Origin of the sequence: Mycobacterium sp. 852013-50091_SCH5140682, from assembly GCF_001665685.1 — a bacterium.
Taxonomy (GTDB): Bacteria; Actinomycetota; Actinomycetes; order Mycobacteriales; family Mycobacteriaceae; genus Mycobacterium.
This window is the reverse complement of record NZ_LZTB01000100.1, coordinates 113,578-316,096: the sequence shown is the minus strand read 5'-3', so window position 1 is coordinate 316,096 and position 202,519 is coordinate 113,578. Positions and strand designations below refer to the sequence as shown.

General features: G+C 66.7%; 196 protein-coding genes, 3 pseudogenes and 1 riboswitch (1 of these 200 cut by a window edge). Of the genes and pseudogenes, 103 read left to right on the top strand and 96 right to left on the bottom strand.

All coding sequences use genetic code 11. From position 1 onward, the window contains the following. A partial coding sequence (locus A5784_RS26320; protein WP_156750772.1) for an aldehyde dehydrogenase family protein occupies window positions 1-362 on the bottom strand: 362 nt, incomplete at its 3' end. 61 nt (window positions 363-423) lie between these two features. Here A5784_RS26320 and A5784_RS26315 point away from each other — a divergent pair. Both A5784_RS26315 and A5784_RS26310 read left to right on the top strand, forming a co-directional pair. Beyond that, complete coding sequence (locus A5784_RS26315; protein ID WP_064947786.1) at window positions 424-2,427, top strand: prolyl oligopeptidase family serine peptidase; 2,004 nt, start codon at window positions 424-426, stop codon at window positions 2,425-2,427. A 76-nt stretch (window positions 2,428-2,503) separates the two neighbouring features. Further along, the gene (locus tag A5784_RS26310; protein ID WP_064947785.1) at window positions 2,504-3,232 is read left to right on the top strand and encodes a gamma-glutamyl-gamma-aminobutyrate hydrolase family protein; all 729 of its coding nucleotides are present in this window, start codon (window positions 2,504-2,506) and stop codon (window positions 3,230-3,232) included. A gap of 4 nt (window positions 3,233-3,236) precedes the next feature. Here the strand turns inward: A5784_RS26310 and A5784_RS26305 are convergent, their stop codons facing one another. After that, window positions 3,237-3,758, bottom strand: a complete 522-nt coding sequence (locus A5784_RS26305) for a MarR family winged helix-turn-helix transcriptional regulator (protein WP_064947784.1) — start codon at window positions 3,756-3,758, stop codon at window positions 3,237-3,239. Between the two features lie 120 nt (window positions 3,759-3,878). Here A5784_RS26305 and A5784_RS26300 point away from each other — a divergent pair, with 120 nt between their 5' ends. The 4 genes from A5784_RS26300 to A5784_RS26285 are packed head-to-tail and all read left to right on the top strand — an operon-like array spanning window position 3,879 to window position 8,785. Continuing rightward, a complete protein-coding gene (locus A5784_RS26300; RefSeq protein WP_064947783.1) occupies window positions 3,879-5,339 on the top strand; it encodes an APC family permease in 1,461 nt (486 codons plus the stop codon). Between the two features lie 29 nt (window positions 5,340-5,368). Next, the gene (locus A5784_RS26295) at window positions 5,369-6,721 is read left to right on the top strand and encodes a glutamine synthetase family protein (RefSeq protein WP_064947782.1); all 1,353 of its coding nucleotides are present in this window, start codon (window positions 5,369-5,371) and stop codon (window positions 6,719-6,721) included. Between the two features lie 28 nt (window positions 6,722-6,749). After that, a complete protein-coding gene (locus A5784_RS26290; protein WP_064947781.1) occupies window positions 6,750-7,718 on the top strand; it encodes a PDR/VanB family oxidoreductase in 969 nt (322 codons plus the stop codon). 11 nt (window positions 7,719-7,729) lie between these two features. Next, entirely contained in the window at window positions 7,730-8,785 is a 1,056-nt protein-coding gene (locus tag A5784_RS26285; protein ID WP_156750771.1) for an aromatic ring-hydroxylating dioxygenase subunit alpha, read from the top strand. A gap of 83 nt (window positions 8,786-8,868) precedes the next feature. Here A5784_RS26285 and A5784_RS26280 read toward each other — a convergent pair whose 3' ends face one another. Continuing rightward, complete coding sequence (locus A5784_RS26280) at window positions 8,869-10,134, bottom strand: cytochrome P450 (protein WP_064947779.1); 1,266 nt, start codon at window positions 10,132-10,134, stop codon at window positions 8,869-8,871. 131 nt (window positions 10,135-10,265) lie between these two features. Here A5784_RS26280 and A5784_RS26275 point away from each other — a divergent pair, with 131 nt between their 5' ends. From A5784_RS26275 to A5784_RS26220, 12 genes are all read left to right on the top strand, one after another. Then, window positions 10,266-11,081, top strand: coding sequence for an acetoacetate decarboxylase family protein (locus tag A5784_RS26275; protein WP_064947778.1), 816 nt, complete (start codon window positions 10,266-10,268; stop codon window positions 11,079-11,081). Further along, window positions 11,078-12,562, top strand: a complete 1,485-nt coding sequence (locus tag A5784_RS26270; RefSeq protein WP_064947777.1) for an aldehyde dehydrogenase family protein — start codon at window positions 11,078-11,080, stop codon at window positions 12,560-12,562. The genes A5784_RS26275 and A5784_RS26270 overlap by 4 nt, the downstream gene beginning before the upstream one ends. Further along, the gene (locus A5784_RS26265; RefSeq protein WP_064947776.1) at window positions 12,562-13,515 is read left to right on the top strand and encodes a DODA-type extradiol aromatic ring-opening family dioxygenase; all 954 of its coding nucleotides are present in this window, start codon (window positions 12,562-12,564) and stop codon (window positions 13,513-13,515) included. The genes A5784_RS26270 and A5784_RS26265 overlap by 1 nt, the downstream gene beginning before the upstream one ends. A 25-nt stretch (window positions 13,516-13,540) precedes the next feature. Further along, window positions 13,541-14,404, top strand: a complete 864-nt coding sequence (locus A5784_RS26260) for a fumarylacetoacetate hydrolase family protein (RefSeq protein ID WP_064947775.1) — start codon at window positions 13,541-13,543, stop codon at window positions 14,402-14,404. A 4-nt stretch (window positions 14,405-14,408) separates the two neighbouring features. Continuing rightward, a complete protein-coding gene (locus A5784_RS26255) occupies window positions 14,409-15,347 on the top strand; it encodes a TIGR03619 family F420-dependent LLM class oxidoreductase (RefSeq protein WP_197514873.1) in 939 nt (312 codons plus the stop codon). Beyond that, window positions 15,347-16,063, top strand: a complete 717-nt coding sequence (locus A5784_RS26250) for a type 1 glutamine amidotransferase (protein WP_064947773.1) — start codon at window positions 15,347-15,349, stop codon at window positions 16,061-16,063. The genes A5784_RS26255 and A5784_RS26250 overlap by 1 nt, the downstream gene beginning before the upstream one ends. After that, window positions 16,060-16,860 (top strand): SDR family NAD(P)-dependent oxidoreductase, encoded by an 801-nt coding sequence (locus A5784_RS26245; RefSeq protein ID WP_064947772.1) that lies wholly within the window; start codon window positions 16,060-16,062, stop codon window positions 16,858-16,860. The genes A5784_RS26250 and A5784_RS26245 overlap by 4 nt, the downstream gene beginning before the upstream one ends. Window positions 16,861-16,885: 25 nt before the next feature. Then, window positions 16,886-18,340: an APC family permease gene (locus tag A5784_RS26240; RefSeq protein ID WP_064947771.1), complete on the top strand. Its 1,455-nt coding sequence runs from the start codon at window positions 16,886-16,888 to the stop codon at window positions 18,338-18,340. 94 nt (window positions 18,341-18,434) lie between these two features. Further along, window positions 18,435-19,565 carry an MBL fold metallo-hydrolase gene (locus A5784_RS26235; RefSeq protein ID WP_232006246.1) on the top strand — a complete coding sequence of 377 codons (1,131 nt, stop codon included), beginning with the start codon at window positions 18,435-18,437 and terminating at the stop codon, window positions 19,563-19,565. Window positions 19,566-19,595: 30 nt separating this feature from the next. Beyond that, on the top strand, window positions 19,596-19,862 hold the full coding sequence (locus tag A5784_RS26230; protein WP_232006245.1) for a hypothetical protein: 267 nt from the start codon (window positions 19,596-19,598) through the stop codon (window positions 19,860-19,862). A gap of 31 nt (window positions 19,863-19,893) precedes the next feature. Beyond that, entirely contained in the window at window positions 19,894-20,793 is a 900-nt protein-coding gene (locus tag A5784_RS26225; protein WP_064947768.1) for a crotonase/enoyl-CoA hydratase family protein, read from the top strand. Between the two features lie 18 nt (window positions 20,794-20,811). Next, window positions 20,812-21,219 (top strand): DUF1622 domain-containing protein, encoded by a 408-nt coding sequence (locus tag A5784_RS26220; protein WP_064947767.1) that lies wholly within the window; start codon window positions 20,812-20,814, stop codon window positions 21,217-21,219. A 10-nt stretch (window positions 21,220-21,229) separates the two neighbouring features. Here A5784_RS26220 and A5784_RS26215 read toward each other — a convergent pair whose 3' ends face one another. From A5784_RS26215 to A5784_RS26195, 5 genes are all read right to left on the bottom strand, one after another. After that, the gene (locus A5784_RS26215; protein WP_064947766.1) at window positions 21,230-22,084 is read right to left on the bottom strand and encodes a hypothetical protein; all 855 of its coding nucleotides are present in this window, start codon (window positions 22,082-22,084) and stop codon (window positions 21,230-21,232) included. Window positions 22,085-22,126: 42 nt separating this feature from the next. Then, on the bottom strand, window positions 22,127-22,987 hold the full coding sequence (gene ppk2 / locus A5784_RS26210; protein ID WP_064947765.1) for a polyphosphate kinase 2: 861 nt from the start codon (window positions 22,985-22,987) through the stop codon (window positions 22,127-22,129). A gap of 73 nt (window positions 22,988-23,060) precedes the next feature. Further along, on the bottom strand, window positions 23,061-24,590 hold the full coding sequence (locus A5784_RS26205) for an aldehyde dehydrogenase family protein (protein ID WP_064947764.1): 1,530 nt from the start codon (window positions 24,588-24,590) through the stop codon (window positions 23,061-23,063). Between the two features lie 53 nt (window positions 24,591-24,643). Then, entirely contained in the window at window positions 24,644-25,207 is a 564-nt protein-coding gene (locus A5784_RS26200; protein ID WP_064947763.1) for a phosphatase PAP2 family protein, read from the bottom strand. Beyond that, the gene (locus A5784_RS26195; RefSeq protein WP_064947762.1) at window positions 25,204-25,722 is read right to left on the bottom strand and encodes a mycothiol transferase; all 519 of its coding nucleotides are present in this window, start codon (window positions 25,720-25,722) and stop codon (window positions 25,204-25,206) included. The genes A5784_RS26200 and A5784_RS26195 overlap by 4 nt, the downstream gene beginning before the upstream one ends. Window positions 25,723-25,787: 65 nt before the next feature. Here A5784_RS26195 and A5784_RS26190 point away from each other — a divergent pair, with 65 nt between their 5' ends. After that, window positions 25,788-26,381: an Rv1363c family protein gene (locus A5784_RS26190; protein WP_064947761.1), complete on the top strand. Its 594-nt coding sequence runs from the start codon at window positions 25,788-25,790 to the stop codon at window positions 26,379-26,381. Next, a complete protein-coding gene (locus tag A5784_RS26185; protein WP_064947760.1) occupies window positions 26,378-26,893 on the top strand; it encodes a hypothetical protein in 516 nt (171 codons plus the stop codon). The genes A5784_RS26190 and A5784_RS26185 overlap by 4 nt, the downstream gene beginning before the upstream one ends. On the opposite strand, the gene A5784_RS26180 is transcribed toward A5784_RS26185, so the two are convergent. Next, on the bottom strand, window positions 26,890-27,273 hold the full coding sequence (locus A5784_RS26180) for a VOC family protein (protein ID WP_064947818.1): 384 nt from the start codon (window positions 27,271-27,273) through the stop codon (window positions 26,890-26,892). The two genes, A5784_RS26185 and A5784_RS26180, sit on opposite strands and share 4 nt — an antisense overlap. Window positions 27,274-27,339: 66 nt before the next feature. Between A5784_RS26180 and A5784_RS26175 the strand changes: the two genes are divergently transcribed. The 3 genes from A5784_RS26175 (at window position 27,340) to A5784_RS26165 (ending at window position 31,057) form a co-directional block, all read left to right on the top strand. Continuing rightward, window positions 27,340-29,091 (top strand): N-acyl-D-amino-acid deacylase family protein, encoded by a 1,752-nt coding sequence (locus A5784_RS26175; RefSeq protein ID WP_064947759.1) that lies wholly within the window; start codon window positions 27,340-27,342, stop codon window positions 29,089-29,091. Next, a complete protein-coding gene (locus A5784_RS26170) occupies window positions 29,088-29,465 on the top strand; it encodes a hypothetical protein (protein WP_064947758.1) in 378 nt (125 codons plus the stop codon). Before A5784_RS26175 ends, A5784_RS26170 begins: the two co-directional genes overlap by 4 nt. Window positions 29,466-29,611: 146 nt before the next feature. Then, window positions 29,612-31,057, top strand: coding sequence for a PE-PPE domain-containing protein (locus A5784_RS26165; RefSeq protein WP_064947757.1), 1,446 nt, complete (start codon window positions 29,612-29,614; stop codon window positions 31,055-31,057). Between the two features lie 65 nt (window positions 31,058-31,122). Here the strand turns inward: A5784_RS26165 and groL are convergent, their stop codons facing one another. Then, a complete protein-coding gene (gene groL, locus A5784_RS26160) occupies window positions 31,123-32,748 on the bottom strand; it encodes a chaperonin GroEL (protein WP_064947756.1) in 1,626 nt (541 codons plus the stop codon). A gap of 289 nt (window positions 32,749-33,037) precedes the next feature. On the opposite strand from groL, the gene A5784_RS26155 reads away from it, so the two are divergent. After that, window positions 33,038-34,810 carry an outer membrane protein assembly factor BamB family protein gene (locus A5784_RS26155; protein ID WP_064947755.1) on the top strand — a complete coding sequence of 591 codons (1,773 nt, stop codon included), beginning with the start codon at window positions 33,038-33,040 and terminating at the stop codon, window positions 34,808-34,810. A 3-nt stretch (window positions 34,811-34,813) separates the two neighbouring features. Here the strand turns inward: A5784_RS26155 and A5784_RS26150 are convergent, their stop codons facing one another. Genes A5784_RS26150 through A5784_RS26135 form a run of 4 tightly spaced genes read right to left on the bottom strand, consistent with a single transcriptional unit; the run spans window position 34,814 to window position 38,689 of the window. Beyond that, entirely contained in the window at window positions 34,814-36,676 is a 1,863-nt protein-coding gene (locus A5784_RS26150) for an outer membrane protein assembly factor BamB family protein (protein ID WP_064947754.1), read from the bottom strand. 53 nt (window positions 36,677-36,729) lie between these two features. After that, on the bottom strand, window positions 36,730-37,287 hold the full coding sequence (locus A5784_RS26145) for a hypothetical protein (protein ID WP_064947753.1): 558 nt from the start codon (window positions 37,285-37,287) through the stop codon (window positions 36,730-36,732). Between the two features lie 9 nt (window positions 37,288-37,296). After that, entirely contained in the window at window positions 37,297-38,130 is an 834-nt protein-coding gene (locus A5784_RS26140) for an LLM class F420-dependent oxidoreductase (RefSeq protein ID WP_064947752.1), read from the bottom strand. A gap of 10 nt (window positions 38,131-38,140) precedes the next feature. After that, a complete protein-coding gene (locus tag A5784_RS26135) occupies window positions 38,141-38,689 on the bottom strand; it encodes a TetR/AcrR family transcriptional regulator (RefSeq protein WP_064947751.1) in 549 nt (182 codons plus the stop codon). Between the two features lie 107 nt (window positions 38,690-38,796). On the opposite strand from A5784_RS26135, the gene A5784_RS26130 reads away from it, so the two are divergent. Then, window positions 38,797-39,723, top strand: a complete 927-nt coding sequence (locus A5784_RS26130) for an SDR family NAD(P)-dependent oxidoreductase (RefSeq protein ID WP_064947750.1) — start codon at window positions 38,797-38,799, stop codon at window positions 39,721-39,723. On the opposite strand, the gene A5784_RS26125 is transcribed toward A5784_RS26130, so the two are convergent. Further along, window positions 39,710-40,480 (bottom strand): polysaccharide deacetylase family protein, encoded by a 771-nt coding sequence (locus tag A5784_RS26125; protein WP_064947749.1) that lies wholly within the window; start codon window positions 40,478-40,480, stop codon window positions 39,710-39,712. The two genes, A5784_RS26130 and A5784_RS26125, sit on opposite strands and share 14 nt — an antisense overlap. Window positions 40,481-40,576: 96 nt before the next feature. On the opposite strand from A5784_RS26125, the gene A5784_RS26120 reads away from it, so the two are divergent. Together A5784_RS26120 and A5784_RS26115 are read left to right on the top strand one after the other, a co-directional pair. Continuing rightward, window positions 40,577-41,083 carry a cupin domain-containing protein gene (locus A5784_RS26120; RefSeq protein ID WP_064947748.1) on the top strand — a complete coding sequence of 169 codons (507 nt, stop codon included), beginning with the start codon at window positions 40,577-40,579 and terminating at the stop codon, window positions 41,081-41,083. 73 nt (window positions 41,084-41,156) lie between these two features. Continuing rightward, window positions 41,157-42,863 carry a DEAD/DEAH box helicase gene (locus A5784_RS26115; protein ID WP_064947747.1) on the top strand — a complete coding sequence of 569 codons (1,707 nt, stop codon included), beginning with the start codon at window positions 41,157-41,159 and terminating at the stop codon, window positions 42,861-42,863. A 7-nt stretch (window positions 42,864-42,870) separates the two neighbouring features. Here the strand turns inward: A5784_RS26115 and A5784_RS26110 are convergent, their stop codons facing one another. After that, the gene (locus A5784_RS26110) at window positions 42,871-43,320 is read right to left on the bottom strand and encodes a hypothetical protein (protein WP_156750770.1); all 450 of its coding nucleotides are present in this window, start codon (window positions 43,318-43,320) and stop codon (window positions 42,871-42,873) included. 260 nt (window positions 43,321-43,580) lie between these two features. Between A5784_RS26110 and A5784_RS39350 the strand changes: the two are divergent. Further along, window positions 43,581-44,506 (top strand): annotated as a pseudogene (locus tag A5784_RS39350) (DUF2252 family protein); the annotation flags it as partial. 43 nt (window positions 44,507-44,549) lie between these two features. Continuing rightward, complete coding sequence (locus tag A5784_RS39340; RefSeq protein ID WP_286159440.1) at window positions 44,550-44,975, top strand: DUF2252 family protein; 426 nt, start codon at window positions 44,550-44,552, stop codon at window positions 44,973-44,975. A gap of 5 nt (window positions 44,976-44,980) precedes the next feature. Here A5784_RS39340 and A5784_RS26100 read toward each other — a convergent pair whose 3' ends face one another. Genes A5784_RS26100 through A5784_RS26090 form a run of 3 tightly spaced genes read right to left on the bottom strand, consistent with a single transcriptional unit; the run spans window position 44,981 to window position 47,795 of the window. After that, window positions 44,981-45,796: an HAD-IIA family hydrolase gene (locus A5784_RS26100; RefSeq protein ID WP_064947745.1), complete on the bottom strand. Its 816-nt coding sequence runs from the start codon at window positions 45,794-45,796 to the stop codon at window positions 44,981-44,983. Window positions 45,797-45,831: 35 nt separating this feature from the next. Next, window positions 45,832-47,241: a PH domain-containing protein gene (locus A5784_RS26095; RefSeq protein ID WP_064947817.1), complete on the bottom strand. Its 1,410-nt coding sequence runs from the start codon at window positions 47,239-47,241 to the stop codon at window positions 45,832-45,834. Between the two features lie 59 nt (window positions 47,242-47,300). Then, a complete protein-coding gene (locus A5784_RS26090) occupies window positions 47,301-47,795 on the bottom strand; it encodes a PH domain-containing protein (protein WP_064947744.1) in 495 nt (164 codons plus the stop codon). Window positions 47,796-47,831: 36 nt separating this feature from the next. On the opposite strand from A5784_RS26090, the gene A5784_RS26085 reads away from it, so the two are divergent. The 6 genes from A5784_RS26085 to A5784_RS26060 all read left to right on the top strand — a co-directional run bounded on the left by A5784_RS26085 (window position 47,832) and on the right by A5784_RS26060 (window position 55,276). After that, window positions 47,832-48,755, top strand: a complete 924-nt coding sequence (locus A5784_RS26085; RefSeq protein WP_064947743.1) for an SDR family NAD(P)-dependent oxidoreductase — start codon at window positions 47,832-47,834, stop codon at window positions 48,753-48,755. Between the two features lie 75 nt (window positions 48,756-48,830). Then, window positions 48,831-50,255 carry a threonine/serine exporter family protein gene (locus A5784_RS26080; protein WP_232006242.1) on the top strand — a complete coding sequence of 475 codons (1,425 nt, stop codon included), beginning with the start codon at window positions 48,831-48,833 and terminating at the stop codon, window positions 50,253-50,255. A gap of 28 nt (window positions 50,256-50,283) precedes the next feature. Beyond that, window positions 50,284-51,471, top strand: a complete 1,188-nt coding sequence (gene moeA / locus A5784_RS26075; RefSeq protein ID WP_064947815.1) for a molybdopterin molybdotransferase MoeA — start codon at window positions 50,284-50,286, stop codon at window positions 51,469-51,471. A 24-nt stretch (window positions 51,472-51,495) separates the two neighbouring features. Further along, window positions 51,496-52,194, top strand: coding sequence for a phosphatidylserine decarboxylase (locus A5784_RS26070; protein ID WP_064947742.1), 699 nt, complete (start codon window positions 51,496-51,498; stop codon window positions 52,192-52,194). Then, entirely contained in the window at window positions 52,191-53,054 is an 864-nt protein-coding gene (pssA, locus tag A5784_RS26065; protein ID WP_064947741.1) for a CDP-diacylglycerol--serine O-phosphatidyltransferase, read from the top strand. The genes A5784_RS26070 and pssA overlap by 4 nt, the downstream gene beginning before the upstream one ends. Further along, on the top strand, window positions 53,051-55,276 hold the full coding sequence (locus A5784_RS26060; protein WP_064947740.1) for an AAA family ATPase: 2,226 nt from the start codon (window positions 53,051-53,053) through the stop codon (window positions 55,274-55,276). Before pssA ends, A5784_RS26060 begins: the two co-directional genes overlap by 4 nt. Here the strand turns inward: A5784_RS26060 and A5784_RS26055 are convergent. Both A5784_RS26055 and A5784_RS26050 read right to left on the bottom strand, forming a co-directional pair. Further along, window positions 55,273-55,722 carry an SRPBCC family protein gene (locus A5784_RS26055; RefSeq protein WP_156750769.1) on the bottom strand — a complete coding sequence of 150 codons (450 nt, stop codon included), beginning with the start codon at window positions 55,720-55,722 and terminating at the stop codon, window positions 55,273-55,275. The genes A5784_RS26060 and A5784_RS26055 overlap by 4 nt on opposite strands. 18 nt (window positions 55,723-55,740) lie before the next feature. Further along, window positions 55,741-56,703 carry a cation diffusion facilitator family transporter gene (locus tag A5784_RS26050; RefSeq protein ID WP_064947739.1) on the bottom strand — a complete coding sequence of 321 codons (963 nt, stop codon included), beginning with the start codon at window positions 56,701-56,703 and terminating at the stop codon, window positions 55,741-55,743. 102 nt (window positions 56,704-56,805) lie between these two features. On the opposite strand from A5784_RS26050, the gene A5784_RS26045 reads away from it, so the two are divergent. Beyond that, the gene (locus tag A5784_RS26045; protein WP_064947738.1) at window positions 56,806-58,710 is read left to right on the top strand and encodes a solute carrier family 23 protein; all 1,905 of its coding nucleotides are present in this window, start codon (window positions 56,806-56,808) and stop codon (window positions 58,708-58,710) included. A gap of 145 nt (window positions 58,711-58,855) precedes the next feature. Here A5784_RS26045 and A5784_RS26040 read toward each other — a convergent pair whose 3' ends face one another. Then, the gene (locus A5784_RS26040; protein ID WP_064947737.1) at window positions 58,856-59,053 is read right to left on the bottom strand and encodes a hypothetical protein; all 198 of its coding nucleotides are present in this window, start codon (window positions 59,051-59,053) and stop codon (window positions 58,856-58,858) included. Window positions 59,054-59,174: 121 nt separating this feature from the next. Here A5784_RS26040 and A5784_RS26035 point away from each other — a divergent pair, with 121 nt between their 5' ends. From A5784_RS26035 to gcl, 3 genes are read left to right on the top strand one after another with little or no spacing between them, the layout of a single operon-like run. Further along, window positions 59,175-60,014 carry a hydroxypyruvate isomerase family protein gene (locus tag A5784_RS26035; protein ID WP_064947736.1) on the top strand — a complete coding sequence of 280 codons (840 nt, stop codon included), beginning with the start codon at window positions 59,175-59,177 and terminating at the stop codon, window positions 60,012-60,014. Next, window positions 60,011-60,904: a 2-hydroxy-3-oxopropionate reductase gene (locus A5784_RS26030; RefSeq protein ID WP_064947735.1), complete on the top strand. Its 894-nt coding sequence runs from the start codon at window positions 60,011-60,013 to the stop codon at window positions 60,902-60,904. The genes A5784_RS26035 and A5784_RS26030 overlap by 4 nt, the downstream gene beginning before the upstream one ends. After that, a complete protein-coding gene (gcl, locus tag A5784_RS26025; protein ID WP_064947734.1) occupies window positions 60,901-62,694 on the top strand; it encodes a glyoxylate carboligase in 1,794 nt (597 codons plus the stop codon). The genes A5784_RS26030 and gcl overlap by 4 nt, the downstream gene beginning before the upstream one ends. Window positions 62,695-62,731: 37 nt before the next feature. On the opposite strand, the gene A5784_RS26020 is transcribed toward gcl, so the two are convergent. From A5784_RS26020 to frc (A5784_RS26010), 3 genes are all read right to left on the bottom strand, one after another. Then, on the bottom strand, window positions 62,732-63,550 hold the full coding sequence (locus A5784_RS26020) for an IclR family transcriptional regulator (protein WP_082945073.1): 819 nt from the start codon (window positions 63,548-63,550) through the stop codon (window positions 62,732-62,734). 74 nt (window positions 63,551-63,624) lie between these two features. Then, window positions 63,625-65,010, bottom strand: coding sequence for an OFA family MFS transporter (locus A5784_RS26015; RefSeq protein ID WP_064947733.1), 1,386 nt, complete (start codon window positions 65,008-65,010; stop codon window positions 63,625-63,627). A 274-nt stretch (window positions 65,011-65,284) separates the two neighbouring features. Next, window positions 65,285-66,556, bottom strand: a complete 1,272-nt coding sequence (frc, locus tag A5784_RS26010) for a formyl-CoA transferase (protein ID WP_064947732.1) — start codon at window positions 66,554-66,556, stop codon at window positions 65,285-65,287. Between the two features lie 766 nt (window positions 66,557-67,322). Between frc (A5784_RS26010) and frc (A5784_RS26005) the strand changes: the two genes are divergently transcribed. The 3 genes from frc (A5784_RS26005) to A5784_RS25995 all read left to right on the top strand — a co-directional run bounded on the left by frc (A5784_RS26005) (window position 67,323) and on the right by A5784_RS25995 (window position 70,921). Further along, window positions 67,323-68,549: a formyl-CoA transferase gene (gene frc, locus A5784_RS26005; protein ID WP_082945072.1), complete on the top strand. Its 1,227-nt coding sequence runs from the start codon at window positions 67,323-67,325 to the stop codon at window positions 68,547-68,549. 64 nt (window positions 68,550-68,613) lie between these two features. Next, window positions 68,614-70,002 carry an OFA family MFS transporter gene (locus tag A5784_RS26000; protein WP_064947731.1) on the top strand — a complete coding sequence of 463 codons (1,389 nt, stop codon included), beginning with the start codon at window positions 68,614-68,616 and terminating at the stop codon, window positions 70,000-70,002. A gap of 187 nt (window positions 70,003-70,189) precedes the next feature. Then, window positions 70,190-70,921, top strand: a complete 732-nt coding sequence (locus A5784_RS25995) for a GntR family transcriptional regulator (protein WP_064947730.1) — start codon at window positions 70,190-70,192, stop codon at window positions 70,919-70,921. Window positions 70,922-70,926: 5 nt separating this feature from the next. Here the strand turns inward: A5784_RS25995 and fdhD are convergent, their stop codons facing one another. Beyond that, on the bottom strand, window positions 70,927-71,769 hold the full coding sequence (gene fdhD, locus A5784_RS25990) for a formate dehydrogenase accessory sulfurtransferase FdhD (RefSeq protein WP_064947729.1): 843 nt from the start codon (window positions 71,767-71,769) through the stop codon (window positions 70,927-70,929). A gap of 102 nt (window positions 71,770-71,871) precedes the next feature. On the opposite strand from fdhD, the gene A5784_RS25985 reads away from it, so the two are divergent. Continuing rightward, on the top strand, window positions 71,872-73,221 hold the full coding sequence (locus A5784_RS25985; protein WP_064947728.1) for an OFA family MFS transporter: 1,350 nt from the start codon (window positions 71,872-71,874) through the stop codon (window positions 73,219-73,221). 38 nt (window positions 73,222-73,259) lie between these two features. Continuing rightward, a complete protein-coding gene (locus A5784_RS25980; RefSeq protein ID WP_064947727.1) occupies window positions 73,260-73,595 on the top strand; it encodes an Rv0250c family protein in 336 nt (111 codons plus the stop codon). 90 nt (window positions 73,596-73,685) lie between these two features. On the opposite strand, the gene A5784_RS25975 is transcribed toward A5784_RS25980, so the two are convergent. The 7 genes from A5784_RS25975 to A5784_RS25945 form a co-directional block, all read right to left on the bottom strand. Beyond that, entirely contained in the window at window positions 73,686-73,898 is a 213-nt protein-coding gene (locus tag A5784_RS25975; protein ID WP_064947726.1) for a formate dehydrogenase subunit delta, read from the bottom strand. 1 nt (window position 73,899) lies between these two features. After that, the gene (gene fdhF, locus A5784_RS25970) at window positions 73,900-76,722 is read right to left on the bottom strand and encodes a formate dehydrogenase subunit alpha (RefSeq protein WP_064947725.1); all 2,823 of its coding nucleotides are present in this window, start codon (window positions 76,720-76,722) and stop codon (window positions 73,900-73,902) included. 3 nt (window positions 76,723-76,725) lie between these two features. Further along, a complete protein-coding gene (locus A5784_RS25965) occupies window positions 76,726-78,327 on the bottom strand; it encodes a formate dehydrogenase beta subunit (protein WP_064947724.1) in 1,602 nt (533 codons plus the stop codon). Then, window positions 78,324-78,782 (bottom strand): formate dehydrogenase subunit gamma, encoded by a 459-nt coding sequence (locus A5784_RS25960; protein WP_064947723.1) that lies wholly within the window; start codon window positions 78,780-78,782, stop codon window positions 78,324-78,326. Before A5784_RS25960 ends, A5784_RS25965 begins: the two co-directional genes overlap by 4 nt. Window positions 78,783-78,872: 90 nt before the next feature. After that, complete coding sequence (gene frc, locus A5784_RS25955) at window positions 78,873-80,129, bottom strand: formyl-CoA transferase (protein WP_064947722.1); 1,257 nt, start codon at window positions 80,127-80,129, stop codon at window positions 78,873-78,875. Between the two features lie 41 nt (window positions 80,130-80,170). Next, window positions 80,171-81,904, bottom strand: coding sequence for an oxalyl-CoA decarboxylase (oxc, locus tag A5784_RS25950; RefSeq protein WP_064947811.1), 1,734 nt, complete (start codon window positions 81,902-81,904; stop codon window positions 80,171-80,173). 150 nt (window positions 81,905-82,054) lie between these two features. Further along, complete coding sequence (locus A5784_RS25945; RefSeq protein WP_064947721.1) at window positions 82,055-82,987, bottom strand: LysR family transcriptional regulator; 933 nt, start codon at window positions 82,985-82,987, stop codon at window positions 82,055-82,057. 115 nt (window positions 82,988-83,102) lie between these two features. Between A5784_RS25945 and A5784_RS25940 the strand changes: the two genes are divergently transcribed. Then, the gene (locus A5784_RS25940; protein WP_232006241.1) at window positions 83,103-83,588 is read left to right on the top strand and encodes a PAS domain-containing protein; all 486 of its coding nucleotides are present in this window, start codon (window positions 83,103-83,105) and stop codon (window positions 83,586-83,588) included. Between the two features lie 22 nt (window positions 83,589-83,610). Here the strand turns inward: A5784_RS25940 and pyk are convergent. Continuing rightward, a pseudogene (gene pyk / locus A5784_RS25935) lies at window positions 83,611-85,028 on the bottom strand (pyruvate kinase). Window positions 85,029-85,041: 13 nt separating this feature from the next. Further along, window positions 85,042-86,067: a 2-dehydropantoate 2-reductase gene (locus A5784_RS25930; protein ID WP_064947720.1), complete on the bottom strand. Its 1,026-nt coding sequence runs from the start codon at window positions 86,065-86,067 to the stop codon at window positions 85,042-85,044. Between the two features lie 182 nt (window positions 86,068-86,249). On the opposite strand from A5784_RS25930, the gene A5784_RS25925 reads away from it, so the two are divergent. From A5784_RS25925 to A5784_RS25910, 4 genes and pseudogenes are all read left to right on the top strand, one after another. After that, a complete protein-coding gene (locus tag A5784_RS25925; RefSeq protein ID WP_064947719.1) occupies window positions 86,250-87,329 on the top strand; it encodes a Re/Si-specific NAD(P)(+) transhydrogenase subunit alpha in 1,080 nt (359 codons plus the stop codon). A 1-nt stretch (window position 87,330) separates the two neighbouring features. Next, entirely contained in the window at window positions 87,331-87,681 is a 351-nt protein-coding gene (locus A5784_RS25920; RefSeq protein ID WP_064947718.1) for an NAD(P) transhydrogenase subunit alpha part 2, read from the top strand. Further along, entirely contained in the window at window positions 87,678-89,099 is a 1,422-nt protein-coding gene (locus A5784_RS25915) for an NAD(P)(+) transhydrogenase (Re/Si-specific) subunit beta (RefSeq protein ID WP_064947717.1), read from the top strand. Before A5784_RS25920 ends, A5784_RS25915 begins: the two co-directional genes overlap by 4 nt. A 169-nt stretch (window positions 89,100-89,268) precedes the next feature. Beyond that, a pseudogene (locus A5784_RS25910) lies at window positions 89,269-90,897 on the top strand (xanthine dehydrogenase family protein molybdopterin-binding subunit); the annotation flags it as partial. On the opposite strand, the gene A5784_RS25905 reads toward A5784_RS25910, so the two are convergent. Next, entirely contained in the window at window positions 90,866-92,398 is a 1,533-nt protein-coding gene (locus A5784_RS25905) for a WS/DGAT/MGAT family O-acyltransferase (RefSeq protein WP_064947716.1), read from the bottom strand. The pseudogene A5784_RS25910 and the gene A5784_RS25905 overlap by 32 nt on opposite strands. A gap of 37 nt (window positions 92,399-92,435) precedes the next feature. Further along, complete coding sequence (locus A5784_RS25900; protein WP_064947715.1) at window positions 92,436-93,218, bottom strand: SDR family NAD(P)-dependent oxidoreductase; 783 nt, start codon at window positions 93,216-93,218, stop codon at window positions 92,436-92,438. An 85-nt stretch (window positions 93,219-93,303) separates the two neighbouring features. On the opposite strand from A5784_RS25900, the gene A5784_RS25895 reads away from it, so the two are divergent. Then, window positions 93,304-93,921 (top strand): QsdR family transcriptional regulator, encoded by a 618-nt coding sequence (locus tag A5784_RS25895; protein ID WP_232006240.1) that lies wholly within the window; start codon window positions 93,304-93,306, stop codon window positions 93,919-93,921. 4 nt (window positions 93,922-93,925) lie between these two features. Here A5784_RS25895 and A5784_RS25890 read toward each other — a convergent pair whose 3' ends face one another. The 8 genes from A5784_RS25890 to A5784_RS25855 form a co-directional block, all read right to left on the bottom strand. Then, the gene (locus A5784_RS25890; protein WP_502687544.1) at window positions 93,926-94,687 is read right to left on the bottom strand and encodes a superoxide dismutase family protein; all 762 of its coding nucleotides are present in this window, start codon (window positions 94,685-94,687) and stop codon (window positions 93,926-93,928) included. Window positions 94,688-94,743: 56 nt separating this feature from the next. Continuing rightward, window positions 94,744-95,892, bottom strand: coding sequence for a steroid 3-ketoacyl-CoA thiolase FadA6 (gene fadA6 / locus A5784_RS25885; protein WP_064947713.1), 1,149 nt, complete (start codon window positions 95,890-95,892; stop codon window positions 94,744-94,746). Then, window positions 95,892-96,515 carry a TetR family transcriptional regulator KstR2 gene (kstR2, locus tag A5784_RS25880; RefSeq protein ID WP_064947712.1) on the bottom strand — a complete coding sequence of 208 codons (624 nt, stop codon included), beginning with the start codon at window positions 96,513-96,515 and terminating at the stop codon, window positions 95,892-95,894. Before kstR2 ends, fadA6 begins: the two co-directional genes overlap by 1 nt. A gap of 329 nt (window positions 96,516-96,844) precedes the next feature. Then, window positions 96,845-97,504 carry an AmiS/UreI family transporter gene (locus A5784_RS25875; protein WP_064947808.1) on the bottom strand — a complete coding sequence of 220 codons (660 nt, stop codon included), beginning with the start codon at window positions 97,502-97,504 and terminating at the stop codon, window positions 96,845-96,847. Continuing rightward, window positions 97,504-98,262, bottom strand: coding sequence for a cysteine hydrolase family protein (locus A5784_RS25870; protein WP_064947711.1), 759 nt, complete (start codon window positions 98,260-98,262; stop codon window positions 97,504-97,506). The genes A5784_RS25875 and A5784_RS25870 overlap by 1 nt, the downstream gene beginning before the upstream one ends. 65 nt (window positions 98,263-98,327) lie before the next feature. After that, a complete protein-coding gene (locus A5784_RS25865) occupies window positions 98,328-99,857 on the bottom strand; it encodes a DUF4153 domain-containing protein (RefSeq protein WP_064947710.1) in 1,530 nt (509 codons plus the stop codon). After that, complete coding sequence (locus tag A5784_RS25860) at window positions 99,854-100,876, bottom strand: HAMP domain-containing sensor histidine kinase (protein WP_082945071.1); 1,023 nt, start codon at window positions 100,874-100,876, stop codon at window positions 99,854-99,856. Before A5784_RS25860 ends, A5784_RS25865 begins: the two co-directional genes overlap by 4 nt. Further along, on the bottom strand, window positions 100,873-101,538 hold the full coding sequence (locus A5784_RS25855; protein WP_064947709.1) for a response regulator transcription factor: 666 nt from the start codon (window positions 101,536-101,538) through the stop codon (window positions 100,873-100,875). Before A5784_RS25855 ends, A5784_RS25860 begins: the two co-directional genes overlap by 4 nt. A 123-nt stretch (window positions 101,539-101,661) precedes the next feature. Between A5784_RS25855 and A5784_RS25850 the strand changes: the two genes are divergently transcribed. The 5 genes from A5784_RS25850 to A5784_RS25830 are packed head-to-tail and all read left to right on the top strand — an operon-like array spanning window position 101,662 to window position 108,835. Continuing rightward, window positions 101,662-102,960: an SWIM zinc finger family protein gene (locus A5784_RS25850; protein ID WP_064947708.1), complete on the top strand. Its 1,299-nt coding sequence runs from the start codon at window positions 101,662-101,664 to the stop codon at window positions 102,958-102,960. Continuing rightward, window positions 102,957-104,405, top strand: a complete 1,449-nt coding sequence (locus tag A5784_RS25845; protein WP_064947707.1) for a DUF5691 domain-containing protein — start codon at window positions 102,957-102,959, stop codon at window positions 104,403-104,405. Before A5784_RS25850 ends, A5784_RS25845 begins: the two co-directional genes overlap by 4 nt. Then, the gene (locus A5784_RS25840; protein WP_064947706.1) at window positions 104,402-105,490 is read left to right on the top strand and encodes an ATP-binding protein; all 1,089 of its coding nucleotides are present in this window, start codon (window positions 104,402-104,404) and stop codon (window positions 105,488-105,490) included. The genes A5784_RS25845 and A5784_RS25840 overlap by 4 nt, the downstream gene beginning before the upstream one ends. Next, window positions 105,487-107,694 carry a DUF5682 family protein gene (locus tag A5784_RS25835; RefSeq protein ID WP_156750768.1) on the top strand — a complete coding sequence of 736 codons (2,208 nt, stop codon included), beginning with the start codon at window positions 105,487-105,489 and terminating at the stop codon, window positions 107,692-107,694. Before A5784_RS25840 ends, A5784_RS25835 begins: the two co-directional genes overlap by 4 nt. After that, on the top strand, window positions 107,687-108,835 hold the full coding sequence (locus A5784_RS25830) for a VWA domain-containing protein (RefSeq protein WP_064947705.1): 1,149 nt from the start codon (window positions 107,687-107,689) through the stop codon (window positions 108,833-108,835). The genes A5784_RS25835 and A5784_RS25830 overlap by 8 nt, the downstream gene beginning before the upstream one ends. Window positions 108,836-108,946: 111 nt before the next feature. Here A5784_RS25830 and ipdF read toward each other — a convergent pair whose 3' ends face one another. Beyond that, window positions 108,947-109,738 carry a (5R,7aS)-5-hydroxy-7a-methyl-1-oxo-2,3,5,6,7,7a-hexahydro-1H-indene-carboxyl-CoA reductase gene (gene ipdF, locus A5784_RS25825; RefSeq protein ID WP_064947704.1) on the bottom strand — a complete coding sequence of 264 codons (792 nt, stop codon included), beginning with the start codon at window positions 109,736-109,738 and terminating at the stop codon, window positions 108,947-108,949. Continuing rightward, window positions 109,735-110,883 carry an acyl-CoA dehydrogenase IpdE1 gene (gene ipdE1, locus A5784_RS25820; protein ID WP_064947703.1) on the bottom strand — a complete coding sequence of 383 codons (1,149 nt, stop codon included), beginning with the start codon at window positions 110,881-110,883 and terminating at the stop codon, window positions 109,735-109,737. Before ipdE1 ends, ipdF begins: the two co-directional genes overlap by 4 nt. Before the next feature lie 47 nt (window positions 110,884-110,930). Here ipdE1 and fadD3 point away from each other — a divergent pair, with 47 nt between their 5' ends. From fadD3 to ipdE2, 4 genes are read left to right on the top strand one after another with little or no spacing between them, the layout of a single operon-like run. Beyond that, window positions 110,931-112,478, top strand: coding sequence for a 3-((3aS,4S,7aS)-7a-methyl-1,5-dioxo-octahydro-1H-inden-4-yl)propanoate--CoA ligase FadD3 (gene fadD3 / locus A5784_RS25815; RefSeq protein ID WP_064947702.1), 1,548 nt, complete (start codon window positions 110,931-110,933; stop codon window positions 112,476-112,478). Beyond that, a complete protein-coding gene (locus A5784_RS25810) occupies window positions 112,469-113,614 on the top strand; it encodes an acyl-CoA dehydrogenase family protein (protein ID WP_064947701.1) in 1,146 nt (381 codons plus the stop codon). The genes fadD3 and A5784_RS25810 overlap by 10 nt, the downstream gene beginning before the upstream one ends. Further along, on the top strand, window positions 113,611-114,564 hold the full coding sequence (locus tag A5784_RS25805) for an acyl-CoA dehydrogenase family protein (RefSeq protein WP_064947700.1): 954 nt from the start codon (window positions 113,611-113,613) through the stop codon (window positions 114,562-114,564). Before A5784_RS25810 ends, A5784_RS25805 begins: the two co-directional genes overlap by 4 nt. Beyond that, on the top strand, window positions 114,561-115,496 hold the full coding sequence (gene ipdE2, locus A5784_RS25800; RefSeq protein ID WP_064947699.1) for an acyl-CoA dehydrogenase IpdE2: 936 nt from the start codon (window positions 114,561-114,563) through the stop codon (window positions 115,494-115,496). Before A5784_RS25805 ends, ipdE2 begins: the two co-directional genes overlap by 4 nt. A 46-nt stretch (window positions 115,497-115,542) precedes the next feature. Here ipdE2 and A5784_RS25795 read toward each other — a convergent pair whose 3' ends face one another. From A5784_RS25795 to A5784_RS25775, 5 genes are read right to left on the bottom strand one after another with little or no spacing between them, the layout of a single operon-like run. Further along, on the bottom strand, window positions 115,543-116,466 hold the full coding sequence (locus A5784_RS25795; RefSeq protein WP_064947698.1) for an ABC transporter substrate-binding protein: 924 nt from the start codon (window positions 116,464-116,466) through the stop codon (window positions 115,543-115,545). A gap of 2 nt (window positions 116,467-116,468) precedes the next feature. Then, window positions 116,469-117,188 (bottom strand): ABC transporter permease, encoded by a 720-nt coding sequence (locus A5784_RS25790; RefSeq protein ID WP_232006239.1) that lies wholly within the window; start codon window positions 117,186-117,188, stop codon window positions 116,469-116,471. Then, on the bottom strand, window positions 117,185-117,829 hold the full coding sequence (locus A5784_RS25785; RefSeq protein WP_064947697.1) for an ABC transporter permease: 645 nt from the start codon (window positions 117,827-117,829) through the stop codon (window positions 117,185-117,187). The genes A5784_RS25790 and A5784_RS25785 overlap by 4 nt, the downstream gene beginning before the upstream one ends. Continuing rightward, the gene (locus A5784_RS25780; RefSeq protein WP_064947696.1) at window positions 117,826-118,926 is read right to left on the bottom strand and encodes an ATP-binding cassette domain-containing protein; all 1,101 of its coding nucleotides are present in this window, start codon (window positions 118,924-118,926) and stop codon (window positions 117,826-117,828) included. Before A5784_RS25780 ends, A5784_RS25785 begins: the two co-directional genes overlap by 4 nt. Beyond that, window positions 118,923-119,603 carry an IclR family transcriptional regulator gene (locus A5784_RS25775; protein ID WP_064947805.1) on the bottom strand — a complete coding sequence of 227 codons (681 nt, stop codon included), beginning with the start codon at window positions 119,601-119,603 and terminating at the stop codon, window positions 118,923-118,925. Before A5784_RS25775 ends, A5784_RS25780 begins: the two co-directional genes overlap by 4 nt. Window positions 119,604-119,729: 126 nt before the next feature. On the opposite strand from A5784_RS25775, the gene A5784_RS25770 reads away from it, so the two are divergent. Then, entirely contained in the window at window positions 119,730-121,181 is a 1,452-nt protein-coding gene (locus tag A5784_RS25770) for an aromatic amino acid lyase (RefSeq protein WP_082945069.1), read from the top strand. Here the strand turns inward: A5784_RS25770 and A5784_RS25765 are convergent. Next, a complete protein-coding gene (locus A5784_RS25765; protein ID WP_064947694.1) occupies window positions 121,178-121,831 on the bottom strand; it encodes a TetR/AcrR family transcriptional regulator C-terminal domain-containing protein in 654 nt (217 codons plus the stop codon). The two genes, A5784_RS25770 and A5784_RS25765, sit on opposite strands and share 4 nt — an antisense overlap. Before the next feature lie 130 nt (window positions 121,832-121,961). Here A5784_RS25765 and A5784_RS25760 point away from each other — a divergent pair, with 130 nt between their 5' ends. Genes A5784_RS25760 through A5784_RS25725 form a run of 8 tightly spaced genes read left to right on the top strand, consistent with a single transcriptional unit; the run spans window position 121,962 to window position 131,308 of the window. Then, the gene (locus A5784_RS25760) at window positions 121,962-123,590 is read left to right on the top strand and encodes an ABC transporter substrate-binding protein (RefSeq protein WP_064947693.1); all 1,629 of its coding nucleotides are present in this window, start codon (window positions 121,962-121,964) and stop codon (window positions 123,588-123,590) included. 5 nt (window positions 123,591-123,595) lie between these two features. Continuing rightward, window positions 123,596-124,549 carry an ABC transporter permease gene (locus tag A5784_RS25755; protein WP_064947692.1) on the top strand — a complete coding sequence of 318 codons (954 nt, stop codon included), beginning with the start codon at window positions 123,596-123,598 and terminating at the stop codon, window positions 124,547-124,549. Continuing rightward, window positions 124,546-125,400: an ABC transporter permease gene (locus A5784_RS25750; RefSeq protein WP_082945068.1), complete on the top strand. Its 855-nt coding sequence runs from the start codon at window positions 124,546-124,548 to the stop codon at window positions 125,398-125,400. Before A5784_RS25755 ends, A5784_RS25750 begins: the two co-directional genes overlap by 4 nt. Beyond that, on the top strand, window positions 125,393-126,385 hold the full coding sequence (locus tag A5784_RS25745; protein ID WP_064947691.1) for an ABC transporter ATP-binding protein: 993 nt from the start codon (window positions 125,393-125,395) through the stop codon (window positions 126,383-126,385). The genes A5784_RS25750 and A5784_RS25745 overlap by 8 nt, the downstream gene beginning before the upstream one ends. Further along, window positions 126,375-127,184: an ABC transporter ATP-binding protein gene (locus A5784_RS25740; protein ID WP_064947690.1), complete on the top strand. Its 810-nt coding sequence runs from the start codon at window positions 126,375-126,377 to the stop codon at window positions 127,182-127,184. Before A5784_RS25745 ends, A5784_RS25740 begins: the two co-directional genes overlap by 11 nt. Continuing rightward, window positions 127,181-128,527: a serine hydrolase domain-containing protein gene (locus A5784_RS25735; protein WP_064947689.1), complete on the top strand. Its 1,347-nt coding sequence runs from the start codon at window positions 127,181-127,183 to the stop codon at window positions 128,525-128,527. The genes A5784_RS25740 and A5784_RS25735 overlap by 4 nt, the downstream gene beginning before the upstream one ends. 5 nt (window positions 128,528-128,532) lie before the next feature. Beyond that, on the top strand, window positions 128,533-130,140 hold the full coding sequence (locus tag A5784_RS25730) for an amidohydrolase (protein WP_064947802.1): 1,608 nt from the start codon (window positions 128,533-128,535) through the stop codon (window positions 130,138-130,140). 13 nt (window positions 130,141-130,153) lie between these two features. Then, the gene (locus A5784_RS25725) at window positions 130,154-131,308 is read left to right on the top strand and encodes a pyridoxal phosphate-dependent aminotransferase (RefSeq protein ID WP_064947688.1); all 1,155 of its coding nucleotides are present in this window, start codon (window positions 130,154-130,156) and stop codon (window positions 131,306-131,308) included. A 115-nt stretch (window positions 131,309-131,423) separates the two neighbouring features. Here A5784_RS25725 and A5784_RS25720 read toward each other — a convergent pair whose 3' ends face one another. The 3 genes from A5784_RS25720 to A5784_RS25710 are packed head-to-tail and all read right to left on the bottom strand — an operon-like array spanning window position 131,424 to window position 135,464. Then, window positions 131,424-133,358: an acetoacetate--CoA ligase gene (locus A5784_RS25720; RefSeq protein ID WP_064947687.1), complete on the bottom strand. Its 1,935-nt coding sequence runs from the start codon at window positions 133,356-133,358 to the stop codon at window positions 131,424-131,426. A 34-nt stretch (window positions 133,359-133,392) separates the two neighbouring features. After that, window positions 133,393-134,139 (bottom strand): 3-hydroxybutyrate dehydrogenase, encoded by a 747-nt coding sequence (locus A5784_RS25715; protein ID WP_064947686.1) that lies wholly within the window; start codon window positions 134,137-134,139, stop codon window positions 133,393-133,395. Next, window positions 134,136-135,464 (bottom strand): MFS transporter, encoded by a 1,329-nt coding sequence (locus A5784_RS25710; RefSeq protein ID WP_064947685.1) that lies wholly within the window; start codon window positions 135,462-135,464, stop codon window positions 134,136-134,138. The genes A5784_RS25715 and A5784_RS25710 overlap by 4 nt, the downstream gene beginning before the upstream one ends. 72 nt (window positions 135,465-135,536) lie before the next feature. Here A5784_RS25710 and A5784_RS25705 point away from each other — a divergent pair, with 72 nt between their 5' ends. Continuing rightward, a complete protein-coding gene (locus A5784_RS25705; protein WP_064947684.1) occupies window positions 135,537-136,520 on the top strand; it encodes a LysR family transcriptional regulator in 984 nt (327 codons plus the stop codon). Between the two features lie 45 nt (window positions 136,521-136,565). Then, the gene (locus A5784_RS25700) at window positions 136,566-137,330 is read left to right on the top strand and encodes an alpha/beta fold hydrolase (RefSeq protein ID WP_064947801.1); all 765 of its coding nucleotides are present in this window, start codon (window positions 136,566-136,568) and stop codon (window positions 137,328-137,330) included. Here the strand turns inward: A5784_RS25700 and A5784_RS25695 are convergent. Then, window positions 137,311-137,883 carry a TetR/AcrR family transcriptional regulator gene (locus tag A5784_RS25695; protein WP_232006238.1) on the bottom strand — a complete coding sequence of 191 codons (573 nt, stop codon included), beginning with the start codon at window positions 137,881-137,883 and terminating at the stop codon, window positions 137,311-137,313. The two genes, A5784_RS25700 and A5784_RS25695, sit on opposite strands and share 20 nt — an antisense overlap. Before the next feature lie 82 nt (window positions 137,884-137,965). Here A5784_RS25695 and A5784_RS25690 point away from each other — a divergent pair, with 82 nt between their 5' ends. The 9 genes from A5784_RS25690 to A5784_RS25650 all read left to right on the top strand — a co-directional run bounded on the left by A5784_RS25690 (window position 137,966) and on the right by A5784_RS25650 (window position 148,258). After that, a complete protein-coding gene (locus A5784_RS25690; RefSeq protein WP_064947682.1) occupies window positions 137,966-138,796 on the top strand; it encodes a mycofactocin-coupled SDR family oxidoreductase in 831 nt (276 codons plus the stop codon). Beyond that, complete coding sequence (locus tag A5784_RS25685; RefSeq protein WP_064947681.1) at window positions 138,793-139,596, top strand: mycofactocin-coupled SDR family oxidoreductase; 804 nt, start codon at window positions 138,793-138,795, stop codon at window positions 139,594-139,596. Before A5784_RS25690 ends, A5784_RS25685 begins: the two co-directional genes overlap by 4 nt. Then, on the top strand, window positions 139,593-140,378 hold the full coding sequence (locus tag A5784_RS25680) for a carboxymuconolactone decarboxylase family protein (protein ID WP_064947680.1): 786 nt from the start codon (window positions 139,593-139,595) through the stop codon (window positions 140,376-140,378). The genes A5784_RS25685 and A5784_RS25680 overlap by 4 nt, the downstream gene beginning before the upstream one ends. Then, on the top strand, window positions 140,375-141,790 hold the full coding sequence (locus tag A5784_RS25675) for an aldehyde dehydrogenase family protein (protein ID WP_064947679.1): 1,416 nt from the start codon (window positions 140,375-140,377) through the stop codon (window positions 141,788-141,790). Before A5784_RS25680 ends, A5784_RS25675 begins: the two co-directional genes overlap by 4 nt. Before the next feature lie 85 nt (window positions 141,791-141,875). Next, window positions 141,876-142,652 (top strand): DeoR/GlpR family DNA-binding transcription regulator, encoded by a 777-nt coding sequence (locus A5784_RS25670; protein WP_064947678.1) that lies wholly within the window; start codon window positions 141,876-141,878, stop codon window positions 142,650-142,652. A gap of 83 nt (window positions 142,653-142,735) precedes the next feature. Then, window positions 142,736-144,220 (top strand): amino acid permease, encoded by a 1,485-nt coding sequence (locus tag A5784_RS25665; protein WP_064947677.1) that lies wholly within the window; start codon window positions 142,736-142,738, stop codon window positions 144,218-144,220. Continuing rightward, the gene (locus tag A5784_RS25660) at window positions 144,220-145,644 is read left to right on the top strand and encodes an FGGY family carbohydrate kinase (RefSeq protein ID WP_064947676.1); all 1,425 of its coding nucleotides are present in this window, start codon (window positions 144,220-144,222) and stop codon (window positions 145,642-145,644) included. The genes A5784_RS25665 and A5784_RS25660 overlap by 1 nt, the downstream gene beginning before the upstream one ends. Then, on the top strand, window positions 145,641-147,026 hold the full coding sequence (locus A5784_RS25655; protein ID WP_064947675.1) for an NAD(P)/FAD-dependent oxidoreductase: 1,386 nt from the start codon (window positions 145,641-145,643) through the stop codon (window positions 147,024-147,026). The genes A5784_RS25660 and A5784_RS25655 overlap by 4 nt, the downstream gene beginning before the upstream one ends. Continuing rightward, a complete protein-coding gene (locus tag A5784_RS25650; protein WP_064947674.1) occupies window positions 147,023-148,258 on the top strand; it encodes an NAD(P)/FAD-dependent oxidoreductase in 1,236 nt (411 codons plus the stop codon). Before A5784_RS25655 ends, A5784_RS25650 begins: the two co-directional genes overlap by 4 nt. Here the strand turns inward: A5784_RS25650 and A5784_RS25645 are convergent. Next, window positions 148,242-149,522: a cytochrome P450 gene (locus A5784_RS25645; protein ID WP_064947673.1), complete on the bottom strand. Its 1,281-nt coding sequence runs from the start codon at window positions 149,520-149,522 to the stop codon at window positions 148,242-148,244. The genes A5784_RS25650 and A5784_RS25645 overlap by 17 nt on opposite strands. Window position 149,523: 1 nt before the next feature. After that, window positions 149,524-149,751: a ferredoxin gene (locus tag A5784_RS25640; RefSeq protein WP_502687542.1), complete on the bottom strand. Its 228-nt coding sequence runs from the start codon at window positions 149,749-149,751 to the stop codon at window positions 149,524-149,526. A gap of 49 nt (window positions 149,752-149,800) precedes the next feature. Between A5784_RS25640 and A5784_RS25635 the strand changes: the two genes are divergently transcribed. Further along, a complete protein-coding gene (locus A5784_RS25635) occupies window positions 149,801-150,385 on the top strand; it encodes a TetR/AcrR family transcriptional regulator (protein ID WP_064947672.1) in 585 nt (194 codons plus the stop codon). Here the strand turns inward: A5784_RS25635 and A5784_RS25630 are convergent. From A5784_RS25630 to hsaA, 5 genes are all read right to left on the bottom strand, one after another. Further along, on the bottom strand, window positions 150,378-151,217 hold the full coding sequence (locus A5784_RS25630; protein WP_064947671.1) for a mycofactocin-coupled SDR family oxidoreductase: 840 nt from the start codon (window positions 151,215-151,217) through the stop codon (window positions 150,378-150,380). The genes A5784_RS25635 and A5784_RS25630 overlap by 8 nt on opposite strands. A 216-nt stretch (window positions 151,218-151,433) precedes the next feature. Next, complete coding sequence (gene hsaB, locus A5784_RS25625) at window positions 151,434-151,997, bottom strand: 3-hydroxy-9,10-secoandrosta-1,3,5(10)-triene-9,17-dione monooxygenase reductase subunit (protein WP_064947670.1); 564 nt, start codon at window positions 151,995-151,997, stop codon at window positions 151,434-151,436. A gap of 2 nt (window positions 151,998-151,999) precedes the next feature. Beyond that, complete coding sequence (hsaC, locus tag A5784_RS25620) at window positions 152,000-152,899, bottom strand: iron-dependent extradiol dioxygenase HsaC (protein ID WP_064947669.1); 900 nt, start codon at window positions 152,897-152,899, stop codon at window positions 152,000-152,002. A 3-nt stretch (window positions 152,900-152,902) separates the two neighbouring features. Further along, a complete protein-coding gene (gene hsaD, locus A5784_RS25615) occupies window positions 152,903-153,778 on the bottom strand; it encodes a 4,5:9,10-diseco-3-hydroxy-5,9,17-trioxoandrosta-1(10),2-diene-4-oate hydrolase (protein ID WP_064947668.1) in 876 nt (291 codons plus the stop codon). A gap of 1 nt (window position 153,779) precedes the next feature. Next, complete coding sequence (gene hsaA, locus A5784_RS25610; RefSeq protein ID WP_064947799.1) at window positions 153,780-154,970, bottom strand: 3-hydroxy-9,10-secoandrosta-1,3,5(10)-triene-9,17-dione monooxygenase oxygenase subunit; 1,191 nt, start codon at window positions 154,968-154,970, stop codon at window positions 153,780-153,782. Between the two features lie 150 nt (window positions 154,971-155,120). Here hsaA and A5784_RS25605 point away from each other — a divergent pair, with 150 nt between their 5' ends. Beyond that, a complete protein-coding gene (locus A5784_RS25605) occupies window positions 155,121-156,179 on the top strand; it encodes a ferredoxin--NADP reductase (RefSeq protein ID WP_064947667.1) in 1,059 nt (352 codons plus the stop codon). 22 nt (window positions 156,180-156,201) lie between these two features. Then, entirely contained in the window at window positions 156,202-156,777 is a 576-nt protein-coding gene (locus tag A5784_RS25600) for a hypothetical protein (RefSeq protein ID WP_064947666.1), read from the top strand. A 7-nt stretch (window positions 156,778-156,784) separates the two neighbouring features. Here the strand turns inward: A5784_RS25600 and A5784_RS25595 are convergent, their stop codons facing one another. Then, the gene (locus A5784_RS25595; RefSeq protein WP_064947665.1) at window positions 156,785-158,902 is read right to left on the bottom strand and encodes an acyl-CoA dehydrogenase family protein; all 2,118 of its coding nucleotides are present in this window, start codon (window positions 158,900-158,902) and stop codon (window positions 156,785-156,787) included. Between the two features lie 273 nt (window positions 158,903-159,175). Between A5784_RS25595 and kstR the strand changes: the two genes are divergently transcribed. Both kstR and otsB read left to right on the top strand, forming a co-directional pair. Then, the gene (kstR, locus tag A5784_RS25590) at window positions 159,176-159,781 is read left to right on the top strand and encodes a cholesterol catabolism transcriptional regulator KstR (protein WP_170064307.1); all 606 of its coding nucleotides are present in this window, start codon (window positions 159,176-159,178) and stop codon (window positions 159,779-159,781) included. 3 nt (window positions 159,782-159,784) lie between these two features. Then, on the top strand, window positions 159,785-160,534 hold the full coding sequence (gene otsB / locus A5784_RS25585) for a trehalose-phosphatase (RefSeq protein ID WP_064947664.1): 750 nt from the start codon (window positions 159,785-159,787) through the stop codon (window positions 160,532-160,534). Here the strand turns inward: otsB and A5784_RS25580 are convergent. Genes A5784_RS25580 through A5784_RS25565 form a run of 4 tightly spaced genes read right to left on the bottom strand, consistent with a single transcriptional unit; the run spans window position 160,531 to window position 164,225 of the window. Further along, window positions 160,531-161,631, bottom strand: coding sequence for an Rv3575c family transcriptional regulator (locus A5784_RS25580; RefSeq protein ID WP_064947663.1), 1,101 nt, complete (start codon window positions 161,629-161,631; stop codon window positions 160,531-160,533). The two genes, otsB and A5784_RS25580, sit on opposite strands and share 4 nt — an antisense overlap. Window positions 161,632-161,642: 11 nt before the next feature. Further along, complete coding sequence (locus A5784_RS25575) at window positions 161,643-162,482, bottom strand: metal ABC transporter permease (RefSeq protein ID WP_064947662.1); 840 nt, start codon at window positions 162,480-162,482, stop codon at window positions 161,643-161,645. Window positions 162,483-162,496: 14 nt separating this feature from the next. Continuing rightward, entirely contained in the window at window positions 162,497-163,273 is a 777-nt protein-coding gene (locus A5784_RS25570; protein WP_064947661.1) for a metal ABC transporter ATP-binding protein, read from the bottom strand. Further along, complete coding sequence (locus A5784_RS25565) at window positions 163,260-164,225, bottom strand: metal ABC transporter solute-binding protein, Zn/Mn family (RefSeq protein ID WP_064947660.1); 966 nt, start codon at window positions 164,223-164,225, stop codon at window positions 163,260-163,262. The genes A5784_RS25570 and A5784_RS25565 overlap by 14 nt, the downstream gene beginning before the upstream one ends. 57 nt (window positions 164,226-164,282) lie before the next feature. Here A5784_RS25565 and A5784_RS25560 point away from each other — a divergent pair, with 57 nt between their 5' ends. The 5 genes from A5784_RS25560 to A5784_RS25540 are packed head-to-tail and all read left to right on the top strand — an operon-like array spanning window position 164,283 to window position 168,580. Continuing rightward, the gene (locus A5784_RS25560; RefSeq protein ID WP_064947659.1) at window positions 164,283-165,419 is read left to right on the top strand and encodes a GTP-binding protein; all 1,137 of its coding nucleotides are present in this window, start codon (window positions 164,283-164,285) and stop codon (window positions 165,417-165,419) included. 9 nt (window positions 165,420-165,428) lie between these two features. After that, window positions 165,429-166,088 carry a 5,6-dimethylbenzimidazole synthase gene (bluB, locus tag A5784_RS25555; RefSeq protein ID WP_064947658.1) on the top strand — a complete coding sequence of 220 codons (660 nt, stop codon included), beginning with the start codon at window positions 165,429-165,431 and terminating at the stop codon, window positions 166,086-166,088. A gap of 9 nt (window positions 166,089-166,097) precedes the next feature. After that, window positions 166,098-166,859 carry a LamB/YcsF family protein gene (locus A5784_RS25550; protein ID WP_064947657.1) on the top strand — a complete coding sequence of 254 codons (762 nt, stop codon included), beginning with the start codon at window positions 166,098-166,100 and terminating at the stop codon, window positions 166,857-166,859. 21 nt (window positions 166,860-166,880) lie between these two features. Continuing rightward, the gene (locus tag A5784_RS25545; protein WP_232006237.1) at window positions 166,881-167,879 is read left to right on the top strand and encodes a permease; all 999 of its coding nucleotides are present in this window, start codon (window positions 166,881-166,883) and stop codon (window positions 167,877-167,879) included. Further along, a complete protein-coding gene (locus A5784_RS25540) occupies window positions 167,876-168,580 on the top strand; it encodes a TIGR03943 family putative permease subunit (protein WP_064947655.1) in 705 nt (234 codons plus the stop codon). The genes A5784_RS25545 and A5784_RS25540 overlap by 4 nt, the downstream gene beginning before the upstream one ends. Here the strand turns inward: A5784_RS25540 and A5784_RS25535 are convergent. The 5 genes from A5784_RS25535 to rpmB are packed head-to-tail and all read right to left on the bottom strand — an operon-like array spanning window position 168,574 to window position 170,212. Beyond that, complete coding sequence (locus A5784_RS25535) at window positions 168,574-169,224, bottom strand: (2Fe-2S)-binding protein (protein ID WP_064947654.1); 651 nt, start codon at window positions 169,222-169,224, stop codon at window positions 168,574-168,576. The two genes, A5784_RS25540 and A5784_RS25535, sit on opposite strands and share 7 nt — an antisense overlap. A gap of 19 nt (window positions 169,225-169,243) precedes the next feature. After that, window positions 169,244-169,507 (bottom strand): 30S ribosomal protein S18, encoded by a 264-nt coding sequence (rpsR, locus tag A5784_RS25530; RefSeq protein WP_064947653.1) that lies wholly within the window; start codon window positions 169,505-169,507, stop codon window positions 169,244-169,246. After that, window positions 169,507-169,812, bottom strand: coding sequence for a 30S ribosomal protein S14 (gene rpsN / locus A5784_RS25525; protein WP_064947652.1), 306 nt, complete (start codon window positions 169,810-169,812; stop codon window positions 169,507-169,509). Before rpsN ends, rpsR begins: the two co-directional genes overlap by 1 nt. Then, window positions 169,812-169,976 (bottom strand): 50S ribosomal protein L33, encoded by a 165-nt coding sequence (gene rpmG, locus A5784_RS25520; protein WP_018603652.1) that lies wholly within the window; start codon window positions 169,974-169,976, stop codon window positions 169,812-169,814. The genes rpsN and rpmG overlap by 1 nt, the downstream gene beginning before the upstream one ends. Continuing rightward, window positions 169,976-170,212, bottom strand: a complete 237-nt coding sequence (gene rpmB / locus A5784_RS25515) for a 50S ribosomal protein L28 (protein WP_064947651.1) — start codon at window positions 170,210-170,212, stop codon at window positions 169,976-169,978. Before rpmB ends, rpmG begins: the two co-directional genes overlap by 1 nt. A 73-nt stretch (window positions 170,213-170,285) precedes the next feature. Here rpmB and mrf point away from each other — a divergent pair, with 73 nt between their 5' ends. From mrf to A5784_RS25490, 5 genes are read left to right on the top strand one after another with little or no spacing between them, the layout of a single operon-like run. Continuing rightward, window positions 170,286-171,464 (top strand): ribosome hibernation factor-recruiting GTPase MRF, encoded by a 1,179-nt coding sequence (gene mrf / locus A5784_RS25510; RefSeq protein WP_064947650.1) that lies wholly within the window; start codon window positions 170,286-170,288, stop codon window positions 171,462-171,464. Next, window positions 171,461-171,709 carry a type B 50S ribosomal protein L31 gene (locus A5784_RS25505; protein ID WP_064947649.1) on the top strand — a complete coding sequence of 83 codons (249 nt, stop codon included), beginning with the start codon at window positions 171,461-171,463 and terminating at the stop codon, window positions 171,707-171,709. The genes mrf and A5784_RS25505 overlap by 4 nt, the downstream gene beginning before the upstream one ends. A 21-nt stretch (window positions 171,710-171,730) precedes the next feature. Then, entirely contained in the window at window positions 171,731-172,651 is a 921-nt protein-coding gene (locus A5784_RS25500; RefSeq protein WP_064947648.1) for an MBL fold metallo-hydrolase, read from the top strand. Beyond that, window positions 172,642-173,877 (top strand): SLC13 family permease, encoded by a 1,236-nt coding sequence (locus A5784_RS25495; protein ID WP_064947647.1) that lies wholly within the window; start codon window positions 172,642-172,644, stop codon window positions 173,875-173,877. Before A5784_RS25500 ends, A5784_RS25495 begins: the two co-directional genes overlap by 10 nt. A gap of 59 nt (window positions 173,878-173,936) precedes the next feature. After that, window positions 173,937-175,469 (top strand): purple acid phosphatase family protein, encoded by a 1,533-nt coding sequence (locus A5784_RS25490; RefSeq protein WP_064947646.1) that lies wholly within the window; start codon window positions 173,937-173,939, stop codon window positions 175,467-175,469. Window positions 175,470-175,474: 5 nt separating this feature from the next. Here the strand turns inward: A5784_RS25490 and rlmB are convergent, their stop codons facing one another. The 5 genes from rlmB to carD all read right to left on the bottom strand — a co-directional run bounded on the left by rlmB (window position 175,475) and on the right by carD (window position 179,569). Next, window positions 175,475-176,416 (bottom strand): 23S rRNA (guanosine(2251)-2'-O)-methyltransferase RlmB, encoded by a 942-nt coding sequence (rlmB, locus tag A5784_RS25485; RefSeq protein ID WP_064947645.1) that lies wholly within the window; start codon window positions 176,414-176,416, stop codon window positions 175,475-175,477. Between the two features lie 63 nt (window positions 176,417-176,479). Beyond that, window positions 176,480-177,877, bottom strand: a complete 1,398-nt coding sequence (gene cysS, locus A5784_RS25480; RefSeq protein WP_064947644.1) for a cysteine--tRNA ligase — start codon at window positions 177,875-177,877, stop codon at window positions 176,480-176,482. Window positions 177,878-177,896: 19 nt separating this feature from the next. Beyond that, window positions 177,897-178,373: a 2-C-methyl-D-erythritol 2,4-cyclodiphosphate synthase gene (gene ispF / locus A5784_RS25475; RefSeq protein ID WP_064947643.1), complete on the bottom strand. Its 477-nt coding sequence runs from the start codon at window positions 178,371-178,373 to the stop codon at window positions 177,897-177,899. Further along, window positions 178,370-179,074 carry a 2-C-methyl-D-erythritol 4-phosphate cytidylyltransferase gene (gene ispD / locus A5784_RS25470; protein WP_064947642.1) on the bottom strand — a complete coding sequence of 235 codons (705 nt, stop codon included), beginning with the start codon at window positions 179,072-179,074 and terminating at the stop codon, window positions 178,370-178,372. The genes ispF and ispD overlap by 4 nt, the downstream gene beginning before the upstream one ends. Before the next feature lie 6 nt (window positions 179,075-179,080). After that, a complete protein-coding gene (gene carD, locus A5784_RS25465; RefSeq protein WP_029369378.1) occupies window positions 179,081-179,569 on the bottom strand; it encodes an RNA polymerase-binding transcription factor CarD in 489 nt (162 codons plus the stop codon). Window positions 179,570-179,808: 239 nt separating this feature from the next. On the opposite strand from carD, the gene A5784_RS25460 reads away from it, so the two are divergent. Genes A5784_RS25460 through disA form a run of 3 tightly spaced genes read left to right on the top strand, consistent with a single transcriptional unit; the run spans window position 179,809 to window position 182,975 of the window. Beyond that, window positions 179,809-180,399 (top strand): copper chaperone PCu(A)C domain-containing protein, encoded by a 591-nt coding sequence (locus A5784_RS25460; protein ID WP_064947641.1) that lies wholly within the window; start codon window positions 179,809-179,811, stop codon window positions 180,397-180,399. 54 nt (window positions 180,400-180,453) lie between these two features. After that, window positions 180,454-181,848, top strand: a complete 1,395-nt coding sequence (radA, locus tag A5784_RS25455) for a DNA repair protein RadA (protein ID WP_064947640.1) — start codon at window positions 180,454-180,456, stop codon at window positions 181,846-181,848. Window positions 181,849-181,895: 47 nt separating this feature from the next. After that, entirely contained in the window at window positions 181,896-182,975 is a 1,080-nt protein-coding gene (disA, locus tag A5784_RS25450; RefSeq protein ID WP_197514877.1) for a DNA integrity scanning diadenylate cyclase DisA, read from the top strand. 5 nt (window positions 182,976-182,980) lie between these two features. Here the strand turns inward: disA and A5784_RS25445 are convergent, their stop codons facing one another. Together A5784_RS25445 and A5784_RS25440 are read right to left on the bottom strand one after the other, a co-directional pair. Then, a complete protein-coding gene (locus tag A5784_RS25445; RefSeq protein ID WP_197514870.1) occupies window positions 182,981-183,760 on the bottom strand; it encodes a hypothetical protein in 780 nt (259 codons plus the stop codon). Window positions 183,761-183,819: 59 nt separating this feature from the next. After that, a complete protein-coding gene (locus A5784_RS25440; RefSeq protein ID WP_064947637.1) occupies window positions 183,820-184,440 on the bottom strand; it encodes a carbonic anhydrase in 621 nt (206 codons plus the stop codon). Between the two features lie 37 nt (window positions 184,441-184,477). Between A5784_RS25440 and A5784_RS25435 the strand changes: the two genes are divergently transcribed. Both A5784_RS25435 and A5784_RS25430 read left to right on the top strand, forming a co-directional pair. Beyond that, window positions 184,478-185,353, top strand: a complete 876-nt coding sequence (locus A5784_RS25435; protein WP_156750765.1) for an iron-sulfur binding domain-containing protein — start codon at window positions 184,478-184,480, stop codon at window positions 185,351-185,353. Between the two features lie 61 nt (window positions 185,354-185,414). Beyond that, window positions 185,415-185,708, top strand: coding sequence for a hypothetical protein (locus tag A5784_RS25430; RefSeq protein WP_064947635.1), 294 nt, complete (start codon window positions 185,415-185,417; stop codon window positions 185,706-185,708). On the opposite strand, the gene A5784_RS25425 is transcribed toward A5784_RS25430, so the two are convergent. Then, on the bottom strand, window positions 185,705-186,697 hold the full coding sequence (locus tag A5784_RS25425; protein WP_064947634.1) for a GlxA family transcriptional regulator: 993 nt from the start codon (window positions 186,695-186,697) through the stop codon (window positions 185,705-185,707). The two genes, A5784_RS25430 and A5784_RS25425, sit on opposite strands and share 4 nt — an antisense overlap. Before the next feature lie 72 nt (window positions 186,698-186,769). On the opposite strand from A5784_RS25425, the gene A5784_RS25420 reads away from it, so the two are divergent. Then, the gene (locus A5784_RS25420; RefSeq protein ID WP_064947633.1) at window positions 186,770-187,018 is read left to right on the top strand and encodes a hypothetical protein; all 249 of its coding nucleotides are present in this window, start codon (window positions 186,770-186,772) and stop codon (window positions 187,016-187,018) included. Here the strand turns inward: A5784_RS25420 and A5784_RS25415 are convergent. Continuing rightward, window positions 187,001-187,762, bottom strand: coding sequence for an alpha/beta fold hydrolase (locus tag A5784_RS25415; RefSeq protein ID WP_064947632.1), 762 nt, complete (start codon window positions 187,760-187,762; stop codon window positions 187,001-187,003). The genes A5784_RS25420 and A5784_RS25415 overlap by 18 nt on opposite strands. A 39-nt stretch (window positions 187,763-187,801) precedes the next feature. Here A5784_RS25415 and mhuD point away from each other — a divergent pair, with 39 nt between their 5' ends. Next, the gene (gene mhuD / locus A5784_RS25410) at window positions 187,802-188,119 is read left to right on the top strand and encodes a mycobilin-forming heme oxygenase MhuD (protein WP_064947631.1); all 318 of its coding nucleotides are present in this window, start codon (window positions 187,802-187,804) and stop codon (window positions 188,117-188,119) included. After that, window positions 188,094-189,458 (top strand): serine hydrolase, encoded by a 1,365-nt coding sequence (locus A5784_RS25405; protein WP_197514869.1) that lies wholly within the window; start codon window positions 188,094-188,096, stop codon window positions 189,456-189,458. The genes mhuD and A5784_RS25405 overlap by 26 nt, the downstream gene beginning before the upstream one ends. A gap of 1 nt (window position 189,459) precedes the next feature. Here the strand turns inward: A5784_RS25405 and A5784_RS25400 are convergent, their stop codons facing one another. The 4 genes from A5784_RS25400 to A5784_RS25385 all read right to left on the bottom strand — a co-directional run bounded on the left by A5784_RS25400 (window position 189,460) and on the right by A5784_RS25385 (window position 191,528). Beyond that, complete coding sequence (locus A5784_RS25400) at window positions 189,460-190,008, bottom strand: histidine phosphatase family protein (protein ID WP_064947630.1); 549 nt, start codon at window positions 190,006-190,008, stop codon at window positions 189,460-189,462. Further along, complete coding sequence (locus A5784_RS25395) at window positions 190,005-190,775, bottom strand: CbtA family protein (protein WP_064947629.1); 771 nt, start codon at window positions 190,773-190,775, stop codon at window positions 190,005-190,007. The genes A5784_RS25400 and A5784_RS25395 overlap by 4 nt, the downstream gene beginning before the upstream one ends. Window positions 190,776-190,797: 22 nt before the next feature. Beyond that, window positions 190,798-191,013: a CbtB domain-containing protein gene (locus A5784_RS25390; protein ID WP_029369362.1), complete on the bottom strand. Its 216-nt coding sequence runs from the start codon at window positions 191,011-191,013 to the stop codon at window positions 190,798-190,800. Next, window positions 190,969-191,164: riboswitch (cobalamin riboswitch) on the bottom strand. (Overlaps the previous gene by 45 nt.) Beyond that, the gene (locus tag A5784_RS25385; RefSeq protein WP_064947628.1) at window positions 191,163-191,528 is read right to left on the bottom strand and encodes a YbjQ family protein; all 366 of its coding nucleotides are present in this window, start codon (window positions 191,526-191,528) and stop codon (window positions 191,163-191,165) included. It overlaps the preceding riboswitch by 2 nt. A 108-nt stretch (window positions 191,529-191,636) precedes the next feature. Here A5784_RS25385 and A5784_RS25380 point away from each other — a divergent pair, with 108 nt between their 5' ends. Next, the gene (locus A5784_RS25380) at window positions 191,637-192,626 is read left to right on the top strand and encodes an alpha/beta hydrolase (protein ID WP_064947627.1); all 990 of its coding nucleotides are present in this window, start codon (window positions 191,637-191,639) and stop codon (window positions 192,624-192,626) included. A gap of 76 nt (window positions 192,627-192,702) precedes the next feature. On the opposite strand, the gene clpC1 is transcribed toward A5784_RS25380, so the two are convergent. The 9 genes from clpC1 to A5784_RS25335 all read right to left on the bottom strand — a co-directional run. Then, the gene (clpC1, locus tag A5784_RS25375) at window positions 192,703-195,231 is read right to left on the bottom strand and encodes an ATP-dependent protease ATP-binding subunit ClpC (RefSeq protein ID WP_064947626.1); all 2,529 of its coding nucleotides are present in this window, start codon (window positions 195,229-195,231) and stop codon (window positions 192,703-192,705) included. 254 nt (window positions 195,232-195,485) lie between these two features. Further along, window positions 195,486-195,830 (bottom strand): histone-like nucleoid-structuring protein Lsr2, encoded by a 345-nt coding sequence (gene lsr2, locus A5784_RS25370; RefSeq protein WP_029369358.1) that lies wholly within the window; start codon window positions 195,828-195,830, stop codon window positions 195,486-195,488. 117 nt (window positions 195,831-195,947) lie between these two features. Beyond that, window positions 195,948-197,471, bottom strand: a complete 1,524-nt coding sequence (lysS, locus tag A5784_RS25365; protein ID WP_064947625.1) for a lysine--tRNA ligase — start codon at window positions 197,469-197,471, stop codon at window positions 195,948-195,950. Between the two features lie 15 nt (window positions 197,472-197,486). Beyond that, a complete protein-coding gene (locus A5784_RS25360; RefSeq protein ID WP_064947624.1) occupies window positions 197,487-198,302 on the bottom strand; it encodes a type III pantothenate kinase in 816 nt (271 codons plus the stop codon). Further along, window positions 198,302-198,709, bottom strand: a complete 408-nt coding sequence (gene panD / locus A5784_RS25355) for an aspartate 1-decarboxylase (RefSeq protein ID WP_064947623.1) — start codon at window positions 198,707-198,709, stop codon at window positions 198,302-198,304. The genes A5784_RS25360 and panD overlap by 1 nt, the downstream gene beginning before the upstream one ends. After that, entirely contained in the window at window positions 198,709-199,647 is a 939-nt protein-coding gene (panC, locus tag A5784_RS25350; protein WP_064947622.1) for a pantoate--beta-alanine ligase, read from the bottom strand. The genes panD and panC overlap by 1 nt, the downstream gene beginning before the upstream one ends. Continuing rightward, window positions 199,644-200,567, bottom strand: a complete 924-nt coding sequence (locus A5784_RS25345; RefSeq protein ID WP_064947621.1) for a Rossmann-like and DUF2520 domain-containing protein — start codon at window positions 200,565-200,567, stop codon at window positions 199,644-199,646. The genes panC and A5784_RS25345 overlap by 4 nt, the downstream gene beginning before the upstream one ends. Before the next feature lie 81 nt (window positions 200,568-200,648). Beyond that, window positions 200,649-201,986 (bottom strand): DUF6779 domain-containing protein, encoded by a 1,338-nt coding sequence (locus tag A5784_RS25340; protein ID WP_064947620.1) that lies wholly within the window; start codon window positions 201,984-201,986, stop codon window positions 200,649-200,651. 77 nt (window positions 201,987-202,063) lie between these two features. Next, on the bottom strand, window positions 202,064-202,519 hold the 3' portion of the coding sequence (locus A5784_RS25335; RefSeq protein ID WP_064947619.1) for a DUF3180 domain-containing protein. 21 nt of this gene lie beyond the right edge of the window; 456 of the gene's 477 nt are visible here — the last part of the coding sequence; the start codon falls outside the window, past its right edge; the stop codon is at window positions 202,064-202,066.

Genomic DNA, 202,519 nt, shown 5'->3' with positions numbered 1-202,519 from the left:
AACGGGATATCGGCGTTGAGCGTCTCGCGGATCGGCTTGCCGTTGTCCCACGACTCGGCCAGCGCGATGGCCTCGAGGTTGGCCTCGATGCGGTCGGCGATCTTGTTGAGGATCACCGCACGTTCGGCGGGCGCCGTCTTGCCCCACGCGGGTGCGGCCGCATGCGCGGCGTCGAGCGCCTTCTCGACGTCAGCCTCGGTGGACCGCGGGATCTCGCAGAACACCTGCCCGGTGACCGGTGTCGGATTCTCGAAATAGGCGCCACCGGCCGGGGCAACCCACTCCCCACCGATGTAATTGCCGTAGCGAGACTCGAAGGACATCAGGGCGTCGGCGGCCCCCGGGCGCGAAAACACTGTCATGACGGACTCCTCGTGAGCGGTGTAACACAGCTCACATTACGCGCGCGGGCACAATGTTGAGGTGGCAAACGACCCGTACCTGTGGCTCGAGGACATCACCGGCGACGACGCCCTGGATTGGGTTCGTGCGCACAACGACGCGACTGTGGCGGCGCTCAGTGGCGACCGGTTCGACGAGCTGCGCGATGAGGTCCTCGAGGTACTCGACACCGACGCACGCATTCCGTACGTGGGTCGCCGCGGTGAGTACCTCTACAACTTCTGGCGCGACGAAGCCAACCCGCGTGGGATCTGGCGCCGCACCACACTGGACAGCTACCGCACCGATGAGCCCGACTGGGACGTGATCATCGACCTCGACGAGCTTGCGCGCACCGAGGACGAGAACTGGGTGTGGGCCGGCCCCGAGGTCATCGAGCCCGAGCACACCCTGGCGTTGATCAGCCTGTCGCGTGGCGGCGCGGATGCCACGGTGGTGCGTGAATTCGACATGCGCACCAAGGAATTCGTCGTGGGCGGCTTTGAGCTGCCGGAAGCCAAGTCCTCGGTGACGTGGGAAGACGAGAACACCGTGCTGGTGTGCACGGACTTCGGCGAAGGGTCGATGACCGAATCCGGTTACCCGCGGATCGCCAAGCGCTGGCGCCGCGGCGAGCCGCTGGAGAACGCCGAGACGGTGTTCGAGGCCGAGCCGACCGATATCCGCGTGATCGCCAGCGTGGACCGGACACCCGGATTCGAGCACACCCGCGTCGGCCGCTACACCGACTTCTACAACAAGCTGCGCTACGAGGTCCGCGACGGCGAGCTGACCCTCATCGACGTCCCTACCGACGCGACCACATCGACTCACCGTGAGTGGATGCTGATCTCACTGCGCAACGACTGGGAGGTCGGCGGCGTCACGTACCCGGCGGGCAGCTTGCTGGTCACCAAGTTCGACGAATTCCTTTCCGGCACAGGCGAACTGACCACAGTCTACGAGCCTGACGAGCACAGCTGCCTATCCGAGGCCAGCTGGACCAAGGACAAACTGGTGCTGGTCACGCGCCGTGACGTCGCCAGCCACATCGAGATCGTCACGCCAGGGACCTGGGACCGTGTGGACGCGCCGGGCATCCCGGTGGGCGATGAGACCGTCGTCGTCGAAACCGATCCGCTCGGCGACGAGATTTTCTACGACTCAAGTGGTTTCACGACTCCGTCGCGACTGTTGCACGGAACCGCAGGTGGCTCGCTACAGAAACTCAAATCCGCACCGGCGTTTTTCGACGCCGACGGCATCGACGTCGGCCAGTATTTCGCGACCTCGGCCGACGGCACCGCGATCCCCTATTACGTGGTCGGTCAGCGCTCGACGCCAAGCCCGACCTACCTCTACGGCTACGGCGGCTTCCAAAATTCGTTGACCCCTGGCTATTCCGGCGGTATCGGCCGGGCCTGGCTGGCGCGCGGCGGCACCTTCGTCTCGGCCAACATCCGCGGCGGCGGGGAGTACGGGCCACGCTGGCACACCCAGGCGATGCGGGAAAACCGCCATCTCGTCTACGAGGACTTCGCCGCCGTGGCAGCCGATCTGGTGCGGCGCGGCATCACGACCGTCGATCAGCTCGGCGCGGCGGGCGGCAGCAACGGCGGCCTGCTCATGGGCGTCATGCTGACGCAGTATCCGGAGTTGTTCGGCGCCCTGGTGTGCAGCGTGCCGCTGCTGGACATGAAGCGCTACCACCTGCTGCTGGCCGGGGCGTCCTGGGTGGCCGAATACGGCGACCCCGACGATCCCGCCGATTGGGAGTTCATCTCGAAATACTCGCCGTACCAGAATATTTCGGATGACCGCCGCTACCCGCCGATCCTCATCACCACCTCGACGCGCGACGACCGCGTGCATCCAGGGCATGCCCGCAAGATGACCGCAGCCCTGGAAGCCGCAGGGCATGACGTGACGTACTACGAGAACATCGAGGGTGGACACGGCGGCGCCGCGGACAACAAGCAGGCCGCGTTCAAGGCTGCGCTGACCTACGAGTTCCTGTGGCGGAAGCTGGGCGGCACGAAGGGCTGACCCCGCACCCCTTGGCGGGACGCACCCGGACCAGGTATCGTTCGGACGCGAACAATACCTCCCGACAGGAGTCTCCGTGCGCGTCAGGCGTCCGATCATTGCGATCCCGGCCCGGTTCTCCGCATCGGCCTCGGCCTTGCGGTACGGCGCCGAGGTCATGTCCCGCAAGATTGTCGAATCCGTCTACGCCGCAGGCGGCGAACCCGTCGTCATCCACCCGTACGCACCCGGCGGCCAGATCGGTGATGCGGAGGTCGCCGAGCGGTTGTGGTTCGCCGAAGGCGTGCTGCTGCCGGGCGGGGGAGACATCGCCTCACACCGGTACGGCGCCGTGCCGAATCCTTCCGCCTACGATGTCGACGACGAGCAGGATGCCTTCGATCTGGCGGTCGCCCGGGTGGCCCTGCAGCGCCGGCTTCCCCTGCTGGCGATCTGTCGAGGCAGCCAGATCGTCAACGTCGCGCTCGGCGGGGACCTGATTCAAGACATGGACGACGCCGGCGGCAACCACCGTCACGTGACCCACCCGGTCAAGGTCACGCCGGGCACGTTGATCGCCGACCTCATCGGCAGCGGGCCCACCATCTCGTGCTATCACCATCAATGCATAGGCCTGCTGGGCAACGGGTTACGAGCCACCGCGCGCGCCGCCGACGACGTCATCGAAGCCGTGGAACTCGAGACGCACGACGGCTGGTACGTCGGCGTGCAATGGCATCCGGAGGACACCGCCGACACGGATCCGGCGCAGGCCGCGCTGTTTTCGGCGTTGGTCTCGGCGGCCCGTGACCGGGTGCCGGCCTGAGACGTCAGGCGGTCTCGTCGCCGGTCTGATCCACCGCCTCGACGTGCGTGATCAGATCCCGCAGAGTGCGGGTGAACGTCTGGATCTGACGGCCGGACAGGCTCGCGACCAATTCCGACTCCACACTGTTGAACTCCGGGTAGATCTTTCGCATGAGGTGGACGCCGGTTTCGGTGAGCCTGAGCCGCACCAACCGCCGGTCGTTCTTGTCCCCTTCGCGCAGCATCAGGCCGCGGCCCTCCAGGGTCTTGACGACACCGGTGAGCGTGGCTTTCGAGATGTCTGCAGATTCCGCGACATGACGCGCTTCCATACCATCCCAGATCCACACCACCCACAGCACCACGAAGCCGGTCCACGTGATGTCATGTTTGCGCAACACCCGATTGGTCAGTTCCTGCCGGACGGCGTTTGCCGCGCGGAAGAGATTCGACAACGCGTGCGCCGCGGTGAAATCCAGCGACAGCGAACCGACGTGGTCGGTCATCGCCTTCTCGGTTTCGGCGAGGGTGTGGCGGTCCGGCATGAGCCAAACGTTACCTGGGATCCGGATACCTGGGAATTAGCCTCAACCTCTTGACATAGTAGTTCGTACCCGTACGATTCAATTCGTTCGTTCCCGAACGATACCACGAGAGGTCACGCAATGACGCCGACAGAACAGTCGATTGCCCCGGTAGATGTGACCTTGCAACGACGTTCGCTCGGTGTGCCCGATGTCGTCTTCTTCGTGGTGGCTGCTTCGGCGCCGCTGACCGTCGTGGCGGGCGGGGTCCCGACGAGCTTTGCCGTGACCAAAGTGCTGGGGATACCGCTGGTCTACGTTCTGGTGGCCGCCACGCTGCTGATCTTCGCCGTCGGCTACGCGGCCATGAGCCGCCATGTCGCCAATGCCGGCGCCTTCTACTCTTATGTCGCCAAAGGACTCGGCCGAACCTGGGGCGTGGCAGCCGCGTTGATCGCCCTGGTCGCCTACAACGCGATGCAGGTGGGGATCTACGGCTTGTTCGGCTTCGCGGCCGCCGGCGCACTGCACCAGTTCCTCGGGGTGTCCGTCGCGTGGTGGGTGCCCGTGCTGATCACGGTGGTCGTGGTCGGGATCCTCGGCGTGCTGCAGGTCGATCTCAACGCCCGGGTGCTCGGTTTCTTCCTGGTCGCAGAATCTGTGGTCGTGCTGGTCTTCGACATCGCCGGGATCGCCAGGCCCGCAGAGGGCATCTCGTTTCACGCGTTGATGCCCAGCTCGCTCACCGGTGGCGCATTGGGCGCGGCGTTCTGTTTCGTGGTCGCATCGTTCGTCGGATTCGAATCCGCGGCGATCTACGGCGAGGAGTGCAAAGACCCCGGCCGCACAGTGGCCCGCTCGACCTACGTGGCTGTCACGCTGATCGGGGTGTTCTACGCATTCTCGGCGTGGGCCATGACCGTCGCAGTCGGGCCGAGTTCGGTGATCGACACGTCTGTCGAACTCGGGCCAGGACTGCTCTTCGAGTTCAGTGCACGCAATGTCGGCGGCTGGTTCTCCGATGTCGCCACGGTCCTGTTCGTCACCAGCCTGTTCGCTGCGCTGCTCTCCTTCCACAACGCGGTGGCCCGGTACTTCTTCTCACTCGGACGCGAGGGCGTGCTGCCCCGCAGGCTCGCGATGGTCAACCCCCGTACCGGCGCACCGATAGCCGGCTCGGTCGCCCAGACCACACTGGCGGCCGTCCTGGTCGTGGTGTTCGCCATCGCCGGAAAAGACCCCGTGCTCGCCCTGTTCACCTGGCTCACCAACGTCGGCGCACTCGGCGTCATCCTTCTTATGGCGCTGACCTCGGTTTCGGTTGTGGTCTATCTGCTGCGCCACCGCAGCGTGACCGAGTCGAACATGGCGCACGAGCTGGCCGGCGCGGTCGCGGCGATCGCGTTGTTCGCGATGTTCATCCTGGCCGTGGTGAATTTCGATGCACTGGTGGGCACCACGCCGGATGATGCACTCAACTGGGTCCTACCCGGCATCGTTGTCGCCGCTGGTCTCATCGGAATCGGATACGGCGAGTGGCTGCGACGCCGTCAGCCCGCAGTACACGCGGCCATCGGCTCCGGCGGACCCGCCGAGGCCTGAATCCCAACAACACAAGGGAGAGCAACAGCGTGGGGCACTTCGACGAGAGCGGCCTGTACAAGGTCGCCGAACAGCTCACCGCCGACGGCATCGACGTCGTGCGGCTGGGCTACGCCGACCTGATCGGTACCGAACGCGGCCGCGACCTGCTGGTGAGCCGGTTCGGCAGGACCGTGGGCGACGGTGTCGCTTTCTGTCGTTCGGTATACGGCACATCGCCGCTCGGCGATGTCGTCGACATCGAGGGCGGATTGTCGGCCGGCCTGCCCGACATCGTCGCGTTTCCCGACCTGGCGACGGTGCAGCCGGTGCCGTGGGAACCCGGGGTGGCGCACGTGATCGCCGATGTCTTCAATCCCGATGGATCACCGTCGGAGGAAAGCCCGCGAGCCGTGTTGCGCCGGGTCGTCGAGAAGTTCGCCGAGTTGGGGATGCGACCGATGATCGGCCCGGAGTTGGAGTTCTACGTCCTCGAGCCCGACGCGACGGACCCTCGGGGCTGGCGTCGCTATGGCGAAGGCACCGGAAACGTCTACGTGGCAGGTCTCAAAGGGGACCCCGAGAACACACTGCTGGCCTCCCTGCGCCAGCTCGCCGCGTACGGCATCGATGTGGTGGCCGCCAACCACGAGTTCTCCAGCGGTCAGTTCGAGATCAACCTGTGGCACTCCGAGGCGCTCGACGCGGGCGACCGGGCCTTCCGCTTCAAGTGCGGGGTCCAGGAGTTGGCCCGCCGCGGAGGCAAGATGGCGACCTTCATGGCCAAGCCGTTCAACGACGAGGGCGGCTCCGGGTTCCACATCCACTTCTCCACGCTCGATGACAACGACAAGCCTCTCTTCGACGACCCGAACGGGGCCGACGGCCTGTCGGACATCGCCCGCTCGGCGATCGCAGGCGTACTGGCCCACGCACCGGCGCTGGCCGCGCTGCATAACCCGACGATCAACTCCTACAAGCGATTCGGGCCAGACACCCTGGCACCCTGGCTGATCGACTGGGGTTTGGACAACCGCAGCGCGATGGTGCGGATCCCGCCCGAACGCGGTCGCGCGTCCCGCATGGAACTGCGGCTCGGTGACGCGTCGGCCAATCCGTATCTGGCCATCGCGAGCCTGCTCGCCGCGGCCTATCTCGGTATCCGCGACGGCCTGCAGCCGCCCGCCAAGCTCGAGGGCTACGGGTACGACACCAGCAAGGCCGACTTGTTGCCCGGAGACCTCGCGACTTCGATCGATGCGTTGGAGAAAGACCACGACATCGCCGAAATGCTGGGCCCCGCCTTTGTTTCCGCGTTCGTAGCCTACAAGCGCAACGAACTCCAGCGGTTCGGCCAGTACATCACGGACTGGGAGTTCCGCGAGTACGCCTATCACCTGTGATCGCCGATCTTTTAGTCAGAGGACAACGATGACAACCCCAACCATCGTGCGCGAGTTCGAAGCCGATCTGGTCGTGACGGATTTCCACGTGGCGGCCGACGACGTGGTGGCCCTCACCCTGGCAGCGCCCGACGGCTCCGCACTGCCACCGTGGACGCCGGGCGCCCACGTCGACCTGGTGCTCGGCGCCGATCTCGTCCGGCAGTACTCGCTGTGCAGCAGCCCGGGTGACCGGTCCGCGTGGCGGCTGGGCATCCTGCGGACCCCGGACAGCCGCGGCGGATCCAAGGCCGTGCACTCCGATCTGCACAATGGCGCCACAGTACGAGTTCGCGGCCCGCGCAACCACTTTCCCCTCGTCGCAGCCGGCAGCTACCTGTTCATCGCCGGCGGCATCGGCATCACGCCGATGCTTCCGATGATCGCCGAAGCCGACGCGGCCGGAGCGGATTGGCACCTGCTCTACGGTGGGCGGACGCGGGCGTCCATGGCATTCGTGGACGAGCTGGCGCCCTACGCCGACCACGTCACCCTGGTGCCGCAGGACGAATCCGGAATCCTCGACCTGGACGCCGCGCTGCGTGAGCCGCGCGAGGGCACCCTGGTGTATGCGTGTGGGCCGACGGGCCTGCTCGACGCTGTCGAACAACGTTGTGCGACATGGCCTTCCGGCAGCCTTCATCTCGAACGGTTCACTGCCAAAGAGCCTGCGGCCGGGTCGGCGGGCAACACCGAATTCGAACTCATGCTGCAACGCTCGGGGATGACGCTCACCGTTCCGCCCGACAAATCGGTTTTCGAGGTGTGCAAGGCCGCAGGTGTCGGCGTCGTCGGTTCGTGCCTCGAAGGTATCTGCGGAACCTGCGAGACAGAAGTGGTCGACGGCGACGTGGACCACCGCGACTCGATCCTCAACGACGAGGAGCGAGAAGCGAACGAGTACATGATGATCTGCGTGTCCCGCTGCCGTTCCGCCCGGCTCACGCTGGACCTGTGAGAGGAGTGGTGATGAAAGCTGCGACGAAACCGCTGCAACGGCTCGGAGTGACCGCAACAGGCTACCCGCGCAACGCGTGGTACGCCCTGGCCGCCTCGGACGAGGTCAGCGATGTCCCGTTCGGAACCCGCGCCCTCGAACGCCCGGTGGTGCTGTTCCGGGTGTCCGACGGATCGGTGGTGGCACTGGCCGATCGTGATGCGCACCGGCCGTATCCGCTGAGCCTCGGCCGCGTGCAGGGCGACACCATCGTGTCCGGGTATTCGGGCTTCGCCTATGACCGCGACGGAAATTGTGTGCGGGTGCCGACACAGCCGCAGATTCCGTACGGCGCTCAGGTGCCCTGCTACCCCGCACGCGAGCACGACGGACTGGTGTGGGTGTGGCTGGGCGAACCGTCACTGGCCGACCGCAGACCGCCGGAACCCACACCGTGGCTGTCCGATCCGGCGTGGACGACGTTCGGCGGTCAATGGGAGACGGCAGCGCACATCGAGTTGCTGCTGGAGAATTTCGCCGACATCACCCACGTCGCGGTGGTCGATCCGGTCATTTCGCCACCGGCCCTGGCGGCCACTGTGGCCCCTCCGCTGGAGGTGCAACTCACCGAGACCACGGTGACGTTCCGGCGGGACTGGCCGCCCGCGCCGATGCCGGCCTGGCAGGCCGAAATCACAGGCGTCTCGGCGACGAAGCCGTGCCCGCAGCGCGAGCAAGGCGCTTTCCTGTCTCCGGGTCTGTGGGCCGACAGATGGGATTGCCACCTGACCGAAAGTGACGGTGGTACACAAACTTTCCTGTTCACTCACGCGATCACGCCGGTGGATGCCGGCACCACGCGGCACATCTGGCGGGTGAGTCGCAACTTCGCTGCGGGCGAGGCGGCCACCGAAGCGATGCGGCCGATCTTCGAGGGCTATTACCGTCGCGTGCAACAGATTCTGCAGACCATGCAACACGTCATCGACACCGACGGGTACGGCGACGAGGTCAGCGTGGCGGCCGATGTCGCGGCCCTGCAGGTCCGCAAGATCATGCGCAGGCTGGTCGCCGACGAGGGGCTCTGACCGCGCGCATTTGCGCAGAAATGGCATTCCGGCAGCACTTGTTCGAGTAAGTGCTGCCGGAATGCCTTTTCTGCGAATAGAACTCAGGTAGTGGTGACCTTGACGGGCAGCGTCTTGATTCCGTTGACGAAATTGCTGCGGACGCGGCGCACGTCTCCGGCGAGCTCGATCGAGCTGAGTCGCGGGATCAGCTCCTCGAACATGAGCCGCACCTCCATGCGGGCCAGATTGTTGCCCAGGCACAGGTGCGGACTGCCCTTACCGAAGGTGACGTGATTGATGTCGGTGCGGGTGACGTCGAAGTCGTAAGGGTTCTCGAACACCGTATCGTCGCGGTTGCCCGAGGCGAACCACATGACGACCTTGTCGCCTTCCTTGATCTCCTTGCCGCCGAGCTCGACGTCGCGCGTCGCGGTGCGCCGGAAGTGGTACACGGGCGAGGCCCAGCGCAGGAATTCCTCGGTGGCCGACGGGATCAGCTCGGGCTGCTGCTGCAGCAGGCGCAGCTGATCCTGGTGCTCGATGAGCGCCAGCATGGTGTGGCTGATGGTGTGCCGGGTGGTTTCGTTGCCCGCGACTACCAGCAGCAGGAAGTAGTTGTCGAAGTCGGTGGCCGACAAGGCGTTACCGTCTTCAGGGATCTTGTTGACCAACATGCTGACCAGGTCGGTGCCGGACCCGCCGCGACGCTCGGCGGCCAGCTTGCGCCCGTATTCGAACACCTCGATCGAGGCGGGCGAACTGAACGGCAGGTGCTTGTACTTGGCGGTCTCGGGGTCTCCGAGCAAGTGGTCGCTGTAGTCCGGATCGGTGTTGCCGATGATCTCGTTGCCCCAGTCGATGAGCTGGCCCGTGTGCTCGTCGGGCACGTCGAGCAGCCGGGCGAGCACCTGGATCGGGAAGTCTGCGCTGACCTCCTTGACGAAGTCGAACTCCCCCTTGGCCAGTGCGGCGTCGACGGTGGCCTTGGTCAGCCCGCGCAGGAATTCCTCGTAGTTGCGCATCAGGTTGCCCTGGCTGAACTCGCGCTGGATCAGCTTGCGCAGGGCCCGGTGCCGCAGGCCGTCGGTCTCCAGCATGGACCGGCGAATGTCCATCAGGTCGTCGTCGACTTCCTCGAGGTTGACGAACTTGGTGGACGTGAAAGTTTCGGCGTCCTTGTCGACGGCGCAGATGTCCTCATGCCGCGTGATCGCCCAAAACCCTTTGTTGGGAGCAGGTTCCGGGTTGAAATACACCGGCGCCTCCTCGCGGAGGGTGTCGAACATGCCCCACCCTTGGTTACGCGCAAAGCGGTCAAGGTCGGCAAGGTCGACGTCAGCAAGCGGAACGTGCGAGGGCTTCTCCACGACGTTTCTCCTCGGTTCGAGATATTGTTCGTACCCGAACGATAACGGTCGAAAACCTCCACCGCAAGGGTAGCCATTCGGACCCGAACAAGTTATCGTACGGATGCGAACGATCTCTCGACGGGAGCCACATGAACGATCAAAAGGGGTTCTTCTTCCCCCGCACGGCCACCGGCCGGTCCTCCATCATTCCCTCACCGCCGTGGTACTACTCCGGAGACCTGCTGACCGTGGAGTACCGGACCGACCCGGCCCGCGTTGCCGAGCTGCTGCCCGCACCGCTGGAACTCGCACCGGAAGACCCCGGTGCCGTCGCGCTGATCTGGGCCGACTGGCAGTCGTGCTCGGCATCGCGCGAAGAGTTGCTCGATCCGGTGCGTGCCCAGTACAAAGAGGCCTTCGTCGTCGTGCGCTGCGCGTTCGAGGGCGTCACCTACTCGCGCTGCGTCTACATCTGGGTGGACAAGGACTTCGCCATCGCGCGCGGCATACATCAGGGCTATCCCAAGAAACTCGGCTCGATGTGGCAGACCCGGCCGCACCCGTTCTCCCACGCCGCGCCTCAGGTGGCACCGGGCGGCGTCTTCGGCGCCAGCCTCGCAGCGGGTGACCGCCGGCTGGCACAGGCCGTGCTGACCCTGCGCGAGCAGTGCGAGACCAACGGGTTCGTCAACGGCCACCCCATGGCGCACCACCGGATCTATCCCGGCATCGCCAAGGGCGCTCCGGACAGCTATGCCGAGTTGATCGCGTCGGGTGCCAGCGAATTCGAGGGCGGACCGGCCTGGACGGGTGAGGTCGAGGTGGAGATCTTCGACTCCCCCACCGAGGAACTGTCCCGGTTACGCGTCGACGAGATCATCGGCGGCTACTACCGGCAGATCGGCGTCGTCTGGGACGGCGGACGCAGCCTGGCCGACCTGACCACCGCGGCGGCAACCCGATGAGCGTCGACCACGCCGACGTCGAGGACGTGCGCGTCGACACCCGGCACTGGATCGGCGGTCGGCGAGTCTCGTCTGACACCACGTTCACCGACATTTCCCCGATCGACGAACAACCCATAGCGCAGGTGCATGCCGGTGGCCAGGCAGAGGTCGACGCCGCCGTCGCCGCGGCTCGCGAGGCGTTCGCCGACTGGGCGGCGCTGCCGGTCAAGCAACGCGCCGATATCCTGCGCGCCGTCGCCGACGGCATCGACGCCCGGCGCGACGACCTCGCCCGCGTCGAGACCCGTGACAACGGCTCGCTGCTGCGCAGCCACCTGCGCGGGGTGATGCCGCGCGTCGCGATGAACTTCCGTTATTTCGCGGATCTCGCCGAGCGCATCACCCACCCCATCGATGAAGTCCGCGGACACCGTCAGCGCGTCAGCTTCGATCCCGCCGGCGTCGTCGCGATCATCACGCCGTGGAACGCCCCGCTCATGCTCGCCACCTGGCGGATCGGCCCCGCATTGGCAGCAGGCAACACCGTGGTGCTCAAACCACCGGAGTGGGCGCCGCTGACCGCATCTCTGCTGGCCGACATCGCGCACGAAGCCGGGCTACCGGCCGGGGTTTTCAACGTCGTGCAGGGCACCGGTACGGCTGCCGGCGCGCCGCTGACCCGGCACCCGGGCATCAACCGCCTGTCGTTCACCGGATCGGTGCCGACCGCGGGCGTCATCGCAGAGGCCGCGGCGAAGAACATCGTGCCGCTGTCGTTCGAGCTGGGCGGCAAGTCACCGCTGCTGATCTTCGACGATGCCGATCTGGACCTGGCCGTCGATCTCACGGTCGAGCAGTTCGACAACGCCGGTCAGGTATGCCTCGGCGCCTTCCGGGTGCTGGTGCACGAGAGCCTGCACGACGAATTCCTGAAGCGTGTGCTGGCCAAAGCGCAGACAGTCGTCCAGGGCGACCCGCGTGATCCGGCCACCGACGTCAGCGCCCTGGTCAGCCGTCCGCATTTCGAGCGGGTCTGCGGCTTCGTCGAGCGTGCGCTGGCCGATGGTGCCCGCGCTTTGCTCGGCGGCGGCCCCAACGACGACCTCGGCGGACTGTATTACCGGCCCACCATCCTCGTCGATGCCCGCCCGGGCAGCGAGATCCTCACCGAAGAGGTCTTCGGCCCGGTGCTGACCATCCAGACCTTCGCCGACGAGGAGGAGGGCATCGCGATGGCCAACAACACCCGATTCGGCCTGGCCGCCACCATGGTCACCGGGGATCCCGAACGCGCCGAACGGGTTTCGGCGCTGCTCAACGCGGGCACGGTGTGGGTCAACTGCTTCTTCGTCCGCGACCTCGGTGCCCCGTTCGGAGGCAACGGCAAATCGGGCATCGGCCGTGAGGGCGGCCCCTGGTCGTTCGACTTCTACTGCGATGTCAAGAACACGGTGTTCTCCCCGAACGGGTGGACCGCAGGCAACGGAGGCAATTCCTGATGGGCGAAGTCGTCGGCGCCGGACTGATCGCGCACGTACCGACCATCGTGCTGCCCGAGAAGACCCGGCGCGAACTCAACAACGGCGAGGACACCACGCTGGTGTCAGGCTTGCACCAGTTGCGCCGCGACGTGTTCGACCAGGTCGACTACGACACCGTCGTCGTCCTGGATTCACACTGGGCCACCACAGTCGAATTCGTCGTCACCGCCCACGAGCGCCGCACCGGACTGTTCACCTCCGAGGAACTGCCGCGCGGCATGAGCCGGCGGCCCTACGACATCGCCGGTGACCCGGGTCTCGCGCACCTCATCGCGAGCAAGGCCGAAGACCACAGCACCTGGATCACCGCGATCGACGACGATTCGTTGCCGATCTTCTACGCCACCACCAACGTGTGGGAGTTTCTCGGTCAGGGCCTGCCGGACAAGCGCTGGATCAGCATCGGGGTCTGCCAGACCGCCGACACCGAGGACAACCTGCGGCTGGGCCGCGCGCTGGGCGACGCCATCGCCGAGTCCGACCGCAAGGTGCTGCTGATCGCCTCCGGTGCGCTGTCGCACACGTTCTGGCCGTTGCGCCAGCTCCGCGATCACGAGGCGTCCGGAGCCGAGCACATCTTCACCCGCGAGGCCGCCGCGGCCGACGCCGAGCGGATGGCGTGGTTCGAAGCCGGCGACCACGCGCGGGTTCTCGACACCATGAACGAGTTCTACCGGTTCAAGCCCGAGGCCCGGTTCGGTCACTACCTGATGATGATCGGCGCCATCGGCGAGGGTGACTGCACCGCGACCGGTCGGCGCTACGGCGAGTACGAGAACTCCGTCGGCACCGGTCAGGTGCACTACTGGTTCGACCGCCCCGTCGGCGGCTTCCCTCGGCCGCGGCGCACCCCCACCGATCCCGACTACGTCCGCCAGAACGGCGGCCCCGAACTCACGGCAGCCGGCTGACCGGCCACGCCCAAGGAGCTGACGAATGACGCTACGCGAATACCGCCGAATTCTCTTGGACGGCAATGTTGTCGACGTTGTCCGCGATGGCGACACCCTGGTGGCCGGCGATGGCCGTACCGTGGCTGTCGCCGATGCAAGGCACCTTGCGCCGGTGACCCCGAGCAAGATCATCTGCGTCCACCTCAACTACTCCTCCCGCGTGAAGGAGTTGCTGACCAAACTGCCGCCTGCCCCGACGTATTTCCACAAGCCGGTGTCCTCGCTCAACGCGCACGATTCGGCCGTCGTCCGTCCGCGCGGCTGCAAGTGGCTCAACTACGAGGGCGAGGTGGGCATCGTCATCGGCCGCACCGCCCGCAACATCTCTCCCGCCGAGGCCGGTGACTACATCCGCGGCTACACCGTCGCCAATGACTATGGCCTGCACGATTTCCGCGATACCGACTCCGGTTCGATGCTGCGCGTCAAGGGCGCCGACACGCTGTGTCCGCTCGGCCCCGGCGTCGTCGAGGGCTGGGATTTCCGCGACAAGCGGATCCGGACCATCGTCAACGGTGAAGTCCGCCAGGACGGCAACACCGACGAGATGGAGTGGGACATGCACTATCTCGTCGCCGACATCGCCCGCACCATCACGCTGCAGCCCGGGGATGTCCTGCTTTCAGGCACCCCGGCCATCTCCCGCACCGTCTACCCCGGCGATGTCGTGGAGGTCGAGGTCGAAGGTCTCGGCGTGCTACGCAACCATATTGTCGAGGGCCCCACCGCGATTCGCAGCGATGTGGGCGCCCAGCCCACCGAGAGCGAAGAAGTGCTCTCCACTGCACAGGGTGGCGACTGGGAGTTCCGCGGCATCCGCAAACCCGACCTGTCGAACACCTTCTGAGCCGATGACGACCCCCAGGATGCTGCTGATCCTCAGCGAGAACTGGACTCTCACCGACGGCCGCAACCTCGGCGATCTCGTGCGGTGGGCACAGATCGCCGAGGATGCCGGGTTCGACTCGGTGATGATCTCCGAGCACATCGTGCTCGGGCCAGACGCCGGCGACAAGGGCGTGATGGCCAATCCACGCGCATATGCGTTGCCGGGCAACCAGGATCCGTTCACGCCGTGGCCCAACTCGCTCATGCTGTTGTCCGCGATGGCCTCGGTGACCAGCCGGATCCGACTGGTCGCCGCGGCCGTGCTGGCGCCGTTGCGGCACCCGCTGCTGCTGGCGCGTGAACTCGGCACCCTGGACCTGCTGTCCGAGGGGCGGCTGGTGGTGCAGCCCAGCGTCAGCTGGAGCCGCGACGAGTACGACGCGATGGGGGTGCCCTTCGCCGAGCGCGGCCGGATCCTCGACGAGCAACTGGCGGTGATGGATCTGGTGTTCCGCACCTCGCCCGCCGGCTATCATGGCCGTTACTTCTCCTTCGACGATATCTACTTGGAGCCCAAAGCTTTTCGTGATGACGGGCCGCGCATGTGGTTCGGCGGCCAGACCGCGCACGGGAAGGTGGTCGAGCGCCTGGTGCGCTACGGCCACGGCTTCCATCCGCTCGGCGCGCCCAGCGCCGACGACGTGCAGACGATCAGGACGGCGATGGCCTCGGCCGGCCGCGACCTGTCCGATCTGGAGATGGTCGGCGGTGTGCGGGTGGAGTTTCCCGATGACCACTCGTGCGCCGACATCGGTAAAGCCATGGATTCCGTCCCGGAGCAGCTGGAGCGGGGATTCACGACCATCTGCGTGAAACCGTCGATGTTCATCGACGACGCCGGTGAACTTCCCGCGTTCTGCGCCGACGTGATGCGCCGTGCCGACTCGATGGCGGTGCGCTGATGCCGCGGCTGCTGCAGATCGCGCACGATCACATCTCGCCTGCCGGCGCGGTCGCCGACCGTTTTGCCGTGCGCGGCTTCGACATCGACGAGCGGGTGGTGGTCCCGGCCGAGCAGCACCACGAACCCGGTGTCGAATTCGACTTCCCGGACCCTGCCGACTATGACGCGGTGCTAGTGCTCGGTGCGCCGTGGTCCACGTACGCCGCCGAGGTGGCCGGCTGGGTGCAGCCTGAGGTGGAATTGCTGCGCGAAGCCGACCGGATCGCAGTTCCGGTGCTCGGCATCTGCTTCGGCGGTCAGCTGCTGGCCACCGCGCACGGCGGCCTGGTACACAAGTCGCCGTTCCCCGAAATCGGTTGGCGGCCCGTGCACTCCGACGATCCCGTATTCGCCGGACCATGGTTCCAATGGCATTACGACCGCTGGGTGACGCCGCCGGACGCGATCGAGGTCGCCCGGAACGGCTCTGCCCCACAGGCATTCACGCTGCGCCGCAACCTCGCTCTCCAGTTCCACCCCGAGGTCGACAGCACGGTGCTCAAGGGCTGGCTGGCCTTCGGCGGGGACCGCGAGGCGGTGGCGGCGGGCCTGGATCCCGACGTGCTGCTCGCCCAGACCGAAGCCGCCGAAGCCGACGCCGCCGTGCGCGCGCGCCGACTGGTGGACACCTTCCTCGACCGTGTCGCGATCGCCGAACCGCGGGGACCCCGGTGAGAAGCGACCGCGTCGTCCTCGTCACCGGCGGCGGCACGGGAATCGGTGCGGCGGTGGCCGCCCAGCTCGCGGCGGCGGGCCACCGCGTGGCGATCTGCGGGCGTCGCGCCGAGCCGCTGGCACGGGTGGCAGAACAGACAGGCGCGCTCGCGATCGTCGCCGACGTCAGCGTGGCGACCGGCGTGAGCGATGTCGTCGAACAGACCCTCGCGGCGTTCGGCCGCATCGACGGCCTCGTGCTCAACCACGGGATCATCCGGGTGGGCCGGGTCGACGAATTGTCGGTCGAGGACTGGCAAGACACCCTGCAGGTCAATCTGACCGGACCGTTTCTGCTTGTCCGCGAGGCACTTCCGCATCTGTTGGCCGCGCGCGGTGCGGTGGTCGCGGTGTCCTCGGTCGCCGCGCTGCGGGCAAGCGAGGCGATGTCGGCGTACTCCGCGAGCAAGGCCGGGCTGATCTTGCTGACGCAATCGCTGGCCGTCGACCACGGTCCCGACGGGTTGCGCGCCAATGTTGTGTGCCCCGGTTGGACCGCCACCGAGATGGCCGACATGGAAATGGCGGAATTGGGGGAAACCAGGGGGATCTCGACCGCCGAGGCGTACCGGCTCGCGACGGCCATGGTGCCGCAGCGTCGCGCGGCCTCAGCCGACGAAGTGGCCGGTGCGGTGTGCTGGCTGTTGTCGGATGCCGCGTCGTACGTCAACGGCGCGGTGCTACCGGTCGACGGCGGCTCGTGCGTCGTCGATCCCGGAACGTTGGCACTCGATACCCGTGTGTCGATCGGGCTCTGATAAACCCCTTTTCGAAAGGACCGCCGTGAGCGAGATCAATACCCAGTTACGCCGCAATGCCCTCGGCGTCGCGGGCATCGTCTTCCTGGTCCTGGCGGCCGTCGCGCCGCTGACCGGCATCGTCGTGGTGGCGTCGCTGGTGATCGCCCTCGGCAACGGCGGCGGCGCTCCCGCATCGTTCTTCATCGTCGCAATTGTGTTGCTGCTCTTCGCCGTCGGCTATGCGCAGATGTCCAAGCAGCTGGTCAACGCAGGCGGGTTCTACGCCTTCGTCGTCAAGGGTCTCGGCCGCACCGGCGGCCTGATCGCGGGCTTCATCGCCACCCTCGGCTACAACTTCTTCGTGGTCGGCACTATCGGCACCAGTGGCTTCTTCATGCAGTTGGTGATCTCCGATCTGACCGGGTTCAACCTGCACTGGTACGTCTGGGGATTGGCATCGATCGTCGTGTCGTTCGTCATGGCGAGGCGCGGAGTGGATTTCAGCTCAAGGGTGCTCGGGGTCTCGCTGGTCCTCGAGACGACGATCCTGGTGGTCTTCGACATCTCGGTGCTGGTGCAGACCGGCTACGACGCTTCGGCATTCAGCCCCAGCACCGTGTTCTCCGGCTCGCTGCCCATCGGTCTGCTCTTGGCGGCCACCGGCTATCTCGGTTTCGAGGCGACCGCACTGTTCAGCGAGGAGGCGCGCAACCCCCTGCGCACCATCCCGCGGGCCACGTATATCGCGATTACCAGTATCGGCGTGATCCTCGGTGTCACCACATGGGCGGTGGTCAGTGCGACGGGCGTCGCGCAGGCACAAGAAACCGCCGTCGCCCACCTGCCCACCGGCGACCTCATCTTCAGCGTGGCGCAGAAGTATCTGGGCAGTGCGCTCACCGATGTCATGATGGTGCTGCTGTTGGTCAGCCTCTTCGCCGCGATGCTCGCCTTCCACAATTCGGCGACTCGCTATCTGTATGCGCTGGGCCGCGCGAAAGTGTTGCCGACGATCCTGGCGCGCACCCGATCCGGTGGCGCGCCACAGGTGGCAGGCATCGTGCAAGCTACATTCGCGGCCGTGGTTTCCGGCCTGTTCGCGCTGGCCGGCCTCGATCCGATCACCTCGCTGGTGCCCAGCATGCTCGGATTCGGCACCCTGAGCGTCATCGTGCTGCAGGTGCTGGCGGCGTTGTCGATCATCGTGTACTTCCGCCGCACGCGAGATCGCCGGATGTGGAGCACGTTCGTGGCACCGGGCATCGGATTCCTTGGCCTGCTGGCGATTTCGATCCTGGCGGTCGCGAACTTCGACATCGTCGCGGGGTCCGACGCGCTCGTGATCCGGCTCATGCCGCTGCTGCTGATCCTCGCGATCGTCGGCGGCGTGGGCTACGGGGCGTATCTGAAGACGTCGAAGCCCGCGGTGTACGCGGGCCTGGCGACCGACCTGGAGAAGTTCAACGTGCATGCCGACAACGACGTGACGGTCAACTGACCCGCCCAAATAACCGCTGCCGTGCCGTCTACGCGGACAGAAATCGGAGTTCCCCATGTGTGATTGCCTACCCAAGGCAATGAATCGCCGAGCGGTGTTGAAGTCTTCGGCACTCGCTTCGCTGCTGATCCCGATCACGGCTGCATGCGGCCACGACGATCGCCCCGACAGCGCAGGCCCTGGTCCGGCCGTCGAGATCACCAAGGCCGATCCGCCGAACGGCACCCGTCTGACGCTGCTGGGAACCGGCGGTGGACCACCGGCGGACTACGTACGCACCGGGATATCCTCAGCGCTGACCGTCGGAGGGCACACCTACGTGATCGACGCCGGCCGCAGCTCCGTCACCCAGTACCTACGTGCAGGCCTGGAATTCAAGTCCCTCGACAGCATCTTCATCACTCACCTACACGCTGACCACATTGCGGACTACTACAACTACTTCCTCCTCGGAGGCAACGTCACCAACGACTCCGGTGACAACCTCGCCGGGCCGGTGCACGTGTACGGACCCGGACCGGCAGGTGCGTTACCTTCGCCGGCCAAGGCGGGGGCCCCGACCGTCGACCCGGACGCTCCCACACCGGGCATCACCGAGCTCACGCAACGCCTCACTCAGGGCTACGCCTACAGCCACAACATCTTCATCCGCGAGACCGACATTCGTGACGTCAACACCCTCGCCGACGTGCACGACATCGTGATTCCACCGGTCGGGGCGAGCGCGCTGGGCACCACCGCGCCGCCGATGCAGCCATTTCCCGTCATGGAGGACGACCGGGTCAAGGTGACCGCCATCCTCGTCCCGCACGGACCTGTGTTCCCGTCGTTCGCATTCCGCTTCGACGCCGCGGATGGTTCGGTCGTCTTTTCCGGCGACACCGGCCCATCCGACAACATCGTCACGCTCGCCCGCGGCGCCGACGTCCTCGTCCACGAGGTGATCAACCTTCCCTTCTATGAGAAGACGGGGGTCCCACCCGCCCTGCTCGAGCATTTCGCCAAGGCGCACACGCCCGACACCCAAGTCGGCGCCATCGCACAGCGGGCGGGAGTCAAGACGCTGGTGCTGAGTCACCTCGTCCCTTCCAACCCGGAATGGGTCTCCGACGAGCAGTACACGAAGGTCGCTCAAACCGGGTTCGACGGAACGGTGATCGTCGGTAGGGATCTGATGAAGATCGACATCAGACACGGTGTAACACCGTCCCTCGTCGCCACATGATTGCCCCACCCAGGACCTATGATCACGCCGGTGGAGACGTTCCGCCGCTACCTCGTCATACAAGGGATGATGTTCGTCTTCGGCATCGTCGGACCGATCTTCCTCGTCATCTTCTTCGCCGTGCAGCCGGACCCCACGCTCAAATGGATGTACTGGGCAGGCCTGTTCATCACGACGGCCGACGTGCTCATCGCGCTGGCCATCACCGAGTCGACCCTCAACGAGGATCGGACGCCCGCCGACGTCCGCATCGCCGTGGGCCTGCAGAACTTCCGCAGGCGCCACGACGACTCTTGACTTGAGCGCCGAAGCTGACTCGACTGCTGGGATGGCCCACGAGTTCGAAACCCTCCTGTACCGGACGGCCGCGCCCGTCGCGACCATCACGCTGAACCGGCCCGAGCAGCTCAATACCATCGTCCCGCCCATGCCCGACGAGATCGAGAAGGCCATCGGGCTTGCCGAACGCGACCCGGACATCAAGGTGATCGTGCTGCGCGGCGCAGGCCGGGCGTTCTCCGGCGGCTACGACTTCGGTGGCGGTTTCCAGCACTGGGGCGAGGCGATGAACACCGACGGCCGGTGGGATCCCGGCAAGGATTTCGCGATGGTCAGCAGCCGCGAAACCGGGCCGACGCAGAAATTCATGGCCATCTGGCGAGCGTCCAAGCCGGTGATCGCCCAGGTGCACGGCTGGTGTGTGGGCGGGGCCAGTGACTACGCACTGTGCGCCGACATCGTGATCGCCAGCGACGACGCCGTCATCGGCACGCCCTATGCGCGGATGTGGGGCGCTTACCTGACCGGGATGTGGCTCTATCGGCTGAGTCTTGCCAAGGTGAAATGGCATTCGTTGACCGGTGAGCCGTTGACGGGCAAGGAAGCCGCCGCGGTCGAGCTGATCAACGAGTCGGTGCCGTTCGAGCAGCTGGAAACCAGGGTGGCCGAAGTGGCTGCGAAGCTGGCCCGGATTCCGTTGTCGCAGTTGCAGGCTCAGAAGCTCATCGTCAACCAGGCCTACGAGAACATGGGGTTGTCCTCCACCCAGACCCTCGGCGGCATACTCGACGGGTTGATGCGAAATACTCCCGAAGCGCTGCGGTTCATCGACACTGCAGCACAGCAGGGTGTGCGCACCGCGATCGAGCACCGCGACGGACCATGGGGCGATTACAGCCAGGCCCCGCCCGAGCGGCGGCCCGACCCGTCGCACGTCATCGAGCCGTGACTTTCGAAGGGATATCGAGTGCACGTACAGGAGTTCTTCGAACGGGCCACGACCACGTTTGAAGTGCTGGGCGTCTTGTCCATGGTGCTCGGCTTCCTGTTCGCGTTCATCCTGGCGCTCAGGTCGTGGCGGCGGACCGGCGACGGCAGCCGCGCATTCAAGACGCTGCGAGACTCGCTGGGCGGGGCGATCCTGCTCGGCCTGGAACTGCTCGTCGCGGCCGACATCGTCAAAACCGTCACCGCCACACCATCACTCACCGATGCCGCCGTGCTCGGCATGATCGTGCTCATCCGCACCGTGCTGAGCATCTCGATCGAGATCGAGGTCGACGGGGTGGCGCCGTGGCGCAAAGCCCTGACCACCGGACCGCAGGTGTTGGCCCGCACGGCCCGCGAATCCGGGCGCGTCGATCCGACCGCGTGAGCCTTGTCGGCTAACGGTCACTCGGGCGGCGACGCAGTCCGCCCAGCATCGCGACGATCACGCCGAACACCACCAGCCCGCCACCGACCGCCAGGGTCAGGTTGAGCCATTGGTGCAGGCTCGCGATGGCGTGGTTGACCATCGCGTCGGCGGCCTGCCGGATGTCACCGCTGGTGTGGTTGAGCGCGGTGTTGAGATACCGCCGAGCCGCCTCCAGCCCGGCCCAGCCGGCCGCGCCGACCAGAAGCGCTGAAACACCCAGCGCGGCAAGGGTTTTACCCCGGGACTTGGCGGCAGCCAGCGTCAGCAGGGCGAACACACCGGCCAATATCGTCGCCCCCACGCTGACCCACGGGCCCCACACGGCCAGCGGCCGGAGCTTGCCGGGCTGCAGTGCCTCGGGTGCCGATGCCGCAATCGGCACCGTAAGCGTCTGCGGCGGCTTGACGTTGAACTGCGACAGGGTCTCCTGAAACGACGAATCCGCCAGCATCGGAGCCAGGTCCACCACCCAGGAGCCGTTCTCGTCGCGCGACAGCTGGTTGGTGAACATCCAGGTGTGGGCGATCTCGTTGGCCTTCGCGAACTGGCCGGGGAACATCGGGCCTGCGGTGTAGGCGTTGGCCACGCCGCGGATCAGTGCCGCGTTCACCTCGGCGCCGTTCTTGGACGCCAACGTGCGCACCTGTGTGGTGAGCTCACCGGCCACCGCCTGCTGCAACTGCGGATCCTTCGCCGCGGCCGCCGCGAACGCCGAGTAACCCGCCTTGTCGACGATGTTCTTCTGGGCCCACGCCGTGGGCACTGCTACGGCGAGCAACACCGTCGTCAGCACCCACAGCAGCAGCGCCATCACGAACCGCACGCCGTCCTCCTCAACTCGGGACGGCCCAGAAGCGGATCTGGGTCAATCCGAAAGCGCGCGCCCCACGATCAGCGGATCGGCCTGGCCGACCACCTCACGGTCCTTGTTGTCGTAGTCGAACTTACCGAGCACGTGGCGCATCGCGTTGATGCGGGCACGTTTCTTGTCGTTGCTCTTGACGACGGTCCACGGCGCGATCTCGGTGTCCGTCCAGGCGAACATGTCCTCTTTCGCGGCGGTGTAGTCGTCCCACTTGTCCAGCGACGCGAGGTCTGTCGGCGAGAGCTTCCACTGCCGCACGGGGTCCACCTGGCGAATGGTGAATCGGGTGCGCTGCTCGTTCTGGGTGACCGAGAACCACAGCTTGGTCAGGCTGATGCCGTCGTTGACCAGCATCTGTTCAAACAACGGGGCCTGCCGGATGAACTCGGCATGCTGTTTGGGGCTGCAGTACCCCATCACGCGCTCGACCCCGGCCCGGTTGTACCAGGACCGGTCGAACAGCACGATCTCACCGGCGGCCGGCAGGTGATTGACGTAGCGCTGGAAGTACCACTGGGTGCGTTCCTTCTCGGTGGGCTTCTCCAGCGCGACGACCCGGGCACCGCGCGGGTTGAGGTGCTCCATGAACCGCTTGATGGTGCCGCCCTTGCCCGCGGCGTCGCGGCCCTCGAACACGATGACGTGCCGCAAGCCGTTGCCCTGGCTCCACTTCTGCAGCTTGAGCAACTCGATCTGCAGCAGCCGCTTCTGCTCCTCGTACTCGGTGCGCTTCATGCGTTCGTCGTACGGGTAGCCTTCGCGCCACGTGTCGACCACCTCGCCGCTCGGCATGAGCAGCAGCTCGGGGTCGTCGTCATCGTCGTCGCGGACGGAGTAGCCGGTGGGGTCCAGGGTGGTCACCCGCCGAAAATAGCCAGCTCGTTGTACCGGCGGGTGACACCGGAGTGAACGCCAGGTGGCGTCCCCGTCGGGCCTATTTGGCCACCCGTCGCGGCCGGGCCAACGCCAGCCTGGTCATCAGCTTGTTCATCCGGGCCAGGGCCTTGTGCGAGTTGTTGTAGTAGTTGCCGCCTGCACCCACGCTCGTACGCGGCGCCACCACCGTTTCCTGTTTGCAGAACTTGCGCACGCCATCGACTCCGCCGAACCGGGCGCCGATGCCGGAAGTCTTCCAGCCGCCCATCGGGGCCGTGGTGCACATCAGGTTCGAGATCACGTCGTTGATGTTGACGGCACCGCAATCCAGTTGCAGGGCAACCGATTTCGCCCGATCGACATCCTTGGAGAACACCGAGGCGCTCAGCCCGTACTGGCTGTCGTTGGCCAGCCGCACCGCTTCCTCGACGGAGCTCACCTTCATGATGGGCAGCGTCGGGCCGAAGGTCTCCTCGGTCATGCACGACATGGTGTGGTCGACGTCGACCAGCACCGTCGGCGGGTAGAAGCTGCCCTCCCCGTCGGGGCGCTTGCCACCGGTGAGCGCCTTGGCGCCTGCAGCCACGGCCTGGCTGACGTGCCGATCGGTGATGGCGACCTGAGTGTCATCGATCTGCGAGCCGAAGTCGTAGCCCTCGCCGGAGCCCATCTTGAGGTTCTCCACCGCGCGCACCACGGCCGCGACGAACTGGTCGTAGATCGGCTCGAGCACATAGACCCGCTCGACGGACACACAGGTCTGGCCGGCGTTGAACATCGCACCCCACACCGCGGCGTTGGCGGCAAGCTCGACGTCGGCGTCCTCGAGCACGATCATCGGGTCCTTGCCACCGAGCTCGAGGCTGACCGGGGTGAGCCTGCGGGCGGCGCGCTCCATCACCTTGGCGCCGGTCGCGCTGGAGCCGGTGAACTGGATGTAGTCCGAGTTGTCGATGACGGCTTCGGACACCTCGCGGGCCCCCTGGGCCAGCGCCAGCACCTCGGGAGCGCCGGAATCCAGCCAGCCGCGCAGCAGCACCTCAGCGGTCAGCGGGGTGCGCTCGGACGGCTTGAGCAGCACCGCGCAGCCGGCAGCCAAGGCTCCGATGGCGTCCATCATGGCGTTGGCGACGGGGTAGTTCCACGGCGCGATGATGCCCACTACCGGCCGCGGCCGGTAGTACACGGCGATCTTCTTCACCGACAGGAACGGCAGCGGGGCCGGACGGGTATCCGGCGTCATGGCCTTCTCCACCGTCTTGATGTAGTACGACAGGATCATGATCAGCAGCGGCACCTCTTGGGCCGCGTCGACCGCCGACTTGCCCGTCTCGGCGATCAGCAGCTTCTCGATCTCGTCGCGGTGCTCCCCCAGCCACACGGCGTAGCGGGCCAGCACCTTCGCGCGGCCCTTGGCGCCGCGGGCCTCCCACTCGCGCTGCGCCTCGCGCAGGCCGGCGGCGATCCGCGGCACGTCGGCCGCATCGGTCCAGCGCACCTGGCCGGCGACGGCGCCGGTCGCGGGGCTGTGGATGGTGCCGGATCCCGTGAACGGAGCCGGCCGATCAACATCTGGCGTCGCTGTCATGGGGCCATGCTAACCACCGTGTGTGACGCAGGTCGCACCGGGGTTGACACCTGTCAAGTGAGGCGGGCGACCGAAGCGGCCTCAACCTCGCGTCGGGCGACGAGCGCGACCACGCACACCACCGATGTCGCCAGCAGCAGTGCGCCGATGGTGTCGGTGAAGTAGTGATAGGTGATGGCCTGGCCGAACATGGCCAGCAGCCCGAGGGTGACCGCGACGACCAACGACCACACCGCGATCCCGGCCGCGACCACCAGCAGGCCGAGCACCACCACCGCGAAAGTGGTGTGCCCGCTGGGATAGCACAGTGCGCCACCCTTTTCCCGACCGAAGATGCGTTTACACACCTGCACCGCAAGGGTGGCCAGCGGCGCGCTCAGCAGCATGGCGACCGCCAGCCACCACTGTCTTCGGCGCAGCGTCACGACGATCACGGCCACCAGCACCAGCGTCACCGCCGGCGGGTAGGTGAACACCAGGAACGCAGTGCGCGAGCGTCCCATGTCGGAACCCAGCTGCTGGAACCACGTGTCGACACCGGTCGGTCCCTGGCCGACGGCCCAGCCCAGCAGCAACATGGCCACCAACCCGATCGGCGGCCACCACCGCGCGATCACCCGATGATGCCGCGTAGATACGCGGCCTGCCCCAGGTGCTGTGCACAGTCGTCGATGATGCTGACCAGCCGCACGCTCGCGGTCACCGGCGGATTCCACCGGGTGTCAACGATGCGGGTCAGCTCCTCGGGCGTGACGGTGGCGATGTACTCCAGGGTCACCTTGTGCACGGCCCGGTAGTAGCCGGCCAGCAGATCCGCGGAGGCGCGGACCTTGGCGACTTCAGCGGCACTGTGGCCGTAGCCCATGTCCTCGCGCGGCAAGTCGAGGCCGAACCGGTCCACCCATCCGTCGCGCAACCACACCTGCTCGAACCCGGCGACGTCACACAGCTGCAAATCCTGGCCGCGCGCACTGTGCCAGATCAGCCACGCGATGCTGTTGGCCTGCGGCGTCGGGCGGTACGTCGCGGCTTCGTCGCTCAGCCCGTCGGTGAGGTCGTCGACGTGTTCGATGAGCCGGGAGAAGGAATCGCGCAGCAGTTCGCGGACAGCGTCGGATTCGTCGGAGGTCATGCCAGCGACGCTACCCGCAGGTCCCGACCCGTCCGCGACGTCGAGCGCCGTTACTATCACGGGCCATGGGCGGTCAACCGGATCCGTGGCACCAGCCTCCGCCGATCCACAACGCCCCGGCGTTCTACCCGCCGTTCCCCCCTGGCTACCCGCCGCCACCACGAAAATCCCCGGCACTGCTGATCGCCGCCATCGCCATTCCCGCGGTGCTCGCCGTGGTGTTGTTGGGCGCGACCGGTTTTGCCGTCAGCCAGTTCGCCCGCAGCGGGCCCGCCGCCTCCACCGCAACCCCGCAGTGGCAGCCGTATGTCGATGCCGCGCGGACCTTCGCCGAGACAGTGTCGTCGGTGAGCCCGGCGAGCATCGATGCCGACATCCAGCGGGTGCTCGACGGGTCGACCGGAACATTTCACGACAATTTCCAGAAGCAGGCCGACGCATTCAAGCAGGTGGTGGTGACCAGCGGCTCGACGTTTCGCGCCACCGTCAGCGCGTCGGGCCTCGAATCGTTCACGGCGGGACAAGCCGTCGTCCTGGTCAGCGTCGACACCACCAGCATCACGGCCGCAGGTACTCAGAACCGAGGACAGCGGCTGGTGCTGACCGTCGTCGAAACCGCCGGCTCCTACAAGGTCTCGAACGTGGAGTTCGCTCCGTGACCGCGCGACGCGTCGCATGGGGACTGCTGGTCGCACTGCTCTGCTTGGGCATCGCGGTGGCAACGGGCCTGGGCGGCTGGCAGCTGATCGTCAAGAGCAGACCGGCGCCTGAGCCGGTGGCCGATCACGCCGCCGCGCGGCAGCAGGTGATCGACGTGGTGCGTACGAACCTGCCGACGGTCATGAGCTACACGCCGGACATCAGCGAAGCAGACCTCGGCTCCCGCACAGCGCTGCTGACCGGCAAGTTCCTCACCGAGTACGACAAGACCATGCGGGAGACGGTGATCCCTCAGGCCCGTCAAACCCGCATCACCTCGACGGCCACCGTTGTGCGCGCGGGTGTCGACAGCCTGTCCGAAGACATTGCCCACGTGCTGGCCTTCGTCAACACCACCGCGACGAAGGGCAGTCAATCCCCGACGCAGTCACAGAACGCCGTGCTGGTCGGGCTGACCAATGTCCACGGCTCCTGGTTGATGGACTCTTTCGAACCCAAGGGCAGCTCCTAGCCCGCGGCCCCGTGGAAGACCGCCTCGACGTTGTTGCCGTCGGGATCACGCACGAATGCTCCGAAGTAGCCCGGGTGGTACTCCGGCCACAGCCGCGGCTCGTGCAGCGATTCGGCGCCCAACCCCACTGCGGCGTCGTAGAACGCCTTGACCGCGTCGACATCAGCCGCCTGGAACGCCACGTGGATCTCCCGATTGGGTCCGCCCGCGTCACCGGCACTGGCGTCGGCGATCCAGAAGTCCGGCTTGCCATCCCGGCCGTAGCCGATCGCGACATCGAAGTCGAGCTGGCGGCCGAAGCCGAGCACGCCGAGCACGGTGTCGTAGAACTCCTTGGACTTGGCCCAGTCCGTGCAGTTGATTCCGAAGTGGTCGATCACGAACTTGATCTTGGCATGGGCCACCGACACATTCCCCTACGGCGCGGATCGTCGTACGTTGGTTAGGTGGGCTATGACTCTGACGCCGCAACATTCGATCTGTGTATCCGCGGCGGCCTGATCGTCGACGGGTTGGGCGGCGAACCTTATGTCGGCGACGTCGCGGTGCGCGACGGTGTGATCGTCGCGGTCGGATCGGTGGATGGATCCGGGACGCGCGAGATCGACGCCGCAGGCCTTGTGGTCACACCGGGATTCGTCGACCTGCACACCCACTACGACGGGCAGGCGATCTGGAGTGACCGGCTCACGCCCTCCTCGGCGCACGGTGTCACCACCGCGGTCATGGGCAATTGCGGCGTGGGGTTCGCGCCGTGCCGGGCCGAGGACCACGACGTGCTGGTCGACGTGATGGCCGGGGTCGAGGACATTCCCGGCGTGGTGATGGTCGACGGATTGCCGTGGACGTGGGAGACGTTCCCCGAGTTTCTCGACACTCTCGACACGGGGCGACGCGACATCGATGTCGCCGCGCTGCTGCCCCACTCGCCACTGCGCGTGTATGTGATGGGCCAACGCGGTGTGGATCGGGAACCGGCCACGGCCGAGGATCTGGCGCGGATGCGCAAACTCGCTGCCGAGGCTGTTGAGGTCGGCGCGCTGGGCTTCGCGTCGTCGCGCCTGACGATCCACAAAACCCAAAGCGGACAACCGATTCCGAGTTACGACGCGGGCCACGATGAGATCGAGGCGATCGCCCGCGGCGTCGACGACGCCGGTGGCGGCCTGATCCAATTCGTACCCGATCTCGTCGCAGTCGACTACGAACCCGCCCTGCAGACCGTGTTCGACGTCGCCTCCGAGGTCGGCCTCCCGGTGACCTTCACGCTGGCGATCGGCAATGCCGGGCCCGCATTCTTCGAAGACGCGCTGCGCATGGTGGAGAAGTCGAACGCCAACGGTGGAGATATCACCGCGCAGATCTTCCCGCGTCCCATCGGCCTGGTGCTCGGACTGGAGCTGTCGGGCAACCCGTTCGTGATGTACCCGTCGTACCGGGAGATCGCCGACCTGCCGCTGCCCGAACGCGTCGCCGAGATGCGCAAACCCACAGTGCGACAGCGCATTCTGACCGACAAGCCGAGCAGCGACGGGCATCCGCTGATGTTCGCCGCGCAGGCCTGGGACTACATGTATCCGTTGGGCGATCCGCCGAATTACGAACCGTCGCCGTCGGATTCGATCGGCGCGCGGGCCCGCGCCCGCGGGGTCGACCCGTTGGAAGAGGCCTACGACCGCCTGCTCGACGATGACGGCCACGCCATGCTCTTGGTGACGTTGGCCAACTTCCGCGACGGCTCGCTGGACACCGTCGCCGAGTTGATCCGCCGTGAGGACGTGGTGCTGGGCCTCGGCGACGGCGGTGCGCACTACGGGATGATCTGCGATGCGAGCTTCCCGACCTACCTCCTGACGCACTGGGTGCGCGACCGCGCTTCCGGTCGGCTGTCGATGGCCGAGGCGATCCGTCAGCTCACGTCCGTTCCCGCGCGCGTGGCACACCTGCTGGACCGCGGGCGAATTGCCGTGGGCTACAAGGCAGATCTCAACGTGCTCGATCCTGAGGTGCTCCGCCTGCACAAGCCCGTGGTGGCCAAAGACCTTCCGGCCGGCGGACGTCGGCTGGACCAGACTGCCGACGGGTACGTCGCCACGGTCGTGTCCGGACAGATCATCGCCGAGCACGGCGTACCCACCGACGCCCGGCCGGGCAAGCTGGTGCGTGGCAGACAACCCATTCCGGAGGGCGCAGCATGAGCGTGAAGGTAGATCTTGACCAGCTGGCCGACGTGGTGGCGGACTTCGCGTTCGCCTACCTGATCACCGTCGGCGACGACTTCCGCGCACACACCGTGGCCGTCGATCCGGTACTGACCGACGGCGTCATCGGTGTCGGCACCGCCGGCCGGCATACCCGCACCAATCTCGCCGAACATCCTGCTGTCACCGTGATCTGGCCGCCCCGCGAACCGGGTGGCTACTCGCTGATCGTGGACGGGACGGGTGAACTGGCGGGCGACGAGGTGCGGGTCATTCCCAACCGCGCGGTGCTGCACCGCAAAGCGGCACCCGAGTCCCCGGCGGCAACCAGTGGTTACCTGCACGACTGCGTGCCCATCGAAGAAACCTAAACGTTTCCGTTTGCAAAAACCACGGAACCTTCCCTGAGCAAGTTTGCTCAATTCAGATTCCGGCAAGCAACTTGGTCGCTAATGTCTGACCACCAACGCGTCACGATTTGCCTGCGACGCGACTGGCGCTTGCGGGGAGGGTCCGGATGTCTGGTCGTCATGCGCATAACAAGCGGTCGACTCGTCGCTCTGTCGCGGGTACCGCGGCAGTTGCCGCCAGTTGCGTTCTGATCACCCCGGTCGCGCTGAACAGCCCGACCATCGCCGCCACGCTGACCAACTACGTGATCGGCGTCGGCGGCAACAACGACCCGACGAGCGGCAACATCAACCACAAGCTCGACGGCCAGTACAGCGACGCGCACGGCGTGCAGTATCTGGCGGCGATCTGGCCGGTCAGCGGGCTGACCGCACCGACCTTCGCGCAGTCGGTGAACGACGGCAACGGTAAGCTCGGCCAGGCGATTTCGGGCGCGAACTCCCCGGACACGCCGAGCGACCACGTCGTCGTCGTCGGTTACTCCCTCGGCGCGGTCGTGACCAACAAGCAGCGCAAGCAACTCGAGACAGACCCGAACGCACCGAAGAACATCGAGTTCGTCCTGATCGCCAACGCCAACAAGCCCAACGGCGGCATCTTCGCTCGATTCCCCTGGCTTTACGTGCCTTTCGCCGACATCCAGTCAACCGGGGCGATGGGGCCCGACCAGTTCACGACCACCGACATCACCCGGGAGTACGACACCTACGGGGACTTCCCGGCCTACTTCAACCCGTTGTCGCTCGCCAATGCCGCAGCGGCCGTCGTCTATGTGCACCCGGACGCCAACTACGACAACATCGACATGAGTCAGTACTCCGACACCAACGCCGTCAGCCATGAAACCACCGGCGACACAACGACTTACCACTACGCGGACGGCACCACCAAGACCGTCGTCAACCAGCCGGGCAAAGCGCCCACCACCTACTATGTGGTGCACACCGATCATCTGCCCCTGCTGATGCCCGCGCGCCAGGTCGCCGACGCGCTGGGCCTGCCGCAGGGCGGCATCGACGCCATCGAGCCGGTCATGCGGGTGCTCGTCGACATGGGTTACGACCGCACCACCAACCCCGCCACCCCCACGCAGTTCATGTTCACGCCGCCGCAGAAGTTCGTCGAGGCGGCAGCAGCCATGCCCGGCGCGGTCCAGCAGGGCATCAACAACTTCCAGAACCCGCCGCCACCGGTTCACAGCGGGATCGCGACCGAACCGACCCCGGACCTGACATCCTCCGCAGCAACGCAGACGCCTCTGAAAACAACGCAGTCCACCGATTCGGTTGATGCACCGACCAGCACCAAGCTGCCGCAGAATCCGATCACGCTGAACCTGCCGAAGTTGCCGTCACTGCCCGATCTGCCGAAGCAGGCCACCCCGAAACTGCCGAAACTGCCGACCACACAACCCGATACCAAGAAGTTGAAGCTGCCGTCGCTGCGTGATGCCGCCAAATCGCTGACGAACCTCACCAAGATCACGCCCAAGACCAAGCCCGACGACAAGCCGAAAACCGAGCAACCCGCGAAGGACAAGGACGCGGCGTAAACGGATCCGCGACACGAAAAAGCCCGGCCTCCAAGGAGACCGGGCTTTCCCGTAAAGAGCAGGACTTAGAAGTCCATACCGCCCATGCCACCGGTCGGGTCGCCGGCAGGTGCGGCGGCCTTCTCCGGCTTGTCGGCGACGACGGCCTCGGTGGTGAGGAACAGCGCCGCGATGGACGCCGCGTTCTGCAGCGCCGAGCGGGTGACCTTCACCGGGTCGGCCACGCCGGCGGCCAGCAGGTCCTCGTACTCGCCGGTCGCGGCGTTCAGGCCGTGACCCGCGGGCAGGTTCGTCACCTTCTCGGCAACGACGCCGGGCTCCAGACCACCGTTGAAGGCGATCTGCTTGAGCGGGGCCGACAGCGCGACACGCACGATGTTGGCGCCGGTGGCCTCGTCACCGGTGAGCTGCAGCTCCTCCAGCGCCGGAGCCGACTGCAGCAGAGCCACGCCACCACCGGCGACGATGCCCTCCTCGACGGCGGCCTTCGCGTTGCGGACGGCGTCCTCGATGCGGTGCTTGCGCTCCTTGAGCTCCACCTCGGTGGCGGCACCGGCCTTGATGACTGCAACACCGCCGGCCAGCTTGGCCAGGCGCTCCTGCAGCTTCTCGCGGTCGTAGTCGGAGTCGCTGTTCTCGATCTCGGCACGGATCTGAGCCACGCGACCGGCGATGGCGTCGCTGTCGCCAGCGCCCTCGACGATGGTGGTCTCATCCTTGGTCACGACGACCTTGCGGGCCTGGCCCAGCAGCGCGACATCGGCGGTCTCCAGCGAGAGGCCGACCTCTTCGCTGATGACCTGGCCACCGGTGAGGATGGCGATGTCCTGCAGCATGGCCTTGCGGCGGTCACCGAAGCCCGGGGCCTTGACGGCGACGGACTTGAAGGTGCCACGGATCTTGTTCACGACCAGGGTCGAGAGGGCTTCGCCCTCGACGTCCTCGGCGATGATCAGCAGCGGCTTGCCGGACTGGATGACCTTCTCCAGCAGCGGCAGCAGGTCCTTGACGGTCGAGACCTTGGAGCTGACCAGCAGGATGTAGGGATCCTCCAGGACGGCTTCCTGACGCTCGGCGTCGGTCACGAAGTAACCCGAGATGTAGCCCTTGTCGAAGCGCATGCCCTCGGTGAGCTCCAGCTGCAGCCCGAAGGTGTTGCTCTCCTCGACGGTGATGACACCCTCGTTGCCGACCTTGTCCATGGCCTCGGCGATCAGGTCACCGATGGACTGGTCTCCGGCGGAGATACCGGCGGTGGCAGCGATCTGCTCCTTGGTCTCCACCTCCTTGGCGCTCTTCAGCAGCGTCTCGGTGACCTTCTCGACGGCCTTCTCGATGCCGCGCTTCAGGCCGAGCGGGTTGGCGCCGGCAGCGACGTTGCGCAGGCCTTCGCGAACCAGGGCCTGGGCCAGAACGGTGGCGGTGGTGGTGCCGTCGCCCGCGACGTCGTCGGTCTTCTTGGCGACCTCTTTGACCAGCTCAGCGCCGATCTTCTCGTACGGGTCCTCCAGCTCGATCTCCTTGGCGATGGATACACCATCGTTGGTGATCGTGGGGGCGCCCCACTTCTTCTCGAGGACAACGTTGCGACCCTTGGGGCCCAGCGTGACCTTTACCGCGTCGGCGAGGCTGTTGAGGCCCCGCTCGAGGCCGCGACGGGCCTCTTCGTCATACGCAATTGTCTTAGCCATTGCGAAGTGATTCCTCCGGATAGGGGATCGCACGTTCTGTAGTCGGGTTCAGTGCCCGCGACGGACGACTGGGGTGTGCTCCCGCAGGTGCGGCCCCGGTCTCACCGTCCCGACCTAGCACTCACTGATCGAGAGTGCCAACTGCATTCTTAGCACTCGGCCTGGGTGAGTGCAAGAGCGTTCGCCATCAGCGGAGGTATTGCCGGGCAGCGCCCCCATGGCCCAGCCAATCAGTGCGCATCGAGGTGCGATTGCTGTGGCAAAGTCGGCTCGACGAGGGAGGTCGGGGATGGCAGACGAGCGCGTGGCGGACGCGGACGACATGACGCGCGGCGACGCACCGGCACACAGACGGCTGAGCCTCGTGTTGATCGCGCTGAGTTGCGGCATCGCGGTCGGCGCAGTGGTCCTCAGTCTCTACGCGTTCGTGCGTCGAGTGCCTGACGGTTTGATTTCAGATCGGCTCGGACCCATCAGCACGCTTCTCGGCGGCTCGCTGGCTGCCGTCATCATCGCAGCCGTGCTGGTGATGGCCGGCGGTGTGCTGGCGCTGGCGGGCCGGGTGACCGCCGGGCGGGCAGCATGGGCGCCCACCGCACTCTCTGCGGTGACCGCCTACGCCTTTCTCGGTTCGATGCCCGCCGACCGGGCGAAGTCGATCACCGGTCCCGGGGCCTATCCCGTGATCGCTTGGAGCCAGATGTCCTGGGCTCTGCTGACCGTCGCCGCGGTCTTACTGGTCGCTGGTGCCGTCACGGTTCAACAAACCAGCCATCCGGCGCAAAGGAAGACGGCGCTGGCAGTTTCGGCAGTCGGCCTGGTTGCGTCGCTCGTGGTCGGGTTCGGCATCGTGGCGGTGGCCAACGGCGACCACAGCCGCGGAACCACCGCTGCTCCGATTGCCGTACCCGAGCTACCCACCGCCCTTCGCACCAACGTCGCCTACTCGGTCGTGGCGCGGTACTCGGACTGGGTCGTGGCGGCAGGTCCTGGATTTGTGGCGACTGACGACAGTGCATTCGTCGCTTACGACGGCACGACCGGTGCCGAGCGTTGGCGCTTTCCGTTCAGCGCCTTTCCGACCGGATGCACGGCGGTGGGACTGCGATCCACCGGGTGGACCCCCGACTCGGTGGTGCTCCTGGAGTGCAGGCACACCTACTACCCGCCTTACTCCGCGGGAAGCGCGCCATTCCTGGTCGGCCTGGACGCGATGACGGGACAGGTGTTGTGGACGGCCGACGAGGGCTGGCACCTGGCCGGCCGCGTCCAATTGAGTGCCGATGCGTTCCCGGTACGCCGCGGCGACGACATCGCATCCCTCGACCCGCGTACCGGGTCGTTGAGATGGTCCCGAACCTTGACCGCAGACGAACAATGCGAGGGCTACGGCGACGGGGTGACGGGCGTCCAGCACAGCATTGTTGTGATCGCGGCCTGTAACGACGTCGGCGCACTCCACGTGATCGATGGACGCACCGGCCAACAGCACTCGGTCAATCTCAGTGGCCCTCCGGGCACGCTGCCGCCGAACGACACCCAATACGACCTGGTAGCCGCATCAGGGAACAACGTCGTGATCGAGTCGTCGAAACACACGGGTGTCGGCCGCGTGACGTTACTGGTCGACACCGGAACCGGCGACGTCCACATCGTGCCGTCCACCGGATATCTGGCCGACGTGTCCTCTGCTCGATCGGGTCAGTATCCGGGCTCCGCCATGGCTCTCGGCAAAATGCTGGACCCGGACAAACCGGCTCGGCTACTGCTGGTCGGCGAGGGAAAGACGATCACCACAGTCGGTGTGAGGACCTACGACGATCAAATCTTCGCGAGCCAGAAGTGGGCTCAGGTCGGAGCTCAACTCGTCACGGCGGCAGGACTTTCCGACAACGCATCGTGGGTCTGGTCGGTGTCTCCCGACGGGCAGACCACGCGGCATCCATCTCCATGCGGTGATGACGTCGGCGGCATCATGACTGTGCCCGGGGCTGTCCTCGTCCTGTGCCGGAGAACCACTGGCGAGAAGGTATCCGGCTACGACATTCTCGGGTTGCGCTGACCTCTACCTGATTCCCACGAACTGATCGTTGCACCGGACAAGCAATGCCCCTGGGACTGCGGCAATTCCGGGGATGCCCTGCATTGCTTCGCCACACGGATACGAGGAGACGCGAACCGCGCCTGCGGTGTTGACAGTCCGCAACGGCACCGATGACTTGTCAGTCGTCGAGGCCATTGCCATGACGAGGCGCTCGTCGTCGGGGGTGAACGTGGACCATTCGTCACCGGTTCGCGCCCACAACCCGAATCCCTCGCCGTCGGAGCCGAAATGGTTCCAGAATGACTGCACAGCAATGGTTTTCCCGGATGCGAGATCCAGAATCGACATCGATGCCGGCAGGTCTCGTCCCCGATACTCCTTGATCACAAGCGATTTCGCGTCGATGAAAGACGCCCCGCGCCCCTCGGGCACCTGCTGCACGACGCGCCCCGAAGCAAGGTCCACCACGAATGAGTTATCCCGTCGCTGCTGCGCATATCTGCTCACCGTAACCAAGGCCACGCCGCCACGAGCATCGGCGACGGTCACCGATCCCTTGCCCGGCCCCACATCCGCCGGATCGGCCCCGACCGCGGACATCGCGACTTCGCCTTTCGACTGGCCGGTAGCCGGGTCGAGGAGGTCCGCGACGACACCCGGCTTGGTTTCACAGCTCTGCACCACCACAAAGCCGTCGGTCACGTAGGCATCCGCGCCGCAGTGATAGCGAAAGGTCTTGGTCCACAGCACTTCACCCGTGCGGGGAACGAGTGCCGTCCAGGCTGTGCCGTTGCCTGCGGCGGTCGGTCCGGGCGGCTCGGGGTTCGGACGTGACGTGAGGATCACGCTCGATGACAGGTAGCGTTCGAGGTGGCCGGTGCGCCAGTCCATCGCCGCGGGTTTGGACCACAGTTGCGTTCCCGTTGTGGCGTCCAACCCGATGAAGAGGTCGGCATTCCGGGCGAGCACTACGCTCTCTTGCCCCACACCGGTCGAGCCGATCACGTCGACGTCCGGACGCGGCCCGAACACCCAGCGGCGCTTGCCCGTCGCCCCGTCGTATCCCTCGATGGAGGCCATACTCGAATAGCTGCTGTCCGACTTCACTACGCGGACGAATCCCGCGCCGGCAGGTACCGCGGTTGATCGAGCATCGAGTTTGATGCGGTAGGCCACTTTTCCGGTGACAGTGGTCAAGGTTGGCGCCTCTACGCGGGGCGCGGTCTGGCCACCGACCGGCGGGCTGCCCGTCGTGGCTACCACGCCCACGGCGACGATGACAACCACGGCGAGCGCCACCACGGCCGCCAGTCCCGGACTGGTGAACAAGGCGGCGGGTTTTTCGGCGGGCTGGTTATGTGCCGACGCCGACAGATACCCCGCGACCGCCGTGATTGCGATCATCGCCACGGCGAGACAGGCACACCACCAGGCCCACTTCGCCACTGTGGCAACCTCGGACGGCGCCAACGTCTGTTGCGCTGAGGCGCCGGCATCGAAGGCCGATTTGGTCTGCCCATGGCCAAGGGCGATCAGCCCGCTGATCGCCAGGACGACGAGCGCCGGTGATACGTACGACAAGAACTGTGCGCGCAGCGCCACCGATATCTCGCGTAGGCGAGCCCCGATGAAGCAGCCGATCACCAGCAATGCACTGGTGCCGACGACAATGGTTGTGCGCCACAACATGGATGTGACAGCACGCTGGCCGGATTCGCTCGGCAATTGCGAAGACCGTTGCAGCCATGCATATCCCAGACACAGCACAGCCGCTGTCAACGACCCGAACATCAGACCTACCGGGATGGCGTACTGCCGACGCGCCGCCCGCCGGCCGTCGTTCTCGTCACTCGTATCGGTCTGGTCGTGCTCCCCCCGCGTCACTCGACAAACCTAACCCGGCGCAGTGTGCGGCCAGCGCGGATATCGACTGCCCGTCAATGCCCCCGCGAGAGCACGAAGAGCTCCACCTGATCGCCGTTGCCCGCCAGCAGCACGGTCTCGGCGTCGGGCGGGGTGCCGGAGTAGTTGTCGGTCAGGACATCCTCGCCGTCCAGCGACCGGGTGCTGACCGCCAGCTCGGTGCGGGCGTCGCAGTGAAACCCGTCGAATTCCGCGAAGTCGTGATGCACGATCTCGTCGGCACAGGTTGCGCGCCGCAACGCCGGGAAATCGGGATTAGCTTGCGCGAGAGCATGTTCCGCGTCGTCGAAGCGCCCGGCCGCCGCGTAGCGACCCGTGTATCCGTCGGCTCCGGAGAAGACCCGCTGCACGGTCATGGCCTCGAAGGTGAATCCGGCGGGGATGCCGATTCGCCGCTGTTCCATCGCCTTGGCCGCCGCCTTGGCATCGAGTTGATGTGGACCGACATTGTCGTCGTCGGCGAAAGACACGAAGAAGACGACGAACCCGATCACGAGCGTCAACCCGACGCAGCTCAGTACCACCGCGGCCGAGATCAACGCGACCAGCCACCAGTTGGTTCTGCGCCTCACCCGTGAAGGCTAACCGGATTGGTACTGCTGTACCTGCGCCGCATAGTCGTCGAGCAGCCGCAGCGTCTCGTCCTTGCCCACCGAGGGCAGGAACAGGCCGAGTTGACCGAAACCGAGGTCCTCGGCAGCGCGCCAATAGTCAGGCTTGAGCGGCGTGCCGAACATCGCCAGCGGCACATCGTGGCCTGCGCCGTCGCGTATCTGGGCGATCCGTTTGGCCAACGCTTCGCGCGGCAATGCGTTGGATATCCAGCCCGCGCCGTGACGGATCACGCGCTTGACCGTGGCGTCGGAGTTCCCGCCGACGTAGATCGGCGGGTGTGGCTTCTGGACCGGCTTGGGACGGCAGTAGGACAGCTCGAAGTTGATGTACTTGCCGTGATATTCGGCGGGTTCGTCGGTCCACAGCGCCTTGATGGCCTCGATGCTCTCGTCGAGGCGCGCACCGCGGGTCTTCGGATCAGTGCCGTGGTCGCGCATTTCCTCGAGGTTCCAGCCTGCGCCGACGCCGAAGACGAAGCGGCCGTCGGAGATGAGGTCGATGCTCGCGGCTTCCTTCGCCGTGTGGATCGGGTCGCGCTGGATGAGCAGGGCGACGCCGGTGAAGAGTTGGATCGTGGAGGTCACTGCCGCGGCGGCGGCGAGCGTGACGAACGGGTCGAGCGTGTTGTAGTAATACGCAGGCAAGTCCCCGCCGTTGGGATAGGCCGATTCCCGGCTCGCGGGGATGTGGCTGTGCTCGGCGACGATGAGCGATGCGAAGCCCCGCTCTTCGATCGCGCGCGCCAGAGATACCGTATCGATGCTGTCGTCGTCGACGAACGTCGCGATGCCGAAGTTCATGTGGCCGACGCTACTCCGGACGGGCCCGCAATCCGTCGAAGACGACATCGGTGACCCGCTCGGCCACACCGGCGTTGTAGCTCTGCATCGCCTGGCAGCCGACGAGCAGCGCCTTGACTTCGGGAACGGTGACATCGCTGCGGACGGCCCCCACGCGCTGGGCCGCCGCGAGCAACTCGCCGAGCGCTCCGAGGAACTCACCCTCGGCTTCGGGCACCACGCCGTTTACGTCGATACCCAGGCCGGCCAACGCGTCGACCAGGCCTTTGTCGGTGGCACCCCACTGCAGCACCATCGCCCGCAGGAACAGGAACAGCGCCTCGGCGGGGTCTGCGTCGGCCAGTAGGGTGCGGGCCTTCTCGACGATGAGCCGGATCCGTTCGGCGACCACCGCACGGAACAGGTCCTCTTTGGCCGGGAAATGGCGGTAGACGGTCCCCGCTCCGACCCCCGCGCGGCGAGCGATCTCGTCGATCGGCACTGACAGGCCCTCGGCCGCGAACGTCTCATAGGCAACGTCCAGCACCCGGGCACGGTTGCGGGCAGCGTCCGCGCGCATCGTGAATCACCTCACCACTCACAGCGTTGACAAAACGGGGCGCACGTTCCGTATAGTTGAAACGCAACCGGAGCGCTCTCTCCGTTTTACCCGACAAGGAGTCTCTCATGTCTCACTGGACCACCGCCAACATCCCGGACCAAACGGGCCGTACGGCCGTCGTCACCGGTGCCAACACCGGTCTCGGACTGGAAACCGCCAAGGCGCTCGCGGCCAAGGGCGCCCACGTCGTGCTGGCCGTCCGCAACCTCGAGAAGGGCAAAGACGCCGCGCGGGAAATCGAGCAGACCCACCCCGGCGCCCGCGTCACCCTGCAGGAACTGGACCTGACCTCACTGGACTCGATCCACGCGGCCGCCGACGCGCTGCGCGCCAACCACCCCACCATCGATCTGCTGATCAACAACGCCGGCGTGATGTTCACCCCGAAATCGACCACCAAAGACGGCTTCGAGCTGCAGTTCGGCACCAACCACCTGGGGCATTTCGCGCTGACGGGCCTGTTGCTCGACCATCTGCTCGCAGTGCCGGGCTCACGCGTGGTGACGGTCAGCAGCATCGGCCATCGCTTCGCACGCGGCATCCGGTTCGACGATCTGCAGTGGGACCTCGGCTACAGCCGGGTCGGCGCCTACGGGCAGGCCAAGCTCGCCAATCTGATGTTCACCTACGAATTGCAGCGGCGGCTCACCGGCACCCGCACCATCGCCGCCGCCGCACATCCCGGCGGATCGCGGACCGAGCTGACCCGCAACCTGCCGCCGCTGGTCGGCGCCGTGACCAAGCTGGCCGAACCGCTCTTCCAGAGCGCCTCGATGGGCGCCCTGCCGACGCTGCGTGCCGCCACCGACCCTGGTGTGCTGGGCGGACAGTACTTCGGCCCCGACGGCCTGGGCGAGCAGCGGGGTTACCCGAAGGTCGTCGCGTCGAGCACAGCCTCACATGACACCGCCGCGCAGCGCCGGTTGTGGGCGGTGTCCGAGGAGCTGACCGGGGTGAGCTACCCGAGCCTGCAGGACATCACGACGGCGTGACGAACTGCCAGCCGGCGGCCTGCATCTGCGGGATCGCGTCGGCGATGCCGGCGTGCGTGCCCGAGTTCGGGTGGTTCATGTGCGCGACCACGATGGACCCGGGCGCCGCCGCCATGACGTTGGAACGAACCGTCGCGGCCGACGCCCTCGCACCGCGGTCGCCGTTGACCGAAAAGCCGAGCGGTTGCTCGCCGAGCTGGTGGACGATGTCGACGGCCACATCGTCGTAGTACGCGGTGCCCGGCCGGAACCAGACGGGCTCCCTGCCGGTCAGCGCGGTGAGCCGCTGGTGATTGCGCCACACCTCATCGACCACCTCGTCGACCGACCTCGTGCCCGCAATGCCGTAGGCGGACCGTCCGGTGACCGACAGCGGAAGATGCCGGGTGCCGTGATTGCCGATCTGGAACAAGGGGTTGGCCGCCAACTGCGCGGCGCGGTCGGGGTTGCGGTCGATCCAGCGGGAGTTGAACATCAGCACTGCGGGCACACCGTAGTTCTGCAGCGTGTTGAGCAACGCGTCGTCACACGCGCCGTCGCAGGCGTCGAAGGTGAGCGCGATCTGGCGGCCACTGGGGGCGAACGACGTCTGCACGCCCGGCAGCGCGGTCCCCCACCGCGACGGGGCCCGGCCGCGATTGGTGGCCGCGACACTGCCCGGGTCCGGTGCAATCGGGGCGGCGAAGGCGCGAGGCACACCGGCTGCGGCCAACGAACCGACAGCGGTGGCGGCCAGAAAAGCCCGCCGGGTGATCACATGGCGGATGGTAGGCGCGCAGGTTGAACCCCACGTGTCCGCAAACTGTGGATTAGCTGCCTGGCATCGAGCCTGGGCACGGCTACGCTCAAGGGCGTGTCGCTTGTCGTGCCGCCCTATCCCCCGGCCCGCTATACCAAGAACGAACCGGAAGTCAGCGCCTCGCTCCGGCGCGCCCCGGAAAACGGTGGACCACCACCCGACTACGACTCCTTCGGCCTGGTCAAGTACCACTATCTGGCCAATCAGCAACAGACCAACGGTGATTACGGCCTGTACCGGGTGGACATCAGCCCCAAAGGCGGCGGCCCGGGTCCCCATTTCCACCGGGCCATGTCCGAGTCCTTCTTCGTACTGTCAGGCACCGTGCGGCTCTACGACGGCACCGAGTGGATGGACGGCAACGCCGGCGATTTCCTCTACGTGCCTCCGGGCGGGATCCACGGCTTCCGCAACGAGTCCGACGCGCCGACGTCGTTGCTGATGCTGTTTGCTCCTGGCGCGCCGCGCGAGGTCTACTTCGAGGGGTTCGCCCAGCTGGCGGACATGAGCGACGATGAACGCACCGAGTGGTTCATCAAGAACGACAACTTCTTCATCTGACGACGCGTCCTGCGGATATGCGCTGACGTAAGGCACTGGCCTAGACTGCTTTCCGACTGAGAGGAGTCCTCGGGTGCGGGCTGATGCAGCGCCCAGCACCCAGGCATTGCGGGGCTGGCAGCGCAAGGCGCTGGTGAAGTACTTGACCGCCAAGCCACGGGACTACCTGGCGGTGGCCACCCCCGGCGCGGGTAAGACGACGTTTGCGCTGCGGATCGCGGCGGAGCTGCTGGCCGACCGCACGGTCGACGCGGTCACCGTGGTGGTGCCCACCGAGCATCTCAAGATCCAGTGGGCGCAGTCCGCGGCGCGCAACGGCATCGCTCTCGACCCGAAGTTCAGCAACTCCAATTCGCAGACGTCGGCCGAGTACCACGGCGTCGTCGTCACCTACGCCCAGGTGGCCAGTCACCCCACGCGGCACCGGGTGCGCACCGAGAGCCGCAAGACGCTGGTGATCTTCGACGAGATCCACCACGGCGGTGACGCGAAGAGCTGGGGCGACGCGATGCGCGAGGCGTTCGACGACGCGACACGGCGCCTCGCCCTCACCGGTACCCCGTTCCGCAGCGACGACAGCCCGATTCCCTTCGTCAAGTACGAAACCGACAGCGCCGGTTTCCAACGATCCACGGCCGACCATGTGTACGGCTACTCCGACGCGCTGGCCGACGGCGTGGTGCGGCCGGTGGTGTTCCTGGCGTATTCCGGCGAGGCCCGCTGGCGCGACAGTGCCGGCGAGGAACACGCCGCGCGCCTCGGCGAACCGCTGACCGCCGAGCAGACCGCGCGGGCCTGGCGCACAGCGCTGAACCCGGCCGGCGAATGGATGCCCGCGGTGATCGCCGCGGCAGACAAGCGGTTGCAGCAGAAGCGTCAGCACGTGCCCGACGCAGGCGGCATGATCATCGCCACCAACCAGACCACCGCCCGCGCCTACGCCGACCTGCTGACCAAGATCACCGGCGAGGCCCCTACCGTGGTGCTCTCCGACGATCCGGCCGCCTCGGACCGGATCAGCCAGTTCTCGCAGAGCACCAGCCGGTGGCTGGTCGCGGTGCGCATGGTGTCCGAGGGCGTCGACGTCCCACGGCTGTCCGTCGGTGTGTACGCCACGAGCGCGTCGACGCCGCTGTTCTTCGCCCAGGCCATCGGCCGGTTCGTGCGATCGCGGCGCCCCGGTGAGACCGCCAGCATCTTCCTGCCTTCGGTGCCCAATCTGCTGCTTCTGGCCAGCGAGATGGAAGCGCAGCGCAACCACGTGCTGGGCAAGCCCCACCGCGAGTCCGACGGGCTCGACGACGAGGCGCTCGACGCCGCCGAAAAGCGCAAGGACGAGAAGAGTGAGCTGGAGAACGGCTTCGAGTCCCTCGGCGCGGATGCCGAACTGGACCAGGTCATCTTCGACGGCGCCTCGTTCGGCACCGCAACCCCGGCAGGCAGTGACGAGGAAGCCGACTATCTCGGCATCCCGGGCCTGCTCGATGCCGAGCAGATGCGAGACCTGTTGCGCCGCAGGCAAGATGAACAACTCAACAAGCGCACTGCCCAGGCGGCGGTAGCGGGTGGTCCCCCGCCGCCACGCACCACGCACGGCCAGATCCGGGAATTGCGTCGCGAACTCAACGCGTTGGTGACCATCGCGCATCACCGCACCGGCAAGCCGCACGGCTGGATCCACAACGAGTTGCGTCGTATCTGCGGTGGGCCGCCGGTGGCCGCGGCGACGACCGATCAGCTCAAGGCCCGCATCGAAGCGGTGCGCGATCTGAAGGCCTGAGAAGGCACTATTGCGCGGCGCAGTCCAGCGTCACATCGATGGTCTTGCTGACGGTGATCGTCGTCTGATGCTTGTTACCGATCGTGCCCGACCCTCCGGGTGTGGTACCGCCGGAGTTCAACGAGGTGACGGTCATCGGATTGTGCACCGCCACCACCGCGCAGTCCGGCAACGGATGATCGCCGGTTCGATCGACGGTCACGGAGTAGCCGGCACGTTGCAGGTCCGCTATCGTCGTGACCGCATGCGTGTCGGGCAACCAGTGGATCTGCCCCGACTCGTCGGCCATGCAGCGAAGGGTGCCACCATCGGGAGCCGTTGCCGTATCACCGATTTGGCCCGACCCGCAGTCCGTACCCACAGCGGGTGCGTCGGCGTGGACCAGCGCTACCGGCCCGACGAGAGCCGCCGCCGACAGCCCGGCCACGGCGACAATCCGAAGTTTGACAGTAACCATGACGTGGTCCCCTAACTCTGGGGCGACCTGTGACATCGCCAATACCTGCTGGTCACAGTAGATCTCGCGGAGGTCGCCGCTAATGGCCAAAGGGCACGAACCGCGCTGACTCAAGTCACAAAGAACAGGACTTCGGTCCTCTACCTGGTTCACGCAACGGAATCGTCGACGCTGAGCGGACGGGCCGCGAACTTGACGAAAATGCTGCGATTTCGGCAGGACAATGACGTTTACGTCGAACTCGCCCTACCTTGCGAAGCATGTCCAACCTGTCGCTGCGGGAACGGGTCATCGACATCGAAGACACCGAGCAGGATGTCGCCAGCGGTCGCGCACTGCGCAAGACGGCCCCGAGACGCGCTCTGGCACAACTGGTTCCCAGTCATCGCAGTGCCACCGAGAACCTCGTCGAGCCGAACCGCAACCGGGCGCCCGAGCTGGTGCCGCTACGGTTCGCCCGCATGCTCACCGACCCGTTCTCGTTCTATCGAGGTTCGGCAGCGGTCATGGCCGCAGACCTGGCAGCGGGCCCGTCCAGCGGCGTGCAGGTGTTTTGCAGCGGCGACGCGCATCTGTCGAACTTCGGGATCTACGCCGCGCCCGTTCGCCAATTGGTGTTCGATCTCAACGATTTCGACGAAGCCGCGGTGGCTCCGGCCGAGTGGGACGTCAAACGTCTCATCACGAGCGCCATCGTGGGTGGTCGGCATGCGGGTTATCCCGAGGCTGCCATCCGCACGCTGGCAGACAAGGCCATCATCGCCTACCGCGACGGTCTGCAGACCATGCTGGAGATGTCGGTGCTGGACCGCTACTACCTGCGCTTCGAACCGGAGCGCTACCGCAACGAGGTGTCGGGCAGCCTGCAGAAGGTCATCACCCGCACGACGCGCGATGCCCGCAAGCGGACATCGGTGCGGGTGTTCGAGCGGATCAGGCGGCCAGGCGCCGACGGCGGCCTGCAGCTGCGTGAGCAGCCCCGGTTTTGCAGCATCTGGACATCGACCTGGAGACAACGCTGATCGAGTCGGTCCAGGAGTATCTCGGCAGCGTGCCGGCCGACGTGGCGCTGGTGCTGTCGCATTTCCGCATCACCGACATGGCGCGGCGCGTCGTCGGCGTTGGCAGCGTCGGGACCCGCTGCTATCTGGTCATCCTGACCGGGCCGGCGGGCGAGCCGCTGGTTCTACAGGTCAAGGAGGCCACCGCGTCGGTGCTCGAAACCTACGGTGGCATCGCGCAGCCGGGCTCCCTGGACGACGCGGTGCGGGCGTGGGCAGGGCACCCGGGTAGTCGACGGCCAACGGATGCTCCAGGCGATGTCGGATGTGTTCCTGGGCACCGCCCGCGGCGACGGCCGCGACTTCTATGTCAGGCAGTTCCAGGACATGAAAGGCACCATCGAAACCGAAGGCATGCCCGTCACCGCGTTCGGGGGTTACGTTGCGGCATGCGCACTGGCGCTGGCCCGCGGCCATGCCCAGAGCGCGAACGCGTCGATTCTGCGTGGCTACGTGGGCAACGGTGAGAAGGTCAGCGCGGCCGTCCTCGACTGGTCATATGCCTACGCCGACAAATCTCTCGAGGATTTCCATCAGCTGCGGGCCGCGGCCAAGGCCGGTGACATCGAGGTGGCCGACGACCCGGCCCGCTGAGTGGATCAGAGGCCCAGCAGGTCCGGCAGGTCGGCCACCGAGTCGATGACGTGGTTGGGCTGCATCGCGAATTCGTCTGCAGCCCAACGATCCAACGTGGCCTGCCGGAACTTTCCGGTGCGCACCAGCACCCCTGTCATGCCGACCACTTGAGCGGCCAGCACGTCGTTGTTGAGGTCGTCACCGACCATGTACATCTCGTCGGCATTCACCCCGAGCCGGTTGGCCGCCGCCAGGAATCCCTCGGGGGCGGGCTTGCCGACGGCGGTGGCCTTGCGGCCCGAGGCCCCTTCCATACCGATGAGATACATACCGGTGTCCACGCGCAGCCCGTCGGTCGTGGTCCACGACGTGCTGCGGTGCATGGCGACGACGGGAACCCCCTGAACCATCCAGTCGTAGACCCAGCTCAGCGTCAGATGACTGAACTCCGGCCCGGCACCGCCGAGCAACACCACGTCGGGCGTCTCGGGGGCCCGCGGCCCGGTGAAGTCGGTGGAGTAGACGAGATCGATGCCGCGCATGTCCTCGCCGATCTGCCCGCTGTTGACCAGAAAACACCGGGCGTCGGGGTACTTGTGGCGCACGTAGTCCGCGGTGAGCGCCGCGGCGGTGATCACCTCGTCGGCCGTGACGTTCATGCCTGCGTCGGTCAGCAACTCGGCGATCTGCGCGCGGGTGCGGGTGGTGGTGCTGGTCAGATAGGACCGGGCGATCTGATGATCTTCGAGCGCCTGCAACGCTTCGGCGGCCCCGGCAATGGGCTGCCACGACGTGACGAGCACGCCGTCGATGTCGAAGAGCACACCACCGATTGCCATGCAGCGACAGTAAACGCCTGCCCGGCCAGCGCAAGTCAGGACGCGCCAAGCCCCTCGGACCAGGCAGTGCCGGCCAACCACGGGGTCGCCGATGCCGCGATCTCCCAGGCCTGTTCGGCGGGAACGTCGATGACGCGGTAGTGCTTCTGTCCCGCCGCGGTCGCCGCGATCAGCGTCGCGACCCCGGCGCGCCGCTGCAGCAGGGTCTGCCGCACGGTCCAGCCGATGATGCCTGCCGCGTCCAGGCAGTCCCGTCGACGTTCCAGGCTGCCTGCCTGCGCCACCAGCCAACCCGCGTCCACGCGATGCCCCAGCGACCGGGCCCGATCGGCGGCCACGGCCACCGCGCCCGCGGTGAGCACGCTCCACGCGATCCACGCCCAGGCCGGTACCCCGACGATCAGCAGCACCGGCGCGGCCAGCACCGGCAACGCCAACGCCCTGGTCCAGCGTCGACGCGACGCCGCGGGTCCGTGTGATCGCAGCGGCCCGGCCACCGCATCGGGCTGCTCGATGAGGTCGCTCAGCACGTCGCGGGCCGTGGCGGCCGGGCAGGGCGGCAGCAGCAGCGACGCCTGACCTTCACCGCCGACGCCGGTCATCACCGCGTCCAGCCTGGCCCCGCCGAAGATCCGGACCAGCAGCGGTTCGCGCAGCGTCCCGCCCCGCAGCCTGCGCATGTCGTAGGTGTGCTCGCGCACCCGCAGCATCCCGTGCCGCAGATGCAGCACATCGGCGTCGCGGCGCAGCACCAGATTCGCGTAGGCGACCAGGGATTGCAGCACCGAGAGCACCACCGACAGGGTCAGCAGCGCCACCACCACGATGGTGACTGTGACGGCGACACCCAACCGCTGGGCAACATCCAGCCCGGACCGGGCCAACTGCGAATTGTCCAGCGCGACACCAACTCCCGTCTGATACAAGACTCCGACGGCGGTGACGATCATGGCCAGACCGGTCCAGCTCAGCGGGCTGTACCGCAGCCACGACGGCTGCCAGCGGGCCAGCTCCCGCCCGGGCGGGGCGTCGTCGGCCACGGGCACGGCATCTGCGAGCAGGATCGCCCGCAGCCGCGGCACCTCCCCGGCTTCCACCGCGTCGAGAGCGAACTTGGTGTCCCCCTTGGCTTCCTGACCGGTGCTGATCTGCAGCACGGTCAGGCCGAGCAGCCGGTGCAGCAGCCGGGCATCCGTGGACACCGAGCGAATCCGGTTGCGCGGCACCGACAATGTCTTGCGCTGCAACACCCCGGTGCGCAACTGCACTTCGCCTGGCTCGATCCGGTAGCTGGTGGTGAACCAGCGGGCCAGGCCGAACGCGACCATGAGCGTCACCGCCGCGACCGTCCAGAGCGGGTTCCCGGTCGCCGACCCCAGCACCACCGATCCCACCAGCAGCGGAATCTGTTGCAGCACTTCATGAACCGGGTGGACCAGCAGCATGCGCGGGCTCAGCCGGCTCCACTGCGGCTGGGTGGCCTGCTCCGCAGGCAGGTGCTCGGTCACGTCGCGTCCTGCTCGCCGATCGCCGCAATGTCGGTGAGCCGCGCGACGACACGATCGGCGACGTCGGCGTCGAGCGCAACGATCCGCACCGCACCCGCCGACGACGCCGTCGTCACCGTCACGTTCGCGAGGCCGAACATGCGGTCCAGCGGCCCGCGATGGGTGTCGACGGTCTGCACTCGCGAGATCGGGGCGATGCGGCGTTCCTGCACCAGCCAACCCGACCGGGTGTAGACCGCAGGCGTCGGCGAATCGATCTGCACATCCCAGCGGTGCACCCGGAACCGCCACAGCGGCACCACCACCACGAACAACACGATCGCCGCCACGCTGGCAGCCGCCACCACGGCGTGCAGCCACAGCATCCGGCGGTCCACCAACAGCCAGATCAGTTGGGCCGGAACCAGCACGGCCCACGGGATGGCCGCGCCCAGCGCCCACACCAGCGGCGCCTTGCGACTCGGGCGGTACGCCGGGTCGACAAGTGTCATGGTTCGAGCATGCCCGATGCTCCGTAGAGTCGACCCATGAGCGCCAATGCAAAGTGGACCGAGGCCGACGTGCCAGACCAGTCCGGCCGGGTCGCGATCGTCACCGGCTCCAACACGGGCCTCGGCTACGAGACCGCACGTGTGCTGGCCGCCAAGGGCGCGCACGTCGTCGTCGCCGTGCGCAACCCGGACAAGGGCCGCGACGCCGTCGACCGCATCACCGCGGCGAACCCCAAGGCCGACCTCAAACTGCAGGCCCTCGACGTGGGTTCGCTGGACTCGGTGCGCAGCGCCGCCGACGAACTGCGGGCCGCGTACCCGCGCATCGATCTGCTGATCAACAACGCAGGCGTGATGTACCCGCCGAAGCAGACCACGGTCGACGGCTTCGAGCTGCAGTTCGGCACCAACCATCTGGGCGCGTTCGCGCTCACGGGACTGCTGCTCGATCACCTGCTGCCGGTCGACGGCTCACGCGTCGTCGCCGTCGCGAGCGTCGCCCACCGCATCCAGGCCGCCATCCACTTCGACGACCTGCAGTGGGAACGCAGCTACAACCGGGTGGCCGCCTATGGGCAGTCCAAGCTCGCGAACCTGCTGTTCACCTACGAACTGCAGCGCAGGCTGGCCGCCAAGAACGAGCCGACCATCGCCGTGGCCGCCCATCCTGGTCTGTCGAACACCGAGCTGATGCGCCATATCCCCGGCACCGGGCTGCCCGGCTTCAACCAACTGGCGAGCCTGTTCACCAACAGCCCCGCGGTCGGCGCGCTCGCGACGCTGCGCGCGGCCACCGATCCGGACGTGCGCGGCGGGCAGTACTACGGCCCGTCGGGTTTCCGCGAGATGGTCGGCCATCCCAAGCTGGTTGAGTCCAGCAAGCAGTCACATGATGTGGATTTGCAGCGCCGGTTGTGGACGGTGTCCGAGGAACTCACCGGCGTCAGTTATCCGGTGTAACCGCGACTGACCGATCTCGTGTACCGGCAGCGGCCGATGTGATCGAATATCACCTACACCGATCTAAGGAGCGCTGTGCCGTTGACCCGCGATCCGGCGGGCCAGCCTCCGCGGCGGGCCCGGCAACGCAGAATCTTGAGCCGGATGGTGCGGGAGACCGAAGCACCGACGGACAGCTTCCCGCTGATCAGACCCGACCGGAAAGCGCCGGACGACTTCTACGACGCGCGGGTCGGCGCTGTGCTCGACCTTGCGGGCACCATCGGATCGCTCCTGATGGCATCGGGCACACCGGCGATCGCCACCGGCCACCAGGTCCTCAAGGTCGTGTCCGCGTACGGCATCGAGCATTGCGAAGTCGACGTCGTCAATACGGCGATTCACATCGCGGTATATCGCGGGCCCACGCTGCCGCCCGCGAGCTCCATGCACATCGTCCACTCCAGGTCCATGGATTTCACTCGGTTGGCGGCCCTCGGGCGGCTGATCCGCCAGATCACCGCGCAGAAGTTGAGCCCGGCGGATGCGCATGCCGAGCTGGACGCCATCATCACGGCCCCGCATCCCTACAAGCGCTGGGTTGCGACTCTTGCCTGGGGCGCACTGGCGTTCGCGACCGCAGGCACCTTGGGCGGCACCCTGCTGGTCTGTCTGGTCAGTGCGTTGAGCACCATGTTGATCGACCGGGTCAACCGGTACCTCAACAAGCAGGGGCTCCCGTTCTTCTTCCAGTACGCCATCGGCGGGGTGATCGCGACCGCGCCGCCACTGATCGTCTTCTGGCTGTGCCTCAAGAAGGGCGTGCCGTTCGAGCCGCCGATCGCCATCGCGGCCGGGCTGGTGGTGATCCTCGCCGGGCTCTCGCTGGTGGGTTCGGTGGGCGACGTCATCGCCGGCGCGCCCGTCACCGCAGCGGGCCGCTTCTTCGAGTTGCTCATGCTGACCGCCGCGACGATCGCCGGGGTGGCCCTGGTGTTGCACCTCGCCAACCGGTTCGGCGCCCCGGCCATCGACATCGGCGCGGCGCCACCGCCTGCGCTGGCCGAATGGCCCGTCCGGGTGGGTTTCGGCGCCGCGAGCGCGGCAGCCTTCGCCCTGGCCTGCTATGCCGAACGCACCGCGGCCATCGCCGCGGCTTTCGGTGGCGCGACCGCCATCGCCGGTTACCTGCTGGGGGTGAGCGTGGGACTGGGTCCGGTGATGTCGTCATTTGTCGCGGCGGTTCCCGTCGGCCTGGTCGGGCGGCTGATGGAGCGCCGTCACCTGGCCCCGCCTCTGCTCGTGTCGATCGCGGGCATCACCCCGCTGTTGCCGGGCCTTTCGCTGCTGCACGGCATCTACGCGATTCTGAACGAACAGAGTTACGTGGGGTTTTCCTCAGTGCTGGGTGCGCTGGCGATCAGCACGGCGCTGGCGGCCGGCGTGTCATTGGGTGAATGGAGCTCGTTTCGGGTGCGGACGCGGCGATTCCATCACCGCCAGGCTCGGGGCCGCACGTAGCCGATAGCCGAAAAGTATGGTGATAACCGTGCGCACCGTTGAAGAGCATCAGAGCGTCGTCGCCGGTTTGTTCAAAACCCGTGCGCCACAACAATTGCCACTGGTGCGCACGTTGGGCCTGGCACTGGCCGCCGACGTCGTCGCGCCGCTGTCGTTGCCCGGCTTCGACAACTCGGCCATGGACGGCTACGCCGTCGTCGCCTCCGACATCGCCGACGCCACCGATCGGCACCCCGTCCGGCTGCCGGTCGCCGAGGACATCCCCGCCGGCCGCACCGACCCGCTGACACTCAAACCCGGTACCGCGCATCGGATCATGACCGGTGCTCCGGTGCCGTCGGGCGCGACCGCCGTGGTACCGGTGGAAGCCACCGACGGCGCCACCGACACCGTGACCATCCGGGCGTCGGTCCGGCCGGGGCAGCACATCCGCACCGCCGGTGAAGACGTCACTGCGGGCACCACGGTGCTGCAGGCAGGACAGTTGGTCACCCCGGCCGCGCTGGGGCTGGCCGCCGCGCTGGGCCTCCCCGACCTGCTGGTGGTGCCGCCGCAGCGCGTTCTGGTGATGTCGACGGGCTCCGAGCTGGTGGCGCCGGGCATCCCGCTTCTGCCCGGCCAGATCTACGAGTCGAACGCGGTGATGCTGGCCGCGGCGGTGCGCGACGCCGGAGCCGAGGTGACCGTCGCCCCGATGTCCGCCGACGAGGTCGACACCTTCCGCGCCACCCTGACCGCCCACGCCGCCGACGTCGATCTGATCATCACCACGGGCGGGGTCAGCGCAGGCGCGTACGAGGTGGTCAAAGATGCCCTGTCCGACCACATCGAGTTCGTCAAGGTCGCCATGCAGCCGGGCATGCCTCAGGGTTCGGGCCTGGTCGACGGCACACCCATCATCACCCTGCCGGGCAATCCGGTCAGTGCCCTGGTGTCGTTCGAGGTGTTCATCCGGGGCACGCTGCGGGCCGCGATGGGCCATCCCCAGCCGGACCGGCCGCGCCGCGCGGCGTTTCTGACCGAGGATCTGACCTCGCCGCGCGGGAAACGACAGTTCCGCCGCGGGGTGCTTACCGGTGACACCGTGACCAGCTACGGCCCTCCTGCGTCGCATCACCTGCGCTGGCTGGCCTCGGCGAACTGCCTGCTCGAGATCGACGAGGACGTCACCGAACTGGCCGCCGGTGCGCCCGTTCCGGTCTGGGACCTCAGATAACCCGGCGCACGTAGAATCCTCCCGATGGCCAGACGCCCCGACCTCCAATCCGGTCCAGAACGCCTTGCGGCGCTGGTGCGATCCAGCGTTCCGCCCATGCATTCCGCCGGCCTGCCGTTCGTCGGCGCGAGCCTTGCTATCGCCGCCCTTGGACGCAATCACCGCTGGATACGGCGCACCGGGCTGCTCGCGGCCGGCGCCAACGCCGCCTTCTTCCGGCATCCGCCCCGGGTGCCCCCGACCCGAAGCGGTGTGGTGGTCTCACCGGCGGACGGCTTGGTGTGCCTGATCCAGGACGCGGTGCCGCCCGCCGAGCTGGGTTTGCCAGCGACCCCGTTGCCGCGGGTCAGCATCTTCCTGTCGGTGCTCGACGCGCATGTGCAGCGCGCGCCGATCGGTGGTGAGGTGGTGGCCGTTGCGCACCGGCCCGGGCGGTTCCACTCAGCGGAACTGGAAGCGGCCAGCGAAGACAACGAGCGCAACAGTGTGGTGATCCGCACCCCCGAAGGCGTCCAGGTGATCGCGGTGCAGATCGCGGGCCTCGTGGCGCGGCGGATCGTGTGTGATGCGCGGGTCGGCGACACGCTGGCCATCGGGGAGACCTACGGGTTGATCCGGTTCGGCTCGCGCCTGGACACCTACCTGCCTGTCGGGTCCAAACTGCTTGTCAGCAGGGGCCAGCGGGCGCTGGCCGGCGAAACCGTATTGGCGGAGCTGCCATGATCAAGGCCCGCATCAAACCGCCTGCGATGCCGGTCCGGATGCTGCCGAGCGCGTTGACGGTCGCCGCCATCTGCTTGGGCATGACCTCGGTGAAGATGGCCCTTGACGGTCTGCCGACCCAGGCCATGGCGTTCCTGGCGGTCGCGGCGATCCTCGACGCCCTCGACGGCCGGGTGGCCCGCATGCTCAAGGCCACCTCCAAGATGGGCGAGGAGATCGACTCGCTGGCCGACGCGGTGAACTTCGGTGTGGCACCGGCGTTCATCGTGTACGCGACGCTGCTGTCCCACTCCCAGTTGGGCTGGATCGTCGTCCTGCTGTACGCGGTGTGCATCGTGCTGCGGCTGGCGCGGTTCAATGCGCTGCTCGACGTGGATCAGCCCGCGTACGAGAAGGAGTACTTCGTCGGGATGCCTGCTCCGGCCGGCGCGATCGGCACGATCGTCCCGCTGGCGGCCAAGATGCAGTTCCCGGGGCCCTGGTGGGACAGCGTGGTCGCCGAATGGGTGGTGATCGTCTGGATGATCGGCGTCTCGCTGCTGGTGGTCAGCCGCATTCCCATGCGCAAGATCCATACCTTCACGGTGTCGCCGAACATGGTGGCTCCCCTGCTGGCCCTCGTGGCCATCGGCGTGGCGGCCTCGGTGTTCTACGGCTACATCGTGATCATGGTGATCGCCGTGGCCTACGTGATCCACATCCCGTTTGCGGTGCGCACCAAACACTGGGTGGCCGCGCATCCGGAATCGTGGGACGACAAACCGCGGCAGCGCCGCGCCCAACGCCGTGCCATCCGCCGCGCCCAGCCGCACCGGCGCTCGATGGCGCGCCTGGGGCTGCGGAAGCCCCCGCTGAGGTGACCACGGTCGACGTCGGCGAGGATTCCGCGCCCAGCCACCTTCGGTTGACCGCCCGCTTGAACACCTCCGCCCTCGACGCGCGCCGCGGCGTGGTGCGGCTGCACCCCGAGGTGCTTGCCGCGCTGGGTCTGCGCGAGTGGGACGCGGTGGCGCTGACCGGTTCGCGCACCACCGCGGCGGTGGCAGGCATCGCCGCGCCGGGGACGCCGACGGGAACCGCACTGCTCGATGATGTGACGCTCTCCAACGCCGGATTGCGCGAGGACGCCACGGTGATCGTGGCGCCTGTGACGGTGTACGGCGCGAGGTCGGTGACGGTTTCGGGATCCAAGCTGGCCACCCAGTCGATCTCGTCGGCCACGCTGCGGCTGGCGCTGCTGGGCAAGGTGATGACGGTCGGTGACACGGTGTCGCTGCTGCCCCGTGACCTCGGCCCCGGCACTTCGACCTCGGCGGCCACCAGCGCCCTGGCTTCCTCGGTGGGCATCACCTGGACCTCCGAGCTGCTGACCGTCACCGGGGTTGACCCGGCCGGTCCGGTGAGCGTGCAGCCGAATTCGGTGGTGTCCTGGGGCGACGGTGTCGCCGTCGCTGCGGCTGTCACTGTGGCCCCGGACTCGGCCGGCCGGCACACCGTCAGCCCCGCCCGGGCCGACGCGACGGTCAGCTTCGACGATCTGAAGGGCAAGCACCTGCAGGCGGCCAAGCTGGCCGAATGGCTCAAGCTGTCCCTCGATGAGCCCAAACTGCTCGAAACCCTGGGCGCCACAGCCAACCTCGGGGTTCTGGTGTCCGGTCCGGCCGGGGTCGGCAAGGCCACCATGGTGCGGGTGGTGTGCGCAGCGCGGCGGCACGTAGAGCTGGACGGCCCCGAGGTGGGTGCACTGCACCCGGAGGAGCGGCTCAAACGCGTGGCGGCCGCAGTGCAGGCCGTGCGTGACGGCGGCGGGGTGCTGCTGATCACCGACGTCGACGCACTGCTGCCCGCAGGAACCGACCGGCCCGCCGATCCGGTGGCCACCCTGATCCTCGCGGAACTGCGCAGCGCCGTGGCCACCCGCGGGGTGGCGTTCATCGCGACCTCGGCCCGGCCCGAGTCCGTCGACCCCCGGCTGCGAGAACCCGATCTGTGCGACCGCGAGCTCGGGCTGAGCCTGCCGGACGCCGCGACCCGCAAGGCACTGCTGGAGGTGCTGCTGCGTCCGGTGCCGTCGGTCGACTTGAATCTCGGCGACATCGCCGACCGCACACCGGGATTCGTGATCGCCGACCTGGCTGCCGTGGTGCGCGAGGGCGCACTGCGGGCCGCCGCGCGCGCCAGCACCGACGGCGCGGAACCCGTTCTGCGACAAGAAGATCTGGCCGGGGCACTGACGGTGATCAGGCCGTTGTCACGGTCTGCGGCAGAAGAGGTCTCGGTCGGTGCGGTGACCCTCGACGATGTCGGCGACATGGTCGAAACCAAGCAGGCCCTGACCGAGGCGGTGCTGTGGCCGTTGCAGCATCCCGACACCTTCGCCAGGCTCGGTGTGCAGCCGCCGCGCGGTGTGCTGCTCTACGGCCCGCCCGGGTGCGGCAAGACGTTCCTGGTGCGGGCCCTGGCCAGCTCCGGGCGGCTGTCGGTGCACGCCGTCAAAGGTGCTGAGCTGATGGACAAGTGGGTCGGCTCGTCGGAGAAGGCGGTCCGGGAACTGTTCGCCCGGGCTCGCGATTCCGCGCCGTCGCTGGTGTTCCTCGACGAGATCGACGCGTTGGCACCGCGGCGTGGGCAGAGTGTTGACTCCGGGGTGACCGACCGGGTGGTAGCCGCGCTGCTGACCGAACTCGACGGCATCGATCCGCTGCGCGACGTCGTCGTGCTCGGCGCCACCAACCGGCCCGACCTCATCGACCCGGCGTTGCTACGGCCCGGTCGCCTCGAGCGGCTGGTGTTCGTCGAACCACCCGATGCCGAGGCCCGCCGCGAAATCCTGCGCACCGCAGGCAAATCCATACCGCTGGCAGCCGATGTCGACCTGGACGCGCTGGCCTCGGAGTTGGACGGCTACAGTGCCGCCGACTGCGTTGCGCTGCTGCGGGAGTCGGCGCTGACGGCGATGCGTCGCTCCATCGACGCCGCCGACGTCACCGCGGCCGACGTCGCGAAAGCCCGCGAAACCGTCCGTCCCTCACTGGATCCCGCCCAGGTGGCAGCGCTGCGCGAGTTCGCTGCCGGGCGCTAGCCCTCGGCCAGCGCGGCCAACCGGTCGATCGAGGCCAGCAGCATGTCCGCCGTGGTCGCGCGGGCGCGCACCAAACGCTTCTCGTCGGTCAGCGCCGTCCAGTCGTAGGTGTGCGTGACGGCGGTGCGCCCGTCATCGAGCGGCGTGAGCTCCCAGCGCCACAGGTGTCCCGGCGGTTCTTTGCCGACCTCCGACGGTCGCCACGCGATGCGCCTGCCCTCCTCGAATTCCACGATGTGGTTCTCGCGCACCGCGCCCACCGTGAGCGTCATCGTGAACACGTCGCCGACGGCGTGCACCCGCTGCCCGGCTTCCGCCTGCGCCAGGTTGTCGTTGCCGTCCCAGCGGGGTTGTTGGGTGGGGTCGGCGATCAGCTCGAATATGGTCGCCGCCGGAGCGGCGATCTCCCGGCTGGCGCTGACGATCTGAGGATTGGTTTCGGCCACGCCCCAATTCAACCTGACTCAGCGGTACCAGTCAGGCAGCTCGCTGGGCAGCAGGTCGGTGGTGTCGCCGGGGCGCGTGAGAGTCAGCACCGCGCGCACGATCTCCGGGCGAGACTGCAGCGAGTCGACGATGGTGCCGAGTCGAGCCGCGACATTGGATTCGGCGGCGTCACCGACCAGATCGACGGCGGCGACGAGATAGATGCGGTTGGCACCGACCCACTCCATGTGCAGATAGCTGACCCGTTCGACGTCAGGGTGTTCCCGGAGCGCGAGCAGGGCGTTGTTGCGGGCCAGCGGCGTGACCGCTTCACCGGTGAGGAAGTCCATGTTGCGCCCGATGAGGAACAGTGCGACGCCGCCGAGCAGCAGGCCGACCAGGATGGAGCCGATCGCGTCCCAGACGGCGTTGCCGGTGAGTTCATGCGCGAGGATGCCACCGGTCGCGATCACGATGCCGATCAGTGCCGAGAGGTCCTCGGCGAAGACGGCGCGCAGCATGGGGTTTGACGTCACGCGCACGTAGCGAAGGGGGTGGATGCGCCGCTGCACCGCACCCGAGCGGGTCTGCGAAAACGCCTGCAGGAACGAGGTTCCCTCCAACACGAAGGACACCGCCAGCACCGCGTACGCCCACCCGTACGACGTGGCTTCGGCTTCCCCGCCCAGCGATTGGATGCCGTGCCAGATCGAGACCACCGCGCCGACGGTGAACAGCCCGAAGGCCGCGAACATCGACCAGATGTAGCTCGCCCTGCCGTAGCCAAGGCGGTGCTCGGCATCGGCGGGCTTGTTTGACTTGCGGGTGCCGATGAGCAGGAACACCTCGTTGCCGGTGTCCGCCCAGGAATGTGCGGCCTCGGCGAGCATCGAGGCGCTACCGGTCACCACCGCGGCCAGGGTCTTGGCGACCGCGATCAGCGCGTTGGCGCCGAGCGCGACAACGACGGTCAGAAAACTCTCGTCGCCCGATCCGCTCATGGCACGACCCTAGCCGCAGCCGGGCAGGTGGCCGGGTTGCCCGCAACGCAGGCGAAACGCGCACGACACGCGAAAGCACCCCGGCCGTCGGATTCTTGAGCGATGTCGGCTTCGATCATCCACCGCGCGAAGCGGCGCGTGCACCCCGTCGACGAGGTGCTGCCCGTCGGCAAGCTGGCCACCTACGGCTTCCAGCACGTTGTGGCGTTCTATGCCGGAGCGGTCCTGGTGCCGATCATCATCGCCGGCGCGATCGACCTGCCGCCGGAGGATCTCGTCAAGCTGATCACTGCCGATCTGTTCACCTGCGGCATCGCCTCGATCATCCAGGCCGTCGGCTTCTGGAACATCGGCGTGCGCCTGCCGCTGCTGCAGGGGGTGACCTTCGCCGGAGTGTCACCGATCATCGCGATCGGCCTGGCCCACGGCAGCGGAGCGGCAAGCCTGCTCTACGTCTACGGCGCGGTGATCGTCGCCGGGGTGTTCACGTTCCTCATCGCTCCGATTTTCATCAAGCTCCTGAAGTGCTTCCCGCCGGTGGTCACCGGAACGCTGATCACGATCATCGGTCTGTGTCTGGTTCCGGTGGGCGCGCACGACGCCGTCACCAACCCGCACACCGGAGCGGTCGACGCGAGCAACATCCGGTGGTTCCTCTACGCGTTGGGCACCATCGCGATCATCGTGGCGATCCAGCGACTGTTCCGCGGGTTCCTGGCGACCATCGCAGTGTTGCTCGGCCTCGTGATCGGATGCGTTGCGGCCTACCTGCTGGGCGACATGAACTTCGACAAGGTCGGTGCGGCATCGGCACTCGGCTTCACCCCGCCGTTCCTGTTCGGCATGCCCAAATTCGATGTCGTGGCGTGTCTGACCATGATCATCGTGCTGATGATCACCGCGGTGGAGTCGACGGGTTCGACGATCGCCACCGGTGAGATCGTCGGCAAGAGGGTCAAACCCTCCGACATCGGCAATGTGCTGCGCGCCGACGGACTGGCCACGGCGATCGGTGGCGCGTTCAACTCGTTTCCCTACACCGCGTTCTCGGAGAACGTCGGCCTGGTCCGGCTCACCGGAGTCAAGAGCCGATGGGTGGTGGCCGCCGCCGGGGTCATCATGATCGTGCTGGGGTTTCTGCCCAAGGTCGCCGCCGTCGTCTCGTCGATCCCCAATCCTGTCCTCGGCGGCGCCGCGCTGACGCTGTTCGCCACGGTGGCAGTGGTCGGTATCCAGACGTTGGGCAAGGTCGACTTCACCGACCATCGCAACCTGATCATCGTGACCACGAGCCTGGCGCTGGCGCTGTGGGTCACGGCGTATCCGGATGTGGCCAAGGCGATGCCATCGGGAGTGGACCTGTTGTTCGGCAGCGGCATCAGCATCGGGGCCGTTGCCGCGATACTGCTCAATATCGTCTTCTTCCACACCGGTTCGCGCGGCCCCCGAGTGGCAGGCGGCGGTTCGATCACCCTCAGCGAGGTCAACGCCATGACACCGGACCGCTTCACCGAAGTGTTCGGCCACGTCGTCCAGGATGTGCCGTGGGCGATCGAGCGGGCCATCGGACAGCGCCCGTTCACCGATACGGCGTCGCTGCGTGAGGCCTTTCAGGACGCGGTCCTCACAGGCTCCTCCGAGCAGCAACTCGAGTTGATCCGCGCCTTCCCGAATCTGGGCGCCGAGGACGACACCGGTCATGCACTGGCCGTTGACCACGTCGCGCTGAGCAACCTCAGCGAGGACGACCACAACGACGTCGTCGAATTGGCCACGGCCTATCGCGAGCATTTCGGATTCCCCCTGGTGATCTGTGCCCGCGAGACCGAGCGGTTCGACCGGGTGCTGCGCAACGGTTGGTCGCGGATGGACAATTCTCCTGCCGCCGAGAAGGCGTTCGCCCTCATCGAGATCGCCAAGATCGCCAACTACCGATTCGCCGATCTCGTGGCCGATGCCAACCCGATCGCCGCGGCGCGGTTCAGCCGGCTCAACGAGTTGACGTGAGGACGATCGGCCTCGACGGCTTCAACACGCTGACGGTCCGCCGGCGCATGCACGTGCACCCAGCGGCTAATGCATCTCTGTCCCAACGGAATTCAACAAACGAAAGCTCGACCTCTGCTCGGATATCGTCACCGAACAGTCCGAACTAGTAGCGCTCGAGGGCAGCGGCGAAGCGGCGCCAGATCGCGATACCGTCCGGATGGCCAGTGCCGACGGCGACGTAGTTCCAGGCGCATTCGATCCGGGTGTCTTCTGTGTGCACGTGGTGCAAATCGCGTAGGGCGGCATCGGGAATGTGGTTCGTAGAGGCCATGTTCGGCTCACCCAGCCTGGCGATAGGCATTGGTTATCACTCTTGACAAGGCCGAACCAGCGGCGTTGACTCTTTCACAAGACGATATTCATTTTCCGCATCTCGGAATTTCATCGCACGGCCACCGCCACCCCCTGAGAGGACCACCGCAATGACGGCCACGTACACGGTGAACTGCTCGATCCTGCTCACCGAGCTACCGCTGCTCGATCGGCCGCGTGCGGCCAGAAACGCGGGTTTCGACGCGGTGGAGTTCTGGTGGCCGTTCGATTCAGCTGTCCCGTCCGATGCCGACATCGCGACTTTCGTCCGCTCCATCTCCGATGCCGGCGTCCAGCTGACCGGTCTCAACTTCGCCGCAGGCGACATGCCGGCGGGTGACCGCGGAATCCTGTCCAACCCAGCGATGGCGCAGGCATTCCGGGACAACGTAGACATCGCGGTGGGTATCGCCGAACAGCTCGGTACCCGCGCGTTCAACGCGCTGTACGGCAATCGCGACGGCGACCACTCGCCGACGGCACAGGACTCCGTCGCCGCCGAGAACCTCGCGTACGCGGCCCGCGCGGCCGACCGTATCGGCGCGACCGTGCTCGTCGAACCCGTCAGTGGCGCACCGCGATACCCACTGCTCACCGCTTCCGACGCGATCCGGGTCATCGACCGGGTGCACTCCGAACACGGGGTGACCAACGTCCGGTTGCTCGCCGACCTGTACCACCTCTACGTCAACGGCGACGACATCACCACCGTGATCACCGATTACAGCCCCCGCATCGGCCACGTCCAGATCGCCGACGCACCGGGCCGAGGCGAACCAGGCACCGGCGAAATCCCGCTGCGCAGCCATCTCGAGCAGCTGGCCGCCCACGGGTACCGGGGCCGGATCGGCTTGGAGTACAAGGCGACGCGGCCCGACACCTTCGAATGGCTCCCCCGAGCCCAGCGCAGCACCAACCCGCAACCGGAAACAACAGCGAGGATCTCATGAGCACAATCGGTTTCATCGGACTCGGAATCATGGGCAGCCCCATGGCATGTCACCTGGTCGCGGCTGGTCACAAGGTCGTCGGCGTGGACACCTCGCCGGAGCGCACCGCCGCGCTCGTCACGGCGGGCGGGACGGCGGCCGAATCGATCGAGCAGGCCGTCAAGGATGCCGACGTGGTGGCGATCATGGTGCCCGACTCGCCGCACGTGCAGAGTGTGCTGTTGGGTGACGACGGCGTCTTCGCACACGCCCAGCCCGGCACCCTGGTGATCGACTTCTCCTCCATCCGGCCCGACGTGACCGCGGAGTTCGCGAAGATCGGCGCGGAGCGTGGCCTTCGCATCCTGGACGCGCCGGTGTCCGGCGGTGAGCCCGGCGCCAAGAACGCGACCCTGTCGATCATGGTCGGTGGATCCGACGCCGACTTTGCCGATGCCAAGCCAATTCTCGACACCGTCGGCAAAACCATCGTCCACGTCGGCACCAACGGGGCGGGCCAGACCGTCAAGGCCGCCAACCAGCTGATCGTCGCGGGGAACATCGAGCTGCTCGCAGAGGCCATCACCTTCCTGAAGGCCTACGACGTCGACATCGACGCCGCAGTCACGGTGCTCGGCGGAGGGCTCGCCGGCTCCGCGGTCCTCGACCAGAAGGCACCGAAGATGCTCGGCCGCAACTTCGATCCCGGTTTCCGTATTGCGCTGCACCACAAGGACCTAGGCATCGTCACCGCCGCGGCCCGAGAGGCCGGGGTGGTCACCCCGCTCGGGTCGGTCGTCGCACAGCTGATGGCGTCCGCCCTCGCCAACGGCGACGGCGGGCTCGACCACTCGGCGCTGCTGCTGGGTGTTGAGCGGTTGTCCGGCAAGGAAGGCGGATCGGACCAATGACACGCATGCGAACGGTCGACGCCGCCGTCCGAATCCTCGAAATCGAAGGTGCCACCCAGGCTTTCGGCCTGCCCGGGGCGGCGATCAACCCGTTCTACTCGGCGATGCGCGCCCACGGTGGCATCAAACACGTCCTCGCCCGGCATGTCGAAGCCGCCAGTCACATGGCCGAAGGCTTCACCCGGGCCGCCGCGGGGAACATCGGGGTGTGCATCGGCACGTCCGGGCCTGCCGGCACGGACATGATCACCGGGTTGTACTCGGCGTCAGCCGATTCCATCCCGATCCTGGCGATCACCGGCCAGGCACCCGTGGACAAGCTCCACAAGGAGGACTTCCAGGCCGTCGACATCGCCGCGATCGCCGCGCCGGTGACCAAGATGGCGATGACGGTCCTCGAGCCCGGTCAGGTGCCCGGTGCGTTCGCGCAGGCATTTCACCTCATGCGGTCGGGCCGACCAGGCCCGGTCCTCATCGACTTGCCCATCGACGTCCAACTGGCCGAGATCGATTTCGACGCCGAGTCGTACCAACCCCTGCCCGTCTACAAGCCCGCCGCCTCGCGCGCGCAGGCCACCAAGGCCATCGCCATGTTGGCCTCCGCCGAGCGGCCGCTGATCGTCGCCGGCGGCGGGATCATCAACGCCGACGCGTCCGCTCTGCTCGTCGAACTGGCGGAGATCCTGAACGTCCCTGTGGTGCCGACGCTGATGGGGTGGGGCAGCATCCCGGACGACCACAGGCTCGCGGCGGGCATGGTCGGACTGCAGACCTCCCAGCGCTACGGCAACGCGAACATGCTCGCGTCCGACTTCGTCCTCGGCATCGGCAATCGGTGGGCCAACCGGCATACCGGCGGCCTGGACACCTATCGCAACGGGCGCCGCTTCGTGCACGTCGACATCGAGCCGACGCAGATCGGCCGGGTGTTCGCCCCCGACTACGGAATCGTCTCGGATGCGAAGGCCGCGCTCGAACAGTTCGTGGCCGTCGCCAGGGAGCGGCAAGCCGCAGGCTCGCTACCGGACTGGAGCACGTGGGCCCAGGAGTGCCTGCAGCGCAAGCAGACCATGCACCGCAAAACCCACTTCGACGACGTGCCGATCAAGCCGCAGCGGGTCTACGAAGAGATGAACCGGGTGCTCGGCCGTGACACCCGCTACGTCACCGCCATCGGTCTGTCGCAGATCGCCGGCGGGCAGTTCCTGCACGTGTACGGACCACGGAACTGGATCAACTGTGGCCAGGCCGGCCCACTCGGATGGACGGTGCCGGCCGCCCTCGGCGTGGTCGCCGCAGACCCCGAAGCGAACGTGGTGGGCCTGTCCGGCGACTACGACTTCCAGTTCCTCATCGAGGAGCTGGCCGTCGGAGCACAGTTCAACCTGCCGTATGTCCATGTGGTGGTGAACAACTCGTACCTGGGCCTGATCCGTCAAGCGCAGCGCAACTTCGACATGAACTACTGCGTGTCGCTGGGCTTCGACAACATCAATGCCCAGGAAACCGAGGGGGCCGTGCCGAAGGGCTACGGCGTTGACCATCTGCGGGTCGTCGAGGGTCTGGGCTGCAAGGCGATTCAGGTTGTCGAACCTCAGGACATCGGTCCGTCACTGGCAAAGGCGCGTCAACTCGCCAGGGAACACAAAGTGCCGGTGGTGGTCGAGGTCTTCCTTGAGAAGATCACCAACATCGCCATGGGCACCGAAATCGACAACATCGTCGAGTTCGGTGATCTCGCGGAGTCCCTCGATGACGCGCCCACAGCGTTGGCGCAGCTGCTCGACTAGTTCGGGTCGGTCGCTTCGGCGGAGCGCCCCACCATCGCTACGCGGTGGCGGGGCGCTCTTCTTTGACGAATTCCGTTGCGATGTCCCGTGCGACGCGCTTCAACAGCTCTGACACCTCGGTCGCCGACGTCGATGTGAGCCGGACCGCAGGCCCGGATATCGAGATCACCGTCAACGTCGGGGCCGCCGGAACCGGGACCGCAAAGCACCGAACACCGATCTCCTGCTCACCCTCGTCGACCGCGTAACCGCGTGACCGGCTCAACTCGATGTCGCGGATCAGCGCGTCCGGCGTCGTGAGCGAATTCTGGTTGCTCGTGGGCATCCCGACACGAGTCATCAACGTACGCACCACATCGTTCGGCAGCTGCATGAGCAAGCCCTTCCCGACCCCGGTGCAATGCAGGTGGACACGTCTGCCCACTTCGGTGAACATCCGCATCGTGTGCGGGGACGGCACCTGGGCCACGTAGATCGCCCTGTCGTTGTCCAAGACTGCCATGTTGGCGCTCTCGCCCGTCCGCTCGACCAGTTCCGCCAGATACGGGCGAGACCAGGCGCCGTTGAGTTGTGCCGCGCTGGCACCCAGACGAACCATCTTGGGGCCAAGGGCATAACGCCGGTCGTCGTGCTGTCGGAGGTATCCCATGGTCAACAGGGTCCGAGCGAAACGATGAATCGTGGGTTGCGGCAGCTCCGCGCGAGTCGCCAACTCGCTCAAGGCCATGCTGCCACCACAGCTGGCCAGGATCTCCAACAGCTCGAATGCCCGCTCCACCGAATGGACACCTACCCGGGGCGACGATTCGTCCGACACCGAACCCTCCGATCCTCGTTTGTAGTTCGACTGCGTCATCGGCGACCCGCGACGGCGGCGCCGGGCGGCCGAGGGTTTGTTGACCTACCCTCGGCCGCCCGGCGCCGGCCCGCCTAACCGGTCGCGAGCCTCGGTGTCAGTCGTACCCGGGGTTTCATGGTGCTGGTCTCACTCGCGGGCACTTTGCGCCCCGGCTGACGGAAGAACAGCGCGATGCCCGCCGACACCAGGGCACTCGCGGCCGCCAGCCAGTACGCACCGGTGTAGCCCCAGGAGTCGATGACACTGGCCCCCACACCGATACCCACCACAGAACCAAGGAGTTTGGAGCTGTACACGAGACCGTAGTTGCTCGCGTTGTTGTTCTCGCCGAAGTAGTCCGGCGTGAGCGCGGCGAACATCGGGTAGAACGCGCCGCCACCGAATCCGACCAGGAACGCGAAGGCCAGAAACGCGATCTCGTTGCCGGCCTTACCCGCGTACAACAGCCCGACCAATGAGCCCGCCTCCACCAACAGCACGAGGATGAGCGCCTGCTTGCGGCCGATCTTGTCGGAGATGTAGCCCGTCACCGCGCGCCCGGTGCCATTGATGACGGACAACACTCCCGCCGAGGATGCAGCGATCAGTGGTCCGAATCCCTCTGCCTTGGCGAACGGAACCATGTAGCTGATACCGAAAAGCGATACGCCGGCGCTGATCCCGAGCGAAAGCCACATCAACGGCAGCATGCCGGTCCTGATGGCTTCCATGGGCGTGTACTGACGTACGGCAGGCGGGTTCTTGCGCAGGCTGTCGGCTTTTGCGCCGGATGCCGGCTGCAGCGGATCGATGTCTGCCGGCCACCAGCTCTTGGGCGGGTCCCGGAAGAACCACCCACTCCCGGCAACGACGACGAGCATGAATATGCCCACCAGGTCCAGCAGCCACGCGTAGGTGGTCGGGTGCAACAGGTAGCTGAAGATGAAGATGAACGGCACTGCACCATAGGCGAATCCGCTGTTCACGAACCCGGTCTTGGCGCCGCGGCGCTCCGGATACCACTTGCCGACCATGTTGATGCAGGTGGCGTAGACCAGTCCGACACCGATCCCTCCGCACACCGCGAACCCGAGGTAGGCCAAGATGAGATTGCCCTGGGTGATGCTGAAGAACCCGATGGCGGACATGGCCGCTCCGGCGAGCATCGCGGCACGCGGGGAGACTGTCCCCTTCTCCCGCAGCTTCCCGGCGGGAAATGCTACGGCGGCCTGGAAGAACGCCCAGATGGACAGCAGCCAGAACGTCTGAGACATGCTCCAGTGGTGCGCCTCCCGAAGTGTTTGGGCGGCAGCGCCAAAGCCGTACTCGTACACGCTGACTGCCAGCATCGCGATCCACGGCAGCCAGACCATCCATGACCGGGGTCTGCCGAGGAGTTGCCGGTCGGTCTCACCGACCCTGTATACGCGGCCGTTCGCGTCGATGACTTCGCGATAGGTTGCGATAGTTGGCGACATCGTTATCCTCTTTCTAGGAATGGTGAACATGCGCACGCCGGTGCCGCGCGCGATTCACGCGACAGGCATCGGAGCGCTTGTTTGGTTTCTGCCGGGTGCGGGCCCGAACAGAACCTGGTGCGGCGGGCGCAGTGCAGCTGCGCAATTCGCACGTGTTGGTGCAGCGGTCGAATGCGGTGGTCACCTGCGTCGCCGCGCTCCGAGCTCTATCGGATCACTGTGTCGTCCTTTCGTTCTCATCCTCTCGGCCACCAGATGATCGCGACTGTCTTGCTCAGATGACTCCGGTGTCCCTGAACAACTCGAGCTGTTCAGGCGTGTAGCCGAGTTCGGTACAGATCTCGTCGGTGTGCTCGCCGAGGAGCGGCGAACGGACGATGTCGATGGGTGAATCCGACAGTCTCAGCGGCGAACCCACGGTCTTGAAGGTCCCGCGCACCGGATGATCCACGCTGACGACGGCGCCGAGGTCCATGAGAGTTTCGTCCTCGATCAGCTCCTTGGTGGACAGCACCGGCCCGCACGGAACGTTGAGTTTGTTGAGAGCGTCGAGCGCCTCCCATTTGGTGTGCTTCTCCGACCAGTCCTCGATCAGCGCAAAAACCTTGTCCAACTTGGGCAACCGGTCTTCCGGACGGACCCAGTCCGGGTGATCGGCAAGATCAGGCCTACCGATCAACTCGGCAAGCGGGCCCCAGACCTGGGGCTGAACGATCACGTAGATGTAGTCATTCGGTCCTCCGCCTTTGGTCCGCACCGCCCAACCCGGTTGGCCACCACCCGAGGCATTGCCCGACCGCGGCACCTCGTCACCGAATCGCTCGTTGGGGTATTCGCGGAGCGGCCCGCCGGCCAACCGCTGCTGATCACGCAGCTTGACCCGGCAGAGGTTGAGGACTGCCTCTTGCATCGCCACCTCGACACGCTGCCCACGACCGGTGTTGGTGCGTTGGTAGAGCGCGGCCAAGATTCCGGCGACAAGGTGGATGCCGGTCCCCGAGTCACCGATTTGCGCGCCCGTGGCCATCGGCGGGCCGTTCTCGAATCCGGTGGTGGCCATCGAGCCACCCATGGCCTGTGCGATGACCTCGTACGCCTTGAAGTCGAAGTACTTCCCGGGACCGAATCCCTTGATCGAGGCGTAGATCAAGCGAGGGTTGATCTCTTTCAGTCGCTCCCAGGGGAACCCGAACCGGTCGACCACCCCAGGCCCGAAGTTCTCGACGAGGATGTCGACACGCGACACCAGGTCGGTGAAAATCTGCTTGCCCGCATCGGATTTCATGTTCACGGTGATGCTGCGCTTGTTGCAGTTGAGCATCGTGAAATACAGGCTGTCGGCACCGGGTATGTCACGAAGCTGGCTGCGGGTGATGTCCCCGGTGCCCGGTGCCTCCAACTTGATGACGTCCGCGCCCAGCCACGCGAGCAGCTGCGTCGCCGAGGGTCCCGACTGGACGTGCGTCATATCGAGCACGCGAACGCCGTCGAGTGCTCGGCTCGGCTGTGCGGGATCCGATTCCACGACCGTGGGGATCTGAACCATGACTCAACTTCCTTCACTGGCAGAAGGTTGCGCCGTCGTGGGCCCGGGGATCCATCCTGCAGCTGCGGATGGATGATGTGGATCACAACATTGCATACCGTATGAGGTAGACGACAGTGTGGTATGCGTAACACCGATTTGTCCAGCATTTCCCAAGTACTCACAGATTTCTCGCCATGCGGCCGTACCGCCCCGACGAATCACCCCGCGGGACATCGGCGCCGAACCTCCGAACGGCCCACCCCGGTCCCGCCACTTCCCAAGGTGGCCGCAAACCGCCCGCACGCCACAAAGTTTCACCCCGATGCCGCCATGAAGGCGGGCCCGAGCCGCACGGCACGACCACCAAATATCCTGTACTGCAAGGAATTAGATCGATATCCGGGATGCCCCTCCCGATCCCGCCTACGCGCGGACCGAATCGTCGCCACCCGGTTGGCTGGGGCGGCAGGCAACCACACACCCGCCCAGACACGCATCACGAGAACCGACCTGCACTCCCCCGCGACCGAGGCTGTCAAGAACCTCCAGGGAATCAACAGGAAATTCGGGTATTGCGTCCAGATTGTATGAAGTATACGGTTCGATGTGATGTCGGTTACGTTCTCGACCGATCCGTGACCGCCTTCACACAACGCACTGAGTAGTCGACGACAGCTGCAGCTGTGCCGGGTCCGGCAAGCGGTCGCTGATCCATCTGTGGTTCGACCCCGACGCGAGACGTCGAAGGCGACGAACCCGAGCGATCACACATAAGGGGACGGCCTTGAGGAAGGCACTCGAAGGCGTGCGCGTCCTGGACATGACCCACGTCCAGTCCGGCCCGTCATGCACACAGATCCTGGCCTGGCTCGGCGCCGACGTCGTGAAACTGGAGGCGCCCTCCGGCGACGTCACGCGAAAGCAGCTGCGGGACATACCCGACGTCGACAGCCTCTACTTCACGATGCTCAACTGCAACAAGCGCAGCATCACGCTCAACATGAAAGCCCCTGAGGGCAAGCGGATTTTTGCTGAGCTACTGCCGCGTTTCGACATCCTCGCCGAGAACTTCGGTCCGGGAGCCATCGAACGCATGGGCTTCGGATGGGACGAGCTGCGGCGCATCAACCCGCGGTTGATCTTCGCGTCCATCAAGGGCTTCGGCGACGGCCCGTACACCCACTTCAAGGCCTATGAAGTCATCGCGCAGGCCATGGGCGGGTCGATGAGCACCACTGGCTTCGAGGACGGCCCGCCTCTGGCCACGGGTGCGCAGATCGGGGATTCCGGCACCGGCATCCACGCCGTGGCCGGCATCCTGGCCGCGCTGTATCAACGTGAGTACACCGGCCGCGGACAACGAGTCACCGTCGCCATGCAGCATGCGGTCCTGAACCTGTGTCGCGTCAAGTTGCGTGACCACCAACGGCTTGCGACGGGCCCGCTGGGCGAATATCCCAACAAAGAATTCAGCAACTGCGTCCCGCGGTCGGGCAACGCCTCCGGCGGCGGCCAGCCGGGCTGGGCCGTGAAATGTGCCCCCGGAGGCTCCAACGACTACATCTACGTGGTTGTCCAGCCGGTGGGGTGGGCACCGTTGGCAAACCTGATCGGCCGGCCCGAACTCGCGACCGATCCGGAGTGGAGCACACCCCAGGCGCGCCTCGACAAGCTCGACAAGATGTTCCAACTCATCGAGGAATGGTCCATGCACCTCGGCAAATGGCAGGTGCTGGAAGCGCTGACCGCCCACCACATTCCCTGCGGGCCCATTCTCTCCACTCAGGAAATCATCGCCGATCGGTCACTGGCGGCTAATGAGATGGTGGTCCGGGTCGCGCACCCCGAGCGGGGTGAGTTCGCGACCGTCGGATGCCCGATCAAGCTGTCGGATTCCCCCGTCGACGTCCATCGCTCCCCCCTTCTGGGCGAGCACAACGAGGACGTCTACAGCAACGAACTCGGGCTCGGGCATCTGCTCCCGGGCTTGAAAGCGAAGGGGGTCATCTGAGAATTCCGCCACCAGAAACGAAGACAGTCGGCAGTATACAAAACGAGAAGGAGATTCGACCAGTATGAATGCACCAGCTCCGTCGTCATACCGCGAGGTGATCGACGACAACGGGAGGGTGTACCGGATCGGGGAAACCGACCGGGACATCCTCGGACGGTCACGGGCGTGGATGGTATGGCTGCCCTGGCTCGCAATGATGGCCATCAGCTCCTCCGAGTACGCGTTCACCTCGGCCGAGGACACTCTCGTCGACGCACACCGTTGGGGGCACGGCCACATTTTCTGGCTGTTGGGGGTCTGGGTGTTCTTCCAGGCGGCAGTGGCGTTCCCGGCCGGAAAGCTCAGGGAGAGCGGCAAACTCTCGGCAAAGAGCGCGATGATGGTCGGCGCCGTCGGCGCCCTCGTCGGCTACCTGGCGCTGGCCTACTCCCCGAACGTCGTCTTCGCCTATCTGGGATTTGGCGTAATCGGTGGTGCCGCAGCTGGTTTCGTCTACGCGACCTGCGTGAACATGGTCGGCAAATGGTATCCGGAACGCAAGGGCGGCAAGACCGGCTTCGTCAACGGCGGCTTCGCGTACGGTTCGGTGCCGTTCATCTTCCTGTTCACCTCGTACCTGGAGGTCAGCAACTACAAGAGCCTCCTGCTCGCGGTAGGGGTGTTCCTCGCCGGCCTGGTGGCGGTCAGTGGATTCTTCTTCAAGGATCCGCCGAAGAACTGGTGGCCTCCGCACGTCGACCCGCTGCGGATCAACGAGGACCCCCGGATTCGCCGCGCACTGCTCAAGAATCCGCCTGCGGTCAAGCAATTCACCCCCATGGAGGCGATCAAGACCGGCATCCTCCCACTGATGTGGTTCGTGCTGCTGTGCACGGCGGGCATCAACATCTTCGGAATCGCCATGCAGGTTCCCTTCGGCAAGGAGATGGGGTTTGCCGGCGGGATCGTGGCGCTGGCCATGAGCCTGAAGGCCATCATCAACGGCACCGGGCGCGGCGTGATCGGCTGGATCTCCGACCGCTGCGGACGTCGAGACACGTTGATCATCGTGTGCGTGGTGCTCGGGCTGGCCCAGTACGCGGTGTACTTCTCCGGCTCGATCGGCAGCATGCCGCTGTTCCTGTTGGCGTCGATGGTCTCCGGATTCGGCGGCGGTGCGATCTTCCCGCTCTTCGCGGCGATGACCGCCGACTACTTCGGAGAGAACAACAACGCCACCAACTACGGCCTGGTCTACAGCTCGAAGTTGGTCTCCGGGCTCGTCGGCGCCGGACTCGGCGCCGTTGTGGTCGACACGTGGGGCTACGGCACCGCATTCGTCATCGCCGGTTCGGTCGGAATCGTCTGCGCCTTCCTGTCGGTCTTCTTGCGTCAGCCACAGCTGAAGGCACCCACGCCGACGCCGGCCGGACAGCCTCTGCGCGTCGAACGGGAGATGGCGCTGGACTGAAGTCTCCGGTTCACCGCCGCTGTAACGCTTCGGGTGCGGGGGTCGCCACCACGACTCCCCCACCCGGGGCGTTCTGTTCTGTTCCTGCCACGACCGGCCAGCAACTGGTTGTGGGGTGGCCTGCTTATTGCATACGAAAGCCTGTATGCTACCTGTCGCAGGTAGCATCGGGTCGAAGGAGCTCACCATGACACTCTCCACGCCGAGCCCACGTGAGCGCGGCCAGGTCGGGCAACGTCGCAACATGACCGACGGCGCGCATCGAGTACAGCGGCCTGCCCCGTTACGACAGGCGGTCTACGACGCCATCCAGGAACTCATCGTGCAGGGCACCTTGCAGCGAGGCCAGCATCTGGTGGAGAACGAACTGGCCGAATACCTCGGTGTCAGTAGGCAACCGGTCCGAGAAGCCCTGCAGCGCCTGCAGACCGACGGCTGGGTCGACCTGCGCCCGGCGCAGGGTGCGTTCGTGCACACCCCGTCGGAGGACGAGGTGGACCAGCTGCTCGGCGTGCGCACGGTTCTCGAAACCTATTCGGCCCAGCTCGCCGCCGAGCACGCCACCCCTGAAGACGTCAACCGACTGTGGGAGCTGCAGCAGGACGGGTTGAATGCCCTGGCGATCAACGACTCCGAGGCCTTGGTCAGAGCCAACGCCGCCCTGCACGGGCAGATCAACTCACTCGCCCAGAACACCGTGCTGGCCAGGCACATCGGCCTCGTCGAGCGCAGATGGCGCTGGTACTACCTGCCGATCGCGCAGCCCCGCGGCCACGATGCCTGGGCGGAGCACGCCGAACTGATCAAAGCGATCGCCGCCCGCGACGCCACCCTGGCGAGCAGCATCATGCATCAGCACACCGAGCGCACGCGGCAGACCTATCACGAGCAGCGGCTCGCGGGCAAGACCGCCGACTAGCACTCTCAGGACGGCAGCACTGCGTCCGCCCGGATTCGCTCGGCCCGGGAATACACGTTCATCGAGGACCCGCGCAAGAAGCCGACCAACGTCATCCCCATCTCCCTGGCCAGCTCGACGGCCAGCGATGATGGAGCGGAAACTGCGGCAAGGCAAGGGATCCCGGCCATCGCCGCCTTCTGCACCAGTTCGAAGGAAGCGCGCCCGCTCACCATCAGGGTGGCCCCGCGCAGCGGCAGCCGCCCCTCCTCCAGCGCCCACCCGACGACCTTGTCCACGGCATTGTGGCGACCGACGTCCTCCCGAATACACCAGAGCACGCCGTCCGCGTCGAACAGGCCGGCCGCATGCAGGCCGCCGGTGCGGTCGAAGATGCGCTGAACCGCCCTGAGCCGCTCGGGCAAAGCCGCGATCGTTGTGGTACTGAGCCGCAACGGATCACCGTCGGCGCTCCACTTGCTGACGGTGCGGACCGCTTCGAGGCTGGCCTTGCCGCACACGCCGCACGAGGAGGTCGTATAGAAGTTGCGCTCGAGCGACCGCCGCGGAGGCTCGACCCCCGGGCCGATGAGCACATCCAGCACGTTGTACGTGTTGGCCCCATCGGCCGTCGCACCCGCGCAGTATCGGATCCCGGCGATGTCGGAAGGCTCCGACACCACTCCCTCGGTGACGAGAAAGCCACGGGCCAAGTCGAAATCGTTGCCGGGGGTGCGCATCGTCACGGTGAGCGGGCGACCGTCCACCCTGATCTCCAGCGGCTCCTCGGCGGCCAGCGTGTCCGGGTGGGCAGAGGCCACCCCGTCGGCCATCCGGATCACCCGGTAACTACTGGTCACCCGTCCCACAACGCCACTCCCTTTCCCGCTCCCACTGATGCGATCCCTGGACAAGTGATCCAGGTCATAGTTACACTATCACATACTGTATGCAATATTACGGAGGCCATCATGTCTGACACCGCTGCCTCAGTCACGGTCCTCGAAGTGAGAGACCTACGCGGACGGTCGTATCGGGTCGGCGAGCGACCGCACGACATCATCGGACGCTCGCGCACCTGGATGCTCTGGCTCAGTTGGGCGGCGATGGCGGCAATAGGCGTGCTGCAGTATGGCTTTGGCGTCGCCGTCACCGCCTTGCACACTCCGGAGGGGTCCAACGCCACCGGCGCGTACTGGGTTCTGGCGCTCTGGCTGGTGTTTCAGGCCGGCGCCGCCTACCCCACCGCGACGCTGAGCCATCGCTCCGCGGTTCCCCCGGCCCGCGCCATGCTGGTCGGGGCGATATTGTGCGCCTCCGGTCCTCTGACGCTCGCCTACACCGACAGCTTTGTCCTCGCCGTGCTCGGATACTCCGTGCTGTGCGGCAGCGGCGCCGGAATCGTCTACGCGACATGCGCTTCCACCGTCGCGAAGTGGTACCCGGAGCGCCGCGGGGTGCGGGTCGGCTTTGTCACCGGCGCGTTCGGCTACGGCGCGGTGCCTGCGATCGCACTGTTCGCCACCGTCCTGACACCCACCAACCGGTCCGCGATCTTCACCGCGGTCGGCATCGGCGTGCTCGTCGTGGTCGCCGGATGCGGTGTCCTGCTGCGAGATCCGCCGCCAGCCTGGTGGCCGCCGGACATCGACCCCCGGGTCTGGGCTGTCGACAGGCGGCTGAATCCCAGCCTGCTCAGCAATGTCAGCGCGGTACGTCAGTACTCCCCCGGCCAGGCAATCCGGACTCCCGCGTTCGTGATCATGTACCTCATCCTGGTGTTCGCCGCCGCCGCTGCCCTGCTGCCCGTCGCCTATCTGCCCGGTATGGCGATGGCCCACGGCTTTTCGTTGGCTGTCAGCGCGTCGGCGGTCGGCCTGCTCGCCGCGGTCAACGGCGCAGGCCGCACCGTCGCCGGCCGGATCTCGGACAGATTCGGGAGGCGTCGGACGATCAGTGCCGTACTCGCGCTCGAAGGGTGCGCGCAGTTGGGGCTCGTCTATTCGTTCTCCATCGGGCAGCCGACGGCATTCGTGCTTTTCGCCGTCCTCGGCGGGTTGGCCGGCGGCGCCTTCTACCCGCTGTTCGCCAGCCTCATCGCCGACTACTTCGGCGAGCGGAACGCCGTGCGCAACTTCGGCCTGGTGTACAGCGCCAAGCTGTTCGGCGGCCTCATCGGCGTCGGGCTGCCCACGCTGATGCTGTCGTCGCGCGGACTGTCGCTGCTCTTCGTCGCCGCCGGCCTGCTCAGCCTGTGCGCCGCCGCGATGACCCGAATGCTGAATCGCCCCGGATACCCGGCACTGGGCCTGCCCCACTAGTGAACTGTCCAATCCCCCAACCCAACTCAGGAGGCTCGATGTCCCCGTTCGCCAATCTCGCCGAACTGCGCCAGGTGACAGGTCACCTCCAGCAGTGTGTGACAGCCCTGATGTCGAAGTACGGCGACTCTCCTGCTATCCGTCGGGTCGCCAACGACACCGACAGAATCGGCAACGCGATCGACCGGCTCGAGATCGACCTGCACGAGCTGGAACCGATGTATCTGCGCGACGACGCGAACTGGTCCCGCGAGGTGATCCAGATTCCGGATACTCAATACGACGTGGACTTCTGGCGCGATGTCGACCACGAAGGGATCGGTGGGCAGAACGGCGCGTGCGTCCACGTGCTGCGCAACCGGAAGGCCCGGTAAGCCACGCAGGTCACCGCCGGAACGCCAAATGGAGAACTCCGCCGCCCGATCGGGCGGCGGAGTTCTCTTGCGCTCAGGTGCGCCGTACCGTCAGCGCAGCAGCACTGTCGCGGCGAGGGCCACCGGATCGAGCGCACCGGTGTCCATGGCAACCAGCAGCTGCAGTTGATGTTTCATCCTCGGATCCCAGAAGCGGCCGATGTGATCGGCCACTGCAGCCGCGGCCTGTTCCGCGTGCAGATGTCCGAAATGGGCGGCGATGCTGTTGATCATCCTGATCTCGGCAGGGGCGTTGCGCGCCATGTCAGTCCACCAACTCCGCGGCCATCATGTCGGTCACTGTCTGCTCCTCGTGCTCTCGGACAATCGGGTGGGCGAGGGCGACCTGCACGGCGGTCACCTTGTATTCGGGGCAGTTGGTCGCCCAATCGGAGTTCTCTGTGGTCACCACGTTCGCGCCGGTGACCGGATAGTGAAATGTGGTGTACACCACGCCGACAGGCATCCGGTCAGAGATCTTGGCACGCAGCTTCGTGGTGCCCACCCGGCTGGCGAGCGTCACCTCGACACCATCGACGATTCCTCGGTCCTCGGCATCGTGCGGGTGGATCTCCAGGAGGTCCTCCGGGTGCCAGGCGATGTTGGCCGTCCGGCGGGTCTGGGCACCGACGTTGTACTGGCTGAGGATTCGGCCGGTAGTGAGGATCAGCGGGAATCGTCGCGTGCTGCGCTCATCGGTGGGCACGAACGGCGTGGGCACGAATCGCCCCTTCCCCCGGGTGAAAGAGTCGACATGCATGATCGGTGTGCCGTCGGGGGCGTCATCGTCGCACGGCCACTGGATGCTGCCCATCTGGTCGAGCTTCTGGAACGACACGCCGGTGAACGTCGGTGTCACCGAGGCGATCTCATCCATGATCTGGCTTGGATCGGCATAGTGCATGGGATAGCCCATCGCGGTGGCGACCTGACAGACGATATCCCACTCGTGCCGTCCGGTCTTCGGCTTCATCACTGCCCGCACCCGGTTGATCCGGCGCTCGGCGTTGGTGAAGGTCCCGTCCTTCTCCAGGAACGAGGCCCCCGGCAGGAACACGTGGGCGAACTTCGCGGTCTCGTTGAGGAAGAGATCCTGCACCACCACCAGATCCAACGCGGCCAGTGCCGCGGTGACGTGCCCGACATTCGGATCGGACTGTGCGATGTCCTCACCGTGCACGAACAGACCGCGGAAGGTTCCCTCGATCGCGGCATCGAACATGTTCGGGATGCGCAGGCCGGGTTCAGGAAGAAGCGTTGTTCCCCAAAGGTTTTCGAAAACGGTCCGTACCGCGTCGTCGGACACGTGCCGGTAACCGCTGAATTCGTGCGGGAAGGATCCCATGTCGCACGAACCCTGCACGTTGTTCTGGCCGCGCAACGGGTTCACTCCGACCCCGTCTCGACCGATGTTGCCGCAGGCCATGGCGAGGTTCGCCATCCCCATCACCATCGTCGAACCCTGACTGTGCTCGGTGACTCCCAGGCCGTAGTAGATGGCGCCGTTGGCCGCCTGGCCATACAAGCGGGCGGCGGCGCGCAACTCCGCGGCCGGCACGCCGGTGATCGGTTGCACCGCCTCGGGACTGTGCTCAGGGCGGGAGATGAACTCCACCCACTCATCGAAGTCCTCACACCGGGCCGCGACGAACGAGTCGTCCACCAGCCCCTCGGTCACCACTACGTGGGCGATCGCGTTGACAACCGCCACGTTGGTGCCGGGCCTGAGCTGGAGATGATGCTGGGCCTCGACGTGGGGTGACCGGACCAGGTCGATACGACGCGGGTCCACCACGATCAGCTTGGCGCCCTGCCGTAGGCGCTGTTTCATCCGGGACCCGAACACCGGGTGGCCGTCGGTGGGATTGGCACCGATCACCATGATCACGTCGGCCTGGGCCACCGACCGAAAGTCCTGGGTGCCGGCCGACTCGCCGAAGGTCTGTTTCAGCCCATAGCCCGTCGGCGAATGGCACACCCGCGCACAGGTATCCACATTGTTGTTGCCGAAGGCGGCACGGACCATCTTCTGGACGACGTAGACCTCTTCGTTGGTGCACCGCGACGAGGTGATGGCGCCGATGGCACCAGCGCCGTGGCGGCGCCTGATGTCGAGCATCCGCCGGGCGACGGTACCGATCGCCTCATCCCAGTCCACCTCGCGCCACGGGTCTGTGATGGCATCGCGAACCATGGGTCGCAACACCCGGTCGGGGTGGGTGGCGTAACCGAAGGCGAACCGCCCCTTCACACATGAATGGCCTTCGTTGGCGCCGCCGTCCTTGTGCGGCACCATCCGGACCAGTTCGTCACCGCGCATCTCCGCCTTGAACGAGCACCCGACACCGCAGTACGCGCACGTCGTGACGACCGACCGCGACGGCATGCCCAACTCGATCACCGACCGCTCCTGCAGCGTCCCGGTGGGGCAAACCTGAACACAGGCGCCGCAGGACACGCATTCCGAATCCATGAACGATTCACCCGCGCCCGGAGACACTTTGGACGCGAAGCCGCGGCCTTCGATGGTCAACGCGAACGTGCCCTGAACCTCGTCGCAGGCCCGTACACACCGGGAGCACACGATGCATTTCGCCGGATCGAAGTCGAAGTACGGGTTGCTTTGATCCTTGACCGCGTCGAGGTGGTTCTCGCCGTCGTAGCCGTATCTGACCTGACGCAGACCGACCGTACCCGCCATGTCCTGCAGTTCGCAGTCACCGTTGGCCGCACAGGTGAGACAGTCCAGCGGATGGTCGGAGATGTAGAGCTCCATGACGTTCTCACGCAGCTTGGCGACCTTCGGGGTCTGGGTGCGCACGATCATGCCGTCGGCGGCCGGAGTGGTGCACGAGGCCGGAGTGCCGCGGCGCCCGTCGATCTCGACCAGACACAGCCGGCAGGAACCGAACGCTTGAAGTCGGTCCGTCGCGCACAACTTGGGGATGTCGATGCCGGCCAGCGCGGCCGCACGCATGACCGACGTGCCCTCCGGGACGGTTACAGCCAGCCCGTCCACCTCGAGGGAGACGGTTGTCGCGCCGTTGCCGGCCGGGGTGCCGAAGTCGGGTTCCGAGAGCAGGGTCATGGTCTACCTTCCGTCCTCGTGATGAGCGGCTGCCCGCTCGGCTGGCGAAATCGGTTGTCTGGCAAGAAAGTCATCAGGAAAGTGGGTGATGGCACTGCGGACCGGCATCGGCGTCAGGCCACCCATGGCACACAACGAACCCTCGGTCATCACATCGCAGAGATCCTCCAGCAGAGCGAGGTTCTCGTCGCGATGCTCACCCGCGGTGATCCGGTCGATCACCTCGACGCCGCGTACCGCACCGACCCGGCAGGGCGTGCACTTGCCGCAGGACTCCGCAGCACAGAACTCCATCGCGAACCTGGCCTGCGCCGCCATGTCGACGGTCTCGTCGAACACCACGACGCCGCCGTGGCCGACCATAGCGCCCGCGGCGACGAACGCCTCGTAGTCCATCGGCAGGTCGAAACTCGTCCTCGGCAGGTACGCGCCGAGTGGGCCACCGACCTGCACCGCCCGCACCGGTCGCCCGGAATGCGTTCCGCCGCCGTAGCCGTCGACGAGCTCACCGAGCGTCACACCGAACGCGGTCTCCACGATCCCGCCGTGCTTGATGTTGCCGCCGAGCTGGAAGACCTGGGTGCCGCGGGAACGCCCCACGCCGAGTTTCTGATACTCCTGCGCGCCCGCGGCGAGCACGGTCGGCACGGTGGCCAGCGTCAGCACGTTGTTCACCACCGTCGGTTTCCCGAACAGGCCGTGGATGGCGGGGATCGGGGGCTTGGCCCGAACCATTCCCCGCTTGCCCTCGAGGCTTTCCAGCATCGAGGTTTCCTCGCCGCAGATGTAGGCCCCGCCGCCGACCCGGACGTGCAGGTCGAAGTTGAGCGACGAGCCGAGCACGCTGTCGCCCAACCACCCCCGCGTATAGGCGATCTCGATGGCGGCACGCATCGTCGCCACCGCGTCCGGATATTCCGACCTGATGTAGATGTAGCCCTCGGTTGCGCCGACCGCATGGGCCGCGATGGTCATGCCCTCGATGAGCAGGAACGGGTCGCCCTCCATCACCATCCGGTCGGCGAACGTTCCGCTGTCGCCTTCGTCGGCGTTGCAGCAGACGAACTTGAGCTCGTCGACGCAGTCGTGCACGGTCTTCCACTTGATACCCGCCGGGAAGCCCGCCCCACCACGACCGCGCAATCCGGAGTCGGTGACTTCCGCGACCACCTCGTCCGGGGAAACCTCCAGTGCGCGAACCAGTCCGACAACACCGCCGTGGCGCAGGTAGTCGTCGGACGAGAGCGGATCGGTGATGCCCATTCGCGCGAAGGTGACCCGGTTCTGCGTAGCCAGCCACGGCAGTTCGTCGACCACTCCCAGTCGCTGCGGCAGCTCGGCGCCGTCGAACAGACCCGCGGCAACCAACCCGTCGACATCGGCGGCGGTCACCGGCCCGTAGCCGACCCGGCCATGCGGGGTCTCGACCTCCAGCAGCGGCTCCAGCCAGAGCATGCCTCGCGAGCCGTTGCGAACCAGCCGAATCGGCCGCTGCAAGCGCACCGCGGCGGTCATCAGCGCATCGGCGACCTCGTCCGCACCGACCGACCGGGCCGCCGAATCCCTCGGCACATAGACCGTGACCGGCGCTGTCTGCCCGCTCATCGGGCGGCCGCCTCGTCCAGAATCGACGACATCCTCGTCTCGTCCAGCCGACCCCGAAGCCGCCCGTTGATCTGGGCCGCGGGACCCAGTGCGCAGTTGCCCAGACAGAAGACCTGTTCGACGGTCAGCGACCCGTCGACACTGGTCTCCCCCAACGACAAACCGCACGTGTCCCGCACGTGGTCGACCAGCCGTTGCGCGCCCAGCGCCTGACATGCCTCACCCCGGCAGATCCGGACGGTCGTCCGGCCCGCCGGTGTGGCGCGGAAATCGTGATAGAAGGTGACCACCCCGTGCACATCGGCGCGGGACAGGTTCAGTTCGTCGGCCAGGATCGGAATCGCTTCCGGGGGAATGTATCCCACCGCTTCCTGTACTGCGTGCAGGATGGGCAGCAGCGGTCCGCGCTGCCCTCGGTGCACAGCCGCGATCGCTCTGACGATAGCCACACTCATGAGATTCCTTCCCGCGAGGGCATAGTCGGCCGAAGATGGATGGAACCGCCCCAGGAGACGACCTGGGGCGGCTCACACCCGGGCGGGCCGCTAAACGACGACCTTCTTCTCACGCCATTCGGCGACGGTGTCCGCGTCGTAGCCGAGATCGGCCAGCACCTCATCGGTGTGCTCGCCGAGCAGGGGTGCGCCCTTGATGTCAGGTGTGAACGCGGAGAACTTGATCGGGCTGCCGACGGTCAGGTAGGTGCCGCGACCCTTCTGCTCGACCTCGACGATGCTGCCGCTCTTGCGCAGGTCCTTGTCCTCGGCTAGATCCTTCATGGACATGACTGGCGCACACGGCACCTCCCACTCCCGCAGGATGTCCACCGCTTCCCATTTCGTCTTGTCCGCCAGCCACTTCTCGATCTCGGCGAAGATATCGAAGATCTTGTCCTGACGGGCCCGGGCGGTGTTGTATCCCGGGTCATCGACCCACTCGGGGTGGCCGATGGCCTCGGCGGTGCGCTTCCAGTTCTGCTCCTGGATGGTGAAGTAGATGTAGGCGTTGGGGTCGGTCTCCCAGCCCTTGCACTTGACCACCCAACCGGGCTGGCCACCGCCGCCGGCGTTGCCGCCGCGGGGCACAGCCTCACCGAACTCACCGTTGGGCCATTGCGGGTACTCCTCCAGGTAGCCAACGCGTTCCAGCCGCTGCTGGTCGCGCAGCTTGACGCGGCACAAGTTGAGCACCGCGTCCTGCATTGCCGCCGAGACCTTCTGGCCCTTGCCGGTCTTGTCGCGATGGATCAGGGCGGTGAGAATGCCGATCAACAGGTGCATTCCGGTGTTGCTGTCACCGAGGGCCGCACCTGCGACGGTCGGCGGGCCGTCCCAGAAGCCGGTAGTCGAGGCGTTGCCGCCCGCGCACTGCGCGACGTTCTCGTAGACCTTGAGGTCGTTCCACGACGAGTCGTCGTTGAATCCCTTGACCGAACCGAAGATCAGCCGCGGGTTCCACTCCTGAATCTTGTCCCACGACAGGCCCATCCGGTCCATGGCCCCGGGCGCGAAGTTCTCGACCAGCACGTCTGCCCCGCGGATCAGCTTCTCCATCACCTCGAGGCCTTCGGGTGACTTCGTGTTGATCGCCAGCGAGCGCTTGTTGCTGTTGAGCATGGTGAAGTACAGAGCGTCCAGTTCGGGGATGTCGCGCAGCTGGTTTCGCGTCACGTCACCCCCACTCGTACGCTCGACCTTGAGAACATCGGCCCCGAGCCAGGCGAGCATCTGGGTGCACGCCGGGCCCGCCTGGACCCCGGTGAAGTCGATCACCTTGATCCCGGAGAGTGGCAAATCGGTCATGGCGCCGTTCCTTTCATTGTTGTTGGTGCGTATCGATCGGTTCAGTGCTTTGCGGTGATGCCCTTGGGGTTGAGGTGGGCGATGTTGCCGCTCTCCGTGCCATCGGCGGGGTCGATGACGCAGTCGATGAGCGCCGGCCGGCCCGAGGCCAGAGCCTCCCGCAGCGCCGCGGCGACCTCGGCGGGCGTGGTGGCCTGATATCCCTTGCCGCCGAACGCCTTGATCATGTACTCGTGCCGGGCTCGCAGAGAGGTCGGCGCGGGGTCCGCGTTGGCCGACACATCGTCGCCGCGGTAGACCCCACTGTTGTTGAGGATGACGGTAACGATCGGCAGGTTGTACCGGCAGACCGCCTCGAGCTCCATCCCGCTGAACCCGAAGGCGCTGTCGCCCTCGATCGCGACGACCGGCTGGCCGGTCTCGACAGCCGCGGCGATCGCGTAACCCATCCCGATCCCCATGACACCCCAGGTGCCGCTGTCGAGCCGGTGCCGCGGCACCTGCATGCCGATCGTGTTGCGGGTCAGGTCAAGTGCATTCGCACCCTCGTTCACGACATACACCTGAGGGTTGTCGTGCAGGACGTCGCGGATCACCTGCAACGCACCGAGGAACTTCATCGGGTGCGCCTGCAACGCGGCTTCCAAGCGGCCTGTCATCTTGGCCACGTTCTGCTCGGACTTGGCCGCGAGCTCATCCCGCCACTCCCGCTGCGCGGTGATCTGCCCGGGCTTGGCCCGCTCCAGGAGTGCCTCCACCACCGATCCGATGTCACCGACCAAGGGGACGGCGATGGGCTGGTTGCTGTCCATCTCGGCCGCGGCGATGTCGACCTGGATGAACTTGGCGTCCGGATTCCACTGTGGCGCATCGCCGTGTCCGAGCAGCCAGTTGAGCCGGGCGCCGATGAGCATCACCACGTCGGCCCGCTTGAGTGCCAGCGACCGGGCAGTCGCAGCCGACTGCGGATGGTCGTCGGGCAGCAGCCCCTTGGCCATCGACATGGGCACATAGGGCACCCCGGTGGTCTCGACGAATTCCCTGATCTGGTCGTCGGCCTGGGCGTAGGCGGCGCCCTTGCCGAGCACGATGAGGGGCCGTTTCGCATCGGCGAGGAGTTCGATCGCGGATTCGACCGAATCCAGTTCGGGCAGCTGTTTGGGCGCCGGGTTCACCACCCGCCACAGCGTGGACGCGGCCTGCTCGGCGTCGAGCACCTCGCCCAGCACCGCGGCCGGGATGTCGAGGTAGACCCCGCCGGGCCGGCCGGACACCGCGGTGCGGATCGCCCGGGCGATGCCCCGGCCGATGTCCTCGGCCCGGGATACGCGGTACGCCGCCTTGGCGAACATCCGGGCCGCCGCCAGCTGGTCCATCTCCTCGTAGTCCCCACGCTGGAGATCGACGAGGTGGCGCTCGCTGGAACCCGAGATCTGCACCATCGGAAAGCAATTCGTGGTGGCGTTGGCGAGGGCCACGAGACCGTTGAGGAACCCGGGCGCCGAGACCGTCAGACAGACACCCGGCTTCTTGGTGAGAAATCCGGCGGCCGCCGCCGCGTGGCCGGCGTCGCTCTCATGCCGAAAGCCGATGTAGCGGATGCCGGATGCCTGGGCGAGGCGCGCCAGGTCGGTGATCGGGATTCCGACCACACCGTAGATGGTGTCGACCTCGTTGAGCTTGAGCGCGTCGACGACCAGATGGATCCCATCGGTGAGAGCGCCCGGCTCGTCGGTGTGCTCGTCCTCCGTCTCCGGCAGGGATGCAATGGTCATGATGTTCGCCCTTCCTGGCTGTTCACGCATTCTCGTTTCTGTCGTCAACTCTCCGCGCCCACGCTCTCGCCGTCCAAGTGATGTCTGAAATCGTCTGATTCACACGGGTTATCACGAAGCCCTAGGCGAATCCTGATATTTCGCAACCGTTTACGTGACGTGGGCAACTCCCCTACCGCGCAAGCCGAAGATCTCGTCGAGCGGCGCGCCAACGGCCACGTTCAGGAACGCCCGCGCCGCCACCGAGCCCGGCGACGACGCGTGGATGGCCATCGATATCTGTGCCCTGGTGTCGGGGTCCACCAACGGAATCGCCCTGGCGGTACCCGTCACCGGCATCGCGCGCAGCCAGGTGTGCGGCACCACGCTGGCCCACGCGCCCGTCTCCACGTGCGCGTACAGCGATGCGACAGAATCCGTTTCCACCTGAGGTGTCGCCACGGCGCCGCTCTCGGCGAACGCCTTGTCGATGAACTGGCGAAACCGCATGTCGGGTGTCAGCAGGGCCAGCGGTAACTGAGCCGCCTCCGCCCACGTCATGGTGCGGACCGACGACGCGACCTGATCGCCCGAGACCAGCAATACGTACTGCTCTTCGTACAGCGGCACCACTTCCAGGCCTACGCGGTCCTCGGGACCGAAATGCGCTATCGCGGCATCTAATTCGAAGTTGCGCAACTGACGGAGCAGTTCGGTCGACGACAGCCGCGAGCAGACCCTGATCTTGGCCAGGGGATGCAGGGCGCCGAAGGCGGCCACGGGTATCGCCGCCGTCGTCGACACCGTCGGGCCGGTACCCAGCCGCAGCGTGGCAGAGATGCCGGAGCGCATGGCGGCCGCCTCGGCCTTGAGCCCGTCGTGCTCGGCGAGCAGCCGCTTGGCCCACACCACGAGCCGCTCGCCTTCCGCCGTCAGACCCTCGAAGGCCTGCCCCCGATTGATCAGGGTGACGTTGAGCTCGCGCTCCAACTTGGCGATCGACGTGGACAGCGCCGGCTGCGACACGTAACAACTCTCTGCGGCCCGGGCGAAATGCCGTTCCCTGGCCACCGCCACGAAGTACTCCAGCTGGCGCAGCAGCACGGGTCACCTCCTGATCGCTATCGCAGATTGTATTCAGTATTCTATATTGCGTATGCTAACCACCCGTAGCGTGGGATGTCCAGAGCTCGATCGGATCGAGAGAACGGAGCGTGACGTGAGTGAGAACGGCAGCACGATGACCGAGGCCGGGCCGGAGATGGCTACGCTGACCGAGGAATGGCTGGCAGGCGCGGTCGTCAAGGAATCCCCCGAGGCGATCGTCGTCACCGACCCGGCCGGCGCGATCCGACTGTGGAACGACGGGGCAGCCCGGATGTTCGGCTACTCCCCCACCGAGGCGATCGGGCAGAGCCTGGACGTGATCATCCCGGAGAAGCTGCGCGAGCGGCACTGGAAGGGCTACTTCCAGACGATGGCCACCGGCCAGACCCGCTACGGCGACAAGCTGTTGAGCGTGCCCGCGACCCATCGCGACGGGCACCGGTTGTCGATCGAGTTCAGCGTCGCGCTGTTGCGCGACGACGCCGGGCGGATCGTCGGAATCTCGGCAGTCATGCGCGACGTCACCGAACGCCGTGAGGCCGAGAAGGCGCTGCGCACCAGGCTTGCGGAACTCGAGCGGGGGGCGGGGCAGGGCTGACCCGCCCCCCGCTCGTCATTCCTCATTCGATCCGCAGAACCCGCACAGAGTCGGTGTAGCCCGCAACCCCGGTGCGACTGCCGGACACCACGACGATCCTGCTGCCCGGTCGGCACATGCCCATCGCGGTGAGACCCTTGCGCACCTCGGCAGGCAGCGTCTCGGCAGTCGTCGCCGGGGCCAACACCGCGGACTCGATACCCCAAGAGAAGGCCAACCTGGCCCGCACCGACTCGTCGTGAGCGAAGGCCACCAGCGGTAGCGGTGACCGCTGGCGGGCCAGTCGCAACGCGGTTTCCCCGGTACGGGTGAAGCAGCACAAGGCCGACGCGCCGATACGCCGCCCGAGTTCGCACGCGGCCGCTGCCACCGCATCGCTGACCCCGGCCGCCTCGTCTTCGGTGAACCACTCCGGGATTCCGTTGTGGGCCAACGAATCCTCGGCGGCCTCGACGATGCGCCCCATGGTCGACACCGTGTGTGCCGGGTAAGCTCCGACGCTCGTCTCCGCCGACAGCATCACCGCATCGGTACCGTCGTAGACCGCGTTCGCCACATCGGAGACCTCAGCCCGCGTGGGTCGTGGATCGGAGATCATCGAATCCAGCATCTGGGTCGCCACGATCACCGGCTTCCCCGCCTGCCGGCACAGACTGATCGCCCGCTTCTGCACCAGCGGAACCTGCTCCAGTGGCATCTCCACGCCCAGGTCGCCGCGGGCCACCATGAGGCCGTCGAAGGCGTCGACGATCGCCTCCAGATCGGAAACCGCCTCGGGTTTCTCCAGTTTCACCATCACCGGCACCCGCCTGCCCACCTGATCCATCACGGTGTGCGCGAGCTTGATCTCCTCGGGCGCCGGACGAACGACATGGCCACCATGTCGACACCGAGTTCGAGTGCGAATGTGAGATCCTCGATGTCCTTGCCGGACAGGGGCGGAACGCTGACGGCCACACCGGGTAGCGATATGCCCTTGTGGTTGCTGACCGGGCCACCCTGCAGAACCTCGCATCTGACGTCGTCACCGTCGAGGTCGCAGACGCGCAGCTCGACCTTGCCGTCGTCGATGAGCAGTCGATCGCCCGACCGCACGTCGCCGGCCAACCCGTCGTACGTCGTCGACACCCTGTCATGACTACCTTCGCAGGGCGCCGTCGTGATCACGACCGACTCGCCGGTGGCCCATACCACCGGCCCCGCGGCGAACCGGCCGAGCCGGATCTTGGGGCCCTGAAGATCCGCGAGAACGCCGACGGCGCGGTCGCGCTCGGCAGCGATCCGGCGCACCATCTCGTAGACCGCCGAATGCTCGGCTTGCGTGCTGTGACTGAAATTGAGCCGCGCCACATCCATTCCGGCATCGATGAGTTCGGCAAGTGTCGATGCGGTCGCCGTTGCCGGCCCCAGGGTGCAGACGATCTTCGCGCGTCGGTTCATTGTGTTCCTACTTTCAACGCAGAGCGGGCTGAGGGTGCCGCTCCGGGGTCGTGCCGGCGTTACCGGTGCCGGACATACCGGTCTGGGCCAGGAGGTCGGCAGCGGCGTAGACGGTCCGCAGCGTCGGTGCGGCCGCACCGGTGAGGTCCGCCATCTCCACCACCGCGGTGACGATCGCATCGAGTTCCAGCTGCTTGCCCGCTTCGAGGTCCTGCAACATCGACGTCTTGTGGTGGCCCACATTCTCCGCCCCGCGCAGCCGCTTCTCGATCGAAATATCCGGCGTGCAACCTACTCTCGCGGCGATGTCGAGGGTCTCCTCCATCAGCTGGACGACGATCTGGCGGGTGTGCGGGTTCTGACAGATCTCGACCATCGTCGCCCTGGTGAGGGCACTGAGCGGATTGAACGCGACGTTGCCCATGAGCTTGATCCAGATGTCATTGCGCAGGTCGGCCTCGACCGGCGCCTTCAAGCCACCGGCAATCATCGCCTCGCTCAACGCCTTACAGCGTTGCGAGATCTCACCCGACGGCTCCCCGATCGAGAACCGGGTGCCCTCGAGATGGCGGATCACACCGGGCGCCTCGATCGTGGTGGCCGGGTACACCACACACCCGATCGCCCGCTCCGGTGAGAGCACGGCGCTGGTGGCGCCGCCGGGATCGACCGCCTCGATGCGGCGTCCTTGATAAGGCCCGGGCAGTTGGTGGAAGTACCACCACGGGATCCCGTTCTGCGCGGGCAATACCGCAGTGTGCTCGCCGAGCAGCGGTTCGACGAGTGGCCCACACGACGGGTAGCTGTGCGCCTTGAGGCCGAGGAACACGAAGTCGACGGGGCCGATCTCCCGCGGGTCGTCCGTGGCGTGCGGATTGGCGACGAAATCTCCACGTGGACTGAGAACTTGCACACCGTTTTCGCGCATCGCCCGAAGGTGCTCGTTGCGTGCGACCAGGTGCACTTCCGCACCGCCTCGGTGCAATGCCGCACCCCAATATGCGCCGATCGCTCCAGCGCCCACGACTGCAATCTTCACCGCGACTCCTCGAAGGTTGGTTGTAGAGAGGTGGCTGCCGTGTACTGCCCTGCCGGCCCGCCGCACGAACCTCGTCTCAGTTGCATACAGTATGCGATTTGCTCTAGTGTGGCAACGGTCACGTCTGGGCAGTCGCCGTGTGCGCGCAGACTTTCTGCCCTGCCCTAGCCAGGAAGAGGAATATGACGCTCATCGGAGTGCCCAGGGAGACCGCCGCGGGCGAACGCCGCGTCGCGCTGGTTCCCAAAGTCGTTGAACGACTGTGTTCCACCGGCCTGTCCGTCGTCGTCGAGACCGGCGCCGGTGCCGGCGCACTGATCCCCGACGAACACTATGAACAGGCCGGAGCCACCATCGGTGACCCCTGGCCCGCCGACATCGTGGTCAAGGTGAATCCGCCCACCACCGACGAGATCAGCCTGTTGAAGCCGGAATCCACCATCGTCGGCTTCCTCGCACCACGCACCCGCCCCGAGCTGGCCGAGGCGCTGCGCCTCGCAGGTGTCACCGGGTTCGCCGTCGAGGCGATCCCACGAATCTCGCGGGCTCAGATCATGGATGCGTTGTCATCGCAGGCCAATGTGGCGGGTTACAAGGCAGTACTCACCGCGGCGTCGGAAGCGACGCGGTTCTTCCCGATGCTGACCACCGCCGCTGGCACGGTGAAGCCCGCCAGTGTCCTCGTGTTGGGCGTCGGAGTGGCCGGCCTGCAGGCCCTTGCGACCGCCAAGCGCCTCGGTGCCCGCACGTCCGGCTACGACGTCCGCCCCGAGGTGGCAGACCAGGTCCGCTCGGTGGGCGCGCAGTGGCTCGACATCGGTATCGACGCGGCCGGTGAGGGCGGCTATGCCCGCGAACTGACCGACGAGGAGCGCGCCGAGCAGCAGAAGAAGCTCGAGCACGCGATTACCGGCTTCGACGTCGTCATCACCACCGCGCTGGTGCCGGGCCGACCCGCACCACGCCTGGTCACCGCAGCAGCGGTCGAGGGCATGAAACCCGGCAGCGTGGTGGTGGACCTCGCCGGTGAGACTGGCGGCAACTGCGAGTTGACCGAACCCGGCCGCACGGTGGTCAAACACGACGTGACCATCGCCTCGCCGCTCAATCTGCCCGCCACGATGCCCGAGCACTCCAGCGAGCTGTACGCCAAGAACATCACCGCGCTGCTGGATCTGCTGATCAAAGACGGCGCGGTGGCACCGGATTTCGATGATGAGGTGATCGCCGAATCGTGCATCACCCGCGAGAGGAACAACTGAGATGTATGACCAGTTGCTGGGAAACCTGGCCATTGTGGTCTTGTCGGGATTCGTCGGGTTCGCGGTGATCTCCAAGGTCCCCAACACCCTGCACACGCCGTTGATGTCGGGCACCAACGCGATTCACGGCATCGTGCTCATCGGCGCGCTGGTGGTGCTGGGCCGCGTCGAACATCCGTCGCCGGCCGAGCAGGTCATCCTGTTCGTCGCGGTGGTGTTCGGAACACTCAACGTGGTGGGCGGCTTCGTGGTCACCGACCGCATGCTCGGCATGTTCAAAGGCAAAAAGTCCGTCAGCACGGCGGCCGACCAGGCGGCCCCCGCCGCGCAAACGAATGGGCAAGCGCGATGAACTATCTCGTCACAGTGCTGTACATCATCGCGTTCGCGATGTTCATCTACGGCCTGATGGGTCTGACCGGACCGAAGACCGCGGTGCGCGGCAACTGGATCGCCGCAGCGGGCATGGCGATCGCGGTGATCGCCACCCTGCTCGCCGTCCGCCACACGCACAACTGGGGATTGATCATCGCAGGCCTCCTGCTCGGCGTGGTGCTGGGTGTGCCGCCGGCCCGGTTGACCAAGATGACCGCCATGCCGCAACTCGTCGCACTGTTCAACGGGGTGGGCGGCGGCACTGTCGCGCTGATCGCACTGTCGGAATTCATTGACACATCCGGCTTCTCGGCGTTCCAGCACAATGAGTCGCCGACCGTGCACATCGTGGTGGCGTCGCTGTCCGCAGCGATCATCGGATCGATCTCGTTCTGGGGATCGATCATCGCGTTCGGGAAACTTCAGGAAGTCCTGCCGGGCCGCCCCATCGGCATCGGAAAACTGCAACAGCCGCTGAACCTGGTGTTGTTCGCCGGCGCGATCACGGCCGCCGTGACGATCGGGCTGGGCGCGCACCCCGGCGGCGGGTCCTCTGTGTGGTGGATGATCGGGCTGCTGTTCGCGGCCGGGGTGCTCGGGTTGATGGTGGTGCTGCCGATCGGCGGCGCCGACATGCCCGTCGTCATCTCGTTGCTCAACGCCCTGACCGGATTGTCGGCTGCCGCAGCTGGATTGGCACTCAACAACACCGCGATGATCGTCGCGGGCATGATCGTCGGCGCGTCTGGTTCGATCCTGACCAACCTGATGGCCAAAGCGATGAACCGCTCCATCCCCGCGATCGTCGCCGGTGGATTCGGTGGCGGCGGCGGGGCGGCGTCCAGCGACAGCGAAGTCGACAAGGTCGTCAAGGCGACCTCGGCGGCCGATGCGGCGATCCAGATGGCCTACGCCAACCAGGTCATCGTCGTCCCCGGCTACGGATTGGCCGTGGCGCAGGCCCAGCATGCCGTCAAAGACCTGGCTGCGATGCTCGAACAGCGCGGGGTGCCGGTGAAATACGCCATCCACCCGGTGGCCGGCCGGATGCCCGGCCACATGAACGTCCTGCTGGCCGAGGCGGACGTCGAGTACGACGCGATGAAAGAAATGGACGACATCAACGACGACTTCTCCCGCACCGACGTCACGATCGTCATCGGCGCCAACGACGTCACCAACCCGGCAGCACGAAACGACCCGAGCTCACCGATTCACGGCATGCCCATCCTCAACGTCGACAGATCCAAATCGGTCATCGTGCTCAAGCGCTCGATGAACTCCGGGTTCGCCGGCATCGACAACCCGCTGTTCTACGCGGAGGGAACGACGATGCTGTTCGGCGACGCGAAGAAGTCCGTCACCCAGGTCGCAGAGGAACTCAAAGTGCTCTAGGTGCTACCCGAGGTCTTTGCCCATCGCGATGCCAAGTGCGCCGCGGCCTTGGCCGACTGATCGAAACTCTTTGCGTTTCATAGAGATGTCGCGCTGGATTGCGCTGATGAACATTCACCGCGAGCGCGGCACGCCTACCTCCCGAGATCCTGCGCTCGATTCACCTGCCCGCCGCCGGTTGGTGATTCGTACCAGTTCTCAGGTCCCCTTCCTGGTCCGTGACGAACTGTGCCACATCTTCGGGCTGGCCCGCGATGATGTCCACGTGTTCGCCAAGCGGGTCGGTGGGGGCTTCGGCGGCAAGCAGGAAATGCTGGTGGAGGATCTCGTGGCGCTGGCCGTGCTGCGGCTGGGCGTACCGGTGCGCTATGAGTTCAGCCGCAGCGATCAGTTCACCGTGGCGCCGTGCCGGCATCCGTTCCGCGTTGACGTGACCGTGGCCGCGGACGCGTCGGGCGATCTGACCGCCCTGGCGGTCGATGCTCTGGTCGATGCCGGCGCGTACGGCAATCACAGCCCGGGCGTGATGTTCCACGGCTGCAGTGAATCGGTCGCGGTGTACCGGTGTCCGAACAAAAGGGTTGACGCTCAAGCCGTTTACACCAACAATTTGCCGTCGGGCGCATTCCGCGGCTATGGGCTGGGGCAGATCATGTTCGCGATCGAGTCCGCGATGGACGAGCTGGCGCAGCGCCTCGGCATCGATCCGTTCGAATTCCGGCGGCGCAATGTCATCACGCCCGGAGATCCGTTCGTGGATTCGCACGTGCTCGACGATGACCTCACCTTCGGCAGCTACGGGCTGGATCAATGCCTGGATCTCGCCGAGCAGGCGCTGCGGCGGGGCAACGGGGCCGTCGCGCCCGAAGGATGGTCCGTGGGCGAGGGCATGGCGGTGGCGATGATCGCGACGATTCCGCCGCGTGGGCATGTCGCCGAGGCCACGGTGTCGGTCGACGCCGACGGCGTGTACACCTTGTGCGTGGGGACGGAGGAGTTCGGCAATGGCACCACCACGGTGCACGCACAGCTCGCCGCCCACGAACTCAACACCGTCACCGATCGGATCGTGATTCATCAATCCAACACGGCGACAACAGGTTACGACACCGGTGCGTTCGGTTCGGCCGGCACGGTGGTGGCCGGCCGCGCGACGGTGCAGGCGTGCCGCCAGTTGCGCACAGCGCTGGAGAGGTCCGCAGGCGAGGTCACCGGGATATCACCAGCGCAGTGCACGCTGGAGCGCAATGGCGTGCAGTGTGCCGAGAGCCTGGTCGATTTCGGCGCTCTACCCTCATCGTTGACCGGCCGCGGACGCCATGACGGCACACCGCGTTCGGTCGCCTTCAACGTGCAGGCGTTTCGCGTCGCGGTCAACCCCGAGACCGGCGAGGTGCGGATCCCGCAATCGGTGCACGCTGCCGACGCCGGCGTGGTGATCAACCCCGAGCAGTGCCGAGGGCAGGTGGAAGGCGGTGTGGCACAAGCGATCGGGTCGGCATTGTTCGAGGAGATCCAGATCGGACCGGACGGCACGGTGCTGACCCAGACGCTACGCAACTATCACATTCCGCAGTTGGCCGACGTTCCGGTGACCGAGGTCTACTTCGCCGACACCTACGACGAGCTCGGGCCACTCGGCGCGAAAACGATGAGCGAGTCACCGTACAACCCGGTGGCGCCCGCGTTGGCCAATGCCATCGGCCGGGCCTGCGGCGTGCGCCTGCACCGGTTGCCGATGACACCGGCGCGAATATGGCGTGCGGTCAGCAGATCTCGTCGGGCTGCGCAATCCTGATCCGGCCCCGGCGCGGATGCGCGGGCTGCGGCTCCTCGGCCCACTCCGCCCCGGTCGCCGCGAACAGCCTGCCGATTTCGTCGATGTGCATGTCGACCAGGTCCCACACATCGGGCACGAGTTCGCGGTCGACGACAAAGCCCAGATCGAGGCGGTCCAGGTAGCTCACCACGGTGATGTTGAGCCCCTGTCCCTCGGTGACGATCGACACCGGGAACTGATGGCGCAGTTGGGCACCGGCGAAGTACACGGGTTGACGAGGTCCGGGCACGTTGGAGATCACCAGGTTGAACGGCGTGGCCGCGATGCGGTGAGCCAACCCGAACCGCGACGCCAATCGCATCGCGGAGGTCGAGAGCACGGGCGCCGAGAACTGGGCCAGGTCGCCGAGCTGATCGGCGGGCATCAGATCCAGCAGCCGCTTCGCGTCGAGCATCGCCGCGCGGCAGCGGGCCACCCGCTCAAGCGGGTCTTCGCAGTCCGTCGGCAATTCGGGGAAGATCGCCGACACGCGGTTGGTCCACGGATCCTCTTCGTCACCGGTACGGATCGAGACCGGCACCATGGCCCGCAGCGGACGGTCGGGCAGCGCGTCGTGGGCGAGCAGATACTGGCGCAACCCGCCTGCGCAGATCGCCATGACGATGTCGTTCACCGTGCCGCCGGTCGCGTTCTTGAGCCGCTTGATGTTCTCCAGCGAGGTGGTCCGCATCGCGAAGCGCCGATGTCCGGTGATGGGCTTGTTCCACGGGGTCGGCGGCGCAGGTGAGGTCGGCAGCGGAATCTTCGGCCCATCGTCTTTGCCCAGTCGCGCAAGGGATTTGATTGCCGATCCGGTCTTGCTTGCCGCGCTGCTGACGCTGTCGATGCCTGCGGCGTCGGCGAGCTGGCGCACCAGGCGAGTCTGAACCCGCAGGGCCTTGACGGGGTGACCGGCGAGGTTGACGGCCGTTTTGCGCAGCAGTTCGACGGTGCTCGGCAGCTCTTCGGGTTGCCAGGCCGGGCCCGGTCCGGGCGGCGTGGCGTCCGGTTCGGTGTCGGTGATGATGTTGAGCATCAGTTGTCCGGCGGCACCGTCGACGGTGGCGTGGTGGTATTTGGTCAACAGGGCCCAGCGACCGCTGTGCAGGCCGTCGATGACGTAGACCTCCCACAGTGGCCGGCTGCGATCCATGGCGCGCCCGACGATGCGCGACACCTGGTCGGCCAGTTGGTCGGCCATTCCCGGTCGAGCCAAATGGATTTCACGGATGTGGAAGTCGAGGTCGAAGTTGGGATCGTCGACCCAGTACGGATGGTCGAGGCCGAGCGGCACCTCGACCAACCGCCGACGCAGCGGTTCGAGCTCACCGATCAGCGACGCGTACTTGGCGTACACCGCGGCGTACGGGTCGAACTCCTCGTTGGGGCGTTCGAAGATCATCAGCCCGGTGACGTGCCCGAAGGTTGTCGGGGTCTCCAGGTAGAGGAATGTGGCGTCGAGGCCGCTGAGCTGCTTCACGGATCCTTCTCTTCTCGATTCTTGTGGGGTGGTGCGCTCAGCTGGTGAGCATGCCGCCTTCGACGGGCAGGGTGACGCCGGTGATGTAGCTGCTGGCGTCACTGGCCAGGAAGACCAGTGCGGCACTGAGTTCGTGTGCGTGACCGAGCCGTCCGACCAGGGTACGGGGCAGGATGGCCTGTTCGAAGTAGTTGTTCTCGAATTGGTCGGTCATCTCGGATTCGAAGTAACCCGGAGCCAATGCGTTGACCCGGATGCCTTTTCGCCCGGTCCACTGCTGGGCGAGGTCACGTGTGAGGCCGATGAGGCCGGCTTTCGACGAGGCGTACGCGGCCTGCGGCAGGCCCGCGGTCGTCAGTCCGAGCACGCTGCTGATGTTGATGATCGAGCTGCCCGGCTTCATGTGGGCCGCGCAGGCCTGCGCCATCCAGTAGCAGCCGTTGAGGTTGAGATCGATGACGGAGCGGAACTGGTCTGGCGTCTCCCGCGTCGCGGGGACGGCCGTGCCGACGCCGGCGTTGTTGACCAGGATGTCGACGCGCCCGAACGTGTCGACGGCCGCTTGCACGAGGGCCCGGCAGTCCGCCGGATCGGTGACGTCGGTCCGCACCGCGACGGCCTTGCGGCCTGCGGCTTCGACCAGTTGCCGGGTACCGGCCAGGCGGTCCTCACGCCGCGCACCGAGCGCGACGTCGGCGCCCGCCTGGGCCAGCGCCTGCGCGAATCCGACTCCGAGGCCGCTGGACGCCCCGGTCACGACCGCGACGCGGCCGTCGAGGCGGAAAAGATCGAGGATCGAAGCCGAGTCAGCGTGGGTCACCCATGCATCATATCCGGATATGTTGCATAGTCGAGACGTATGGAGACATATATCACTGATGCAGCGATTGATAGGATGTCGCCAAGTGGATGAGGAGGGCATCATCGCCGAGACACCGTTGGGACGCATGCTCGCGTCGACCGACCGCAAGCCAGACCCTCTGGACGCGTTCCGGATTGCCCGCGGCTGGTTCCTGGGCGGCCGCCGCATCGAGATGGGGGAACTGGCAACCGAACTCGGCGTCAACCGGGCCACGCTGTTCCGGTGGGTCGGCGGCCGCGACGAGCTGTTGGCCGAAATCCTGTGGTCGCTGGCCGAGCCGACACTGACCGCGGCCATCGAAGCCTCACCCGGACATGGCGCCGAACGCATCTCCCACGCCGTCGGCCGCTTCGCCACCCTGATCGACCAGGCCGGGTTCTTCCAGGAGTTTCTACGTCGAGAACCCGAACGCGCGCTGCGCATCCTCACCACGCGCGCGGGCAGCGTGCAATCCCGCCTGGCCGCGGCCATCGAGCAGCTGCTCAACGACGAGATCAGCAAGGGCCACCTGGAATCGTCGCTTCCGCCGCGCGACCTGGCCTACCTCGTCGTGCGCATCGTCGAATCGTTCCTGTACGCCGACATCATCACCGGCGAGCCACTTGAGATCACCCAGGCCGAGCAGGCCATCGCCGCGCTGTTGGGGCACCGGGCCGCCTGACGGCTCAGCCGGCGGGCTGGCCAGGAACGTTGGGCACCTGCGGTGACGTGACGGTGGTCGGTGACACCGTCACCGTGACCGTGCTGGTGCTCGGGCTGGTCGTGGTGGTGCCCGTCGTCGGGGACGGGGTCGTCGGGGACGTGGGCGACGTGGTCGTGGCCGCCGGGGCGCCCGGCGCGATGACCGTTGTGGTCACCGTCGAGGTCGATGTCGAGGTGGCCGTGCCTGCCGCGAGGACGCCGCAGGCCAGCGGTTTGCCGGACGGGGACGCGGACGCAGCGCCACTGCGATTGGTCGGCCCGGCGTCGAGGACGAGCGAGGCGCCTTGACCGCTCTGCAGATCAGCCGCGGTGAAATCCGCCGACGTCGTCACGAGCTTGGCCCCGCCGTCGGGACGCACCTGCAGATCGGCGAGGTCACCGCTGGCCGAATAGGTGTTGTGCCCGCTGACCTGTAGCGGACTTCCCGGCGAGGAGAAGTCGCACGTGCCGACCGAGTGGATCTGCAAGCCGTGGAAGCCTGGGCTGAGCAGCCCGGTTCCCGCCGACTGCACCGTGATCGTGGCATAACCGTTGGCGAATTCGATCGACGCGTTGGCGACGGTGGTCCCGTCGGAGGTCTTCAAGTCCGTCTTCAATGCGCCGCCTGCGGCACCGGTGGTTTGCGGGATCCCCGATTCGCCACCCCCGGTGGAGGACTGGTTCGAGCACGCACTTGCACCGATGACAGAGACGGCGACGACCGCAGCAACAGCGATGGGCTTCATCATCTTCGCGGGATTCCCCGTTGCCCGCGCGTTAAACGACCCGCCGAGCGGTCGGACTAGAGGCGCTCGATGATGGTGACGTTCGCGGTGCCGCCGCCTTCGCACATGGTCTGCAGACCGTAGCGGCCGCCGGTGCGCTCCAGGGTGTTGAGCATGGTCGCGAAGAGCTTGGCACCGGTTGCGCCGAGCGGATGGCCCAGCGCGATGGCGCCACCATTCGGGTTCACCTTCTCGGGATCTGCCTTGGTCTCCTTGAGCCACGCCAGCACGACGGGCGCGAAAGCCTCGTTGATCTCGACGGTGTCGATGTCGTCGATCGACAGTCCCGTCTTCTCCAGCGCGTACTGGGTGGCCGGGATGGGACCGGTCAGCATCATCACCGGATCGTCACCACGCGCGCTGATGTGGTGGATGCGCGCCCGCGGCTTCAGGTTGTACTTGTTGACGGCCTCTTCCGATGCCAGCAGCACAGCCGATGCGCCGTCGGAGATCTGGCTGGCCAGTGCGGCAGTCAGCCGGCCGCCCTCGACCAGCGGCTGCAGGGCGGCCATCTTCTCCAGCGTGGTCTCGCGCGGCCCCTCGTCGACGCCGAACTCCCCGACCGGGACGATCTCGTTGTCGAAATGGCCTGCCCGGATCGCGGCGAACGCGCGCTGATGGCTGTTGTAGGCGAACTGCTCCATCTCTTCGCGGGAGATGTCCCACTTCTCGGCGATCATCTCCGAACCGCGGAACTGCGAGATCTCCTGGTCACCGTAGCGGTGCAGCCAGTTCTTGGATTCGTTTGTGGGGGAGGTGAATCCGAATTGATTGCCGACCACCATGGCCGAGGAGATCGGCACCCAGCTCATGTTCTGCATGCCGCCGGCCAGGATGACGTCGGCCGTGCCAGACATGATCGCCTGTGCGCCAAAGGAAATCGCCTGCTGCGACGATCCGCACTGCCGGTCCACCGTGACGCCGGGGACGGCCTCCGGGTATCCGGCGGCGAGCCAGGCCAGTCGGCCGATGTTGCCTGCCTGTCCCCCGATGGCGTCGACACAGCCGACGATGACGTCGTCGACGACCCCGGGATCTACGTCGTTGCGGTCAAAGATGGCCCGAAAAGCGTGTACTCCCAAATCGATTGGATGCACATCGGCCAACGCCCCCTTCTTCTTACCGATAGGGGTGCGCACCGCGTCGACGACATAGGCCTCAGGCATTACTGGTCTCCTTTGACAGTGGTGCCGTCGGCGGTGATTCCGCCGAGGACAATGGCGAGGTATTGCCGGCCGACCTGCTCGGCCGAGAGCGGTCCGCCGGGTTGATACCAGCGGACCGAAACCCAGGTGGTGTCCCGGATGAAGCGGTACACGAGGTCGACGTCGAGGTCGGGCCGGAACGATCCGTCGGCGATACCCTGCTGCAAGATGTCGACCCACATCTTGCGCTGCTCTTTGTTGCGGGCCTCGACGAAGGCGAACTGCGGCTGCGCGGAGAGCCGTTTGGCCTCGTCCTGGTAGATCACCACCTGGGCGTGCCGATGCTCGATGGCCTCGAAGGACGCCATGAAAAGGCCTTTGAGCCGCTCCAGCGGGGCGGCTTCCTGGTCGACGATCTGTTGATAGCGCGCGAACAGCCAGTCCAGGAAGTCCCGCAGCACCTCTTCGACCATTTGTTCTTTGGATTTGAAGTGGTGGTACAGACTTCCCGAGAGGATTCCTGCGGAGTCGGCGATATCGCGGACCGTCGTTGCTTTCAGACCGCGTTCGGCGAACATCGTCGCAGCGAGTTCGAGGAGTTCGTCCCGCCTGCTTGCCGGCTGGCTCGACGTTTCCGGCGCCATGCCGACAGCATAGCAACCAAGCGCTTGCTAGGTCACGCCGGAGTTGGGTTCACCAGGTCGAGTGGCCAGTTACGTACGTCAGACGCGTCAGATGCGTACACAAGTGGCCACTCGGCGTCGCGGGGTGACGGGGTGACGGGGTGACGGGCTCGAAGTCCATGCCCCGGGCGAGTGGCCAGTTACGTACGTCAGACACGCCAAATGCGTGCACACGTGGCCACTCGGCACCGCCCCCAGCCCCACCGCCCCACGAGCGTGCGCAAAGTGCTGGTCAAACACGGCGTGTCGGTCAACAAACACGCACGCTCGCGCAGCCGAGCCACCGAGCGTCACGCTGGCTGCGGCACGCCCTCGCTGACGCGCGCAACCGTCACCACATCCTCGACGGGAGGCGAGCTGCGGCGCGCCAGCACCACGGACAGTGCCCCACCGAACAGCAGCACCACCAAGGCGGCGAGCCCGGCCACCACCGAGGTGGGCCACAGCCCGTTGAGCAGCAGGATCGCCGGCACCGTGCAGGTCGGGACGCCGAGCAGCACCAGGAACCATCCAGTGAAATGCCCCAGGTCCAGGCGGCCCACCCTGGTCACTCCCAGACCCAGCAGCACGAAGAACAACGTCCACATGGCGGCCCACGTCGCCCAGATCACCGCGAACATCGGATCGGTGCCGACGCTCTTGATCGCGTAGTACACCGCGATGGCCGCGACGAACGAGCTGTACCAGCCGAACCCGCGCGGGTCGATGTCGAAGATCTGGATGAACCCGAACCACAGATAGGTGAACCCGAACAGATAACTCGGCCAGGTCGCGTTCACGATGCCCGGATTGCCTTCGGACTGGAACAGCACGAGCGTCGGCAGCACCACCTGGGCGGCCCCGACAAACAGGTTCAGCGGCGCGGCCCCGCGGGCGTCCACGACGCCGACCGACACCAGCCCGTTGACGAACAGCGCCACACCGACGAGCAGCAGTCCGACGTTTCCCATCAGCGCCCCACCCATTCCACGAATTGCTCAGAGGTGATGACGGGCGCGAAAAAGTTGTTGATGCGCTCGAACGCTGCCCGCTCCTGATCCGGGTGGGCCGCGCCCGTCGCATCGCCGATGACGATCGGCAGCAGGCCGTGATCGCGGGCCGCCCGGGCGTTGCCTTCGACGCACCAGTCGAGGTGTATCCCGGTGAGTACCAACACCTCCACCCGCTGCCGACTCAACGCCAGCGGCAGATCGGTACCGACGAACGCCGTCTGCAGCGCCTTCTCGTAGAGTTCGTTGTCGCCGGGCTCGACCAGCTCGCGCAGTTCGCCGACAAGTTCGTTGTCCCAAGCGATCTGGTCGGCGGTGGCGTCGATGTGCCCGGTCCACCCGTCGTACTGCGCCTTGTCGAAATCTGTCTGCGGGTAGTCGCCACGAAACACCGAGAACCCGATCCAGTTGAACGACACGAAGTTCGGCGCCGACCGCGCCGCTCTGGCCACCTTCACCGTCGCCTCCAGGCTGCCGCGGAACGCATGCCCTTCGGCGTACTGCACCCCACCCGGTTTGTACAGCGAGTTGGATTGGCTGATCGACAGGAATGCGGCCGGCCGGGAAAGGATCTCGCGGAAGTCGAGCTGCTCCCACTGCTTGGCCAGCGGCGGGATGGCGGCTCGGTTGTCGGCCGGATATCCCAGTGCCTCGGGGTCCAGCGCAACCGGTTCGAGCGGAGTGGTCTGAGGTGAGCCGTTGACGGCGAGTGCGGTCACACCCGATACCTTCGACCGCCTGGGGCCTGGTTCACAGTCTTTGAATCGACGCGATTCTGGATGGCTTACCGGTAGTCGTACGACCAGTACGGCGAGCAGGAGTCCGGCAGATCGCTCACCACGGGGCGGTCGGCGAGTGACCGCGACAGGTTGAACAGGTACCAGGGGTCCGAATGCGGCCCGTCGGATCGCACGCACGCGCGGATGTGCTCGGGTAGCCGGTGCAGTGCCGGGTCGATGTCAGACGACAGCCTGGATAGATACTCGGCGTCGAGCTGGCCGGTCTGCTCGTAGCGGTCGATGTTGCGGTCGGCGACGAGCCGCTCGGGATTGAGCGCCGCCAGCCCGAGCAGCGCCACCACGCCTGCCACCAGTACCGCGTGCGGCAGCCAACGCCCTGACATCCGCACCCCGGCCGCGGCGACGAGCAGGAAGACCACACCCAGCCACAGTTCGATCGTGACGACCATGAGCCGATCGGTGCTGAAGCCGTACGCCTGCTGGTAGAGCCACATGCGGTGGATGGCCGAGATGACGACGACAACCGATGTGGCACAAAGGATTCCGACCAGGATCCGCAACACCCGGCGGTCGGTGGCGCTGGCGCGCCCGGCGACCCGGATCGCCACACTGAGCACCAGCAAGGTCAGTGCCGACACCCACAGCAGCTGCCAGAACCCCTGCCGGGCGTATTCGGCGTACGTCAGCCCTTCGGTTTCCAGGACATGGGTGTCACCACCGAACAACACCGCGGCCTGCACCACCACGAACGCGATGAACAGAACGTCGAGCGCTCCCAGCGGCAGCGCCCACTCCCAGCGCGGCACGGGCCGCATCGGCGCGGGGGCCAACGCGTCGAGCCGGGGCGGGAAGCGGGTCAGGTAGGCCCCGCCGAGGACGAAGGACACGACGATGCCGAAGACGACGACGCGCGCGGCGATGTCGACACCGTCGAAGGCCGGCACGAGATTGCCTGCCATGTGTGCAAATGCCGCGTCCGCCGAGGCGAACAACGCGCCGAACACCACGGCCAGCAGCACGGTCAGGCCGATGACGATGGCGACGCGAGCCGGGTTGGCGACACCCACCCGGCTGGGCAGTCCGCGCCGCACCCATCCGCTCACGCGGGCAGGCAACACCCACGGCAGAAACGGCCCGGTGAACACCGAGGTCCAGGTGCGCCCGCCGAACAGCGTGCACCAGCCGACGATCCAGGCCGCCATGATGCACAGCACGCCCAGCCAGCCGGCGGCCAGCAGCGCCGGTACCGCGAGCAGCGCCAGGGTGAGCGTGATGCCGGCCCATTCGGTGCGAGTGGGCCGGCGCTCGGCGGTGCCGTAGACCACGCCGAACACCATGGCGCCCACGGCCAGGTAGCCGATGCTGAGCACCGACGGTCGCCATACCGCTGTTCCCACCAGGCCCGCCACCACGGCGAGCATCAGCAGCCGTCGCGATATCGACGCCAACGGGTCGATCGGCCATACCCTCCGTGACCACACCGTCCATCCGGGCTCCCCGGAGCGTGGCAGCGCCGGGCCGATCAGCGGGGGCATGATCGGCTGCCCCGGGGCTCCTGCCGTCAACGTCGTCACGCCGATTCCTCCTTCGATTCCGGGATGCTCACCCTGATCCGGCAACCCACCCCGGGGTCCATCACTTCGATGACCCCGCCGTGCAATTCGACTGCCCACCGTGCGATCGCCAGGCCCAGCCCTGTCCCGCCGTCGGTGGTGGCGCCGCGCGTGAACCGCTCGAAGACCCGCTCCCGCTCGGTGGGTGCGATGCCGGGGCCCTGGTCGGTCACCTCCAGCCGGAGGCCCGATGCCCCTCGGCTGGCCCGTACCGTGACGCGGGCACCGGCCGGACTGTGCCGAATCGCGTTGTCCACCAGATTGATCACCACCTGCCGCAGCCGTGCCGGGTCGGCTGCGGCCTTGAGATCCGGCGGGGACACCCGGATGTCCACCGGCACCGTGCTCGCCGACACCGAGACGTGTTCGACGGCATCGCGCAGAAACTCGTCGACGTCGAACCGGCTGATCTGCAACGGTATTGCCCCACCTTCGATTCGGGAGAGATCGAGCAGATCGGTCACCAACTCGCCGAGGCGCTCGGTCTGCGACAGTGCCATCCGCATGGTGTCAGCGTCGGGTTCGACCACCCCGTCTACGATGTTCTCCAACACCGCCCGCAACGCCGTTATGGGCGTGCGTAATTCGTGCGACACGTTGCCGATCAGTCCGCGTCGGTAATCGTCGGCAGCTTCCAGGTCGGCCGCCATCTGGTTGAATGCGGTTGCCAGCTGGCCTATTTCATCACGCGACGTCGCGCGCACCCGGATGCTGTAGTCGCCGCGGGCCATGGCCAGCGCCGCCGCGGTCATCTGCCGCAGTGGTGAGGTCATACCGTGGGCCAGGAACTGCGTCAACGCCAGTGACGCCGCCAGGGCGGCCAGCAGCGCATAGCGGAACTGCCAGCTCGCACCGATCCAGAACGTGAACGAGGCCAACAGGATCGCCCCACCGACCAGCAGACCGGTCTTGACCTTGAAGGACGCGAACGGATCCAGCGGGCGGGGCAGCCGGTCCCACAGCTCGCCTATCGAATTCACCGCGGAACCTCGAGGGCGTACCCCACACCATGCACGGTCCGGATGAGCTCGGACCCGAGTTTGCGGCGCAGTGCTTTGACGTGGCTGTCCACGGTTCGGCTCTCGACGTCGGAGGTCCAGCCCCACACGTGTTCCAGCAGCGTCTCCCGGGCCACCGCGGCGCGCGGTCGGCCGGCGAGGAAGGCCAGCAAGTCGAATTCCGTTCGGGTCAGGTGGATTTCGACAGGGCCCTGATGCACCCGACGCTCGGCCAGATCGATGCGGTACTCCCCCACCGACAGCGGCTGGTCGCCGGACGCCCGGTCCACCCGCCGCAGCAGCACCCTCACCCGGGCCACCAGCTCGCGCATGCTGAACGGCTTGGTCAGATAGTCGTCGGCGCCGATGCCCAGGCCGATGAGCATGTCGGTCTCGTCGGTGCGGGCAGTCAGCATCAGCACCGGCACCGCGCGGTCGGCCTGGATCCGTCGGCACACCTCGAGTCCGTCGAAGCCGGGCAGCATCACGTCGAGCACCACCAGATCAGGCTGGATCGCCGCAGCGGTTGCTACCGCCGACGGTCCGTCGGCAGCGGTCTCGACCTCGAACGCCTCGGCGCGCAGCCTGGTGGCCACGGCGGACAGGATGGTCGGCTCGTCGTCGACCACCAGGATTCGCTTCACGAATCCGACTCTAGGTGCAGGTTGTGGTGGCCACGGGCAGCGATTGTGAAGATCCTGTGGAGACCGTGTCGGCCGTTCTGGCTACGCTGGCCTGGGTCAGGACATGTCAGGAGGGGCATCGGGGTGGACCAGAACGCGGCATGGTCCACGGACGAGGTGCGTCAGTTTGCCGGGAAGGCCTACGCCGCGGGCCAGAAGCTGGCAGGCGCTGCGGGCTGGTCCAACACGGGTGCCACCCAGACCCTGTTGTGGGGCGACTTTCAGGGCAGCGGGCGGACGCCGTACCGCGTGCAGGTCAACTTGGTGGGCCCGACGTACAAGTGCTCGTGCCCGTCGCGGCAGTTCCCCTGCAAGCATGTGGTCGGTCTGGTGCTGCGCTGGTGCGGCGGCGGCGTGGATGCATCCGAAGCCCCGGCGAGCACGTTGGCGGCGCCCGCCGCTCCGAAGGCGCCGCGCGAAATCAGCGAGAAAGCCATCGAGGCGCGGCAGCGCAGCGTCGCCGAGGGTTTGGAACAGCTCGACCGGTGGATCCATGATCAGATCCACAACGGTATCGCCGGGATCAGCACCGATCCGTACGCCGGGTGGAGCGAACCGATCGCCAAACGCATGGTCGACGCCAAGGCGCCCGGCCTGGCGGGCTGGTTGCGCAACCTGCCCGGCTATCTCACGCACGACGACTGGCCGCGCATGATCATCGAGGATCTCGGGTTGATGCAGCTGCTCATCGACGCCTACCGCACCATCGACACCCTGTCCGACGAGACGGCCGCGGCGGTACGCCGCCACATCGGGTTCACGGTGGCGCGGGCCGAGGTGCTGGCGACTGATCCGGTGACCGACACCTGGCAGGTTCTCGGCTACGCGGAGACTTTGGAAGATCGCTACACCACGCGGCGAATGTGGTTGAGCGGCAACAGTACGGGGCTGCTGGTCAACGTGCAGTCCACCGCGCCGAGCGGCGCCAGTTTCGACAACCGGCTCACACCGGGACGCGAATTCACCGGTGACGTGTATCTGTATCCCGGCGGCCCGTCGAGCTTCCGTGTCGCGATCCCCGACGGCGACGTGCCGACGACGCCGATCGGGCAGCTGGCGGTCACCGGCACGGGCATCGCCACGGCGCTGGCTGGGCGGGCTCGCGCTCTGGCCGTCGACCCGTGGCTGCTGCGCTACCCCGCCATCGTCACCGCCCGGCCCCTGCAGCACAGCAAGCCCAAACGCCGCCAGCTGGTCGACGCGGACGGCAATGCGTTACCGGCGATCTGCGACGACGACCGCTGGGCGCGGTTGCAGGCCGCAAGCGGCGGCCGGCTACATCCGATCCTGGTTGAGATCACCACAGCCGGGATCGATCCGCTGTCGCTGCTGAGCGATGCACCGCCGTCGCGCCTGACCGGACCGGCGGTGACCGCATTATGAGCGACTACCAGCGGATGATCTCTGCCGCGACGGTGGGATTCGGCGCGAAACCGTTTCCGGCAGGCACATTCGATGCTCCCGTCGACGGCAGCGTCGCCGCGGTGTGCGACGCCGACGATTCCGTCGGGTCGGTGCTTCGGGTGGCCGGCCTCTATGCCGTCGCCCGCCGGGCCGGGCAATTGCCGTCATCGGTCGAGCCGGCCACGGCGCCCGCACCGGCTGAAACCCGGCCGCTGATCACCGGTGCGCACGCGTTCCTGATCGAGCGGGCACTCACCATCAGGCCCATCCTCGATGGCGTGCTCGGCGATATCGCGGCGGCCGGTCTGCGGCTGCCGCCCCGGCTCATCCCCGAACTGTTGCGGCTCCAACAGAGCAGTGTTGTGACGCAATCACTTTGGGACGCTGTCGGGACTGCCGGCCAGTGGTACGCCGTCGAGCACTACGGACGCGGGCACCGCGCGCTGCGCAACGTGCTGCGGGCGGACACTACCGACTGGCCCAAGGAGACCGACTACACCCACGGCGACATCGCCAAACGACTCGAGTGGCTCACCGCGGCCCGCGCGCTCGCCCCTGACCGGGCTCGCGACGTCGTGGCGGCGCACTGGGCTTCCGAGGATGCCGAGTCGCGGGCGACGCTCTTGGCGGCGTTCGGGTATCCCGAGCACGACGCCGATGAGCCGTTCCTGGAGGCCGCGCTCGACGATCGTGCCGTCACCGTACGCAGTGCCGCTGTGGCCGTGCTCGACCGGCGGTCCCGCAGCCGGTACCTCGACCGCATGAAAGAACGTGCCGCTCAGATCTTCTCGGTCAAGAAATCGATGCTCGGCGTGAAGATCACCGTCCATCCCCTGCCCGGACCCGACACCGCCGCTGTCCGCGACGGGCTGAGCACCACCAAACCCGAACCCGTCATCGCGCGCACCCCGATCACCTTCTGGGCCGAGGTCTTCGCCGCGGTGGCACCGGAGAAGGTGGCCCGCGCGCTGCCAGAGACCGTGCTCGCGGCGCTGACGCTCAGTGCGCTGCGCGGCAATGACCCCAAATGGGCAGTTGCCCTGTTGCAGCATTGTCTGCCAAGCGATTACGGGACCTTCTACGATCCTGCCACCGCACACCCGGCGATCTCTGCCGAGATGATCCGCGCTCTCACCAACACTGCGGAGTCCGCGCCCCTGCTGCGCCTCGCGGCGGGCCTGCCGCGGCCGTTCACCCGTGAGGTGGCCGACGCACTCTTCGGGTCCTTGGCCGGGGCCGGTTGGGGAACCGCGCGTCAGCGTCGGGAGGCCGCCGCACACTTGGCAGCCGGATATCCGCTGGACTGGCTGCCGCGTTTCGCCGCACTGGTCGACCGCACGACCGACGAAGAACTGCACAAGTTCTATGCCACCGTGTTCGAACTGCTCACCCTGCGATCCGACATTGCAAAGGAACTGCCATGAACCCGACCCTGCTGCGCCCGCACGCCGAGCAGTTGTTCGCCGCAGAACTCGCCGCGCTGCGCGCCGCCGATACCTTGCCGGTGCCGCCGAACTGGTCAATGTCGCCGCACGCCGTCGTGAGGTACCTGCTCGGCGGGGAAACCGTTGAGGGCGTGGAGATCACCCCGAAATACATCGGCCCGCGGCGCCTCGTGGAGGTGGCTGTCGCGACGCTCGCGACCGACCGCGCCTTGCTGCTGCTCGGGGTTCCCGGTACCGCCAAGACGTGGGTGTCGGAGCATCTGGCGGCGGCGGTGACCGGGGATTCGACGCTGCTGGTGCAAGGCACCGCGGGCACCGTCGAGGAGGCCGTGCGGTACGGCTGGAACTATGCCCGGCTGATCGCGGAAGGCCCGTCGGAGCAGGCTCTGGTCCCGTCACCCATCATGACCGCGATGCGGGACGGCAAGATCGCCCGCCTCGAAGAACTCACCCGCATCCCGTCTGAAGTACAGGATGCGCTCATCACGGTGCTATCCGAAAAGACCTTGCCCATACCGGAACTCGGCACCGAGGTACAGGCGAAGCAGGGCTTCAACGTGATCGCGACGGCCAACGACCGCGACCGCGGTGTCAATGATCTGTCGTCGGCACTGCGGCGCCGGTTCAACACCGTGGTGCTTCCCCTGCCCGCGAGCCTCGACGACGAGGTGGAGATCGTGACGCGCCGCGTGGCCGATATCAGCGGATCGCTACAACTCCCTGAAGTACCGACATCGGCCGACGAAATCCGGCGCGTGGTCACGGTTTTCCGCGAGCTGCGCTCAGGCCTGACCGCGGATGGCCGCAACAAACTCAAGCAACCGTCGGGCACACTGTCCACGGCGGAGGCGATCTCCGTTGTGACGCAGGGCATCGCGATGTCGGCGCACTTCGGCGACGGGGTACTGCGACCCGCCGACACCGCGGCGGGCATCGTCGGCGCGGTGGTGAAGGATCCGGTCAACGACGCGGTGGTGTGGCTGGAATACCTCGAGGCCGTAGTGCGGGAACGCGACGGCTGGGCCGACTTCTACCGGGCTTCGCGGGACGTGCTCAACTCGTGACCACCCACGTCCTTGGCATACGGCATCACGGACCCGGATCTGCGCGTGCCGTGATGTCCGAGCTGGACCGGATCAGGCCCGACGTCGTGGTCATCGAAGGCCCAGCCGATGCGAACCCGCTCACCACCGATGTCGACCACGCCGACATGGTGCCGCCGGTGGCGATCATGGCGTATGCCGTCGATGATCCTGCGGTGTCGGCGTTTTGGCCGTTCGGCGGCTTCTCCCCCGAATGGCAGGCGCTGCTATGGGCCGCGCGCAACCAGGTGCCGGTGCGGTTCTGCGATCTTCCCGCCGCCACCGTGCTGGCCCAGCGTGACGAGCGGCACGAGGAGGTGTCGCGGGTACGGGTCGACCCGATCGCAGCGCTGGCCGAGGCCGCCGAGTACGACGATCCGGAACGCTGGTGGGATGACGTCGTTGAATCGCGTACGGACGGCACTGGGTTCGACGCGATCACCGATGCCATGCGGACCGTGCGGGAACTCGAGCCCGGCGAAGAAGATCCGACCGAGCAGCAGCGCGAAGCACATATGCGTCAGGTGATCCGCAAGGCCGTCAAGGAGTTCGCGACGGTCGTCGTGGTGTGCGGAGCGTGGCATGCGCCGGCGCTCCAGTTATCTGGTGCTCCTCGCGTGCGCGATGGGAAATTGCCTGCCGCGAGCGCGGATTCCGCGTTGCTGCGCGGGCTGCCGAAAGTGAAGTGCGCGACGGTGTGGGTGCCGTGGACACATTCGCGGCTCTCCGCGGCTTCGGGATACGGTGCGGGCATCCGCTCGCCGGGTTGGTATCAGCACGCGTTCCTCGAGCGGGACCGCCCGGTGGAAACCTGGCTCACGATGGCGGCCAGAGCTTTACGCGAGCATGACATCTTCGTCTCGTCGGCGCATGTCATCGAAGGAGTCCGGCTGGCCAAGGCGCTGGCCGCGATGCGGGGCCGGGCCCATCCCGGTTTGAGTGAGGTCAACGAGGCCTCCGAGGCCGTGCTGTGCGAGGGCTCTGACACCCGGTTCGGCCTGATCGTGCGCGAGCTGGTCATCGGCGAACGGCTGGGCAGCATTCCCGAACACCTGCCGATGGTGCCGCTGCTTGCCGACATCACCAAGCAGCAGAAGTCGTTGCGGCTCAAGCCCGACCCGACCGCCAAGCAGGTCACCCTCGACCTGCGTAAGCCCAACGACCTCGCCAAGTCCCATCTGCTGCATCGGCTCGCGGTCCTCGACATTCCGTGGGGCGAGCCCGAGATGATCAGTGGGCAGGGCACATTCAAGGAAGCCTGGACACTGCAGTGGCTGCCGGAGTTCGCGGTGAAGGTCGTGGTGTCATCGGTGTGGGGCAACACCGTGTACCGCGCCTGCAAGGCCAAACTGGCCGATACTGCTGCGAACGCCACGCATCTGGGTGAGGTCACCGCGGCCATCGAGGCGGCGCTGCTCGGCGGCGTCGACGAGGCGGTCTCGCCGCTGCTGACCATCCTGGAGAACAAGGCCGCGGTCGACCGTGACCTGACCGAGCTGATGGCGGCCCTTCCCGCACTGGCCCGGTCGCTGCGCTACGGCGATGTGCGCCGCACCGATGCCGGTGCGCTCGGCGTGGTCACCACATCGCTGCTGCGCCGCGTCAACGTCGGGCTGCCCGCGACGCTGACCGGCCTGGGGGCCGACGCTGCCGCTGAGATGCTCGCACATGTCAACGCCGTCACCGACACTGTCGATCTGCTGGATGCCGACGTTCGCGGTGAATGGCTCGCCACCATCGCACGCCTGGCCGATCGCGACGATCTGCACGGCAGCCTGGTCGGCCGGTTCGTCCGTATCGGTGTCGACGGAGCCGTGTTCACCACGACCGAGGCGGCGCGACGCATGCGCCGCGCCCTGAGCGTCGGCGCACCCGCCGACGAGAAGTCGGCCTGGATCGAGGGTTTCCTCTCCGGCAGCGGGCTGCTGCTGGTGCACGACACGGAGCTGCTGGCTGTGATCGACGAATGGCTGATCGGTCTGACGGCAACCGAATTCACCGACGTCCTGCCTCTGGTGCGTCGTACTTTCAGCACGTTTGACGCCGGCATCAAGCGCAACATCGGCCACGCGGTCGCCACGGCAGGCGCCACCGTCCACACCGAATTCGACATCGAAGCCGCCCGCGCCCGCCCCGCGGTGATCGCGGCGGCGGCCATCTTCGCACGAGGTATCGCCCATGGCTGACGAAACTGTCCCCGACGAACGCGACCGCCGGTGGCGGCTGGTGCTGGGGTCTGACGCGGAGTCATTGCCGAGCCTGCAAGGCGGGGACGTCGAAATGGACAAGGCACTGTCTGCGTTGTACGACCGCAAAGGTGGGCTCGGTGGCTCGGCACCTCGGGTGGCACGGTGGCTGGGCGATATCCGAAAGTACTTTCCCAGCACCGTGGTTCAGGTGATGCAGCAAGACGCCATCGAGCGGCTCAATCTGCGCATGCTGTTGCTCGAACCGGAGATGATGGACAGCGTCGTGCCGGACCTGTCGCTGGCCACCACGCTGATCACTCTCGGCGAGGCCATCCCCGACGAGTCGAAAGCCTCCGCGCGGGCCCTGGTCCGCAAGGTCGTCGCGGACATCGAGCGCCGCATCGCCGACGGTACACGCGCCACCCTTCGCGGGGCACTGTCCCGCAATGCCCGCACCAACCGGCCGATGGCCTCCGACATCGACTGGAATCGCACCATCGCTCGGAACCTGAAAACCTTTCAGCCTGACCTGAACACGATCATCCCCGAACGACTCGTCGGATTCCGTCGCGCCGGCCGCTCGGTCACCAAGGACATCGTGCTGGCCATCGACCAGTCCGGATCGATGGCCGAATCGATCGTGTACTCAGCGGTTTTCGGCGCAGTCATCGCGTCGATGCGCTCGCTGCGCACGTCGCTCGTGGTGTTCGACACCGAAGTCGTCGACCTCACCGAGCTGCTCGACGATCCTGTCGACGTGCTGTTCGGCACTCAGCTCGGTGGCGGCACCGACATCAACCGGGCCATCGCGTACTGCCAGACGCTCATCACCCGGCCGGCCGACAGCATCTTCGTCTTGATCTCCGACCTCTACGAGGGCGGCGTGCGCGACGAGATGCTGGCTCGGGTCAAACAACTCGTCGACGCGGGCGTGCAGGTCGTCGTGCTGCTTGCGCTGTCCGATTCGGGCGCACCATCATTCGACCGCGAGATCGCCGCCGACCTGGCCGCCATGGAGATCCCCGCGTTCGCGTGCACGCCCGATGCCTTTCCCGAACTGCTGGCGCTGGCCATCACCAAGGGCGACATCCGCGGCTGGGCGGACCGAACCGGGCTCGCGCAGCGTGGGATGGAATAGGACTAGTCGCATGCCGCCGATTTTGACATCAGGGCTGTTGCGATCAACGAAGCGCGACCCTGGCGTCGAAATCGGTGATTCACATCGCGTGCGTAACGTGGTGGCGGAAAACTAGGCCCGCTGACTCGACACCGAGATGACTTCGCCCGTGAGGTAACTGGAGTAGTCGCTGGCCAGGAACGCGATGGTCGACGCGATCTCCCACGGCTCGGCGGCGCGGCCGAACGCCTCGTCGGAGGACAGCCGGTCCAGCAGTTCGGCACTGGCCGACTTCTCCAGGAACTTGTGCCGTGCGATGCTCGGCGACACCGCGTTGATCCGCACCCCGTATTCGACGGCTTCGATTGCGCTGCACCGGGTCAGCGCCATCACGCCGGCCTTGGCCGCGGCGTAATGCGACTGTGAGTGCTGCGCTCGCCAACCCAGCACGCTCGCGTTGTTGACGATGACGCCGCCGTGCTCGACCCCGCGGAAGTACCGCAGCGCCGCCCGCGTGGCCCGCATGACCGAGTTCAGCGTCACGTTCAGCACGCGGTCCCACTCGTCGTCGGTCATGTCGACCAGCGGGGTCTCGCCGCCGAGGCCGGCATTGTTGACCAAAACGTCCAGGCGGCCCATCTTTTCGACCGCTGACGTGATCAGAGCGTCGACCGCTTCGGTGGAGGTGACGTCGCAGACCACGGCCTCGACCCGGCCCAAACCCAACGAAGCCAGCTGCTCCTGGGTCTCCTTGAGGCGCCGCTCGTGGTAATCGGACACCACGACATCGGCGCCCTCCAGCAGGGCGCGCCGTGCGGTGGACGAGCCGATGCCGGTTCCCGCGGCGGCGGTCACCAGGACCACCTTGTCCTTCAGCAGACCGTGGCCCTCAACCTCTTCGGGCGCTGTGGAGAGATCGCTCATCCCTTAGCCTCTCGGGGTAGGCCGAGCACCCGCTCGGCGATGATGTTGCGCTGAATTTCGTTGGACCCGCCGTAGATGGTGTCCGAGCGTGAGAACAGGTACAGCCGTTGCCATTCGTCGAACTCGCCGTCATCCAGCGTCAGCCCGGCCATGCCCTGCACGTCCATGGCGATCTCGCCGAGTTCACGATGCCAGTTGGCCCACAACAGCTTCGACACTGAGTCTTGGCCAGGCTGTTCGGCGTCCATGGTCGCCAACGCATAGGACCGCATGGCCTGCAGGCCCGTCCAGGATCGCGTCAGTCGTTCGCGGATCAGCGGGTCGTCGGCCGCGCCGGTCCGCTTGGCGAGCTCGACGAGGTTGGAATGCTCACGGGCATAGCGGATCTGCTGCCCCAGCGTCGAGACCCCGCGCTCGAAGGTCAGCGTGCCCATCGCCACGCGCCAGCCGTCGCCGGGAGCCCCGACCACCAGCGAGGCGTCAGTGCGGGCGTCGTCGAAGAACACCTCGTTGAACTCGGAGTCGCCGGTGAGCTGGATGATCGGCCGGATCTCGACGCCCGGCTGATCGAGCGGCACCAGCAGATACGACAGCCCGGCGTGGCGCTTCGAGCCCTTCTCGGTGCGGGCCACCACGAAACACCACTGCGCCCAGTGGGCCAGCGACGTCCACACCTTCTGTCCGTTGATCACCCATTCGTCGCCGACCAGCTCGGCCGTCGTCGCGACATTGGCCAGGTCGCTGCCCGCGTTGGGCTCGGAGTAACCCTGGCTCCACAGCTCGGTGACATCGAGGATCTTGGGCAGAAACCGCTGCTGCTGTTCGGGGGTGCCGTACTCGATGAGGGTCGGCCCGAGCAGCTCCTCGCCCAGGTGGTTGACCTTGTCGGGCGCGTTCGCGCGGGCGTACTCCTCGTAGAACGCGACCCGGTGCGCGACGGACAGTCCGCGTCCACCGTGTTCAACGGGCCAACCCAGGCAGGTCAACCCGGCTGCGGCGAGGTGTTGATTCCATGCCCGCCGCTCTTCGAACGCCTCATGCTCACGACCCGGTCCGCCCAGGCCCTTGAGCGCGGCATATTCACCGACGAGATTGTCTGCGAGCCACTGCCGGACCTCGGCCCGGAACTCCTGGACCTCTATCACCCCTGTAGGCTAACCTACCAAGCACTTGCTTTGTTAGAGGAGCATCAATGACCACCGACCCGAGGACCGTCCCGGGGGTCCTGGACCGGATTGCCGTGCAGTTTTCCGACCATGAGGCCCTGGTGAGTCCCGATCGGCGACTGACCTACCGGGAACTGCGCGACGAGGTACGCCAGGCTGCCGCCGCGATGATCGCGCTCGGCATCCAACCCGGCGACCGCGTTGCCATCTGGTCACCGAACACCTGGCACTGGGTGGTGGCGTGCCTGGCCACGCACTACGCCGGCGGCGTGATGGTGCCGCTGAACACCCGCTACACCGCCAGCGAGGCCACCGACATCCTCGCGCGCACCGAGGCGCCCCTGTTGGTCGCCGCGGGCCAGTTCCTCGGCTCGGACCGGGCGTCAGAACTGGACCGCGATGCGCTGCCTGCGCTGCGCCACGTAGTGCGGGTCCCGATCGAAGGGAACGACGGAACCTGGGACGAGTTCGTGGCCAGGGGTACAGACCTCGACGCGGTCGACGCCCGCGCCGCCGCAGTGTCACCGGATGACGTCTCCGACATCCTGTTCACCTCCGGAACGACGGGCCGCAGCAAGGGCGTGCGGTGCGCACACCGGCAGTCCCTGGACGGCTCAGCGGCGTGGGCGGCGTGCGGCGAGGTGACCAGCGCCGACCGCTACCTGTGCATCAACCCGTTCTTCCACAATTTCGGCTATAAGGCCGGCATCCTGGCGTGCCTGCAGACCGGCGCCACGCTCGTTCCGCTGTTGACGTTCAACCCCGAGCAGGCCATGAAAACGGTTGCGGAGCAGCACATCACAGTGTTGCCCGGTCCGCCGACCATCTATCAGACCCTGCTGGATCACCCGAAGCGCGCCGATTATGACCTGAGCTCGCTGCGCTTCGCGGTCACCGGCGCCGCCACAGTACCCGTCGTGCTCATCGAGCGCATGCAGAACGAGCTCGACATCGACATCGTGCTCACGGCTTACGGTCTCACCGAGGGCGCCGGTTTCGGCACCATGTGCCGCCCGACCGACGATGCCGTCACGGTGGCCACCACCTGCGGCCGACCGATCGCTGATTTCGAGCTGCGCATCGACGAGCCCACCGGCGAGGTGCTGCTGCGTGGCCCCAACGTCATGCTCGGCTATCTCGATGACCCCGAGGCTACCGCGGCGGCCATCGACGCCGACGGCTGGCTGCACACCGGCGACGTCGGAAAGCTCGATGCCGCAGGCAATCTGACCATCACCGACCGGCTTAAAGACATGTACATCAGCGGTGGGTTCAATGTGTACCCGGCCGAGATCGAGCAGGTGCTCGCCAGGTTGGACGGGGTCGCCGAGTCCGCGGTGATCGGCGTGCCCGACGAGCGCCTCGGCGAGGTCGGTAAGGCCTATGTGGTGCTCAAACCGGGCGCTTCGCTCGATGAGGCCACTGTGATCGCCTATGCGCGTGAACATCTGGCGAACTTCAAGGCGCCGCGGTCGGTGGAGTTTCTCGACGTGTTGCCGCGAAATCCGGGCGGCAAGGTGATCAAACCCGTGCTGCGCAGCAGAGGGACCCGAGAAGGGGTGCAATGGACCTGAATTTCGACGACGAGACCGAGGCCTTTCGGGCCGAGGTGCGCGAATTCCTGACGGCCAACCGCGGCTCGTTCCCGACGAAGTCATACGACACGCTCGAAGGTTTCGAACAGCACCGGCGTTGGGACAAGGTGCTCTTCGATGCCGGGCTGTCGGTGATCGCGTGGCCCAAGAAATATGGCGGCCGCGACGCCACACTGCTGCAGTGGGTGGTGTTCGAAGAGGAGTACTTCCGGGCCGGTGCGCCCGGGCGGGCCAGTGCCAACGGCACCTCGATGCTGGCACCGACACTGTTCGCACACGGTACCGAGGAGCAGCTGGACCGCGTGCTGCCGAAAATGGCCAGCGGTGAAGAGATCTGGGCTCAGGCCTGGTCCGAACCTGAGTCGGGCAGTGATCTCGCCTCGCTGCGCTCGATCGCGACGCGTACCGACGGCGGCTGGAAGCTCAACGGACAGAAGATCTGGAGTTCGCGGGCCCCGTTCGGTGAGCGCGGATTCGGATTGTTCCGTTCCGACCCGGAAGCCCAGCGACACAAGGGCCTCACCTACTTCATGTTCGACCTCAAGGCTCCCGGGATCACGGTACGGCCCATCGCCCAGCTCGGCGGGGACACCGGCTTCGGCGAGATCTTCCTCGATGACGTGTTCGTGCCCGATCACGACGTCATCGGTGGCGTGCACGACGGCTGGCGGGCGGCGATGAGCACGTCAAGCAATGAGCGCGGCATGTCGCTGCGCAGCCCGGCCCGTTTCCTCGCGCCTGCCGAACGGCTTGTCCAACAGTGGAAATCCCATCCCGACCCGGTGTTCACCGACCGGGTGGCCGATGCGTGGATCAAGGCCCAGGCCTATCGGCTGCACACGTTCGGCACGGTGACCAGACTCGCGAGCGGCGGTGAGCTGGGCGCCGAGTCCTCGGTGACCAAGGTGTTCTGGTCGGATCTCGATGTCGCGCTGCACCAGACGGCCCTGGATATGCAGGGTGCGGATGCCGAGCTCACCGGTCACTGGACCGAAGGCCTGCTGTTCGCGCTCGGTGGCCCGATCTACGCCGGCACCAACGAGATTCAGCGCAACATCATCGCCGAGCGACTCCTCGGCTTGCCGCGGGAGATTTCTGGGGGGAAGCCCAAGTGAACTTCGAGATAGACGAACAGCAGCGCGATTTCGCGTCGAGCATCGACGCTGCACTGGCTGCTGCCGACGTGCCCGCCGCCGTGCGGGCCTGGGCTGCCGGCGACACCGCGCCCGGCCGCAAGGTGTGGACGCAGCTCGCCGACCTCGGTGTGACGGCGTTGCTGGTGCCGGAGAAGTTCGACGGCATCGACGCCCACCCGGTGGATCTCATCGTGGCACTGGAGCGCTTGGGCTACTGGGCGGTGCCCGGCCCGGTCACCGAATCCATCGCCGTCGCACCGGTGTTGCTCTCCGAGGACGAGCGGTCCGGGCAGCTCGCGGCGGGTGAGCTGATCGCCACCGTCGCCATGCCGCCGCAGGTACCGCGCGCCGTCAACGCCGATGTCGCCGGCCTCGTCCTGGTGGCCGCCGACGGCCACGTGGCCGACGCCACCGCCGGCACAGCGCACGATTCCGTCGATCCGGTGCGAAAACTGTTCGATGTCGACGTAACTGGCGCTCCCCAGGCTGCTGACACCGCGCGGGCCTACGAGTTCGGTGTGCTGGCGACCGCCGCACAACTGGTCGGCGCCGGGCAGGCCATGCTCGATCATTCGGTCGAATACGCCAAGCAGCGCACGCAGTTCGGCCGGGTGATCGGCTCGTACCAGGCCATCAAGCACAAGCTCGCGGATGTCCACATCGCTGTCGAACTGGCCCGTCCGCTCGTCTACGGGGCGGCGCTGTCGCTCGCGGAACGCTCACCCGATACGGCGCGCGACGTCAGCGCCGCCAAGGTCGCCGCGGCCGACGCGGCCCTGCTGGCGGCGCGCTCGTCACTGCAGACCCACGGCGCCATCGGCTTCACGCAGGAGCACGACCTGTCTCTGCTGTTGCTCCGAGTTCAGGCCTTACGCTCGGCCTGGGGCGATCCCACGCTGCACCGTCGTCGGCTCCTGGAGGTCTTGTGAATGAGGAACGCGAGCTGCTGCGGGAAACCGTTGCAGCCCTGGTGGACAAGCACGCCTCCCCCGAAGCCGTGCGCGCGGCGATGGAATCAGACCGCGGCTATGACGAGAAGCTGTGGAGCCTGCTGTGCGAGCAGGTCGGCGCCGCGGCCCTGGTAGTGCCCGAAGAGCTCGGCGGTGCCGGCGGCGAACTCGGCGATGCCGCAGTGGTTCTCGAAGAGCTGGGCAAGGCTCTGGTGCCCACTCCCCTGCTGGGTACGACGCTCGCCGAGCTGGCCCTGCTCGCCGCCGGTGACCATGAGCCGCTCGAGGCGTTGGCCGAGGGCACGTCCATCGGCACGGTGGTGTTCGATGCCGAGTACGTCATCAACGGCGACACGGCCGATGTGGTGATCGCCGCCGACGGGCAAAACCTCACCCGCTGGACCACTTTCACCGCACAGGCCAAGACCACCATGGATCTGACCCGACGCTTGGCCGCGGTCACACCCGGCGAGACAGCGGTGCTCGGCGCGGATCCGGGTCTGGCCGACACCGCGGCGCTGCTGATGGCCGCCGAACAGGTCGGCGCGGCGGCGCGCTGTCTGGATCTCACGGTCGCCTATACAAAGGACCGGGTGCAGTTCGGCCGGCCGATCGGTAGCTTCCAGGCACTCAAGCATCGGATGGCCGATCTGTACGTCAAGGTGTCCTCGACCCGCGCTGTGGTCAACGATGCCATCGCCTCTCCGACACCGACCGCGGCGGCACTGGCCCGGTTCATGGCCTGCGAGACGCTGTCCGCGGTGACCGCCGAAGCCATTCAGCTGCACGGCGGCATCGCGATCACCTGGGAGAGCGACATCCAGCTGTACTTCAAGCGCGCGCACGGTAGTGCACAACTGCTCGGGCCGCCGCGAGAGCAGCTGCGGCGGCTCGAAGCCGAAGTGTTCTAGGCGGCTCGCCGCCGAAGTGTTCTAGGCGGCTCGCCGCCGAAGTGTTCTAGCGGCTGATCAACCCCGCTTGCGCGAGCCACTTCTTGGCGATGTCGGAGAGGTTGGTGCCCTTGGCGGCCTCGGCATTCATGTCGATGAGGTCGTTGGTGGTCAGTTTCGCCGACACGTCGTTGAGCGCGTTGGTGAGAGCTTGAGATTGTTTGGACGACTTGACCAGCGGGATGACGTTCTCGGCGGCGAACAGGTTCTTGTCATCGTCAAGGGCGACAAGGTTGTTGGCCTTGAGTCCGGGATCGGTGCTGAAGAGGTCCCCGGCCTGAATCTGGCCGTTGGTCAGCGCCGTCATCGTCAGCGTTCCGCCGGCGTCCAGGCTGACGAAGTCCTTGAAGTTGAGCCCGTACACGTCGTGTAGTCCGACGACACCCTGCACCCGGGTCTTCCACTCCGGCGGACCGCCGAGCACCATTTCCCCTGCGACCGGTGCGAGGTCGGAGATCTTGTGCAGCTTGTACTTGTCGGCGGTGGCCTGTGTGACGGCGACGACGTCCTTGTCCTGGGCGGGCGACGGCGCGAGCAGCGTGATCCCGGCGGGCATCCTGCTGACCAGGCCGGTGACGACTGCCTCGGTGGTGGAGGCGGTCGATTCAGGGTTGAGATAGCTGAGCAGGGCGCCCGAGTACTCGGGAACCAGATCGATGGAGCCGTCCTTCAACGCTGCCATGTACACCTCACGGCTGCCGATGTTGAACTGCTCCTTGACCTGGATTCCCTTGGCCTGCAACGCCTGCGAATAGATGCTGGCGATCAGCTGGCTCTCGGTGAAGTCGGCCGACCCGATGATCACCTGGGAGCCCGCCGAGCCGGCGGCATTGTCGGAGGACAGCGGGTCACTGTTCAGGCCGCAGGCCGACAGCGTCAGCGTCGCAGCAGCCGCGGTGGCCAAGGCGGACAAGAATTTTCGTCTGATCATTTTCAGACCTCCATCGGTACGGCAGTGTCAAGAGGGGACGTTTTGGCAGCTACCCGGCGCAGGCCGGGCGATACCACCACTCGGCCCAGCCAGGCAAAGCCGAGTTCCAACGCGATGGCGACCAAGGCGACAAGGATTGCACCGCCTGCCATTTCGCTGTAGTTCGCCTGCGCCCGGCCGTCGAGGATGAACCGGCCAAGACCCTGCAGGCCCAGGTAGGCGGCGATGGTCGCGGTCGAGACGATCTGCAGTGTCGAGCTGCGGATGCCCGAGATCAGCAGCGGCAGCGCGCACGGCAACTGAACGTGCACCAGGATCTGCCGCTTCGTGAACCCGATGCCGCGGGCCGCACCCACCGCGTCGGGGTCGGCGGTTTGGATCCCGGCGTACGTGCCGGTGAGGATCGGCGGCACCGCCAGCAGCACCAGCACCACGATGGTGGGCAGAACATAGACCAGCTTGCCTGCGACGACGGGTGCGAAGAGCAGGAACAGCAGCACCAGCAGGCCCAGGCTCGGCAGCGCACGCAGCGCATTGGCGAGCCCGGCGACCAGGGTCTCACCGCGACCGGTGTAGCCGATCAGGATTCCCAGCGGGACGCCGATGGCCAAGGCCACCAGCAGTGCGATCGCCGAGTACAGCAGGTGGTAGCCGACCTGCATGGGGATGCTGCCCGAACCGCTCCAATGCGCAGGATCGGTGAACCAGCCGATGATGTTCATGAGGTGACCGTCCGTTGCCGCCATGGGGTGAGTAGTTTGTTCGCCACGATGATCAGTCCGTCGAGGACCACGGCCAGCACGACGCACATCACCACGCCGGTGACGAGCGGTACGAACAGCCGCAGCTGGAAGCCCTGGGTGAACAGTGACCCCAGCTGCGGAATGCCCAGCAGCGCAGCCATGGTCACGATGCTGACGTTGGACACCACCGCCACCCGCAGGCCTGCGGCGATCACCGGCACCGCGACGGGCAGTTCCACCAGCAGCAGTCGCTGCCAGCCCCGGTAGCCCATGGCCTCTGCGGCGGCCACGGTGTCGTGCGGCACCGAGCTCAACCCGTCGGCGACGACCCGTACCAGCAGGGCCAGCGTGTAACAGGTAAGCGCCACAATGATGTTGATGGGGTCGAGGATCTTCGTCCCGAGCAGAACCGGCAGCAGGATGAACAGGGCCAGCGACGGAATGGTGTAGAGCAGGCCGGCCACACCGACGATGGCCGCATAGCCCCGTTTCGACCGGTGCGCCCACCATCCCAGCGGCAGCGCGAGCAGCAGACCCAGCACCGTGGGAATCACCGTCAGCCAGGTGTGACTGATGGTGAGGCTCACGATGCGGTCGAGGTTCGACGAGATCCAGTTCACGATCGGGAGTCCTTCGCGCGCCGGATGGCCTCGACGATGTCGTGATCGGTGACGGTGCCGAGCAACTTGCCGGCGTCGTCGGTGACCACGCAGCGCCCACTCGGGCTCGACAGCGCGGAGTTGAGGAGCTCGCGCAGCGGGTCTGAGCGTCGCGCGGTGGTGCCGCACAGATTGACGTCGCGGTCGACGACGGTGTCGCCGGACAGGTTCGCGGTATCGACCCAGCCGACCGGCGCATGGTTGTCGTCGATTGCCAGGATCCACTTACCCTCGACCACCGGGATGTCCGAAACCGGTTGCCCGACCGTCACTGTCGGCTCGTCGTTGAGGCGCAGCCGGTCGTCGGCGGTGTGGAACCCCAGCGCCTGGTAGCCGCGGGCGGAGCCGACGAAGTCGGCGACGAACGAGTCGTTGGGGGCTGCCAACAGTTCGGCGGGCGACGCGGCCTGCGCCAGCGTTCCGCCCTGGCGCAGCACCACGACCTGATCGCCCAGTTTGAGGGCCTCGTCGATGTCGTGGGTGACCATCACGATGGTTTTGGAGATGTCGGCCTGCAGTCGCAGGAACCCGTCCTGCAACTGGCTGCGGACGATCGGGTCGACTGCGCTGAAAGGCTCGTCCATCAACAGGAATGGCGGATCGGTGGCCAGCGCGCGGGCCACGCCGACTCGCTGTTGCTGACCGCCGGAGAGTTGCCAGGGATACCGGCGGGCGAACTTGGCATCGAGTCCGACACGTTCGAGTAGTTCCATTGCCTTGGAACGGGTTTCCTTCTTACTGCCCCCGAGCAACCGCGGCAGCGCGGCCACGTTGTCGACGACCGTGCGATGAGGAAACAGGCCCGCGTTCTGGATGACGTAACCGATGCGTCGTCGCAGGGACACCCGGTCCAGCGACTGGGTGTCGACTCCGTCGAGTTCGATCGTGCCCGAGCTGGGTTCGATGAGCCGGTTGATCATCCGCATCGAGGTCGTCTTGCCACACCCGGATGGGCCGACCAGAGTGGTGATCTTTCCGTTTGGCGCGGTCAACGTCAGGCTGTCCACGGCGACCGTGCCGTCCGGGTACACCTTGGAGACGTTGTCGAATGTGATCATGACTGTCTTTCTTCGGAGTCCGACTTGGGGGAACGGCTCAGCTGGGCGGACAACTCCGCCGCAGCCGAGACCAGCAGTTCGCCGCACCGGGACGCTTCGGATTCGGTAACCCGATAACTCGGGATCACGAAACTCAGCGCTGCGACGATGCGTGCTTCGGAGTACACCGGGCACGCGATCGCGGTTACGTCGGGCTCGACGCCGCGTTCGACAACGACGTACCCGTCGCTGTTGACGTCACCGCGAAGCGCGTGCCCCGCGGCGGAGATATCCAGTGGAATGGTCCGGCCCACCCAACTGGTGTGACGCACAGAGTGAGTGCCCTGCATGATGCCGATGTAGATGGCGAGGTCGCTGTGCCATTCGACCGACAGATAGACCGACTCGCCGGTCTGCGCGACGAGTTTCTCCATCACCGGCTTGGCCAGGTCGGTCAATGACTCGCTGCTGAGCGCGGCGGCGCCCAGCTGGATCATGCGGCCGCCCGGACGGTAGATGCCTGCCTCGTCCTTGGCGACGAAACCCGTGGACTCCAACGTTCGTAGCAGCCGCAGCGCGGTACTCGGCGCCAGATCGCAATCCCTGGCGCTGTCAGCAAGGTTCACGCTGCCGCGCTCGCAGATCGTGGCGAGCAGGGCGAGTGCCCGCTCCACGGTTCGGGTGGATGCTTCAGCCAACTCGCCACTCCTCTCTGGCCGCGCCATTTCTAGTGGCTGGAATTCGATTGCCATCTAGCGGAATTTTTAGGTTGGAGCGATGATAGGTCGTGTCACGCGCCAGCGGTAGAGATTGAGGAGAATTACATGGTTGTGCTGAACGGGACGGGCACGATTGCCGACGTCGTGACGCTCGCAGACGGCCGCGAACAGGTGTCGATCTCCGCAGACGTCCTCGCAGGCGTCGACCAGGCCTACCAACGCGCAGCCGATCTGAGCACACGCTTCCCCACCTACGGGCGCACCACCGGGGTCGGTGCGAACCGGACCACCCAGGTTCTTGCCGATGACAAGGACTACGGGATGCGGCTGCTGCGCAGCCACGCCGTCGATGCCGGCGATCCCCTCGCCGACAGAACCGTCAGGGCGATGCTCGCCGTGCGCCTGATCCAGCTGTGCGCACCGGGCGCGGGGCTCGACCCGAAGATCCTGTCCGCGCTGGTGCGGATGCTCAACGACGACGCCCTGCCCGAAGTCCTTCAGTACGCGTCGATCGGCACCGGCGACCTCGCCGCACTGGCAGGCACCGCCCTGACGTTGATCGGCGAGCGGCCCGCCAAAACTCCCCTGACGCCGATGCAGCCGTGGGGTGCCGACAGCGCGCTGCCGTTCATGAGCAGCAGTGCCCTCACCGTCGGACGCACCTGCCTCGCCCTGGACGAGCTGCAGCGGTTGGAGCGGGCGTCCAGCGTCATCTACATGCTCAGTTTCCTTGCGCTCGACGGTAATCCGTCCACCTTCTCGGTTACCGCCGCCCGCGCCGCGGCGGCTCCGCACGTCGATACGGTCGCCGGACGCTTGCGGTCGCTGTCCATGGGTGACGGGCGAGACGATCGCGAGCCGCGCCGCATCCAGGATCCGTACGGCCTGCGGGTGTACCCGGTCGCGCACGCCAGCGTCGTCAATTCCCTGGATTCGCTTGGGCAGCAACTGGAGCGGACCCTCAACGCCGCCCAGGAGAATCCCCTTTTCGACATCGAGGGCGACGCGGTCGTCCACCACGGCGCGTTCTATCAGGCGTCGTTGTCGCTCGAGCTCGACGGCGCCACTCTGGCATTGGCGCTCACCGCACCCATCACGCATTCGCGCATCCGGATGCTCAACGACCCGGAGACCAACGGCCAGAACGCTTTTCTCGCCACCAGCGAAGACGGGTCATCGGGGCTGATGATGGTCGAATACGTCGCCGCGGGCGCGATCGCCGAGATCCGCGCGGCGGCGCAGCCCGCATCGGTCGGCACTCTCGTCCTGTCCCGCGGTGCCGAGGAGGACGCCACGTTCGCGTCTCAAGGCACGCAGCAACTCGAGCGGTCGGTCGCCGCGTACCGCGTGCTGCTGGCCTGCGAGTTGGTCGGCGCGCTGCGACTGCTCCGGCAGCGCGGACTGCACGAGCGATTCACCGGGGTGCTCGGCGAGGCGCTCACCCTGGCCTCGGTGCTGCCGTGGAACGACCAGGACCGCGACCTGCGCGGCGATCTGGCCGCAGCCGAAGAGCTGCTGGATCACCTGGGCCGGTTGGTGACGGATTCCGGCGACTAGCCGGCCTTGAAGTCGGCCAGGCTGAGCCGCAAGCCCGCGATGAGCGCCGCGAGGCCGACCTCGAAGGCAGCGTCGGCCATGACCGTCGCGCTGTCGCGTGATGCCGCCAGCGCGGCGGCGAAGGCGGGCACGCGCTCCTCGTCGCCGACGGGATCAAGGTTGCCGGGCGCGGCCAGCACGTCGAGTGATGAACCGATGATGAAGGATTCGAGCGCAACGATCACCGGCACTATCGCCGCCTCCGGCCAGCCACCCCGCAGCATGCATCGCGTGATGGTCTCGTATCCCTGAAGCGAGGCTTCCGTCCCGTCGATCGGGACCACCGCGAGTTGAGCGATCAGTTGCGGGCTCGTGGCGAACGCGGTGCGATACGACCGCGCCCACGGCACGATCGCAGCGTCCCATTCGTGGTCGGCGAACGAGCTGGTGTCGATGCGCGCGGCAACTTCGGTGCGAACGAGATTGACGAGGGCGCGCCGGTCCCGCACGTGGTTGTACAAGGCCGGCGGGCGCACACCTAGTTTCTCGGCCAGCTGAGCCATCGTGAAGTCTTCGCCGCCCGAGAACAACTCGAAGGCCGCGGCCGTGATCTTCTCACGGTCAAGCAGTTTGGTTCGTGGCCTACCAGCCGGGCGCTTCGCCTCTCGCATGCCGGACCTGCGCCTCCAACCCAAATTTGATCCTTGACAGAGTCTACTGACTCTCTTAAAAATTACTGTCATTAATTTTAGCGCGGTTGTCGCAGACCGCACGCCTCGACTACCCACCTGGGATGGACAGATGCACAAGCGAATTCTCACGACGCTCGCCGGTGTCACCACTGTGGCGCTGTTGGCCAGTTGCTCGAGTGGCCAGCGCCCCCAGGCAGGACCAGGGCAGATCGATTACACGACCACAAGCCCTGCGGCCACGGGTCATCTCGACAAGGTGACCTGGAATCTGCAATACGAGCCGTCCAGTCTCGACCCTGTCCACTCCGGCAACTACGCCGAAAACCAAGTCATCGCCAACCTTTGCGACACCTTGCTTCGGGTGCCACCGACGGACGCGTCGAAGATCGACCCGGCGCTGGCCACCAAGGCAAGCAACCCGACCCCAACAGAATGGGTTTACGACCTCAATCCCGCGGCGAAGTTCTGGGACGGTACGGCGGTGACGCCCGAAGACGTCATCTTCAGCCTCATGCGGAATAGCGACACGTCGCTCAACTCGTACTACGCGGAGGCCTTCACGCAGGTGAAGTCCATCGACAAGACCGGCGATCACCAGATCACGGTGCACCTGAACTCCCCCAACGCCGAATTCAATCGCGCGATGGCCAGCCCCGCCGGCACCGTCGTGAAGCAGGCCTATGTCCAGGCGCAGGGTGACAAGTACGGCAGCCCGACGGGCGGAGCAATGTGTTCGGGACCGTTCAGGTTCGGCAGTTGGACGCCAGGCAAGGACTTGACGATCCAACGCAACCCGAACTACTGGGACAACTCGTTGGCGCCGAAGGTCGACAACGTCACGTTCACCTTCATCGGCGACGGGGCCACGCTGGCCAACGCCCTGCTCAGCGGGCAGGTGGACGGCAGCTACCAGCTGCCCTGGGACGGCTTGGGCCGACTGTCCAGCTCGTCGGTAGGTTCTGTCTACTACGCGCGCAGCCCGATCGTGTTCTCGCTGATCATCTCGGCCGAGTCCGGGCCACTCAAAGACCCGAAAATCCGTCGTGCACTGGCACTTTCACTTGACCGGGACGGGATCATCTCCAATGCGTTCGCGGGCGCAGCCCTACCGGTCAAGGCATTGGCGACACCTCAGACCTGGACCTACGCCAAGGACGTCTATTCGAAGGCATACGACGATCTACCGGCCTTGACGCAGAACCTCGATGAGGCCAAGAAGCTGGTCGCCGAAGCCGGCTCCCCGAAAGACGAGATCGTGCTTGCGTACGCGGGAGGCGCATCGCAGTATGTCGCAACGATCTTCGACTCCATTCAGCAGACCGGCAAGCAGATCGGGCTCAATATCACCCTGAAGCCCATCCCGGTGAAGACGTACAACTCGATCTTCGGGGATGCGAGTCTGCAGAAGGGCGTCGACGCGTTCGAGACCGACTGGTATCCCGACCTGAACGATCCGCTTTCCTGGTACGGCATGTTCGTCAAGGGTGCGAGCAGCCTGACCTTCGGCTACGACAACCCGACCGTGAACTCGTCGCTCACCGAGGCCAAGGCCACGTCCGACGACACCGCCCGCGCGCAACTCGTCACAAAGGGACAGCAGCAGATCATGGCGGATCTGCCGTGGATCCCGGTTGCCGAGGAAGCCAACACCCTCTTCATGAACAAGCGGGTCACCGGTGCGCCCGTGTCTTTCGTGCAGCTGTCCTATCCGTGGGCGGCCTTGTTGGGCGCGCGCTGACTCCGATGAGATATGTGGGGTTCATCCTCAAGCGTCTTGTGTTCGCGGCGGTGACAGCGGCGGTGGCGAGTTTCCTGGTGTATGCGGCGATGTACTTTTCGCCAACGAGCTCGCTGTCGCTGCTGCTCGGCGGGCGCAACGTCTCACCCGAGCAGATCGCTCGCGTACGCCAGCAGTACCACCTCGACGAGGGACTGCTCGGGCAGTACTGGCACTGGCTGAGCAGCTCGCTGCGTGGCGATTTCGGCACCTCGTTTCTCTACCGCGACAGTGTCAGCAGCCTGTTGGGCAATCACCTGACCACTACGGCATTCCTCGTCGTGTACGCGGGGATCCTCATTCTGACTGTCGGCGTCAGCACTGGCGCCCTCGCGGCGCTGCGGTCCGGATGGTTGGACGGTGTGCTCAGGTTCTGCTATTCGGCAGGCATCGCGATCCCGGCCTTCGTCGCTGCAACAGTCTTGATATCGACCTTCGCCGTGCAGTTCCCGATCTTCCCCGCGTACGGCTCTGGCAGTGACTTCGGCTCTCGGGTCTACTCTCTGACACTGCCCGCGATCGCACTGGCGTTGTCGAATGTCGCCTATATCGGGAAGGTCACCAGAGCTTCGATCAATCAGACCAAGTCACTCGATTTCGTCTGGGCTGCCAGCGCGCGGGGGATCCGTCGCCGAACTGTGACGATGCGCCACACGATGCGCAACGGGCTGTTGCCGGTCGTCACCGTCGGTGGGCTCAGTATGGCAGGGCTGATCGCTGGGACGGTTGTCGTTGAGACCGCCTTCGGCCTCGATGGGATCGGATCACTTCTGGTGCAGGCGATCTCACAGAACGACTTTGCTCTGGCACAGGCCATCGTGTTGATCCTGATCGTCGTGTTCATCCTGCTGAGCACGGTCGTCGACATCATCTACGGGCTGCTCGATCCTCGGATAGCCGAAGGACTTGTCGCATCATGACTGCTGCCGTAACAGCGGGACGTTACAGCTTCTTGCGTAACACCGCCGCACGATTCTCGTCGCCTTGGACAGTCCGCCTGGCTTCCGGATTTCTCCTGCTGGTCGTACTGATGGCCGTGGCGGCCCCGGTGATCGCACCGCACGACCCCGATGCAGGCTCATTGGGCGGAGCCTATCTCGGGTTCAGCGCCGACCACCTGCTCGGCACCGACGCCTCGGGCAGGGACATCCTCTCGCGTCTCGTCTTCGGTGCCCGCACAACGATGTTCGGTGCGACGCTGATCGTCGGACTGGCAACGGTGGTCGGTGTGTCACTTGCCCTGACCGGGGCCTGGCAACGACGCGCCGACGGCATCGTCTCGCGCGTTTTCGACACCGTTCTGGTGCTACCGGCGCTGCTGCTGGCCCTGGCTGCGACAGCATTGTTCGGAGCCGGGCTCACCGCGGCCGCCATCGCCCTGGCCGTCGCGTACGTTCCCTACGTCGGGCGCATCACCCGCTCGGCGGCGCTACAGCAAGTTGCGCAACCGTATATCTCCGCGTTACGCCTGCAGGGATTCCAGCCTGCCCGCGTGGTCGGTCTGCATCTGCTGCCGAATCTCGCCGGTCTGATCACGGCGCAGGTCACGGTGCTGTTCGGGTACGCCATCATCGACATGGCCGCCGTGTCCTATCTCGGGCTCGGGGTGCAACCTCCGCAATCAGACTGGGGCACAATGATTTCAGCCGGACAATCGAGCATCGTCCGCGGCTTCCCGCAGGAGTCGCTGTACGCGGGGCTGGCGATCTTCCTCACGGTCTTCGCGTTCAACATCATCGGCGACCATCTCGGAAAGCGCTTCCATGTCTGAATCCCTCCTGACCGTCGACGGTCTCTCGGTTTACCTGCCGTCAGCGGCACGTCCCGTCGTCGCTGACGTGTCGTTCGCGCTCGCCCCCGGCGAGTGTCTGGGTGTGGTCGGCGAGTCCGGCAGCGGCAAGTCCGTCACGGCGAGGTCCATACTGGGCATACCGCCCGCCGGTATGTTCGCCAGCGGCACGATCGGATTCGGTTCCCACACTTATGACGTCACCGATGCCGAGACCATGCGGCGCTGGCGATCCAAGCACGTCGGAGTGATCTTCCAGGACCCTGCCTCGGTCATGGATCCGACCCGCACGGTGGGCGACTACCTCACCGAGGTGCTGGTCTATGAGCGGCGGATGCCTCGCAGAGAAGCTCTGCGGAAGGCCGCGGAGATGCTCACCTCGATGGGGCTGAGCGACCCGCGCGCCTTGCTCGATCGTTACCCGCACGAGTTCTCCGGCGGGCAGCTTCAGCGCATCTGCATCGCTGCAGCTCTGTTGTCCGATCCCGACCTGCTGATCGCCGATGAACCGACCACTGCGCTCGACAACACCACCCAGGCGCTGGTGATCGCCCTCCTGGACCGAGCACGTCGAGAACGGCAGGTGTCGACGGTGTTCATCACCCACAACCTCGAACTGGCACTTGCCTTTTGTGACCGCATCGCTGTGGCATACGCGGGCCGCATCGTCGAGATCGGCGATACCCGCACCGTGGCGCGCGGCGGTCACCATCCATACACCAATGCGTTGCTGCGGTGCCAGCCCGATGTTTCGCGGCGCCATGAAACGCTGCCGGTCATCGCGGGACAGCCACCCGCTCTGACCCAGTCACTCACCGGATGCGTATTTCGCGAGCGCTGCCCACGTGCCACCGATGCATGCGGCGAGCTGCCCTCCTGGACAGCCGAAGACGAACGACTCGGCTATGCCTGCGTCCATCCGATGACACCGGGGACGACCCCGAACGGAGTTCATGATGCCGCATAGCGTGTCGCTGGAGGTCCGGGATTTGACCAAGACGTTCCGTGCCCGCCGCGGCGCAGCAGCGGTACAGGCACTGCGCGGCGTATCACTCGACGTTCACACCGGCGACGCCGTAGCACTCGTGGGCGAATCCGGCTCGGGCAAATCGACTCTGGCCCGCATTGTGATGGGACTTGAGACGGCCACGAGTGGTTCCGTGCTGCTCGACGGCCAGCCGGTTCGTAAAGGCCGCAGCGACGTTGCACGACGCGCCCGCCGGATACAGATGGTGTTCCAGAACCCATATTCATCGTTGGATCCCATGCAGACGGTCGGATCAGCGCTGCACGAGGTCATCCGTTTCCACCTCGGCCTGCCCGAGAAAGAACGCAGGGATCGAATCGCCGACCTTTTGACCTCGGTCGGGTTGCAACCCGATATGTCCGAACTCAAACCAGGCTCGCTGTCCGGAGGCCAGCGGCAGCGGGTCGCGATCGCGCGAGCCCTCGCGGCAGGACCGGACCTACTGGTGCTCGACGAGGCGGTGTCTGCACTGGACGTGTCGGTGCAAGCGCAGATTCTCAATCTGCTCAACATGATTCGCGCCGAGCGCGGACTGGCGTTCCTGTTCATCACTCACGACCTGGGCGTCGTCCGCCAGGTGTGCGATCACGTGCACGTGATGAGCCGTGGCGAAGTAGTCGAGAGTGGTCCGGTCGACGACGTTCTGGCACGCCCGACGCATCCGTATACCCAGGTCCTTCTCGACTCGGTACCGCGCCCCGGATGGCGGCCCGAAGCGGTCGCCGCACTCGACCGATGACCCGCGGTCGACCTGTCACGCTGCCGCAGCTGCGTGACGCCATCGCGGACGTGGTCGCGGGAGATGCCGGCCGTGCGGTTCCGGGTATCGCCGTGGGCATCAGCCTGCGCGGGGACAGCACCTTCCTCGGATGCGGGGTGACGAGCCTGGAGGATCCCCTACCGGTAACCGAGCACACGATCTTTCAGATCGGTTCTATTTCAAAGACTTTCGTGGCACTGCTCATCGCCCGACTGGTCGATTCCGGGCGATTGACACTCGACCGGTCGGTTGCCGATGTCCTCGACGATGTCGCCGTCGACCCGAGGATCACCGTCAGGCATCTGCTCACTCACTCTTCGGGCGTGTCCGGAGACCCGATGATCGCGAATGCTCCTCGGTTGCTCGCGAACAACGCCGATGATGGACTCGCAGTCGCGCTGCGGGAGCTCAGCGGACGTCCTTTAGACTTCGCGCCAGGCACCGCGTGGTCGTACAGCAATGCAGGGATCATGTTGGCGGCAGCCCTGATCGAGCGGATCGAAGGGCGGCGATACCCCGATCTGCTGTCTGAACGAATCCTGCGCCCCTTGGGTATGTACCGCTCGTTCACATCGGCGGACGAGGCCATCACCCATCGCGTAGCCGCCCCGCACGCAGACGCACGGGTGCTGCGCAATGCGGGGTGGCAACGGCACTGGCAACTACCGGGCTGGGATGTTCCCGGCGGCGGAATCGCCAGCACCGCACACGACATGGTCAGCTATGGACACCACCTGCTGTCCGGTAGTGAGCCCGCAATCTTGCTGAGTCCGCAGTTCTACAGAGGGCAAGCAGGACACCACTTTGCGCTGGCATGGTATCTCGATGATGTTGGCGGACAACGTATCGCCTGGCACGACGGTCTCACCACCGGCTACTGCGCACGCATGACGTTGATGCTCGATCAGCAGCTGTGCGTGGTGGTGCTCACGAATTCAACTGAAGGGGAAGCCCTGCATCGGGCGCTCGACCGGGCTGTCGCACAAGCGGTTACCGGGATTGATCCCTGGCGACTGCCAACTCGCCTACCGATCCGGCCTGGCGAATTCGAAGGCGATTACGACGCCGGAATCTACGGCACCATCCGCGTGACCGGCGTCGGCGCCGACGAACTCCGGATCGAGGCACATGAACGCCCCGTCGAGGACGGGCAGTACCGGCTGGTGCCATTCGCGCCTCAACGCGCTGTGCGGATCTCCGACAACACACTGTTGGTCGTGGCCCCGGCAGCTGACGCCGGCGGCGTCATCGAGTACGGGCGCGGGCCCACTGGGCAAGTGACGTACCTGCGGATCGCCGACCGGCTCGCAAGAAAAGGATGAAACCGATGTCGAATGCTGGGCAAACTGTCTTCGTCAATGCCGAGCTTCCCCTGGCCGAGACCGCCGCCCACTGGGGCATCGTGGTCGAGGGCAGTCACATTTCGGCGGTCGTACCGATGACCGACCTTCCGCCGACCTTGGGTGCACGCGTCGTGGACGTCGCCGGTGCGGCGGTCCTGCCAGGGATGACGGACGCGCATGTCCACGCGGTCGAATCCGGTGTCGAGTTGATGCGGTGCGATCTCGCGGGCACCGACAGCTGCGACGACGCCATGGCAACGATCGCCCGATACGTGGACGACCACCCCGGCGCGAACTGGATCGTGGGGCGGGGCTGGTCATTGAGCCATTTCCGGCACACCGGCACCATGCTGGGCGACCTCGACCGCGTCACCGGGAACCGACCCACATACCTTGCCAACCGCGACGGTCACAGCGCTTGGGTCAATTCAGCGGCACTGCAACTAGCCGGCATCACAGCCGACACCCCCGACCCTCAGGGCGGCCGGATAGAACGCCTCGCCGACGGTTCACCCGCCGGGCTCCTGCACGAATCCGCGATGCAGTTGGTTTCTGATCTGCTACCCGCGCTCGATGACCGGACCAGGATGGCAGGGCTTCTCGCCGCGCAGACCCGCCTGCTGTCCCTTGGGGTGACCGGCTGGCAGGAAGCGATCGTCGGTGAGTTCGTGCCCACCACCGACGTCCTGGACGTGTATCGCCACGCAGCCGACACCGGTGAGCTGCGGGCCCGAGTGACAGGGAACCTCTGGGTTCCCCGCACCGGATTCGCAGACTGCGTCGACGCTTTCGTCAGCCTGCGCGCGGATGTTCCCTCGTCGTCCCGATTTCAGCTGACCGGCGCCAAGATCATGTACGACGGCGTGTGCGAGACGTTCACCGCCGCGGTGGGCCAGCCGTACCGCATCGACACCGAATATCCGACCGGTATCACCTTCTTCGACAAAGATGAACTGCAGCCGGTGGTCGTGGCCCTCGATCGAGCCGGGTTCGACATCCATTTCCACGCCATCGGTGACCGGGCCGTCGCGGACTCCGTCGAAATGCTCGAAGCGACCGAACGAGCAGGCCGCCGTCATCAGATCGCGCATCTTCAGCTGACGAACTCCGAGCTGATAAGACGGATGGCTGACAAGGGCATCATTGCCAACATCCAACCTTTCTGGGCTCAGAACGACGACCAGATGACCGATATGGCGTTGCCGTACCTACCCGCGGAACTCTTCGCGCACCAGTACGAATTTGCCACTATGGCGCGCCACGGCGTGCAGCTGGCAAACGGGAGCGATTGGCCGGTCTCAAGCCCGAACCCCTTCGACCAGATCCACGTAGCGGTGAATCGCAATTATCCCGGTTCAGGTGAAACGTTCTTCCCCGATGAACGGCTGACGCGTCGCGAAGCCTTGCTTGCGGCGACTGCCGGCAGCGCTTACGCATCGCGCCAGGAGTCCGTACGCGGCGCGATCTCACCCGGACTCGAAGCCGATCTGATCGTGCTTGAACGGCCGCTCAGTGACGTTGCCGACGACGATCTACACGCGGTTCGCGTCTCACAGACCTACGTCAACGGGCAACTCGCCTTCCAGAGGTGACTAGCCTGGCGAGATGGACGTCTCGTTGCGCGCAGGTATCCCACCGTTTCACGTGATGGATGTGTGGCTGGCCGCCGCTGAACGTCAGCGCACGCACGGCGATCTGGTGAATCTGTCGGCAGGGCAGCCCAGCGCCGGGCCACCGACCGCCGTGCGCGAGGCTGCGGTCGCAGCGATCCACGGCAACCAGCTCGGCTACACCGTCGCTCTGGGCATCCCGGAGCTGCGCGCCCAGATCGCCGCGTCGTACCGCAAGTACGGCGTCGAGGTCGGCGTCGACGACGTCGTGCTCACCACGGGATCGTCCGGCGGATTCCTGCTGACGTTCCTGGCCTGTTTCGACGTCGGCGATCGGGTGGCGATCGCCAGCCCCGGCTACCCGTGTTACCGCAACATCCTTACCGCGCTCGGCTGCGAAGTCGTCGAGATCCCGTGCGGCCCGCAGACCCGGTTCCAGCCCACGCTCACCATGCTCGAAGAGTTGGATCCGCCGGTGGCGGGCGTGATCGTGGCCAGCCCGGCGAACCCGACGGGAACCGTCATCGCGCCCGACGAGCTCTCCGCGATCGCTTCGTGGTGTGAGGCCTCGGGCGTGCGACTGATCAGCGATGAGGTATACCACGGTCTGGTGTACGAGGGCGCCCCCGCGACCAGCTGCGCGTGGGAGACCTCCCGAGATGCCGTGGTGGTCAACAGTTTTTCGAAGTACTTTGCGATGACGGGCTGGCGGCTCGGCTGGCTGCTGGTGCCCGAGGAACTGCGCCGCGCGGTGGACTGCCTCACCGGCAACTTCACCATCTGCCCACCTGCTCTCGCGCAGCATGCCGCGGTCGCCGCGTTCACCCCGGAGTCGCTGGCCGAGGCCGACGGGCTGCTGGCCCACTATGCCGACAATCGCAGGCTGCTGCTCGACGGGTTACGCGATATCGGGATTGACCGGCTGGCTCCGACGGACGGCGCGTTCTACGTGTACGCCGATGTCAGCGACCTGACTGACGACTCACTGTCGTTCTGCTCGAAGTTGTTGGCCGACACCGGTGTTGCCATCGCACCCGGGGTCGACTTCGACACGGTCCGCGGCGATTCCTACGTCCGGCTGTCATTCGCGGGGCCGACGCGCGACGTCGAAGAGGCGGTGCGTCGGATCGGGCCGTGGCTGCAGCGCTGAGCCCGCGCCGAGACTACGGCTTTTGACGGGAAATCAGCGATTTCGCAGCAAAACCCGTAGTCTCGGCGGGCCCATCGCGGGCGGGCCCATCGCGGGCGGGCCCATCGCGGCGGACCTATCGCTTGATACCCGCATACCAATCCAGCAGATCCGGATTGTCGACGGCGCTGCGCTCGACCACCTTGTCCGGGTCGGCACCCTGGAACAGTTTCTTGATCGGAACTTCGAGCTTCTTGCCGGTGCGGGTATGCGGAACGCCTGGGGCGACGATGATCTCGTCGGGCACGTGGCGCGGGGAGACCTCGGTGCGAATGGTCTGCTTGATGCGGTCGCGCAGATCGTCGGTGAGCTCGATCCCGTCGGCCAGCACGACGAACAGCGGCATCCAGTAGCCGCCGTCGGGTTGTTCGGCACCGATCACGAGGGACTCGACGATCTCGGGCAGCCCCTCCACCGACTGATAGATGTCGGCACTGCCCATCCGGATGCCGTGCCGGTTCAGCGTCGAGTCGGAGCGGCCGTGCACGACGATGCTGCCGTGGTCGGTGATGGTGATCCAGTCGCCGTGCCGCCACACCCCCGGAAACATCTCGAAATAGGCGTCCCGGTAACGGGATCCGTCGGCATCGTGCCAGAAAAAGATCGGCATGGACGGCATCGGTTTGGTGATCACCAATTCGCCGACTTCGCCGCGCACGGGATTGCCTGCCTCATCCCAGGCATCGAGTGCCACCCCGAGGAACGGCGCCGAGAGCTCCCCCGGCCATACCGGCACGGTCGGGACGCCACCGATGAACGCCGACACCACGTCGGTGCCGCCGCTGATCGAGTTGACCTGAACCCGCTCGCCGACGTTATCCCGCAACCACAATGCCGAGGACGGCGGCAAGGACGACCCGGTGATACCGACACTGCGCAGCGCCGACAGATCATGCTGCTTGCGTGGTACCGCACCGGCTTTCGCGCAGGCCAGCACGTAGCCGGGGCTGGTACCGAGCACGGTCGCGCCGACCGTGGCCGCGATGCTCCACAGCGCATCGGCCTGCGGATAGGTGGGGCTGCCGTCGTAACAGACGATGGTTGCGCCCACCAGCAGCCCGGCCACCTGGAAGTTCCACATCATCCAACTGGGGCTGGTGTACCAGAAGAACGTGTCATCGCGACCGATATCGCTCTGCAAGGCAACGGCTTTGAGATGCTCGACGAGCACCCCGCCATGGCCGTGCACGATGCCTTTGGGCAGTCCGGTGGTTCCCGACGAGTACAGGACCCACAGCGGATGGTCGAAATCGACTGCGGTGGTGACCACGTCGGCATCGCCGGGGGCGCTCGCCGACTCCCAATCCACCCACTCGCTGCGGGCCGGACCCAGCCGCGACACCAGCACGGCCGCCTTGAGCGTCGGCAACCCGGCGCGCAGGGCGGCGATGTCTTCGCTCTTGTCGTAGTCCTTACCGGCGAACCGGTAGCCGTCCGCGGTCACCAGCACCGTCGGCTCCAGCTGGCCGAGCCGGTCCAGGGCGGCCTTCGCGGTGTAGTCCTGCCCGCACGCACTCCAGATCGCCCCGATGCTCGCGGTGGCGAGAAACGCGACGACGGCCTCGGCGATGTTCGGCAGGTAGCCGACCACCCGATCCCCCGGCTGCACCCCCAGCTTCTGCAGGGTCTGCGCGAACGTCGCTGTGCGCGCGAGCAATTCGGACCAGGGCAGCTCGGTGACGGCGCCGCCCTCGGCGACCGTCAGGATCGCGGGACGGTCGGTGCGAGCGTTGCGGAGAATCTGATCGACGTAGTTGAGCCGCGCGCCCGGAAACCAGCGCGCCCCCGGCATCGACTCACCGGTGAGTACCTCGGCAGGCCGCTCGCCGAGTTCGAAGTAGTCCCACAGGGCACCCCAGAACTCGGCGGGATCGTCGACCGACCACTGCCACAGATCGTGGTAGTCGGCCAGTTCGCGGCCTGCCCGCGCCGCCACGAACCGCGCGAAATCCGTGACTTGCGCGTTGTCGATGTCGGCCTGCGTCGGCTCCCACTGAGGCGCTGTACTCACTTAGTGCTCCTCGCGTGCGCGATTCATTTGGTGCTCATCGTGCGGTCCATCCACCATCCATCGTGTACGACGCCCCGGTCACCATCCTGGCGTCGGGCGACGCGAGCCAACCTACCAATGAGCCAACCTCTTCGGGCTCGACCAGCTCCTTGATGGCGCTCTCCTTCAGCAGGACCTTGGCCACCACCTCATCCTCGGGGATGCCGTGGATGCGGGCCTGGTCGGCGATCTGCTTGGCCACCAGCGGTGTCCGCACATAGCCGGGGTTGACGCAGTTGCTGGTGACGCCGTGCGGTCCGCCTTCCAGCGCGGTCACCTTCGACAGGCCCTCCAGCGCGTGCTTGGCGGTGACGTAGCCGGCCTTGAATTCCGAGGCGCGCAGCCCGTGCACGGAGGAGATGTTGATGATCCGGCCGAACCCGCCCGCGTACATGTGCGGCAACGCAGCGCGGATGAGCAGAAACGGGGCTTCGACCATCAGCGCGAGCAGCGTCCGGAACTTGTCCGGCGGAAACGCGTCGATCGGGTTGATGCTCTGCACCCCCGCGTTGTTGACCAGAATGTCGCAGTCCAACCGCAGGCCTTCGAGCGCCCGGACGTTGAGAAGATCTACCGCCCAGGACTTCCCACGGACCTTGGCCGCCACGGCGGAGGCTCCGGCCGCGTCGATGTCGGCGACCGTCACCGTCGCGCCGCGCGCGGCGAGCGCATGCACGCACGCCGCACCGATCCCACTCGCCGCGCCGGTGACCAGCGCGGTGCGCCCCTTCAGATCGCTCATGTCAGCGCCCTTTCCGCGTCGGCTGCGTCGATGTCGACCAGGTCGATTCCCTTGGTCTCCCGAGCGAACACCACCGAAACCAGGGTGATGAGCGCGGCCGCGGCCAGGTACCCGGCGATCGGCACCCAGGAGTCATACTGGCGCAGCAGCCACACCGCGATGATGGGTGCCAACGACCCGGCCACAATGGCCGTCACCTGATAGCCAAGGGACACACCGGAATAACGCATCCGGGTGGGGAACATCTCGGCCATGATCGCCGGCTGTGGCGCGTACATGAAGGCGTGGATCACCAGCCCGAGCGTCACGGCCGCGACAATAGGCAGATACTTGCCGGTGTCCATCATGGGGTAGGCGACGAAGCCCCAGCCCACCGCCGCGGCCGCCCCGATGAAGTACACGGGCCGCCGCCCGTACCGATCCGAGAGCCGCCCGACCGTCGGGATCGCCACCAGATGCGCCGTGTGCGCGATGAGCAGCCACCACAGGATGTCGCTGGTGTCGGAGTGCACCTGTTCCTTGAGATAGGTGATGGAGAAGGTGACCACCAGGTAATACATGATGTTCTCGCCGAAGCGCAGGCCCATCGCGGTCAGCACCCCCCGCGGGTACCGCTTGAGCACCTCGATGGCGCTGAACGAGCTTTCCTTGATCTGCTCGGCTTCCTGTTGCGCCGCAAGGAAGATCGGAGCGTCGGAGACCTTGGTGCGGATGTAGTAACCGACCAGCACCACGACGGCCGACAGCCAGAACGCCACGCGCCAACCCCACGACAGGAAGTCGGCATGCGACAGCCCGCCGTAGAGCACCAGCAGCACGACCGTGGCCAGGATGTTTCCCACCGGGACACCGGCCTGCGGCCAGCTCGCCCAGAACCCGCGGGTGCGGTTGGGACTGTGCTCGGCGACCAGCAGCACCGCACCGCCCCATTCGCCGCCGACGGCGAAGCCCTGCAGGAACCGCAGGACCACCAGCAGAGTGGGGGCCAGATAGCCGATCTGGCCGAATGTGGGCAGGCAGCCCATCAGGAAGGTCGACACACCCACGAGCACGAGGCTGAACTGCAGCAGTTTCTTGCGACCATATTTGTCGCCGTAATGACCGAACACGATGCCGCCCAGCGGGCGGGCGATGAAGCCGACGGCATAGGTGACGAACGCGGCCAGGATGGCGTCGAGATCATTGCCGCCCTGCGCGAAGAACACCTTGTTGAAGACGAGCGTGGCCGCGGTTCCGTAGAGGAAGAACTCGTACCACTCCACCACCGTGCCTGCCATCGAGGCGACGACGACGCGTCGCAGTCCAGCGGGAATGGGCGCGCTCATCGGCGACTCCTCATGACGTGGATCAATACCTGTACCCAGTGTGACGGGTCTTACAGTTCCCGGTGAGTATTCATGCAGGTATGTTCGGCCGCAATGACCAGATCTGCAGCTTGTCTCTGCAAAAATGCAGATGTGAGCGACAGGGCAGCCCGGCCACCCAGCGCCGACGATCTCCTGGTGCTGCTGGCCGTGGGTCGGTCCGGCCGCTACACCACGGCTGCAGACGAGCTCGGCATCAACCACACCACGATCTCGCGGCGCATCGCCGCGCTCGAGCAGGCGATCGGTGGCCGCGTGCTGACCCGCGCAGGCAGCGGCTGGGAACTGACCGACCTGGGCCGCGAGGCGCTCGCTGCGGCCGAGACCGTGGAATCGGCGGTCCGCTCGGTCACCGCCACCGGGATGCGGCAACTTGAGGGCGTGGTGCGCGTCTCGGCGACAGACGGTTTCAGCGCCTACATCGCGGCGCCCGCCGCCGCGCACGTCCAACGCAGGCACCCGCGCGTGACCGTCGAAATCGTCGCGACCACGCGGCGCGCGTCGCTGCAGCGTTCCAGCCTGGACCTCGAGATCGTCGTGGGAGCACCGCAGGTGCGTCGCGCCGAGGCGATCCGGCTCGGTGACTACCGCCTCGGGCTCTACGCATCCCGCGAGTATCTCGCCGAGCACGGGGCACCCGAATCGGTCGACGCGCTCGCCGCTCATCCCCTGGTGTACTTCATCGATTCGATGCTGCAGGTGGACGATCTCGACATCGCGGCCGCTTCCGTCCCCGCCATGCGGGAATCGGTGACTTCCACCAACGTCTTCGTCCATGTCGAGGCCACCCGGGCCGCTGCGGGCCTCGGCCTGCTCCCGTGCTTCATGGCCGACCGGCACGACGATCTGGTCCGGGTACTGCCCGATGCCGTCTCGGCGCAGTTGAGCTACTGGCTGGTGGCCCGGGCCGAGACGCTGCGCAGGCCGGTCGTGGCTGCCGTGGTCGACGCCATCCGCGCCCGCATGGAGGATCAGCGCGACATGTTGCTCGGCGGCAAGGCTTACCCGCCAGGGTGATTCGAACGCTTGCGGCCCGCGCCGGATATTGCTGCAGTAGTGGGCATGCCTTTCATCGAGCATGCTCGCGGACGCGCCTACTACCGTCACTGGGCCGCGGCGGAGCCGCGCGCGGCCGTCATCTTCCTGCACGGCTTCGGGGAGCACACCGCGCTGTACCACCGGTACGGCTTCGCCCTCAACGCCGCAGGCATCGACCTGTGGGCGGTCGATCAGTTCGGCCACGGGCTGACGCCGGGTGTGCGCGGTGATTTCGGATCGGTCGACGAGAGCTCGGCGCTGGCCGAGTCGCTCACCGAGCTGGCCGAGGCCGATTATCCCGGCTTGCCCCTTGTGGCCCAAGGACATTCGTTCGGATCGGTGGTCACCTTGTTCCGGCTGCTCGACCAGCCCGGCCGTTACCGGGCCGGCATCGTGTCCGGGGCGCCACTTACCCCGATCCCGGAGCTGGGCTCCGACAGCGCATTCGAGCTCGACCCGGGCTGGCTGTCGTCCGACCCGTTCTATCTGGATGCGCTGGAAAACGATCCGCTGGCCTTCGTCGACGCCGACGGCGCAACCCTGGCCCGCGAACTCGACAAGGCGTGGGACCGGTTCGGCACCGAGCTACCGGCACTAGCCGTGCCGACGCTGGCCCTGCACGGCTCGGCCGATCCGATCGCCCCAGTCGCAGGCGTGCGCGCCTATGCCGATCAGGTAGAGCACTTGCAGCTCAAGGAGTTTCCGGACGCCCGCCACGACCTGCTCAACGAGTCGGTGCACCGAGAGGTGGCCAGCGCGGCGGTGAATTTCATCGACGCGGCGCTGTGACGCGCGACGCCTCGTAGCCCGCGGTCAGCCACTGCACCGTGCGGTCGAGACTCGGCAGGATCTCGGTGATGGCGATCTCGCCCGCCGCGAACCGTCCGGTCAGCCCGAACACCAGGCTGGACAGGATGCTGTCGAGATCGGCGATGAAATGCTCGTCGACCCCGGCGAGGATCTGCATCCCGGCAGGCACGACGGCATCGAGCCCGCGGCGCACGAGACGCTCCCCGCCCGGCGCCGAGCGGGCCCGGAAGTAGGCCATGAGCATGGCCGGGTGCTTCTCCCACGGCTCGAAGATGGTGCGCAGCATGCGCATCAGCCCGCCGTAGAGAGACTCGTCCGCATCGCGGGTCTGATTGGCCAGCGGGGAGTACCGGTTCTCCGTCATCCAGGCGTCGAGCGCGGCGAGGATCAACTCGTCGCGGTTGGCGTAGTGCTTGTAGATGGTGGCCAGTGACGTCCGGGCTCGCCTGGCCACCTCGCGCAGCTGCACCGCGTCGTAGCCGTCGGTTTCGAGAAGCTCGACGACGATGTCGAGGATCCGGTCAGTTGCCACGTGCATCCCCTTGCCGTCCGGTAGTAACCCAGTTACCGTACCGGGTGTAACGAGGTTACTCACCGCGACGAAGCGAGGATGAATGGGTTCTTTGGACGGAAAGGTCGCGTTCATCACGGGCGTGGCCCGCGGTCAGGGCCGCAGCCATGCGCTGCGACTCGCCGCCGACGGCGCCGACATCATCGGCGTGGACATCTGTGCCGACATCGCATCCAACGGGTACCCGATGGCAAGTCGCGACGAGCTCGAGGAGACCGTCGCACTCGTCGAGGCCAACGGCGGCAAGATGATCGGCGCAGTGGCCGACGTCCGCGACTTCGCCGCCCTCAAGACCGCACTCGATGACGGGGTCGAGCACTTCGGCAGGCTCGACATCGTGTGCGCCAACGCAGGTATCGCCGCCATGGCCTTTCGCGAGCTGAGCATCGAGGAAGACCTGCAGATGTGGACCGACGTCCTCGACGTGAACCTTGTCGGGGCGTTCCACACCGCCAAGGCCGCCATCGGCCATCTGGTCGCAGGCGGTCGCGGCGGATCGATCGTGTTCACCAGCTCGACGGCCGGACTGCGCGGCTTCGGCGGATTACAGGGCGGCGGCCTCGGATACGCCGCGTCCAAGCACGGCATCGTCGGCCTCATGCGCACGCTGGCCAATGCGCTTGCCCCGCACAGTATCCGGGTCAACACCGTGCATCCCACCGCGGTCAACACGATGATGGCGGTGAACCCCGCGATGACGGCATTCCTGGAGAACTACCCCGACGGCGGGCCCCATCTCCAAAACCCGATGCCGGTCGCGCTGCTGGAACCCGAGGACATCAGCGCCGCGATCGCGTACCTGGTCTCCGACGCCGCCCAGTACGTCACCGGGGTCACCTTCCCGGTCGACGCCGGATTCTGCAACAAGCTATGAGCGGACGTGTCGCCGGCAAGCGGGTATTGATCACCGGCGCGGCCCGCGGGATGGGCCGCAGCCACGCGCTACGGCTCGCCGAAGAGGGCGCCAACCTGATCCTCGTGGATATCTGCGCATCCCTCCCCGAGGTCGAATACCCGCTCGCCACAACTGAGGATCTCGACGAAACAGCGCGCCTGGTAACCGAATACGGCAGCACGGCCGTCACCGCGGTGGTGGACGTCCGGGACGGCGCGGCCCTCTCGGCAGCAGTCGACGACGGGGTGGCACAACTCGGCGGGCTCGACGCCGCGGTCGCCAATGCCGGAGTACTCACCGCAGGAACCTGGGACACCACAACGGCCGAGCAGTGGCGCACGGTGGTCGACGTCAACCTGATCGGGACGTGGAACACCTGCGCGGCAGCACTGCCCCATCTGGTCGAGCGCGGCGGCAGCCTGGTCAACATCAGTTCCGCCGCGGGTATCAAGGGGACACCGCTGCACACCCCCTACACCGCGTCCAAGCACGGCGTGGTCGGCATGAGCCGGGCCTTGGCCAATGAGCTTGCCGCGCAGCATGTCCGGGTCAACACCGTGCATCCCACCGGCGTCGAGACCGGGATGCGCCCGGATTCCCTGCACAGCCTGCTGATCGACCGGCGGCCCGATCTGGCCCCGCTGTTCGGCAACGCCCTGCCCATCGTGATGGCCGAGGCCGTCGACATCAGCAATGCCGTGCTGTTCCTGGTGTCCGATGAATCCCGGTATGTCACCGGACTGGAATTCAAGGTCGATGCGGGCGTGACGATCCGATGAGCCGCAGCGAGCGCGGCGTCCGCGAGTTCACGGAAGTGATGACGTTCGCACCGCCGCCGGACAACACGGCTGCCGCGTCCGCATTGATCGACTTCGTCTTCGGCGAGGTGTGGCCGCGGCCCGCATTGAGCCGCCGGGACCGCCGCTTCGTCACGCTGCCGTGCGTCGCGGCCGCGGATGCCGAAGGCCCGCTGCGCGACCACGTCTACGCAGCGCTGAACAGTGGCGACCTCAGCATCACCGAAATGCGGGAAACGGTACTGCATTTCGCGGTGTACGGCGGCTGGCCCAAGGCATCCCGATTCAACATCACGGTCGACGAGCAGTGGGACCGCATCCACCGCGAACGCGGACAGCAGCCGCCCGCGCCAGACCCTCTGTTGCCGTTGCCCACCGCGAGCGATCCCGAACTCCGACTTGCCGGTGGAGAGCAGTCCTTCAAGGACATCAACTGCATGCCGTACGCCCCGATCCGCGACAACCCGTACTCCGGCGCGGGCATCCTGAACTTCGTCTTCGGCGAGATGTGGTTGCGCCCCGGGCTCGGCATGAAGGAACGTCGGCTGGTCACAGTGGCGTGCGTGGCCTTCCAGGATGCGCCGGTGCCCATCCTCAGCCACGTCTACGCCGCGCTGAAGAGCCGTGACGTGTCGTTCGAGGAAATGGATGAGGTGGCGCTGCATTTCGCTGCGTACTACGGCTGGCCCAAAGCTTCCCACCTCAATCAGGTGATCGGCGAGCAGAAACAGCGGGTGCTCGACGAGTGGCTGGCCGAAGCATGATCATCGGCGGCGACCGCATCAGCACCTCCAGCGGCGGTGAGCACCAGCACATCTACCCGGCCACCGGGCGGCCGAATGCCACCGTCGCACTGGCCGGTGCCGACGAGATCGACCGAGCCGTGCGGTCGGCCGCGGATGCGCAACGGGAATGGGTGGCGCTGACCTGCGACCGCCGGCGCGACCTGCTGATCGACCTCGCCGACGCAGTGCACGAGAACCTCGACGAATTCGCGGCACTCAATGTGCAGGACTACGCCGTGCCGATCTCCTACGCGGGCACCGCGGTTCTGCTGGAACGCTTTCTGAGGCACTTCGCCGGATATGCCGACAAGCCGCACGGTGCCAGCACCCCGGTCGCCGGGTCGTTCGACGTCAACATCGTCGAACGCGAACCCTACGGGGCCGTCGGAGTGATCGCACCATGGAACGGTTCGCTGGTGGTGGCCGGATCGTGTGTCGCGCCGGCCCTGGCCGCCGGAAATGCCGTCGTACTCAAGCCATCCGAGCTGGCGCCGCTGGCCGCGCTGCGGTTCGGCGAACTGTGCATCGATGCCGGGTTGCCCGCCGGCCTGGTCAATGTCGTGCCGTCGGGGCCCGACGGCGGAGATGCCCTGGTGCGTCATCCAGGTATCCGCAAGCTTCACTTCACCGGTGGCGGCGCCACCGCACGAGCCGTCATCGCCGCGGCCGCAACCAATCTCACGCCGGTCGTCGCCGAACTCGGCGGTAAATCGGCCAACATCGTCTTCGCCGACGCGGACCTGGACCGGGCCGTGCAACTGTCGGCGCATCAGGGCCCATTGATGCAGTCCGGGCAGAGTTGCGCCTGCGCGAGCCGGGTGCTGGTGCACGAGTCGGTGTACGCCGACTTTGTGGAGCGATTCGTGGCGGTCATCGAATCCGCCACTGTGGGCGACCCTTTCGACCCGTCCGTGAGATTCGGACCAGTCATCAGTCAAGGTGCCGTCGAGCGCATCCTCGACGTCATCGAAACAAGTGAGGCCGACGGCGCAGGCCGGTTGATCACTGGTGGGCGCCGGATCGACCGGGAGGGCTTCTATCTCGAGCCCACGGTGTTCGGCGGAGTCGACAACGCCTCGGCGCTGGCCCAGATCGAGACCTTTGGTCCGGTGGTCTCGGTGATGCCGTTCGCCGACGACGCCGAGGCCGTCGACATCGCCAACAACACGGTCTACGGCCTGAACGCCTTCGTACACACCCGCGACCTCACGCGCGCCCATCGGGTGGCGCGGCAGCTGCAGGCCGGATCGGTGTGGATCAACCAGTTCAGTGCGATGTCCCCGCAGGGTCCGTACGGCGGATACAAGCACAGCGGGTTCGGTCGCACGGGCGGCCTCGACGGTCTCTACGAATTCCTCCAAGTGAAGAACATCCGTATCGGCATGACCTGAATTTCGGGCGCAGTGTTGACGTGAGCCACACAACACTCCACAATTACCGTCATGAACGGTCAGAAACCCACAGAAGTGGTCGATCGTGCTTCCCGTTGAGCGGCACGAGGCGATCATCGACGCGGTGGGCAGCGCTCAGGCCGTAAGCACCGACGAGCTGGTCCGCCGACTGGGGGTATCCGCCGAGACCATCCGCCGTGACCTGGCCTTTCTGGAGGAGCGCGGGGCCGTGCGACGCGTGCACGGCGGGGCCGCCGCCGTCACCGAGAGGCGCGGAATCGAACCGTCGTTCACCGAGCGGTCGATCATCCGGCACGAGGCCAAGGCACAACTGGCACGCACCGCCGTCGGGCTGCTCAAGGACGGGCAGACCGTCATCCTCGACATCGGCACCACCGTCGTCGCGGTCGCCCACGCCATCCCCCGCGGCTTCACCGGAACCGTGATCACCCCGTCGCTACCGGTCGCCGTCGAGCTCGCCGACCGTCCCGGCATCGAGGTGCTGCTGGCAGGCGGGCGCGTGCGCGCAGGCGATCTGGCCTGCTCGAATGCCCAGACCAAGGCATTCTTCGCCGATGTCTACGCCGACATCGCACTGCTCGGCTCCGGTGGGGTCGACGCCACGGCCGGGCTGACCGACTTCCATCTCGACGAGATCGACGTCCGGCGGACCATCATCGCCAACAGCGCATCGAGCTACATCCTGGCCGACTCGTCCAAACTCGGGCAGGTGGCGCCATACCGGGTGTGCGAGCTCTCCGCCGTCAACGGTCTCATCACCGATCAGAACACCGCACCGGCTGTTGCAGCAGCCATCGAGGAGACGGGGGGTGTCGTGCTCACCTCGGGCCCCAGCGCCTGAAACGGGTGCGGGCGGCGTTGCAGCGCCGCCCGCGGACCGAACCCCTCCCGAAACAGTCAATTCCAGTCAGAAAGCCCGATCCGATGACAGATTCTTCCACATCACCTGGCGACGGCCAGGTAGGTTTCGGCTACACCGAGTCCCTCGAACGGTCGACGGGACGGTTCGCATCCTTCGCCGTGGCGTTCGCCTTCGTCTCGATCGCCACCGGCATCTTCACCACCTACGGCAGTGTTCTCACCAGCTCCGGACCGATGGGAATCTGGACCTGGCCCATCGTGATCGTCGGCCAGCTGGCCGTCGCGTTGCTGATCGGTTCACTGGCCGCCCGCATCCCCGTCACCGGCTACGCCTACCAGTGGGTGTCCCGGCTGGCCAACCCCGTGCTGGGCTGGATCACCGGCTGGATCTCGTTCACCTTCCTGGCCATCGTCGTGGTGGCCGTGGACTACACCGTGGCCGCCACCGTGGTACCCGCCCTGTTCGATTTCACCGGCACACCCGCGACGGCCTTCCTGATCACCGCAGGGATCCTCGTGCTGCAGGGCCTGCTGGTCGGCCTCTCCACGAAGTGGACCGAACGCGTCAACAACTTCGCCGTCACCGCAGAACTCATCGGCATGGTGGCCCTTGTAGTGCTGCTGTTCATCGTCGGTGTCATCGCCCATAAGCTCTCGGTCGGAAACCTGTTCTCCCACAGCGATATCCCGGATGCCGGGTACTGGAGCTTCGGTACCGCGACCTCCGCCGGGCCGTGGATGCTGGGCTTCCTGCTGGGCGCATTCACCATCGTCGGCTTCGAATCCGCGGCCAACCTCGCCGAGGAGACCAAGAAGCCCGAAATCGTCGTGCCCCGGGCCATGTGGCAAGCGGTGCTGGCATCGGGCGTGCTCGGCTTCCTGTTCCTGCTGGTGGTCACCGCAGCAGTCAACGATCCGAAAGCGCTGGCCCAGTCCGGCACCCCCATCGCCGACGTCATCCGGGACATTCTCGGATCGTTCGTGGGCACCGCGCTGCTGGTGCTGGTGGCCATCGCGATCTTCGCGTGCGGCCTGGTCATCCTGATGAGCGGAGTGCGGCTGGTCTGGGCGATGTCACGGGATCAGCGGTTCCCCGGTTGGCAGCTGCTGCACAAGATCTCACCGCGGTTCAAGACACCGCTCAACGCCACCGTCACGATGACGGTGATCTCGGCGGTCATCCTCGGCCTGTTCTCCACGAGCACCGACGCCCTGTTCAAGCTGTTCTCGGCGGCCACCCTGCTGCCCGCCATCATCTACGCCATCACGGTGACTCTGTACATCGCCACCCGCCACAAGCTTCCACCGAGCAAGGGATTCACCCTGGGCCGCTGGGAGACGCCGGTTCTGGTGGTCGCGGCGCTGTGGCTGGTTTTCGTACTTTCCCTCTTCCGTGACGCCTCATTCCGGGATCCTTGGCTGTATGCGGTGGTCATGGTGGCGCTCGGCGCGATCTACCTGTGCTACCTGCTGGTCACCCGGGGCAGGCAGGGTCTGAAAATGCCAGAGATGTCCTCGATCGACGCCGAATTCGAGGATGCGGCGTAATGACCGTCCTGGCGATCGACCAAGGCACGTCGGGCACCAAGGCCGTCGTCGTCGACCCGGTCGATGGAGTCGTCGGACTCGCCGAGGTCGCGGTGAACCCGCGCTACCTCGACGGAGGCGGTGTCGAGCAGGACCCGGGCGAGCTCCTCGAATCCGTCCTGACGGCCGGCCGCGCCGCGACCGAGCAGGCGGGCCGGCCCATCGAGGCGGTGTCTCTGGCCAACCAGGGTGAAACCGTCCTCGCGTGGGACCCCGACAGCGGGCGCCCGCTCACCGCGGCGATCGTGTGGCAGGACCGCCGCGCCGAGCCACTGTGCTCGGCGCTCGGCGAGCACCGCGAGTTGTTCGCCGCCCGTACCGGTTTGGTGCTCGACTCCTACTTCTCGGCACCGAAGATGGCCTGGCTGCGCCGCAACGTCGAAACCGGCGGCGTGGTCACCACATCGGACACCTGGCTCCTGCATCAGCTCACCGGGGCCTTCGTCACCGACGCCACGACCGCCAGCCGGTCGCTGGCCGTCGAACTCGGCGCCCGGGATTGGAGCCATGAGCTGCTCGGGCTGTTCGGCCTCGACGGCGAACGGCTGCCCACCATCGTCGGCAACGACGAGATCATCGGCACCACAACCGCATTCGGCGCAGAAACCCCCGTCGGCGGCATCGTCGTCGACCAGCAGGCAGCCCTGCTCGCCGAAGGCTGTCTCGACCCGGGTATGGCCAAGTGCACCTTCGGAACCGGCGCCTTCCTACTCGCCAACACCGGCGACACCCCGGTGCACTCCACGGCAGGACTGACCTCGTCGGTGGCGTGGCGGACCGGCGGCACGGACACCTTCTGCGTCGACGGGCAGGTCTATACCGCGGCCTCGGCGGTCAAATGGCTGTCCTCGCTGGGCATCATCAGCGGTGCGGCGGAGATGGATTCGGTCGCCGCCGACGACGCAGGCGGGGTGCTGTGTGTCCCCGCCCTGGCCGGTCTGGCCGCGCCGTGGTGGAAATCCCAAGCCACCGCGACGATCTCGGGGATGACCCTGTCCACCGGTCGCGGCCACATCGTGCTGGCGGTGCTGCAGGGCATCGCCGCACAGGTCGCCGAACTCGCGTCGGCGATCGACACCGACTCCACAGCGCTGACCCGGCTGCGCGCCGACGGCGGACTCACCCAGTCCAAGGTGCTCATGCAGGCGGTCGCCGACATCCTGCAGGTGCCCGTGGACGTCTACCCGTCGGCCCATGCCACCGCACTGGGCGCCGCGGCGCTGGCGGGGCTGAGCCTGCAACCCGGCCGGTCGGTGCGTGACGTCGTGTCGCCATGGACCCCTTCGGCGACTTACGAGCCGAGCTGGCAAGCCGCCCGCGCCGACGAATTCCGTTCCGCGTGGCGCACATTGGCGGCCACCACTTTTTCCCAGGAGACTTCATGAACACCGACTACGACATCGTGGTCATCGGCGGCGGCATCGTCGGAGCGGCGATCGCCCGGGAGCTCGCCGGATACCGGCTATCGGTCGCCCTGCTCGAAGCCCGCGACGACGTCGGTGACGGCACCAGCAAGGCCAACACCGCGATCCTGCACACCGGTTTCGACGCCAAACCCGGCACACTGGAATCAGCGATGGTCAGCCGCGGCTACCAACTGCTCTCCGAATACGCCAAGCACACCGGCATCCCGGTCGAGCACACCGGCGCCATCCTGGTGGCGTGGGATTCCGAGCAACTCGACGCGCTGCCCGGCCTGCGGGACAAGGCCGTCGCCAACGGCTATGACCGATGCGAAATCGTCGACGCGGCAGCCGTATACGCGGCCGTTCCCAACCTCGGTCCAGGTGCGTTGGGCGGCCTGACAGTGCCCGACGAATCGATCATCTGCACGTGGACCGTCAACCTCGCGCTCGCGACCGACGCCGTCAACCGCGGCACGGCGCTGCTGCGCGGCCATCGCGTGGAACGGGTGGACGTCACGCCCGACGGCTCGACCCTGCACACCACCGCAGGACCGGTCAGCGCCCGCTGGGTGATCAACGCCGCCGGACTCGGTGCCGACGTGATCGACGGCCTGTTCGGTCACAACCGCTTCACGGTCACCCCGCGTCGCGGCGAACTGATCGTCTACGACAAGTTGGCCCGCCCGCTCGTCGACAAGATCGTGCTGCCGGTCCCCACGGCCCGCGGCAAGGGCGTGCTGGTCAGTCCCACCATCTACGGCAACGTCATGCTCGGACCCACATCCGAGGACCTTCAGGACCGCACCGCGACGGGAACCTCCGAGGGGGGTTTCGAATTCCTGCTCGAAAAGGGGCGTGCCCTGATGCCACGCCTGCTCGACGAGGAGGTCACCGCCACCTATGCCGGTCTGCGCGCAGCCATCGACCACGGCGACTACCTCATCGAGGCAGACCCGCAGCAGCACTACCTGCTGGTCGGCGGCATCCGCTCCACCGGCCTGACCGCAGGCATGGCCATCGCCGAACATGTTCGTGGCCAACTGATCTCGGCCGGGCTCGAGCTGACGGCGCGGACCACCCTGCCGGATCCTCCGGAGATGCCCAACCTCGGCGAGGCCTTTCCCCGGCCCTATCAGCAGACCGAGAAAATCGAGGCCGACCCCGCGTACGGCCGGATCGTGTGCTTCTGCGAACGCGTCACCGAGGGCGAGCTGCGCGACGCCTGCCACGCGGTCGTCCCGCCCGCAGGCCTGGACGGGTTACGCCGTCGCACCCGCGCCATGAACGGACGCTGCCAGGCGTTCTTCTGCGGCGCCGAAGTGAAGTCCATTTTTGAGCAGCAACTGGAGCAGAACTCATGAGCAGCACCGACGTCGCGATCATCGGAGGCGGCCCCGCCGGGCTGACGGCGGCCGCCGCACTGGCAGCCGATACAACACTCAATATCGTTGTGCTGGAACGTGAATCGGCGGCAGGCGGGATACCGAGGCACAGCGATCACCCCGGCTACGGCATGCGCGACATGAAGACGTTCATCAGCGGCCCGGCCTACGCGCGTCGCCTCGTCGCGGGCGCCGTCGGCGCGGGAGCCACCATCCGCACCAACACCATGGTCACCGGCTGGGCCGGCGACCGGTCGCTGGACCTCACGTCGCCCGCCGGGCGGGAACGCCTGGACGCAGGCGCGGTCATTCTGGCCACCGGGGCACGGGAACGTCCGAGGCCCGCGCGAATGATCCCTGGCGACCGGCCTTCCGGCGTGTACACCACCGGGCACCTGCAGAACGTCGTACATCTCAAGCACGGCAAGGTCGGTCGCCGCGCAGTGGTGGTCGGTGCCGAACTGGTCAGCTACTCCGCGGTGCTCACCCTCAAGCATGCGGGATGCCAGACCGCGCTGATGACCACCGAATACGCCAGCCCCGAGTCGTACGCGGTGTTCAACCTCGCAGGCCGAACCCCGCTGCTCGGTGTCGACATCGCCACCCGCACCCGGATCACCCGCATCATCGGCAAGCCCGCGCTCGAGGGCGTCGAGATCGAGAACATCGATACCGGGGAGCGCCGCGTGATCGACTGTGACACCGTGGTTTTCACCGGCGACTGGATCCCCGACCACGAGCTCGCCAGATCCGGCGGCCTGGACATCGACCCGGGCACGCTGGGGCCCGTCGTCGACACCGCCCTGCGCACCAGCCGCGACGGTGTCTTCGCGATCGGCAACCTGCTGCACCCGGTCGACACCGCCGACATCGCCGCCCTCGACGGGCGCCACGTGGCCGCCCAGGTGCGCCGCTATCTCAGCGGTCACCGGCCGCCGCAGGACGGCGTCCGCATCGAAGCCGACGCACCGCTGCGGTGGGTGGCCCCCACCCTGCTTCGCCCAGGGGACCCGGCACCGGCGCGTGGCCGGCTGCTGCTGTGGACCGATGCGCTGGTCCGCTTCCCCAAAGTGGTTGCGCGCCAAGATGGCCGGGTGATCGGGCAGAAGACGCTGCCGTGGCCGGCGTCACCGGGACGCGTGTTCCGGGTCCCTTCGAGCATTCTGCGCGCAGCCGATCCGCACGGCGGCACCGTCACCCTGTCGTTGTGAACTCGATGTGCAGTTCGGTGAGGCCGCGCAGCAGGAACGTCGGTTCGTAGCGGTAGTTCCGGTTGCCCGCCGGGCCGTGCGCGGCCTCACTGATGGCGATGTCACGCATGCGGTCAAGCAGACGACGGACGGTGATCTGGCCCTCCACCCGGGCCAGCGGCGCGCCCGCACAGGTATGGATGCCCCGGCCGAAGGCGATGTGCTCGCGGACATTTGGCCGGTCGATGCGGAACTGGTCGGGTTCGGAGAACTTTCGCGGGTCCCGGTTCGCCGCGCCGAGGCACAGCATCAGAACCGTGCCTGCCTTGATCGGAACGCCACCGAGGGTGGTGGTCTTGCGGGCCAGCCGGAAGTCGATCTTGGTGGGGCTCTGGATACGCAGGGCCTCTTCGATGAAAGCCGGGATCTGGTCAGGGTTTTCGCGCAGCCGCTGCTGAAATTCGGGATGGTCGCCCAGCGTCTGTACCGCAGCGCTGAGCAGCTTGGTGACGGTCTCCTGGCCTGCTGCGAACAGGAACGTCGCCGGGCGCACCACTTCGAGCAGTTCCGGGACAGATCCGTCCGGATACGTCGCAGATGCCATGCCGCCCAGCACGTCTGCGCGAGGCTCCCGTCGCCGTTCGGCGATGTAGCCGCTGAACTTGTCGTCGAGATACTGCAACGGGTTGAGCCCCACGGGCTCTCCGTCGAGTGCGCCGACGCGGCTGCCCGGCTGCTTGCCTGCACCCAGCGCGAGCCGGAACTCGGCGCGGTCTTCTTCGGGGACGCCGAGCAGGTCGGTGATGGCCAGTGTCGCGAAGGGCTTGGCGTACTCCGACAGGAATTCGCAACGTCCGTTGGCGATGAACTCGTCGAGCTGGTGGTCGGCCAGCTGCCACATGTAGTCCTCGTTCTCCTTGAGCCGCCGCGGGGTCAGCAGCTTGGAGAGCAACGAACGGGCTCGCTCGTGCTGCGGCGGGTCCATCACCACCATGTGCTCGAAGATCGGGAACTCGTGCCGGTGCGCCTCGATCTGCTCTGTGATGTCGTCACCCTCCGGCTCGAACGGCAGCGGCGGAAACGGGCCACCGATCGCGTTGACCGCCGAGAACGAGTCGGTGTCCTTGAACGCCGCCATCACCTCCTGATATCCGGTGACGGCCACGACCCCGTGGTGCGGCTCGGTGAACACCGGGCCCTGGCTGCGCAAGTACTCGTAGTACTCGTAAGGATCCTGCGCGACAACCGGATCCGAGAAGTAGTCGATGGCTGCGAGGTCGGTCATGTCAATGGCCTTTCGTGGGAGGGGGTTCGAGCGAGATGGCCTGCCGGGGGCATGCGTCGACGGCGGCTTTCACCTTGTCCTGCAACGTGTCCGGAATGGCCGCCGCACAGGTGGCGACGTCGTCGTCGCCGAGGTCGAACACCTCGGCCGCCAGTTCGATGCACAGCGCATGCCCTTCGCAGAGGTCCGGGTCGACCCGCACCCTGATACTTCTCGATTCCTCCGACATCGGATCAACTCCATAATTTAATCGACCGATCAAACTGCTAGGGTGGCTCATGCCTCGTGAGGCCAGAGACTCCGATGCCGGCACTCGTAGGCGCTTGATCGAGGCGACAGCCCAGATCATGCGCGATGACGGCTATGCTGCTGCGACGTCCCGGCACGTGGCCGCCAAGGTCGGGGTGAAATCGGCGCTGGTGTACTACTACTTCGCCACCATGGACGACCTGTACCTCGCGGTGCTGCGCAGCGGGGCCGACGCCGCGCTGGCCCGCATGCGCGAGGCGCTCACCGACCCCGACCCGTTGCGGGCACTGTGGTTGATCAACACCGACTCCCGGTTGACCGGGCTCAATCTCGAGTTCATGGCTCTTGCCAACCACCGCAAGGTGATCGGCGCCGAACTCAAGGGCTTCTCCGAGCGGGTCCGCGACATCGAAACCGCGGCCATGGCCATGGTTTTGCGCACGCACGGGATCGACATGGAGGAGTATCCGCCGGTGGTGATGTCGATGCTGCTGACCCAGACCGCGCGCGGCATCTGCTACGAGGATGCGGTCGGGGTGACGCAGGGGCACGACGAATTCCGCGCCTTCGTCGAACGGATGCTGCACCGGTTCGGCTCGGCCGCAACTACTTGAGCATGCTGCCGGCATCGACGGTCACCGGTAGGCCTGTGACGTAACGCGACTCGTCGGAAGCAAGGAACAGCACGGCGTTGCTGATGTCGACCGGTTCCACCCAGCCCACCGGCAGCACGTGCATCAACTTGGCGACCACAGCCATGTCGTCGGGGCCCGGGTTCTCCAGGTCAGGGCGAAACAGTTTCATGGTGCCGTCGTTCATGAACATCGGGGTGTTGACGTTGGTGGGGTGCACCGAATTGACCCGAATAGAGTGTTGCCCCAGTTCGATTGCGAAGGTCCGCATCAAGCCGACCACGCCGTGCTTGGCCGCGATGTAGTGGCCGGTGTTCGGGTAGGCCTTGAGCCCGCCGACCGAGCTCGTCAGAATGATCGACCCGCCGCGGCCTTGCGAAAGCAAATGCGGTACACCGGCTTTCACGGTCTTCCAGACTCCGGACAGGTTGACTCCGATCATGTCGTCCCAGTCCTGTTCGCTGGTCTTGTCCAGCGTCTCACCGCCGTTGCCGATACCGGCGTTGGCCACGATGATGTCGAGGCCGCCGAGCTGTTCGACACCGCCGGCCACCGCAGCGTTGAGGGCGTCGAAGTCGCGCACGTCGACCTCGGCGGTGACGATCCGGCGGTTGAGCCCTTTGACCAGTTCCGCCGTATGGGCCAGGTCGTCGGGCGTCGACGCCGGGATCACGCTGTTACTGCTGACCGGCCGACAGACGTCGACCGCGATGATGTCCGCGCCCTCCTGCGCCAGGCGCACCGCGTGACTGCGGCCCTGGCCCCGCGCCGCGCCCGTGATGAAGGCGATCTTGCCCTCGACCCGTCCCGCCATCGTCAACCTTTCGTCGGTTTGATCAGTCGATCAAACCTTTACACCCGCCGATTGCACTGTCAAGGCTTGTTTTGATCGACCGATAAGGGATTGACCGGGACACCGACGCGCTCCACCGCCGGGACGGCGTGACCAGCTGAGGGCGACCGTCAAGTCCGATTCCTGAGCGCACAAACACCAACCGGGCCCCGACATGTCGGGGCCCGGTTGCGTTGGCTACAGCCAGGTGTCGTTGGTCGTGGCGGTGAGGAACGCTTCCAGATCGTTGCGCCACGTGGCCGGGGTGTTCTTGTCCGGCTCTATCCCGGTGTACTCCCCGCGGTAGAACAGCAGCGGCCGGGGCTTTCGTTTGGGCACCTCGGACATGCCGTGCACCGCACCGAACACCACGAAATGGTCACCGCCGTCATGCACCGACGAGACGGTGCAGTCGATGTGGGCCAGCGAGCCGTCGATGATCGGAGATCCGAGTTCTGAAGGCTGCCAATCGATCCCGGCGAACTTGTCGGACTCCTTGGAACCGAAGCGCGCCGAGACGTGCTGCTGATCCTCGTGCAGCATGTTGACGCAGAATCGGCCGCTGGCCTCGATGGCCTGCCACGACCGGGACACCTTGGTCGGGCAAAAGAGCACCAGGGGCGGATCCAGCGACAACGCCGCGAACGACTGACAGGCGAACCCGATCGGGACGTCCTCGTAGACGGTGGTGATGATCGTGATGCCCGTGCAGAACTGACCGAGCACATTGCGGAATGTGCGGGGGTCGATGGCGGTGCTCATGGCTACTTGAAGCCGACGCTGAAGTCGTGCCCCCACAGGCTCACCGCCGTCGATTCCCTGGCCACCCAATCATCGTCGTCGACTTCGAGGCCCTCACAACCGAATTCGACGTCGAAGCCACCCGGAGTCTTCATATAGAAGGACAGCATCTTGTCGTTGACGTGGCGGCCGAGGGTCGCCGACATCTTCACCTTGCGGCGCAGCGCACGGTCAAGGCACAGGCCCACGTCGTCGGCTTCGCCGACCTCGACCATCAGATGCACGATTCCGCTGGGTGTCTGGCCCGGCATGAACGCCAGGCTGTGGTGGCGCGGGTTGACCCCGAGGAACCGCAGCCAGGCCGGCTCCCCGTCGGCGGGCCTGCCCACCAACTGCGGCGGCAACCGCATCGAGTCCCGAAGGTGGAAGCCGAGCACGTCCCGGTAGAACCGCAGGGTTTCGGCGTCGTCCTTGGTGGTCAGCACGACGTGGCCGAGCCCCTGTTCCTCGGTGACGAACTTGTGCCCGTACGGGCTGACCACGCGGCGGTGCTCGAGTGCGACCCCGTGGAACACCTCGAGGGTGTTGCCCGACGGGTCGTCGAACACGATCATCTCGTCGACGCGGCGGTCGGCCAGCTCGGTTGCGGTGGCTTCCTTGTAGGGGACGCCATTTGCCTCGAGCCGATTGCGGATGTCCTGCAGCTCAGCGGCATTCGCGGTTTCCCAGCCGGACTCCAGCAGCCGGTCATGGTCACCGGGGACGATGATCAGCCGCGCGGGGAACTCGTCCATCCGCAGATAGAGCGCACCCTCGGTCTGGCCCTTGCCCTCGACCATGCCGAGCACCTTCAGGCCGTACTCCCGCCAGGCCGCGATGTCGGTGGCCTCGATGCGCAGGTACCCCAGCGATTTGATGCTCATGGGCTAGCCTCCAAGGAAATCGATGGTGAGCTTGTTGAACTCGTCGAACTTCTCCACCTGTGCCCAGTGTCCACACTGCCCGAAAACGTGCAATTGCACGCGCGGAATCTGCTTGACCGCAACGAGCGCGCCGTCGAGCGGATTGACCCGGTCCTCGCGACCCCAGATCAGCAGGACGGGCTGACGCAGCTTGTAAACCTCGCGCCACATCATGCCGAGCTCGAAATCCGGTCCGGCGAACGACTTTCCCATCGCACGTGCCGCGGCCAGCGACTCGGGCCTGCTCGCGATCTCGAACCGCTCGTCGATCAGCTCGGGCGTGACGAGCTTCTGGTCGAAAACCATGATGCGCAGGAACCGCTCCATGTTCTCGCGCGTCGGGTCGGCGGTGAACTTGCCGAGCAGCTTGACGCCCTCGGTGGGATCAGGCGCGAACAGGTTGACCGAAAGGCCACCCGGGCCCATCAGCACGAGCTTGCCCGCCCGGTCCGGGTAGTCCAGCGCGAACCGCACCGCGGTGCCACCACCGAGTGAGTTGCCCAGCAGCGGAATCCGGCCCTGCAGACCGAGGTGCTCGAACAACCCCAGCAGCGCCTTGGCGCTGTAGCGGTTGTACTGCTCGTGCTCGGTGAGCTTGTCCGAATGCCCGTAGCCCGGCTGGTCGACGGCCAGCACATGGAACCGCTCGGCCAGCACCGCGATGTTGCGGCCGAAATTCGACCAGCTCGACGCACCCGGCCCGCCACCGTGCAGCAGCACGATGGTCTGAGCCGACGGGTCACCGGCTTCGTGGTAGTGCAACTGCAGGTCCAGATCGCCTGCCTTGACCTTGGCGTAGCGCGACGTCGATTCGAAGGTGATCTCTTGTGTGGCAGTCATATCAGACCATCGTGTCCGCGGGCGGCAGTCCGAACTCGTTGTTGCCGAAGATCATGTACGCCCGCTCGGGATCGTTGGCGGCGTGCACCCGGCCCGCATGCGCATCACGCCAGAAGCGTTGCAGCGGAGCGGTGTTGGCCAGGGCGGTGGCACCCGCCGATTCGAAGAGCCGGTCGATAGACGCGATGGCACGGCCGGTGGCCCGCACCTGATCGCGGCGGGCGCGGGTGCGCAGCTCGAACGGAATCTCGTTGCCCGCCTGCAGCAGGGCGTACTCATCGCCCACGTTGCCGATCAACTGACGCCACGCGGCGTCGATATCGCTGGCGGCCTCGGCGATGCGCACCTTGGCGAACGGGTCGTCCTTGCCCTTCTCACCGGCGAACGCCGCGCGCACGCGCTTGCCCTGGTGCTCGACGTGAGCGGCGTACGCGCCGTAGGCCATCCCCACGATGGGAGCCGAGATGGTGGTGGGATGCACTGTGCCCCACGGCATCTTGTAGACCGCGGCGGTGTTGGTCTGGTAGCCGCCCGCAGTGCCGTCGTTCATCGACTTGTAGGACAGGAACCGGTGCTTGGGCACGAAAACGTCCTTGACGACGATGGTGTTGCTGCCGGTGCCGCGCAGGCCGACCACATGCCAGACGTCGTCGATCCGGTAGTCACTGATCGGGATCAGGAAGCTGCCGAAGTCGACGGGACGGCCGTCCTTGATCACCGGGCCACCCAGGAAGGCCCAGGTGGCGTGGTCGCAGCCTGAGGACCAGTTCCACGAGCCGTTGACGAGGTAGCCGTCGCCGGCCTCGGTGACCACACCGGCACCCATCGGCGCGTATGAGGAGGACACCCGGACCGAGGTGTCCTCGCCCCACACCTCTTCCTGTGCCCGCTGGTCGAACAGGGCCAGGTGCCAGTTGTGCACGCCGATGATCGAGCTGACCCAGCCGGTGGAGCCGCAAGCGCTGGCCAGGCGGCGTACCGCCTCGTAGAACACCGTCGGGTCGCACTGCAGACCGCCCCATTGCTCAGGCTGGAGCAGCTTGAAGAACCCGATCTCTTCGAGCGCGTCGATCGACTCCTGCGGAATCTTCCGCAGGTCCTCTGTGGCCTGCGCCCGCTCCCGCAGCGCGGGCAACAGGTCATCGATGCCGGCGAGGACCGCCTGCACGTCGCGCTGTTCAATGGACGTCACTGAATTGCCTCCTGGATCGAGATCCACAACTAGACAGAGATTAGAACACGTTTTAATTTGTGTCGAGCAGCGCCGAGCTGCAGACGCTGGACCAGGGCACCGATATTTTTGTAACCTGTTCTAGTTATGAGTGAAGGAAGAGAGGCACCGGTGACGGATGAGCCGCTGGGCAGCCACGTGCTCGAATTGCAGGTTGCCGCGGTCATCGAGGAGACGACCGACGCGCGCTCCCTGGTGTTCGCGGTGCCCGCTGGGTCGGACATGCCTGCCGAACGGCTGCGGTACGCCCCCGGCCAGTTCCTCACCCTGCGCGTCCCCAGCGACCGCACCGGCTCGGTGGCCCGCTGCTACTCACTGTCCAGCTCGCCGATCACCGACGATCAGCTGACCGTCACCGTCAAGCGCACCGTCGACGGGTACGCCTCGAACTGGCTCTGCGACAACGCCCACGCCGGCATGCGGATGCATGTGCTCGCGCCGTCGGGCACCTTCGTACCCAAGGATCTCAACGCCGATCTGCTCCTGCTCGCGGCAGGCAGCGGCATCACTCCGATGATGGCGATCTGCAAGTCGGCACTGGCCGAAGGCACCGGCAAAGTGGTGCTGATCTATGCCAACCGGGACGAGAACTCGGTCATCTTCGCCGCCACCCTGCGGGAGCTGGCCGCCAAGTACCCCGACCGGCTCACCGTCGTGCACTGGCTGGAATCCGTGCAGGGATTGCCGAGCGCGGCCGCGCTGGCGGGCCTCGCAACGCCCTTCACCGGTAGCGACGCCTTCATCTGCGGGCCGGGACCGTTCATGTCCGCCGCCGAGGAGGCCCTGCGCCAGGCCGGTGTCCCCGACGAGCGCATCCACATCGAGGTGTTCAAATCGCTGGACTCCGACCCGTTCGCCCGCGTGGTGATCACCGAAGATGACAGCGACCAGGGCCCCGCCACCGCGATCGTCACACTCGACGGCACGACACACGAAATCCGTTGGCCGCGTTCGGCAAAGCTGCTCGACGTGCTGCTGGACAAGGGCCTCGACGCGCCGTTCTCCTGCCGGGAGGGACACTGCGGTGCGTGTGCGGTGCTCAAGAAGTCCGGGGACGTCGAGATGGAGGTCAACGATGTGCTGGAGCCATCCGATCTCGAAGAAGGTCTGATCCTCGGATGCCAGGCCACGCCGGTGTCCGATTCGGTCGAAGTCACATACGACGAGTAGCGAGCGGATACCTTTCTTGACGATGACCACGAACAGGCTCACCGCAGCGAGTGCGGCCACCGTGCTGACCGCGGCGGCACTGGTGTTTCCCGCATCGGCCACAGCGGCGTCGAACTCGGCCGTCACCTCCATCCCCAGTCCACAGGGCAACATCGAGATGCACGTCACCGCCAACTGCGCGGGAACGGTGTGCACGTTCAGCACGCAGGCCAACCTGCTGACGCCGGACGGGCCCATCGGCTTCCCCGGCGACGCGTGGGCACGGCAGACCATCACGCTGCGCAGCACGGACCGCAACGTCTGGCAGGAGGTCTCCTACAGCGCGCCGTCGGGCACGCCGCGCGAGATCAAGGGCGCCAACCACGACAACGTGCTGTCCAAGCAGCTCAAGTCGATCAACAACTCCGAGATCTCGGTGACCACCTTCGGCGGCGGGCCGATCGAGCGCTTCCAGGTCGACGGTGAGTCGACACCCACCGACTGGGCGACCGGCCAGCCGAACACCAAGGCGTCCTTCATCGCGTGCTCCGACATCCAGGTGGTCTTCGGCGGCGTGAACCTCGCGCCGCCGACCGCCTGCGCGCAGACCGGGTTCTGACCCGCGGTCAGCGCGGCAGCCCCAGCAGCCGCTCGCCGGCCAGGGTCAGCAGGATCTGTTCGGTGCCACCGGCGATGGTCAGGCAGCGGGTGTTGAGGAAGTCGTGCACCTCGCGGTTGATCACCGCACCGCCGCCGTCGGACAGTTCCATCCGGAACTCGGCCAGCGCCTGCCGGTAGCGCACCCCGATGAGCTTGCGGGCACTGGCCTGCGGGCCCGGATCCTGTCCGCCGACGGCCAGCACCGCGATGCGCTGATCCAGCAGGGAACCCACCTGGGCCGCCAGGATCAGGCCGCCCAGCCGGTCCTCGTCGGCCGGGTCGACGTCGAGCGTGGCGAGTGTACGGAGCAGCTCCTCCATCGGATTGCCCAGTGCCGTACCGCCTGCCATGGCGACGCGCTCGTTGGCCAGTGTCGTGCGCGCCAGCCGCCAGCCGTCGTTGACGGTCCCGACCACCATCTCGTCGGGCACGAACACGTCGTCGAAGAACACCTCGTTGAACAGTTCGTCGCCGGTGATCTCCCGCAGCGGTCGGATCACGATGCCGGGCGTCTTCATGTCGACCAGGAAGTAGGTGATGCCCTTGTGTTTCGGCGCGTCGGCGTCCGTTCTGGCCAGGCAGACGCCCCAGTGTGCCTTCTGCGCTGCCGAGGTCCACACCTTCTGCCCGGTCAGCTTCCATCCCGGCTCACCGTTGGGGCCTTGTGCGCGAACGGCTTTGGTGCGCAGCGCGGCCAGATCCGAACCGGCGCCCGGCTCGGAGAACAACTGGCACCACGTCAGCTCACCGCGCAGCGTCGGCGGGACGAACTGCTCGATCTGTGCGGGGCTGCCGTGCTCGAGGATCGTGGGCACCGCCCACCACCCGATCACGAGATCGGGGCGGTCGACCGACGCCGCGGCCAGCTCCTGGTCGATCAGCAACTGCTCGGCCGGAGATGCGTTGCGGCCGTAGGGACGTGGCCAATGCGGGGCCAACAGCCCGGAGTCGGCCAGCGCGGCCTGCCGCTGCTCGACGGGCAGGGCGGCCACCTCGGCGACCGCAGCCGCGATCTGCGGACGCAGACCGGCCACCGACTCCAGATCGATACGCAGCTCGCGCCGGATCCCCTGCCGCGTCAGCGCGCCGACCCGACGCAGCCATCGGCGGTGGCCGCCCAGCGCGTGCGATATGCCATATGCGCGACGCAGATACAGGTGCGCGTCGTGTTCCCAGGTGATGCCGATACCGCCCAGCACCTGGATGCAGTCCTTGGCGTTGGCCACCGCGGCATCGATGCCCGCGGTCGCGGCGACCGCAGCGGCGATCGACAGCTGCCGCTCATCGTCCTCCGCGGCGGCCGTTGCGGCGTCGGCGGCCGCCACGGCAGCTTGCTCGGAGCGCAGCAGCATCTCGGCACACATGTGCTTGATGGCCTGGAAACTGCCGATCGGCTTTCCGAACTGCTCGCGCACCTTGGCGTATTCGGTCGCGGTCTGCAGCGCCCAGCGGGCCAGCCCGGCCGCCTCGGCGGCCAACACGGTCGCGGCCAGATCCTCGAACCGCTGCCGAGACACCGCAAGCACCGCGGCGGGGGCGGAGTCCAGCACCACGCGCGCCAGCGGGATCGAGAAGTCGGTGGCAGGCACCGGTTCGACCGTCACACCCGCGGCCGCCGCATCGATCAGCACCACCTGCTCGCCCGCGGACAGCACCAGCAGCCCGGCGCCGTCGGCGCCCAGCACAAAGTCGGCCGTACCGGATACGCGATCCCCGTCGAGGCGCACATCAGTCGTCAGCGCGACACCCGCGGTGCGCTCCCCCGCCACCAGTGCCCCCAGGACCGCCTCGTCGGTGACGAGCAGGGTTACCAGCGCCGTGGTTGCTACGGGCCCGGGAACAAGCGCCGCGGCGGCCTCCTCGAGCATCGCGCACAGGTCCTCGACGCTGCCGCCGGCACCGCCGTATTCTTCTCCGACGGCGACGCCGAAGATCCCTAGTTCGGCGAACCGCCGATACGGCGCGCGCCACGCGTTCAGATCGTGTTCGCCGTCACGTACAGCGGCGATCGAGCCGGACGCCGCGGCCCAGCTTCGAACCAGGTCGCGGGCGGCAAACTGCTCGTCGGTGACAGTGGCTGACACGGTCGGCTCCTACCGGTAGTGCGAGAAGTCCACGCTTCTCACTAGAACGTGTTCTAATAGTGACAGTGTTCGACCGTCAAGTCGACCGGCATTGCAGCAGGACACGTCGATGTCCAACCGACAAAGACGTGAGAAAAAGGAGACCGGCGTGCGTATCGTTTCCGATGGAGTACGCGGTACGAAGGAGTCGCCAACAACATGTCCGGCTTATCTCAGCCAGCACGCAACGAGCAGTCCGCCGGGGCGGACTCGCGCCCGCGTGAGGTCATGACCGTGGCGGTCCTCGCCGAGTCCGAACTGGGCTCCGAAGCACAGCGCGAGCGTCGCAAGCGCATCCTCGACGCCACCCTGGCCATCGCATCCAAGGGCGGGTACGAGGCCGTCCAGATGCGGGCGGTCGCCGAACGCGCCGACGTCGCGGTCGGCACGCTGTACCGCTACTTCCCGTCGAAGGTCCATCTGCTGGTCTCCGCGCTGGGCCGCGAATTCGAGCGCATCGACGCCAAGACCGACCGCGCCGCGCTGTCAGGCGGCACACCGTATCAGCGGCTGAACTTCATGGTCGGCAAGCTGAACCGCGCCATGCAGCGCAATCCCCTGCTCACCGAGGCCATGACCAGGGCGTTCGTCTTCGCCGACGCGTCAGCGGCAGGCGAGGTGGACCACGTGGGCAAGCTCATGGACTCGATGTTCGCGCGCGCCATGAGCGACGGCGAGCCGACCGAGGACCAGTACCACATCGCCCGCGTGATCTCCGACGTGTGGCTGTCCAACCTGCTCGCCTGGCTGACCCGGCGGGCCTCGGCGACCGATGTCGGCAAGCGGCTGGACCTCGCGGTGCGACTGCTGATCGGTGACGGGGACCAACCTAAGATCTGACGGGTGAGCGCGTTACCGGCCGACCTGCAGCAAGCACTCGCGGCCGCGGCTCGCGCCGACCGGCTGCTGATCACCTCCGATTTCGACGGCACGCTCTCCCCCATCGTCAACAACCCGGCCGACGCGCGGCCGCTGCCCGACGCCGCGGCCACCCTCGTCGCGCTCGCCGAACTGCCCGGCACCGCCACGGCACTGATCTCCGGGCGGGCGCTGAGCGTGCTGCGTGAGCTGTCAGGGATGCCCCCGACGGTGCACATGATCGGCAGCCACGGCGCCGAGTTCGACACCGGCTTCGCCCACCGGATCGACACCGAACTGCTGGCCACCATCACCGCCGAGCTTCGGGCCATCGCCGCCGACCGGCCCGGCGTCGCCGTCGAGACCAAACCCGCGAGCGTCGCCCTGCACGTGCGCAACGCCGCGCCTGCCGATGCCGAAGCCGCTCTGGCCCAGGCCCGCACGGCGGCGAAGGCGTGGCCCGCCGAGCTGACCGAAGGCAAGGCCGTGGTCGAATTCGCGGTGATCTCGACGGACAAGGGCGAGGCGATCGACATCCTGCGCAAGGAGTTCGACGCGTCGGCGGTGGTGTACTTCGGCGACGACGTCACCGACGAGAAGGCGTTCCGCCGGCTCGGGACGGCCGATATCGGAGTCAAGGTGGGCCCCGGTGACACGCTGGCCGGCTACCGCGTGCAGCAACCGGAAGACGTTGCCGCAGCCCTGAAATACCTGCTCGACGCGCGCCGCGGCTAGGCAGGCGGGCCCGAGGTACGGCCGCGCACCACCTCGGTGTCGAGCACCTCGACCACGGGAAGCCCAGAGCGAGGCGGGTTGTGCAGCAACTGACCCGCGCGACGCCCCTTCTCCACACTGGACTGCACCACCGTGGTCAGGCCGCGGCGCACCGCATCGGGAATGCCGTCGAACCCGGTGACCGTCATCTGCCCGGGCACGTAAACCCCGTGCGCGCGTAGGTAATCCATCGCCGACAGGGCGAGCACGTCAGCCGTGCACATCAGCGCGGTGATCAACGGATTGGCGGCCAGCGCCACCTCGGCGGCCAAGCCTCCCGAGGTCGGCAGGTGCTCGTAGCTCTCCACCACCGTCAACGATTCCGGGTTCAGCCCGGCGGCGCTCATCGCGTCGTACACCCCGTGGATACGCTCACGCTGCACGTGAAAGTGCGGGCTCTGCACCCGATCCGGCTGCGCCACTGCCGGTTTGCCGCTCGGGTGCGGCCAGTCGCGCCCCAACCGCATGGTGAGGAGACCGATATCGCGGTGGCCCAGTTCCAGGACATGCTCGGCCAACCGGCGCATGGCACCCCGATCATCGATGCCGACACGTGACACCGCGGGCTCATCCTTGGGTTGGTCCACCACCACCATCGGCAGGTGCCGCTGCTCCACCACGGGCAGATACGGGTCGTCGTCGGAGGCCGAGTACACCACGAAGCCGTCGACACCCGCGGAAAGCACCGCGGCCGAACCCTCTTCGAAGCTGCGATTCGGCCCGACCGCGACCAATAACAGGCCCTGCCCGACCGCCTCACACGATTCGGCCAGTCCGGCAACGAAATCGAGCGCGGCCGGATCTCTGAACGAATAGTTGAGCGGTTCGGTGATCACCAGCCCCACCGCCCCGGCCTTGCGGGTCCGCAGCGACCGCGCCACCGGGTCGGGCCCGGCGTAGCCGAGCCGCTTGGCGGCATCGAAGATGCGCTCCCGCAGATCCGCCGACAACTGGTCCGGACGGTTGTAGGCATTGGAGATCGTGGTCCGAGAGACGTTGAGCTCCGCGGCCAGTGAGGCCAGGGTTGCCCGCCGCGGCGGATGGGGGCTCCTGGGCATGCTTTCTGAGGCTAGCCGATCAATGCGCCAGTCTCGCGTGCGGCACGCGCCGCCAGCCATACCGCCAACCAGAAGACGCACGCGATGGTGACGATCAGGAAGCTCGGCGGCATGTTGAACACCGCCGACACCGCCAATCCCACCCACACCGACACCAAGCTGATCCCGGTCGAGATCGCCATGGCAAGCAACGGTCTTGCGGTCAGCATGATCGCCGTCGCCGCCGGGGTGACCACGAGCGCGAACAACAACAACGTGCCGACGGCTTGCACCGCCATCGTGACCGCGACTCCCAGCAGCGCCATGAACACGATCGACAACGCTTTCACCGGAACCCCTTTGGCCTCGGCGACCGGCGCGTTGACCGACGCGAACAGCAGCGGCCGGTAGATGAACGCCATCGTGGCGGCCAGCACCGCGAGCAACGCGGTGAAGGTCGAGAGCTGATCACCGGTGATCGCCAGCAGGTTGCCGAACAGCACATTGGTCATGGTCGACGAGTTCTTGGTGGCCAGTGAATTGAAGAAGAGCCCGAAACCGGTGGCCAGGGCCAGCACTGTGCCGGTCGCGACCTCTCGGTCGCCCGCGCGTTTCCCGAGCGCCCCGATGACCAGCGCTCCGCCGACACAGAACACCCCGAGCCCGAACCCGACCGGCAGCCCCAATAGGAACGCCCCGGTGGCTCCGGGCAGCCCGATGTGGGCCAGCGCGTGCGCGGCGAACGCGGTGTTGCGCACGATGATGAAGTAGCCGATCAGCCCGGCGGCCAACGCCACCAGCGTGCCGCCGATGAGGGCATTGCGCATGAACGCTGACGTGAGGATCTGCCACCAGTTCTGCTGGTAGCCCATCGCGACAATGGTCACTACCCGCTCCTCATGTACAGCTTGCCCTGCAGCGTGTTGGCCACCTGAACCTTTGTTCCGTAGAGGTGGGTCAGCAGGTCGGCGTCGACCACCTCGTCGATCGCAGCGTAGTGAGCATGCCCGTCGAGCAGGTAGATGGCACTGCCCAGAACCTCCAACAGCGGGTTGAGGTCATGGGCGACGACGAGAATCGTGACACCGAGCTCGGCGTTCAACCGGGCCAGCAGGCGCACGATCTCATGCTGGTTGCGCAGGTCAAGCGCGGCCAGCGGTTCGTCGAGGATCAGCATCTCCGGATGGCCCACAAGGGCGTTGGCCAGCGCGATGCGCTGGCGCTGTCCACCGGAGAGCTGCGACAAGCGCCGGTCGCCGAACTCGGTCGCCTCGACCCAGTCGAGCGCCTCGTCAACCCGGGCTCTGTCGGCCCGGGTGGTGCGGCGCAGTCCCCAACGCCGACCGGTGAGACCCAGCGTCACCGCGTCGCGAGCACGGACCGCCTCACCTGCCCCGGCGACGTAGTCCTGCGGCACGTACCCGATCAGATCGTTGTTCTCCCCGGGTCTGCCGCCCAGGACCCGCACCGATCCGGATGCCATCGGCAGCAGGCCAAGCACGACCTGCAGCATGGTCGACTTGCCGGAGCCGTTGGATCCGATCAGCGCGACGATGCCGCCGGCCGGGATCGTGAAGGTGCCTTCCGACCAGATCAGCCGTCCGCCGCGCACCACGCTGACATCGTCGAAGACCAGTGCGGGTTCATCGTTATGACTGGACACCAAGTGCCTTGGCCAGTGCGGTGAGTTGGTCCACCTGCCAAGCCTCGAACGTCTTCGCTCCCGGCGCCACCGTTTCGGTGACTTCGACCACCGGAACGCCGGCTTTCTCCGCGGCGGCACGGATCTGCTCAGGGACCGAACCCTCGGTCTGGGTGTTGTAGATGAGCACATCCACACCCTTACCACCGAGCAGGCGCAGGAACGCGTCCAGATCGGCCGGCGAGGGGTCACTCTCGTTCGACGTCGCCGCCTGGTAGCCCGCGGGAGTGCGGTCGCTCAGGCCCACCGCGGCCGCCATGTCGTCGAAGACGGTTTCGGTGGCCGCGTAGGTCTTGCCCGCAGCCTTGGCCTTGATGGTGTCGATGAGCTGGTTGTAGGGCTTCATCTCGTCGGTGAACGCCGCGCGCCTGCCCGCGAAGTAGTCCTTGGCCTGCGGGGACAGGTCACCGAGCTTGGCGGTGACGGCGTCTGCCAGCGCGGTCACCGTGGCAGGCCGGTACCAGGCGTGCGGGTTGGTGCCGCCGCCCTGGGCTTTGTCGAGATCCAGCGCGTTGATGACGGGCGCGCTCGATGCCGAGCTCGCGGCGAGCTTGGCCGCCCACTCGTCGTAGTGGCCGCCGTTGATGACCACCAGTTGGGCGCCTGCGAACTTGGCCGCATCCGACGGGGACGGTTCGTAGTCGTGCGGGTCGACCGACGAGCTGGCCAGCACCGTGGTGACCTTCGCGCATGCCCCACCCAGGTCGGAGACGATGTCGCCCCACTGGTCGACGCTGACCACGACGTTGAGAGGCGTCGCCGGGCAGTCCCCAGTGGCGTGGTCGTTGGGAGCGGTCTTCTCCGAGCCGCATGCGGCGAGGGCGAAGGGGACGGCGAGCACCAGGCCTGCGGCCAGGGTGCGGAGCTTGAGGTTCACGGGGCGGATCACGACGATAACGATAACCGTTTGCATTAAACGATGCACACCGGGGAGGATGCTTATTGAAAATCGTTTCCAATAAGGAGCCCGATGTCCGATCTTCTGCCCGTCACCGTCCTGTCCGGCTTCCTCGGCGCAGGCAAGACCACCCTGCTCAACCACATCCTTGCCAACCGCGACGGCAGACGCGTCGCAGTCATCGTCAACGACATGAGCGAGGTCAACATCGACGCCGCCCTGATCGCCGGGCAGGGCCACCTCGACCGGACGCAGGAGAAGCTCGTCGAGCTCACCAACGGCTGCATCTGCTGCACATTGCGCGAAGACCTCATCGACGCCGTCGGCGAACTGGCCCGGCAGAACCGATTCGACCAGCTCGTCATCGAGTCCACCGGGATCTCCGAGCCGATGCCTGTCGCGGCGACCTTCAGCTGGGAATTCGAGGACGGATTCAGCCTCGGAACAGCGGCCCGCCTCGACACCCTGGTGACCGTCGTCGACGCCTCGACGTTCCTGACCGAACTCGCCCGCGGCGAGGCACTCGCCGACCGCGACATGACGGCAGGCCCGGGAGATGCGCGCAGCGTCGCCGACCTGCTCGTCGACCAAGTCGAATTCGCTGACGTCATCCTGCTCAACAAGACCGATCTGGTCGGCGAACAGCGGCTCGGCGCGGTCGAGGCCGTGGTGCGGCGGCTCAATCCGACGGCCACACTGATCCACACCGACCACGGCGTCGTCGACCTTGGCGAGGTGCTCGACACCGGCCGCTTCGACCCCGTCGCCGCGGCAGCAGCACCCGGCTGGGACGAGGAGATCGCCTCCGGGCACACACCCGAGACCGAGGAGTACGGGATCGGGTCGATGACGTTTCGCGCCGACCGGCCGTTTCACCCCCACCGGCTGGCCGCCGCACTCGACCAGATCACCGGTCTTCTGCGCAGCAAGGGGTTCTGCTGGATCGCCAGCCGGCCGTCGATCGCCGCGATCTGGTCGCAGGCCGGACCGAATCTCGTCATCGAACCCGCGCAGTTCTGGTCACGCACCGAGGTGACGCCCGGCCAGGAAATCGTGTTCATCGGCGTGCGGATCGACCGCGACGGGCTCGAGGCGCTGCTGCGCGACGCCCTGCTGACCGACGACGAGCTGGCCTCCGGTGAACAGGCCTGGCTGCGGTACCCCGACCCACTGCCGGAGTGGAACGTCACCCATGTGCACGCCCCTTAGGCTCGATGCGTGCCCGAGCATGCCTTCAGCCCGCCCGAACGAAAGGCCGTCTACCGCGCCATCACCGAGCGCCGCGACATGCGCCGGTTCGTGCCGGACAGTTCGGTGACCGACGACGTCCTCGCCAGGCTGCTGCAGGCCGCGCACGCCGCACCCAGCGTCGGCCTCATGCAGCCATGGCGGTTCATCCGCATCACCGAGACCGCGCTGCGACGCAAGATCCACGCGCTGGTCGACGAGGAGCGCATACGCACCGCCGACGCGCTCGGGCCCCGCGCAGCCGAGTTCCTCGCACTGAAGGTCGAAGGCATCCTGGACTGCGCCGAGCTGTTCGTGATCGCGCTGGCCGACGACCGCGAGCGGCACGTGTTCGGCCGACGCACCATGCCGCACATGGACCTGGCCTCGGTGTCATGCGCCATCCAGAACATGTGGTTGGCCGCGCGCGCCGAAGGGCTCGGCATGGGCTGGGTGTCGATCTTCGAGCCGACGCCGCTGGCTCGATTACTCGGCATGCCCGCCGAAGCCGAACCGATCGCCATCCTGTGTCTCGGACCCGTGCCGGACTTCCCGGACCGGCCGATGCTGGAGATCGAGCACTGGACGACGGGCCGCCCGCTGCCGGAATTCGTCTCGGAGAACAGCTGGCTCACCGAGACCTCGCTCTAGGCTGAAGCCGTGAGCCCGACCGTCGACCTCAACGCCGATCTGGGCGAGGGCTTTGCGGTGTGGCAGCTCGGCGACGACGAAGCCATGCTCGCGGTCGTCACGAGCGCCAACCTGGCCTGCGGCTTCCACGCCGGGGATCCGGCACTGCTGCTGCGAGCGTGCCGCGCGGCCGCCGATGCCGGCGTGCGCGTCGGAGCGCAGGTCGGCTACCGCGACCTGGCCGGGTTCGGCAGACGGTTCATCGACGTCACACCCGAGGACCTGACGGCCGACGTGATCTATCAGATCGGTGCGTTACAGGCCATCGCGCACGCAGCAGGTACCACGGTGAGCTACGTCAAACCCCATGGCGCGCTGTACAACACGATCGTGCACCACACCGATCAGGCGGCGGCAGTCGCGGCTGCCGTGCACGCCGTCGATCCCGCGCTGCCGGTGCTCGGTCTGTCCGGGTCGGCGTTCTTCACGGCGTCGGGACAACTGGGACTGCGGACCGTCGCCGAGGCCTTCGCCGATCGGGCCTACCAGCCCGACGGCACGCTGGTGTCACGTCGCGAACCCGGCGCGGTGCTGCACGATCCGGCGGCGATCGCCGAGCGGGTACTGAGCATGGTCACCGCAGGCCAAGTGCGGGCAATCGACGGGTCGACCATCCCCGTCACCGTGGAATCCGTTTGTGTACACGGCGATTCACCGGGTGCCGTGCAGATCGCCCACGCTGTGCGAGACCGGTTGACGGGCGCGGGAGTGGAACTCAGTGCGTTCAGCTGACCACCAGCCAGAGCTGGCATGATGGCCGCCGTGGCTGTGAAGTCGGTGACGACGCGAAAGCGCTTGGGGTCCATGCCCATCCTCGTCATCGGCATCATCGCACTGGCTCTCCTGGGCGGCCCGGCACGAGATTTCGTCGAACGCACCCCGAAGGTGGCGACGGCCGCGACGGTGTTCTGCGGCGTGTTCGTGCAGGCCCTGCCCTTCCTTGCGCTCGGTGTCGTGATCAGCGGGCTCATCGCGGTTTTCGTCACACCCGACCGGCTGGCGAGGTGGCTCCCCCGGCGCACCAGTGTGGCGATCCTGGCCGCCGGTGTGGGTGGCGCCGCGCTGCCCGGCTGTGAATGCGGGTCTGTCCCGGTGGCGCGCAGACTGTTCAGCGACGGCGCCGCAGGAGCGGCCGCGTTGACGTTCATGTTGGCCGCTCCTGCGATCAACCCGGTTGTGCTGGTCGCGACGGCCGTCGCGTTCCCCGGCCACCCCGACATGGTGGTCGCGCGCTGCGCGGCCTCGCTGCTGACGGCGCTGGTCATGGGTGCGGTGTGGTCGCGGTTCGGCAAGCCGGAGTGGATCACCAAGCGCCTGCCCAGGACTCACCACGACGGCGACTCGAAGTGGGCGGTGTTCGTCGAGGCGGCACGCCACGACTTCCTGACCGCATGTGCCTATCTGGTCATCGGCGCGGCGGCCGCGGGTGCGCTGCACGTACTGGTCCCGGCCTGGGTGTACGAGCACCTGGCCGGGCAACTGGCGCTGGGCATCATCACCATGGCGTTGCTCGCGGTGGTGCTGGCGTTGTGTTCGGAAGCGGACGCCTTCGTCGCGGCCAGCCTGACCATGCTGCCGTTGTTGCCCCGGCTGGTGTTCCTGGTGGTCGGGCCCGCGGTCGACCTCAAGTTGTTTGCGATGCAGGCCGGAATGTTCGGCCGGCCGTTCGCGGTCCGTTTCGCGCCCGCGACGTTCGTGGTGGCCACCCTGGTCGCGACCGGCGTCGGACTGCTGGTGCTGGGGCCGCAATGAGCCGCGAAACCGAAAACGCCCTGTTGCTGCTGATCGGGGTCAGCACCGCCATCATCGTCGCCACCGGCACCTTCACGCGTTACGTCAAGCCCACCCTGTTGCCGTACCTCGTCGCCACGGCTGTGCTGCTCATCGTGCTGGCCCTGGCAGCGATCGTGCGCGACATCCGGCACGGCCCGACCGACGAACACGAACACGAACACGCCCACGTGCGCGGCACGGCCTGGCTGCTGCTCATCCCGATCGCCTTGCTGGCCTTCGTGGTACCGCCCGCGATCCGGCCCGACGCGGCGTCGGTCACCCCGGTGTCCACCGATGTGCTCAAGCGAGCTTTCCCGCCGCTGCCCGGCGGAACCCCGGAGCTCTCACTGCCGGACGTGCTGATCCGCATCGCCCAGGACACCGCGGGCACACTCGACAACCGCACCATCAAAATCACCGGCTTCACCATGCACGACGGCGAGCACACCTACCTGGCCCGCATCGTCATCATCTGCTGCGCGGCGGATGCGCAGTTGGCCCGCATCGGTCTCACCGGACCCGCCGCCGCCGACCTTGCGGGCTACCCGGAGAACACCTGGATCACCGTTGAAGGCAGTGTGCCTGCGGGACAGAGCGATTCGGGGCGGCGGACCATCCCCAACCTGACCGTACGTACCGCGGCGCGCACGGATCCGCCGCCACACCAGTACGCCTACTGACCCAGGGCGCAATCACCACAGTAGGAACCGCCCGGCACGCGGTAGAACAGACAGCAGCTCCGACGCCGCAGCCGCGGCCCCGTCATCGTCCCGGCCAGCCCCCCGGTGCTCAGCAGCGCGTGGGTGAGCGCTGTCACCGGCTGCCGCACGTCGGGACGGACACCGACCAGCGCACGTGCCGCCCCGACCAGTGCCGCGGCGGCGTTGCCGTAGAGCAGGCCTGCCGCGACTTTGACCTGAAGACCCGCGGCCAGCCGGTCCAGATGCTCTTCGACGACCATGCCGTAGAGCAGCTCGGCCAGCGCCTCGCCGTCGCCGACAGATCGCCCGTCCGGGACCGGCAGTCGCAGCGCCGTGCCGGAGTGAAATCGTTGCAGCCCAGCCAGATCCGGCACGACGGCGGCGCCCGCCACGCACGCCAGCACCGGCGACCAGAGCCGTGAGGCGTGGCTGAACTGGATCATCGACGCCGCGATCCGCAGCTCCGTCGTGCCATATCCCGCCGCGGCCTTGTCGATCAGGTCAGCGCATCCGTCGTCGTAGCACTGCCGGACCGGGAGCCAGCCGTCGGCATCGCCGCCCACGGTGATCGCGAAAAATCCACCGTACGATTGCGATTCGGCCAGCGCCGCGGATATGTCCATCGCGCTCGATGGTGTCACATCAGCGTGGGCCCGCCGCAGGCAACAGCGCCATCTCGCGCGCGTTCTTGATCGCCGCCGCAACCTGCCGCTGCTGCTGTGGCGTCAGGCCCGTCACGCGGCGCGACCGGATCTTGCCACGTTCGCTGATGAAGGTGCGCAGGAGCTGGACATCTTTGTAGTCGACGCGGGTGACGCCGAGCGCCTGCAACTGATTGCGCTTGGGCTTCTTGAGATCCGTTGCCGGAGCCCGCTTTTTCGTGTTCTTTCCGGACTTTGCGGCCATCACCAGCTCGACTTCCGTACGCCGGGCAACTCGCCACGGTGCGCCAATTCTCGGACCCGTACCCGGGACAGGCCGAACTTGCGCAGATGCCCGCGCGGCCTGCCGTCGACCGCGTCGCGGTTGCGCAGCCGCACCGGGCTGGAGTCGCGAGGCAGGCGTTGCAGCGCGGAGACCGCGGCGGCCCGCGCGTCACGCGAGCTGGCCGGATCGCGGATGATCTCCTTGAGCTCAGCCCGGCGTTCGGCGTAGCGCTCCACCAGCTTTCGGCGCTGCTCGTTCTTCACGATCTTGGACGCCTTGGCCATCAGCGCTCCTCCCGGAAGTCGACGTGCCTGCGGATCACCGGGTCGTACTTGCGCAGGACGATCCGGTCGGGGTCGTTGCGGCGGTTCTTGCGGGTGACGTAGGTGTAGCCGGTACCCGCGGTGGACCTCAGCTTCACGATCGGCCGAATATCGGTGCGGGCCATCAGATTTTCTCGCCACGGCTGCGGAGCTGGGCCACTACCGCTTCGATGCCGTCGCGGTCGATCACCTTGATGCCCTTGGCACTGACCCGCAGGCGGATCCGGCGGCCCTCAGATGGCAGGTAGTAGGTCTTGTTCTGGATGTTCGGGTTCCACCGCCTGCGACTGCGGCGGTGCGAGTGCGACACGGTGTTGCCGAAGCCGGGTGAGCGCCCGGTGACTTGGCAGTGGGCCGACATGAGCCTCCTCGATCGTGGGGTAACCTGGCTTAAGCATAATGACAATCGTTTTCAATTGCGAATCAGGAGCTCCATGCGAACCCCCGTGGTACTCGTCGCCGGTCAGGGCGGCACCGATGACGTCGTCGCGGAACTGAGCCGCAGTCCCGGCACCGTGGTGGTCCGGCACACCTTCGACGGACACGTGGTGCTGCGCCAGGTCAGCACCCACACCGGAGCATCGGACTGGGCCCTCGAACTCGCACACGGCTGCGTCACCTGCACGGTGCGCGACGATCTGCTGGTGCTGCTGCGCCGCCTGCACCGGCGCGGCGACGTCCGACGCATCGTGGTGCAGTTGATGGCCTGGCTGGAACCCGAACCGGTGTGCTGGGCGATCGAGAACATCCGCGTGCACGTCGGCCCCGGCTACATCGACGGACCGGCGGCCCGCGACGTCCACATCGACGGCGTCGTCACATGTCTCGACGCCGCGGTCTGGCTGCAGCAGGCCGTCGGCGAAGACGAGCTCGACGACGGGCGCACCGCCGCCCAGGTCGTCGTCGGCCAGGCCGAATTCGCCGACGTGCTGGTGCTCACCGAACCCGAAGCGACGACACTGGCCGTGCTGCGCAGGCTCACTCCCCGGGCCCGCATCACCGTCGGACCCGAACGCATCGAACTGGCGCTCGCCCACCTGGAACCGGACAGCCGGCGCGGTCGGGCCATCGCCCCGCACGACCCACTGCTCTCCGGCGAACCGCCGCTGGACCGCGACGGCCAAGTCGGCATCGTCGAATTCACCGCGCGACGCCCCTTCCACCCCGTACGCCTGCACGCCGCGCTGGACCTGCTGCTCGACGGCGTGGTGCGCACCCGCGGCCGCGCGTGGCTGGCCAACCGCCCGGGCGAGGTCATGTACATCGAATCCGCGGGCGGCGGGCTGCGGTTCAGCAACGCCGGAAAATGGCTGGCGGCAATGGATTCCAGCGAACGCTCCTACGTCGACCCGCAGCGCCGGGCACTGGCCGCCGTGGTGTGGGACCAGCTGTTCGGGGACCGACACATCTCCCTGGCGGTGCTGGTGTGCGGCGCGGCACCCGAGGACATCCTCGACGCCCTGCGCGGTGCCCTGCTCACCGACGCCGAACTCACCCGGCCCGAGGACTGGGCCGACTACCCCGACCCGTTCGGCGACTGGCACGAGGAGCCGTGCCAGCCGCCCACCGAGGAAACCGTCCGACCCGGACACGACGAAGGAGAAGCGCGATGAAAGCCGATATCCACCCCGACTACCACCCGGTGGTCTTTCAAGACGCCGCGACCGGCACGCGGTTCTTGACGCGGTCCACCGCCACCAGTGAGCGGACCGTCGAGTGGACCACGGCGCAGGGCACCCAGACCTACCCGCTGATCGTGGTCGACGTCAGCTCGGACTCGCATCCCTTCTGGACCGGCTCGCAACGCCACATCGATTCGGCAGGCCAGCTGGAGAAGTTCCGCCGCCGCTACGGATAGCCCGCCCCATAGGGTGGGACCATGCGGCTCAAGCCCGGCAGGCCCGACCTCGCCGATTACGCGCGGTTTTTCGATGTCCCACCGGCCACGCCGCAGTCGCCAGTGCGGGTCATCTGGGCCGGGGTGACGACGCTGCTGGTCCACGACGGTTCATCGGCCGTGCTGACCGACGGGTTCTTCTCCCGGCCGCCGCTGTTGACCGTCGGCCTTGGCCGGCTCGAACCATCCCTGCCGCGCATCGACGGCTGCCTGGCCCGGCTCGGTATCGACCGGCTCGATGCCGTGCTGCCCGTGCACACCCATTTCGACCACGCCATGGACTCCGCGGTGGTGGCCGATCGCACCGGGGCCGCGCTGGTCGGGGGATCCTCCGCGGCGCAGATCGGCCACGGGCACGGGCTGGCCTCCGACCGGATCGTCATCGCCACCCCGGGCCTGCCGCTGCCGCTCGGCGCGTTCGACGTCACCCTGTTCACTTCCGAGCACTGCCCACCCGACCGATTCCCCGGCACCATCACTGAGCCGGTCGTACCACCGGTGAAGGCATCGGCCTACAAGTGCGGGGAGGCCTGGTCGACCCTGCTGCACCACCGCGCCACCGATCGCCGGATGCTGATTGTCGGCAGCGCCGGCGCCATACCCGGGGCGCTTGCCGGGCAACGCGCCGACGTCGTGTACCTCGGCATCGGGCAACTCGGGCTGCAACCCAAGCGGTATCTGCTCGACTATTGGGCCGAGACCGTGCAGGCCGTCGGCGCCCGCCGGGTGGTGCTCATCCACTGGGACGATTTCTTCCGGCCCCTGCACAAACCGTTGCGGGCATTGCCATATGCGGGTGATGACCTGGATGTCTCGATGCGGGTACTGACTCAGCTGGCCGCCGCTGACGGCGTCAGCCTGCACCTGCCCACCCTGTGGGAACCTGCAGACCCGTGGGCCTAGCACTGCTGCTGCTGGCCGTCGTGCTGGTGTTCGCGCTCGCAAAGCCGGAAGGCTGGCCCGAGGCTGTCGTGGCGGTCCCGGCCGCCGGACTGCTGATCGCCGTCGGCGTCATCTCGCCGCACGACGCACTGGCCGAAGTGAACCGGCTGCTGCCCGTGGTCGGGTTTCTGGCCGCAGTGCTGGTGCTGGCACACCTGTGCGACGACGAAGGCCTGTTCCACGCCGCGGGCACCCTCATGGCCCGGGCGAGCACAGGTGACCCGCGCCGACTGCTCACCCGCGTGTTCCTCATCGGCGCCACCACCACAGCCGTGCTGAGCCTCGACGCGACCGTCGTGCTGCTCACCCCGGTGGTGCTGACCACGGCCCGCACGCTGGACATCACGCCGCGGCCGCACGCCTACGCCACAGCGCACCTGGCCAACACCGCGTCGCTGGTGTTCCCGGTGTCCAACCTGACCAACCTGCTGGCCTTCGCAGTAGCCGGACTGTCCTTCACCCAGTTCAGCGCGGTGATGGCGCTGCCGTGGCTGGCCGCCGTCGCGGTCGAATACGTCGTCTTGCGGTTGCTTTTCCGTCGCGAGCTGAGTCGTCCGGCCGCCGAGGTGACGCCCCCGCCACCCGAAGTTCCGGTGTTCGTGCTCGTGGTGCTGGGTTTGACGTTGGCGGGTTTCGTGGTCACCTCGTTGTTCGACCTTTCCCCGGCCTGGGCCGCGCTGGCCGGGGCGCTCGTGCTCGGTGTGCGCAGCCTGGCCCAGCGACGCAGCACGGTCGGTGGCATCGTGCGGGCGATCAACGTGCCGTTCCTCGCGTTCGTGCTGTGCCTGGGTGTTGTGGTCGACGCCGTCGTCCATAACGGTCTCGGCGATGTCATGCGCGGGCTGCTGCCCGTCGGCGACTCGCTTCCGGCGCTGCTCGGCTTTGCCGTGGCGGCCGCGATACTGGCGAACCTGGTCAACAATCTGCCTGCCGTGCTGGTGCTGCTGCCGCTGGTGGCGGCATCGGGGCCTGCCGCGGTGCTGGCCGTGTTGATCGGCGTCAACGTCGGGCCCAACCTGAGCTACGTCGGATCCCTGTCGAACCTGCTGTGGCGCAACGTGGTTCATCAATATGGTCTGACCGCCCGGTTCAGTGAGTTCAGCCGGGTCGGCTTGTGGACCGTGCCGCTGACGCTCGTGGCCGCAGTGCTCGGCCTGTGGGCCGGGCTTCGCGTCTTCGGGCTCTGAGCGACACCGTTCACCTGCGCGTCTGGCGCTGTTCGCGTTGACCCGGTAGCACGGCAGGGGTGAGCGACAACGTTGGCGTCAGCCGCCGCAAACTCCTGCTGGTCGGTGGCACCACCGCGCTCCTTGGCGCAGGGGCCGGAGGCGCGGCCACCGAACTGCTGCGGCCGAAGGCCACCGGCCCCGACCTGTGGCCACGCACGGACCGCAGCGGTGCACCGCCGGTTTCCGGGGTGCACCTGCAGTTCGGCGCCGACGCCGCGACCGAGGTGGCGGTGTCATGGCACACGACCGGCGCGGTGAACAATCCTCGGGTCACGTTCGGCACACCCGCGGGCGGCCTCGGGGACACCGTTGCCGCCGACACCGTCACCTACCGAGACGCGCAGTCCGGCACCGAAGTCCGGGTGCACCACGCCCGGTTGACCGGGTTGCTGCCCGACACCGACTACGTGTACGCCGCCGTTCACGACGGCGCCAGTCCCGAACTGGGTAGCGTGCACACCGCGCCACGGGGACGAGCGGCGTTGCGCTTCACAAGCTTCGGCGATCAGTCCACCCCGACGCTGGATGCGATGGTGGCCAACGCGTTCGGCAGCGACAACCGCGGCTCGCCCGCTGCGGGCGACATCACCGCCGCCGTCGAGCAGACCGCGCCGCTGTTCAACCTCGTCAACGGTGACCTGTGCTACGCCAACCTGTCCGGCAACCGCATCCGCACCTGGTCGGACTGGTTCGACAACAACTCCCGCTCGGCGCGGCACCGGCCGTGGATGCCCGCGGCGGGCAATCACGAGAACGAGCTGGGCAACGGCCCGATCGGGTTCGGCGCCTACCAAACCTATTTCGCGCTGCCCGATTCCGGCTCGGACACCGAGCTGCGCGGCCTGTGGTACGCATTCACCGCGGGCGCGGTACGGGTGATCAGCCTCAACAACGACGACGTGTGCTATCAGGACGGCGGCAACTCCTACGTGCACGGCTACTCGGGTGGGGCCCAGAGACGTTGGCTCGAAAGCGAATTGGAACGCACAAGCACCCACCCTGCCATCGACTGGGTGGTGGTCTGCATGCACCAGACCGCCGTGTCGACCGGCCACAAGACCAACGGCGCCGATCTGGGTATCCGGCAGAACTGGCTGCCGCTGTTCGACCGCTACGGCGTCGACCTGGTGGTGTGCGGGCACGAACACCACTACGAGCGCACGCATCCCATCCACGGCACCCTGCCGACCGACACCCTGACCCCGGCCGTAACCGAGCACGGCACAGTGCATCTGGTGATCGGCGGGGGTGGAACCTCGATACCGTCCAACCGGATGCTCTTCGACGAACCCCGCTGCCAGGTGCTCATGGGCGTCGACGGGGTGGACCCCGTACTCAAGAAACGGACACCACGCTATGTCGACGAGCCCGCGGCATGGTCGGCGTTCCGCGACCGCGACAACCCGTACGGGTTCGTCATGTTCGACGTCGACCCGGGTCAGCCTGGCGGCGAAACATCAATAGAAGCAACGTATTTCGCAATAACGGGTCCGCTTGGCACGATGACCCCGGTGGACCGGTTCAGCCTGCGCAAGCCCCGCAGGGGCTGAGGGGATCAGCCGCGGCGCTGGCGGGCGATCTCGGCCAGCACCACACCGGCGGCCACCGATGCGTTCAGCGATTCCGTCGGCCCCGCCATCGGGATCGACACCACCGCATCACAGGTCTCCCGCACCAACCGCGACAGGCCCTTGCCTTCGGAGCCCACCACCACGACCATCGGTCCGGAGCCGTCCAACTGGTCCAGCGTGGTGTCCCCACCGGCGTCCAGGCCGACCACCTGCAGACCGGCATCGGCCCAACTGGTCAGCGTACGAGTGAGATTCGTGGCCCGGGCCACCTTCAGCCGAGCCGCCGCACCGGCGCTGGTACGCCAGGCGACCGCCGTCACCGACGCCGAGCGCCGCTGCGGGATCACCACACCGTGGCCGCCGAATGCGGACACCGACCGCACGATCGCACCGAGGTTACGCGGGTCGGAGATGTTGTCCAGCGCCACCAGCAGTGCGGGCGAACCCTCGTTCTTCGCCGTCGCCAACAGATCGTCGGGATGGGCATAGTTGTACGGCGGGACCTGCAGGGCCAAACCCTGGTGCAGCCCATTGGAACTCATCCGGTCCAGGTCGGTGCGCGGCACCTCGAGGATCGAGATACCACGGTCGGCGGCGATCTGCACCGACTCGGTGAGCCGCTCGTCGGCCTCGGTGCCCAGCGCGATGAACAGCGCGGTGGCAGGGACCTTCGCGCGCAGGCATTCCACAACCGGGTTGCGGCCGAGCACCAGTTCGGTGTCGTCGGTCTTCTTGTGCCTGCCCTGCTGCTGGCGGGCCACCTTCGCGGCCTTCTTGGCAGCCGGATGGTTGGGCCGCATGTGGGCGGGCGGCGTCGCGCCACGGCCCTCGAGGCCGCGCCTGCGTACGCCGCCGGACCCGACGGTCGGGCCCTTCTTGGTGCCTGCCTTGCGGATGGCCCCGCGCCGCTGTGAATTGCCGGCCACTACATTCCCCGTCGCTTCGCTCGCCCAGCCACTACATTCCCCGTCGCTTCGCTCGCCCAGCCATTACTTCGTCCCATTCAACAAGGACCATTGCGGTCCGTCGGCGGTATCGGTGACCTCGATACCGGCCTCCTTCAACCGGTCCCGGATCGCGTCGGCGGCGGCCCAGTCCCGCCGTTCGCGCGCTTCGGTCCGGCTCGTCAAAGCCCACTGCACCAGTACATCCACGGCGGCCAGCGCAGCCGACGTCTCGTCGCGCGACTCCCACCGCTCGTCGAGCGGATCGCAACCGAGGATTCCCGTCATCGCCCGGATGGACCGAGCCTGCGCCATCGCGCCATCGTGATCCCCGGTGTCCAGCGCGCGGTTGCCCTCAGCACGCGCGGCGTGCACCTCGGCGAGCGCGATCGGCACCGAAAGGTCGTCGTCGAGCGCGGCCGCGAATTTCGGCGTCCACTCGCCGACGGTCACCTCGCCGACCCGGTTGTGCACGCGATGCAGGAAATCCTCGATGCCGCTGTAGGCCTTGACCGCGTCCTGCAGAGCGGTCTCGGAGAACTCGAGCATGGACCGGTAGTGCGCACTGCCCAGGTAGTAGCGCAGCTCGGCAGCCCGAACCCGTTGCAGCACAGCGGGAATCGACAGGACGTTGCCGAGCGACTTGCTCATCTTCTCGCCGCCCATGGTGACCCAGCCGTTGTGCAGCCAGTACCGCGCGAAACCGTCGCCTGCAGCGTTGGCCTGCGCGATCTCGTTCTCATGGTGCGGGAACACCAGATCCATACCGCCCGCGTGGATGTCGAACTCGGCGCCGAGATAGGACTCGCACATCGCGACACACTCGGTGTGCCAGCCGGGGCGGCCCCGCCCGAACGGTGTCGGCCAGGACGGCTCACCGGGTTTGGCGCCCTTCCACAACGTGAAGTCACGCTGATCGCGCTTGCCGGTAGCGACCCCCTCGCCCTGATGGACGTCGTCGATGCGGTGACCGGACAGCTTGCCGTAGTCCGGCAGGCTCAGCACGTCGAAGTACACGTCGCCGTCGGCGGCATAGGCATGACCCTTGTCGACCAACCGCTCGATGAGCTCGACCATCTGCGTGATGTGTCCGGTGGCCCGCGGCTCGGCCGACGGCGGGAGCACCCCCAGCGCGTCGTAGGCGGCGGCGAACGCCCGCTCGAAGGTCGCGGCCCATTCCCACCACGGCCGGCCTGCGTCGGCAGCCTTGTTGAGGATTTTGTCGTCGATGTCGGTGACGTTGCGGATGAACGCGACGTCGTAGCCTTTCGCGGTCAGCCAGCGACGCAGCACATCGAAGGCGACGCCGCTGCGGACGTGCCCGATGTGGGGCAGGCCCTGCACCGTGGCACCGCACAGGTAGATGGACGCGTGCCCGGGGCGCAACGGCACGAAATCACGTACGGCACCAGCCATGGTGTCGTACAGCCGCAGTTCGGTCACGACGGGCCAGCTTACCGGGCTATTCGGCCTTTACCACCAACGCGGTGGCTATGGCCGCCAAACCCTCGCCGCGGCCGGTCAGTCCGAGACCGTCCGTGGTTGTCGCCGAAACCGACACCGGCGCCCCCACCAGCTCCCCCAGCAGCCGCTGAGCCTCGTCGCGGCGGGGCCCGATCTTGGGCCGGTTGCCGATCACCTGGACGGCCGCATTGCCCACCGTGAAGCCGGCGTCGGCCAGCAAACCGCGAACGTGCCGAAGCATGTCGGCGCCGCTGACGCCGCGCCACTGTGGCTGGTCGGTACCGAAAACGCCGCCGATGTCGCCGAGACCCGCCGCGCTGAGCAGCGCGTCACACAACGCGTGGGCCGCGACGTCACCGTCGGAATGCCCGGCGCAGCCGTCGGCGCCGTCGAAAAGCAGCCCCAGCAGCCAGCAGGGCCGCCCGGACTCGACGGGATGGACATCGGTGCCCAAACCGATCCGCGGAATCGTCACGAGGCGCCCGATCCGCCGCGCGCCAGCACGGCCTCAGCCAGCAACAAATCCATGGGAGTGGTGATCTTGAATGCCATCGGGTCGCCGTCGACGACCTGTACCGGCGTACCGCTCTGCTCGACGAGCGAGGCGTCGTCGGTGAAACCGGCCACCGCGGACACGACGAGCGAATCGGACCCAGGCTCGCGCTGATACGCGCGCCGCAGCACGTCGACACGGAAGCCCTGGGGTGTTTGAACGGCCCGCAGCCCGGCCCGTTCCGGTGTCCCGAGCACCACGCCGTTGGCGTCGACCGCCTTGATCGTGTCGGCCAGCGGAAGGCCCGGGACCACGGCACTGTGCCCAGCCTCGAGAGCCTTGACGACACGGACGATGAGCGCGGCGGGAGTCAGCGCCCTTGCCGCGTCGTGCACCAACACGAATTCGGCGTCACCGACGGCCTGCAGGGCCAGCCGGACCGACTCGGTACGGTCGGCACCGCCCGCCACGATCTCGGCGGCACCACCGAAGATCAGCTTGGCCTCGTCGGTCAGCCCGGGCGGCACCGCGACCACGACAGCGTCGATGACGCCCGACGCGCGCAAACCGTCGAGAGCATGTTCCAGCAACGGCCTACCGGCCAATTTGACGAAGGCTTTCGGCCTACCCGCACCCAGCCGCTCACCCGAGCCGGCGGCCGGGACGACGGCTACCGTTGTCACTACGCGTCAGGACGCGGCGGCCAGAACCTCGTCGAGCATGGTCTCGGCCTTGGCGTCGTCGGTGTTCTCCGCCAACGCGAGTTCGCCGACCAGGATCTGCCGGGCCTTGGCCAGCATCCGCTTCTCGCCCGCGGACAGGCCGCGTTCCTGATCCCGGCGCCACAGGTCGCGGACGACCTCGGCAACCTTGTTGACATCCCCCGAAGCAAGCTTCTCCAGATTGGCCTTGTAGCGGCGCGACCAGTTGGTCGGCTCCTCGGTGTGCGGCGCACGCAGCACCTGGAACACCTTGTCAAGGCCTTCCTGCCCGACTACGTCACGCACGCCGACGTACTCGGCATTTTCTGCAGGTACTCGAACGGTCAGGTCCCCCTGGGCGACCTTCAGGACGAGATATTCTTTCTGCTCGCCTTTGATGGTTCGGGTTTCGATCGCCTCGATCAACGCAGCACCGTGGTGTGGATAGACAACGGTGTCTCCGACCTTAAAAATCATCTGATTCGAGCCCCTTTCGCCCCCCTATCCTAACACGGGCCTTGATCACACGCCGATCAACAGTGCAGGTCAGGGGCACCGCAGGTGAAGAGTAGGGGTTGACAGGGTGACGAAATCGTGCAACCAAACACCCGCTGCCACACCTGATTCGGCCGATCTCAACCCTCGCCGTTCCACACGCAACCGCGACCTACTACTCTGCATAGTCGAAGTAGGGCGACCCAATTCAGGAGGCTTGAGTGAACCGCTTCACATTGCGCGCCTCGGTCGGTATGGCCGCGTGCGGCCTGGCCGCCGCAGTCGCACTCACCGGATGTGGCGCCGGGCAGGTCTCCCAGACGTCCACTCAGGAGCCCGCCGTCAACGGCGTCAACGCGCAGGCCGGACCGGTCTCGCTGCGTAACGTCCACTTGCGGGCCCCGCAGGATTCCGACTATGTGCAGCCGGGGTCTCCCGCCGAGTTGCTGTTCGTCGCCGCGAACACCTCGGCCGACGAGAACAACAAGCTGAAGTCGATCACCTCCGACATCGGTGACGTGACACTGACCGGCGACACCACGGTGCCCGCCAACGGCGTGCTGGTGGTCGGCGAACCCGACGGGCAGATCGCGCCGCTGGAGAAGGTCGAGTCTGCCGACGCCGTCGCCGCGAAGGTGACGTTGACCAAGCAGATCACCAACGGCCTGCTGTACAACTTCACGTTCAACTTCGAGAACGGCCAGACCACTGTGGCCGTTCCGATCTCGGCAGGCGACGCACCGCGCCGCGACAAGACCGGCGACTCGGACCAGGCCGCGGGTGGATCCGGCGAATCAGGCGAACACCACTAGGTTTTCGCCGCGCTGGTCCCGCTGGATGTCGGTGACAGCCGCTAGGGTCACGGCGTGGCCGGTTCGAAAGCACGTTCGCAATACCGGTGCTCGGAATGCGCGCATGTCACCCCGAAATGGGTGGGACGCTGTGCGAACTGCGGCACTTGGGGCACCGTTGACGAGGTGGCCACGCTGTCCGCGATCGGCGGCGCGGCCCGCCGGTCGGTAGCGCCGGCGTCCCCCGCCGTTCCGATCACCGCCATCGACCCTGGCGCGACACGGCACTGCCCCACCGGGGTCAGTGAGCTCGACCGGGTGCTCGGCGGTGGCCTGGTGGCGGGTTCGGTGACACTGCTGGCCGGTGATCCCGGTGTCGGTAAATCCACGCTGCTGCTCGAAGTCGCCAATCGCTGGGCCCACGAAGGCCGCCGGGTGCTCTATGTGTCCGGCGAGGAATCCGCCGGACAGATCCGGCTGCGGGCCGAGCGCACCGGCTGCACCCACGACGAGATGTACCTGGCATCCGAGTCCGATCTGCAGATCGCGCTGGGCCACATCGACCAGGTGCGGCCCAGCCTCGTGATCGTCGACTCGGTGCAGACCATGTCCACCACCGAGGCGGACGGCGTGACCGGTGGCGTGACACAGGTGCGGGCGGTGACCACGGCGCTGACCGGCTACGCGAAATCCACCGCACAGGGCCATTCGGTGGCGTTGATCCTGGTCGGCCATGTCACCAAGGACGGCGCCATCGCCGGCCCGCGGTCACTTGAGCATCTGGTCGACGTGGTGCTGCACTTCGAGGGCGACCGCGCGTCGTCGCTGCGGATGGTGCGCGGCGTCAAGAACCGGTTCGGCCCCGCCGACGAGGTCGGCTGTTTTCTGATGCACGACAACGGAATTGAATGCGTCAGCGACCCGTCCGGGTTGTTCCTCGACCAGCGCACGGCCGCGGTCGCCGGAACCGCCGTGACCGTCACGCTGGACGGCAAGCGCCCGATGATCGGTGAGGTGCAGGCGCTGTGGAACCCGACAGATGCGCCGGCCCGACGGACCGTCAGCGGCATCGATTCGGCGCGCGCCGCCATGATCAGCGCAGTGCTGGAACGGCACAGCGGCCTGCCTCTGGCGCGCAGCGACCTGTATGTGGCGACCGTCGGCGGTATGCGGCTCACCGACCCGTCGGCGGATCTCGCGGTCGCGATGGCCATCATGTCGTCCTGCCACCAGTTGCCGTTGCCGATGGACGCCGTCGCCATCGGCGAGGTGGGGCTGGCCGGTGACCTGCGCCGGGTCAGCGGGCTGGAACGGCGGCTGGCCGAGGCCGCCCGGCTGGGCTTCAACACCGCGGTGGTGCCTGCCGGGATCACCGACACCCCGGCCGGGATGCGGGTCATCGCGTCGGACAACATCGCAACCGCGTTGCGGGCGGTCCGGGAGATCGCGGAGAATAACGGCCGATCCTAGGAGGACCGATGGCCGTTAAGACCGGTGGCAGAGCCGGCCGCAACGTGGTGCACCTGGCCCGCCCGACGCTGCGCGAGACCTTGGGCCGGCTGGCGCCCGGGACCCCGCTGCGCGACGGGCTGGAACGCATCCTGCGCGGCAAGACGGGCGCGCTGATCGTGCTCGGTTACGACGAGAGCGTCGAGGCCATCTGCGACGGCGGTTTCGAGCTCGACATCCGCTACGCGCCGACCCGGCTGCGTGAGCTGTCCAAGATGGACGGCGCGGTCGTGCTCTCCAGCGACGCCAGCCACATCCTGCGGGCCAACGTGCAGTTGGTGCCGGATCCGTCGATCCCCACCGACGAATCCGGCACGCGGCACCGCTCAGCCGAGCGCACCGCGGTCCAGACGGGCTACCCCGTGGTGTCGGTGAGCCACTCGATGAGCATCGTGACGGTCTACGTGGCCGGGGAACGGCACGTCGTCCCCGACTCGGCGACCATCCTGTCGCGGGCCAACCAGACCGTCGCCACCCTGGAGCGCTACAAGGGCAGGCTCGACGAGGTGAGCAAGCAGCTCTCGACCGCCGAGATCGAGGACTTCGTGACATTGCGCGACGTCATGACAGTGGTGCAGCGTCTCGAAATGGTGCGCCGGATCAGCCTGGAGATCGACGCCGACGTCGTCGAACTCGGCACCGACGGCCGCCAGCTCAAACTGCAGCTCGACGAACTCGTCGGGGACAACGAAACGGCCCGCGAACTGATCGTGCGGGACTATCACGCCAACCCCGACCCGCCGACCGCGGCACAGGTCAGCGCCACCCTCGAAGATCTGGATGCCCTCACCGACAACGAGCTGCTGGACTTCACCGCGCTCGCGCGGGTCTTCGGCTATCCGACGACTGCCGAGGCGCAGGACTCGGCGATGAGTTCACGGGGATACCGGGCCATGGCAGGCATCCCACGGTTGCAGTTCGCCCATGTCGACCTGCTGGTCCGCTCGTTCGGCTCCCTACAGGGGCTCTTGGCCGCCAGCGCCGACGATCTGCAGTCGGTCGAAGGCATCGGGTCCATGTGGGCCCGGCACATCAGGGAAGGGCTCTCCCTGCTGGCCGAGTCGACGATCGCCGACCGGTTGGCCTGACCGGCTCAGTTGCCGGGCGCGGGGGCAGGCGCGGGTGCCGCAGGCGGGGCGCCCTCGGCCGGCGGCGGTGCCTGCTGCGCGGGCGCGAGGATGAACGGCACCGGCGCAGATCTCAGGTTGCCCAGTTGGACCATCAGGTTGTAGGTACCGGGCCCGATCGGTTGCCGAGGCAGCGGGCACTGGGGTGCTGAGCTCATCCCGGTCCAGGTCACCTCGGTGGTCACCTGCTCGCCCGGGTTGAAGGTCTTGACCAGTGTTTCGTTGGACGGCGCGCAGTCCAGGTTGGACCAAAGCCGAGTGTTGTCCAACGAGTAGACGTAGGCGGCCAGCACGGCTGCGCCGACGTCACGCTTGCAGGCCACCAGGCCGATGTTGGTGACGACCATGGTGAACTTCGGCTGATCACCGACGACGTACTGCGGCTGGCTCGTGATGCCCTTGACGGCCAGTGTCGAATCCGGGCAGTCGTCACCCTCCTTGAGCACCGGCGGCGGCGTCACCGCCGCGGTCGGGGTTGCCGTCGGCGGCGGAGCATGCTGCGCCGGGGGCACCACCGGGGTTTTGACCTCGGGGTTCTCGCCCGGCAGCGGAGTCGGCGCGGCCGCAGTCGGGGAGGGAGTCGACTGTTGGGCGGACTTGGATTCGGCGCCTGAGCTGTTGCTCACGACGGCCACGATGATCGCGACGACCACCGCGACGACGACCACCCCGATCCCGATCGCCAGCGCTCGGCGCCGCCGGTAAATCTCCGCAGGCAGGGGGCCCCGTGGTTCCAGATCCAACACGACCTTCACGGTAAGCCCAGGTCATCCCCAGTTGCCCGAGGCGGCCCGGCGTGTCGCCGTCAGGCGTGACCGATATCGCCCACGTGATGCCGCAACTCGACCCGGCCGTCGGTCAGGTGATAGGTCGCGCCGACGATGGCCTGGGTGCCCGCCGCGATGCCCTGGGCGATGGCCGCGGAGCGCATCTGCAGCTGCGTCACCGTCTCTTTGACGTGATGCGCCTCGAATTCGTCGACGCGCTCGAGCCCGGCATGGCGGCCCATGAGGATCGACGGCGTCACCCGCTCGACGATGTCGCGCACGAACCCGCCGGGCACCTGGCCGTCGTCGAGCGCATTGATGGCGGCCTGGACTGCGCCGCAGCTGTCATGCCCCAGCACCACGATCAGCGGCACGCCAAGGATGGAGACGGCGTACTCGATGGAGCCGAGCACCGCGTTGTCGATCACATGGCCGGCGGTGCGGACGACGAACATATCGCCCAAGCCCTGATCGAACAGAATCTCGGCGGCGACGCGACTGTCACCGCACCCGAACACCACCGCGGTCGGCCTCTGGGCGTGGGTGAGACTGGCGCGCCGAGCGATGTCCTGGCTCGGATGCTGCGGCTCGCCCGCGACGAAGCGCGCGTTACCGTCCTTGAGTGCCTTCCACGCCGACACAGGATTCGAATTGGGCATGGCGATCAGCCTATCGCCATGGACGCATGACGCCCTGATGAGCATCGATTCCGACGAGCTCACCGGGTGGTACCGGGAATTCCACCGCGACCTGCCGTGGCGCAGGCCCGGCGTCACCGCCTGGCAGATCCTGGTCAGCGAGTTCATGCTGCAGCAGACGCCGGTGTCCCGGGTCGAGCCGATCTGGCTGGACTGGATCGCGCGGTGGCCAACGCCGTCGGCGACCGCGGCGGCCGGGGTCGGCGAGGTGCTGCGGGCGTGGGGCAAGCTCGGCTATCCGCGCCGGGCCAAGCGCCTGCACGAATGCGCCGTCACGATCGCCGCCGAGCACGGCGATGTGGTGCCCGCCGACGTCGACACGCTGCTGACGCTGCCGGGTGTCGGGGCGTACACCGCGCGGGCGGTCGCATGTTTCGCATATGCCGCCAGGGTGCCCGTCGTGGACACCAACGTGCGCCGGGTGGTGGCGCGCGCGGTGCACGGCCGCGCCGATTCGCCTGCCAGCGTGCGCGATCTGCAGGACGTGTCCGCGCTGCTGCCGGACTCCGATGCGGCACCGGTGTTCTCGGCCGCGCTGATGGAACTCGGCGCGACGGTGTGCACCTCGCGCAACCCGCGGTGTGGCATCTGTCCGCTGAGTTCGTGCCTGTGGCGCACGGCTGGTTACCCGGCGCCGACCGGCCCGGCCCGCAAGGTGCAGCGCTACGCGGGCACCGACCGTCAGGCCCGCGGCAAGCTCCTGGATGTCCTGCGCACCAACAGTTTTCCCGTCACCAGGGCACAACTCGACGTGGCCTGGCTCAGCGATACCGCGCAGCGCGACCGAGCGCTGGACTCACTGCTGGTCGACGGCCTGGTGGAACAGACCCCCGACGGCCGGTTCGCACTGGCCGGCGAGGGCGAAAATACATGAGGATGGCCTGAATACCCGTCGCAGGACACCGTGACGCCGCTTCGGCACATACAACGGAGTCATGACGAAGCTGACGCTACTGCTCTGTACCACAACAGCTCTCGCGCTGGGCCTGGCTGCCCCCGCGGCGGCCGCACCCAGCGGCACCGGATCGGCCGAGGACACCGTGCGCGATTTACAGGGTCGCGGCTACCACGTCCAGGTCAATTCCAATGCGAACACCAGCCTTTCGTTGTGCAAGGTGACGGGTGTGCACGGCCTGGCCGACTCCAACATCGACGACTCCGGACACCGCATCGACCCGTCGCAGCACACCACCGTGTACGTGAACGTGTCGTGCCAGCCCGACGGTTAGGCCGTGGCGACGGCTTCGCCGTCGTCGCATACGGATCCTCCTGCGCCGCAAGCGAACCTGCGCCGGTAGTCCGATGGCGTCACCCCGATGACGCGGCGGAAGTGATGCCGTAGCAGGGTCGCGGTGCCGAATCCGGCCTGCCCGGCGATCCAGTCGATGTCGAGGTCGGTCTCCTCGAGCAAGCGGCGCGCGTACAGCACCCGCTGATCGGTGATCCACTGCATGGGCGTCGTGCCGGTCTCCTCGACGAAGCGCCGCGCGAAGGTCCGCGTAGACATCGCCGCCCGCTTGGCCAGGGTGCCGACGGTATGCGGCTTGTCCAGGTTGCCGATGATCCAATCCAGGTGCGGGGCAAAGCCATCCGAACATCGCACCGGGATCGGCTGGTCGATGAACTGGCGCTGCCCGCCGTCGCGCTGCGGCGGGACCACCATCCGGCGGGCGATCTTGTTGGTCACCTCGCTGCCGAGTTCACGCCGCACCAGATGCAGGCAGGCGTCGATACCGGCTGCGGTGCCCGCGCTGGTGATCAGGTTGCCGTCGTCGACGAACAACACGTTGCGGTCGACACGTGCGGTCGGATACATGCGCGCCAGCTCGTCGGCATGCATCCAGTGCGTGGTGCACGGCCGTCCGTCGAGCAACCCGGCCGCGCCTGCCAGGAAGGCCCCCGAGCACACCGTCAGGATGATCGATCCGGCGTCCGCTGCGGTGCGCACCGCAGCCAGCGCTTCGGGCAGGTAGTCGCTACCCGCGATCGCCGGGATCGCGACCAGATCCGCCCCGATGAGGGCATCGAGACCGTGGTCGGGTGTCAGCGTGGCACCGATCGAGGTGCGCACCGGCTTGCCCGGCTCGGGGCCGCACACCTTGAAGTCGAAGTTGGGCACCCCGTCGGCCGAGCGATCGATCCCGAAAACCTCGCAGATCACCCCGAACTCGAAAACCGCGAGGCCGTCGAGCACCAGCGCGGAGACGCTTCTGATCATGGCAGTATCTTACCGAAAGGTGTCAGTGCGGCCACTTGTTGGCTGGATATTGGCTTAACAAGAATTACTGCCATGACCTATGCACTCGCTCTCCTGATCATGGCCTCGCCGTTCCTGGTCGCTGCAGCCCTGAGCTGGGCAGCGCACCGCAGCGGCATCCTGCGGATCCACCTGGACCAGTTCCGCACCTATGCGCCACTCGCGGGTTGGCTGGCGGACTACGACGCGAACCGGGCCGAGCACGATCTCGATGCCGTGCGCACCCGCTTCGAGCAGAGTCCGGCCTGGCCGACCGCCGGAGCCCTAGGTGAGCGACGCTAGAAACTTCTCGACGGCGTCGCGGTACACCTGCGGCTGCTCGTCATGAATCAGGTGGCCCGCCTCAGGAACATGCAAATACGTTGTCCGGTAACCGATCTCGGCCATCTTCCGCATCTGCCCCGGAGGGGCCACCGAAGTCCCCGCCTCGATCAGCAGCGTCGGTACGCGTACCGCGCGCCACTGCTGCCAGTACTCCCTCGTCCCCCACTCGGCGGCGATGTCGAGCCACCACTGCGGCCGGCCGTGCAATCGCCACCCGGTGGCGGTGCGGTCGAACGCCTCCAGGAAGTACCGGCCGGCCACCGGGCCGAATTCCTGGTACACCTCCTGCGCCGAGCCGAACTCCACCGGCAACGCATGTACCCACGGCTCCCACGGCCCGGTGGTGCGCCCGAGAAAATCCGGCGCCATGTCCTCGACGACAACCGACGTCACCAGCTCCGGCCTGGCCGCGGCCAGACACCACGAATGCAGCCCACCCATCGAATGACCGACCAGTCGCGCCGGCTCCCCCAATTCCACGACCGCGTCGGCCAGATCCGCGACGAACCGCTCGGTGCTGATCGGGAACGGGTCGGGCACATCGCGGCCGCGATGCCATGGCGCGTCGTAGGTGTACACCGCGCCCAACTCGGTCAGCCACGGAAGTTGACGGGTCCACGTGCTGCCGCGGCCCATCAGCCCGTGCACCAGCACGATGGGCGCACCGTGACCACCGTGGTGGGCGAGGAGTTCTGTGACCATGCCGTTATCTTGCCGCGCGGTCGCGGTAGCCTGATTCTCATGCCCGTCGTGAAAATCAACGCCATCGAGGTCCCGCCCAACGCAGGCCCGGAACTGGAGAAGCGGTTCGCGCACCGTGCACACGCCGTCGACAACCAGCCGGGGTTCCTGGGCTTCCAGCTGCTGCGTCCGGTCAAGGGTGAGGACCGCTACTTCGTCGTGACGCAGTGGGAAACCGAAGAGGCATTCCAGGCGTGGGCACAGGGCCCGGCCGTCGAGGCACACAAGGGTGAACACAAGAACCCCGTGGCAACCGGGGCGTCGCTGCTGGAGTTCGAGGTTGTGTTGGACGTTGCGGGGCCCGGCGCTTCGGCATAGCCGGAGCGGGGTGGTACGGCGGACGATAAGCCTGACGGCTGTCGTCGCGCTCGCGGCTGCCCTGGCTTCCGGTTGTTCGCAGGGCGCCGCACCGGCGGCCGAGATCTCCTACGGCGCCCACATCGACACCAACACCCCGCCTGGTCTGCGGGCCAAGCAGACCATGGACATGCTGAACTCCGACTGGCCCATCGGCCCGGTCGGAGTGCGCACACTGGCCAGCCCGGACAAGGTCGACGACGTCGGCACCAAGATGGACCGGATCTGGTGGGACCGCCCGTTCCGGGTGTCCTCGGTGGACATCGGCGCAGGCCAGGCCACGCTGCACGTGTTGACGTCATACAACGTCGCGCAGGACATCGAGCTGCGCACCAACGACGCCGGGCTGGTCGACCGATTCGACGTCAACCTCGTCCCGCCCGTGATCAACTCGTGGGCGGACATCGACACCGAGCTGACCAAATCGGGCGCGCGCTACTCCTACCAGGTCGCCAAGGTGACCGACGGCAAGTGCGTCAAGGTGGCAGGGACCAACACCGATCTGTCCTTGCCGCTGGCCTCGATCTTCAAACTCTATGTGCTGCTTGCCGTCTCCGATGCGATCAAGGCCGGGACGGTGCACTGGGACGATCTGCTGACCATCACCAAAGAGGGCAAGAAACTCGGATCGGCAGGGCTGGACAAGATGCCCCCGGGCGCCCAGATCACCGTGCGGACCGCTGCCCAGCAGATGATCTCGGCGAGCGACAACATGGCCACCGACCTGTTGATCGGGCGGGTGGGGACCGGCGCGGTGGAACGCGCCCTGGTCACCGGCGGCCACCACGACCCGGCCAGCATGACACCGTTCCCGACCATGCACGAGGTGTTCTCGGTCGGCTGGGGTGAGCCGAACCTGCGCGAGCAGTGGAAGCAGGCCTCTCCGAAGGACCGCGTCCAGCTATTGCAGCAGACCAATTCCCGCCCCTACGAACCGGATCCGATGCGCACCCACACTCCGGCGTCCAACGACGGCCTGGAATGGTTCGCCAGCGCCGAGGACATCTGCCGCGTGCACGCCGCGTTGCAGGCCTCGGCCGTCGGCGAGGCGGCCCCCGTCAAACAGATCCTGTCCGCGCTACCCGGCATCGACCTCGACCCGGCGAAGTGGACCTACGTCGGCGCCAAGGGTGGCAATCTGCCCGGCGACCTCACCTACAGCTGGTACGCCGTCGACCACACCGGGCAACCATGGGTGGTGAGCTTCCAGCTGAACTGGCAGCAGTTCCGCAGCCAAACGGCCGCCGGCTGGCTGTGGTCGATCGCCAAGCGGGCCTTCGCGATGGCGCCCATCGGTTAGCTCAGTTGCTGCGCAGCGTCCAGGCGTGGCCGCGGAAGTGCAGCACCGTGCGGCTCACCGGCGCAATGTCGATGCGCCAGAACGATTTCGGCGGCGCATCCAACGCGATCAGGACGGCGGCGCGGACCACCGCCGGATGCGTGACGGCCACGAGCCTGCCCCGCTTGGCGGTCACCGTGTCCATCCACCGCCGCACCCGGGCGATCAGCTCCACGACGGATTCACCGCCATGCGGCGCCTTGCCCGGATCGGTCAACCAGATGGCCAGGTCGGCGGGGCGCACTCCGGAGAGCACATCGCCTCGCCACAGCCCGCAATCCAGATCGGCCAGCAGGGGCTCGACCTCGGCGCGCAGGCCGAGCAACTCAGCGGTCTGCCGCACCCGCTTCTCCGGGCCGCAGTAGGACTGGTCCACCGGGCCGAGCTCGATCGCCGCATCGACCTGACGGTGACCCAGGGAATTCAGTGGTTCGTCGATGGGGAATCGCCCGGCTGCCACCGCATCGGTCATGGCATGCGACACCAGCGACAGCCGGACGACTTCACTCACGCGGTCAGACGGTCCTGCTGCGTGCGCCTGCCCTCGAGCAGCCGGGAGGCGAGCACGCCGAACACCAAACCGATCGTCACCCAGATGACCACCTGTGTGCCCAGCGAATACAGCCTGAACTCGTAGAGGTCTTCGGGCGGGAAGCCGGACGGCGTCTCGTGGATGGCCGGCAGGACCAGCATCACCACGCCGACCGCGACGATGTACGCCGCGGCTGCGGCCAGGGCCGCATTCCAGACACCGAGCTTGGGTGCCAGCTGACTACCCAGATACACCGCGGAGACCATCAGCAGCGCCGACAATCCCACCATCAGCAGGTAGAGCAGCCCGCGCTGGCTGATGGTCTCCTCCAAGCTGGTCGCCGGAGGGTTTGGCGCGTACTTGAGGGCAGGCACCACCCACAGGGCGATCAACATCGCGCCTGCGATCAATGCCGACAACGCGCGCACAGACAGACCGCTGACGCGGTTGTAGGCCACGCAGAACACCACGGCGTACAGCGCCCCCATCGCGACCGCGAAGGCCAGTACCCCGAACCCCATACCGATGTTGGACTGCACGCCGCGGGTGAACAGTTCGACGCCCTCACCGTGGCTGTGGCCGTGGCCTGCCGCGGCTTCCATCGCCTCATGCGCCGCCGACTGGCGTTCCTCGAACTCGATGGCCCGGCCGATGATCGGCTCAAGGAAGACCTTGGCCCAGACGAACGCGAGCACCCCGGCAAGGGCGCCGGCGAGAACGCCGCGCCCGATTATGTGTTTTTCCATCTTGGATTGTGCCGCCGGAGAATCAGTGGCAGGGGAAGCCGAGCAGGTGCCGGGCGTCGTGGACGAACTCGTGGATGTACATGTTGTCGCCGAACACCGAGGTAGCCCCCTGGTCGACGCCGACGAAGTACAGCACGACGAGCGCCAGGAACGCCGTGAGGCTGAGCCACAGCACAGCTTTGGTTGCCGAGAGGTCGAGCGCAGGCGCGTGGCTCTTACGTGCCTCGGGAGAAGTCATCTGGGTGTCCTTTCTGGGAGTTCGCGTCCCAGTGGCAGCTGTGACGGGCTCAGGGTCTGACTGTTTACAGTGGCGCGACCGTTCTGGATTCTCACCAGATTCCTTCGTCCGTCTTTACAGGTGCATCGTAAACCTGTGAATCCCCCGTGTCAGCCGCCATACCCGAGTTGCTGCGCGGTGTACTTGGCCGCGTCGGTGACGGGCACCGCCTGCACGGCGGTGCCGTAGGCGCAGATCTCGGTCCAGGTGTCGCCGAGCTCGGTGGTGTCGAAGCGCATCGCGACGATCGCGTTGCCGCCCCGCGCGCGAGCCTCGTTCATCAGCCGGCTCATCGCCTCGTTGCGACTCTCCGCGAGGTTCTTGGTCATGCCCTGCAGCTCGCCGCCGAACATGCTCTTGAACCCGGCGCCCATCTGCGAGAAGGCGTTTCGAGACCGCACTGTCAGCCCGAAGACCTCGCCGCAGACCCGCTGAATTTCCCAGCCCGGAATGTCGTTGGTGGTGACGATCAGCATGGTAGAGCCCTTCCCTCGTGGCTGCCGATGTGTGATAACGCAAATACCGATCAGTGAAACCCATTGCTATGTACTGCCTGTGACTTTCCTGCACCACATAATCACGCCGTGACTCAACTCCTTCGCCGTGTTCGCGTGTTTGCAGCAGCGCTGACTGTAGTGATGCCGTTCCTGTCGATTCCGATGGCAGCAGCCGACCCACCGCAAGGCGGCGCGCACATCACCGGCATCGAGCACGTCAACGATCGCTGGGACAAGGTCTCGGTGTACTCGCCCGCCATGAACCAGGTGATCGTCAACGACGTGTACAAAGCCCCGCGCTCGGGCGCGCCGACGTTCTACCTCCTGCCCGGCATCGACGGCGGCGACAACCTCGACCCCGGTGGCAACTTCGCGCCAGGCGCCAAGAGTTGGTTCGGGATGACCGACATCCAAGGCTTCTTCGCCAACAAGAACGTCAACGTCGTATCGCCGCTCGGTGGGCAGTTCAGCTGGTGGACAGACTGGGTCAACGACGGCAGCAAGCAGTACCAGACCTACATGACCCGGGAACTGCCGCCGGTGATCAACGCGCAGTACAACACCAACGGGCGCAACGCCGTCGGCGGTCTGTCGAGCACCGGCGGCACCGCCGTCGACTACGCCGTGCAGGCACCCGGGCTGTTCCGGGCCGTCGGCTCCTACAGCGGTCTGCTCAACCCCTCCGACAATGCCCAGCAGGTCTCGCTGACGCTCGTCGGTGGCGGGCTCAGCGCGGACAACATGTGGGGCCCGGCCGGTGGTCCGCTGTGGGTCGCTCACGATCCCACCAAGAACGTCGCGAAGCTGAAGGGCACCGCCGTCTACGCGGCAGCCTCGACCAGCGGTGGCGAAGGCGCCGTCGACCGGCTGCCCGAGGGCTTCGGACCCAACATCACCGGTGGCTTGATCGAGCGCATCGTCTCCGACAGCACAAGGGCGTTCGCCGACGCGGCGGCGGCCGCCGGCGTTCCGGTGCACTACGTGGCCCGGCCGGAGGGCTCGCACACGTGGGGCCTTTTCGAATCGGAGATGCAGGAGTCCTGGAACACCACCATCGGACCGGCCTTGGGCGCTTAGCGCACAACAAAAATGCCCCCACCGCGTGGTGGGGGCATTTTTGTTGGCGCTTATTCGGCTTCGTCGCCGGAGGCGACTATTCGGCAGTGGCCGCGGCCTTGGCCAGATCGGGGCCATCGGGGCTGGCGCTCTTCGGGCTGCCCACGAAGGTGAACTTCGCGTCCTCGCCGGCGCCTTCGCCGTCCCAGCCCTCGACGTCGACCGTGACGAGCTGCCCTGGACCGACCTCCTCGAACAGGATCTTCTCCGACAGCTGGTCCTCGATCTCGCGCTGGATGGTGCGACGCAGCGGCCGCGCACCCAACACCGGATCGAAGCCACGCTTGGCCAGCAGGGCCTTGGCCTTCGGCGTCAGCTCCATGGCCATGTCCTTGGTCTTGAGCTGGTTGCCGACCCTGCTGATCATCAGGTCGACCATCTTGATGATCTCGTCCTGCGTCAGCTGGTGGAACACGATGATGTCGTCGATACGGTTGAGGAACTCAGGCCGGAAGTGCTTCTTGAGCTCGTCGTTGACCTTCTGCTTCATCCGCTCGTAGTTGTTCTCGCCACCACCCTGGGTGAAGCCGAGGCCAACCGCCTTGCTGATGTCGGACGTGCCGAGGTTCGAGGTGAAGATCAGCACGGTGTTCTTGAAGTCGACCGTGCGGCCCTGACCGTCGGTCAGGCGACCGTCTTCGAGGACCTGCAGGAGGCTGTTGTAGATCTCCTGGTGGGCCTTCTCGATCTCGTCGAACAGCACGACGCTGAACGGCTTGCGGCGCACCTTCTCGGTGAGCTGACCGCCCTCTTCGTAGCCGACGTATCCGGGGGGAGCACCGAACAGCCGCGACGCGGTGAAGCGGTCGTGGAACTCGCCCATGTCGATCTGGATGAGCGCGTCGTCCTCGCCGAACAGGAAGTTGGCCAGCGCCTTGGACAGCTCGGTCTTACCGACACCGGACGGCCCGGCGAAGATGAACGAGCCGGACGGACGCTTGGGGTCCTTCAGGCCGGCACGGGTGCGGCGGATGGCCTTGGAGACGGCCTTGACGGCGTCCTCCTGGCCGATGATCCGCTTGTGCAGCTCGTCCTCCATGCGCAGCAGCCGAGTCGTCTCCTCCTCGGTCAGCTTGAACACGGGGATTCCGGTCCAGTTGCCGAGCACCTCGGCGATCTGCTCGTCATCGACCTCTGCCACGACGTCGAGATCACCTGAGCGCCACTGCTTTTCCCGCTCGGCACGCTGAGCCACCAGCTGCTTCTCGGAATCGCGCAGCCGCGCGGCCTTCTCGAAGTCCTGCGCGTCGATGGCCGATTCCTTCTCCCGGCGGGCATCGGCGATCTTCTCGTCGAACTCGCGCAGGTCTGGCGGAGCGGTCATCCGGCGGATGCGCATCCGGGCGCCTGCCTCGTCGATCAGGTCGATGGCCTTGTCCGGCAGGAACCGGTCGTTGATGTACCGGTCGGCCAGGGTGGCGGCGGCCACCATCGCGCTGTCGGTGATGGAGACGCGGTGGTGCGCCTCGTAGCGGTCGCGCAGCCCCTTGAGGATCTCGATGGTGTGCTCGACCGTCGGCTCACCGACCTGGACGGGCTGGAAGCGACGCTCCAGGGCGGCGTCCTTCTCGATGTACTTGCGGTACTCGTCGAGGGTGGTCGCGCCGATGGTCTGCAGCTCGCCGCGGGCCAGCTTCGGCTTCAGGATCGAAGCGGCGTCGATGGCGCCTTCGGCGGCACCCGCACCGACCAGCGTGTGCAGCTCGTCGATGAACAGGATGATGTCGCCGCGGGTGTTGATCTCCTTGAGCACCTTCTTGAGGCGTTCCTCGAAGTCACCGCGGTAGCGGCTGCCCGCGACCAGCGAACCCAGGTCGAGGGTGTAGAGCTGCTTGTCCTTGAGCGTCTCGGGGACCTCGCCGTGGACGATGGCCTGCGCCAGGCCCTCGACGACGGCGGTCTTGCCGACGCCGGGCTCGCCGATGAGCACCGGGTTGTTCTTGGTGCGGCGGCTCAGCACCTGCATGACCCGCTCGATTTCCTTCTCGCGGCCGATGACCGGGTCGAGCTTGCCTTCCATGGCGGCGGCGGTCAGGTTACGGCCGAACTGGTCGAGAACCAGCGAGGTCGAGGGGTTGCCCGACTCGCCTCCGCGACCACCGGTGCCCGCCTCGGCGGCCTCCTTGCCCTGGTAGCCGCTCAGCAGCTGGATGACCTGCTGGCGCACCCGGGTGAGTTCCGCACCGAGCTTCACCAGCACCTGGGCCGCGACGCCCTCGCCCTCACGGATCAGGCCGAGCAGGATGTGCTCGGTGCCGATGTAGTTGTGGCCGAGCTGCAGCGCCTCGCGCAGGCTCAGCTCCAGCACCTTCTTGGCGCGCGGGGTGAACGGGATGTGGCCGGACGGCGCCTGCTGCCCCTGGCCGATGATCTCCTCGACCTGGCTGCGAACGCCTTCCAGCGAGATACCCAGGGATTCCAGCGACTTGGCGGCGACGCCTTCGCCTTCGTGAATGAGGCCCAAGAGGATGTGCTCGGTGCCGATGTAGTTGTGGTTGAGCATCCGGGCTTCTTCTTGGGCCAGGACGACGACCCTGCGGGCACGGTCGGTGAATCTCTCAAACATCGGTGGTTACCTGCTCTCCGTCGCATAGCGGTACTGACGCGCAGCACTCCGCACGTAGTACATACCGTCCACTCTAGTGGGCGGCAGCTTCGGGTGCGGAGCTTGGTTGCGCGTTTACCCCGTGTACCCGACGCTGCAGAGGATCAACGCCGCTGGTGCGCGAAACGTTTCCGCAAATGGGCGGGGGAAAGGTTCGCCGCTAGCGAAAACACGGACCGTCGGTAACCGCCGATCCGTGTACTGGCAATCCTCTTTTACGTTGCCGCGTGGAATGCGTCGATCACGTCGGCGGGTATCCGGCCCCGGGTCGACACATTGTGCCCGTTGCGGCGGGCCCATTCCCGGATGGCAGCGCTCTGTTCCCGGTCGATGGCCCCGCGGCCCCGGCCCGCCGGGCTCGCCGCGCGCCCGCGTCTGCGGCCGCCGACACGACGCCCGGCCTCGACCCATTGTTTGAGATCGTTACGAAGCTTGGTCGCATTCTTGGAGGAAAGATCGATCTCATAGGTGACGCCGTCGAGACCGAATTCGACCGTCTCGTCGGCGGTGGCTGCACCATCGAAATCGTCAACCAACGTGACGGTCACTTTCTTTGCCATTACCCCGCACCGAACCCTTCTGCCTACGCATTGGTGAGTAGCTGCCAGTATCCCGCCTCGTTGACCAATGTGCCACACCGACGCGCGCTAATACAACAGATCAGGTTCGAAGTTCACTCAGTTGCCGAGACGTCGGACAATCGGGAACAAAACCGTCTCCCGAATTGAAAGCCCCGTCAATGCCATCAACAGCCGGTCGATACCCATTCCGGTACCAGTCGTCGGCGGCATCGCGTACTCCAATGCGGCAAGAAAATCCTCGTCGAGAACCATTGCCTCGTCATCTCCGGCAGCTGCCGCGCGCGCCTGGGCGGCGAAACGTTCGCGTTGGATTACCGGATCGATCAACTCGGAGTAACCGGTCGCGAGTTCGAAGTTACGGATGTACAGATCCCATTTTTCTGTGACTCCGACAATACTTCGGTGCGCGCGCACCAGCGGCGTGGTCTCGACCGGGAAGTCCCGCACGAACGTGGGCGCCCACAACTTGTCGCCAACGGTGTGTTCCCAGAGTTCTTCCACCAATTTCCCGTGTCCATAGCCACGGTCGCGGGGAATCTCGGCACCCAGTTGATCGGCGATCTGCCACAACCGCTCCACCGATGTCTGGGGCGTGATCTCTTCACCGAGCGCTTGCGACAGAGACGGATACATTTCGACGGAATCCCATTCCCCGTCAAGATCGTAGACTGTGCCGTCGGGCAATGGCACTTGTCTGGTACCCAGCGCTTCGTCGGCGACCTCCTGAATAACTTCCCGGGTGACCGTCGCCGAGTCGTTGTAGTCGCCGTAGGCCTGATATGTCTCCAACATCGCGAATTCCGGTGAGTGCGTGGAATCGACGCCTTCGTTGCGAAAGTTCCGATTTAACTCGAAGACCTTCTCAAAACCACCGACTGCACACCGTTTCAGGAACAGTTCCGGCGCGATGCGCAGGTAGAGATCGACGTCGAGCGCATTGGAGTGCGTAATGAACGGACGCGCAGCCGCACCGCCGGCCTGGGTCTGCAGCATCGGCGTCTCGACTTCGAGGAATCCGCGCCGTTCCAGAGCGTTGCGCACCGCACGCACGACCGCGACGCGTTGTCGCGCGATGGTGCGCGCCTCCGGACGCACAATGAGATCGACATAACGCTGCCGGACCCGCATTTCTTCGCTCATTTCTTTATGAGCAACCGGAAGCGGTCGCAGCGCCTTGGCAGCCATCTGCCAGGAATCGGCCAACACCGACAATTCGCCACGTTTGGAGCTGATCACCTCACCATGGACGAAGACGATGTCGCCGAGGTCGACGTCGCTCTTCCAGCTGTCCAGCGATTCCTGGCCCACCTGAGCCAGGCTGATCATCACCTGCAGCTGGGTCCCGTCCCCTTCCTGCAGGGTCGCGAAGCACAGCTTGCCCGAGTTACGGGCGAACACCACCCGGCCAGCGACACCGACCACCTGACCGGTCTGGGTGTCGGCTTCCAGGTCGGGGTAGGCGCTGCGCAGCTCGGCCAGCGTGTGGGTGCGCGGCACCACGACGGGATACGGTTCACGCCCCTCGGCCAGCAACCGTTCCCGCTTGGCCTGACGGATCCGGAACTGCTCGGGGATGTCGGCCTGGGACTCGGACGCTACGTGGCTATCGGCTTGGGTCACGAAATGCCAGCTTAGTCAGCGCGCAGGCTTGAGCCGTCCGCGCTGTGAGTCCCGGTTGCGTTCGAAGATCAGCCGCAGCCCGTCGAGAGTCAGATGCCGGTCGTAGTGCTCGACGGTCCGCAGATCCGGCAGCACCAGCGGAGCGGTGTATCCGGTGGCCACGACGGCGACATTGCTGCCCGAGAATCCGTCGACGTCCGCGCGGATGCGGCTGACGAGACCGTCGACCAGACCGGCGAATCCGAAGACCGCACCGGCCTGCATGCACTCGACGGTGTTCTTGCCGATCACCGAGCGCGGCCGGGTGAGCTCGACGCGACGCAGCGCGGCCGAACGCGCCGCCGCGGCGTCGGACGAGACCTGCACACCGGGCGCGATCGCCCCGCCGAGGAACTCGCCCTTGGCCGATACCACGTCGACGCAGATGGACGAGCCGAAGTCCACGACGATCGCGGCCGTTCCGTATTTGTGATACGCGGCAAGGCAATTCACGATGCGGTCGGCGCCGACCTCTTTGGGGTTGTCCACCAGCAGCGGGATACCCGTGCGCACACCGGGCTCGATCAGCACGTGTGGCATCGCGGGCCAGTACTGCTCGAGCATCAGCCGGACCTCGTGCAGCACCGACGGCACGGTCGACAGGCCTGCCGCCCCGGTCAACTGGTCGGCGTCATCGCCGATCAGGCCGTCGATGGTCAGCGCCAGTTCGTCGGCCGTCACCTCGGACTCGGTACGAATCCGCCACTGCTGCACCACTTTCGCGTGATCTCCCGAACCGGAGATCAACCCGACGATGGTGTGGGTGTTGCGGACGTCTATCGCGAGCAGCATCAGCGAGGTGACATCAGTTCGGAAGCGTCCTGCGGCACATACGCGGGATCGTGCCCGAGGTCGATCTGCCTGTTGTCGGCGTCGACGAAGACGATCCGCGGGCGGTACGCACGCGCCTCGGCGTCTTCCATCACGCCGTACGCGATGAGGATCACCAGATCCCCCGGCTGGATGAGATGCGCTGCGGCACCGTTGATCCCGATCACCCCGGTGCCCCGCTCGCCGGTGATCGCATAGGTCACCAGCCGGGCGCCGTTGTCGATGTCGACGATGGTCACCTGCTCGCCCTCGAGCAGGTCGGCCGCATCCATCAGGTCGGCGTCGATGGTCACCGAACCGACGTAGTGCAGGTCGGCCTGGGTAACCGTGGCCCGGTGGATCTTCGATTTGAGCATCGTGCGTTGCATCAGTTCCTCCAGGGCAGTTCATGGTTGTCGTCGACGCGGGGGTGTCCGTCGATACCCGCGGACGCGCCGATGTCGACGGCGATGTTGTCGAGCAGCCGGGTCCGGCCGAGCCGCGCGGCGACCAACAACCGGGCCTGGCCTTCCTCGGGTGCGGGCCCCAACCGGGGGTCGCGGACCTGCAGGTAATCCACATTGATGGCGGGCACCTCGTCGAGCACGGCCCTGGCGGCATCGATGGCCGCGCTTGCGCCTCCTGCCGCGGCGTACTTGCCTGCCAGCAGCGCCGCCGACAGTGCGGTGGCCTGCTCGCGCTCGTCGGCGTCGAGGTAGCGGTTACGCGATGACAGGGCCAGCCCGTCGGATTCGCGCACGGTGGGTACGCCGACGATCTGCGCGTCGACGTTGAGATCGGTGACCATCTGCCGGATCAACGCCAACTGCTGGTAGTCCTTCTCCCCGAAGTAAGCCTTGTCGGGGTGGACGATGTTCAGCAGCTTCAGCACGACTGTCAGCACACCGGCGAAATGCCCTGGGCGCGAAGCCCCTTCGAGCTCCTCACCGAGCGGGCCGGGATGCACCTCGGTGCGCGGCCCGTCGGGGTAGATCTCGGCGACGGTCGGGGTGAACGCGATGTCGACCCCTTCTGCGCGCAGCGCGGCCAGATCGTCGTCGAGGGTGCGTGGGTAGGCGTCGAGGTCCTCTCCCGCTCCGAACTGCAGCGGATTGACGAAGATCGACACCACCACCACCGATCCCGGCACGCGCTTGGCGGCCTTGACCAGAGTCAGATGCCCTTCGTGCAGCGCACCCATCGTTGGCACCAGCGCCACCCGTCGCCCGCTGCCCCGCAGCGCGCGCGTGACCGCGGAGACATCGGAAGGGTCGCGGTAGACGTTGAGTTCCCCCGCGGTGAACTTCGGTGGGGTGTCCAGGCTCATCGTTGGCTCGTTTCCGCCAGCACCTCGAAGATGTCTCCGGGTGCGTGGGCACGCTGGGCAGTACGCAATGAGTTGGCCCGATATGCCTGGGCCAGTTGAGGATCCAGTTCTTCCAGAGTCTTCAGGTGGGCGGCGACCGCGGCGGCGTCGCCGCGTGCCACCGGCCCGGTCAGCGCGGACTGACCACGCTGCAGGGCATTTTCGAGTGCTGCTCGCGCCAGCGGGGCCACCACCCGTTCGGCCAGGCCGCCGGGTTCGTCGCCGACGAGTTCCTGGCCGAGCAGCTCCTGACCGCGCAGCGAGGCCCGCAGCACGTCCACGGCGTCGAGCACCAGGGTCACCAGATGGTTGCTGGCATGCGCCAGGGCGGCGTGGTACTGCGTCCTGGCGTCTTCACGCACCCGGAACGGCTCGCCGCCGATCTCCAGCACGAGCGACTGGCCGATCGCGTAGCCCACCTCATCGTCGGCGGTGACGCCGAAGCAGGTGTCGGGCAGCCGCGCGATGTCCTCGTCGGAGCCGGTGAAGGTCATCGCGGGGTGGATGGCCAGCGGGATGCAGCCTTGTGCGGTCAGCGGTGCCAGGATGCCGACCCCGTTGGCACCGGAGGTGTGCGCCACGATGGTGCCCGGCCGCACCGCACCTGTGGCGGCCAGCCCGGCCACCAGCGCCGCCAGTTCCGCGTCCGGAACCGTGAGCAACAACAGTTCGGCGCGTCCCGCGACCTCGTGGACGGGCAGGATCGCCGTATCAGGCAGCCTGCGCTGAGCCCGTAGCCGAGAAGGCTCCGAGATGGCGCTGCACGCCACCACGACATGCTCGGCGCGCTCGAGGGCATAGCCGAGTGCAGTCCCGACGCGACCGGCCGAGATGATCCCGACCGAGAGGCGCGCCGGACGCAGTCCGTCGAACTGCTCCATCGCAGACGACCTCACAAGTTGAAGTAGTTGTCATCGTTCCAGTCCCGCGTTGCGGGTACCGGACGGTTGCCACAGACTAGCTCACTCGTCTCGGCGTCTGCGACCGCCACCTTGGGCGGGCGCCGACTGGAAGCGCGCCAGCAACTCGGTCACCGACTGCCCACCGGCGTGCTGACCATTGTCTTCGTCGGATTCCGGCTCCGGTGGCGGCGGGGGCTGCGAGGGTTCGGCGGCCAACACCGGACGGCCGGGATCACCCGCCTCGGACAGGGCGGAGTGACGGCCGCGGGGCGGTTCGGGCGGCTGGGTAGACATCACCGGCTCGGCGGGGCCCTGCTCGGGAGCCCGGCGGCGGCCGACGTACTCGTTGGACGCCCCGTTCGCCGGGACAGGCGGGGCGACCCAGTTGCTGCCCGGCGCCCCGGCGGGTATGAACTGCCCTTCGGCAGGTGCGGGCTGCCACCCGGCCGTGGGCTGCTCGGGAAGCCGGTGCGGCGGGGCGCCGGGCGGGGACCACGGGCTGCTCGGCGGGGGGGGGGGGGGGGGTGGTGGCACGTCGAGGGTCGGAGACGGCTCCATCGGCGGCATGGTCGGCGGCGGCGGTGGCGGCGCCCAGGTCGAGGGCGGCTGTTGTGGGCGCGGCGGCTGTTGTCGTGGCGGCGGCTGCTGCGGCGGCGCCGGACGAGGCGGTTCCTGCTGGGGCGGCCGAGCCTGCTGGTCTTCTTCCATGCGGCGCCTGCGGCGCGGCTGCTCGGGGCCCTGGGTGGAGAGCCGGTGCGCGCCGCCGGCGGCCGCTGCCGCCGCGGCGGCGGCCCAGTCGTTCTCAGACGGCTGCGGTTCGGCCGGGACGTCGATTATGGGGCTTTCCTCGGTCCGGACGCTGCGAATGTCGGTGTCCTCCACGGGAGACACGTCAAGCCTGCTGGCGGTGACGCGGCCCGCGGCCCGCACGGTGCTCTTGTCGGTCTCGATGGCCGGCCGGTGCGACAGGTCGGCGTCGAACAGGATCTCGAGGTTCGCCCGCAGCGCTGCCAACTCGGCGCGCAGCGCGGCGACCTCGTCGGCGGCCTGGGCCCGCAGCTCCGAAGCCAGCTCGCGGCGCAGCTGGCTTTCCACGGTCAGTTCGTATTCACGCCGCGCAGAGATCTCACGATCGAGCTGGAGGTCGTACACCAGTTTCAGATCGCGGGCCTTGGCCTGGTCGAGATCACTCTGGCGGCGGTAGATGACAGAGACGAACGCCGCCACCACGGCGGCCCACAACGCCAGGATGACGGCTAACTTCAGCAACTCCACGCGGTCGGTGAACACCAGCGCCGAACTCGCCAAAATGGCGAGCACCAGCAACACTGTTAAGAGCAGCCAGCCTGGCCTTCGGCCGCCGCGCCGTGGCCGAGCACCGCGGGGCAGAACGGTCATGGGCCGACTGTACCTGTCACAGGTCACCTAGCGTGTCGACCGCGGCGGCGATTCGGCCATCAAGCTTCGGCGCCCGTTCACTCGGGCGCCGTGTCACCGCCGTCCGGAGGTTCTTCCGGGGACTTGCAGCAATGCTGTAACCACAGTGCGGCAACCACCAATGCCAGCGCGCTGCCGACGGCAACCACGACGCCCTTGGTGTCCTCGGCGGCCACCCGCAACTCACCGCGACGCGGCAGCAAGTAGGCCAGAACTCCGATCCACCAGCCCGCCACGATGGCCCCGACCCAAGCGGACGCCTTGGCGATGACCACACCGCGGGCGACCGTGAGGGGATGCAGCCGCCCGCCGCCGACGCCGATCTGCCCGGCGCTGATCTTCGATCGGACATAGAACGCCCAACCGGCTTCGGCTATCGCCGCCGCCAGCAGGGAGAGCCCGGTCCAGACGGTGATCGGCGGAAACCACCGATAGAGCACGACGACCAGCAGATAGCCGGCGACAGCCACGGCGGCGATGGTGCCTGCGAGGTC

Bases quoted from the DNA above. Each gene is read 5' to 3' on its own strand.
- A5784_RS26100 (WP_064947745.1), bottom strand. From the start codon at position 45,796: ATGGCAATCGGTGGTGTGCTCTTCGACATCGACGGCGTGCTCGTCACG.
- A5784_RS25345 (WP_064947621.1), bottom strand. From the start codon at position 200,567: ATGGAGCAGTTCGACGGACTGCGTCCGGCGCGCCTCTCGGTCGGGATC.
- frc (WP_064947722.1), bottom strand. From the start codon at position 80,129: ATGACCGATTTGCCACTCTCCGGGATCAAGGTGATCGACTTCACCGGG.
- A5784_RS26045 (WP_064947738.1), top strand. From the start codon at position 56,806: ATGTCGGCTTCGATCATCCACCGCGCGAAGCGGCGCGTGCACCCCGTC.
- A5784_RS25985 (WP_064947728.1), top strand. From the start codon at position 71,872: ATGTCTGACACCGCTGCCTCAGTCACGGTCCTCGAAGTGAGAGACCTA.
- A5784_RS26275 (WP_064947778.1), top strand. From the start codon at position 10,266: ATGAACGATCAAAAGGGGTTCTTCTTCCCCCGCACGGCCACCGGCCGG.
- A5784_RS25755 (WP_064947692.1), top strand. From the start codon at position 123,596: ATGAGATATGTGGGGTTCATCCTCAAGCGTCTTGTGTTCGCGGCGGTG.
- A5784_RS25390 (WP_029369362.1), bottom strand. From the start codon at position 191,013: ATGACTTCTCCCGAGGCACGTAAGAGCCACGCGCCTGCGCTCGACCTC.
- A5784_RS25565 (WP_064947660.1), bottom strand. From the start codon at position 164,225: ATGCAAACGGTTATCGTTATCGTCGTGATCCGCCCCGTGAACCTCAAG.
- rpmG (WP_018603652.1), bottom strand. From the start codon at position 169,976: ATGGCCCGCACCGATATTCGGCCGATCGTGAAGCTGAGGTCCACCGCG.
- A5784_RS26085 (WP_064947743.1), top strand. From the start codon at position 47,832: ATGAGCGCCAATGCAAAGTGGACCGAGGCCGACGTGCCAGACCAGTCC.
- A5784_RS26030 (WP_064947735.1), top strand. From the start codon at position 60,011: ATGAGCACAATCGGTTTCATCGGACTCGGAATCATGGGCAGCCCCATG.
- A5784_RS26000 (WP_064947731.1), top strand. From the start codon at position 68,614: ATGAATGCACCAGCTCCGTCGTCATACCGCGAGGTGATCGACGACAAC.
- A5784_RS25925 (WP_064947719.1), top strand. From the start codon at position 86,250: ATGACGCTCATCGGAGTGCCCAGGGAGACCGCCGCGGGCGAACGCCGC.
- A5784_RS25770 (WP_082945069.1), top strand. From the start codon at position 119,730: ATGGTTGTGCTGAACGGGACGGGCACGATTGCCGACGTCGTGACGCTC.
- A5784_RS25575 (WP_064947662.1), bottom strand. From the start codon at position 162,482: ATGGGCTACCAGCAGAACTGGTGGCAGATCCTCACGTCAGCGTTCATG.
- panD (WP_064947623.1), bottom strand. From the start codon at position 198,709: ATGCAACGCACGATGCTCAAATCGAAGATCCACCGGGCCACGGTTACC.
- frc (WP_064947732.1), bottom strand. From the start codon at position 66,556: ATGGTTCAGATCCCCACGGTCGTGGAATCGGATCCCGCACAGCCGAGC.
- rpsN (WP_064947652.1), bottom strand. From the start codon at position 169,812: ATGGCCAAGGCGTCCAAGATCGTGAAGAACGAGCAGCGCCGAAAGCTG.
- A5784_RS25635 (WP_064947672.1), top strand. From the start codon at position 149,801: ATGCCTCGTGAGGCCAGAGACTCCGATGCCGGCACTCGTAGGCGCTTG.
- A5784_RS25780 (WP_064947696.1), bottom strand. From the start codon at position 118,926: ATGATCACATTCGACAACGTCTCCAAGGTGTACCCGGACGGCACGGTC.
- A5784_RS25385 (WP_064947628.1), bottom strand. From the start codon at position 191,528: ATGCTGATCGTCACCACCAACGACATTCCGGGCTGGGAAATTCAGCGG.
- A5784_RS25560 (WP_064947659.1), top strand. From the start codon at position 164,283: ATGTCCGATCTTCTGCCCGTCACCGTCCTGTCCGGCTTCCTCGGCGCA.
- A5784_RS25645 (WP_064947673.1), bottom strand. From the start codon at position 149,522: ATGACCGACCTCGCAGCCATCGACTACTTCTCGGATCCGGTTGTCGCG.
- A5784_RS25630 (WP_064947671.1), bottom strand. From the start codon at position 151,217: ATGGCGGGACGGGTCGAGGGCAAGATCGCCTTCATCACGGGCGCGGCG.
- A5784_RS26270 (WP_064947777.1), top strand. From the start codon at position 11,078: ATGAGCGTCGACCACGCCGACGTCGAGGACGTGCGCGTCGACACCCGG.
- A5784_RS25750 (WP_082945068.1), top strand. From the start codon at position 124,546: ATGACTGCTGCCGTAACAGCGGGACGTTACAGCTTCTTGCGTAACACC.
- mrf (WP_064947650.1), top strand. From the start codon at position 170,286: ATGCGAACCCCCGTGGTACTCGTCGCCGGTCAGGGCGGCACCGATGAC.
- A5784_RS25760 (WP_064947693.1), top strand. From the start codon at position 121,962: ATGCACAAGCGAATTCTCACGACGCTCGCCGGTGTCACCACTGTGGCG.
- A5784_RS25840 (WP_064947706.1), top strand. From the start codon at position 104,402: ATGAACCCGACCCTGCTGCGCCCGCACGCCGAGCAGTTGTTCGCCGCA.
- A5784_RS26255 (WP_197514873.1), top strand. From the start codon at position 14,409: ATGACGACCCCCAGGATGCTGCTGATCCTCAGCGAGAACTGGACTCTC.
- A5784_RS26300 (WP_064947783.1), top strand. From the start codon at position 3,879: ATGACGCCGACAGAACAGTCGATTGCCCCGGTAGATGTGACCTTGCAA.
- A5784_RS26130 (WP_064947750.1), top strand. From the start codon at position 38,797: ATGTCTCACTGGACCACCGCCAACATCCCGGACCAAACGGGCCGTACG.
- A5784_RS26290 (WP_064947781.1), top strand. From the start codon at position 6,750: ATGACAACCCCAACCATCGTGCGCGAGTTCGAAGCCGATCTGGTCGTG.
- A5784_RS26090 (WP_064947744.1), bottom strand. From the start codon at position 47,795: ATGACACTTGTCGACCCGGCGTACCGCCCGAGTCGCAAGGCGCCGCTG.
- A5784_RS26040 (WP_064947737.1), bottom strand. From the start codon at position 59,053: ATGCCTATCGCCAGGCTGGGTGAGCCGAACATGGCCTCTACGAACCAC.
- A5784_RS25690 (WP_064947682.1), top strand. From the start codon at position 137,966: ATGGGTTCTTTGGACGGAAAGGTCGCGTTCATCACGGGCGTGGCCCGC.
- fadD3 (WP_064947702.1), top strand. From the start codon at position 110,931: ATGACCACCGACCCGAGGACCGTCCCGGGGGTCCTGGACCGGATTGCC.
- pssA (WP_064947741.1), top strand. From the start codon at position 52,191: ATGATCAAGGCCCGCATCAAACCGCCTGCGATGCCGGTCCGGATGCTG.
- clpC1 (WP_064947626.1), bottom strand. From the start codon at position 195,231: ATGTTTGAGAGATTCACCGACCGTGCCCGCAGGGTCGTCGTCCTGGCC.
- carD (WP_029369378.1), bottom strand. From the start codon at position 179,569: ATGATTTTTAAGGTCGGAGACACCGTTGTCTATCCACACCACGGTGCT.
- hsaD (WP_064947668.1), bottom strand. From the start codon at position 153,778: ATGACTGCCACACAAGAGATCACCTTCGAATCGACGTCGCGCTACGCC.
- hsaB (WP_064947670.1), bottom strand. From the start codon at position 151,997: ATGAGCACCGCCATCGACCCCCGCACATTCCGCAATGTGCTCGGTCAG.
- A5784_RS25745 (WP_064947691.1), top strand. From the start codon at position 125,393: ATGTCTGAATCCCTCCTGACCGTCGACGGTCTCTCGGTTTACCTGCCG.
- A5784_RS25890 (WP_502687544.1), bottom strand. From the start codon at position 94,687: ATGAAGCCCATCGCTGTTGCTGCGGTCGTCGCCGTCTCTGTCATCGGT.
- A5784_RS25700 (WP_064947801.1), top strand. From the start codon at position 136,566: ATGCCTTTCATCGAGCATGCTCGCGGACGCGCCTACTACCGTCACTGG.
- A5784_RS25980 (WP_064947727.1), top strand. From the start codon at position 73,260: ATGTCCCCGTTCGCCAATCTCGCCGAACTGCGCCAGGTGACAGGTCAC.
- panC (WP_064947622.1), bottom strand. From the start codon at position 199,647: ATGAGCCTGGACACCCCACCGAAGTTCACCGCGGGGGAACTCAACGTC.
- A5784_RS25965 (WP_064947724.1), bottom strand. From the start codon at position 78,327: ATGAGCGGGCAGACAGCGCCGGTCACGGTCTATGTGCCGAGGGATTCG.
- A5784_RS26165 (WP_064947757.1), top strand. From the start codon at position 29,612: ATGTCTGGTCGTCATGCGCATAACAAGCGGTCGACTCGTCGCTCTGTC.
- A5784_RS25545 (WP_232006237.1), top strand. From the start codon at position 166,881: ATGGCCGCCGTGGCTGTGAAGTCGGTGACGACGCGAAAGCGCTTGGGG.
- A5784_RS25960 (WP_064947723.1), bottom strand. From the start codon at position 78,782: ATGAGTGTGGCTATCGTCAGAGCGATCGCGGCTGTGCACCGAGGGCAG.
- oxc (WP_064947811.1), bottom strand. From the start codon at position 81,904: ATGACCATTGCATCCCTGCCGGAGACGGAGGACGAGCACACCGACGAG.
- A5784_RS25415 (WP_064947632.1), bottom strand. From the start codon at position 187,762: ATGGTCACAGAACTCCTCGCCCACCACGGTGGTCACGGTGCGCCCATC.
- kstR2 (WP_064947712.1), bottom strand. From the start codon at position 96,515: ATGGCGCCGGAAACGTCGAGCCAGCCGGCAAGCAGGCGGGACGAACTC.
- A5784_RS25845 (WP_064947707.1), top strand. From the start codon at position 102,957: ATGAGCGACTACCAGCGGATGATCTCTGCCGCGACGGTGGGATTCGGC.
- A5784_RS25740 (WP_064947690.1), top strand. From the start codon at position 126,375: ATGCCGCATAGCGTGTCGCTGGAGGTCCGGGATTTGACCAAGACGTTC.
- A5784_RS25765 (WP_064947694.1), bottom strand. From the start codon at position 121,831: ATGCGAGAGGCGAAGCGCCCGGCTGGTAGGCCACGAACCAAACTGCTT.
- A5784_RS25680 (WP_064947680.1), top strand. From the start codon at position 139,593: ATGAGCCGCAGCGAGCGCGGCGTCCGCGAGTTCACGGAAGTGATGACG.
- A5784_RS25505 (WP_064947649.1), top strand. From the start codon at position 171,461: ATGAAAGCCGATATCCACCCCGACTACCACCCGGTGGTCTTTCAAGAC.
- A5784_RS25360 (WP_064947624.1), bottom strand. From the start codon at position 198,302: ATGCTGCTCGCGATAGACGTCCGCAACACCCACACCATCGTCGGGTTG.
- A5784_RS25440 (WP_064947637.1), bottom strand. From the start codon at position 184,440: ATGCCCAATTCGAATCCTGTGTCGGCGTGGAAGGCACTCAAGGACGGT.
- A5784_RS25580 (WP_064947663.1), bottom strand. From the start codon at position 161,631: ATGCCCAGGAGCCCCCATCCGCCGCGGCGGGCAACCCTGGCCTCACTG.
- A5784_RS26305 (WP_064947784.1), bottom strand. From the start codon at position 3,758: ATGCCGGACCGCCACACCCTCGCCGAAACCGAGAAGGCGATGACCGAC.
- A5784_RS26260 (WP_064947775.1), top strand. From the start codon at position 13,541: ATGACGCTACGCGAATACCGCCGAATTCTCTTGGACGGCAATGTTGTC.
- A5784_RS25705 (WP_064947684.1), top strand. From the start codon at position 135,537: ATGCAGGTATGTTCGGCCGCAATGACCAGATCTGCAGCTTGTCTCTGC.
- A5784_RS25660 (WP_064947676.1), top strand. From the start codon at position 144,220: ATGACCGTCCTGGCGATCGACCAAGGCACGTCGGGCACCAAGGCCGTC.
- A5784_RS25710 (WP_064947685.1), bottom strand. From the start codon at position 135,464: ATGAGCGCGCCCATTCCCGCTGGACTGCGACGCGTCGTCGTCGCCTCG.
- A5784_RS26190 (WP_064947761.1), top strand. From the start codon at position 25,788: ATGGGCGGTCAACCGGATCCGTGGCACCAGCCTCCGCCGATCCACAAC.
- A5784_RS25535 (WP_064947654.1), bottom strand. From the start codon at position 169,224: ATGGACATATCCGCGGCGCTGGCCGAATCGCAATCGTACGGTGGATTT.
- A5784_RS26155 (WP_064947755.1), top strand. From the start codon at position 33,038: ATGGCAGACGAGCGCGTGGCGGACGCGGACGACATGACGCGCGGCGAC.
- A5784_RS25915 (WP_064947717.1), top strand. From the start codon at position 87,678: ATGAACTATCTCGTCACAGTGCTGTACATCATCGCGTTCGCGATGTTC.
- A5784_RS25500 (WP_064947648.1), top strand. From the start codon at position 171,731: ATGCGGCTCAAGCCCGGCAGGCCCGACCTCGCCGATTACGCGCGGTTT.
- A5784_RS26170 (WP_064947758.1), top strand. From the start codon at position 29,088: ATGAGCGTGAAGGTAGATCTTGACCAGCTGGCCGACGTGGTGGCGGAC.
- A5784_RS26285 (WP_156750771.1), top strand. From the start codon at position 7,730: ATGAAAGCTGCGACGAAACCGCTGCAACGGCTCGGAGTGACCGCAACA.
- lsr2 (WP_029369358.1), bottom strand. From the start codon at position 195,830: ATGGCAAAGAAAGTGACCGTCACGTTGGTTGACGATTTCGATGGTGCA.
- A5784_RS26015 (WP_064947733.1), bottom strand. From the start codon at position 65,010: ATGTCGCCAACTATCGCAACCTATCGCGAAGTCATCGACGCGAACGGC.
- mhuD (WP_064947631.1), top strand. From the start codon at position 187,802: ATGCCCGTCGTGAAAATCAACGCCATCGAGGTCCCGCCCAACGCAGGC.
- A5784_RS26050 (WP_064947739.1), bottom strand. From the start codon at position 56,703: ATGAGCGGATCGGGCGACGAGAGTTTTCTGACCGTCGTTGTCGCGCTC.
- A5784_RS26035 (WP_064947736.1), top strand. From the start codon at position 59,175: ATGACGGCCACGTACACGGTGAACTGCTCGATCCTGCTCACCGAGCTA.
- A5784_RS25790 (WP_232006239.1), bottom strand. From the start codon at position 117,188: ATGAACATCATCGGCTGGTTCACCGATCCTGCGCATTGGAGCGGTTCG.
- A5784_RS26140 (WP_064947752.1), bottom strand. From the start codon at position 38,130: ATGAACTTCGGCATCGCGACGTTCGTCGACGACGACAGCATCGATACG.
- A5784_RS25920 (WP_064947718.1), top strand. From the start codon at position 87,331: ATGTATGACCAGTTGCTGGGAAACCTGGCCATTGTGGTCTTGTCGGGA.
- A5784_RS26225 (WP_064947768.1), top strand. From the start codon at position 19,894: ATGGCCCACGAGTTCGAAACCCTCCTGTACCGGACGGCCGCGCCCGTC.
- A5784_RS25420 (WP_064947633.1), top strand. From the start codon at position 186,770: ATGACCTATGCACTCGCTCTCCTGATCATGGCCTCGCCGTTCCTGGTC.
- A5784_RS25650 (WP_064947674.1), top strand. From the start codon at position 147,023: ATGAGCAGCACCGACGTCGCGATCATCGGAGGCGGCCCCGCCGGGCTG.
- A5784_RS25675 (WP_064947679.1), top strand. From the start codon at position 140,375: ATGATCATCGGCGGCGACCGCATCAGCACCTCCAGCGGCGGTGAGCAC.
- A5784_RS25715 (WP_064947686.1), bottom strand. From the start codon at position 134,139: ATGAGCGATCTGAAGGGGCGCACCGCGCTGGTCACCGGCGCGGCGAGT.
- A5784_RS25975 (WP_064947726.1), bottom strand. From the start codon at position 73,898: ATGGCGCGCAACGCCCCTGCCGAGATCAGGATGATCAACAGCATCGCC.
- A5784_RS25665 (WP_064947677.1), top strand. From the start codon at position 142,736: ATGACAGATTCTTCCACATCACCTGGCGACGGCCAGGTAGGTTTCGGC.
- A5784_RS26110 (WP_156750770.1), bottom strand. From the start codon at position 43,320: ATGGTTACTGTCAAACTTCGGATTGTCGCCGTGGCCGGGCTGTCGGCG.
- A5784_RS26195 (WP_064947762.1), bottom strand. From the start codon at position 25,722: ATGACCTCCGACGAATCCGACGCTGTCCGCGAACTGCTGCGCGATTCC.
- A5784_RS25735 (WP_064947689.1), top strand. From the start codon at position 127,181: ATGACCCGCGGTCGACCTGTCACGCTGCCGCAGCTGCGTGACGCCATC.
- A5784_RS26020 (WP_082945073.1), bottom strand. From the start codon at position 63,550: ATGACGCAGTCGAACTACAAACGAGGATCGGAGGGTTCGGTGTCGGAC.
- fdhF (WP_064947725.1), bottom strand. From the start codon at position 76,722: ATGACCCTGCTCTCGGAACCCGACTTCGGCACCCCGGCCGGCAACGGC.
- A5784_RS25730 (WP_064947802.1), top strand. From the start codon at position 128,533: ATGTCGAATGCTGGGCAAACTGTCTTCGTCAATGCCGAGCTTCCCCTG.
- A5784_RS25340 (WP_064947620.1), bottom strand. From the start codon at position 201,986: ATGACCGTTCTGCCCCGCGGTGCTCGGCCACGGCGCGGCGGCCGAAGG.
- A5784_RS26265 (WP_064947776.1), top strand. From the start codon at position 12,562: ATGGGCGAAGTCGTCGGCGCCGGACTGATCGCGCACGTACCGACCATC.
- A5784_RS25425 (WP_064947634.1), bottom strand. From the start codon at position 186,697: ATGATCAGAAGCGTCTCCGCGCTGGTGCTCGACGGCCTCGCGGTTTTC.
- A5784_RS25875 (WP_064947808.1), bottom strand. From the start codon at position 97,504: ATGGGAAACGTCGGACTGCTGCTCGTCGGTGTGGCGCTGTTCGTCAAC.
- A5784_RS26135 (WP_064947751.1), bottom strand. From the start codon at position 38,689: ATGCGCGCGGACGCTGCCCGCAACCGTGCCCGGGTGCTGGACGTTGCC.
- A5784_RS25830 (WP_064947705.1), top strand. From the start codon at position 107,687: ATGGCTGACGAAACTGTCCCCGACGAACGCGACCGCCGGTGGCGGCTG.
- A5784_RS26095 (WP_064947817.1), bottom strand. From the start codon at position 47,241: ATGCTGCTGGTCCACCCGGTTCATGAAGTGCTGCAACAGATTCCGCTG.
- fadA6 (WP_064947713.1), bottom strand. From the start codon at position 95,892: ATGCCTGAGGCCTATGTCGTCGACGCGGTGCGCACCCCTATCGGTAAG.
- hsaC (WP_064947669.1), bottom strand. From the start codon at position 152,899: ATGAGCATCAAATCGCTGGGGTACCTGCGCATCGAGGCCACCGACATC.
- A5784_RS25435 (WP_156750765.1), top strand. From the start codon at position 184,478: ATGAGCATCGATTCCGACGAGCTCACCGGGTGGTACCGGGAATTCCAC.
- rpsR (WP_064947653.1), bottom strand. From the start codon at position 169,507: ATGGCCGCAAAGTCCGGAAAGAACACGAAAAAGCGGGCTCCGGCAACG.
- A5784_RS25655 (WP_064947675.1), top strand. From the start codon at position 145,641: ATGAACACCGACTACGACATCGTGGTCATCGGCGGCGGCATCGTCGGA.
- groL (WP_064947756.1), bottom strand. From the start codon at position 32,748: ATGGCTAAGACAATTGCGTATGACGAAGAGGCCCGTCGCGGCCTCGAG.
- A5784_RS25430 (WP_064947635.1), top strand. From the start codon at position 185,415: ATGACGAAGCTGACGCTACTGCTCTGTACCACAACAGCTCTCGCGCTG.
- A5784_RS25685 (WP_064947681.1), top strand. From the start codon at position 138,793: ATGAGCGGACGTGTCGCCGGCAAGCGGGTATTGATCACCGGCGCGGCC.
- A5784_RS25810 (WP_064947701.1), top strand. From the start codon at position 112,469: ATGGACCTGAATTTCGACGACGAGACCGAGGCCTTTCGGGCCGAGGTG.
- A5784_RS25995 (WP_064947730.1), top strand. From the start codon at position 70,190: ATGACACTCTCCACGCCGAGCCCACGTGAGCGCGGCCAGGTCGGGCAA.
- A5784_RS26205 (WP_064947764.1), bottom strand. From the start codon at position 24,590: ATGACAGCGACGCCAGATGTTGATCGGCCGGCTCCGTTCACGGGATCC.
- A5784_RS25600 (WP_064947666.1), top strand. From the start codon at position 156,202: ATGACCACGAACAGGCTCACCGCAGCGAGTGCGGCCACCGTGCTGACC.
- rpmB (WP_064947651.1), bottom strand. From the start codon at position 170,212: ATGTCGGCCCACTGCCAAGTCACCGGGCGCTCACCCGGCTTCGGCAAC.
- A5784_RS26070 (WP_064947742.1), top strand. From the start codon at position 51,496: ATGGCCAGACGCCCCGACCTCCAATCCGGTCCAGAACGCCTTGCGGCG.
- ipdF (WP_064947704.1), bottom strand. From the start codon at position 109,738: ATGAGCGATCTCTCCACAGCGCCCGAAGAGGTTGAGGGCCACGGTCTG.
- A5784_RS25540 (WP_064947655.1), top strand. From the start codon at position 167,876: ATGAGCCGCGAAACCGAAAACGCCCTGTTGCTGCTGATCGGGGTCAGC.
- A5784_RS26250 (WP_064947773.1), top strand. From the start codon at position 15,347: ATGCCGCGGCTGCTGCAGATCGCGCACGATCACATCTCGCCTGCCGGC.
- A5784_RS25725 (WP_064947688.1), top strand. From the start codon at position 130,154: ATGGACGTCTCGTTGCGCGCAGGTATCCCACCGTTTCACGTGATGGAT.
- A5784_RS25795 (WP_064947698.1), bottom strand. From the start codon at position 116,466: ATGATCAGACGAAAATTCTTGTCCGCCTTGGCCACCGCGGCTGCTGCG.
- A5784_RS25640 (WP_502687542.1), bottom strand. From the start codon at position 149,751: ATGTCGGAGGAATCGAGAAGTATCAGGGTGCGGGTCGACCCGGACCTC.
- A5784_RS25395 (WP_064947629.1), bottom strand. From the start codon at position 190,775: ATGGAAAAACACATAATCGGGCGCGGCGTTCTCGCCGGCGCCCTTGCC.
- gcl (WP_064947734.1), top strand. From the start codon at position 60,901: ATGACACGCATGCGAACGGTCGACGCCGCCGTCCGAATCCTCGAAATC.